Consider the following 230,686-nt stretch of genomic DNA (forward strand, 5'->3'; position numbering starts at 1 on the left):
ATGAAGGTGAAGCATATCCACAAGCGCTTTGTGGATCAGTGCCGTGAAAGGGGATTAACTCTCTATGAGTACCCTTTAAATACAAAATGGATGGGGTATAAGGCTCTACAACGTTACATTAAACAAATAGCTGAGCAAAATTTTAGGAAGGCTGCTGCGCGCTATGGTAAAGATTCATTTCAAAGAGCAAACCGCGTAGGGGAGGAGGATCAAAACCAACTCTCAAACTTATTCCCGTTTCAGAAAGTTCAGTTTGACGCCCATCGGATTGACGGTTTTTTTACTGTAGATATCGATACACCAGATGGAGATCCTATGACCTTGACGCTTGAACGTTTCTGGATTCTTACCATCATTGATGTGAGTACTCGCAGCATTTTAGGATATTCTGTTTCACTGAATAGAGAGTATGGTGGAAGTGACGTAATGCACTGCGCTCGTAATGCAATTATGCCACATCAACAGCTTGATTTGACAATCCCAGGCCTAAGTTATCATCCTCCTGGTGGTTTTCCATCAGAAAAGTTTCCTGAGTTAGAGTGGGCAGTGTGGGATGTAATGTGTTTAGATAACGCCAAATCTCACTACGCTAAAATGGTGCAGGATCGACTCACAAATTTAATTGGATGTACTCCGAACTTTGGTCCTGTGGCACTTCCTATGAGAAGAGGTGTAATTGAGAGATATTTTAAAACTTTAGCTGAGAACCTGTTTCATCGGTTACCGAATACAACGGGTAGCGGTCCGGATGACCCAAGAAGAAACAATCCTGAAAAGAACGCTCTTCGTCTAAACATCACATACGAACATTTATTGCAGCTCATTGATGTAATGATTTCAAATTACAACGGTACACCTCATGGAGGGATTTATCATCAAACGCCCCTTGAACTTCTTGAAAAAAGGATACAACTAAGAGGCTTACTACCAAGGCGCCTGGAAGAAGAGAAACGATCGGAGATGTTGTTTATGCAAACCCAAATAAATCGAACCGTAAGAGGTTCTCTAGTGAGTGGAAGAAAGCCCTACATTCAATATGAAGGCGTAGAATATCGAAGCGAAAAGCTCGCTAACTCTGCCCATCTAATAAAGCACGAGCTAGTTCTACATGTAAATGTTGATGATCTGCGTACTTTAAAAGCTTTTCTTCCTGACGGCAGTGAATTCGGTTATTTAACTGCTTGTGGGAGATGGTCACTTACTCCTCATTCCTTGCAAACTAGACGTGCGATCAATTCATTAGTTCAGCGGAAGCTAATTCATTATACAACTTGGGACGACCCTATCTTCGTGTACACTGATTATCTCTTGAGTAAAGAAAATACTAAGAAATCAATAAATAAAATTACTCAAGTGAAAGAGGTAAGTAAACAAAAGCCAACAGATGGAGCGGAGGAACAAACAAAAGCATTAGAAGAAGCAAGAGCACAACATGAATTGTTAGACAAAGTTCGAGAAGAACAAATCAACAGGGAAAAGATCAATGAGATGGATAATTATGAGCGCTTACTAAAACAATTCAAGACAAAGATGTATTGAGATAAGGAGAATATGACATATGGAAAATCACTTGATACCTGTTGGAACACACCCTATTGAAGTAGGGCATTATTTACTCCCAACCAAAGAAGTACTCCGCCTAATGGATAATCTCAAAAAAATTGTACTGAACCGATTACCAGGAATGATAGTCTATGGTCGTCCGCGTCTTGGAAAGACCACTGCATTAAAGTTTGCATTAGAAAATCTGCCACATTTTATAAATGCACCAATTCCAATCTTCATAGCCAATAGCAACTCGTATAGATTTCCCAGTGAAGAGAAGTTCTACGCAGATCTCCTACATGATTTTCAATTTCCGTTTATAGCAAGAAGAAAACCTGGTGAATTGCGGAATCAAATTGTTAATTTGTTAAAAGAAAAAGCTGAATTGTCTCGTTTAAGAAGGGTTATTTTGATTATGGATGAGGCGCATCACCTAACAGAATCACATTATCATTGGTTAATGGACATCTATAACCAACTAGATCGTGAGAAAATCAGTATGTCTGTAATTTGCGTAGGTCAAGAAGAATTGCTCACAAGAAGAACGTTCTTCTTAGGACAACGTAAGTCTCAGATCATTGGACGTTTTATGACACATGAGCATCGTTTTTTCGGTATTACTTCCTTAGATGATTTTAGAGCAGTTCTTCGTTGCTACGATTCACCTGAAATATCTGCATATCCTGAAAACAGTGATTGGAGTTTCACTAGATATTTTTTTCGGGAAGGTTATGAGAAAGGTCATCGGTTGGAAAATGATGCTGCTTTAATTTATCAACAATTTCAAAATCTTCGAAGAGAGCACGGAGTGAATTCAAAACTTGAGATTCCTATGGAGTATTTTACGTATACGGTTGAAAATGCTCTGAAAATATATGGAACCCATGGGGAGAAACTTGAATGGATCTCAGCGCAAAATTGGTTAGATTCCATTAAGCTTACAGGCTACATTGAATCTGAAATTTATATGGCTTTAGCAGGTAAAGGTGAATAGAACATGAATGTCGTGTGGAGGAAAGAATGGATATATGAATATGAATCGCCTTGGTCCGTATTTGAAAAAATGGCTTTGGTGAACCTTGCAGATCGAAATGAGATCCTTCAAATCTTTGGCAGTGCTCATGTGAAAAATATTAAACATTACATTGGAGATAAGCAAAGAGAACTATTACAGTTAAATGGATTTCACCTCGAAAGGCTTCATCAAACGCTGGATTTTAACTTGCAAGAACACAATTTTAAGAGTATTCAGTCGTTAATAGCACCATTTTCTGAATTATATAGTTCCTGGGAGCATTGGTTTCATCGTGAATTGCATTGGTGTTCGAAGTGTATGGAGGGGGGGTATCATTCTTGGCTGCATCAGTGTAAACTTCTTGATGAATGCGCATTTCATGATCTTAAATTGAATAATGCTTGTCCTACCTGCAGGTCAACAATACCCTTCTTATTGTCGAATAGACAGTTAGAACATGCATTTCAGTGCAAGTGTGGAAATGCCTTTGCTACTTTTCATATATCCAGCTGGAACGAATGGAGAGGGCCTGACCAAATGAATCCGGCTGTCCTTCGTTGGGTTCAATCAAACCAGGCAAACATGAAGATATCAAATATGCATTCCAAATGGATTATTCATGCACAACATTGCAATTTAAAGCGTTTAGTTACGGATGAACCTGAAGAGATAAAAGTTTTGATTTCAGAAGAATCCGCGCACAGACAGGATTATTTCTCTAACCGTTTCCAAAAAGATTTACTGCAAATCACTTCTAATGCTGTTCAACAAGTTATAGACCGATTATTTCAGAGTACACTTAAGTCTCATCAACATTGCATAACTCAATTGATGGAGCTAAGAAAATCGGATGAAGCGATTGAGTTTCCTGAAATTTGTCCCTATGCCTATGCTTATGTTTTTTGGAGGAAATCTATTTTAAAGGAGGAGCATTTCTATGGCTATAATTCTTTAAGAACAACCTTGACTTCTGATGCTGAACCACTAATAATCAGGGATCTTCTGGAATATTTTTCTGATCAGGTCGTCAATTATCAAATGAAAATCCGTAGAAGTATTGATATGGGGGGGCTTTCCTGGATTCTTGAAAAACTGGTCTTACAGTTCAGTGAGAATTTCTTCTATGCCTGGATGGAGACTGCAGGGAAGAGAAGTAAAGAAATTAGCGTACCTTCTTGGAATGACATTGAGAATATGAGGGATCGCTCGTTTCCACATGTCGCTTTCAAATACAACTTTGATGAGAGCAGCTCATCTAGCAGCATTGAATATTATCATTTGCAAAACAGAGAACCGTTGTTAACTAACAAATGCAATTGCCCGAATCAACATGAAACCGCTAAACAAGATATTCAATTAATGATATCGTATACACCACAAAAAGTTGCCATGCTAAACATGAGTAATCCAAGTGATGAATATAAGATCCTCCAAAAAACAGTCGAGAGATATGTGAAAAAATTAAGTTTTTGAAGCCGTTAATCTGAAAAGATTAACGGTTTTTTTGTGTTTAACTCGGTTTAAAATGAATAGGAAAAGGGGTTTGTAAACGGCAATAGGTACAAGTTCTTGTCCTTTAACGGTACATGTTCTTGTCCCAAACGGCCAAATCAAATAAGAAAGATGCTTAACATAAGGTGATAATGAACATTAAGATACTGATAAAAAACGTCAAGAGACTGTTATAAAATCAAATTTTTGAATCAGTCAGTCTGAAAAGACTGATTGCTCTTATTTATTAACCATAAACCCATAAACTCGGGAGGGTAAAGAGAGAAGTAAACAGCAATAGGTACAAGTTCTTGTCCTTTAACGGTACATGTTCTTGTCCTCCGACAACAAGTTCTTGTCCTCCGACAGGATTTTGATTAAATCGATCTATGACATATGTACAAAATACGAGTTTTGTGAAACAGTTGTTATAATTTAAACGAAACCTCATCATTGCACCTTAGATATAATCAACTCACTTACACTTACATCCCATGGATAAATGTGGCTTTTTCTTTTTATAACCCCCGAGATATTTTTAATTTCGTATGGATAAATATGTGATCCCGCATATTATAATTGTCGTATCACACAACTCAGTTATCTTAAATATAATATGCACTCATTCCAGCTTTATAATGAGCGCATATTATATTTGACTCTCTAAATTTCTTTAATTTTATCCTACGTCATTTTTAATTCTCGTGTACCCAAAATTCAATAATACTGTTCCAGGTATTGGATTCGTTGCCTTGCCCGACATAACGAATGAATTTGGCCTGAATCGGTTCAAATTCAAATGTTTCATAGGCAGCCTGTTTTTTACTAGCCACATTACTCAATACTTTTTGGTAATTAATACCATCTGTTGATATCTCCAAATCAAAATAATTGGATCGCGTATGTCCATTATAGAATTGAATGCTTACCTGCCCTACTTGAGTCTGTTGCTCAAGCTCCAACTGCAGGTATTGTCCCTTTCCATCTGCAGACCATCTGGAGTCTGGATCACGATCAATCGTATGGATCGGCAGATTGCCATCATCTGCACTTGCCGTAACTTTGGTTACAACGGCGAACGGTCCTTCCGGTTCGACCATAGGTTCTTTGACCTCAAATTTCTCCTGTGCCTCGACCGTTACGCCATTAAAGACGCAGCTCACGACGATGTCGACCTTTCCTGCTTTTACCGCATGGAATGTAGTTCCTTCCGTATATCCTATCGTATCATCACTTGATGTGTACGTTACAGGAACATTCAATTCTGCGATGTTTACGATCTCTCCATTATCTAATGTTAGAAACGAGGATAATTCTCCGCTTCCGCCTGCGCTGATTGCATTACCTGCGACTCTCCAGCCGGGTACTGCTTTATTGGGACTTATGGAGATATTCTCTGGAAGTACGGGTGTATCAGCTACCTTAAACTTCACTCGTATGTTCTGGGTGTGACCCCGATACGATACAGTGATCTCTCCGGTTCCATTAGTCCCTTGCGGTTGCTTAATTTTAACCTTTGCATCCTTGGCATAAGCTTTTGCAGAGATGATCGGCGTTTCGGTTGTGCCATAAGGCAAAGTATGAACGTAATCCGTTCTTAAGAACTGCATACCCTCTATAGCTTCGCCATTCACCAACAGGGATTGAAGCCCCAGATGAAGATCTTTGATTCGTTTCTTGCTCTGATCCTGATATAAACTTTGCGGGGATAAACGATCGCCCTCACCAATGCCTTCCGCCATATCAAATGGCTGCGTATTCGCATCCGGAATGGAACCGACAATGTTGACGTTCACGCCGGTGTCCTTTCCTTTGGTTCCAATGACATATCCATTCCCGAATTGTTCTGATTCTACAATAACACCGGATTTACTAGGGTGTGCCGCCTGACCTGTCGTATTCCAGAACACACTTTCAGTGGTTACCACCCCATGACGATTCGTTTCGGATGATCCATAATCACGTGTAATGGCAGAGATCCCGTCTCCGTTAACTACCAGGTTGTCGATCAGGTTTGCCATGCTTAAATACATATGAAAATCAGTTAATAATGAAGGTTTCTCAGAATACGAACCTTGCAGGACATTCCCGTTCGCAGAGAAGTTGGCATATGTGAAGCTATGTCTAGCTCCTATTGCCTTACTATTCTTAATGAGATTATCATTGCCAATAAATTGATATAAATAACCGTTCCCATTTGCCCCACGATACTGCGGGTACTGCATGGTTACATGATCTACTGTGACGTTCTTTGTACGATCCAGAATAATCCCTTTGGATAGCAGATGGTAATCTGTATTGCCAGCTGGCTTATAGGTATTAATATTTCGAATCCAGCTGTTGGCCACTGCAATCACATTGACCGCTTTGGCATTATCGGCTTCATATCCAGCAGTCCCAACGACTTTGAAGTCATCTTCACCAAGCCCCGACTTCGCATTTTGAATGTTTGCGATCGAGAAATCCTCCAAACCTACTTCGACAATCGGATCTGCGGTCTGACTAATCGTAATATCATCGCGGAGCTTCATTGGATAACGCGTTGGAATGTCTAGCGTAATCGTTTTGTTCTCTGAATCTACGCCCACGATTTGGCGATAGAATAACGGTTCTACTTTCCCGAGACGGGACGACCACTTGTTTTGCATGCCAAGTTCACGTAAGAAACCCGGCGTCGTTTCGAATGAAATGACCACGTAATCATTCACCGCAAATCCGCTTGTGTCCTCAACGGGTAGCAGGACGGTTGGATCAGTAACCGACTTGCGAAGTTTCGTAGAAATTCCGGTTTTCTTCCAATCTCCGTTACCGATTCGAATAATATCCTTGTTTTTCATATTTTGCTGTGCATTATAGATATGAGTCTTATTCATCCCGTCACCTTTCAGGACCACACGACTTGCAGGAATGTTTAGTGAATAATCTTTGCCGTCCTGAGGGTTAACCTGATATGTACCCTTGGGAAGATACACGACACCCCCACCTAACGCAACAGCAGCATCAATTGCCTTTTGAATAGCCTGTGTTGCGTCACGACCCCCTGAAGGATCGGCAAAATAAGGTGATTTGGTAACGTCAATACGTTTGTTCTTAGCCGTTTTTGGTAGTTCTGTTTCCCCGCGCTGATAACCGGCATACGAAAAGTCATGCAGAAACCTTCCCTGTTCATCTTTAAATCCAGGATACCAATCGTTTGGATAGAGTCTGCTTCTGCCATCCGTACCCAGAGATAGATTCTCACCCGCAAGATCAATAGATGGCTGTGAGTCACCCTCTGACGCTCGTACCTCCTGGGTTCCTGGTACAGACAATCCAACGGCCAACGTAAATGCCAACAATAAAAAAGGCCACTTTCTACGCATGCTTTCGTTCTCCTCCTTTTGGATTTCAGAGTATGTGAGCGGTTTCAAGAAACCCTATAGTCACCTCCGATTCTGCTCAAGCAAGAGTCATGTGCATGCCAACTCAGCATGTCATAACCGATTGTAGAGCACGAGGGAACGAAATTACATCAACAAAAACGACACTCCAATGCCCATTTTATACAATATAAGGGTTTATTTAGAGGATACAGCGCGATTATATCGCTCTAACGCCTGTTGTTGAATCTCAATCGCACGATCAATCTGTAATGACTTGATTTGCTCGACATACGTATCGAATGCATCCAACGGCTCAATGCCAAAAATGATTTTAAGCGACATCTCGTCCACCACTTTGTTCACTTCCTGCATGATGACTGACATCTCCGTGCTTTCTTTCTCGGTTTTGGGCAGAGTTGGTACCTGATGCAGAACAGCATCCGTACTGGACCATAACTGCACCGCCTCTTTCTGTTCCGGCAAAATATAATATTGTTCCATATATCGCGTATCCTGTACAAATGGACCGAAATAACTCGCTCTCGTGTACATCGCAAGCGCTTGTGCCGGCGACCACTTATCAGGGTTTTTCAAAATAGTCTCGGTATACGTCGGATACCCGTCCTTCATCTTAAAACTAACACCTTCAATGCCAAAGTTGAACAGCAAATGTCCATCAGGCCCATACCCGTAGTCCAACATTCGTGCTGCTTCTTCTACATGATGACTGTTGCTGGATATGGCGACTCCACTGGAACCGATCGCGGGAGCAAGTTGACCAAATTTCGGGCGATCTCCTTTATTCATGACAGGATATGGCGCTGGCACAAGCTTTGCATGGGGATCTGTCTCCTGCAAGATGGGTAGCCATGTACCAATCCCCGCCCCTGCATTCCAGATACTCGCGCCGCTGCGTCCTGTGGTCATGTTTGTATCCTGAGTCTCCGAATCGACGGCAGCTAGATTCTTGTCAATGAGTCCCTCCGCATACCATTCACGAAATAAAGATAGGAACGCCTTATATTCAGGTTCTTGTGCCCCAAACTTAATGTGGCCATCTTCCACGTAGAACCCCTTTTTAATGCCAAAAGCGCCAATAAAACCGCCGCCTTCGATACCAAACAACGGATTCGGAACACCTAGAAAAGTAAGCGGAGCGTCAGCTCCCTTTTTGTTCTTAAATGCCTGAAGCATCGTATGCCATTCGTCAATCGTTGTTGGCACATCAAGTCCAAGTTCATCCAGCCAGTCCTTTCGGATAATCGGCCCTTGATAGGTTCGTAGCTTATCATCTCCCTGGATAAAAGGAAACGCGTAATAACTTCCGTTCGCTGTGCGAATCTGCATATCAATGTCTGGATGCTCCGTCAGGTACTGCTTCAGATGAGGTGCGTATTGATCAATAACATCGTTTAATCTCAGAATATATCCGTCTTTGATCGCTTTCTCCGGCCCACCGGGATAATTGCTCCACTCGTATTCAATCATATCTGGGAGCTCTCCGGACGTAAGCAGCACATTAATCGCTTCTTTGGCCTGATTGGCTGGAGGCCGGATGAATTGAAGGTTGACTCCGGTTCTCCGCTGCCACTCCTGAAAAAAAGGAACTTCATTGAAGCTGGACTTAATGCTTGCTGCATTGCCATTCAATTCTGCCCAGTAGGTTAATTTTCCATCGTCATTGGGTGAAGCAATTGAGACGGTCTGGTACTCTGATGAGCCGGAACGTTCATCCAGCTTGGCATCCGAATCTGTCCCGTTCTGATCGCAAGCAGTCAGCATGCCAAGCAGTAGGATGAATCCTGTCAACTTTGCTATGAATGCCAACTTCCTCTTTACGTTCATGTTCCGGTCTCCTTTCAAATCAATCAACTGATTTCTTTATATTTACCTGGCGTAATGCCTTCGTATTTCTTGAATACCCGGATGAAAGTTGCTGCATCGTTATACCCGACCATTCGGGATATTTCTGTAATGGATTCCTGTTTATGTTCAATCATTTCTTTAGCCTGTCGGATACGGCACTTATGAATGCAGTCCAGCAGACCCTCACCAGTCTGATTCTTGAAGAGTTTGGACAAGTAACTGCCCTTCAGCTCAAAATGTTCACCAATGGCGTTGACGTTCAAATTCACGTCTGTATAGTTATTCTCAATATACTGCGTGACTTGGGTACTGAGATGACGCAGGGAATCCTCACGTTCTTGTGATACATTCGTTGCGCGTTTGTCAGCGGCATAGGAACATACCTCCTCAAGCAAGTTCTGCAATGCCTCCTGCATCTCCTGAATGGTATCCCCAGCAATAATGTCCTCAATCCGATGCGGGTATTGGGTTAGCGTATGGTTATCCCTGTCCCCCAGATCATTGATAGCCTTGATCATTGTACCTACCAGGTTAAAAATCAGGCAACGTGCAAGTGTGAGCGACATAATCGGTTTATCAAAATTTCGCTCTGTAATCTCGTTCATATAAGCGCTGGCTTGGTCGGTATCTCCCGCTTTGATGAAATTAAGAAGCTGCTGTTCCACCTGAAGCGGATAGTAGTAGCCAAACGGGTCATCCGCCATTGCATCGATGCGGACATCGCCATAGGTAATGATACCTTTTTTGCCAAGCACCATTTTGTATTCCATCGCGTCTACAGCTTCCTGGTATGCTTCGGCGATACCAATCCACGACGTATGGCGTCCACTGATGGAAATCGTCAATTCCATATCATAACGTTCCAGGAATCGCTGCGCTTCTGCCGCAATGTGATGAAGATCCTGGTTCCAATCCGAAGAATCCGCTTTCATATTTACAAGGCAGACCATCATATCATCAACTTCAGCCACATATCCGACGTGCTGACGCTCTGAAGCCAGTTCTTCAACCACATTGGAAATAATGAGATGGATTAGCTTGTTTCGTTCGTTGATATCAATACCCGGCAGCTTTCCATAGAGATTCTCTTCATTCTCGATAACAAATAGGATAACTGCAAATTCACTTGAATACAGCGGCATATGGAATGAACGGAATGCATCTTCATAAGGCACAAGCGTATCCTGTTTGCCTTTGAGAAGCCGATTAATCATATTGGAGCGCAGCACCTGCTGATGTTTCTGCAACTGCTGGGCAATCTCATTCTTTTCTGAACGTGTGTTCATGATGACCTTCTGAATAAACCGAAGTTCGTTCCGATCAGCAGGTTCGTTCTGACTATTTTTGTCTTTTAGTGATTCCACGAGCTGTTGGATTGGGGAGTAATTCCGGCGCATGAAGAACCAGGTCAGTACACCCGCGCTAATGAGACTCACCACGATGCTGATATACGTAAAATTGCGGACATACACTGCCTTTTCCCAATATAGGCTGCTGGGAATAATCAATGCGTACTTGAGATCGGATACCGCAGAGTCCATGTAGAACATCTCCGACTTGCCTACCTTGGCGTTATCCAATTGAACCTGATTGCCATTCATGAATGGCTTCAATTCCTCTGACCCCGGATGATTGCTCATCAGAATCTCGTTATTCTGGTTCAGAATCAGCAGCGTGGCATCACTAAAACCTGAAATGCTCTCAATTGCTTCCTGGAATCTTCGCGTATCCGCCATGACGACAACCGTACCGGTCTCTTGACCATTCAAATCATCAGGCAGGCGTGTAATGTATGCAATGGAAGACTCCGCCGGAGCTGCATTCTGATGTGGCAGTATGACGAACTGATTCGTCTCTGTACCCAGAATCTGATCCCGCCACGCTTCGAAAGACATTGCACCTGTGTTATGTATGGTATGAAATGCCGTTCGCATATCCCGAATATTACCTGAACGGAGAATGGATTGATCTTTTTTCCACACGACGTAGAATTCATCGATGGATGCGTAGGATGTTTTATAGAGACGGAGTTCCTTTACCAGTTGGTATGCCGTATACGGCGCCTCTTTGGCCGGCTGATTGGAATACATCAACGTTTGCAGATTTGGGCTCCACGTCATCTCCATGTTTAACCGCTTCATCAGATCAACTTGTGTATCGATTGTATATCGCATCTGCTTCAATAAAGAATCGTTGGCTCGATGTATTTCACTCTTCAAAGTCTCATTTGCTTGCATGTAAATAACCAAACTGATCAGAATCGGCACAATCAAAACAGCACTGTAAGAGACAAGCCAGGTTACAATTATGCTTTCTCGTTTTTGCCACAAATATCTAATGTTTAGCAACAACTCATCACCCAACTCTTCGTAGATTATCTATGTTTGGATCAGGAATTTATTATAACGGTAAGAGCGCAATTGGGATATAGATAAAAAGTTCAATTCGATTGACAAAAAGGGTAGCCACCACCGATTTTTCCCGTCAAATCAAGCACAAATAGCCCGAATAGACTAATTTCGTCTATCGGGCATTCGGTATCAAATCGGTATCAAGTTGAGAATGTTATTTAAATATTCTTAGAATTTTTTTAGAAAATGCGATGCTTCCAACCGTTTAGTTTGGCACTCGCCTCGACGTAGAAATAGTCACCGTAAATGAGCGAGACGTTTACGTTCTGACCTGCCGGTTTATGACCGGTTCCCTCGAGAAGCATACCTTCGTGCTCAGGAAGATCCCAGGTTCCATAATGATCCCGCAGGGAACTCAGGATACGTTTGGCAACGGTGGCATAGAGTCTGCCTTCTGGATCAGGAAGAACATCTGCAAGCTCAAGCAATCCGGAAGCAGCAATGGCACCAGCGGAGCTGTCTCGTGGGATCTCCTCCCCTTCTTCGGGCTCAGCACGGAAATCCCAATGCGGAACGCTATCCTCGGGCAGGCTGGAAATGAAGAAGTTCGCCACACGCTGTGCAGCATCCAGATATGACGGGTCCTCTGTATAACGATACGTATTCGTTAATCCATATAAAGCCCACGCCGCTCCCCGACTCCATGCCGAATCCGGCGCCGCTCCCTGTCCACCTATCGCTTCTGCACGTTCACCTGTCTCGGGATCAAATCGAATGATGTGATGCACAGAACCATCTTCCCGCACAAATTGCTTCATGACCATATCCGCATGAGCTTTGGCGATATGGCTGAAACGAGGATCTCCACTTTCCTCAGACGCCCAGAAGAGCAATGACAGGTTCATCATGGTGTCGATGATTGACCAGCCCAGCATGTCTCCATTCCAAGCCCGGATGAAGCCGCCTTTGGTATTGAAACGGCCAGCCAGAAAGTTGGCGGCAAATAAGGCACGCCTTGCGGCATCGGTATCTCCGGTGAGCTTGTATTTGATGACAGCCGTAGGCAGGAAATGAAAGCCCACGTCGTGATCAAAGTAGTTGTTTTCTAGAAAACGTTCCGATAGTCGCTCATCCCAATTCCATGCAGCCTCTTTATATTTCTCATCACCCGTCATATCGTACACAATCCATAATATGCCCGGCCAGAATCCCGAGGTCCACCAATCGATTCTCATGTCGTCATAGATGCCATTTGCTCCTGCGACATGCGGAGACTTATCACCTATGGCTGCAAGCATCTGATCGGCTTTACTTTTAATCTGATCCCATACGTCCTTGTTCACTTCATTTAATACGCTCATGTACCTTCATACCTCCTTACCGTTCTTTAATTCTCTAATCTAACCTTTCAATGAACCAACCATGACACCTTTCACGAAAAAGCGCTGCAAAAACGGATAGATGCACAGGATGGGTATCGTCGCTACCATAATCGTCGCATACTTGATGGTTTCCCCGATCTGGAAACGATCCCCAGCCGATGCACCGGCCGACATGCTCTCTGTAGAATTGGCGATCAGAATCTCACGCAGCACCAATTGTAATGGGAACAGTTCTCGGCTTTTGATAAATACTGATGCATAGAACCACCCGTTCCACTTATCGACCGCGTAATACAGAATCATCACGGCAATGACTGGCATGGACAACGGAATAATGATACGGAACAAAATGGTGAAGTGATTCGCTCCATCAATCTTGGCCGACTCTTCCAGGCTATCTGGTATGCCCATAAATGACGTTCGCATGATGATCAGGTTAAATGTGCTGATGGCAAAAGGCAGAATGGTCGACCACAATGTATCTAACAGGCCAACACCTTTTACGACCAGGTACAGTGGAATCAACCCGCCGCCAAAGAACATCGTGAACACGATAAAGAACATGAACACCTTGTTCCACATCACGTGTTTACGGGATAGCACATATGCACCAAGCGCAGTCATGAACAGGTTGACGATAACACCGAACACAAGAATAAACAATGTATTGCGGAAACCTGTGGCTATACCTGGATTGGCAAGTACACTCTTGTAAGCTTCCAGACTGAACCCGACCGGCTTCCACAGGAGGCCTTTGTTTGCTAACAGCTGCGCCGAATCACTTAAGGACGCGAATAACACGTAGAGCAGCGGATACAATGTGACGATGACGAGCAGGATTAGAAATGTATAATTGAAGATCGTAAAGATTCGGTCAAACCAACCGCTTTCCTTAATCAAAGTTACCACCTCACCATAAGCTGTTTTGACTCACTCTGCGGCTGATATAGTTCGCCGAAATCAGAAGAACGAGATTGATCACCGAGTTAAATAGACCAACTGCCGAGCTGTAACTCCATCCGAACTCCAACAATCCCTTTCGATATACGAAGGAGGAGATTACGTCAGCCGTTTCATAGGTCACCGGATTATAAAGGAGAATGATTTTCTCGAACCCGACATTCAGCATATTACCCATCCGGAGAATGAACATGATCGTAATAATAGGCAGCAATCCGGGTAGCGTAATGTGAAACATTTGCTTGAGACGGCTCGCTCCGTCTATCTTAGCCGCTTCATACTGCTCCAGGTCGATGCTCATCAACGCAGCAATATAGATAATGGATTCCCAACCGATCCGCTGCCATATTTCAGACAGAACATAGATCGGACGGAACAGCTCCGGCTTTTGCAGCATCGCCTGACCGTCATATCCAAGCATCATGATCAGACGGTTGATTAGACCATCCGCGTTCGTGAAGTCTGTAATAATACCGCATATGACGACGAGAGAGATGAAATAAGGCATATACGTTATCGTCTGAACGACCCGCTTGAACGTGCGCTTGCGTACTTCATTAATGAGCAGCGCCAGAATAATCGGTGCGGGGAATTCGAAGACCAGTGTGTACAAACTGATAAGAAGGGTGTTCTTCAGAACACGCAAGAAATAATAACTGTTGAAAAACTCTTCAAAGTGCTTCAGCCCAACCCAATCACTCCCCAAAATACCCTTCATCGGAGAATAATCTTTAAAGGCAATAATTGCGCCGTACATCGGACCGTAATGAAATATTAAATAATATCCAATAACGGGAATCATCATGATGTACAAATACTTGTTCATCATGAAGTCCCGCACGAACCGGCTTCTAAAGGATTGACGATTGCTCATGATGTACCTTTTCACCTCTTTTCAATCGGGAGGGCTAGAGCCCTCCCCTTTTACAATTACCGGTTGTTGTAGCGTTCGAGTGCTGCTGTTTGGATTTCAATCGCTCGATCCAGATGTAACGATTTCATTTTCGCGACATAGCTCTCAAATTGATCCACTGGTTCGTTACCCAGAATGATCTTGATGGTCATCTCATCGACGAGTGTGTTGATATCATTCATGATGGTCGCGTATTCGGAGCTCTCTTCAGGTGTAGGTGTGATTGAAGGCAGATTATATTTGGCGGCCTGTGTATTCTTCCATACATCAATGGCATCACGCTGAGTCTGTAATGCAAAGAACTGCTCGGCATAACGTTTGTCTTGAACGAATGGACCGTTATAGCTGCTGCGGGCATATAGTGAAATCGCTTGTGCAGGAGCGAGTTTATCCGGATTCTTTAGCAGCAAGTCCGTGAATTTCGGATAATCTCCTTCCAAGTTATAGCTGACACCCTCTTCACCGAAGTTGAAGAACATGTGCCCTTCCTCACTGTAGCCGTAATCCAGCATGCGAACGGCAAGTTCCGGGTCCTTGGCTGCTGTTGTGATGGCAACCGTACCTTCCGAGGCATAACCCTGGTTAAGCTGGCCGAATTTAGGAATATCCCCTTTTTTAAGCACCGGATATGGTGCGGCGACCAGAACGGCATCCGGATCATTTGCTTCTACGAGCGGTTGCCATTTGCCGATACCTCCGCCTGCGTTACCGACACTAGCGCCAGTAGCACCCGAAGCGAGGTTACCGTCAACGGATTTGGTATCGGCTGTTGAGATGTTTTTATCAATCAGACCTTCTTTGTACCATTCCTGGAATAACGTCAAGTATTCTTTGAAACCTTCTTCCGCAGGACCAAATTTGACCTGTCCGTCTTCCTGATAGAATCCGCGGTTTACACCGAAGGCGCCAAGGAAAGCACCATTACCGGAATCGTTAAAAAATCGTGGCTTACTTACAACAGAGAACGGAGCGGCTGCGTCTTTTTTCTCTTTGAAGGCTCTCAGAGTTGTTGTCCACTCATCAATCGTTTCCGGAACAGGCAGTCCCAGCTCATCCAGCCAATCCTTACGAATGATTGGACCCTGGAAGACACGCAGGTACTCATCTCCCCGAATGAACGGGAATACATAGTAGCTGCCACTGTCCGTTTTGACCATCTTGTCGATGTCCGGATTGTCCTGCAGGTATTTCTTCAGATTCGGAGCATACTGGTCAATTAGATCGTTCAGCTTGAGGATATAACCATCATTGATGGCTTTTTCCGGTCCACCAGGGAAATCTCCGATAAAATTGTACTCCAGCATGTCAGGCAAATCCCCGGAAGCCAGCATCACGTTAAAGGATTCTCTGACCTGACCGGTCGGTGGTGCCGTGAATTTGAGTGGCACGCCGGTTTTTTCCTGCCATTTTTGAAAGAATGGAATTTCGCTGTGCGAATTTTTGACCCCGATCAAGTTTCCGTTAATTTCACCCCAGTACGTAAGCGTCTTATCCGTTTGAATTGGATAGGTTGTTGCTTCCGTTGATCCGCTTGGTGTGCCTTTTTCAGCATCGCCCGTTTTACTGTCTCCGGACGAACACCCCAGGATCGTTGTACCTAATAACAGGATCATCAAACTCGTAGATAACACTTTTCTTCTCATGGACCTTATCCTCCACCTTTTGGGAATGTCTGTGCTCTACCTCAGAGTAAGGGAGAGCGCATTGTAGCGATATTCGCAAAAGATGAAATGACATGTTGATTTCGTCAGAACCAAATGATCATTTAGCCAAAACGATAGACGAATTCTCTATATAATCTTCTGCCATGCCTTGATTTTGCAGTGTTGGCGCGGGTTTGTGACTGTACTTATGGCAGCACAAAAAAACAGACCATGAACAAGGTTCATCGTCTGTAACGTGGGTGAATATGAGTGGATTGGAACATAAACAATATTTGTGCCGGGGATTACCTTCGCATTTTTAGTCCCAAACAACTTCGGTACCTGCGATAAAATCATGGATTGCACGTTTGTCTTCTCGTACAGCAACCATGATGACACTCGCAATGAAACCAATGCCAAATGTGATTCCATATATCAGTCCTGCAACAACAACTCGCATGAGCATGGTTCCAATTCCAGGGGGCTCATGTGTATCGTATTTTCGAATTCGAATTCCGCAAATACGTTTTCCTATCGTTCGGCCACTCCATAATACAGGTAATAAAATGGAATATAATCCACTCAGTAGTTTAGCTAAAGGCTCGTCATTATCATAATTTCCAGTCAGTACACCTACAATAATGGCTAAAGGGATTGAAACGATAATTCCATCTAACAAGTTTGCTCCTAATCTAACCCAAAAACCTGCTTCTCTCAAATGAATGCCTCCTTTCATATGGATTTAGTTGAATGTATGTAGACACATATCCATGTAGTATAACAGAAAAATATTCCATTAAGTTCTTAATCATCCTATTCAAGGAATCGAGAAAGGCTCCTCAACTTTTGTTGAGAAGCCTTTTCATGGCGAACCTTTTAACTTTTAAATCTTTTGTTATATTTCTATTCAGCGTTACTTCTGTCCTTCCAAAATCAGGTTACCCAAACGATCCATGAGTTCCATCCGTCCCATAGCCGTATAAGAATAATTGTAGTTATCTACACTGGAGATTTTATAAATCTTCCCATCCTTGACGGCATTCATGTTATTCCACACCTTGCTGTCTTCCATCTTGTTCTCGCTATTCTCCATCAGCACCAGCTGGTCCGGATTGACGGAGATTAACGCCTCTATACTGATCTGTTTGCCTCCCCAGCCTTCGGGCTCAGGAATACCTTCTGTGCGTTTTAGTCCCCACTCGCCGTACAACATCTCTGCCGCACCTTTATTCGAATAGATCACCAGATTGTTAGGATAGGTTTCGATGACCGCAAAAGATTCACCGTTCACAGCCGATTCGAGTTTTTGCTTCCACTCAGCCGACTTTGCATCATATTTAGCCAGGAACTCATCCTTTTTGGTTTCTTCTCCGAACGTATCTGCTAGGAACGTCAGACGTTCTCTCCAATCATAATACGAGTATGGCAAAACAATTGTCGGTGCAATTAAGGATAAGGTTTCATACTGATCTGTATTAAAATCCTTTCCCAGAATGATCAGATCCGGGTTCGACGCAGTCACCGCTTCTATACTGAATTTGCTGCCCAGCCACCCCAGAACCACGGTATTTGCATCCAACTTGTCTTTAAGGGGTGGAGTGATCTGATCCTGCTGCCCATAATCGGCGCTGGTCGTAGCGACAGGCGTTTTGCCAACGATGAGTAATTCCTCTGTTGAGCCGGACAGATCCACAATCCGCTGCGGATTAAGGGGGATTGTAACTTCCTCTCCATTTGGATTGGTGATGACTTTCGTTGTCGCTTGCGCCGTTCCCTCTGACGAACTAACCTCCTGACTGCTTGTCTGATCCGTTCCACAAGCCGTAAGCATCAGCATGGAGCATAGGGCAATCCATATATAAATTCGTTTTAACATTTAAATTATTCTCCTTTTGAGTCAATTCATCTATCTGGTTTGGACGACTGCGTTCATCGCTATACCTTTACCTGCCATCCCTCGGCATCATGCTGTAATTGCCACAGACGCGAATAGATACCTGATGTTAGCAATAATTGCTCATGCGTTCCTTGTTCGACAAGCTGGCCCTGATCCAGAACAAGGATCTGATCCGCATTTTGGATCGTTTTCAAACGATGGGCGATTAGAATTACCGTTTTGTTCGTGACCAGCTCGTTAATCGCTTGCTGAACTGCGGCTTCATTTTCTGGATCAAGTGATGCCGTAGCTTCGTCCAGCAATACAATGGATGCATTTTTCAACAACGCACGTGCAATCGATATACGCTGTTTTTCCCCACCAGATAACGTCGAGCCTCCTTCTCCCACTAACGTGTCATATCCTTGAGGCAGACTTGCGATAAACTCATGACAGCAAGCCCGACGTGCTGCTTCTTCAATTTCTGCCTGGGTAGCCTCTTTCTTCCCTACACGTATGTTGTTACCGATTGTATCCTGAAACAGATACACGTCCTGGAAGACAACAGAGATATCTTCCAACAGTTTTTCCGGGTCCATACGGTTAATTGGCTGCCCGCCAATGGTAATGGAACCTGACTGCACATCCCAGAAACGCGCTATGAGACGGGTAACCGTACTTTTTCCACTACCGGATGGCCCTACAAGTGCAGTAATGGTGTGCGGAGGAATGGTAAACGACAAATTCTTCAGCACAGGCAGCTCATCATCATAACCAAAGGTTACGCGGTCAAACGAAATCGCCTGATTAGGTTGTACGCCTCCTGTTCCTGTCATTGGCGCCTCCTGCTGCACTTCCATAATGCGCCGTGCACTATATGCGGAGTATCGCATTTCACCATAACTCATCAGCGCAACGGTCAGAGGTTCAAACACTTTCGTACCGACCAGCAAAAACAGCAGAAATATCGGCAATGTCAATTTTCCGCCAGCAAGCAAATAACTCCCTGCCAAAATCATCCACGTCATGCCGGAACGCGCAAGAAGCATCGCCCCCATAATCATCGGACCCATAATGCCTTCCAACCGAATGGATGCCGACTTCAACTCGTCAAAAGAACGACGCAGTCGTTCAAATCGTTCTCCGCCCATATTGTGGGCTTTGATCTCACGAATACCGGTCAAATACTCTTGTAGTCGACTGGCAGCTTCGTTCTTGGCTCTCACATGATTCTCGCTTAAGCGAGCCTGAATGGAGTCTGTCATCCATAACAAGGCCACACCAAGTGGAACAGCGATGAACATCGCAACTGCCATTCGCCAATCTACAAACAGCAGTCCAGCAAAAGCCAGCACCGGCAGCACAATGGCGCTGATGAGCTGTGACAGATTGTGAGAGATCGTATGCTCTACCTGTCCATAATCACTCAGAATCAGATTGGTCAGATCTCCCGGGTCCCTTTTACCGAAGAAACCCAATGATAGATGACGAATATGTTCAGCCAGCTTCAAACGTCCCGTTGCGGCGAGGCTGTATGCTGCCCGATAGGTTTTATCATAGAGAGAAGAGTAAGCCGCATACTCCACCAACAGCCATGCAAACAGAATGCAGCACACCATCCACATTCGCTGGATGTCCAGTCCCTTATCCGGTTCAGCGAAGGATTTGTATATCGTATTGAAAATATCAACGAGCAGCGCAGCCGGAATGATCTTCGCAATCCCGTCCAGAATGGCGGCTATGATGGATGGAAGCAGACTGCGGGGGTTACCACCCGATATGTTGTATAAATAGTTCCTCATTGCTTCGCACCTCCAAGCTTCCAGGAAGCAGCATGAATATGGGCCTGCCACATCTTCTCATACAAACCGTCTGCCTCACGTAATTGATCATGTGTACCTCGCTCAACAATGGTACCCTGACGAATGACCAGGATCTGTTCAGCTGCCCGAATCGTTGTTAGACGATGAGCAATAATCAGTACCGTTTTACCTTGAACGAGTTGGGCCAGACCTTGCTGGATCTTATGTTCATTCTCTGCATCCGCATATGCTGTCGCTTCATCTAAAACGAGAATTGGAGCATCCTTGAGTAAAGCTCTCGCAATGGCAATCCGTTGAGCTTCACCACCAGACAGGTACGTACCACCTTCTCCAATTTTGGTGTCATATCCCTCATCCAGCTTCTCAATAAACTCATGACAACAAGCTGTTCGAGCCGCAGCAATGACATCATCCCGCGATGCAGCTGTATTGCCCATGCGGATATTTTCCTCAATCGTATCGTAGAACAGATGTACGTCCTGGAATACAAACGAAACCGTCTCCATCAGCTTCTCTGTCCCCATTTCCTGAATGGGAACCCCACCAATCGTAATTTCGCCTTGCTGCACGTCCCAGAAACGCAGAAGCAGATTGGCAATGGTAGATTTTCCGCCACCCGAAGGTCCAACCAATGCCGTCATTTCTCCTGCTTTAGCTACAAAATCAACTTCTTGAAGCACAGGTTTGAACGCTTTGCTATCCTTTTGTTCATACGCAAAGGATACCTGCCGAAAAGCCACATCATATGTATCGGGCACTAGCGGAGTGAGAGGTTCCTGTACAACCGACTCAGCAAATACAGCCTTGATCCGATTCTGACCTTCTACGATCTCACGCATGCCACTACCCAGATACATCAGTTTCAAGAGTGGTGCGGACAAACTTGGTGTAATGATTAGAAATAGAATAAAGGTGATCGCGAAAGACTGATTGCCTGCGTTTTCGCTTGAAAGTAAAATGCCGATCGGAACAATAAAGGTCACCAGCGAAATAATGATGATGAAAAACATGCCATACGACGTCTTGCATAAATCGGTTATTCTCAACGAGATATCCCGATATCTCGTTACTGCCTGTTTAAAGGTGAGAAACGAGTCCGCTGTAATACCGAATACTTTTACCGCCGGCATTCCTCTTACGTATTCAACCCCTGTTGAGTTCATTTCTTCAATCGCATACTGAAAATCACGATATGCCTGACGTCCCCGTTCACTTCGGAAGATGCTGCTTTGCAGCCAGAACCCGATAATCATGGGAACTAGCAAGACCAGTGCCATACGGTAATCTAGCCAGAACAAATAGCATAGTAGCACTAGTGGAATGACGATCGCACTCACCAGATCGGGAAGCTGATGCGCGATGAACTTCTCTATTTTCTCAACGCTAACTTCAATGATTTTTTTCAGCTCACCTGTCGCAGTTCGAGTGTGATACCCCATCGGCACTTTTGCCACATGATCGGCAAGCTTTACTCTGAGCTGGTACAGGATGTTGAATGCAGCGATATGCGAGCACATTCCTCCAATATAGAGCGCGATAAGACCCGCGATTAGCGCTCCAAAAGAGACGAATCCCCAATACATCAGCAAATCCCTGTCCAGGCCAGATGGCTCTCGGGCATGGATTAACAGTTCTTCGACGATTTTATACACTCCGATAAATGGAACCATTTGCAGCAGACTCGATAAAATCGAGAAGATACTTGCTGTAATCAGCAAACCTTTCCGCTCCTTGGTTACTTCCATTAAACCGGATACTTCAGATGTGGTGTTCATCCCGCTCCTCCTGACATTAATAATCATTCTCAATATCGCGCAGTGTTATATACGCCCAATTAATATCTCACAGCACAGTGATCAGCTACTACCTTAAAACGGAGCAAAAATACCTCTATACGGATAATAAATGGCATCATTTTGTTTTATTTCATCTGATAATTAAGGCAAACAAAAAAAGACCATATGTGACATATGGCCTCTTACCAATGATTAATGGATATCGTGAAAAATACTCCGGGGCAGAATAGTGTTCCCTTTGAGGGATCTTTCACCCTTTTCGTTCTCAACCCTTATTGGAAATTCCCATGTTCTCTGCTCGCATCTTATACCGTTGTATAACTCTATTTTCTACTATGGCGTAGATCATCCCCGCAAGAGCAAATAGCCAGATGGAAGTCGTTCGGTTCAAATGGTATGTCTCCACGATATGGTCTCTGAACATCTGATCAAATACCCACGACCCTAGTAACCCGCAACCGACACTATATACAATCACCCTGGCGATAATAAAGGGGACATATTTACGCAGAAGCCATGAAATCGGACTTACAACTACAGTATAAAAAGCGAATACGTGTGGGCTAAAGGTGATAAAGATCAGGAGAAAAAAGATGTGACCCACATTCCGCAGGCCATAGTATTCTGTCGTTGTAACTTTGTATCCTTCCAGGACTTCAACTGCGACCACAGCACTCAGCATCACGATAACAAACTCAATTCCTAAAACCAAAAAACGTTGAACCGCATTCAGCAACAATCCAAATCCCCTCCCATATCTAAACACCATTCGTAGGCATTAGGTTACGGGGTGAAATGGATTGATTACGGCTGCTCGTGAAAAGCTTTCCAGAATGAACCCTCTGTATTAATGATATCCTTGATCTGGGCAAAAGGAATTGTAAATGTCGGAAATCCCGCGACATAAGGAGCGATTTCATAAGGGCTGAAATATAGATGCAGTGCATCCGCTGTGACAAAAAAAGGCTGATCCGGGCTGATTCCCTCATACGTGTCTGGAAAAACATACGAGTATTGTGGATCATTTTTGATCTGATCACCTACAATTTTGCTGAGCACCTTAACATAATCACTGTTCGGTTTAAACAAATCCTTGAGTTCATACATCTGGCCGCTGCTCAGATTAATAATCGCATAGATCATCGTCGGCATGCCATGTGCTGCACCCGCCGGGTAGTTATAACCCGTGAGCTTGAGTTGAAGCAATTGCTGCTGATAGAACGTAATATCAAAATCCCCTGTATATGTGTAACCCAGCTTCTGATCCGCAGGGATTGGCTTCACTTGGGATAGTGCCTTTAACTTGGCGTTTACTGCAAGCTGAACGGCTTGATCGGTTAACCCTTCCACCTGCGGATAATACACGAGATAATCGGGGTTTGGCTTATATTTCTCTTCCCGTACACGATATGGCGGGTGAAGCGGAACGATTGTATTTTGCCGCCAAATGATCTGCCCGTTTCGGTTTACATAGGATACGCGCTGGTCCACATACGCCTTAATCAGATCGGGAGCTACCAATTCAAGTGTGCCCGAGCCTTCAACACGGGGGTATCCCAATGCAGGTCGCCCATTTAGATCCAGAAAGAACGTTTGTGTTCCATTCGTGACTGAAGCCAGCCCTCCCTTGTAATTCGATACATCCGTATATACAAAATCGGAAAGTTTTCTACCAGTGACATCTGCAATTGCATAGACCGAACCTAAGAAAGACTGTTTGGGGTCAATCGCTTGCCCCAGGGCTAGCCGATGTTCTCCCAGATCTCGAATGTCATTATAGGCGGGTTGGATGGTAAATGTGCCCTGTGTGTTAATAACGCCATAGATGTAGTTGTAATCCTCCGCTGTATTCACAATAGCGTATCCACCACTGAACGGAAATGCCGAAGTGAAGCTCGGCTGAATTCGGATATGACCACTTTCGTCGATATAACCGTATTTACCCGATGTCTCTTTCTGAAAAGGAAGTAATCCGTTACCCAGAGGTCCTACGTAGGCATACGGATACGTCGCCAGCCGCTGACCATTTCGGTTAATTAACGCATATTCATTTTCTTTGATCTGCACAACGGCCTTGCCATCCTGAAAATCGTTCGCTGAAGTGAACTGAGCCCGAATGACCTCATTTCCAGAGGTGTCCAAATAACCGTAACGACTGACTTCCCCGCCTGCCTGACTGCTGTCTGAAAGGTAAAATAGCGCTCGACCGTCCTTCACATCGGCAATAAACGGATATGCCCGTTTGGTCAATACTGCGCCTTGTTCATCAATCATCTTGAACCCTTGGGAATCAATGACAATGGCCCGACCTTCTGTGAAAGAATTAATGGAATCGTATACAGGTTGAACGACAAATTGCCCGTTAAGATTGATGATGCCAGTCTTCCCGTCTTTTACGACGACAGCCAGGCCATTTCGTTGAAAGTCTTGGGCATCGTCAAGTATCGGTTCAAGACGAATACGACCTTGGGCGTCCATATAACCCCACCGGGTTCCAGTTGTTGTTCTGACCGATATCGGAAATAACCACGTCGTTTCACGCGGAACCTCTGTGCCTATGGCTTGCCTAATCTTCTTTTCCAGCTCAAGCAGAACTTCCCGTGAAGGGTAGGGGTCACTGAAACTTAGCGCTTTTTGGACCGAAACGAGTGCAGCAGGAAATAATCCGGCTTTATACTGAGCGTCCGCAAGATAATACCAATAGAAAATATAATCTGGATGTTGTTCTGCCAATTGTTCGTAATACTTTACTACCTTAGGGAAGTAATACGGATATACATCTGTTGCGGGAACCCATTTCCCATTCTGCCAGCGGATGATTTCGACCCGATAAGCTTCACCTGTATCATGAATCCAGAGTGCAATTTCTACTTTGCCATCTCTGCCGTGGTGACCCGGCATATCGATGATTTCCGCATGGCTGTAATACAAATCTTCTGGCGCCTGATCTGTCAGTCCTGATTCTGTCCAATCGTATACAGCAAGCTTCGACCAGATCGCACCGACCTGCCAGCCAACAATGAGATTGTTCCGCGCCGTGGATGTCACCGATGCCGCTGTCAGCAAGGTAACACCATAACCCAGGCCTTTGGTCAAAGACATCTTGATCCAGTGACCCTGGTAAAATTTCAGAACAAGCAGCATTAATTCTCCGCCCTGCTCATATACAGCAGCAATTTCCGGCATTCCGTCTCCGGTTAAATCTGAAGCGTAAATGGCCGAATGTTTGACCGGTTTATCAATGGTGACGACAGTCGCGTCAGCCGGGATATGTTGATTGACAATTTGCGTTAACAGAGGTTCGCTCATGGACATGCCTGTTTCCTCCTTAAGACAGCATTCGCCTAATGGTATGGGTATGCATCATAAGCGGGGATATGACATCTGAGCGAATATAACCGTTAACTTTGGAGATTCAAAAACCTAATTTACTCAAATAAAATAAAAAGAATTGCAGAGGCTCATGCTTCTGCAATTCTTTATGTGCCAATCGGTTCAGGATGATTCTTGAGTGCTGAGCTGTACATACTGTGTGAGGCGGCAATAGTGAAGCAACATTAGCTCCTCATCACCGCTCCCCAGAGCAGTTTTTCGGCCCTCTTCGATCAAGAGTTCCAGTATTTCACGAAGGAAAGCCATTTGGAACCTCGAGGTCTCCACAATTAGCTGTTCCAATACATCAATATCTTTCAATGTGAATTGGGATAATCCGCGAAGAAACAGCTCTTCTGACCAGCTGTTAATCTTCTGCATCAACTGACTATAGTCTTCCAATTCTCCCCGTCCTTCCATAACCCGTATCCAGTTTCAGACTGATCACTGTTGGACCCTTCAGGAAGCTGATCGGGTATATCCGTTGCTGTTCTATACGCACAAAAGCATAAAAGTGTTCGAGTGTTCCTGTCCCATAACCTGACTCCAACCTTTTGATTATGGTCTCCCATTCCGTTGAATAAGGAAGAGTCAGATCCAACGTCTCCCCATGGTCACTCTCCATCGTTAGAATAAGGTCCTGTGATTGCTTCTCGAAGCGATGCTCTACAACCCGGGCAACCTTGATCATCGCCAGTCGTTCTTTCGGAACGGAAAACAACCCAAATGAGCGTGCATCTTCAGCGAGTACGGAGGGTATATCTTGCATGTACTTGCCCAGATTCACCTCTTCCACTGATGTTCGTGGCAACAGTGTAAGCTTTGCGCCTTCCCCGGAGGAGAGTCTATGCTCTTCATTTACTTTCACCGAGCGAAACTGAATCTCTTCCCCGGCAAATTGACGAAAAGTCAGATTGGGCAGCCATGGAGTGAAGGAACCATAATGCTCTGTATATGAGAATTGATTATCTTCATAGTATACAGCCCGCACATCGCTGTACGTATAGATTTCCGCATCATCAGAGCAATAGAAATAATAAGTGATTCCACGGTAACCGGAGCGTGTCTCCCATGCATCAGCACCCAGTCCATACAGATGCAGCTCTGGAACCGTATAGTATTTACTTCGGAAACTGCCAATGAGCTGACTCTGTTTGAATGCAGATACCTTCTCTTGTTCAAGCACCTGTAATGCAAGATACAACTTGCTTACCCGATCAAGCATCGATTGCATGGAGAACCGTACGTGTCGGTTAAAAAACAATTGCAGTTCCCCCTGAATCCCGCGTAAACTCCGCTCAACGTCAGGAAGATGACCACTATGGGCCGCAATCGCCAGTGTTTCCAATTGAGCCATATACGATTGCGGTAGACGAGCAAGTCCCGTCTTTAGCAGATCTGCCAGCATGTAACGGCATTCCCGCACCGTTTGAAGTGAAAACGTGGTATCATGGACTCTTCCACTTATGGCTTCCGTATCATTCAAACCTTGTTGCATCCGATACCGCAATAATGCTTCAAGTTTGGCCATATTACCGGCAGTTTGTTTTACTTTGCACAGGGCCTTAGCCAGACTAGCTTCCTCTGTAAACGAAACCTCAATTTCTTGTTTCACCAGACGCACCGTTAGAAGAGAATCTTCCAATACTTCAATCTGCTCGGGATATCTTAATCGGAACAGAACCTCCTCAATCAAGGAAGAACTATATGATTTAATCAAAGGAGCAAGATCGGATTCAACCATCCAGCGGAAGCGGGACTCCGTTACCAGACCAGACTCAGGTTCCAACTGTGCTGATGACGCTGCTTCACCCTGATTCAATGTATCCTCTGTCTGATGTTCCCGCTGATAATACAAAATCGAAATCAGTATATGTTTGCAAATATTGTCTGCCGGACAGGAACACTCCCAATGATCTAGCGTATTTTCAAGCGAACAATGTGTACCATCACTCAACTGACAACTCACAGAGGCTTCATTCCAAATGTATTGCACAGTCAAGCCATTATCCAACTCTTTCAGAGACCGTTTGTACAACCCTTTGTTGGCATTTCGAATCAAATAATCCTCCGTACACAGCTTCGAAAACATCCGAAATTTCAGTTCAAATCCGCTCACGTGATCAACGTCCTGACGCTCTTAAAATATCATAGATCGTCTCACTGAACACACGACCTGCAATTTCACCCAAAGCAATGGACTTGTGATCGCTATAATAGTAGTGTTTCTGACTGCCAGGTTTAAAGAAGTGCAGAGATTCAAGCGTGATATCTTCCAATCCTTCATAATATGAAATGCTGGTACCACTGAAGCGCAGTTCTGCGATAAGATCTCCATACTCTTTGTAAAATTCATGATACCAGCCGCCATCCTGTGCTGGACCTTTGATCCATCCGTATTTCTCCAGTGCTTTGGGGAATGCGGTGGGAGAGAAATCAGACTCGGGCAAGCGGTCATATTCAACCTTGTTTTTGTCTTCATCCTCAGGCATATGAACTTGACGATTCAGCTGTTCAAACGGCTGCTTGATCTCATAATCTTCCAGCTGCGTTTTCCATCCTTCGAGCGTAGATTGGTCAAGTTCGAGTGGATGAATCAATCCCACTAGAGATCCCGAAGGCAGCTCGTATTCATCCTCATCGAAGGTATTATACGTTCCATCCTCCATATAACGGAACGTGGTGACCAACTGACCATCTTCATATGTGCCCCATATCAGACCTACAGCAAATTTCTGCATGATTACATTCTGTACAAACAATGCTGTCCACTCATCAGCAGACCACAGCCGTTGTTTTGACAAAGATTCTTCCAGACGTTGCGCCTGGATGTTAACCATTGTTTTGAGATCCTTCTTCAATTGTGTGAAACGCGCCTTAGATTGTGCTGCAAGTTCAGCATCATCTTTCTGTGCAGGAGCAGGTAGACTCTTCACAGATTTACCCGTTTCTTCATTTACAACAACGACCTGCAGATCTCCATTCACTTTAATCAGGAATGAACGCTCCCCGTAGCTCAGCTGCATCGTTCCATTCTTATCAAAACCAAGTGTGGTGACGAGTCGATCTTCCAGTTGTTCCGAGGTGAGTCCCAAATTTTCCGCTGCCAGCTGCAACGCTTCTTCAGCCGCACCCTTAACCTGGCGGTTCTTCACAGTGCGTTTAATCTTGTCAATCGCCATAAGAGCAGAAGGTTCCTTAAGATAGGCCAGTACTTTTACAGCATCAGCCGCAATGGCGCCTCGGCTGTTTTCTGTCCATTCCTTAATTTGGGGAGCCAATATATTCACAATCTGAGTATCGCCAAAGAGTGCCGAGAGGTACATTACCCACTTCTCCTTCGCAGAAGCACTCTCCTGAATCCACAACTGCAGCAGCTCGCTAGCAAACCGTGCGAGCGATTCCTCGCTTACATACTCACGGAGTTCATTCAGTCTTTCGTTCGGCGCAGATGTATGATCTATTGATTGGACCAAGATATATTGCTTGATTCGATCATCTAATGGTTGATTGTCCTCTGAACGTATCAGAGAAGGAAGATCGTTCAAGGAAAACCAACTTAGTCTGGTCAGCTTTTTGGCATCTGCCTGATCTGCAAGTGCCGCATGAGCATACTCTGGACTTTGATCCGCGGTATCCAGCAGAATTTGAATCAGGTTCTTCCATTCGGCAGACTTCTCACCCTTCAGAAGCTCAAGGTATATCTCCTTGCTATGATCCAAACTGCGGATGGCGCTCAGAGCCATTTCTTTCACACCCGTTTTTTTCTCCGAACGATATATTGTCGTGTATAAGTCCTGGTCAGGAATCCGATTGAATTCAGATAATGCCACGCCATTTGCCTTTTTGGATGAATCCTGCAATCCGGCACGAATTGCTTCAGCTACCTGTTTAGTCGACAGCTCTTGACGTTGTTCAAAGGTGATTTCCAAAATTAAGATGCGCGTGTCCGTGGGTAGTTTCTTGTACTGTCCCAGAGCAAAGTCCAGATTTTGCTGAATGATCCGTCGATATTCATCCTGAGGCATCGATTTGTACTTATAATCGGTCATACCGTTGAGAGAAATCAGACTGGACAGCAATTTCTCTTGTTTTACCTCTGGATCTTGGCCGTAAAGTTCCAACAGCTTCTCACCGCTAAACGCGTAAGATTGATACATATCAGAAACGATATCCAGTGTCCACTCGGGATACGTGGTTAGAATCACGAACCGACGCATCGCCTCCGAATTCAAAGGCAGGAAACTAATGCTGATCAAGTTATGAACACGCCTTTTGTCACGATTCAGGTTATTAAACAGTCCTCGACTATTCGGATCTTCCCAGTATTCTTCAAAGGAGCTTTCACCGTTCAAATATCGTGCAATCGCAAGTCCCTGTCTGCCTCCATCTAATGGATGTCGAAGAGCGCTGAATACGGCTTGTTCAACCGTTTCATCCACATCTGGCACTGCGATTCCATGATCCTCCAGCACTTTTTGAATACACAATTTGAGGAATGGGGGTTTTAATATGTGGTATGCACGAATTGCTTGTTGCGGATCATTCACAATCGTTGATTGCAGAAATTGCCATGGTATGGTGTACGATTCGAGTTCATTACGCAACATTTCGATGAGCTGATATGGCTCGTCCAGGGGCACCAGCCCTGACAGCAATTCGTTGGCATTTTTCGTTCTTGTATCCATACTTAACAAATAGCGCCGAACTTCAAGTGGATAGATCTCATGTAATTGGTTTATGGCTTCGAGCAAAATAAGACCGGTCTCACTTTTGTCTTCAAGGAAACGTTGTTTGCCGCCACTGATGTTAACCAAATACAACAAAGCATTGCTCAAAAGGATCATCGTCTTGTCGAACTCACTGTAAGACAGTTGCTCCTTTTTGGAAAGAGAAGTGGACGAATAGTTCTCAGCTATAACCTGATTATGCTTCTCCCGGAGGAATTCATCATTTAATTCATATGCAGATTTGTTATGTTTCGTTTGAAAATTGCAAACCACCAATGGCTCAATCAATGCATGCAATTCTTTCCGCAGCTTACTTGTATCATGGGTCATCACATGTTGAAACAATGCAGGCAGAGATTGAGTGAACTGTTGCACCTGGGCAAGATGGGAAGGGCTATTATTGAGATCTGAATAGAGTCGAAGGAGTATCATTCCATTGATTACATCATGGAAATTCCCCTTCAGTCTGCTCTTTAATTCATCCAGAATTTCCTTCTCTCCAGCATAGCGATTGATTTTCTCCAAACGGGACAGCAATTCGCCCATCCGATCATTGGTTTTGCTCTTTCCACTCAGTCCATAAGCTTCCGAGTCGTTTCCAAGGCAGAGCGTAAAACCATCAGTTCTCCACGAATTTCTTCTGGAATAATTGGATTCCATATGAATTACAATGGCTCCCGCTCGAAAAAAGATGTCTCCGTCATCTTTTTTGGCAATTTTCATGAGTACTTCTATCGTCTGGTACGCATAATGGCTGGAACCTCCCATCATATCAGGAAACTTATCCGTCGTTCCCATCACATAATCTATGATTTCCGGACTCCGATCCGTTTTCAACGAATATTCATTGGAACACACCTCTGCAAACTTCTCCACCAGAGCTTCTACTGCGCGATCTGCAGTTAACATTACACATTCCTCCTCGAATATGAGTTTATAAATGATCTTGTATATAACCAATTAAGTAATAATTTCGCCAATCCAATCTGCCAACTCATTGGGTGTAATTGCAGCAACATGTGCACCCATATTGGATAACGTCTGCGCAGCATGTTTGTTGTACACGGTATCTCCGTTAAAATCGAGTGCGGTCAGCACAAGCAATTTGCAGCCCGTATCCAGAATATCCTTACATGCCTTATACATGTGCTGGATCGGGTAACCCTCCTCCAAATCGCTAACGAGAATGTATATTGTTTTCCCAGGATTTTCGATTAACGTCTCACCATAACGGAGTGCTTTGGTAATATGCGTTCCCCCGCCAAGCTGTACATTCATAAGCACATCTACCGGATCTTCCAGCCTGTCACTCAAATCGACAACCTGTGTGTCAAAAATGAACAATTTTGTTCGCAGTGCATTCAGGCGATAGAAAATGCTTGCCATCACCGAACTGTATATCACTGAATCCAACATGCTTCCGCTCTCATCCACACCAATGATGATGTCCCACTTGTTGTGAGACTGGATATTCCCGTCAAAATATAGACGATCAATTACAAATCTTCGATTGTTTTTGTCATAGTTCTTCAAGTTCTTGGTAATCGTCTGCTTGAAATTCAAATTGCGCAAGGAACGCACTGAACTGGATGCATAACGGCTGCGTTTCCCTATAATGCTCGCTTTGGTCTGAGATTCGAGTTTGCGTCGCAGCTCTTCAACTACGACTCGTACGATTTCCTTGGCGCTCTTTAATACGTCGCCTTTCATTCGTCCTTTAAATTGCATAATGTTCTTGAGTAGGTTCATATTGGGTTCGAGGGATTCCAGCAGCTTTTTGTCCGTTAACAATTCCGTTAGGCCATAACGGTCAAGCGCCTGTTTCTCCAAAATTTCTACCGTTGATTTCGGGAACAGTTCCCTGACCTTATGCAACCATTTGGGGACGGTAAGATCCGAGGAGCCCCTTCCTCCCCCTTTTCTGTAACCCTGCTCTTCACCGTATTCGCGATTATACAGATATCCGAGAATCTCATCGACTTCGGTATATTTAAAATCATCAGGGGAGTAGTCATCTGCATTGGACAGTCCTTCTTCGGAGGATTCACCCAGGATAAGGCGCCAACGGTTTAAGGTTTCTGCCCGGTTCAGCTCTGCATGGTCTTTCACCATTTCCTTGGTAGTATTGAGTTCATTCAGATCAGCTTCCATGCGTCAAACTCCTTCCGAAGGGCTTCATCCCATGTTTTCGTCTGGATCAGCAATCGCTCGTCAACGGAAGGCCATGACATCTCTTCGTTCTCTACCTGATGCAAGTTCGCAACCCGATCCGCAATCAGGCCTGTCTCCATTGGTGTGAAGTAAGTAAACGCCAAACGAAGTTCAGGGATCATACGAATAAACTCTTCATAATCAAGCTTCTCGATCATATAGTTCAATTCTGATAAAAGCTGATCTTCATACAGAAAAGCGTCCCGTGCTACAGAGAACACACCCTGTAGATAAAGTGCAGTCTGGCGAGTCTGTTCCTGCGATCCCCGGATATATGCACGTGCTCGATCCACGATCTCTTCTCTATGCCTATCGCCAAGTCCTGAAGATATGGCAATACACACCCCCTCCAGCTGTGCCGGAAGCTGGCTGTCTGACAGAAGTTCATCCAGATGTGCCCTGAATGGTTCATCCCGGAAATGCTCTTCGAACGATTCTGCCAGCATGGCAAGCAGCTTCAGTCCCTGGACAATCGCTTCATGTTCATCCGGATTCGTTCTTGAGAGCTGCATCAGTTTGTCCACGGCATTGTTATAGGCTTCGGACACGAGGTTGAGGAGCTGCTGTTCCTCAGACAACCCAAGAAGTCTGCGATGCTGCTGAATTCGATTCAAAATATGCAGACTTCCGCACAGTGACAAGAAATTCCCATCCTTCCGGAGCGCTGACTTTACTTGTTCATACAGCTTCATTGCGCTATCCTGCAGGCCCATGAGCAGAGCCTGCAGCATGGCTTTGGCGAGGTCACCGCTGTGATGATCCGGTATTCCCTGCATTTCCTCTTCCATCTTGCGCGTAGCGGATTCCTGAATTGTGCCTCCATAGAGCGAGTTCTCGATTAATCGAGCCTCAATTCTGGAGGAATAGGAATATACCCACGTCTCCCGAACAAGGTTCATGTCACGCTGTGCAATCCAATCCGGGCCTGATTGTCGCTTCGCGAAATCCGGAACGAGATAGACCATACATTGAAACAATTGACTTTGCCGACGATGATCTGGTTTGGCATATAAATCAAGTATCTTCTTATGTTGGCCTGTAGTACGAATTTGAAGTTTTGATTCTGTACAACGTTCTTTGAAATCCTCAACGATCGGAATACTGAATGGGTTGGGAGCCACTTTTCCGATGACAACCCCGGTTAGCAATCTGTGCAGTTCTTGTATTGGTTTGTCTGAAGCTAACGTAAGTTCACCCTTAACAAAGGAAGAAAGTGTTGCATCCATCAGCTCATAGACTCCACCTTCCCTTTTTCCTCTCAGTCCTGCGAGTCCTTGAACCATGCTGTATGCCTCAATAGCGTCGCTGGTTGATACATGTTCATGCCCTTCCCTCAGCTTGCGGGTTAGTCGTGATAACAAGTCCAAAGCGGTCAAATTGTACACGGAGTTCTTTTGCTGAAGCAGCTGAGTCCATATCTGTTCGTAATAATTCACGTAAGGCATGCCGCTTGCATACCCATTCAGCCGATCCGCTTCGGCAAACGTGTAGACCATGGGATACATCTGCTGATGCACCGAATTCTGAGCCTTCACAAGCTCTTGCATCGTCATCTCTTCTGAGTCCGTCTCATGATTCTCGGGCATCAGCAGTCCATACGTATGAAATCCGCCAGTAATGACAAGCACACGTTCATGCTCCTGCCCAGCCTGCTTAATACGACTTCTCATATGAGCTTCTCTTGCCAAATCACCTGTACTGTGCAAGCGCTCTGCTGAATAACACATCCGGGATAAGGTGCAGTACGTGAATACATCCTGTACAAATGCCTGTGTTGACTTCTCCAGACCACCAATTTCAAATACGTTCTCCCACAACTCATCGAAACTTCGACAGTTTGTTTTCTGACATAAACGGTGGATAAACTCAGACCCTGCAAGCAATGTCTCGTCTTGAATGGATATCTCCCGCTGTTCTGCCTTGTTGGGCTTGGAGAAATGATGATAATCCAGGTCGATAAAAGTTGCAGGGATGCTCAGCCGAGCTGCTTCTTTCAGCGCTACATATTCAGGAGAATAACGAAGCAACGGATAATAACAGGCCGCTCTCTCCTTTTCACTCTCATAGGTGTAGTAAAGACTGACAGGAGGTACGGTCGCCTCATCAGACAGAACTTGAAGTAATGGATTGCCGCTCTCAGGTCCTTCGATTAGAATGATATTCGGCTTGTATTCTTCAATTAATCGCAACAAATGATAGGAACAGGCTGGACTATGATGGCGTATAGGAAAATAAACCGTTCCGTTGTTCAGGTTATACACTTGCGACTCAAATAGCGTCTGTAACTGTGCAACATCCAAATCCGTATTTCCTGTTAACCGATCCATTTCTTTTCCTCATAGTAATCCTTCCAAATTCCTTCTTCTCTCGAACGCTCCTTCACGACCTTGGAGAAGTAAGTTTTGAGAATGGACAGATCCTTGTCGCTTTCTTTCGCTATCGTCCCTAGCATGTTTTGCACCAGCCGATCCAATGTGATTCCCTTGTCTTCGTAATAATAGGAAGTCATTGCACTCTGTACATATACAGATACGGCTTCAGCCGTACTCATGGACGCTTGGGGCGTATCCAACTTGTAACCTTCCCGCGTCATACCTGTGCGAAGCTCCATAAATGTCGTGGCCAGCAATTCAACCACATCCGAATTAATCTCGGTGTCTATTCCGCTATGTAATAATAGGCTTCGCGCCTGGGATTCAATAATTTTGGCTTCCATTTTCACACTGCTAATCGGTTTGATCGTCTCAAAATTGAAACGGCGCTTCAGCGCACCACTCATTTCATTGACGCCCTTATCACGAATGTTCGCCGTAGCGATCACGTTAAACCCCGGTTTGGCAAACAGCACACCACCATCCAGCTCAGGTATACTCATCACCTTGTCACTAAGAATACTGATCAGGCTATCCTGTGCTTCAGCGGGGCAACGTGTAATCTCCTCAAAACGGGTAAGAATTCCTTTCTTCATTCCGTTATACAAAGGCGAGGGTACAAGTGCAGCTTCGGACGGGCCTTTATCCAGCAGCATGGCATAATTCCAGGAATATTTGATCATGTCTTCGGTTGTACCTGCCGTACCCTGAATTGTGTTGAGACTGGTACCAGAAATGGCGGCGGTCAGCAGTTCACTGAGCATGGTCTTGGCTGTTCCGGGTTCTCCAACAAGCATCAAGCCCCGATTGCCTGCCAGTGTCACTACAGCACGTTCAATGAGAACATCGTTGCTATAAAATTTCCGTGTAATGGAAACCTCCTCTCCATTCAACATTGCAGGTTTATCCCTGCCAATAATAAAATCTCTGACATAGGCCGGGGACAGTAGCCAGTTTGGAGGACGTTTTCCCGTATCTTCTTCTCGTAACGCCCTTAATTCTGTTTCATATAGTGTCTCGGCGGGTGGCTTAAGCATCTCCATCGTCAAGGTTTCTCCTCTCGCATAAACAGATCGTATGTTCTTATTAAGTTTTATCTTATCACAGCAGCCTTTGAACGGACTTAGAAAACGCCAAAAATGGTTGAAACGTCCTTCTTATCGGCATTCTTCCTGAGCCAATGGACATAGTTCGTAGCATAATTGTGAATTACTTATATCATTGCATCATGGAGGTTGCATTCAAAACGAATTTGAATCCTCGTTGTTGTTGTAGACAACTTCAATTTATAGGCCATACGTCCTTATAGTTCATTAAACACCACGTAATATGGTTCAAGCAGCATAAGTCCAATCTCACAAAAAAAACACAGCCCAGTAGTCTGTGTCTTTACTTCATTTCTATTGATTTTATTCCTTATTCCATGTGCTATTCTATCTAAAATTAAATAGGCTTTCCATACCATATTTGTCAGTCAAAAACAAGGTTTCAATCCATCCAATATTGAATATATAGATGGTGCAGGCTTTTCGTATGAAGCCACCGAAATTAACATATGATCCCTTAGATAAGATGCGTAACAATACGAGCTTTTGATGAGAGGAGATTAACCATTTGAGTACTAATGAAACTTCACAGTCTGAGTTGTTCACTCAAGAATTTACACAGAACCCTTACCCCGTATACGAAAAGCTGAGACAAAATGATCCAATTCACAGAGTCCTGTTTCCTCATGGTGATTTCGGTTGGATTATTAGCCGATATGAGGATGCAGTGGAAGTGTTGAAAGACAACCGTTTCAGTAAGGACGTAGTCAAACGTTATGGACCCGATCAACAAAATATATTCGTGCATAACATGCTTTTTTCCGATCCACCTGATCATCGCCGGTTACGTGGACTCGTACAGAAGGCTTTTACTCCAAGATTGATTGAGGGCATGAGAAGCCATATTCAAGATATTGCTGACGATCTCCTGGATAATCTCAATTCCCAGGATAAGATGAATCTGATTGATGAGTTTGCATTTCCATTACCGATCATTGTCATCAGCGAGATCCTGGGTGTACCTCTTGAAGATCAGGACAAATTCCGTTTATGGTCCAATTCCATTATCGATGCGACAAGTGCGGAGCATTCCGAAGTGTTTGAGAAGCATGCCCAGGAGTTCATTGATTACCTGAATAATTGGTTTGCCAAAGTACGTGAGCAGCCGGGTGACGATCTGATCAGTCAGCTCGTTGTAGCAGAAGAATCAGGAGAACAACTCACTGAAAAGGAACTGCTTGGTGTTGTCGCTCTGCTGATCATCGCCGGGCACGAAACAACTGTCAATCTGATCGGTAATGGTGTACTTGCCCTTTTGGAGCATCCGGAACAACGCGACCTGCTGATCAAGCAGCCTGAGTTAATCCATAATGCTGTTGAAGAAATGCTGCGTTATAACGGTCCGGTTGAATTCAGCACATCTCGCTGGGCATCCGAGGACATAGAATTTCATGGACATCACATCGCTGAAGGTGAACTAGTCATTGTAGCACTGGATTCAGCCAATCGGGATGAAGAGAAATTTAAAGATGCGGATGTTTTTGACATCACTCGTGAGAAGAGCCCACATTTGGCTTTTGGCAAAGGCATTCATCTCTGTCTGGGAGCCCCTCTCGCGCGACTTGAAGGCGAGATTGCGATTAATACACTGCTTCGCCGCTTTCCCGATATGCAGCTTCAGACGGATGTTAATGAACTTGAATGGAGACCCGGCATGATTGTTCGAGGTGTTAAGGAGATCCCGGTACAGCTTAAATAGTTATGTATTTGAAGCAAGGAAAGCGAGGCACCTGATTGCATGGAAATTAACACCATTGTTCTAGTTGTTTTTTTGTTTCTTATTCTTATCTTATTGGTTCGCGTCATCAGCTTGCAGACCCAGTTGAATGAATTGAAAAGGGATGTTGAACGTCTGGAGAATGGTTCAGGACGTACCACACATTCCCCTCTCAGTTATAACGATTCTGCAGCGAATGTGTCTCTAACTCCACCGGCACAGTCTGATCTCACTGAACTTGATAAAGAATTGCAGGAGCTTGCAAAACAGGGCAAGAAAATAATTGCAATCAAAAAGGCCCGTGAAGCCAGAAACCTGTCTCTTAAAGAAGCCAAAGATTACGTTGAGTCTCTTGAACGCCTGTAATTAGTATGTAGATAGACTTTTCAACTCCCTGCAAAGGTTTTTGCTTTCAGTTGATTCGTGTTCGACTGGAAACAACGATCTTCGCGGGGAGTTTACTTTTTTCTAAAGACATGATAAAGTTATTTCAATATTTATAGAAATAAGAAATAAAGACGAAAGGACCGATTTTGATGCAATCCAATCCGATTGATACTGAACAGGCTGTCAAAATTCATAAAGCGCTAGGTGAACAAACGCGATATAAAATCATTCAGATCCTTTCAGGTGAAAGTAACCTGTGTCCAGCTGATTTGGAGAATCGGCTTGTAACTGTAGCGCTCTCCACTTTATCTCATCACCTGAAGCAACTTTCCGATTGTGGTTTGTTGACCTCACAAAAGAAAGGTACGTATATTTACTACAGTCTGAATACAGATACTTTACAGAGATTCGCTCCTTATCTGTTAGAGAAGTAAAATTTTTGTTTTATATTTCCATAATACTAGAAATATAAAATCATTATATTGGTAATGCTACTTAGTCCGCTGAGCCTAATGGTTGTCATTTAAATACCCTTTTGCTATAGCATGCGGTACATTTGATAGATTAAGTACTCGCTTTGCCTCATTGGTAGATTAGTTTTATCTTAATCCTGTTCTCTCGTCTTTATTTCTATATTTCTAAAAATATAATAATTATAATCAGAAAGAGGTTATATACTCATGTCTAACACATGGAAAATCTATGTTCTGGCCTTGGTCAGCTTTCTTGTAGGGACCTCCGAATATGTCATTGCGGGCATTCTGGATCGGATCTCGGACACCATGAATATATCGTTGATTGCTGCGGGACAGCTGATCACAATTTTTTCACTCATTTATGCGCTCGGTACGCCCATCATTATCGCCTTAACATCCCGCATGGATCGACGAAAGCTGCTGCTCTACTTTCTGGGACTTTTTGTCGTCGGCAACGTCTTGGCCTACCTGTTACCTGGATATGGACTCTTTATCGCTGCACGTGTCCTTATGGCGCTGGGAGCTGGAGTCGTCGTTGTAACAGCCCTGACAGTCGCTGCCAAAATAGCGCCCGCAGGCAAACAGGCCAGCTCTATCGCAACAGTCATTACGGGGTTTACCGCATCTCTAATCGTGGGAGTTCCACTGGGAAGAATGGTAGCTGCAGCTTGGGATTGGAAACTTATTTTTGCAGGTATAGCGATTTTGGGTGTGATTGCCATGATTGTTATTGCATCTACGATCCCGCCATCTGAAGGCGAAGCACCCGTTCCTTTGAAAAAACAATTAGCGCTCCTCAAACAACCTCGTATTGGATTTGCGCTACTTGTCAGCTTTTTCTGGTTAGGAGGCTATTCTATTGCGTATACCTACATTTCACCCTACTTGGTATCTGTTGCAGGCATGAGCGAAACGCTGTTAAGTTCCGCTTTGCTGGCTTTTGGGATCGCAAGTCTGATTGGTTCCAAATCTGGAGGATACAGCGCCGATCGTATGGGAGTAAAGCGAACACTCATCCTGGGAATGGCCCTGCATGTCATAAGTCTGCTGGTGCTATACATCACGGCTCATTCAGGTATGGCCATCTTCATTGTGTTGATCCTATGGTCCTTCTCCGCTTGGTCTTCCGGCCCAACACAGCAATATAATCTGGTTACAATGGCTCCAGAATCGTCTGGAATTATGTTGAGTCTGAACAGTTCCGTAATGCAACTGGCCATGGCTGCTGGTGCCGGTATTGGGGGAATCGCTGTCAGCTCAGTATCATTGTCATCCATCACCTGGATTGGAGCTGTAGGGGTACTAATTGCAATGATCATCATCATTCTTGCCTACCGTCCGGCAATTACCACAACAGCTCAGACCGAATCATCCAATGTTGCATGATGGAGCTTATGCTCAAGAATAAAAATGATAACACGCAAAAAGAGAGGCACTGTGATATTACAGTAGCCTCTCTTTCTTATTCCAGTCTGATTGGTGCCTTATTGTGCAGTTACAGCACCATCAATGGGATAAACAGCGCCATTAATATAAGGAGCTTCGTCTCCCAGTAAGAAGGATACCAGATTGGCAATCTCTTCAGGCTTACCGAGACGACCGGATGGAATGCTGTCAAGGGTTGCTTTGAATACTTCAGGATTATCCTTCCCGAACTGAACCACCATAGGAGTTTCAATCGTACCTGGGGCAATGGCATTCACGCGAATGTTTTCTTTGCCATACTCAATGGCCGCTGTACGTGTTAGTCCAACTACGCCATGCTTCGTCGCTGCATAAGGTGCAACTGCTTGAACACCCACAATACCTGCTGTGGATGCCGTATTGACGATGGAACCACCACCAGTTTTGAGCATTTCGGTAATCACATATTTCAATCCGTAAAATACACTTCTCAGGTTAATATCAATGATTTGGTCAAACTGCTCGATAGTATGCTCAATTAGTTTAATACCAGGACCAGCGATCCCGGCATTATTGAAGAACATGTCGATTCGACCGAATTCCTCGATCGTTTTGTTAACATAATTCTCTACCTCGTTCGCCTTACTTACATCTGTTTGTACAAAAATGGCTTTACCGCCCAGCTTCTCAATCTGTTTTACAGTTTCCTGACCCGTTTCAGCCACGAGATCAACGACCACTATAGACGCGCCCTTTTCTGCCAGCTTCAGTGCAGTCGCTTGGCCTAATCCACTTCCTGCTCCAGTGATAATTGCTACTTTTCCTTTGTGACTCATTTTGATCTCCTCCATGTGTGTTCGTCATCTGTCATCGGATCGATTAATTCGATATGAAGCGGTATTGCGTTGGAATGCAACATATGTAGGGTAAAAAGCTTTGAATCCTGTCTGACTTTACCTATTTTAAAGGAGTTTCAATTTAAAAACAAACCATATAATATGAGCACATACTATAATATTCATCACATTCCACACATCTCAAGAAGGAGAACTCCTTAATAAAAACGTGTAACATTCCCCTTCTTTTTGGTGAGATGTACAGTTTAATTTCATGCATTTACATTGTCAGATCGAACGGTTGAACATGGTGCGATAATGCTAAGGAAAACCTTTTACTTATCTTAGCAAATTGGTTTTGGCCAGCTCAATCAGCTCATCGCCACGCCCATTCAGCACCGCCTTCATCATCCATAAGGTGAAGCCTTCGGCCTGTTTTATATTAATCTTCGGAGGCAGGGACAGCTCCTGACGGTTCACCACAACATCAATCAGAACAGGACCATCATGCTGCAATGCACGCTCTACAGCCCCTTCCAGATCAGCCGGATCTTCAACCCGTATCCCCTCCAGGCCCATCGCTTGAGCTACCATGGCAAAGTTGGGATTTACGAGCTCGGTACCGGATTCAAGCAATCCGGCAGCTTTCATCTCCAGTTCAACAAAACTGAGTGCACCATTGTTAAACACGACAACTTTAATCGGGAGATTATGCTGTTTAAGCGTCAGAAGATCACCCATCAGCATGGCAATGCCGCCATCACCGGACAAAGAAATCACTTGTCTTCCCGGATCAGACACCTGCGCTCCAATTGCCTGTGGAAGAGCATTCGCCATAGTGCCATGACTGAATGAACCTAACAATCGGCGATTACGGCTCATTTCAATATAGCGAGCCGCCCATACCGTAGGTGTACCTACATCGCAGGTGAAGATTGCATTTTCTGCTGCAGCATCGCTGATAACCTTGGTTAGATACTGTGGATGAATTGGTGTTTTTCCGGGTTTACCTACGGCAAGCTCATCCAATTCTTTGCGAACTTTCTCGTAACGTTCCACACTTTTATGCAAATGTTTGTCGCTATGTTCTTCCGTGAGATAAGGTAATAATGTTTCAATGGTGGCCTTTATGTCTCCGCACAATCCATAATCGAGCTTTGTACGGCGACCAAGGTGTGAAGACTGAATATCCACTTGAAGTACAACCGCATCTTCCGGGAAGAATTGACGGTACGGAAAATCAGTTCCCAACATCAGGAGCACATCACAGTCCATCATGGCATGATAACCGGAGGAATATCCGATTAATCCTGTGAGGCCCACCGAATACGGGTTATCGTATTCCAGGTATTCCTTGCCTCGCAAAGCAATAACCATAGGAGATTTTAAGCGATCACAGAGCTGCATCAGAGGTTCACGCGCACCGGCGCAGCCTGCACCACACAGCAACGTAATTTTTTTTCCTTGATTCAAGAATTCCGCCAGTTTCCGCAGTTCAGGTTCGGAAGGGTGTACAACAGGCTGTGTCGCATGATATACATGCTCCGGAACAGGTAGGTCCGCCGCTTCCAAAGCCGCTACATCACCCGGCAGTATAATGACGGAAACGCCTGAACGCGCTACTGCGGTCTGCATTGCCATCGTAAAGGAACGCGGCATCTGCTTGGCTGTTGTGATGACTTCACAATAATGACTGCATTCCTGAAACAAATACTCTGGATGAGTCGCCTGAAAATACTCACTCCCAATCTCATCACTTGGAATATGAGCAGCGATGGCAAGTACCGGTACACGGTTCCGATGACAGTCATACAGACCGTTAATCAAGTGCATGTTTCCCGGTCCGCTGCTGCCCGCACATACGGCGATACTTCCGCTCACTTGGGCATCTGCCCCGGCCGCAAAAGCTGCAACTTCCTCATGGCGGACATGAATCCATTCAATTTTACCCGAACGACGGATGGAATCGAGTACCGCATTCAAGGAGTCTCCAACGATACCATAGATGCGTTTGACGCCTGCGTTCAATAGTGCTTCGACCAGAACGTCTGCAATTGTTTTTTTCATGACAGGTCGGTCTCCTTTATTCGCTTATTTTGAGTTATGTTTCCACCGCGTTAAACTACCTATTCTTTTACCCCAATCTTTTGAAATTAGAAACAAAATCATATGTATTTATGGATATATACAAAAATCCGCTTGTCATGGACTGACAAACGGATCTTGGGTTGTTATGGTTTAAAAAGCGGTTCATTGCATGTTTAGTAATTCATCACATCCATAAATCAATATTAAATGGCAGGCATCACATTGCCACCACTGACCGGGATATAAGCTCCTGTAATAAACGAGGACAGGTCGGAAGCCAGAAATGCTACCGCATTGGCAATTTCCTGATCTTCTCCCCTGCGTTTCAACGGTACAGTTTGAATATAACCCTCATCATGCCCCGACTCACTGTTGCGGTCGCGCTCACTGATCGTCCATCCAGGCGCAACCTGGTTGACCGTAATCTGATATTCGCCTACCTCTTTCGCCAGCACACGGTACAAACCATCCATACCACGTTTTCCAGCCGTATATGCAGACTGGGTAGCAAAATTTTGCATCGCACATTCCGTATTGATACCAATGAATCGACCAGCTCTGGCTTCTTTCATATATGGGATGAATGCTTTGGCAAGATAAACACTCTGCATCACACATGATTCGAACTGGCTTATATAATCATCCGGTGATTGTTCCAGCACCGTTGTCCAGGCATATTGAATGACTGCATTGGCAACCACGATATCCACATCGCCAAGGCTGGACTGAATTTCATCCCGCATCCGAAATGCCGTATCCTGCTTCGTGATATCGCCCTGAACAATGACCGTTTTCCGACCGATGGCTTCAATCTCAGCCTGAAGTTCTCTAGCCTTCGTATCATTATTTATGTAATGCAGCGCGAGATCAGCACCACAGTCTGCCAACGTACGAGCGATGACCCTTCCCAATTGACCGGTTGCGCCTGTCACCAGTGCCGTTTTACCTGTAAGATCCAATTTCATAAGGACAGTCCCCTCCTTTGAGCCACATGTGTAATCACGAAATTTAGTGATGAAAAAAGAAGGATTTAATAATGATTTAACCCTCATTAATCAAACTGGAAAACGCTTTCGAAGTTCATGTTATCTTCTGTTTGGTTCAATGAGATTCATCATTTCATTACTTCCCGTGCTGAATGAGATCAATTTCCTGGAAGCGACTAACTTCTTTTTCCCACCGTTCTTCTACATATTTGCGGTGAACCGGATGATCATTGTATGTATCATATGCAGCCTGGTTGGCGAAGACCATTGAAAAGCTATAGTCAAATTCATTTTTTTCGCTCACCTGACGCAAGACCTGAAATTGCTCTACACCGGGAATATTCGCCAGTGCATCCGCACTCTCTTTCAAAAATGCCTCTGCTTCGGGTGTATCTTTACCTGCGTAAAGTGTAAACGTTACCATATGATTGATGCTGCTCATCTCTATTTCCTCCTCCAATATGTCTGATTCTGTTTCCTAGTGTACATCCGAATGTGTTGTAAGCGCAATAATTGGTTGAATTAATTTTAGAGGAAATGAATATGTATGAGTATTAGAATTACTTTTACTCTGAATTACATGGGTTTACTAATCGGTATGCAAACAAAAAAACCTCAGGATTAATCCCGAGGTTTTCTTGTAATGGTTGGACAACCTATTTGATGTTGTATTTACGGTTAAATTTATCAACACGACCACCGATGTCCACGTTTCTTTGTTTACCAGTGAAGAATGGGTGGGATGCGGAGCTAGTGTCCACACGGATTACTGGGTAAGTGTTACCATCTTCCCATTCCATTGTCTCGTTCGAGAATTTAGTCGAAGAACTCAGGAATTTGTAATCAGCACTTGCATCGAAGAAAATTACTGTTTGTGTCTTTGGATGGATATCAGCTTTTGGCATAATCTATTTACACTCCTTTAATATGGGTACTTCTTAGAATAGAACTAAATTTTATTATACTCTTTTTTTGGACGAAGTACCAGTCGGAATTGAAGAAACGATAAATATTTTACAATTCACTGTGATTTGCACAGGTTTCAGAGTTCAAGTTAAGCCCTTCTCCAATACATTTAGCATATATTCCAACGCTTCAAGTTCATCTCTTCCCCGTGTCTGCAATCTCACCACACTGCCATGTCGAATGGGAAGAAGCGCCATTCCGAGCAGGCTTTTGACATCTACACGATGTTCATGATTCGCATCCATAAATGACAATGAAATATCCGAGGCAAAACGCGAAGCTTGAGAAGAGACAGACATCAGATCATCCCGGTGGAAATCAGAGTGAATCATAAATTCATGTGTTCTCACTACCTTCAGTTCCTTTCGCTAGATGCTATTTAACCAATGTGGTGTGTATAATTTTATATATTAAAATCTTCAAGCATTATACCACGTTATGGAAGCTTGTTTAATCCTTTTATGGCGAAAAATACAAAAAAAGAAACCCTAAATATCAGGGCTCCTTTGAAATAGATTCATTTTCCGTTCGGATACACCATTACTTTGAGACTGCCACTCTTGTTGTGCAATGCCCGCTCCATAGCCTGCTGCGTCTCCTCAAGCGAATAACGGTCAGTAATCAGGGACATCACATCATGCTGACCTGAACTCAGAAATTCAATTCCCGCCGGATACGTATTGGCGTAACGGAAGATTCCGTATATATCTACCTCGTTGTCCGCGATAAAAGGAACATTCAGTGCAATTTCGTCCTGTGCGGGCAGTCCTACAATAGCAAGCTTGCCTCCTCGACGGAGCGAATATAATGCAGACTGAAGTGCCTTCGGATTCCCCGCAGTTTCCCAAGCTGTATCTACACCGACGCCGTTCGTTAACTCACGGATCACCGCCTGTGCATCCTCGTTCCGTACATTAATGGTATGGGTGGCGCCCATACGACGAGCAGCCTCCAACCGTACTTCCTCCAAATCTGTGACGATGATGTGTTCTACGCCAAACGATTTAGCCGCTGCAACAGCCATCAATCCAACAGGTCCCATGCCCATAATGGCAAGTGTGGTGCCAGGAGCCAGTTTACTACGTCGTGCAGCATGAATGCCAACCGAGAAAGGTTCGTTCATGGCTGCCTCTTCAAAAGACAGATGATCCGGGATCGGGAAAACCATATCCTCCCGAATGGTCATGTACTGTACAAATGCCCCATCTACCGGAGGCGTCGCTAGAAATTGCACATCGGGACATAGATTATAACGACCTTCTTTGCATGCCGTGCATCGTCCGCAGGTTACCCCGGGCTCAATGGCTACCCGATCTCCTTCTTTCAGCCGTGATACTCTTGAACCTACAGCCGCTACGATACCTGCACATTCATGTCCAAGTATAATCGGTTTCTCAACTACAAATCGGCCAATTCTACCATGTTCAAAATAATGCACATCCGATCCGCAAACGCCAACGGCCATCACCTGAATGAGCACCTCGTCTTCAGCCGGCTGTGGTACAGCCTGTTCTTCAATGATGATGTGCCCCGGCTCTGTCATGACAGCAGCCTTCATGGTCTCTGGTAATTGATGATGTCCCATATGTTCCCTCCTTCTCGTGTATGCCAACGTTGTTCTTTCCTCCGGAGAAGATCCGACTTCTAGTTTTCGTATCCAGATTAATATATCGTTCTTCCTTGTTCATCTGCAATACCACTTTTGCGATAGAAGTACGTATTGATTATGTCACGCCATTCCTTGGCGTGCTCCGCTTGCCCTGCCTGTAACGCAGACACTTTATCAAATACAGTCGAATCAATCTTGCCTTCCAACTGTCTCCAGGTCTGTGCTAAGGCTTCCGCCTGCTCTGCTCCATCAAAATGTGTATCATAAATGTGCTGAATGACCGTTTTGCCAGAATGCAGAACATGCGTATAAGGGACATGGTGGAAAAATAACAACAGCTCATCCGGACAGGAGTCTACGGATTCATATCTTTCGGCATTTTCGCGGTGGTATTGCGATGTATATCCGGTTCCACTTCTCACAGTCCGGTCCACACCAATGCCATCACAATCGGCAAAATGATACGTACCCCACTTGGAATATTCATAGCCATCCACATTAGGCCCATAATGGTGCTCCGGATTAACCATCCAGCCTACACCTAGTGGTGCTGTATAACTTTCATAGATATCCAATGAATTCAAAAGCATGCCAGAGATTAGACGAACGACCTCTTCGTCATGTCCGAATGTAAGTCTGACCCACTCCTCCGCGATCTCTTTCGATGACAGTTCCGGATTCCAGGCAAGTCTTCCATATCCATATAGATTCGCCTGAGCGAGCGGATGTCCTGTCCAGCAAGCATCTGCACCGATATTGGATACTGCAGCAAAGCCGCTGTAGGGTCTATTGTACAGAGAACCGTCAGCAATGCGTTTGATTTCAGAACCCGGTCCCTTGGCAAACGTATCAAAATCCAATACTTCTTTCCACTGTGGAATAAGATAACAGAGATGCCTCTGCTGTCCCGTATACTCCTGCGTAATCTGGAATTCCAATACCTGATTTGTGTTCTCCATTGCACCGAACAGCGGAGATACGGCCTCGCGAACCTGAAAGTCCATCGGCCCATTCTTGATCTGCAAAATGACGTTATCCGCAAATCGGCCATCCAGTGGTTTGAAGTGGTCATATGCTGCCCGTGCGCGATCCGTTGAGCGGTCACGCCAGTCTTGTTTGCAGTTATAGACGAAGCAGCGCCATATTACTAGTCCACCAAACGGGCGCAGTGCCTCGGCCAGCATGTTCGCTCCATCGGCATGATCACGGTTATATGTGAAGGGTCCAGGCCGATTTTCCGAATCCGCTTTGATCAGATAGCCGCCAAAATCCGGGATTGCCGCATACACCTTGGCTGTCTGAATGTTCCACCATTCACGGACCTGTTCATCCAGCGGATCTGCCGTAAGCAATCCACCAATCTCTATTGGACTAGCATAGTTGGCGCTAAGGAACAATCGGATGCCGTACGCTCTGAATTGGGCAGCAACCTTCGCAACATCACCCAGGAAACGTTCCGTCAGGAACAGGCTCTCACGCTGATGCACGTTTACGTTGTTGATTGAAATGGCGTTAATGCCTGTAGAAGCAAGCAATCTGGCATAATCTCGAATACGTACAAGATCACGAGTGAATTCTCCATTGTCATAGAAAATGGATTTTCCAGCATAACCACGCTCGATGCTGCCGTCCACATTATCCCACTGATTGATCATGCGTAGTGCATTAACAGGCTGCTCGGAAAGGTAGCTTAATCTTCCCATAGCAGGATGCACATCGTTTGAATTTTCTTGCTCCAGAACAAGCTCCCTTAACAGATGAAAAGTACCGTATAGAACACCTTGAGGGGTTTCAGAACCAATAAATAGCCTACCCTGCTCTTTATCTTCGCGGATAATATAACCTTCTCCTTGCACAGTAGAGCGTTCCGTGTCGCTAAAGGCCTGAGCCACGGCTTCTGAACCCGTCCATGTGCCAAGCCAGATCCCTTGTGCCTCCTGGTGGGCTGAATCCGACTTGCTCACTTGACTGACAGTTTCCTGTTTAACTTTCGGTTTGATGCCAAACAGCTTATCCAGTCCCTGAGTCAGCTCGGCTGATGCTGTTGATATAATTTCCTGATCTTCCGCTACAGTCACGATATGACTCCAGACAGGGGCTGATTTTTTGACGGCTCCTTTTACTGCGGTTTGACTTTGAAGATATCCAAGCCACGCATCGTATTGAGGGCCGGAAAAATTCGATTGAAGGGTTGTGTTGCTCATTGTACAGCCTCCTTGCTGGCATAGATCTGCTCCAGACGATTACCTTTGCCTTCGAGCAACCATAGAATTGATGTTACTCCGCGCGGGTAATACTTGCTTCCGACCGCCACACCTGCCAGGATCTGGTCACTCCAGCACCAGTAAGATTCCTCTGGATGCAGCAGCCAGTTTACATGAGCAGCGTCAGATGCCTTCCCTGTTTCATCCCATTCCACGCCCAGCAGTTCTCGTGCGATGAACTGGGATAGATATATTTTGCTGAGCCATGAGTTATTGCTCGTAGAAGACAGTTTCCAGCCTCCATCTTCAAACAGGCATGTACCAGGGACAAGAACCGTTTTAAAGTGGGTTCGGAGTGCTTGCAGGTAAGGACCGAAACGGCCATTTACATCCAGCGCACCTTCACAGCCGGTAAAGTATGGGAACACCAAGCCTTCAATGGCCGGAATGATACGGGAATCATTATTTTCGGCGATAACTGCTGGAATGTAACCACCATCGGTTAACTGGGCTGCGATACTGGCTGCACAGCGATCCGCCTGACGTCCTGCGTGATGAGACAAATCAGCCAGCTTCTCTGCAGCGAACAGCTTCTCCAGGGCTACATAGACGGCCCAGCATTTTCCAGCCAGATAGATGTTGTTGCGGGATTGTCCAAGTGACACATCCAAGCTGTCGTAAGTGGTAATCTCGGCTCCGCCTTTGGTACGACTGCTATCCAGCCCCATCAGGCCGTTGCGTTCGTTTTCATCCGGATGATCCCGGTTTAACATGCTTTCAAAGCAATCCCGAATGACGGGCAGCATCTCTTTAACAAATTCCCGGTCCTGCGTCTGTTCAATATATACAGTTGCACAGCAGAGCCAGTTGACCAGTTCCTCGTGGCTCATTTGCGAGAAGCAGTCATCGATACCTACCAGTTCATATGCCGAGTGCCCCGGACGTGAGAATACATTGGCTACGCCGATATCATGCGTGAACGTAATGCCGCCCGGATATTCCTTCTCTTCGCCCGGGAACCGCACTTGATCCGTATAACTGTAACGTTTCACAAACCACTCCAACTCGTTACGCACGGTCCAAGGGTTTAGTGCAAGTTCAAAATACAACTGATCTGCGGTCAGATCAAGTGTGTTCATCATCCGGTATTCGCCTTCATTTACGATCCAGAACGGCTCTCCATCCGCATCCAGCAGTTGTGTACTTGCATAATAGCTGTGAATAGAATGGGCAAGCATAAATGACTGATCTTCACTCAAAGCAGCTACACCGAGACCTTGCTCAACTTCCTTACAGGAAGCAGTCAGCTCGTTGAAACGGCCAAGCGCGTATTTTCCGGCATCCAGGATATCTGCAAAATAACGTGTATACCAATAGGTCGTGTCCATACCCGTAGTAACGATCCCGCCGCGATAAAAACAGACGGCAAATTGGTATGTACGCTTCTCTCCTGCGGGAACGTCCATCAGCAGAGCAGCTGTTTCGCCCAGTCCGAACGCGAGATTCTCACGATGTTTCTCCTGCAATATCTTCTCCAATGTAAATCCTCGAGCAGGCCATAGACCCTCATCCGCAGATAAAATGGCGGTTAGGCGACCTTGTCCAACTCCGGTTAATGACCCACCCTCAGGCCCTCCGACGATGCGCATGGCTGAGTAAGGATCATTACCTTGGTAGCCAAAATATGCTTTACGCGGCTGCTGTCCTTGCGTGTTATCAATTGTCATTTCCACCAGCACCGTAGGCACAAGTGCATCCATTAATGCTTCACGATCACCACTCAGCGGTTCGGGTACAGGACGCACAGGTGAGTAGATACGGAAAGTCAGATCACCTGCCGTCCACGTATCTGTTCCAGAAGTAAACTCGCGCGTAATCTCTTCATCGCGGAATGCTGAAATTAGTGGGCGTGTTCCCTGTGATGCCGCTGGTGTGCTCAATCCATTTTCTGTCGAGGCCGAAGACACCTGATCTGAATCCGAGTTGTCCACTTTCTCTACATCATATCGAACGCTTGCATCTTCAACGGCTTCGAAAAATGGTAAAGCTTCGTAGTGCTCACTATCGCGAGATTGTAAACCGATATATACGTTCTGATCTGCTGGCTTGCCAAGCTCCAGGCCTAGTCCGCCTTTGGCTCCTTTGTATCCAAGCGTAAAGCTGGCAAAAGCCCCGATCGGTGAGTGATGGGCATTATAAAAGATGGATTTGGATGTGCTCATGAACGATGACCCCTCTCAAAATGGTTTGCATACGTTTTCATTAGCCCCATCCTACCATGGGCATTCCACCGTAGACCATGGTCAAATCAATCGGATATTTACCCAAATCAAGCTAATAGACTATAATATAAATAAAGCGGTTACATCTGTTTCCATATTTTTTATCAAGGGGGTCTCCCATGTCTTCCACCTATTTGCCTCCCGCTTTGGGAGAGAGTGTACATGAAGTATTTTACCCGGATGTACAAACAACGGTGAATTTGTTCGCTATACATTTGCGAAGTGTCGGGGCCGATTGGGATTATCCAGCCCATGAACATCCACAATATGAGCTGAATTATGTAACGGAAGGCGAACAATACATGACCGTGGACGGCAAGCTGTATATTCAAAAGGCTGGAGAATTACTCCTGATTCCTCCAGGGAGCATTCATTCCAGCCTGAGCCATAAAGGCAAGGGTTTTACGTATTTTTGCATGCATTTTGATATCGATGATCAGTTATTTCTCTCTTTGCTTGCACGAATCAAGCAGGTTTTGTTCGATGCAGATAGTCCGGTTACCCGCCAGATCGAGCCTGTCCTTCGCAAATTAATGTCTTCAGCGGATAACCGGGCGGCGAGTACGATGGTACAGCGCATGCAGCTGCAATCTGCGGTATTTGAGTTGTTCGGCCATTTATGGGAGGCTGTCTCTCAGGAAGCCGCACAATTGTTCACGGATGGATATGAGAAGATCGAACTGGCCCATCAAATTCGTAATCGGCTGCAAGGACTGGTGAGTCAGCAATTTAAGCAGGGACGTGAGTCTACCAGCCATTATGGCATTGATGATATTGCAGCAGAGCTGGGCATCAGTTCCTCACATTGTAACCGTGTATTTCGGCAGGTATATGGTCAGTCTCCGCGTGTATATTTATCTGAAATGGTTCTGCATGAAGCCAAAGTTCTGCTGGGCAACCCTAAGTTGTCGGTTCAGAACATCGCTGCCATGCTAGGTTACAAGGATATTGCCCATTTCAGTCGTCAATTCAAGCGCTGGTCAGGGATATCACCCACACGCTATAGACTGGAACAGCCTGCTCCCGAATGAGCTTCATCCTTTGAACATCATTCCAGTATGATATTTAATTTGCTTACGATTAAACGTCAGTTATTTTATTTTAATAGACGTTTAATCGTCTTCAGCTTGTTATCGTATGGCGGATATAAAATAGATAAGTTCAATCTAGTGCTCTTTTTGAGCACACTTTTCATATGAGAGAAGGTCTCCAGGCTATACCGCCCGTGATACGAGCCAAGGCCGGAATGTCCTACCCCTCCAAACGGCAGACGTGGGTTGGCTACATGGGTAATCGTATCGTTAATGCATCCTCCCCCAAAAGAAACCTCTCGCATCACTTTATCTTGTAATTGTGTATCCGATGTAAAGAGATAGAGGGCCAGCGGTTTCGGCCGCTTCACAATACCTGCAATCGCCTCATCAATATGGGAATAACTGATAATCGGCAGAATCGGACCGAAAATTTCGTCTTCCATCGTAGCTGCTTCCCACGATTCAGCATCAATAAATGTCGGTTCAATAAAACGGTCTTCCTCATCGGATTGACCACCATAGATGACATGAGCCTGATCACGTTCAATAAGAGTCGTGAGACGTTTGAAATGCGCCTTATTGACGATTCTCCCATAGTCACGATTATGCTGGATATCTGTCCCAAAGAACGCTTCCACTACTGCTTTCATTTCGGAGATCAACGAATCTTTCACCTGTTCATGCACAAGCAGATAATCTGGAGCGATGCAGGTCTGACCCGTATTGAGCAGCTTTCCCCATATAATACGCTGTGCAGCCACTTTAATATCTGCATGCTTATCCACGATGACCGGACTTTTACCGCCAAGCTCCAGTGTCACTGGAACGAGATTTTTGGCAGCGGCCTGCATGACGATTTTGCCAACGGGTACACTTCCTGTAAAAAAGATATAGTCAAAAGGCGCATTAATAAGCGCCGTGGTTGTATCTTTGGCTCCTTCGACCACGTGAACGTATGATGGTTCGAATACCGAGCTAATCATCTCGCGAATAACAGCTGATACGGCTGGTGTGTTCTCTGATGCTTTGAGTACTGCCGTATTGCCAGCTGCCAACGCGCCAACCAGGGGTTCAATTAACAGCTGGAATGGATAATTAAAAGGTCCAATAATCAATACCGCACCATATGGCTCAGGAATGATATAACTTTTAGACCCGATCAGCGCGAGTTGGGTTTTGACTTTAACCGGCTTGACCCATTTCTTCACTTGCCGAATGGTGTGCGTGATACTATCCAGCATGAATCCAATCTCTGTAGTATACGATTCGAACTCACTCTTGCCCAAATCCTGATAGAGCGCCTCAGTAAGACGGGACTCATACTTCTGAATCGCCTGTTTCAACCGGGTTAAATGTGTAATGCGAGACTCAGCCGAACGAGTAGCCCCTGAGCGAAAATACTGCCGTTGCTGCTGTAAAATTTCTTCGACTTCATGTTCGCTTAATTCCTGCATGACACTCATATAATACAACTCCTTTTCCGAGTTAATGATGATTAGTTTAAACATACGAACATATAGTCCACATGCCTAGGCATGTTAACAACTCTTGCTTATAAGCACTCTTCTTCCAACGCCCCAACCAGTTCCTTCAATAATTCCACTGAAGACCTTAATGAAGCGGAATAATATCGTTGTGTACCCTTCTGTTCTACAGAGATGAGCCCTTTTTCAAGCAATAACTTGAGATGATGAGATATAGCAGGTCGTGACAGGTTGAACTGTTCTGTAATTTCATTCACTGTCATGCTGCCCTTCTCACTAAGAGCAAGTAAAATCGCCTGACGATGATTGTCGCTAAGTACCTGGAATAAGGGGATGCAGGTTTGAAAAATAGATATCGCTTTTTGTCCCATAGTTTCACCTCTATATGTTCTACAGATATCACAGTTGTCATGTCTGTTGGTTTAAACGTTTGAACCTAATGACTATAGTTTACTCCAGCATCTCGCTAACAGCAAGCTATATGCGATAGATTTTAGAACAACTTATATAAAGCGCTTCCACACTACCATACAAGTATGGTAGTATATCCTTGAAGGAGTTGAGATTATGGAATTTCCCCCTAGGTCTTCGTCCAAAGCCGAATTATTATCATCCTTAATAAACCCGTCTTCTCTGAACAAACAAACATTCTCTTCTCGTGAGGCGGTCTATACGACGTTGAAGCAGTTAATTCTGAGTTTAAAGCTGCCTCCCGGTACCGCCATCTCGGAGAAAGAGATCTCGCTTGAGTTCAATGTAAGTCGGACCCCTGTTCGAGAAAGCTTCGTCCGATTAGCGCAGGAAGGTCTGCTGGAAGTCTATCCACAGCGAGGTACCTATGTATCTCTGATTCAGGTTGATCTTGTGGAGGAAGCACGTTTCATGCGTGAGCAGCTTGAGCGTGCCGTCATACGGCTCGCGTGTGTGCAATTTCCAGATGAACACATGAAAATACTGGAGCAGAACCTTGCGCAGCAGCAGGAATGTATACTTGAACCGGATGATGAACGAATGTTCGGATTGGATGAGGAATTCCATAGTACTCTCTTTGCAGGCTGTAACAAAAAAAACACCTGGTCCGTGATCCAGCATATGAACGTGCATCTGAACCGGAGTCGAATGCTCCGTCTGTCTTCGGATCATCATTGGGATCATTTGCTCGAACAGCATCGATCCATGGTTCAGGCGATACAACAGCACGATGCCCAAACGGCGGAGCACATTATGCAGGAACATCTGCATTTGACCGTTACGGATCTGGCTGTCCTGCGGGATACATACCCTTCCTATTTTCAATGATGATGGATCTACCTGTTCTTTAAACTAATCTTGATGAGGTGAATGTGATGAGAATGGTTTTTCGCTGGTTTGGAGAAGGCAATGATACCGTAACACTTGACCACATCCGGCAGATTCCCGGAGTCGAAGGCATTGTATGGGCGCTGCATGATGTTCCGGCAGGTGAGGAATGGCCCATGGACAAAATTCTGGCAGTCAAAGCTGCTGCAGATCAGGCTGGGTTACATCTGGATGTCGTTGAGAGTGTTAACATTCATGAAGACATCAAGCTCGGTCTGCCTACACGTGATCAATATATTGAGAATTACAAAAAAACGATGGAAAAACTCGCCCAGGTAGGCGTTAAAGTGATCTGTTACAACTTCATGCCGATCTTTGATTGGCTGCGTACCGATTTGCATAAGGAGATGGAAGATGGCTCTACCGCCCTCTTCTACGAGAATAGCAAAATCGCCGATATTGAACCGCTGGAATTGGTTCGACGCATCACTGAAAATTCCGCATTGACGATGCCTGGCTGGGAACCGGAACGATTGCAGTATTTAACAGGTCTGTTCGAAGCCTATAAGGATGTAACAGAGGAAGATATGTGGGAACACGCCCGTTATTTCCTGCAGGAGATCATTCCTACTGCTGAACGGTTAGGTATTCGAATGGCCATTCATCCGGATGATCCGCCTTGGCCAATCTTTGGACTGCCAAAGATTATTACGAGCCAAGACAATGTTCGCAGATATCTGAACTTGTATGATAGCCCTTACAATAGTGTAACGTTGTGCAGCGGCTCTCTTGGGGCTAATGCGAACAATGATATTATCGGTATGATCCACGAGTTCAAGGACCGTATTCCTTTTGCCCATATCCGTAATGTCAAAATCTACGATAATGGAGACTTTATCGAGACATCCCACCGCAGTCAGGATGGAAATGTCGATATTGCCGGTGTTGTGGAAGCCTATCACGATATTGGATTTGAAGGTTATGCACGGCCGGACCATGGACGTCATCTCTGGGGAGAGCAATGCAGACCTGGGTATGGACTCTATGATCGGGCTCTGGGAATTATGTATCTGTGGGGCGTCTGGGACTCCCTGCAAAGGAGGTCAAAAGCATGAGTGACTTTGCCAAAGAAAGCTCAAGCCGTCTGGAAGGCAGAATAGCTGTAATTACTGGTGGAGCAGGTGTTCTATGTCGTTCCATGGCTGAAGAGCTCGCACGCCATGGTGCAAGTGTAGCCATCCTGAACCGTACCGTATCCAAAGGGGAAGAAGTTGTTGCGGCAATCGAGGCTGCGGGTGGAAAAGCGATCGCTGTAGCTTGTGATGTGACCCAGGCCGATAGTGTAACAGCGGCAGCAGCTGTTGTTCAAGAGAAGCTTGGACCTTGCGATATCCTTATTAACGGAGCGGGTGGCAACAATGCCAGTGCCAATACCACCAATGAAATTTTCAGACAGGAAGATTTGCAACAGCCGGATATCACTACTTTTTTTGATGTAAGTGTCGAGGGATTCCGTCAGGTGATGGATCTGAATTTTGTCGGGTCCCTCATCCCTACCCAAATCTTCGCAAGACAAATGATTGAACGTGATGTTCCAGCTACTGTCATTAATATTTCGTCCATGAGTGCCCCTTCGCCCATGACCAAAGTTCCTGCGTATAGTGCAGCCAAAGCGGCGATTAACAATTTCACGCAATGGCTTGCGGTACATCTGGCCGAATCGGGAATCCGGGTAAACGCCATTGCACCAGGATTCTTCCTGACTGAACAAAATCGTAATCTGCTACTTAAGCCGGATGGCTCGCCGACCGAACGTTCAAGCAAAATCATTGCGCACACGCCAATGCGTCGCTTCGGCAAACCGGAAGATCTTCTAGGCACGCTGATGTGGCTGGCAGATGAAAGTCAGTCCGGTTTTGTTACAGGTACGGTTATTCCTGTGGATGGTGGGTTTATGGCGTACTCGGGTGTATAACCGCAATATTATTTACTTTTAATTGGCCTGACCGATTTAAAGATATGTATCGAATGATTAACCGAAGCCTGGAGCACTTAGCCAGGTTTCGGTTTTTTGCGTTCAAGAATAAGATTATCCAGCCTAGGAAAAGCTTGTTATAGACCACAAAATATGCTGGGTGGAATTAAAAATGACATCAAGCATTTCATTTTCAATCTGTAAGACGAAGCGAAGGAAGGTGATACATACATGATGGAAGAAACTTGGGTTGTTGCTGTGCGATCGATTATCGCCTTTCTGACCCTGATCATCTATACCCGTGTGCTGGGCAAACAACAAATGGGCAACTTGACGTATTTTGATTACATTAACGGTATTACGATCGGTTCCATCGCAGGTACATTTGCGACCGATCTCTCCTCCAAGGCATGGATTCATTTTGTGGCCTTGACCATTTTCACCATTATCACGATTATCTTTCAGTATATTACGCTGAAAAATCGTACCATCTCCAAACTGATGGACTCTGACCCTACACTGATCATCCAGAACGGTAAAATTCTCGAACAAAACCTGAGTAAAATGCGTGTGAAATTCGACGAATTGACCATGATGCTGCGGCAAAAAGATGTATTTGACATCACTACGCTGGATTATGCCATTCTTGAACCGGACGGCAGTCTCTCTGTTGTGTTGAAACCCGAGAATCAACCTGTAACGGCCAAAGACATGCATATGCATCCTCCTAAAAATAAGCTGATGACCGAGATTATCATTGATGGTTTGCTAATTAAGCAAAATCTGGAGGAACGAAACAAAGATACAAATTGGCTCATCGAGCAGCTTAAGAAGCAAAAAGTGACGATACAGGATATTGCTTTTGCCGCCATATTGCCTAACGATAAACTGTATATTGATCTATTTAAGGATAAGATCACCGAAAAAATCGATATGGGCGATTATGAGGGGCCTTTCTAAATTTACATGAAGGAGGCGATTGAATGAAATCGCGTTTCTGGTTGCTGTATGTGCTTCCGATCTGCCTCATTCTTGTGTTCGTTGCGATAATGGCAAGCGGAGCCCTTCTCAAAAAGCCCTTTGGTGCTGATGATCGCTTGCTTGAATCTGTACAAACATTGCAGAAACAGGTTGAGGGCAAAAAATGGACTGAAGCCAAGTCCCAAATCGATTACGCAATGAAAGCCTGGGACAAGATCGTCAATCGCATACAGTTCAGTGTGGAGCGTGAGACGATTTACGATATTCTGGGTACCCTTGCGCGGATGAAGGGCGGTATTGCCGCAGAGGACGATAAGGCGATCATGGAAGAAATTTATTACTTTTATGTGTTATGGGACAATCTTGGAGATTGACACGAAGACACACAAAAAGGCACTCTCCTTTAATAAAAGGAAGTGCCTTCTCTGTTTTTTTAAACATTACGCCCGCGCAATCCACGGGATTTTGAAGTGCGGGCGGAGCTTTCTTTTCGGAAAAAGAGCGTAAGTGCCCCCTTCGCACACCACAGTGCAAACAGTGCAAACAACGTTCCCCAGAACAGCGCTGGTAGAAATGTCTGCTGAGCGAGATTGGCTGCATCCCCTGCCCGGGACGGCTGTGTCCAGGACATTAGCCCAACGTACATGGCGCTAACTACGGACTCTTCCAGCGTGAGGAAAGCCAATAATAAATAATAGAATTTCGCGATTTTGGCACCAAAGATCATAATCACAACATTCAGCGCACTAAAGCCTGTAAGCCAGAGCATGCCGAATTCTCCCCTTACATAGAAGAGAAGCGATACAAGAGCTACACCCGTCATAATGCCGAGCCCCCACATGTGCCGCCCTTTCCGGTAAAGATAGAATAGCAGCCAGGCAAAAAGGGACGCCGTGACATACCCCGCTAAGGAAACCAATATAGATCTGCCTGGTGTTAGCATGGATGAATATGTAACGCCGCTGTGATCTGCGTACAATTCAATGCGCAATACTTTGCCCGATAACAACAGTGTTACCAGCGCATGGCCAAATTCGTGAATCATCGTATCCAGGTTACGGAACAATGAAGAAAAAGGTATAAAGCGAGTCAGTAGCGCCGAACCCACCAGAAACAGTATGGTTTTGAGCCATTTATTCAATCAGGTCCTACCTCCCTTGCCTCCAAGTAAAAATGCCTATCACTGTACTACGTCGCTACACTATAATCGTTTCGATCCGTGAAATGTGCGGGAGCAATATTGCATCCACCAGCAGAAACTCCGGTTATGACCGATGAAAAAAGAAGACAGATCATACCGACCCGTTCCTGTCTCCAGTGTAGCAAGCAATCTGCTCCGCATCTTCGACAGCGCAAAGTTCACAAATCGATCGGCTGCCTCGTTTTGTACAAGTGTAACATAGGCATAAAGAGAATGATCTATCGGTTCATCGAGTGGGCTTACACCAGCGCAAGAAAACTCGGTACGTACGCCCGCTCTGTGAAGGAAAGTCAAGGCAGCGACAAGTTCAGCATCCACTTCGACATCGTTCCAAATCTCCGTCCTCTTCGCTGCCACGGTCTGCTTCTCGCGTTCCGTCCACTGCATTAACTCCAGCTTGCGTCTTCTCCATAGATGGGCAGGTTGCTGGCTTAACAGCACTTCCTGTTCTTCATGTAAATCCATAAGGCGTTTCCTCCCGTTCCCCGCATGATCTCCGTCACCTTGAACAACGAAAAGAGCACATCCCTGTGCTCTCTGCGTGGCCAAAGGCAAAGGAATGGCTGTGCCATTCCTCAGCATGTTGTATTATTGTACCTTTTTCGATGACAGGCATCAAATGGGTTTTCTTTTTTCGTAAACTCTACTTGTTAATAAGCACAAACGCTATTCATTCAACGCCAGTTTCAGTGCCTCCAAATTCTGCCGCATTACACCGATGTAATCCATTCCAGCTGCGATTTCCTCTTCCGTCAATCCTTCAATTGGGTTCAACACAGCTGTTTTGGCTCCTACTTCGTTGGCGATAGTCTCTGACACTTTGGAGGAAACCAACGTTTCGAAGAAAATCGTCTTCACCTGATGCTCCTTGGCAAAATCAATAACGGATGCCATTTGCGCTGCGGAAGGCTCTTGTTCAGGAGACAGACCGGCAATCGGTACTTGCTGCAGACCGTATTCCTGTGCAAGATAGCCGAATGCAGCATGCTGTGTGATGAAATCTTTACGTTTGCTGTCTGCTACAGCTGCTTTGAAGTCCTGATCCAGTGCCTCCAGTTTGACAATGTAGGCATCGGCATTTTGCTTGAATTGATCCGCATGTTCAGGTGCAGCCTGTGCAAGTCCAGCCTCAATATTCCGTACTTCCTTCACGGCAAGTGCAGGTGACAGCCAAACGTGGGGATCAAGTCTACCGTGATCATGATCATGTGTATGTCCTTCTTCTGCTTCAGCGTCATGATCGTGATCATGCTCCTCTGTTGTGGCTTCATCCGCATGATCATGCGTGTCCGTTGTATCGCCATGTTCGTGATCATGCTCATCTTCTTCCGATCCTTCCAGCAGATCAATCCCATGGCTTGCCTCTACTTGAATGAGTTTGGAGTTGCTCAGACTATCCGTAACTTGATCGATCCAGGATTCCATTCCCGCCCCATTATAGACAAGCACATCCGCTTTTTCGATGCTCGCAATATCCTGTGGTGTCGGCTCCCAATCATGCGGCTCCATGCCCGCAGGAACGAGTGTATGAACATTAGCCAGATCGCCAGCTACATTTTTGGTGAATTCGTACATTGGATAAAAGCTGACTTCAACGTTCAGTTTGGCTTCTTCAGTCTCGGCTGGTACCGGCGTGTTGGCCGAGCTGGTACTGGAATCGGAAGCGGACTGATTTTGTCCACAACCGGCTACGATAAGTGTAAGACTGAACAATAGAGCAAGAGCTGATTTTTTATTGAATTTCATGTGGCGTATTCTCCCTTGAATGTATGAATAGAGTTGCACGTTGTTGTTTTCTCTCTTTACGATGACGTTTACGGTTATATCGTCCAATCAGCTTTTGCGCTGATATTCCAATCAATAGAAAGACCAACAGGATAAGAGCAATCGTTCCTCCCGGTGGTGTGTTTAGATGGTAAGAGGTTGTCAGTCCGCTAAAGATACCGATTAATCCAGTGACGACTGCAATAAGGATCGCTGCTGCAAAGCTGCGTGACAATCTCAGTGCCAGGGCAGCGGGCAGTACGATTAAAGCAGACACAAGCAATACGCCAACAATCGGCATGGCTGAAGCAACAGTCATTCCTGTCAGGACAGCAAAGGCAAAGGATAAACCTTTAACCTGAATGCCTCCAATGGAAGCTGTCTCTTCATCAAACGTCAAATTGTACAGTGGCCTTCTGAGTACGATGAAAAAAATCAGTCCAATGACGCACACAGCCGCCATAATCCACAACTGCATATCACTAACGGCAACGATGGAACCGAACAGGTAAGAGCTAAATGTCTTGGACAGATTGGTTTTCAGACTCATGAGCACTACAGCAAGGGCCAGCCCCGACGTCATAATGATCGCTACAGGTACCTCGCTATATGTCAGGTAATTTCGCCGGAGTTGTTCCACCAGCAATGCGCCGATAATCGCAATCGCAAATCCACAGATCACGGGATCTAGGTTCATCACTGAACCCAGGGCAACGCCTGCCAATGAAACATGGGATAACGTATCCGCCATCAGCACCTGACGCCGCAGCATCAGATAAACTCCTAAAATTGGAGCAATGATTCCGATCAGTCCGCCTGCCCAGAAAGCACGCTGCATGAATTCGTACTCAAACACTGCCATTCCTCACTTTCTTGCCGCTCCAGGGTAATCGTCCGGTCCAACCGGTTGCCCATCTCTTCTAATCCGTGGGTGACCATAACAATCGTCAGTCCATGGACGTCTGCATAATGGCGCATCAGATCATAGAACCCTTCACGGCTGCGCCGGTCCATGCCTGTAGTCGGCTCATCCAGTACAAGCACCTGCGGTTGGCCTGCCAATGCTCTGGCAATGCAGATTCGCTGCTTTTGTCCACCAGACAGTTCGCCAACTCTGGCGTTGCGGTATTCCCACATGCCGACTTCCCGCAAGCTTCGTTCCACAATGGCTTCCTGCTCGGATGTAAATCTGCGGAACAAGCCGAGTTTGCGGTAACATCCGGATCGCACCAGTTCGATCACCGTACTGGGAAATCCACTGTTGAACGATGCTACCTGTTGAGGTACATATCCGATGTTCAGCTTACTGCCACGTACGGACTGTGCATTCATATGTACCGTGCCGCTCCAGGGATGTAACAGCCCCAGCAGCAATTTCAGCATGGTTGTCTTCGCAGAACCATTTGGTCCTGTAATGCCGACAAACTCCCCCACATGGATATCCAGTGACAGCTGGTCAATGACTGGCTCTTTGCCGTATCCGAATACCACATCACGCATGGAAGATAGAATCATGGTTTTTCCTCTTTTCGTAATTATTACGATGTAAAAATGACAAAAAAAATTATCTTGTTTCCCGGTGAATGGTCATCTTCTTCAATCGTGGTGAATACTTCTTCAATTCGATCCGTTCCGGATGATTACGCTTGTTCTTGGTTGTTGTATAGTTGCGATCTCCGCACTCGGTGCAAGCTAAGGTTACAATGACTCTCATGGAAATGGCCTCCTTTGATTTATCTAATCGTAATTATTACTATTTAATGAGTTTAGCCCATGCTTTTACGTTTGTCAACTCCACGCAGGAAATGGATCTTTCAGTTCTCGCCAGTTCATTATCATCTCTTCGTCGGTTAGCAGTGTCTCATCTAACGTCCGTTCGATCTCCAGTCGGTCCATGTCTATCCCGATGAACACCAGCTTCGTAATCCGATCACCCCACTGCTCATCCCAATCCGGAATAGGCGGAAGTGTATCACCAAAATGCATTTGTCGCTCTTCGTCACTCATCGCGCCTACCCACAACCCGGCTGGTCCCAACTGCTTGGATGTTCCCGCATGACTAAACGACACCGCCATATGGTTACGTGTAGCCAGCCACATTAAGCCCTTGGAACGAACAATACTCTCAGGCCATTTGGCAATCCAGCGCAGCAAACGCTCCGAATGAAACGGACGTTTCCGATGGTACACAAACGAGTGAATGCCATACTCCTCTGTCTCTGGTGTGTGTTCTTCCTTCATTAATTCGCGGATCCAGCCCGCAGACTGGCTTGCTTTTTCAAAATCAAACCGTCCGGTATTCAATATCTCCCTCGGGTCAATCTGTCCATGTGTGGTGCGAATAAGTCGAGCTTCCGGCTGCATCGCGTGTAGTGCTTTCTCAAGTTTGAGCAGCTCGTCTTCCGTTACCAGATCACACTTGTTCAAAATCAGCACATCACAGAATTCAACCTGATCCGTCAGCAGATGAACGATCCCCCGTACATCATCCTCTCCGGCTTCCTGCCCCCGATCCTTCAATGTTTCTTTGGAATAGAAGTCACGCCAGAACTGGGCAGCATCTACTACCGTTACCATCGTGTCGAGCCGCGTAAATTTCGTCAAATCAATCCCCAGCTCTTCATCAATATACGTAAATGTCTGGGCAACGGGGACTGGCTCTCCAATACCTGTCGATTCAATCAATATATAGTCAAAAGAACCATCCAGCGCAAGCCGCTCCACCTCTTTCAGTAAATCCTCACGCAACGTGCAGCAGATGCAGCCATTGGACATCTCCACCAGCTTCTCATCAATACGTGACAATCCACCACCATCCCGGATCAAGCCAGCGTCAATATTAACTTCACTCAGATCATTCACAATGACAGCGACTCGCATACCCTCCCTATTGTGAAGCACATGGTTAAGCAATGTCGTTTTGCCTGCGCCCAGATATCCACTTAATACAGTCACCGGAACTCGGGGTTGTACCTGTTGTTCTGTCATTTCAATTACTCCCTTCCATTTATCCTCTTAAAACTAAAAAATCGGAATGCTATGTAGCTTCCACTCGACCGATGGGCTGAAAAATAATGATTAATTAATAGTAATTATTACGATTAACAAAATAAACTATACCTGAACCTCGTTTCTTTTGTCAACATAACAAGTTTTGCTCAAGATATGTAAATCGTAAAAATGTTGATTAATTACGGAGAACGAGTATGATGCGGACGGTACAAGCATATATTTTAGCAAAGTCCCGGTTCTGGAGGTCTATCCCATGAAAATGGCAGCCAATCTTAAGCTCCTGTCATTCCTGATTCCCTGCGCATTTCTTGTTCCCGTGTTGATCACGATGGCTCCCAATCTGAAAGAAGCTTGGAACAGTGAAGCCTTTCAAAATATGAAAACGATATTCATCAGCATTTTTCTCGAAGCTGCTCCATTTCTGCTCATAGGGGTGCTGTTGTCTTCGCTAATGCAATGGTTTGTTTCTGAGGAAATGATTCGCAAACTAACGCCCAAGAACCCCGTTGGAGGTGTGCTGGTGGCGGGTCTGCTGGGAATCATTTTCCCGATCTGCGAATGTGGTATGATTCCGGTCGTTCGACGGTTGATGCATAAAGGCATACCGCCCTATATCGCGGTGACCTTTATTCTTAGTGGCCCTGTTGTAAATCCAATTGTCTTTACCGCGACCCTGCTCGCTTTTCCTTCCCATCCCGAAATTACGATCGCCCGTATGGGACTGGCCTTTGCAGTTGCAGCTGCCATCGGCGGTCTGGTGTATATGTTCGTCCGTCAGAATCCTTTGCGCAAACCGAAGGCTACAGTGACGGAGGTCAAGACACATCCCGGATTTAAAATGGCACAGCCTCATTCCCATTCTGCCGATCATGATCACGTTCACGATAAAAACTGGCGCAGCTTTTTCATCCATGCGGGTGACGAATTTGTAGATATGAGCAAATATTTGGTGATTGGTGCTCTAATAACAGCCTGCATTCAAACCTTTATCAGCCGCAGTGATCTCATTTCTCTGGGTAATGGGCCTGTTGCCTCCTATGTCTTCATGATGGGTTTTGCGTATGTATTGTCTCTCTGTTCGACATCCGACGCATTCGTAGCCTCAGCCTTCTCTCACACGTTTGCGTTAGGGCCACTACTATCCTTTCTCGTTCTTGGTCCAATGCTTGATTTCAAAAGCACATTGATGCTGCTTTCTACCTTCCGCACCCGGTTTGTTATTGGCCTGAGCCTGGCCATTATTGCTTTGGTTTTCGCAGGATCATGGTTGATTAACCTTTTGGTATGAGCATTTATGAATGTATTATCTGATCAAAAGAGGTGATTACATGAACCATCCTGGTTATACAGCGACCAAAGCTCCGGTTACCAAATCTCATCCTATCCAATGGCATAACCTGATTCGTGCGCTGTGGATCGGCGGGCTCGCTGTATACATCATTCGTTTGAATTCAACGGATTCTCTTCATTATTACTTGGCTCCAACGATGCAGCGATTGCTTCTATGCTGCCCTGTTCCCTTTTTGTTTATTGCCGCCATCATGGCCTGGCACGGACTGTTTGGTACTAGCCAGCTCCATTGCGACTGTGAGCATCCACCTCCTTCAAGATGGGTACGCAGCTCGCTGATATATGGATTGATTGCCATTCCATTAATACTTGGTTTTCTTTTGCCAGATCAGGCACTAGGCAGTTCTATGGCCAGTAAGAAAGGCATGTCCCTAACGTATGGACCTCCGGAGATTCGTCGAAAAGAACCCTTACCTGATACAGCAGAACTGGACATTAAAGATCTATCCAAAAAAACTGCAAATGTTGAATCATCTGTGCCTGCCACGAAAGTACAATTTGTTCTCCCGGATGAGTATAGTCGTGAATTTGCTGAACTTGCAGAGAAGTTATATGCGGAATCTGTCATTAAGGTATATCCCGAAATTTTCTCCGAGACATTGGGGTCCATCGACATGTTTCAACGACAATTCGCAGGCAAGGCCATCAGCCTTACCGGGTTTGTATATCGAGACAAAAGCATGGAGCATGAATCTCATTTTGCATTAGGACGATTTCTTGTGATGTGCTGCCCGGCAGACGCGGCACCCTTTGGCGTGATGATTCATGTCCCGAATGCAGACAGCTTTCCTACAGACAGTTGGGTACAAATCGATGGCACCATTGGTTCTGCTCAAGTGAATGGCGAAGACACCATTGAGATTCGGGCGACGAAAGTAACTCCGGTTGATCAGCCATCCACCCCTTACATTTACACCAGTGCAGATTCAGTTGTGACGTATGATAATTTGCATAATAAATAAGAAAAAGCCCCGAAGCTATGGAATGCACAGCTTCGGGGCTTTAAATTCAATTCAGGCATAAGGTTAACCTTGTTTGCCTGATATATTATTCAGTTACGATATCATGCACCAATACCGGAGCATCGGCATGATCTTCAATGGTAATGTTTTCTTTGATCTTCGCGATTACGTCTGCTACGTCTTCACGATTGGCATGGATTGTTACGAGTGATTCGCCAGCTTTAACCTGGTCACCTACTTTTTTGTTGAGCATCAAGCCAACAGCGAGGTCGATCTCGGATTCTTTTGTTGCACGGCCTGCGCCAAGCAGCATTGCAGCAGTACCGATTTCATCAGCGACGATACCAGCTACATATCCGTCTTTATCTGCTGGTACTTCAACCAGATATTTCGCTTGTGGCAAGCGATCCGGGTGATCTACAACTGAAGCGTCTCCGCCTTGATTTGCCAGGAAGTCTTTGAATTTATCCAATGCTTTACCGTTCTGGATTACTTCTTTCAATTTCTCCTCAGCATGCTCCAGGGAGTCTGCTTTGCCAGCAAGGAATACCATTTGACGTCCAAGCGCCAGACAGAGTTCTTCCAGATCCTTCGGTCCTTTACCTTGCAACGTAAGGATGGCTTCTTTCACTTCAAGCGCGTTACCGATAGCGAGACCTAGTGGTTGAGACATATCGGAAATGACAGCCATCGTTTTACGTCCTACATTGTTACCGATGCTTACCATCGCATGTGCCAGTTCTTTTGCATCTTCAGTTGTCTTCATGAATGCACCAGCACCCGTTTTAACATCCAATACGATCGCATCGGCACCTGCTGCAATTTTCTTACTCATGATGGAGCTGGCAATCAGTGGGATGGAGTTAACGGTAGCTGTAACGTCACGCAATGCATAGAGCTTTTTGTCTGCCGGCGTAAGGTTTCCACTTTGACCGATAACGGCAACTTTATGTTCGTTAACGAGGCGGATGAACTCTTCTTTCTCAAGCTCCACGTGGAAACCTGCAACAGATTCCAGTTTGTCCGTTGTGCCACCAGTGTGACCCAATCCACGTCCGGACATTTTGGCAACTGGAACATCCAGAGCAGCAACAAGCGGTGCCAGTACCAGCGTTGTAGTATCACCAACGCCTCCCGTGGAGTGCTTGTCTACCTTGATACCTTCGATGGCAGACAGATCAATGGTCTCGCCCGAGTTTACCATGGACATCGTCAAATCTGCGCGTTCCTTGTCAGACATATCCTTGAAGAATACAGCCATCGCCCAAGCGCTGACTTGATAATCAGGGATATCGCCTTGTGTATATCCTTGAACAACAAAATCAATCTCAGCTGTTGTCAGTTCTTTTCCGTCGCGTTTCTTAGCAATAATGTCTACCATTCTCATGATGATCTCTCCTTCGTTGTGGGTGATTTGTATAGAACACTTTGTTGTTAACCCGTTCCGGCCCCGGATCGTTCTTTCGATCGCTGTTGTCTCCAAGTTTTTTTGAATAACCTTCGATAAGGTTGAAATTCAGAGACAAAGGCGAACGCTTCGCTTCTTCAGAATCGATTCCGGTTCCTCCACTACGCTCGTGGAACAAAAGTTTCGATTAAAATCAATTGATATTGATAAATTAAGTGATTTTTACAGCGTAATTGCTGTTTCCAGTGCTACTACCATCATGTCGTTGAACGTTTTTTGGCGCTCTTCGGCGGAAGTCTCTTCACCCGTCAGCAAGTGGTCACTTACTGTCAGGATCGTGAGTGCGTTTACGCCAAATTTGGCTGCGAGTGTGTACAGTGCAGTTGTTTCCATCTCAACGCCCAGTACGCCGTGCTGCATCAATTTCTCAGTCACGGAACGGTCGTCACGATAGAAGGAATCGGAACTGAACACGTTTCCGACATGGATTTTCATGCCTTTGGCAGTTGCGCGGTCATAGGCTTCTTTCAGCAGGGAGAACGACGCGATCGGGGAGAAATCATATCCGCCAAATACGAGCTTGTTCATGCTGGAATCGGTACATGAAGCTTGAGCAAGGATAACATCACGAACACGTACATGTTCTTGCATACCTCCGCAAGTTCCAACACGAATTAGGTTTTTCACACCGTATTCGCTGATCAGTTCGTTGGCATAGATGCTGAACGATGGAATCCCCATGCCCGAGCCTTGTACCGAGATACGGTGTCCTTGATATGTACCCGTGAATCCGAGCATTCCGCGAACTTCGTTGTAACAAACAACATCTTCAAGATACGTATCTGCAATAAATTTTGCACGCAATGGATCTCCTGGCAAAAGAATTGTTTCTGCAATATCTCCGGGTTTAGCTCCAATATGTGTACTCATGATTAAATCTCCTCCAGTTATCCATATGATTGAATGAAAGTCAGGAACCGGAGCAGCCGAAACTGCCCCCGTGGTCATCCTGTCCGACTTTGTGTTTCAAGAAAATATCAGATTTCCCCATGTTCAGTTAAAGATAAGAATGTTGACTATTTCAAATCTTTCAGGAAGCTTGTACCATATTCCGGCAGTTTCACTCCGAAGTTCTCAGCTACTGTCGCTCCAACATCAGCAAACGTGCTGCGCAGTTCAAGCTTTTTACCCTCGTTGAAGCGTGGAGAGTAAACAAGCAGTGGCACATACTCACGTGTATGGTCCGTGCCGCGGTAGGTTGGGTCATTACCATGGTCAGCTGTGATGAGCAGCAGATCATCGTCTGTCATTTTGCTGAAGATCTCTGGCAGTCGAGCATCATACTCTTCAAGCGCCTGAGCGTAGCCTTGTGGATCACGACGGTGACCGAACAGGGCGTCGAAGTCAACCAGGTTCAGGAAGCTGAGTCCGGTGAACTCTTCATCCATCGTTTCGGACAGTTTGTCCATGCCATCCATATTGGAGACAGTACGTACAGTCTTGGTTACACCTTCTCCATCGTAGATATCTGCGATTTTACCCAGAGCGATGACATCAAAACCACCATCTTTGAGTTCATTCATCACGGTACGTCCAAACGGTTTGAGCGCATAATCATGACGATTCGCTGTACGCTTCCAGTCACCAGCTTCACCTACGAATGGACGTGCAATAATACGACCCAGCATATACGGATCTTCAAGTGTAATTTCACGGCAGAACTCACAGATCTCATACAGTTCCTTCAATGGAACAACGTCCTCATGTGCTGCAATTTGCAGAACCGAATCCGCGGATGTGTACACAATAAGCGCGCCAGTTTCAACATGCTCCGCACCCAGCTCATCCAGAATTTCCGTGCCGCTGGCCGGTTTGTTCCCAATCACTTTACGGCCTGTTTTTTCTTCAATGCGCTGAATTAACTCATCCGGGAACCCGTCTGCGAACACACGGAATGGCGTATCAATGTACAGGCCCATCAGTTCCCAGTGACCCGTCATGGTGTCTTTGCCTCTGGATGCTTCCTGCATTTTGGTGTAAAAAGCTTTTGGTGCGTCCGCTACAGGCACACCTTCAATTTCCTTAATATTGGACAGTCCAAGACTGGCCATATGCGGCATCTTCAATCCTCCGCGTTCACGTGCAATGTGACCAAAGGTATCGACGTCGAAATCATCGAATTCCGCTGCATCCGGCGCTTCACCAATTCCCACTGAATCCATAACGATTAAATGTACTCTTTTGAATGTTGACATAACTTAAGCACTCCTTCCAATAATCCGGCTTTACAAGAACAGTCCGGCGATGATCGCAGACAGTACGCTGACGAGCGATGCACCGTAAAGCAGTTTCAGACCGAAGCGGGCCACCACATTACCTTGTTTTTCATGAAGTCCCTTCACCGCACCGGCAATAATACCGATTGAGGAGAAGTTCGCGAACGATACGAGGAAGACGGATACGATCCCTGTTGTTCTGGCAGACAATGCAGTCTGTTTGGTCAGATCAAGCATGGCAACGAATTCGTTGGATACCATTTTGGTAGCCATAATACTTCCCGCCTGAATCGCTTCTTTCCAAGGAACACCCATAATGAAGGCAAATGGTGCAAACACATAACCAAGCAGTTCCTGGAACGAAATGCCGAGCACTGCACTGAAGATCCCGTTAACCAGTGCGATCAGAGCAACAAAACCGATTAACATTGCAGCTACGACGATCGCAACTTTGAAACCATCCAGAATGTACTCGCCCAACATTTCGAAGAAGGATTGTTTTTCCTCTTCCTGTACTTCCAATATATCTTCTTCCGGAGAAACCTCATAAGGATTCACGATGGAAGCGATGATAAAACCGCCAAACAGGTTCAGCACAAGTGCCGTAACCACATACTTCGGATCAATCATGGACATATAGGCACCGACAATGGACATCGATACCGTGGACATCGCCGAGGCACATAAAGTGTACAGTCGATGTTTAGGCAGCAACCCAATTTGTTTTTTCACAGAAATGAACACTTCAGATTGCCCCAATACAGCCGAAGCAACCGCGTTATATGATTCCAGTTTGCCCATTCCGTTGACTTTGCTTAATACCAGACCAATATATTTTATAACAAAAGGCAAGATTCGGATATACTGCAATATCCCAATGAGCGCTGAGATAACGACGATCGGCATCAATACACTGAGGAAGAATGGCGCGCCCCCACTGTCTGCACCAACGGTAGTCAAGCCACCGAATACAAATGAAATACCGTCATTCGCATAGCCAAGCAAACTTTCAAATACGGTCGCGAAACCGCCAATCAAAAATGTACCCACTTCTGTGTTCAATAATGCGTATCCCAATATTACTTGCAAAACAATCATGATGATTAGCGGACGATATCTGATCTTCTTCTTACCGTTGCTGACCAGATAAGCCAGTCCAAAGACAACAAGTATACCAAGAAGGGCTATTAGGAATTTCATTCTATCTCTCCTTTGAAGGTAGTTAAGCCGGATGTTTATTCAGCTCAAAGGTTTCCCAAATATGTGATGAATTAACCTTTCAGAAAACGGTTGAAGCGCTTACAATAAATTCGGTTTTTTATGATTGGGTTTTATTTAAAATATAAATTTGGATCAGCTTTAAAACTTGTTCTTCACATCCATCGAGAGATATGAAGAACAAGTTAAAGCATCCAAGCAATCCATCTAGTGAAATTTATCGAGCCAATTACTCACGAATTAATAATTAGATGTAGATTGTTCGCCTTGCATGATTTTCACACCGGAACTGGCGCCAATCCGAGTTGCTCCTGCATCGATCATTTTTTGCATGTCTTCCAGACTACGCACGCCGCCGGAAGCTTTAACGCCTACATCCGGACCTACGGTACGACGCATCAAAGCGATATCTTCTGGTGTTGCTCCACCCGTAGAGAAACCTGTGGAGGTTTTGACAAAATCAGCCCCAGCTTTTACCGCTGCCTGACATGCACGTACTTTCTCTTCATCCGTCAACAGACAAGTTTCAATAATGACTTTCACCAAAGCTTTACCCGCTGCTGCTTCAACAACTGCACGGATATCCTGTTCAACAACGTCATCTTTGCCATCTTTCAAAGCACTAATGTTGATGACCATATCCACCTCAGTAGCACCTTTAGCGATGGCGTCTTTGGTTTCGAATGCTTTGGTCTCGGAAGTGGAAGCTCCCAGAGGGAAACCGATAACAGTACAAATATCGACGCCAGTACCTTGAAGCTGTTCAGCAGCATAAGCAACCCAGCCCGGGTTAACACATACAGAAGCAAATTGATATTGTTTCGCTTCTTCGGTCAATTTGGCCATTTCACTTTGTGTTGCATCTGCACGAAGCAAGGTATGATCTATCATTTTGGCTAATTGTGGTGTAGTCAATTCAATCTCCCCTTATCTGAACTAGTTATTTTCTATATCCCTACCCTAACATGAACATATGTAAAAATCAATATGAACTTTTGTTCAACCTTGAAATTTAAACACATTCCATGGAAACCTCACTAAACAAATGACTTCGCTCACTGGGAGGAATCGTATAATATAGCTTCTGCCTAAGAAAGCAAAACATCCGCCCATGTCGCGTGGCAGATGTTGTCATCCATTGCATTATAATCGAAGCAAAGCCTGAGCTGTGTATTGATCTGTTACCAAAATGTTGGCGTAATGACCTTTGAGCGCAGCATGAATGGCTTCTATTTTACGTTTTCCCCCGGCCACGAGAATCGATTTTTCCTTATTTCGCAGCTCAGCCAGATCAATTCCGACGGTTCTGTTGTTAATTTCTTCACTGATCAACCGGCCCTCGGCATCAAAAAAACGTGAACAAATGTCACCTGCACCTGAATGCATCAGCAATTGCTGTTCTTCATCATTAAAGTACCCCAGTCTGAACAAAAGTGCATCTTCCTTCACTGTACCTACGGTAAACATGGCAATATTCGCCTGTCGGCCAAGTTCCACAATTCTGCCAATATGTCGGTCTGCTTCTACCATTTTCTTGACTTCAATGTTGTCGAAAATCACGGGCAAAGGCAAATATCGGGGAACCGTATGGAAAGCTTCCGCAAATAAATGAACAATTTCTGCCGCATACGTATTCACATGGGAATGGCTTACGCCTCCCTTAAGTTGAACCACTTCGACGCCTTTGACCTGCTTGGGACGAAGCTGACGGGCGACGGCGTTCATCGTTGTCCCCCAAGTTACCCCAATAATGTCCGCATCCTGAACCGTATCTTGTAAGTAATCTGCTGCTCTTTTACTAATATGTTTCAAAATTTCTTCATCACTCTTTAACGGGGCAAAGCATACAAGCGCAGTATCCAGATTATACTTGGCTTTGAGTTCCCCGGCGATAATGTCGATATCCTCTAGCGGGTCCATAATTTCAATGCGAACGTAACCACGATCTTTCGCGTACTGAAGTAATCTTGATACCGTTGGACGTGACACGCCCAGCCTGACCGCAATATCCTGCTGGCTGTAATCCGATTGATAATACAATTTCGCTGCTTCAATGCTTAATCGTTGCTTCTCCAGATCCATTCCCATATGCGCTCATCTCACTCATTCCTAGTATCGTTCGATTCACCTTACACCAATGTATTATACATGATTGAGTACCAGGTCACTATCCAGGTATAAAACGTTACAAACGATGCATACTACATCGGTCGCTTATTAATGTCAGCCCTTTTTGGCAAAAACATCATAGAGAGGAAGAACCGTATGTCTACATTATTGTATATTACTGCCCATCCTCATGATCATGAAACTTCCTTCAGCATGGCTGCAGGTAAAGCGTTTGTGGATGCATATCGTGAAAGCCATCCTTCGGATGAGGTTATTCATCTGGATTTGTATCGCTCGGATATTCCTCATATTGATGCAGATGTATTCAGTGGTTGGGGGAAACTTCAATCCGGCAGCGAATTGACTTCTGAAGAACAGACCAAGGTTCAACGTTTGAATGAATTATCGGATCAATTCGCATCTGCTGACAAATATGTTTTTGTGACACCGATGTGGAACTTCTCTTTCCCTCCAATTATGAAGGCTTATATCGACTCCATCTGCGTGGCTGGTAAAACGTTCCGTTATACGGAACAAGGCCCGGTTGGATTGCTCTCCAACAAAAAGGCACTGCATATTCAGGCTCGTGGCGGCATTTATTCCGAAGGGCCTGCGGCTCAGATGGAATCCGGTCATCGTTACCTGAGCATTATTATGTCTTTCCTTGGTGTGCCGAAGCTTGAAGGCATTTTTGTGGAAGGACATAACCAATATAAGGAACGCGCAGATGAGATCAAACAACAAGCTATAGAAGAGTCACGTACACTCGCTAAACAGTTCTAACCCTTAAATAAACAAGTACAGCAACAAACACAAAACCCGCATGCCAACCCATGGAATATTAATTCCATAGGACGGCACGCGGGTTTTTATTTTTTTTATAATAAACGTTAGAGCTTTATTGATGTCCAGCGCTAGCACGGCTCATGGTTTCAAGTTTGCGAGTAATGGCATGTCGGTCCACTTTCAGTCCCCAAATGGCTTCAATAATCTGTTCTTTCTCTTCGGGACCCTCGGCATTTTTCAATTGCATTAACAGATCATGCATCTGTTCGTTAATACCTTCAAATTGACTCCAAAGATCCTGTCTAACCTCGGTTGAATCCAGATGATGATTAGCATCCACTTCTTCTTTCAATGCTTGCAGAATGGCCTCTTTCCACTCCTCATCACCTAGCTGTTTCGCTATGTTCAGGAGATCCAGATAATCGTCAACAAGAAGTGAGTTCAGTTCAGCATGTGTTTTCATCGTTTATTGCATCCCCTTTGCATCTATTTACCCAGTATTATACTCGGTATTTCGGGATATGCAATACTTGTCGAAAAAAGTTAGTTATTGTATTAAGGACTATTGGATGATTATGGGTCAAAATGAGTGCTTTGTGATGAACAAACATTCGATCTATGTTTAGTTAAAAAGTAAGCCTGGTATGTTCTTTTACCTTTTCTATCAGAAACCGACACAATATAAAGCCGATTACCACATACACACCAATCATGCCCACAATGCCAATCCAACCCAGATGGCTGTAAAGTAGGCCCCCTCCAGTTCCGCTGACACTTGATCCCACGTAGTAGAAAAACAAATACAAGGCATTAGCCTGGGATTTATGCTGATCCGCCACGAGTCCAACCCAGCTACTTGCGATGGAATGTCCGCCAAAGAAACCAAAGGCAAACAGCGCAAGTCCAATTATTTTGACCCAAAGATCTGGGTGAATGGTACAAACTGCACCAGCCAGTATAATACCCAGCGCGATTCCAAGGACATTCGATCTTCCATACCGATCTGCAAGCCTGCCCATCCAGGTGCTGCTCAATGTACCCATAAGGTACACGACAAAAAGGCTACCAACGACAGATTGGCTAAGATGATAAGGTTTTCCAGTCAATTCAAATCCGATGTAGTTGAACAACGTTACGAAGCCACCCATCAGAAGAAAGCCCAGTCCATACAGGCAAAGTAAACGTGTATTCCGACACTGTGACCACAAAAGAGGAATGATCTTTTTGAATCCAGGAGTCGCTTTGACAAAATGGCGGGATGGCGGGATGACCAGCCAGAAGATAACGGCCGCACATAGGCCAAGAATACCGATAAAACCAATTGCGGCACGCCAACTGAGCCAGTCTGTGATCACGCCGCTGATAAAACGACCAGCCATACCTCCAATCGAATTTCCGCTGATATAAAGGCCCATAGCATACCCTAGACTGGAAGGCTCAATCTCTTCAGACAGATATGTCATGGCTGTCGCGGGCAACCCGGCAAGTGCAACTCCCTGGAGAATACGAAGCAGAAGCAGCTCAGTAAATCCAGGGCTAAACGCACTAATCATTGCAATAATAGATGAAACAACTAAAGCTGCTGTCATAATAAAGCGTCTTCCCAATGAATCGGATAAGGAACCGATGAACAACATGGTCAGTGCCATGGCAATCGTTGTAACTGAGAGGGTCAGACTGGAATGTGCAGGCGAGATCGCAAATGCCTCGCTAATCTCGGGCATCAGGGGCTGGAGGCTGTATAGTAACGCAAAAGTCACAAAACCTCCGGCAAACAGCGCAAGGCTAATGTTACGAAACGTCTTAGTTCCCTGCTGAATCATGATATTCCAACTTTCTCGGCAGAAAAGCTCCATGATCGGCTGCTGACTGATCGCTTGGCTGAAGCCTTCCATTAATCGTTATTTAATGAACAGTTTACGCTCCATATGAGTCAAAAACTCATATCCATCTGGAGTTACAACAACCGTATCCTCGATTTGGAAGCCACCAGCGCCGAGCTCATAATATGGCACCTCCACACACAGTACCATGCCAGGCTCCAGTATGCGCTGGTCACCAGGAGAGAGAGTCATGTCGTCGTACAGTTCCAAGCCAATGGCATGACCAACATGCTGGCGTCGGTAATGAGGAATTCCCTCACGTTGCACGCGAGACACAGCCGCATGAAATACGTCGGAAGCCTTGACGCCAGGACGTACGGTTTCAAGTGCAGTCTCCCATCCGCTTTTTACAGCATTAAAATGCTTTGTCATCCAGGGAGTTGGCTCTCCTGCTACAACGGTACGTCCTGTATCTCCCCAGTACCCTTCCAACTGCAAGCACAGATCAAAGCGGATCTGATCTCCTGACTCGATGGTATGAAAATAATTTTCGATGAGCGGCAGCGCACTGCGCGGACCCGCCCCTACCGCAGTCATTGCAGGTGTCCCGCCTGCTCTCATTACAGACAACCGATAATGGTCGGCAAGCTGCTTCTCATGAACACCGGCTGCGATCAGATCAATCAGCTCTTGCTCAATTCTCTCATTTACTTGGGCAGCCTGTCGGAGCTGCTCAATCTCGAAAGGTGTCTTAACCAAGCGGATTTGACGAAATAGCTTGTACGCGTGAACAACCGCTCCTTGAGGAGCATCCTCCTTGACCCGTGCCAAAAGTTCAGGAGCAATTCGCATCTCATCGATTCCAATCGGTTGATTCTCGATGTCGAGCTGTTTCAGTGCAGCCTTAAGCGCTTCTATCGGCCCCGGATGAATGACTGTCGTTTGTAGCAGAGAGTAGAACAGATCAATATCATCCGTAGAAGGTTTGCCTTCGATCGTACCTTCCACGAAGAAGTCACTGTAGGCAAATATATCTACTCCCGTGATACCGAATTGAGCCACAACGCCCAAACGATTCGTCGGGATGACGATACATGGCCGAGCGGATCGGTCGGCAGGTAGAATGGCGTAAATCTGCATGGTCCAGTTGCTCGCGCGTAGCTGGGAGCCGATGACATAGTGAATATTTTCCGGTGTGGTTGCGATCAGGGCACTAAGTCCCTGAGTTTTCATTACATCTTCCGCTCGGTCCCGGTTTAGACCCGAGCTATGGGATATATGAAGTGAATTGTTCATGATTCAGTCCTCCTTTTGTTTTTCCTGCCCCCAAACAAACTCTCAAGTCCGGGTACTGAGCGCAGTACCAGCTTGATGATCATGAACAAGGCCAGTGCAAAAGCGATAAGTACGACAGATACAACCGCGATCGTCGGGTCCTGCCACTTCTCCATATACAGGAACAGTTGTATAGGTAGTGTGTAGCTGTCCTGACGAAGCAGCAGCAATGCAGCCTCTACCTGATCAAAAGTGAAGACAAATGCGATTGATCCTGAAAGGAGCAGAGATAGTCTAAGCTGTGGCAAGGTAATTGTAAAAAAGATACGCAGTGGACCTGCTCCAAGGTCTGCTGCCGCCTCTCGATGTGCGGGCTGAAGATTGGCCAATGCACTGCCTACAAGCGTTAGCACGAATGGAAGCACGATGACCGCTTCACCCAAAATAAGAGCGAACAATCCGCCTGCAATATGCATTTTGGAGAACAAAATTAGATACGCAATACCAAGCGTAATTTTCGGCATAACCATTGGGGATACAAAAAAGGCTCTTAAGATGCCAGCACCCGGGAAAGGGTAATGCACGATGGCCAGCGCTGCAAGTGTTCCGGTAATCAGCGCCAGCAATACCGCACCAGTGGAAGCAATCAGACTGTTCTTGAATGCAACGAGAAATTGAGTCTGCTCTCCCAGATTTGCATACCACTTCAGGGTAAGACCTTCTGGAGGGAATTTACTGGCCGATCCGGAACCTACAGATGTCAATAGGATCATTAGCAACGGCAATAGTAGATAAACCGCCACGGCCCCTGCAAATATATAGAGCAGCACTTTGGTGAGCCTGTTGGACTTAACCATAAGCCTGACCTCCCTTCCGGGAACGACGGAACATCAGCATTTCCGCTCCTTTATTGACCAAAAGTGAAACGATGATGGAAGAAATGAGCAAGAATATACTTGCTACCGCAGCCATCGGCCAGTTGGTATCCAGTGTTCGCTGGTAAATAAATACTGGCAGTGTCATGACTCTGCCTCCGCCAATCAGTTGAGGCGTTGTAAAGGCCGTAAGGCATAGCGTGAATACAATCTGTACCCCGCTAGCAATACCTCTCGCTGATAAAGGTAGGGTAATCGTCAGGAATGTCCGCCAGCTTCCTGCTCCCAGATCCTGAGCAGCCGCTTTTAGAGAAGCGTCACTTTGCGACAATACATTCAGGATCGGAAAGACCATGAACGGCAGAAAAATATGAACAAGTGCGACGACCACACCAGTCTCGTTATATATCATACTGAAGCCTTCATCCGTAATTCCAAGCCGTATGAACAGCCAGTTCATAAAGCCCTGTTTGGATAGCAACAGCTGCCAGCCATAGGATCGCACAACTGCGCTGACCAGTAGCGGAAGAAACGTAAGCAGCAGCAACAATTGCTTCATGCCCGTTTTCTTTAGGCCTGCTATACAATAAGCTAGCGGGTATGCAAGCAGCAGGCTCCATAGCGTAACCTTGAAAGCAACGCGAAACGTGGTGCCTATCAGTTTCCAATAGTACGGATCGGACAGAAAAGCGCGATAGGCGTCCCACTCCCAGCCCCGGACGAGCTTACCATTTTCATAGATATCAAAGCTGTATCTGCCAAAGATAAGCAGACCACCCAGATACACGATGCCCATCAGGACCAGTGCAGGCAGCAGAAGCAGCAACTGGGTAATCCATCGGCGGTTTTTGGATGAATACAGATTCACGATCCGATCCGCAATCCGATTCATATCCCTTCCTCCTGTGCCGGATATTGCAGCATTGGTTCGGATAACAAGAGCGCGTCCTCCGGATCAAAGCCAATCCGAATTGGCTCTCCTGGGCTAAAACGAGAGGCTCCCCGCTGATGCAGTACACTGGCCTGAACCAGAAACTCCTCAGCAATCTGGATCGTGTAACGAATATTTGCCCCGCCATACACTGCTTCTATGACACGTCCATCCAGCTTATTCAGGCAAGGAATCGCATCCTCTCCAAGTCGAATATATTCGTTCCGAATGGACAACGAGTGCCGGGCACCTACTATGGCAACCGGGGTGTCCTCACCTGTCTTCACCAGCAGCGAATACCCGAAGCATTCAACCCGGATTCCATTCGTATCCTGTCCAAGCACCCTTGTTGCCAGAAGATTGGTATCGCCAATAAACTTGGCTACGAAGCTGTCTGTCGGTCTTTCATAGATTTCATCCGGCGTAGCATATTGCAGCAGCTTGCCAGCGCGCATGACACCGATCCGGTCTGACATATTCATGGCTTCATTCTGATCATGCGTTACAAAGATGAACGTACCACCGAACTCTCGTTGTATACGTTTTAGTTCGCGCTGCATATCCAGACGCAGCTGCATGTCCAGTGCGGAAAGTGGCTCATCGAGCAGTAAAACTTCGGGTCTGTTGATTAAAGCGCGAGCAATCGCTACGCGTTGAGCCTGCCCCCCAGACAACTGGGAAACAGCTCGTCTACCATAATCTCCGAGCTGGACCAACTCTAACATCTCATGTACTTGCCTCCTGATATCGGCTTTCGGTAACTTCTTCACCTTTAGCCCATAGGCGATGTTGTTGAATACGTCCATATGCGGGAATAGCGCAAGCTGTTGAAAAATCATGTTACTGTTACGACCATAGGCCGGGATGCCGGTTACATCCCGACCTCCCAGCAAAATGCTCCCCTGATCCGGCTGCTCAAGTCCGCCAAGCATCCGTAGAAGTGTTGTTTTGCCGCAGCCACTCGGGCCTAACAGGGAAACGAATTCTCCCTTCTTCACCTGCAATGACACATGGTTAACCGCGGCTCGCTCTCCGTAGGTCTTCGTAACTTCTCTTGTTTCGATGGAAATGGGTTCTTGTTCACTGCTCATCTCTGTTTTCCTCCCGTCCATAACGGGCTCAAAATAGAACCCGTTATCGTGGTTTGTCTGAAAACCATCATTTATTGAAGTTTGGTTTTGACGAGTCGGTCCCATAGTTCCTTCCAGGAAGAGCTCTTCTGAGCAAGAACATCCCAGTCAGGATTAATCCCGTTGCTCTGTGTTTCCACGGAGAAGGAAGGATCGTCCTTGTATTTGTCTGGAACGGCAGCAGTTGTGCTGGTTACCGGTGTACCTGTTGCTTCTGCATATTGTGACAGCGCCTCTGCGCTCAGCAGCTCGTTGATAATTTCGTTGGCTACACGTGTCTGCTCAGGTGTTGACCCCTTCACAACCTGAAGTGTGTATGGGAAGGAAATAGCTCCTTCGCTCGGATATGCTACAGCAAGTGGAGAACCGCCATCAATCCATGTTTGTGCAACCTGTGCACTGAAAGGAGCAATCAGAGCATCGCCCGACTCCAGAAGAGCCTTCAACTGGTCATTGGATGTAACCAATGTACCGATCTGGTCACTGTGATCTGCCCAGAACTGGAATGCTGGCTCCGGATTCTCATACGATGCGCCAAGCTCCTGTCCTTTGACTGCAAGAAGTGGAGAAATATAGGAATAGAACATGTAGTCCCAGAGTGCCGTTTTCCCTTTGAATTCCTCGTTATCCCACAGATCATTCCAGCTTGTTGGCGGTGTTTTTACAAGGTCCTTGTTATAGACGAGTGCGAAGCTCGAAACTCCCCACACGACACCCTTATTGTCAGGCTTGTGAAACTGCTCCGGGATATCCTTGATGTTGGTCACGATGCTTGTGTCCAGTGACTCCCACATATCATCGTTCAAGCCTTTTGCTGTCGCATCTGCGTTGAAGTAACCAAAGTTGACAACTGGATTGTTGGGATCAGCCTGCTTGCCAGCGACCATTTTCGGATACATGACTGCATTGGATGATTCTTCAAAAGTAACTTCGACATTTGGATGCTCTTTGACGTAATCTGCTACCACTTCTTTTGGAACGACATCCTGATTGGAGCCAGCCCAGATAAACATGGTCAGTTTAACCTTGTCTCCGCTTCCTCCAGTAGATTCGGATCCTCCTGCTGTATTGCTGGAGCTGCTTGTTCCACCGCACGCTGAGAGAACCAGTGTACCGGCCAGTGTCAGTGAGGCGAGACTGAGAAAGCGTTTCTTGTTTGATTTAAACATGAGAATTTCCCCCATCGATTTAGTTGGTTTTATGAATTTGACAAAAATTAATTCGTTTTTCCTTCATGTACCTTATCAATGCAATCCTATTTTCTGACGCAATCCTTCCATAATGCCTGATATCTCATGTGGAGATACGGATAGGGAATTCTCCTCCACGACTCCCATGGTCTGACGCTTCAGGTAGTCTCTGAGTGCCAGCGGAACATTGAGCAGTGCCTGATTCAGCGATACTTGCATCTCGTCAGTCCATATGGCCTCGAACTGTTTCCTTGTCCAGCCATAATCGAATTCTTCCTGCTGCCGTTCCCGATTGGCCCGCAACTGTCTGGTCTCACTCACGTTCAGGTTCCGGCCTTCTATGACTACACCATACAGTTCAAGAGCTTTTTCCGTGGATACCAGTCCTCTTCTAACATCTTCCAGAACCAGCAGTGGATCCCGATCAAATGGATCGCCATATCCACCTCCGCCCTGTGACAGGAACGTCACCGTCTCTCCGGGTTGGAGCAGCAACTCATCAATTCTTCCCAGATGGTGTTCACTTGCACGTCCAGCATTGAGAATAGCTTCCCCATGGGTACCAACACCTCCGCCAAGCCTGCCCCACGGATGAAACTCCATACGCTCCATATTTCTGGCGGTCATTACGGTATCTGGTGTAAGAATTTTGACACACAGGTCGATTCCGCTTCCACCACGGAAGGTTCCAGCACCAGCAGAATCAGCACGAAGGCCATAATGCTCTATGAGCACAGGCATTTCGGATTCTACTGTTTCCGCAGGAATGTTTCGAAGATGACCCACGGCAAAATCCATGCCATCAATTCCGTCTTTCATCGGTCTTGCTCCTGAACCGCCGCATATCGGCTGGATCACGCCAACCTTTTTCTTGCCATCTGACGCATCTGTCATCGCCATCATAACGATGCATGCCTGTCCGGCTCCTGCGGCGGGAACCTTACTTGCCTGAGCTTTTCCAAGAGCGCCTGTGATGACATCCATTAGCCGAATAAAGGTAGCTGCTCTTGCGCCAACCGCTGCCATCGGCTCCGGGTTAAGAACTGAAGCCGGTGGTGCGTAATTTCGAACCATGCGAATCATGCCCGAATTCCATGGAATCGTTGGATCGAGCGTACGGAAATAACGAATGAGTGCGGGAACCAGCATGTAATGCCCCTGCTGATTGTGGGTAGGAATATTGAACGAAGCTCTGACCTGAGGGTCGGTTCCGCTAAAGTCCAGATGAATATCACTGCCCGCGATTGTCATTTTGCAGCGCAATCGGATGGGATAACCGCCAGGGCCTTTCTCCAGATAGTCCCAGAACTCATACGAACCATCCGGGATCTCCTGTACGATGGCGCGTGCCTTCAACTCAGCGTATTCCAGCAAATGCTCAATGCCCTGCTGAATTCGCTCTACACCGTAGCGGCCGATAAGCTCTTCTAGTCGCTGCTCCCCCCGATTCAAGGCTGCCATCAGTGCCTTGAGATCACCGAGGTTTTGCTCCGGAATGCGGCTATTGTCCAGAAACATACGAAGTATTTGCTCATTAAGAACGCCTGCTTCATACAGCTTGACTGGAGCAATACGAATGCCTTCCATATGAATATCGTAGGCGCTTGGAGATACGCTCCCCGGTACCTTACCACCTACATCGGATGAATGAACGAAGCACATGCCGTATGCGATGATTTCTCCTTTGTGAAAGTAGGGCTTGATCAGATGCACATCCGGTAGATGTGTCACCATGCCTTTGGTGGAATAAGGATCATTACAGATAACCAAATCGCCTTCCTTCCAATCTGTAATGCTGTTTATGGTCGCCGCTGCGGGGATGCCGAGGGACAGATTGTAACCCGTCTCCAATGGCGACCCAAACGTTTCCCCGGATGGTGACAAGAGGTAGGTTCCAAAATCGCCTGTTTCTTTAACAAAAGCGGTGAATCCTGTGCGCAGCACGACATTGGCCATTTCCTCTACCGCAGCCTGAATCCGGTTGTTGAAAATTTCAAGAAAAACCTTGTCGCCAATCATTGCTCCACCTCCCCAATCACATTTCCGTAAGCATCCCGGTATACCGTAAAGCCAGGCGGGATGAAAATGGTTGTATCATATTCCTCCACAATAATGGGCCCGTGGATGGGCATATTCAATGGTATCTGTCCCCTCTTAAGAACTTTTGCTATTCGCTGTGCGTGGTCGAAAGTGATGATTCGTTCTTCTGCTTCACTCTCATCGAATGGCAACTCTGCCGGAGACGTCGTGCTTTGGGTAGGCAGGATGCCAACAATGGTCGCTCTCAGACTAACGAACATCACATCAGCTTCCGGCTGGCTGATGCCAAACACATTTTGGTAGTACATATGGAATTTGTTCCTTGCTTTCTCAGGATCGGCGATTTCATCGGATGTGAGCGTAACCTCCAAATCAAAGGCCTGACCTTCGTAACGCATGTCGGCACTATACAAGCAATAGATATGTTCCAGTTTCACTCCTCCGCGTGCTTCCTCCTCAACCCAACTACGCCCTTGATCCTCCAGTCTGGTGTAAAGAGTCGATAACTCACCAGGCTCAAGTGTTTGACTGCTTTTATGCAAGGTATGAACGAAATCATTGCGAAGGTTGGCAACCGTGCAGCCCATGGCACAAAGTGTTCCTGGAGATGGCGGGATCAGCACTCGGCGGATGCCTACTTCACGCGCCATGAGAAAAGCATGCATCGGCCCAGCTCCACCATAGGCGAGCAATGTAAAGTCACGGGGATCAACACCCTTGCGTGCCATGAGCGGAGAGAACTGGGCATACATATTGGCGGTGGCCACATCAAGAATGGCCTGTGCAGTTTGCGTGGGACTTAGTCCAAGACGTTCGCCAAGGTTGCCCAGAGCACGTTCTGCAAGCTCGGGATAGAGACGCATCTGTCCACCAAGGAATCGATCAGCCTGCAAAATGCCTAGTTGCAGATAGGCATCCGTCGTTGTTGGCTCTTCTCCCCCACGATGATAGGAGGCCGGACCCGGATTAGCTCCTGCGCTTCGTGGTCCCACCTTGAGTACCCCTACGGAATCGAGCCAGGCAATTGAGCCCCCACCCGCTCCAATCGCGGTTACATCCACAGCGGGAATGATGACTGGAAAATCCCCAACCTTATTCTCGGTAGAATAGGTAGGCTCTTTATCAATGAGAGCAACATCAACGCTTGTCCCGCCCATGTCGAACGTGATGACTTGATGAATGCCGGCCTGTTCAGCAATATGCGTTGCAGCGATTACTCCGGACGCAGGTCCGGACAGAAGAGTACGTACAGGCTCTTTGGCCGCTCTGGCCGCCGTCATGATTCCACCATTGGACATCGTGGACAGCAAATTGGCTTTCAAACCGTAAGCGCCAATTCCTTCTTGCAGACGCAGAAAGTATGATCCCATGCGTTCCCCAACATATGCATTCATGGCTGTGGCGAGTGTACGTTCGAATTCACGTTGCTGCGGCCAAATGGCACTACTTCTGCAGAGAAACAGGTGCGGATGACGTTCCCTAATTAACTCTTCCGCGAGCTGCTCATGAGCAGGATTGACATAAGCGTGCAAGAAACTGATCGCCAAGGCTGTAACCCCCTCTTCCACCAGCTCGTCTACCGCTTGAAGCAGTTGCTCCTGATCCAGTGGTTGAAGTATGCTACCGCTCGCAAGCGCTCGCTCATCCACTTCCTTAACGAGATGTCTCGGAACAAGCGCATCGGTCTTGTCACCATACAGATTGGTAGTATCCTCGAGACGTAGCCTCCGAATCTCGAGAATATCTCGAAACCCTTTGGTGACCAACAGACCTGTAACTGCGCCGTTACGCTCAATTAGGGTGTTAACACCAAGCGTTGTTCCGTGCACAAACAGATCAATCTCCTGAAGATCCACTCCACCCGCTTTGAGCTGATCAAGTACATTAAAAATCGCCTGTTCCGGAGCTGCTGCAATCGATGGCGTCTTCAGTGCCGCAATCACCCTGCCATGATTGTCCATAACCAGGGCATCCGTGAATGTGCCTCCGATATCTATACCTAATCGATAAATTGTTTTCACAAGCTCAACTCCTTTATCACCGGTTATTATCCGAAGTTATATTAAGGTTCTGCATGGCAAAATATCGTTTAACATCCTCAATCATCTGGTTAATATGATTCACCATTGCCGCTTCAGCCTGTTCCGGGGAGCCCGCCGCTACTGCCTCCAGAATCCGCTGATGGTCCACAACCAGTTCACTTCCTACTCTTTGCCTAATATAAGCTGTTTCCAGGAAATCACGGCTTGTCTCCCAGACCAGTTCAACCGCATGCAGCAGAATCTGGTTTTGAGCCGCATAAGCCAGCAGCCTGTGAAATTCCCGGTCCTCCTCGTAAGGAATAACATTCTGGGAAAGCAATTGATGCTGGGTAGCAATAGAGGCTTCCAGTAACAATATGTATTCTTTTGAGGCTCGTTGTGCTGCCAGAGAAGCAATTTCCCGTTCCAGAGCCCTTCTGGCTACAAGGACATCGAGCAGAGCCTTTTCACCGGAATGGTTCAGCATCTGAATGAGCTGGGAATTCACACTTTTTTGCTGTAAATCCTTCTCCAGAATCTTGATTCGCTCCAGCCCTTGTTCGGTCAGAACCCTTCCCTTTCGTCCCTCCAGTATCGTGAAACCTTCAACGTCCATCTCCATAAGTCTTCTTCCGATTGTAGCCTGACTTAGACCGTACGTTTTGCCCAGGGTATGAACCAACGTGCTGGCCCCGATGGGAGCGCTCGCGTCCCGAAGCTGCTTCAGCAGTTCGTATTCCAACTCCAATTCGTTTAGCTCAGGACCCACTAAATTCACTCCTCATATATAAATAATTGTAGTTCTTTTTGTTGTTACTCACTGATGATTAACGACAGTATACCTTCAATCGACAATAATTTCAATAATTCTTACCTAATTACTATGTATTATTTTTTCTGACCATGTACTCACCGTTTGTTCCAAAATAACAAAGAGCAACTCACATCCTGTATTCCAGATTTTGTTCTGGAGGACGTAATCTGCTCTTTGTTGAGATAACCTTTAAACTACGTTTAATTATAAATATTCATTTACGACTTGAGCTGTTGGAGTAGCTGTACGCGGTAGGCTTCACTTTCAAGAGATTGGATCTCCTTGTATTCTTCCGGAGTAAGCACTTTAGGCTCCCCTGCTGCCTTGGCGATCATGTACACCTTGGCGCTTTCCTCCACCACCTGGGTGCGGTAGTAGGCTTCGCGCAGGTTTTTACCTGTCGTGACCAATCCGTGGTTAACCAGAATGAGCGCTGTGTGTTCTTCAACCTTGGCAGCCACCGCATCAGCAAGAAGTTTGGTTGTGGGCAGAACATAAGGGACAAAGCCAATATCGCCCACCAGTGCCGACTGATCAGGGAACAAATGAGGCAATTCATCGAAAACGAGACTCAGAGCGATGGTGTATGCCGGATGTGTATGCACAATGGCTTGAATGTCAGGATTGACCCGATAGCTATACAGATGCATCAACACCTCGGAGGAAGGACGTGTTGATCCGGCACGTGTCTCTCCTGTCGCAATATCAATCGCGATCCATTCCTCAGGCTCCAGATCCTCTAGTGCATAACCACTCGGCGAAAGCAGCATCGTTCCTTCGAAACGTGCGCTCAGATTCCCCCCAGGTCCAACCACTAATCCTTGAGCAACCGCTCTGCGGGCATATTTGGTCAATTCTTCCCTTACCTGTTGTTCAGACATGTTCTGCTCCACTCCTTTGACTTTTCTTTTTAAGCATTTTACAAAATGCTCTTCTAATTGGATTTGCTCGCCAATGTTTGATTCAGGTTCTGGTATATTACGTAGGCTTCCTGCCATCTTGCGATGTCTTCTGGCTCATAGGTTTCGGGAGAAAAGGAAGAAAGCATAACTTCTCGCACCTCGGACAAGCCGCTCACTTCGCCATGTGCCAGGAATTGCAGCATGCAATTTCCGGCTGAAGTTGCCTCGGCAGGACCTGCTATCACCGGAATCCCTGCTGCATTCGCCGTAAATTGACACAATAAGCGATTATGCACACCGCCACCGACCATATGAATCACCCGTGGCCGAGTGCCTGTAATTAGCTCCAGTTCGTCCAGAGTCTGTCTGAACTCCAGCGCCAAACTTTCGAGAATACAACGTACAATGGCTCCGGTCGTTTCAGGTATTGCTTGCCCGCTGGCACTGCACTGTTGCCGGATTCGCTCTGGCATATCGCCTGGTGCCAAATACACCCCGTCTCCGGGCGATACATAACATTGATGTGCGGTTGCCGAAGCAGCGAGTTGGACCAGTTCCTCATGGGTAAAACGTTGATTCTCCCGTTCCCACTGCCGTTTGCACTCCTGCAATAACCACAGGCCTGATCGATTCTTCAAGGTTCGTACTTTTCCATTTACCGTGCCCTCATTGGTGAACTCTAGTTGACGACTACGATTATCCAATACAGGACTGTCGCGTTCCACGCCCATGAGTGACCAGGTGCCACAGCTAATAAAGGCAAATTCCGAATCTGTCGCAGGAATGGCTGCTAATGCAGATGCTGTATCATGTGAACCTACAGATATCACTTGCATCGGTTCAATCTTCAACTCTGCACACAAGTCATCCGTTAACTGCCCCAGCACCGTGCCTGGCTGTACTAGAGGTGGGAATAACGTCTCCGGGATACCCAGTCGGCCAATCAATTTTTCATTCCAACGAACCTCTCCGGCATGCAACAGTCCGCTTGTACTGGCAATTGTGTACTCGCTGGCCTGTTGACCAGATAGATAATAGTTAAATAAATCCGGCATCAATAACATGCGCACATCTGGCCGCAGACCTTCCGAGTGCTCGCGCACACTTCCAAGCAGTTGAAATACGGTATTTATTTGTTGTGGCAGGACACCGGACATGGAATATAGCTCTTCTTCATTTACCATGCGCAGGGCTTCTTCCATCCACTTCGCATTACGCGATTCCCGATAATGGCGGGGGTTGAAGCATAATCTTCCCTCCCCGTCCACTAATCCATAGTCGACTCCCCACGTATCCACAGCAATGGAACGGACCGGTTGGGAGATGCCTTGCATGCCCTTTACAATCCCTTGTTTCAGTTCGTGGAAAAGTCGCAGGAAATCCCAGTACAATCCGTCTCCCAGGTGTACAGGATCGTTACTGAATCGATGCACTTCCTCTAACGAGAGCTTACTCCCGTCAAAAGTCCCACGGACTACTCGGCCGCTTCCGGCGCCGTAATCGGCAGCAAGCACATGCGTTGCTTGAGTTCCCATCTCTCATGCCTCCTTTGCTTCCGCGACTAGCCGTTTGGATGTTAACGATACAACGGTCCAAAGACGCTGCATGCCCGGTAATCGGCACTTTCTGGTTCACTTGTGCCGAACAGTCCCCAGGCACGTGGACGGAAAATCTCGGATTCCGGTACATTATGCATACTCACCGGGATACGAAGCATGGAGGCCAGTGTCAGCAAATCCGCTCCGATATGTCCATAAGAGATGGAGCCATGGTTCGCGCCCCATTGATTCATCACTTCGTAGACCGAAGTAAAAGCTCCTGATCCCGTCAGAACAGGTGCAAACCAGGTGGATGGCCAAGTCGGATCTGTCCGTTGATCCAGCGTATCATGCACATCCTCAGGCAGATCGACGGTGTAACCTTGAGCCACTTGCAGTACAGGACCAAGTCCTTTAACCAAATTAAGACGTGTCATCGTAACAGGCATACCGCCCTTGGTCAGGAAATCAGCCGAATAGCCGCCGCCCCGGAAATATTCGACAGATGCCGGGCGCCACGAGGTCGCTTTCAGGCAGTCCTGAACCTCTTCGTCTGTAATTTCCCAGAAAGGCTTGAGCACAGGCTCACCTGCTCTTGATTGTTGTCCTGTACCATCCAATGCTGCTGAACCAGAGTTGATCAGATGCAGAATACCGTCCTTTGCGTTTCCTTCCAGCTGATGCCCTGTCACGCGTTTTACCGAATCCGGGCTCCAATAAGTGCGTACATCTGCGAAGATCTGCGCGGTATGGGTAAGCAGGGAACCAAATAACATCGACACACCATTCAGGCTGTCGTTCTCTGTTGCCACCAGATAAGGAGAACGTTTGCCATTCCAGTCAAAGGAAGAATTCAGGATGGATTCCAAAAAATCTCCGTTGGGTGAATGATCTGTCCACTGTCGTTGTCCCTGAAACCCGGAGACAATCGCGTGGTGGCCCATGGATTCCTCAGTAAATCCCAGCTCCGCCAGCTTCGGGTTGCCAGCCATCAGGTCACGTACGATCTGCGTCATTTTCACTACCGTTTCCCATTCATACTCTTTGCGTTTGCGATCTGTCTGCAGATGGGCAGGATTATTGTCCGGTCCTTCACTACAGTTCTCCTTCACCCAAGCTAGCGCCAGCTTATACTCTTCAGGATCATAGATTTCTTCTTCTATACGACGAGTCAGTTCACTCATATCCACATATTCGTTCCGCATGCCCAGATACTCCTGGAAAAAGGAATCGTTCACGATGGAGCCGGCAATGCCCATGGATACCGAGCCGATAGACAGATAAGCACGTCCCTTCATGGTTGCAGCGGCAAGACCCGCACGGCTGAAACGCAGCAATTTCTCACGAACGTCATCGGGAATCGTCGTATCTCCTCCATCCTGTACATCCTCGCCATAGATACCAAAAGCCGGAATCCCCTTCTGTGCATGGGCTGAGAGTACTGCTGCCAGATATACTGCGCCCGGACGTTCGGTTCCGTTAAAACCCCAGATCGCCGTAGGAATGGAAGGAGACATATCCATCGTTTCTGTTCCATAACACCAGCAAGGTGTAACGGTAATGGTCACGCCCACGTTGGAGCGACTGAATAGTTCCGCTGCTGCCGCTGCCTCGTTCACGCCACCAATACAGGATTCGGCAACGACGCATTCTACCGGCGATCCATCGGGATACCGAAGTTCTGCTGCGAGCAGCTCGGCAACGGAAGTTGCCATGCTCATCGTCTGCTCTTCCAAGGATTCACGAACACCCTTGCGTCTGCCGTCAATTGTGGGACGAATACCAATCTTGGGAAATGCCTGTTTATAACGATAATCCTGATGTGTCATACTAAAACGTCCTCCTTCAATGGTTTCATAGAATAGGTACGAATGACTTGTGACTTGTCCGTATGCAATTTGATGGGGCTATTTGGGGATTTTGATTCCTTCTGTTCACCGATACCCGAGGAAATACACTACTATTGCATGCCAACGGTCAGTTCTTTTTCTTATTATGAATGCGTTTACAAATGCTTGATTAAATAAACCGCTCTATATTATTGACTCCGTTATGCTGTCCTGTTATGGAGTGTGAAGGAAGCGATGTGAGCAAAAATGAAGAGCGGTTAGACTGAAATAAATCAACTTTTTTATGATTAGGGTTATCGGTAACCCTAAGATAGCATGAGCCTATCTTGCTGTCAATCGGCATTATCCTATAGAATGGAAAGACTATGTTGCGGAAAGGTTAGATCCTATTGATTACCATTTATGATATTGCCAAAAAAGCCAACGTCTCCGCCATGACCGTCTCTAAAGTCATTAATCAAACAGGTCGTATTAGCCCGGCTACACGCGAGCGTGTACAACAGGTCATCGAAGAACTTGGTTACATACCCAATTCGAATGCGCGAAGTCTTGTGCTGCAACGGACTCAGATGCTGTCATTATTGATTACGGATATTACCAACCCCTTCTATACAACGCTGGCCCGGGGGGCTGAGGATGCTGCCAATCTGCGTGGTTACCGCCTCTTGTTCAGCAATAGCGACGAGGATTACGACAAGGAGAAAAATTATGTGGAAACCATTCTGTCTACTCGCGTCGATGGTGTACTGTTTGCACCTGCAGGGGACCGCTCGCTGAATCACTTGAAGCAGCTGCAGGAACGTAACATTCCGTTTGTTATTTTGGACCGCACTGTCCCGGGAATCACATCTGACGTTATCGCTGGGGACAGCCGAGATGGGGCGCTTCAATTGATTCGATATCTGACGAATCTGGGTCATCGCTGCATTGCTCTGGTTAATGGTTCTTCCGAGGTTTCGACTGCGCGGCTGCGAGAAGAAGGATATATGGAGGGACTCCGGGAAGCCGAGTTGCCCTTTGACGAAGGCTTAATCCTTCGAACAGGCTACCGGGATTTCAGCGATGAAGTGGGTATCGACAGTTTACTTGCACATCAGCACAAACCTACAGCCATATTTGCAGCAAATAATATGCTTGCCATTGGCGTCATTCGACTTTTACGTAAACGGGGGCTGCGTGTGCCTGAAGATATCTCGGTCGTCTGTTTTGATGACCTCGATCTGGCTTCTGCCTTTGATCCCTTTCTCACGGTTTCTGCACAGCCTGCCTATGATTTTGGTGCCATCGGCATGCAGATGCTGATCGACCGAATTGAAGGGAAGGCTCCTGAGGAACCACAGACCGTCATTATGCCATCGGAGCTGCGTATTCGCGCTTCGGCCTCTGTACCTCGCGAATAAAGAGGAAAATCAGTCGTAGACCAACCCTGACTTGAGAGAAACTGTTTTGTTGAAGCAAATACAAACAGGACGCATCGGAGAATATCTCTCTGATTGCGTCCTTTTTTATGAAATGTACCTCTTATATATATGGAATTTATATAAATTGAACTAAGCATTTACACAAGAACGTAGAGGACAGAAATAACCTGAAGAAGCGGAGCGTTCGCCTAAAAGCTTTCTGAAAGAAAGCTGCATCGGAAGCATACGCTTATCCCCGGATTTTCCCCTTTGAAAAAGGGAATCCAAAAAATCTGGGGATAACAGCGATCGGAAGGTTGTTCTGGCATCGGAGTGGCGGCGTAAATATTCTTAGTTCAATTTATCCCTCGGATTGAAGAGCCAGAGCGACTTCCCGAACCAGACCCGGGAACCAATCCATTAATGCTTCGAACGTATATCCAGCCTGCTCGGCTTTGGATGTATCCATTGTCCAGGATTCCGAAATTCCAAAGGGTGACATGTCCTCTTTGATCGTTTCGGTCAGTACCTGAGATTGCATGCCTGTTACCGTTTCGATCAGATGCATCATGGCGGAAAGTGTTATTGTCCCTTTGGACGCTGCATTCACAGGTCCTGTAATGGATGAATGTCCAAGCCAAGCGAGAAATCTCGCGGCTTCGGTGGAATTGATAAATCCAATTTCGGCGTTCGGATTGGGCATGCCGATAGGTTTTCCTTTTTGCACATGTTCAATATGAAAATGAAGTCTTCGCGTGTAATCATCAATTCCGAGTACAATTGGAATGCGCATCGCCGCCACTGGGAAATCCGCTTCCTGGAAAAACACAGCTTCCGCTAGACGTTTACCCTCGCCGTAGGAGAAATCTTCGTGGCTTCCGTATTGCACCGGGTAGGTGTATGGATCGAAATCAGCTTCGGTAAATCCGGGTTTGGGATCTCCATATACCGAGAGCGTTGATGTCAAAATGTATCTTTGGGTGCGTCCGGCAAAAGCTTCACAAGCCGACTTCGCCGCATCCGGCGAGTAACAGATGTTGTCATAGACAATATCCCACATGTCGGTCTGCGCAACCTCGGCAAGAGATTTCGGGTCCTCACGATCCATTTTAATCCGATTGACCTCTGGTCCAAAGTCTACATTCGTTTTCCCTCGAGTTGCGACTGTGATTTGAGACTTTCCTTCCCATAGTAAATGATCAACCAGACGTTTGCCGAAGAACCGTGTCCCACCAAGTATAAGTACTTTTTTCATCCGATAAAACCTCCTAACCTCTTCTGATCATGCGTATATTACTAAAACTTCATGAATGAAGTGCTGTCTGTGTTGTTGCAATCCAGATATTTTTACCGGGATTTCACAATATGGAGCATCGTGTGTGCTCCTCGCTGGAATTCGTATGAAGTCTTCTCTTCAGAAGTAATATATCCGCGTTCTTCCAGTATATCCTTTAATTGATCCATATGCTCATAACGCTTGCCAGACAAGTCTACCGTAGGAAAAATACGCAGCTCCCGCTTGGTCACTCGCAACAGCTCAAGGATCGTCCGTAGATGGAATTCGGCATCCAGTCGATCTGCATACGTAAACAGGAAATGCGCAGACAATGTCAGATCGAATTGTTCATCGGCAAAAGGTAACTCCGGCAGTACAGAAGCCACATAACGATCAGGGAAACGTCTCATATCCGCTACACAGTCGGTGATTGCACGTCTACGTTCTTCTTCCAAGCCATGGATAGAACCGAAATCATCCCATCTATATTTGTCTTGTACTTGTTCCATTTGTTTCATCGTATGTTCAATATCCTGAAGTCCCTTCACTTCCAGTTGGCCGATCTCATGTTCATAGGCAATATCCGCTGCCATGGGATCTGCACCCCACTCTCGCGCATGGCTGCTGAATGAACAAGCCCCACCTGGACAATCGAGAACAGACTTACCTTTAATTTCTTCCACGGTCAGGTTAAACATCTTCATATATTCCTCGAAGGTTCGCCCGATAAAAATAATCTGTGCCAGCTCCAGGCCGGCTACTCTGCTCTTCTGCTCATCTCTGCTCATCTCGTCTCAGCTCACTTTCCAGAATTAATCATTAGGAAAAACAAGACCAATCTGCTGCCGGATTTGATCCATCACCTGCATGGTAACATAGGAACGTTCATACGTGTTCATGTCCGATTCCTTTTTGCCCTGCTGAATCAGATTGACAAACTCCTCCACCTCATAATACATCGACGGATGAATTTGCTCGGCAGTGAGTTTTTCCACCGTACCATCATTGTAGCGTATCTCCGCATGTTCGGGTGAACCAATTTTGTCAATGAGGATGCTGCCGCGTTCGCCCATAATTTCGCTTGGAACATGAGAATTGGAGATTTTAGAGTACGTCACTACCGCTTCCATCTCATCATAATTCAGAATGACACTGCCTTGTCCATCTACCCCTGATTCCAGCATCATTGCCTGGGACTGAACTTGTTTAGGCTCGCCGAATAGCGTAATTAATGGATAGAGACAATAAACCCCAAGATCCATTAACGCTCCGTTAGCAAGATCGGGTTTGAACGCATTCAGGACGATTCCTTCCTTATACTTGTCGTACCGGGAAGAGTACTGGCAGTAACTCGCCACATATTTACGTACCGGGCCAATTTTATGTAGGTGAGATTGTACCATTTTGAACGAGGGGACAAGGGTCGATTTCATGGCCTCCATGAGCAGAACTCCATGTTCTTTCGCTGTATCAATCATACGACGGACCTCTGCCCCATTGGCAGCCAAAGGTTTCTCGCATAGTACATGTTTTCCACTTCTCAGAAACAACTCTGCCTGCTCGGCATGAAAGGTATTCGGTGTAGCAATGTACACGGCATCAAGACCATCACTCGTCGCCATCTCTTCGAGGTTGGTGAATCGAAGTGCAGCCTGATATTGATCTGCAAATGCATTAGCTTTATCTTCAGTTCTTGAGTACACGGCAGTCAATTCGAATCCTTCGACTTGTGCAGCGGCCTCAAGAAGCCTCTCTGTAATCCAGTTGGTACCTACCACTCCAAAACGAACCATTCAATCTACCTCTTTCGTAAATAAATTTCACAATTAAACAGCTTGCCATCCTGTACATTGTAGCCTATATTTCAACCAGATTGAAGGGATGTCCATTTCCAACATATTGATATCTTGCTTTTTTGTTTGAAACTTCGTCGATTCCCATAAATCAGGGGTATAATGAGACTTGAGGTGATTCTTTTGGAAAGTCCCAACCCCTATCAAACAAATTCAGTTCCTATAGATGAAAAACAGTGGAATGCCATTATCCACAACGATAGCAGCTTTGATGGTAAATTCTATTACGGTGTCAAGACAACAGGCATCTTTTGTCGACCTTCCTGCAAGTCTAAAGCACCCAAATATGAGAATGTCACTATATTTAACAACCCAGAAGAAGCATTGGCTCTACATTTCCGTCCATGCAAACGGTGCAAACCAACGGGCGAGCGAATCCCCGATCAGGAATGGATTTCTGTTGTAACAGACTATATTGAACATCATTTTGCCGAGCCTCTAACACTAGATATTCTTGCAAATGTGAGTCACGGGAGTCCATATCATCTGCATCGGGTGTTCAAACGGATTACCGGCCTAACTCCGGTGGAGTATATTCAGGAAAAAAGAGTCACCGAAGCCCGGAAATTGCTTGAAAGCACCCGGCTCACCGTTACAGATATCGGTCGACAGGTTGGCATAGCCAATCCGGCGTATTTTATTACTGTATTTCGAAAACATACAGGTAGCACACCTGCCAATTATCGTGAACAAAGGCGTGATCAATCATGAAGACCAGCTTGGTATACAAAGTACCCAAAACATTGCTCAACAAAGGAACCGGGTTCCTTAATGGTTATACGCATACGCTGAATCCCTACACAGGCTGCGCTTTTGGCTGTTCCTACTGTTATGTAAGGCAAATGCCCGTCTCTTTATTTCGCAATGAACCATGGGGCAGCTGGGTTGATGTGAAACAGGAAGCCGCCAAGGTGCTTGCCAAAGAGCTGAAGCGTGCGAAATCAAAAGGTAAAGTCACTCTCTTTATGTCATCCAGTACAGATCCGTATCAGCCCGTTGAATATAAGGAGCAAATCACGCGTTCTTTACTTGAAGTTATGGCCGAGGATCCACCCGATTTTATATTGGTTCAGACCCGAAGCCCATTGGTGACCCGAGATATCGATCTGCTGCAAAAGTTGGGTGACCGGGTCCGGGTTAGCATGACCGTGGAAACGGATCTGGATGATATCCGCAAGCAGTTCAGTCCTTCTGCTCCGCCAATCGCTGGCAGATTGCGTGCCCTGGAACAACTGCGAGATGCCGGTATCCCCACACAGGCTGCTATTGCGCCAGTATTACCCAGCAGCGAAAATTTTGCAGCCATCCTAAGGCCGCTTGTTGATCGTATATGCGTTGATGATTACTTTATGGGAGATGGCAGTGAGGGCAAGCGAACCCGGAGACTTGGCATGAAGCCACTTTATGAACAAGTGGGCAAGGAAGATTGGTACAGTCCTGAGGCATACAAAATGGTAGTCGAGCGAATGAAGGCGCATTTTGAGGAACATGAAATTTGGATTAGCCAAGCTGGATTTGAACCCTAAAACCCTGATCATGCCTTTATATAAAATGAAAATAGCCCTGCTTCCCTCGCATCGGGAGTAAGGGCTATTCTTCTAACTTAATCGATTATTGATCAAGTGTGTACAATGGAAGATCTGCAGGCAGTGCAGCTGGGCGCTGACATGTGCTGTCCATTTTATAAAAAGTCTGCTCATCCGAAGAATCATGGAACGCCCACATCGCTTCGAGTACATGGTAGGCAAGCTCTCCACTTGCCCGGTGAGCACGTCCGCTACCCACAGCATAAGCCATATCTGCAACACCAATGCCACGTGTATTCTCCTGATATCCTGGCAGAAGGGGTACCTCAGTCCATTCCTCATCACCTAGCAAACGGTAACGAACTGGACCGCCGAATGTGTTTGGATCAGGAACCTGTAGGGTTCCATGAGTGCCGTATACTTCAATCGGTGGCAATACACTTCCGCCAAATACGTCAAAACTCGTAATCAGCGTGCCGATAGCTCCCTGCTCAAATTGCAGCAATCCCGCTACATGCGTCGGAATTTCAACAGGAATGCTCTGACCCCGCTTTTTCTCACTCGTGATCGTCCGCTGTTCCATCGCTTTGCCCGTCATGCCAGCAATTGACTTGATTGGTCCCAACAATTGTACGAGCGCAGTCAGGTAATAAGGCCCCATATCAAACATCGGCCCGCCACCGGCTGCATAGTAGAACTCCGGATCTGGATGCCAATGCTCATGCCCACGGCTCATCATGAATGCGGTAGCGGCCACAGGTTTGCCAATGACACCATCCTCTACTACTTTGAGTGCCGTCTGAATTCCTGAACCGAAGAACGTCTCTGGCGCACAGCCTACCAGCAGCCCTTTACGCTTAGCTGTTTCGAGAACCGCCTGACCCTCTTCTCGTGTGACAGCGAGTGGTTTTTCCACATATACATGTTTGCCTGCTTCGAGCGCTCTCAAGCATACATCTGCATGAACGGCAGGGATTGTCAGATTGATAATCAGGTCGATCTCAGGGTCTGCCAAAATTTCATCTACCGTGTATACGTTAGGAACATGATAAGCAGCTGCCTGCTCCTCTGCTCTGTTCCGGTCAAGATCCGCAACCGCAACAAGATCGAGTACCTCAAATCGGTGACAGTTCTCCATATAAATACCGCTGATTTTACCACAGCCAATAATGCCTACTTTCATTGTTTTCATACGTGGACTCCCTTCGTGTTTCCAATTGATATAGCGCTTCCAAAACAACTCAAGACCGCTTTATGTGGGTCAATATATTTATCTCAACGGATATGAATTAGATTTAAATTTAATTAGTGACTTTGGTTATCAGCCATTCCTGTGTAAACTTCAGTCACTGCGTCCTTGCGGCTTTGCGCAATAGCTTTGCCTGCTGCAGTCCATTTGAAACCACTACGCATCATCTCAGTAACCTGTTTCATCTCCACAATATCTGCATGGTGTCCAAGCGAGTTGTAGAACACACGGCCTGCACCCCAGCGTTTGGTCCAAACGACTGGCATATCTACTGGGCCATTCGCTGCGTGAGGACCGTTGACAATTGGGAAACGTGTTGTTGCCAGCACTTCTACTGCAGGGTCCACGTGCAGGTAGTACTGTTCGCTTTTCACCTGGAAATCTTCAATATGATCCAGCAAAGGACTGGAACCACGCTTCATGTTTACCGTGTACTCCACGCCGTCGTTCCCTGGATGCGCAACCCACTGTCCACCCGTCATGAACTGCCAGTCGACGTTGTTGCGGAACGCATCACACATCCCGCCATGAAGACCCGCGAGACCTACGCCGCTCTGAACAGCCGCAGATACGTTATTGACCAGTTCCTGTTCAATCTGTCCCATTGTCCACAGCGGAACGATTAGGTCCAGACCCAGCAGTTTCTCTGCATCGGCATAAGCTTCCAATGTATCTGAGACTTCAACCTCGAATTGTTCTTCCTTCAAAATGCGTTCAAAAATCGCTGCTACCTGCTCTGGTTCGTGTCCATCCCAGCCGCCCCATACGATTAGTGCTTTGCTCATCACCCATCACTCGCTTTCCGGAAGTTAAGTTATTGTCATTCTATCGAACCTTGCTCAAACTCAAGACCTCTCCGAGGTCAACATCCTAGCTTAAATGCAGCTTATTTATTTCAAATGAGTGCCACCATGATGTCCAGTTCACAATTCAGTGGTTTAATGATTACATTTCTTCTAGCGACACCCAGCGGCGCTCTGTAACGGAACGTTCAACGGCTTCCAATACCGCTTGACAGGCAACCCCATCATGGAAACTTGGCTCAGGCTGCCGTCCTTCGGAAATCGCAGTTACCAGCTCCAGCATTTCATGTGTGAACGTATGCTCGAATCCAATCGTATGTCCCGCAGGCCACCACGCCTCAGCATATTTGTGTGCCGGATCGGTCGCCAGAACACGGCGGAAGCCCTGCACATCTTCATCGTCCTTCGTAAAATACACTTCCAGTTCATTCATCCGTTCAAAATCAAACCGGACGCTGCCCAGACTACCGTTGATTTCAAACGAGTTGGTACTGCGATGACCTGCTGCAAAGCGTGTAGCCTCGAAGCTCCCCAACGCACCATCTGCAAACCGTGCGAGGAACAACGTGGCATCATCTACCGTCACTTCACCCTTCGGAGCATCTGCGTTCGAACTGCCTTTGGCGCTAAGTCCGGTCATTTCCGAAGCCAGCGGCCGCTCTTTGATGAAGGTTTCGCTCATCCCAATTACTTCCTTGAATTCACCCACCAGGAAACGTGCCAGATCAATTAGGTGTGCGCCAAGATCGCCATGTGAGCCGGAACCGGCCACTTCTTTTTGCAGACGCCATACCAAAGGGAACGAAGGGTCCATGATCCAATCCTGAAGGAAAAATGCTCGGAAATGATAGATTTTGCCTAGGCGTCCGCTTTGCACCAACTCTTTAGCCAGCTGCACTGCTGGAGAGAAACGGTAGTTGAATCCGACCATGTGTGCAACCCCTGCTTCTTCAGCAGCCTGGAGCATTTCACGCGAATCAGCTAACGACAAAGCCAGCGGTTTTTCACAGAACAGATGTTTACCCTGACGAGCGGCTTCCAGTGCGATTTCCTTATGGGCATCACTTGGAGCGTTAATATCGATCAGATCGATGTCATCACGCCGCACCAGCTCGCGCCAGTCCGTTATACTTTCAGACCAGCCGAACTGACTGGCAGCCTCCTGAACTCCCTGTTCGTTCCGTCCGCAGATTACAGACATCTCCGGCTGCAGTGGGGCAGACGGGAAAAACATCGGCAGACTGCGATAAGCATTGCTATGGGCTTTTCCCATAAATTTGTATCCAACCATTCCGACACGAAGACGATTTGACATGGTCATTTCCTCCTTTGGGATATAGCTATACAGGTTGAACTAAAGAATATTTACACTTGCCACTCCGATGACAGAACGCCCTTTCGATCGCTGTTATCATAGCCATGTATTAATTACGAATTGAAGAGGCACGGATAATCAGCTCTGTAGGTAACAACTGCCTTGCAGTTTCTGCGGGGAGTTCGGTATTCACTGATGAAGCTGTTACTCCCAATGATCCATGAATAAGCTTGGATGCAGCCAGTTCTCCCATTTCATAAAAGGGAACCCTGACGCTACTCAGCGGTGGAACTGCCATCTCGGCCGCGTCGGAGTCATCGTAACCCACAAACGCGGGGAAATCCTGAACCTTGATCCCACGCTCACGCAAACCATGCATAACACCGATTGCCATCCGGTCATTCGCAGCAAATACAGCGTCAATCTCGTCAAGCCGAGCTGCAATGGTGGCAGCTGCCTCCACACCGCTTCGTCTGCTGTAATTTCCCTCCAACAATAGACTGGAATCCACCTGCATTCCGGCTTCATTCAGTCCGATTTGAACGCCCTGAAGCCGCTCCTGACTGTTGGAGTAACTATCCGGACCATTGAGAAAGGCGATATTCCGGTAGCCCTGATCGGTAAGGTGACGGATTGCCTGCCTGCTGCCCTCCACATGATCAGCATCCACTTCCATGAATGATTCACTATCAAAGTGCTGGTTCATGATGCAAAATGGATGTCCCTCCTGCTGAAGCTGTTGCAAGGCATCAAGTTCTCCATAATCATCCCGCGCGCCGAGAATGATGCAAGCATCCACTTTCTGACGGCGGAACAGATCCGTATAATTCATCACTTCACCCGGTGTCCGGAACATGACCAGCAGGTCCATGCCGTTGTCCCTGGCTTTGCTCCCAATGCCACTCAGCATTTCCGAGAAGAAATATGCCGAGAACAAGTGCGCCTTCGGAACGTAGGGCAACACCACGCCAAGGTTACCACTCTTACTTCTCGCAAAGCTGCGGGCCAGTGCGCTGGGCACATAACCCAACTGCTCAGAAGCTTCAATAACCTTACGGCGGGTTTCCTCTTTAATAGGACCAACGCCATTAAGAACTCGGGATACTGTAGCTTCTGAAACACCGGCAAGATCAGCCACTTCTTTACGGGATGCCATGGATCTCACCTCCTTCATGCTTCCTGAACACATGCAAAACCGATGCCATGTATCAAATAATTATGTACGCGCGTACATCTTCTCATGTGTTGTAAACGTTGTCAATGCTTTTAACACAAAAAAAGATGAGGATTTGTGTAAACAAATTCCCCACCTCTTGCTTACTATATTTTCTTGTAACTTGTCCCATGTTCCCTTATGATTCACATGACTACAAATAGTTCTTTATTGGCCCAGCTAACTATAGTACAGACCTACATCAGGTCGTCACACCGTTACCAACGGATGATTGACTGAACTCAGCCTGTTCTAAAATGGTGATATTAGCTGGAATGCGATCCGAAGGCTCAGGTGTCGATTGAAGCTGCCGTACTTTGTGCAGCACTTCCTTATTCGGAAGGAAATGCTGAGAACGAATGAAACGAATGGTTTTGGTTTTGGCACGCATGACAATGGAATCGGTCTCTGCCCGGTCATCTGCGAGGTAACGCACACCACCAAGAATTTCACCCGGAGTAACACCTGTTGCGGCAAAAATAACATCTTCCGTGCCGATCATATCCTGCATCGTTAATACTTTATAGGGATTATCGATTCCCATTTGCAAGCAGCGCTGGAATTCGTCTGCGTTCGCAGGCATTAGGCGACCTTGAATCTCGCCTCCAAGGCAGGACAAGGCGGCTGCAGCAAGCACTCCTTCCGGTGCTCCTCCTGATCCGACATACAGATCAATACCTGCCTCTGGGAACGCAGGTGCCATTGCGCCAGCAACGTCACCATCACTGAGGAACTTGATTCGCACACCAACCTTGCGCAATGTTTTGATTATATTCTCATGCCGAACACGATCCAGAATCATGACAGTTAGATCTGAGATGTTTTTGTTCAATGCTTCAGCTGCTTTCTCCAATGTCACCTCAACCGGGTCTTCGATACTGACCTTGCCCACCAGAGCCGGACCTACAGCCAGCTTTTCCATGTACATATCCGGTGCGTGGAGCAGGTTGCCTTTTCCCGCGACTGCAATAACCGATAAAGCGTTGTTCAGGCCCTTGGCTACGATCTCTGTTCCTTCCAAAGGATCCACAGCCACATCAACCTCGGGGCCCTCAGCGTTGCCGACTTCTTCCCCGATATACAACATAGGTGCTTCATCCATTTCTCCTTCACCGATTACCACCGTGCCGCGAATAGACACGGAATCGAACATGGCGCGCATAGCCAAAGTAGCCGCCTCATCTGCACTATTCTTGTCGCCCCGCCCCATCCAGGGTGCTGAAGCTAACGCAGCCAATTCTGTTACTCGGACAATTTCCAACGCCAGTTCGCGTTCCATTTTTCCCACTTCCTTTCCAGTTTCCAAAAGCATACATTGAAAGCGGTACTAAATCCATCGCAAATCCATATGAAATTGATCTTAAAAGGGAGCAATAGCCCGATTTTGAGAAATTACTCCATTCTGTCCCTCATCGATAAATGAACACAATTACACACGTTTGAACATGCCTTTTTACGAGTCTTACCGCACTGAATTATTTCAAGTGGAAGCAGTATAATTTATCTTTTTTTCTAAACTCCATATTTATCACGTTGAGATTGTCCCAGAAACAGATAAGTACAAAAAAATTCGTATAACAACGTTATTTATGTAATTAAACTTACATTCACAAGGAGAACTATCCTGCACTCTCACGTTCGTCGAAAACGGTTTACATTAGACCCGATACAGCCATCCTGCACTTTCAAAGAAACAATATTGAAGACCTTATAACAGAAATTTTTCATTCAAATATTCGAACTGAAAATTCACCTAAATCCAGCTCTATCCGTCCCTAGCAATATAGATACAGTTTATGGATGTCATCGAAAATAATAAGTTTACATAATATTTATTACGTCGTTAAAAACTCAATTCTTTTTATTTCTCTTCAAAAGGTCTATTTTGCTTTAGCTTCGTGTGCCACATAAATATGATCTGGCTCTTTGATCAAACTTTGTAGGTTAGCAGGTTTCTACCTCAGCCCCCAACATGGCAACTGCAATTTTCAGAAAATCCTCTCTTTGAATCTGCAAATGACCATATCTAAAATGATATCCCCACCTTGCCTGTCCCCGCGTAAGAATCAGTTGATCCAGTAAATCAGCGATCTTCACCTGCTGACAAGGATAATACTGAACATTCCTCCGATTCGGTACAAAGGAATCCGACACATGGTGCGTGTACACCTGATCGTCTATTATACGCCCTATGGCCGTGAATGCTTGAAGTACCTTGCCTCCTTGCATGCTTGTTCGCGGCGAATAATAGATCAGCCAGTCTCCTGCATTCATTCTGCGCAGTGAAGCTACCTTGCCGTGACAGAGCTGGGCGAAGCCCCCCTCCACCCCTTTTTCCACATGTGATGCAGACACAACGCCGATCCAGTAGCAGTTTCCTTTTTCAGATTTAGCCTCAACTTCTAACTGAGAAGCCAGGAGTTCACTCGTATGAATCTGCATAATTCCTTTGCTGGTAGCCATCAAATCATGCTTTGCCTGTTCATTCATCTCTGCACCTGTTCTTTCCATGCCTTCTTCAGACGCTCAAGCTGCAAGAAATGATGACGATAATGCATTTCGACCAATGCAAACCATTCCTCTGCATTCAAACCGCCAAAGCTTGGATGTGTCAACGTACATTCCTGTATTGTTTCTTCCAGCAGCACTTCCAATCTCCGCATTTCATGCCTTACCTCATTAAATCCTTGAATTATTGATTCTCTTCCATCCGGTTGTAGTGGAGTATACTCAGGAGAAGCAGGAACGTGGATACGTATTGGAGGAAAACTTGCTTGCGCAAAAACAGCTTCACCTGTTTCTGTTTTGCCTTGGTTTTGCTTCTTATCCATGTCCTCCTCTGCGCTTATACAAAGTTGAACATTGGCTAAATGCATTTTCATTGCAGACTGAATTAAATGCTGGTACATCTGGCCCACCGACCACTCAGTCTCACTGGATTTGTAGCTTAACTGAGCATCGCTCATCAGCTCCAGTTCCTGCAAATAACGTTCCAACGTCAGTTCAAAATCACGTCGAATCTCTTCGTTGTTCCTTGTTATTGTCGTTTCCATACAAATACACAACTCCTTCAATCGGTTATAAACCGATCATACACAAACACTACTGACAACGTTATGTCAGTAGTGTTTAAGGAGATTGCTTGCTTCTTCTCGAATACAGATTCTCAACGATTCAGGCTCCAAAACCAGAGCCGAAGCTCCCCAGCCAAGTATCCAACGCAGTACATCTTCTGGATGCCTTACACGAAAATCTGCGTATAATCCATCTGTTTGCAGTTCTGCTTTCTCCATATAGTAATTATTCGCTTCAATCACTCTATCTGCAATTCGACCATGAAACCATACACGGACATGAACATCACGGTTGTCAGCTGGTGAGTAACTATGAATATTAAAACCTGGAGGAAGATCGAATGGATCTGTACTAATCTCCAGGTCGCTCATGCGGGATATACGAAAATGACGAATCTCTTGTCGCAAATCACATCGGGCAATCAGCATCCATGAGCCTTGCATCCAAAGCATCCCGTAAGGGGAGGCCATACGGATGGTCTTTTGCACGGTTTCATTAATAGTTCCAGGTTTATGATAATGAAAACGGATTTTGAGCTTATGCTGCATTGCCTTTCGGATGATTCCCATATGTTCGATCTCTCGCTCGCGTGCATCACTGTCCGGTGAACGAAGTAAACGGATACCCTGTTGTATCTCTCCCACCTCTTCCCGAAGAGGCACGGGCAGGATTGCTTCAATTTTGGAACGGGACGTAAGGGATGTACTTTTGTAGTAGTTATCGAAGCGCTGTTCCACAAAATCAAGTCCGATGAGAAGTGTTACCGCTTCTTCAGCTGTGAAGCTGATCGGAGGCAAAAAGTATCCTTCCATAAGTGAATATCCTACTCCGGGTTCTCCTACCACAGGAACTCCTGCCTCACATAACGCCTGAATGTCTCTATATATGGTTCGAACACTTGTTTCAAACAAGAGGGCTAAATCTTCCGCACGTTGAACCTTCCCCCGTTGCAGCTCAAGTACAATGGCCAGCATACGATCCGATTTGTTCACGAATCACCCCTCCTTGTGTGTAATATCAATTACACCATCTTCATAGGACATTTATTATAAGTAACATATGGACAAATGAAAAGTATACAGACGAACTAGTTTTCGCAATGCCCGAATCGAACCATTTTCGTATGTTGTTTCATTAAACAACAACAAAGACCAACCCCCAGAACATAGGTTGGTCTATAAAAACTCTTATGATATTGAAATTCAGAGAAAGCTCTGACCTCACTACTTCCATGATCATTGGGTAGAACCCATTCTATCGTGCTCATCGATCACCTTGTTTACCGCTCGTATTATTCCTCCATATCCGGTGCAGCGGCACAGGTTGCCGCATAACCCCATTTCGATCTGTTCCTGACTAGGCTGCGGATTGCGGTCTAAGAGAGCCTTGGTGGAAATGACCATTCCGGGAGTACAATATCCGCATTGGAAGCCGCCCTCCTCCACAAAAGCCTGTTGAATTGGATGTAACTCGCCCTCCTTTTCACCATGTAACCCTTCTATTGTTGTTATCTCGCTTCCAATACATTGATAAGCCATCACGAGGCAGGAATTGACCGGCTCTCCATCCATCAGTATCATACAAGCGCCACATCGGCCGACTTCGCAGGAAACTTTTGTTCCGGTTAGATTTAAATGCGAGCGCAGTACGTCCACAAGACGGGTTGTCTGGGTGATCTGCAATTGTTTCTCCTCACCATTCACAACGGCTGTCCAGAAATCGCCCAAAGGTTCAGTCATGATGAGCTCACTCCTTCCTGAAGCAAGACGCCAATTGGTTTGATCAGTTGATCGCGCGGAACTGGCAAACGATTAACCCACACACCTGTAGCCTGATGAATCGCAGCTGTTATGGCCGGAGCAAGCGCCACCGAACCAATCTCGCCAATCCCCCGTGGTCCAAACGGATCGCCCTCTGGCAGATCTTCAATGGCCTCCACGTCCAGATTGGTGTGAATGTCGCGAATCGTCGGAATCAGGTAGGTGTCCAAATTGGTTGTCATATAGCGACTGTCTTGCATCACGGCATCCTCGGTCAATGTAAAACCCAGAGCCATTACACTTCCGCCTTCGATCTGTCCGATGAAACCCATTGGATTGATGACAGGGCCAGCAGCCACCACATGCCTCGTATCCAGCAATTTGGCTTCCCCGGTTAGTGTGTTTACCTCCACTTCTGCTGCTACTGCCGCATACGTATATAGATAATGCCCAGCAACAACATTGTCCGGCGTGGTCGGATATTCAAATTGAGTATCAAAAATCCAATCTTCTGCTTCTCCATGCTTCGCTAGATCAACGTAAGAAACAACAACGCTGGAATTCATCGCCGGTTCATCTGCTGTAATTTCTGGAGAAAGCTGTCCCTTACGCCATACTCCCTCTATTCCAGTAATCAGTTCTTCAGCAGGAATTCCTGACAAAGCAGAGGCTACTGACAAAATTTTGGACCGAAATGGTGTCTGTAATCGCTGAAGAGCCATCCAGGCCATCGTCGTTGAACGCGAAGCGGTGCTTGAACCACTGTGCGGCACTCGATCCGTATCCCCAATAATAATACTCAGATCGGATGTTGAGCAGTAGAACAGATCGCAGAGCATCATTTCCAGCGTGGCAATAAGTCCCTGACCGAATTCTTCGTAGCTGAATGCCACTTCAATCTTACCTTCGGCATTCAGAGATAGACGGCCGCCCGCCGGATCGGGTATGCCATAACCCAACCCTGCTCCGTGCATCGCGATGGCTGCACCCACTCCACGTTTAATCCAGGGAGGCAGAGCAATATCTGTTGGGGGATGCTGATGCTTTTGCCATAACTCCGAACGATCCAGTGCCTCCCATACTTGCGACAGACCATCCGTGACCAGAATCCGTTGATTTAGTGGCCCAGGATCGGTCTTTTCCCTCATGTTGCGTCTCCGAAACTCCCAGGGGTCTATATCCATAATCTCGGCGAGTCGATCCATCTGACCCTCCATTGCAAAGATCGCCTGATTTCCGCCAAATCCGCGAAACTCTCCCGACACCCCATTATTCGTATATACCGAGACACCCTCCACATCTACATTGGGAATAGAATAAGGTCCGAGACAGTGTTCTGTGCAAAAATTCAGGACGGGTGCCCCCAGCGTGGCATATGCTCCGGTGTCTGCGGTAATGCGGACTCGGTGAGCCTGGATCATGCCTTCACGGCTGATTCCAGTCTGCATCTCAATTTTCATCGGATGGCGCTTCAGGCCTGCACGTACGGATTCTTTGCGTGAATTGTGCATTTTCACAGGACGTCCGGACCTTAAAGCAAGCAGTGCCCCATAAGGCTGCACATTCAGCTCATCTTTCCCGCCAAAAGAACCACCTATCGGAGATGAGACCACCCGGATATCCTCTTCGGAACATCCAATGATTCGGGCAAGCTGCATCCTGTCCTTGTAACCATGCTGTGTAGCCGCGTAGACATGGAGTCTCCCATTTTCATCAGGAACAAATAACCCGCCTTCTGTCTCCATATAGGCATGCATCTGCCGAGGGGTATAGTACGTCTCACTCACAATATGTTCGCATGCAGCAAAGCCCTCATCTACATTGCCTCGCTTGATTTCGGTACGGTGCAGCACATTGCCGGGGCCATGTTCATGGAGCTCTGGTGCACCGGGTGCCAGTGCAGCTTCTGGGCTGTCTAGCGGACTCCATTCTTCATACTCAACATGGATGGCATCCAGAGCGAGCGCTGCACGTTCCGGGGAGTCCGCAGCAACTGCGGCAATGGCATCACCGACATAACGAACAACATGCTCGCAAAATACAGGCTGATCCGGAGTTGCAATGCCAAACAGGTTCAAACCGGGTACATCTTTGGAGGTGAGTACGGCAAATACACCCTCCATAGCCTCCGCTCCGGTAATATCGATAGACAATATGCGAGCATAAGGATAAGAGCTTCGAAGGACCCTTCCGTGGATCATATCGGGCAGGGTCATGTCTGTCAGATATTGAAGCTGTCCCGTTACTTTGCCTACCCCATCTGGCCGCAGATGCCAACGTTTCCCACTACTATCCCGATTCAACAGCATGCTCTCTCTATCTCCTTTCTCCCTTTCCAAAATCTTTTAGGCTCACGCTTCCCTTCTTCAAGCTTCTTCAAAATGGTTTTTCTTCTATAAGCGAAGTGCTTCCCAGAGTCCGGCACCGAGCATATTACCTGCCGTTTGTTTGCGGTACTCTTCTGTAGCGAATGCATCGCTATAAGTCACGAATTCCGCCATAACCGAGGCAGCTAAAGATGAAGCTTGCATAACCGAAGTCTCCCCGCCAAGAAGCAGCTTTTCCGACTCCGTAAGTCGCATGGCCATACCTGAACCTCCACCTGCAGCGATCGCTATCTTAATCCAGTGGCCATCTATATCCACTTCTCCGTGAAATGCAATCGTCACCAGCGATGCTGTAAAGGTCTCCCGCCGACCCAGCTTGCGGTAAAATGATATTTCACGCGTTACAAATGTCCGTTCGCTCGCAACATCAAGGAAAGGCGTATGTTTCATCGGAATATGAATGGCGATTAATACATCATTCGGGTTGCGACTGCTTTCACGACCGCCGTTCAGCCAGGAGGAAAGACTTCGCATCTCCATGCCATTGTCCGTCATCCAGTACAGCTGTGCATCGTAGACAAGCAGTGCGGGAATGGAGTCTCCTACTCCCGATACAATGTTTCCGCCAATTGTCGCCATATTTCGAATAGAAGGAGCGGCGATAGCGTTCATTGCAGATTGTAAAATGGGCAGCTGTTGTAGAAGAACGTCTGTGGCACAATGACTTAATCGCGTCAGTGCTCCAATGACCAAATCATCTCCATCCACATATACGCCGCTTGCATCTGGAATACGAGCAAGGCTGATCATATGCTCAGGTACAGGTACAAGGCCGCCCTCCCACTGAGTACGTAATAATGTGGTCCCTGCTGCAAAATAATATTTCCCGGACAGCTCATTCTTTAAAGCTTGAAGTTCATCTAGATTAACGGGCTGCCAAACCGTTGGCTGTGCTCCTGACCCATATGCCGGCATGACCATCCTTCCATCTCCCTTCTCTATCTGGAATCTGTCTGCGGGGTGTTGGATATGAACGAATGATCCAAATAATTCTTCAAATCATATGGGACTGCAACAATAAGGTCAATTATCTTCACATCATTTTGGATAAACGTATAAATAGATGGTTTAATTTGTGCCTGATGCATTATTAATTCTCAAAAGCTAACAAAAGCCACTTCATTACCAATTAGGTGAAAACAATAAAGAGACCAACCAGATGGTCTGGCTGACCTCATTACTTCGAGAAATAATACACAAGGAATCGCTCCTTCTGCCTTGATTTTCAATCATCTTATTCCATTCACATAATCCAAAATGCGCTCGAGCTCTGGTTCGGTATCCGCATCCCAAAAGCTAAAATCAGACAACGATACATGTGTGCCTGTATATTTGGCATTGCGTATGATTTTTCGCGCCCCCTCATCTCCGCTGAGCGACAAAAGAGGCCCCAGCATATGTTCACGGAAGGCGACCGGAGGCTTACCTCCACTGCCATCCGTAGCTGCTGCATAATCACACCGTTTGTTGGCGGCTAACGATTCAGCAACCCTGTTAATATCTCGTGCCTGCAATAACGGTTGATCTGCCAAAATCATCATCACACCTTCTGGCCTGTATGCCATTGCAGACAAAATGCCACAATGAAGGGACATGGCCATACCGTATGCATAGTCGGTACAGATTGCAATCTGTAGCTTCGTCCTCATATCAAGATTACCGCCATATGATGCTGCATTAAGCCAGATGGAGGGAATCCATGCCAGTGAATCCTCAGGTTTGACCACACAGATAACTTTCTCCAAATCGGAATTCAATGCAGCTTCCAATGTCCATGCAGCCAAACATCTTCCATCAGGCATGACGATAGACAGTTTATCCCGCCCCATTCGGCTGCTCTTACCTGCCGCTAGCACGATACCCGTCAGTCGCATGTGCAATCCCCCTCTGTACGTCGCGACGCTCTGCAGCAACAGCAGCTCGTTTACAGGCAATAAGTTCTGCTGCGATACTGATTGCGATCTCTTCCGGTCCGTCGGCACCAATGTTCAAGCCAACGGGTGAATGCAGATGTTTTAGTGGGGGGAGATCGTTCAGCAAACGTGCTGTCCGTGTTCTGGAGCCCATAATACCAAGATATGCATAATCTCGATCCTCAAGTAATTCAAGAAATTCCCGTTCTCTAGGAAACTGATGACTCATCAATACGATATAATCCCCGCTTTGGATATCCAGTACAGGCATGATCTCACTTGGGAAACCATGGATAAGTTCAACCCCCGGAAAGCGTTCAGCGGTGCATAAGGTTTCTCGCCAATCTGCTATGAGCACACGAAATCCTGCTGATTTGCCCAGACGGGCGACCGGAATCACATCATTTCCGGCTCCAATGATAATTAGACGGGATTTGGGCTCATATCTTGCAGAGATCTGGAGGGGAACATCCCACCGCTCTGCATCATTCAATCCATGCCTCTGAAGATCACTCTCTCCAGAATTAGATGCGACAGCGTCAGCTTCAGACGAATGAATAACGACTAACGATAGTCGCGGTGTATCCTCTGTAATCAATGTATTTATTGGCCCTAGAGAAGCTCCCTTGGCAACTGGGGAATGAGATAATGATGTCTGGCTTTCCTCATCCTCAGCGAGCTGAATCACATAATGAATTTGGGTGTAATGATCGTAGAATGAACGGGTTAGTACCACAGCTGAGCCACATTGAAAATACGCATGCATATGGGACATGATCGACCTGAGTTCACCACATACCGGCTCTAAAAGCACTATAATTAATCCGCCACAGCCAATGGTTTCTCCCCAGGACAGATCATCTTCGGGACGCATATCATACTCCACGAATTCCAACTGCTGTGTATCCAGCACACGGTCCACCCTAGCTTGCAGATCACTCTCCAGACAACCTGGACTGATACTGCCATACATCGTACCTTCTTCGGTCAAAAGCATAGAGACTCCTTGCTTACGGTAAGCATGACCTTCTACCTTAACTGCTGTTGCGAGAACACAGCGCGGTTCCCGCGCTGCAATTGCACACATATCATGCATTTCCATGGCGTCTCCATCCTTTCAGGGATTTGAATCCGAATCTGTAGAAGTGATTCTGAGCCTTTTTAGCGAAGATTGATAGTCTAACTCCTGCTCAGACAGTCCATTGGATGAGTTTCATCCGTTTGCATTTGATTAGATGCGTTTCATCAATCTTGCAATACTTTTATCCGATTCACGAAGTACGATACCACGATCAATCGTTTGAATCTTCCGGTTTTGGAGCACGATGCTTCCATCAATAATAACGGTGTCTACACAGCTGCGAGTTGCAGAATAGACTACACGGGAGTACACATCAGTCTCATAGGAAGGGTACGTATGAAAATCATCCAGATCCAGCAGTAACATATCTGCTTTTTTCCCCACTTCCAGACTGCCGATTTCCTTGGACATTCCGAGCACTTCTGCTCCACCCATCGTCGCCATGCGCAGCACCGTCCGGGCGTCCATCACTGTTGGACCGTGAGGCACCTTTTGAATGAGCGCGGTCAGGCGCATTTCCTGGAACATATCCAGATTGTTGTTGCACGGCGCACCATCGGCACCAATCCCCACCGCAATCTGGCGATTCAGCAGATCAGGAATATCCGCTATACCCGAGGAGAGTTTCATATTCGATCCAGGGCAGTGGGTGACTTTTACACCGCGTTTGCGAATAATCTCCTTCTCTTCCTCACTCAGCCACACACAGTGGGCAAGCACCAGTCTTGGGGTAGCCAGACCGATATGATCCAGATAGACAATGTTGCGCATGCCACGTTCGTGTTCTACCAGTTCGATCTCGCCACGATTCTCAGAGGCGTGGGTGTGCACTTTCACATGGTACTTATTCGATAGGTCACGTACCTCAACCAATAGTTCCTCGGTGCACGAGACGACGAAGCGTGGACAAAACGCATACTGAATGCGCCCACCGCCGAATCCATTCCATTTCTCCAACAAATCGACACTTTGTTGCAGCGAGGTAGCCGTATTTTCACGCAGCGGTTCAGGAACTTCATCCCCGTGATCCATCATTACTTTGCCGGAAATCACCCGAATGCCGCTTTGAGCCATCGCCTGAAAAGCCGAATCGGTATGATGCACGGTCTCCATATCCAAAATCGTTGTTGTACCGCTGGAAATCAATTCGCCCAAGCCGAGCATCGCCGAGTAATAGACAGACTCTTCATCATGCGCCGCCTCAAGCGGCCAAATGCGTTGACGAAGCCAATCCATCAGTTCCAGGTCGTCCGCACGTCCACGGAACAAGGTCTGACACAGATGAATATGCGTCTGGATAAAACCTGGAAGCAGTACTTTGCCTCGAGCATCAATGACCTGATCTGCCTGAACATCGATATGCTCCGCAATTTCTTTGATTTTATTGTCCTCGATCAGCAAATCTCCCGTAAATACATCCTCTTCTGCATTCATTGTGACGAGTTGTGCACCTTTTAGCAGGATCGTTCCCATGATAATCTCCCCTATCCGTATCTATCTGCGTAAATTTACTTATTCTGATCCTGCATTTTAAAGATGATCTTCTTTGGATCTATGCATGATGCTTTACATAAATCACGCTACCACCCGATAGCCATGCCATCTCCCCTTGGATCTGCTGCCCCACTAATCATGCCATCTTCACGGATGACAATCCCTTGTGACTGCCCCATAATCCCGTCCCACGGCGCTCTGGCTTCGACGTTATGTCCCCATCGGGTAAGCGTGTCACATACGTCGTCATGATAGCGGTTCTCCACTCTCATCGTGTCGCCTTCCTCGCCCCAGGTACGCCCATACACCCAACGCGGTAGCCCAATGGCTTCCTGAATGTTCAGACCGTAGTCCAGTACACCCGTAAGAACTGATAACTGTGTCTGAGGCTGGCCTTCACCACCCTGCGTGCCTACGAGCATATAAGGTTTCCCGTTACGAGTGACAAGACCCGGCATTAGGGTGTGGAATGAGCGTTTATTTGGTTCTAATACGTTAGCGTCCTTCGGATCAAGTGAGAAAAAGGAACCTCGGTTCTGCATGATCACACCCGTATCCCCGGGCACATAAGCAGCGCCAAAATCAAAGTACAGGCTCTGGATAAACGAGACGGCATTGCCTTCATTGTCCACAACCGCCGCATAAGCCGTATCCTGACCCATCATTTTGGACAGAAAAGGCTGTGCCACAGCAGGTGGAGCGGACTGAATCTCGTTCCATAATTCATTTCCATAAACCTTGGACAACAAATTTTCCAGCGGAATATCCCTGAAATCCGGATCTGTGAGATAACGATCACGGTCACGAAATGCCTTTTTGACCACTTCAGCCATCAGATGATAAAACTCGGGGGACGTGCGCGCCACGGAAGATAGATCAATATGTTCCAGCATATTCAACATCATCAGCATCGAGAAGCCCTGTGAATTCGGCGGCATCTGGTGAACTTGATAGCCACGGTAATCGGTAGTGATCGGCTTCACCCACTCTCCCTTGTGAGCCGCGAAATCTGCTGGGGCAAGCATGCCGCCATCCTCACGAATAGCCGAAGTTAGCTGCTCCGCCAGTTCCCCGGTATAAAAAACATCGCGTCCACCTGCCTGAATCAGGCGAATGGAAGAGGCAAGATCAGGCTGCAAGAGCAGATCCCCTTCCTGCAAAAGTGTACCAAAAGGGGCAAATACCGCTCGCAGCGGTGAATGCCCCATAATGAAATCCTCATCACGTTCCAGCCACAGGCGCAGATTTCGAGATACAGGACATCCCTTTTCCGCATATAGCGCAGCTGGTTCAAGCAACTGTTCCCACTTTAACTTCCCATAGCGGGACCAGACTTCCCACCATGTATCTACCATTCCAGGAACGGTAATTGCACTAAGCACACCTCGCTGAGGAATGGCGCTCATCCCCATCGCTTTGAACGTGTCGGCATGAATGCCTGCTGCTGAACGACCGCTACCGTTGTAGGCCGTTATGTCACCACTTGCACCGTCGTGAATCAGAAAGAAAGCATCTCCGCCCAGTCCAGTCATGTGCGGGTAGACTACGCCCAGCGCGGCACTTACAGCGACAGCAGCATCATAAGCGTTACCACCCTGCTGGAGCATTGAGCTGCCAACCGCACTCGCCAAATAATGTGGGGAGGTAACCATCACCTCCCTGGATATCGGCATCTGGTTCAACATAAGGCGCCCTCCTTCCCGGCATACACATCCAGCGCTGCCTGTACGGCCTCGCCTGCTGGCAAGGCGTGACGATGACGCAACAGTACAGCTTCCAGTGCGCCCAGCACATGGAGTACATTTTTGCGCTGGCAGCTGAATCCCATCGTACCAATACGCCAAATCTTGCCTTTCAATGGTCCAAACGAACTGGCAATTTCAATACTGAAATCGTTCAGAAGCATGCTGCGTACCGACTCTCCGTCTATGCCTTCCGGAATTTCGATACAGGTGACCATTGGAAGTTTACTGGACATCTCTCCATACAGTTTGAGCCCCATGCCCTGAATTCCCGCGACTAACGCACGTTCATTGATCCGATGTCTCTGGAAACGGGCATCCAGACCTTCCTGAAGCAAAATTCGCAGTCCTTCGTGAAGACCGTAGAGCATCGAAGTTGCCTCTGTATGATGGTTCAATCGTGCCGAGCTCCAGTAGTCCTGTAATTGGCTCAGGTCAAAATAATTACTGGCAATCGTGCGCCCTTCAGCCCGAGCGCTTGTTGCGTCGCGGAGGCCCCGTTCGACGGTTTTGCGGCTCATCAGTTTCTTCTCCACACGGCTGTTATACGTTAATGGCGCCATCCCGGATGGAACGGACAAACACTTCTGCGTTCCTCCCATGACTGCATCCAGATGCCAGGCATCTGTCTCGACAGGTGTTCCGCCAATTGTGGCAACCGCATCAACCACAAGTAAAATATCCAGTTCACGACAGGCTTTGCCAATCTCGGCGAGAGGCTGCATTTGCCCGGTTGATGTCTCACCGTGAACCATCGCAACCAAACTCGGCTTATGTGCATGGATCGCCTTAATAACTTCTTCGGGATCAAATACCGTTCCCCACTCTGTTTCAAAAAAGATAACCTCGGCACCACATCGCTCCGAAATTTCAACCAATAGATGTCCGAAACGTCCATAGATGGGGATGAGCACCTTGTCCCCTGGCTGAATCAGACTGACCAGCACGGCTTCAATCCCTGAGCGGGATGTACCATCTACCGGATAACACCACTCATTGTCTGTCATGTATAGTTCACGCAGCATGGCCATCGTCTCATTCATCAGGGAAGTGAACTCCGGATCAAACTGCCCCAGGATCGGGAAGGATAATGCCCTCAGAACTCTTGGGTCGACTTCAACTGGCCCCGGTGTCATGATCGTCCGCAAGGACGGGGACAATTCTTTATAGTTGGACATCTTCACTCAACTCCCGTAACCGTATTTATAGAGTAACTGAACCAGAACCCGGAAACCTTTCATCAGGTCTTCTTCAGCTGTATATTCAAGGGGATTATGGCTAATGCCATCCTGGCTTGGTACAAAGATCATCGCTGTAGGACAAGCCGGCTGAAAGATCTGCGAATCATGTCCTGCGCCGCTTGGCAAGTGCATATAGGATAATTGCTCCACTTCACAAATATCACGAATGTCTGACGTAATCTGTTCGTTCATCGGAATAGGTGTGACAGACAAGTGCTCCTCCCAGTTCAGTCCGAGCTGTTGCTCGGCTGCGATTCTGCTAAATTCCTGTAGCATATTGTGCCAGCATCGATCAATGCTCTCTTGCCTGATATGCCGGATATCGAGCGAGAATACGGCCCGGGATGCAACGACGTTACCCACACCCGGATCGGCTGTTATTCGTCCCACTGTGGCTACAAGTGGTTCTCCCGCTTCAAGCGCAATGTTTCTTACGGCTGTAATCATTTCGGCTGCACCTGCAAGTGCATCCTTGCGCCATGCCATCGGTGTAGTTCCGGCATGATTAGCTACGCCACTTACTGTAATGCTAAAGCGTTTCTGGCCTACAATATCCGATACAATACCGATCGAATGGCCCAATCGTTCAAGGACCTGGCCTTGCTCGATATGAAGTTCTATAAACGCACCGTATGTTTGTGAAGCCGTTCTATAGCTACTATCTGGTCCAAAGCCTGCATCATGTATTGCCTGTGCAAAGGTATTGCCTTCCTGATCCTTCAAATGTTGAACTTCTTCCAGCCCGCTTACCCCCGTTATACTCCGTGATCCCCAATAAGCGAAGGGGAATCGACTACCTTCTTCCTCACATAAGGACACGACTTGAAGCGTTCGTTTGGGTACTCCAAAATTTTTTTTCAGATACTCTAGCGCGAGCACTCCCGCAACTACGCCATATGCGCCGTCATACTTTCCACCATGCACCACAGTATCGATATGGGACCCCGTAACAATCGGTGCCTCTTCCATTCCTTTTCCCACTTCAGAACCCATACCTCTACCGTGCAGAGTTCCATACAGGTTGCCCGATTGATCGAATTCAGGAGCCAACCCTTTCTCCTGCATTTTTGCCGCAAGCGCATGCTGTGCCTCACACCATGCTTGGTCGTACAATAGACGTGTGACACCACCCTGGGCATCAGCGCCATAGGCGGATAACCATTCAAGCATGCCTTTCATCTCCACCTGCTCCAATTGCGGCAAAGGCTGGGTGGGACGTTTCGTTCCAGAAGATGTGTGTCCTTCAACGTCGTTCATGACACCCCCTCCGTTCCTTCAACACCAACCGGAACAGATGAGTTAGCCCGGATAAACCGTCCTAAAGGTTCATCCGATAATCCTGTTTTTGAACTGTATATTCGTGTGCCCCGGCAGAACACATCTACAATGCTGGAGGAAAACGTGCGTCCCACATAAGGACTCTGTTTATGTGTGTAGTGCAGATCATCCGTATTTAAGGTTGCACTCTTCTCCCAATCAATTAGTACCAGATCCGCATCCTTGCCGATGGCTATCTCACCTTTACTCTCCAACCCAAGTCTTCTTGCAGGTTGCAGAGCCAGAACTTTTCCGAGTAGCGGAAGGGCTACATTTCGCTGAAGATGTCCTTCCTCCAACATGAGCAGCAGCGTGCTTTGCGCACCCGAGATGCCACCCCAGATTTCAAAGAAATTATCAGATTGTTTCATCGATGGCGGACAGGGTGAGTGGTCGGATGCGATAACATCAATCAGACCTGCTCCCAGCGCATCCCATAACCGATTTTGCTCAGCCATACTTCGCAAAGGTGGCGCACACTTCGCTACAGCTCCCAACCGGACAACATCCTCCTCTGTCAGAGTCAGGTAATGGGGACATGTTTCAGAAGTTACATCCAACCCGCGCTGTTTTGCCTCTGCAATCAGATCAAGCGCTTCCCGTGTACTGATATGAACAAAATGCAGTGCACATCCGGTTTGCTCCCCATATTGCAGTGCTCGTGACACCGCCTGAACCTCTGCTTCTGCTGGGCGAGATTGCACGTAATCCATCGGGCCAATTCGTCCATCTGCAATACTTCTGGCCCCCAGTTCAGCAACCATCGTCTCGTCTTCGGCATGAAGCGCCAGCACGCGGTTTAGTTTTGCGATCTCGTACATGCCATTCAAAAGTGTATCGTCATCCGCTCTGGCGAAGATGTCTTCCCCTTCTCCGCCAGGTTCGGACATAAATGCCTTGAATCCCGCCGCCCCCATATCAGCCAAAGGTGCAAGCTCACCCCGATTGCCGGGAACAAGTCCTCCCCAGAACGCATAATCAACATAGGATTGACCGTCGGCTGCTTTCATTTTCGACTCCCAAGCCTCCGGTCTTATCGTTGGGGGGACACCATTAAGCGGCATATCAACGTACGTCGTAATTCCACCAGCAGCCAATGATGCTGATCCCGACTTAAATCCCTCCCAGTTCGCCAGTCCGGGTTCATTGAAGTGAACATGGATGTCCACCGCCCCTGGCATCACAGTAAGCCCATTTGCTTCTATTATTTCAGTGTTTTCACCACCGAATAGGTGTGAGGACAAAGCAGATATTTTTTCACCAGTAATCCCAATATCCAGCTCTTCCACGCTATCTCTCAATACAACCCGGGCCCCCCGGATGATCGTGTCTAATCTTGTCATATGGATGACCCTCCCCTGATCAGAACCGGATTCGTATATTTCAGCTTCCCCGGTATGTACTGTAACCTCCTGGCGCAATCAACAAAGGAATGTGGTAGTGACTTGCAGCATCGGAAACGGCAAACCGAATCGGTACAACCGTCCATAATGCCTGCCCCAATTCTTCAAGAGATCGCTGTGCGTAATAACCCTCAACGTTGAACTGAAGCTCGTAGACCGCTTGCTCAAGCTTCCCTCCTTCAAGCAACGGTGCATCCAAACGCCCATCGCTATTAGTCACCGATTCAGCAACTTTCATTTTGTTTTCCTTCTCGCCATCCCTATGCAATACAAAAAGTTCAATCCGCACACCTGCGGCCGGAACGCCCTTGGAAGTATCCAGCACATGCGTAGTAATCCGTCCACCAGCCACCGACATCATGCCTCCCTTTCTTTCTTTGAGCCCCAATGGTCATCCTCTAGATCATCCCTTGTCATTGAGAAGCCCTGAAACCCATAAGCAGGTCTGGCCTCGGTAAATACTTTACCTTCTCCTTCTTTTACTTCCTCCAGCACCGTTTCCCATCTCCGATTGTTGGATTCGAATGAAACCTCACTAAGCTGTCCAAATCGACGCAAGAGCCTAAGTCCAATCTGATAAATCAGATGCTGAATGGATGCCGAACGACACGCATGGAATACGGCAGCAGCTACATCTCTTACCTGCTCCGCCGCTACATAACGTCCGCGCTGATCATCCATGCCATCTCTCGGGTCTTCGTAACGCCAATTGATATTCAGGAAAATGAACAGTGGACGATCCCATGTCTCAGGTAAGGTCGTGTACTCATCCTTGACGAAACCGGCAAATTCACTGCCTTTGACCTTAATCAGCCTGATATCTGCGACACCACTGAAATGATTGCTCAGTTCAACCTGATTTCCTTTTCGCTGCGCTTCAAGTGCAGCTGTCGCCCGATCATTCTGGGAATAACGGAATACCAGCTCACTTGCACGAAGGCTTCCTTCTCTGCGAACAAGCACATCTTCAAAAGGAATCTGATCTGCCGTCATTTGCACTTTGGTCATCTGCGGATATGTCTCCAGAAAATGTCGACTGACGTAAGCGAGAAAACCTTCCACCGTAGCTCCGTAGTAATCCGCAGCATGTTTCAGGATGAAATTCTTCATTGAATCCGTTGCAACAACGAGAGAATTATCTCCTTCGATAAAAGAAGGCAGAAATTCGTCGCCTTGCACGGCTACTTTAATGTTTAATCCGAACAGGATATTATTGCGTCCGGTAAATGGAGATTCCGGTATGGCCTGAATACCCGTCAACGGTTTGGCGTATGAGCGGTACACCCATACATCACCTTTGCCATAATACATGGTCCGCTGCTTTACTTCGGATGGCTTACATCCAAATTCATCTTCAAGACCAACCTGTACCAGCCACTGCTCCAATCGAATAGAAGCGATCTTGAACACTTCCTTCAGGGCGGTCTGGAATTCTTCCTCTCTTCCTCTCCTATTGCGGTTCCGCATGGACTCCAAGATGGACTGAGCTGTATGACCTTTCACGGCCAATATAAAAGGAAAGCCGAATTGGCTTGTATATTCTTTATTTAATTTACTAAGCTCGTTATATTGCTCCGCCGAAAGTGAATTAAGCCCTGCACCAGCCTGTTCCTGAACGGAATTGCTGCTCATGCTGATTCGTGCACCGAGATCCGGGTGATTGCAAAGCAACTGCAATTTGACCTTTTCATCGGATGTCTGAACTACGTTTTTCATCACATTCATCATGTGTTCAAAAGAGTCGAATGGTCGTGAAGGCCAAGAACGCTCCGCCACCCAAGGTGATTCTTCGAATAGTCCGCCAAACGTATGCACGAACTGTGTGATAGACCAGCTGTTAACGAGTTTAATGAAATCGCCCATGTTAGAACCTCCGGTCTTCTGTGGAATGTTGTTCTTCATTTTAAGTGCCTCATCGTACTGCGACAACAATATTTACGCAATTTTGTAATATAACATAACATCAGTTATGTGATTTGTTAGTAGTGCACGGGAATTGATTGTTCAAATGTAATGAAAAGCGCAAAAAAACCGCACTTCCTCAAGGGAAATACGGTTTTATCTGACACGTTTGCTTCATTGTCATGCTGCACAAACCTTGTTCGGAATAAGGGTTAAGATCATTACCTACTTATTAAATGGGCCTGCCGTCGGATTAATGATTATGCGAATGAGGTCTTGCCGAGGTTTTATCCCGCACAAACTTGCGGAAGGTGAACACCAGCTTTAGTTTTAGCAGATCATTAGTCTTCTTAAAGTCCATTTGCAGCAAACTTCCGACTTTCTCCATTCGATAGGTAACGGTGTTCCGATGCACAAACAGCTGCTTCGCAGCTTCGTTAATAAGTCCATCATTCTCGATAAAAGATTCCAACGTATTCATTAGTACCTGATTGGGATCGCCGTCCCTCGCCAGTAAAGGCTCAAGTACTTTATTGCAATAATTCTCCATGATGTTATCCGGAACATGTTGGAATACATAGGCGAATTCCAGCATCTCGAACTGGAGAGCCCGATCTTTCATACCGAATCGGCGAGCCAGTTGACGGGTATCCAGACATTCCTGATAGGCCTCGCGCAGTGACTTCGGTTCATGCTTCATTTTGCTGATCCAAAACCGCGGTGCAGGTGCTCCCTTGGCTTCCTGTGCTGCAAGAACATCACCGAACCGATTCAGCAGGAATGCTGATAATTCCTCTCCATAATCCCGCCCTGTTGGACAAGTATAGATGGATAGTATGCCATCTTCAATCTGAAAATGCTGTGAGGCTGTGAATTGCATAAGTGGGTTGTACTGCAACTCGCGGTGGATCTGCTTCAGCAGCTTTCCTTCTGCAAAAACAGACGGTTCCAGTGTGATCAACACACATTGATAGGTCCCCTGGAACAAATGAACCCCTTTATTTTCGCTGAGCTTGGTGAGTTCATCTACCGTCATTTTGTTATCTAGATATTGAGTTAACAGCGTACGCATCTCATCCTGAACGGTGGGGTTAATGTGTTCACGATAGGTCATATCCATATAGAATGCCAGGACATCCGCAGCCTGCTGAAACAATTCTTCCTCCGCTCTAAGTGACAGCGCCGAGTCTGTAAAGACGAGCAAAAATCCGTATTCTTCATCATTCTGCTTGATTGGTACCCGGTGGCAGCTTGCCTGATTCCATTTCACTCGATGCATGACGGACTTCCAAGGCCAACCCTGCACTACTGCATCTGCCGCAATGCCTTCGCTGCCATACAGTACATGGCCGCGGGATCCAATAACCGCAAGCGGATAATTCAACACGGTAGCCAGTTCGGCAAATACATTACGATGCTGTTGCTGTTGCAATGCAAAGTGCATCAATTTTTTCTGTTTCTGCACCACCTCGTGCAGTAAACGATTGCTGCGTTCATGTTCAGCCCTGAATAACGCATTCATTTGGTCGGAAAATGTAAACTGGAACGGCAGTTCCAGCAGCGGTAATCGCAGTCGATCTGCTTCCTCGATAATTCCTTGAGGAATGGCCTGCCAGAAACGGCCCAATTTTATGCCTAATCCGGCACAACCACGTTCGTTCAGGCGGCGCATCAAACGAAGTGCATCGGTCTCGCTGTCTTTCATAATAAACGCGGTTGTGAAAAGCAATTCTCCGGATTTGATCCAATCCGCTATATCTGGAGCGTCCATGACGTTAACGGATTTCATCATCCGTGAAGTCCCTTCCCCACCTGCAACCAATCTGGCCTCAGACAACGGGTACACCTGTAAAGCCTCTTTAACCGTAAGCTGCATGGACATTACCTCCCATATATATAACGCATAAAGCGGTCTTTGTCCTTCATCCGGACCTGAATAAAGGTGTAATACTTAATTTTAACCATTTTATTGAAATATCCCTTGAATGTTGTTAAGTATTATAACATCATTTTCTTTTAAATAGCTTACATGAGAAAAAAATAAAACCCATGACACAATTGCAGCAATCGTTCCGCAACTGGCATAGGTTTTATTTTCGAATTGATACATGTTGAATTACAAACGGAAAGGATCAGATTCCCAATGTTTCGTGACTCAGCCACAATTTCATCCGGGACAGTACCTCTTTCATATTGAGCGGTTTGCTAATATAATCTGAGGCTCCTGCTGCGATACATTTATCACGATCTTCTTTCATGGCTTTGGCAGTCAAAGCAATAATAGGGAGCTTCTTGAGATTCAATCTCTCACGGATTTGGCGAGTGGTTTCATATCCATCCAACTCTGGCATCATGATATCCATCAAGATAATATCCGGGTTCGCTTCTCCGCTCTCTAACATCTCCAGACACTCGTAGCCATTCTGAGCTGTAATCACCTTCATGTCATACTGCTCAAGGGCATTTGCCAAGGCATACACATTTCGAATATCATCATCGACAACAAGAACCTGGCGGCCATTCAATAATGATTCTTCAAGTGGCGTCAATAACATCTCGACGTTTGTTGAATTCTCGCCTGAAGATTTGTTTGTTTCAGGAGCAGTCACGGCTACCTCGTTCAAGAACAATCTGGAGTTTTGCATAACCTCAGGCTCTTCCCTTCTAAGTGGGAGGAATAAAGTAAAGACACTTCCTTGTCCTTCGCGACTAGTTGCCGAGATTGATCCTCCCAACAGATTGGCAAGAGATTGAGAGATCGACAGTCCCAGTCCAGTCCCACCGTATTTTCGGGCGGTGGCTCCATCTGCCTGTTTGAAGGCATCAAAGATCTGCAGCAGTTTGTTGTCCGCAATGCCAATCCCGGTATCACTAACCGAGAAGGCTATGACATCCGTCTCTGCTCCGTTCGTTTCAGGATTGGACAGACTCACTCTGGAGATGGTTAAGGCTACTTCCCCTTCATTGGTGAACTTAAATGCATTGGATAGCAAATTCCGTAAAATCTGGTGTAACCGCATCTCGTCGGAAAAAATCGTTTCCGGCAGAGGGCTTTGAAGCTGAATCCGGAAATCTATTCCTTTTTGCTCAGCCGTTTTCAGGAAATATTGATTCATCGCTTCCGGCAGGGTTCCAAGATAGACATCATCCAAATCCACTTCCATCTCCCCAGCCTCCACTTTGGAAAGGTCGAGAATGTCGTTAATCAGATTCAACAGGTCCTTACCTGATGCATGGATCACCGAAGCATATTTCTGTTCTTCACTATTTAAGTGCTGATGTTTGTTCTCAGCCAAAATCTCGGACAGAATTAGCATACTGTTCAGCGGGGTACGCAGTTCATGGGACATATTCGCCAGGAACTCAGACTTATAACCAGAGCTTGTCCTTAACTGATCGGCTACTTCTGCAAGTTCGCTAGCAGAGGTCTCAGCCGCATTTTTCTGCATTTCCAGACGCTCGTTCAACATGTGCAGTTCCTCTGTCTGCATATGTAATTCTTCCGTCTGGGACACCATCTCTTCGGTCTGTGCCTGCAGTTTCTCCGATTGTGTCTGCAATTCTTCATTCAACACCTGTGATTCATCATACAAATGCTGTAATTCCATGCGTGTTATGGTGGAATGAAGCGAGACGCCGAAGATTTCGATCAGTTCGGTTAGCAACTTTGTTTCCTTTGGTTCGATCTGCTTCATAGAGGCCAGTTCGATTACAGCTATCGTTTTACCTTCAAATACCACCGGGGCTACCGTGAGTGATGCAGCTGACGCATCACCAAGTCCCGATGAGATGCGAATATAATTTTGAGGCAAGTCGTTCATCTGCAAAACTCGCTTCTCAATCGCACTCTGACCGACTAATCCCTCACCCGGTGCAACGGATACTTTACCGAGGGAACGCTCTTTCTCTCCATCTGCCGCATACGCAGCTACACGAATGAGACGGTTCTCTTTCATCGCATATAACACGCCATAAGGGGCTTCTAGCAGGATCGCGACTTGGTTTAGGAACAACCGTGACAGTCCCTCCAAACTTGCAGGGTTCTGCAAGAGTGTAGCTATGCTGGCAACCTGATCTTTAAGTCGATTCTGTTCCTGTACCGTATCCAGCAATAAGTTCGTCTCTTTACCTAAATCACCGACCTCATCTTGTGTACGGACAATAATACGCTGTGTGAGATTGCCGCCTTGAGATATGTCGCTGATGGTATGTTTGACTTCACGCAGGGTCTTGACGATATTGCCCGAAATGACGAGCGCTGCAGCAACAGATAGTCCGGCAACGGCAGCCCATAAGGTATACATAATGGTAAGCAATGTGGAGCTTCGTGCTGCGAGCTCGGTCACCCGGCTTTCCGTCAGTCGCAACTCTGTATTGCGGAAGTTCTCGAACTCGGATCTTAACAGATCAATTTCGCCTTTCCCTGGATCGGAATGGAAAAATTCAATGACTTTATCCTGATCTCCTTGTCTCTTTAGGGCCACCGAGGCTGATCCGGCAACATCAATCCAGCGGACAATATGTGTTTTGATGGTTTCCAGAGTCATCTGCTGGGATGGGTTATCACTAACCAGCTCATACAGTTCGGCATAATTGGAGTTCCACTGGGTTAGCGCTTGGTTGTATGGCTCCAAATAACTTTCTTCCCCGGTGATCATGAATCCCCGCTGTCCTGTTTCCATATTCAGAACATTTTTCTCAATTGCATTGGTCAGGTTATGCACTTCCAGGTCGTGGTGGCTGATAAAATCGATTTCCTTCTGCGATGCATCAATTTGGGCAGATAACACCAGCAAAACGGCACCAAATAACAACACAACCACTAGATAGCCCAATAGAATTTTGGAGCGTATCGTAAATCTTCTCTTTTTCGACAACGCAGAAACCTCCAATGAAATAAACAATTCCGATCAATTAAAAAAACAGTCGCATATGTAGTTTATATGTATACGTATATACTGACAAGCATTAGTTCAAGAACCGCACGAGTTAAAAAACGACCTGCGTATGCAGGTCGCTTGTTTATTGGAATGAAGTTCGCATGATAATGACTGATTAAGCTTTCGGGGCAATCATTTTCGCTGGATCAACATACTGATCGAATTGCTCTTCCGTAAGCAGACCTGTCTGCAATGTTGCTTCTTTCAGAGACAGTCCTTCCTTATGCGCAAGCTTGGCAATTTTGGCTGCATTCTCATATCCGATATGCGGATTAAGAGCGGTAACCAACATAAGCGAGTTATTCAAATTGTGTTCAATCTGGCCGAGGTTAGGCTCAATACCCACCGCACATTTATCATTGAATGCAACAATGGAATCAGCAAGGAGCTGGACAGATTGCAGGAAGTTATAGATAATAACCGGTTTGAACACATTCAACTCGAAGTTACCCTGACTTGCCGCGAAGCCAATCGCAGCATCGTTCCCCATGACTTGCGTAACCACCATGGTCATCGCCTCGCTCTGAGTTGGATTCACTTTACCTGGCATAATGGAACTGCCCGGTTCGTTCTCCGGAATACGAATCTCTCCCAGACCGCTGCGTGGGCCACTAGCCAGCCAGCGAACATCATTGGCAATTTTCATCAAGTCAGCTGCAAGCGCTTTAACTGCACCGTGAGCATAGACCACTTCATCATGACTTGTAAGTGCGTGGAATTTGTTAGGTGCGGATACAAAATCCTTGCCGGTATGCTTGCCAATTTCCTTGGCTGTATAATCACCAAAGTCAGGATGTGCATTAATTCCGGTTCCCACAGCTGTACCACCAATTGCGAGTTCTTTCATATAATTCACACTATCGCGGATCATACGTTCACTCTTATCGAGCATCGCTTCCCAGCCGCTGATCTCCTGACCGAGTGTAATTGGCGTTGCATCCTGAAGATGAGTACGTCCAATTTTGATAATATCTTTGAATTGTTCCGATTTGTCTGCAAAAGTGGATTTCAGCACCGCGATTGCCGGCAAGAGTTGATCTTCAACAGCAAGTACCCCTGCAACATGCAGAGCCGTTGGGAATGTATCATTAGAGCTTTGGGACATGTTTACATCATCATTCGGATGCAGACGTTCCTCCTTGCCCTTTTGTTCAAGCAACTGGTTACCCAGATTGGCAATGACTTCGTTTACGTTCATGTTGGACTGTGTTCCGCTACCCGTCTGCCATACCACGAGAGGAAAATGATCATCAATCCGACCTGCAATAATTTCATCAGCGGCATAAGCGATCGCATCCGATTTGGCAGCGGACAATTTACCTAATTTATGGTTACTAGCTGCAGCGCTTTTTTTCAAAATGGCAAGAGCACGCACGACTTCCATCGGCATATGCTCGCGACCAATCGGAAAGTTTTCCTTACTGCGTTGCGTTTGAGCTCCCCACAGCCTGTCGGCTGGTACTTTCATTTCACCTAACGTATCTTTCTCAATGCGGTATTCCACTTGCTTTTCCTCCTCCAAAAAGATGGTTTGGGTCTCTAAAAAAATACGTATACATTCTTTTCTTCACAGCATCTTACATCTGTTGATTCCAAAGTCATTTTTGGGATTTATGCAAAATGCTTTTTATGAGCAAAGCTTGTGTATCTTGTCATATTATACATGATTGCCTGTGCAATTTTCACCTTTTCGACAAAAATGTAAGCGTGAAGCAAAGTGCTTGAGTATTTATTTTTGCGCTTTGATCGGATATAGACGGCTGGTTTGCTCGAATAATTCGCCCGGCTCAAGACCAATCAGACCGATCTCTTCAGCAGGAATGCCTTGTACATTCGGGGCGTTAACGAGGTTCATCTGTGGCTCAGGACAGAAGAATCCGCCAGCCATATTGTTATTCCAGATCATCCAGTGCTTGTACGAAGTCCCTACATCATATACCAGCTTGTCACCGGTACGATGATCAGTAAGCTCCATATAGTTGCGACCGTTCTGTGGTTCAGCCGTGTAGTGGTTGTCCATGGCTGCAAAAAACGGACTAACGCCCTCTTCCTTTAATTGCTCTTCCTCTGGTGTAAGCGGTTGAAATTGTCCTGTAGGTAAAGAACGTTCATTCAATTCACGACGCTGACCAATCGTTATTTTGGCGGTGTAATCGGATGCCTGGCTTTCCGGTGCAAAAGGTACGCTAATGGCTGTATGGAATGCGAACAGGTTCGGCATACGTTCCTTCCCGTTATTCCGAACATTCAATTGCTGCTGAAGTCCCAGACTACTTAGCGAGTAACGGAGCGTCACTGTGAAGGTGAACGGCAGGTATTTGTAGAACTCATGTCCTTCCTTCACTTCCTGACTGAGCACAACATAACTCTCCAACTCGTCAGAACCGTACCCATCAACCTTCCACTCGGCATCATGCAGGAATCCATGCAGGTGGTTGCCTGTAGCTGGTTCGTTTATAGGTAGTTGATAAACTTCACCATTCCAGGGGAAGCGACCATCCTCATAGCGATTTGGTGGGGAAAGAATCGGAATACCGTATACGGCAGGTGCAGCCATAAATTCATCCATCTGTTCCTGGTCTGGCTCCCGCAAATAACGGAATCCCTGCTCTGTATCACGGAAAGCGACCAGGTTGGCACCCACACTTGGAATAACTGCCGCTTCGAATTGATTAAAACGAAGCCAGACGGCTGGTATACCTCCAAATTGTTCTTCGAAAGCTGCATTTTGCTGTGTCATCGTTATATGTACCTCCTGCATACTAAGGTTATATTATACGGCTCGACTATATCATGACCGGGCACAAAATACCAATCTATGATAGAGAACAAATTCATGATGGAACGACAAAAAAGACAGCTACGATGCTCCGTGGCTGTCTCCATCCCCTTATGCTGCCGTAATGAATCATTCCAGATTTCAATGGAATACCCATGTATGGCATCTGCTCTATTAATCCACATATTTGCCGTGATCCGGAACGGCGGTCTGTTCAAAATCAAGATCGAGTCGCTCCAGCGAATCTCTCAGCATTTCTCCGGTTAAGGAATGTCCGTGCCCGGTAACAGCAACTATGGGCTCCAGTCGACGAATATGCTGAACTGATCGATGAGCCGCTTGCCAATCCGTCGTGAAATACGCGGGTGGACCGTGCAACTGTTTGTCCTGAAGCAGCACACTCCAGAGCGATTCCTGTTTCACGGTGACGATCGCGTCTCCCGCAATCAGTGTACGGTCTTCTTTTCGAAATAGCGACACATGGCCCGGTGTATGACCTGGTGTATGCAACCATTCCCAGCCAGAAACACCTGGGATGGAATGATCATCCGGCAGACTGAATATCCGATCATCCAGATTAATAGCTTCATTAGGGTAAGCAAATGACAGTCGTGCCATCAAACCGCCACCAACAGTAGGGTCGGCCGGAGGATAATCCTTCACACCTGTCAAATAAGGCAGTTCCAGCGGGTGTGCGTACACCGGGACGCCCCAGAATTGTTCCAGTTCGATGACGGTCCCGACGTGATCAAAATGACCATGTGTCAAAATAATCGCAGACGGTGGACCAGGAAAGCGTTCAGTTGCAACATGAAGAATCTGATCAGTGAAACTCGCCATTCCAGTGTCCACGAGCACCCAGTTCCTGCTTCCAGGCTCCCCGATGAACACAACATTAACGAACAGTGTACGCAGACTGAGGATATCGTGCGCGACTTCTTCAAGTCCCGTCATTCCTGCTGTAATCAGATTGTCAGATGCCATTCACGGTTACCTCCCATTCAGGCGGATTGTCTCTCTGGTTCCATTCATCTGTCATAGACTTCCCTTTTCTGGAGTAACTATTCCTTATTCCCAATAAAATAGACGGTGGACGCCCTGTTTCAGGCATACACCGTCTAGTATAATCAGCTACATTCCATATTAGAACAAGAACCTCTCGGTCCTATTATGCCGGGAAAGCGTCCAGTGCCGCATCAAGCAGCTGATTGTACATATCGTCATCGTTTTCCAGCAGCTCGTCCATACGCAACAATTCATCTTCATCACCGGATTGTTCAGTGAAATGCAGACTATAGTCCCAATCCTTGCCGTTCTTGCTCATAAACGTAATCTCATAAACTGACTTTTCGCCCTCTGCACGAAAAACCGTATTACCTACATAATTCTTCTCATCTTCACGACGCATCTCTGCACGAATAATCTCAATATTCACAATCGTTCTCTCCTTTAATCTCTCTTCAGTTGCAGGTCTCCACAATTTATGGTAAACCTAGTTTGGTAATTATTATTGGTTAATTGTACAATATATATCGTAGCAACGTATACCTTATTCAATGAGGGAACCATACTGACTCCTTACATACCTGTAATGAGGACTATAATAACAAACAGCTACGACATTATACCAAACAGGAGGAAAAAATAGCATGAACAATTTTGAAACGAATTTACAACAATATGCCGAACTGGCTGTCAAAGTCGGTGTTAATGTCCATCCTGGGCAGACTCTCGTCGTGAACGCACCAATCTCGGCAGCACATTTTGTACGCCTAATCGTCAAAGCTGCTTATGGCACAGGTGCCAAGCTGGTCAAAGTAAACTGGAGCGATGAGGTTATTACACGTCTTCATTATGATCTCGCACCAGAAGAATCCTTCTCTATTGAACCAAAATGGTTTGCCGGAGAAATGACTGAACTCGTAGAAGAAGGTGCCGCCATTCTGCATGTTATTGCAGAAAATCCGGATCTGCTTGCAGGCGTTCCTCAAGAACGCATCGTGACTAGTCAGAAAGTTCGTGGTAAAGCGATGGAGAAATATCGTTCCTATCAGATGGCAGACAAATTCAGCTGGTCCATTGTGGCCGTTCCTTCCCCTGAATGGGCGGCCAAAGTATTCCCTGATCTTCCGGCACAGCAGCAAATTGATAAATTATGGGATGTCATCTTCAAAACCGTTCGTATCGGTGAGCAGGATGCTGTCGCAGAATGGAAAACACATTTGCTGAATCTCGACTCCCGTGCAGATCTGCTTAACGAGAAAAAATACAAAAAGCTTCACTATACTGCACCTGGCACAGACCTGACAATAGAGCTTCCTGAAGGACATCTGTGGGTATCCGGTGGTAGCATCAATGAGCAGGGACATGTCTTCGTTGCTAATATGCCTACAGAGGAAGTGTTCACAGCTCCACTGAAAACTGGAGTTAACGGAACAGTTCGCAGCACCAAGCCACTGAGCTATGGCGGCAACCTGATCGACGGCTTCTCCATCACTTTCGAAAATGGCCGAATTGTCGATTATACTGCCGAACAAGGACTCGATTCATTGAAAAGCTTGATTGAAATGGATGAAGGCGCACATTATCTGGGTGAAGTAGCTCTCGTTCCACATCAATCGCCAATTTCAGACACGAATATTTTGTTCTACAACACCCTCTTTGATGAAAATGCATCCAACCATTTGGCTATCGGGAACGCCTATGCCTTCTGTCTGGAAGGCGGCAAAACGATGTCCAAAGAGGAATTGATCAGCCATGGCATGAACTCCAGTCTCACTCATGTGGATTTCATGATTGGATCAGGAGAAATGAACATTCACGGTGTTACTTCTGAAGGTAGTGAAGAGCCAATCTTCCTTCAAGGCAACTGGGCTTTCTAATTTAAAATAGTGTAAATGAGAGAGAGGGTCACTCCTCTCTTTTCCTGCGTATGCGGGGCATTCATGATATGGAGGAACTTGATATGTTGAGTTTTGAACAAAAACTGGATCGTTATGCTGAACTGGCTGTAAAAGTTGGAGCCAACGTTCAGCCCGGACAAATCTTCGTTATCAGCGCGATGATTGATACAGCTGAATTCGTGCGTTTGTTGGTGCGCAAAGGCTACGAGGCCGGAGCAAAGAAAGTTATCATCAAATATGGAGACGAAACTGTCAATCGACTGCGGTTTGAAATGGCCCCTGAGGACTCCTTCCAAGATGCACCGAAATGGCATGCCGCTGAGCTTGAGGAGCTGGCAGCGAACAATGCTGCGTTCTTGACCGTATTGTCATCCAGCCCGGACCTGCTAAAAGGCATCGATCCAGAACGCATTTCCACTCATCAGCGTACATACGGTCAGGCGATGTCCAAATATCGTCAGTATCAGCAGGCAGACAAAATGAGCTGGACAGGAGTAGCCTGTCCTTCGCCGGATTGGGCCGCCAAAGTATTCCCTGACCTTCCCCCTGCTGAGCAGATGAAACAGCTCTGGGAAGCCATTTTTGCTGCTGTAAGAGCTGATCTGGAAGATCCTGTAGCGGCTTGGGAGCAGCATATTGAGCGTTTGGAGCACAAAGCAGTTGCCCTGAACAGCAAAAAATATAAAACTCTGCATTTTGTCTCACCGGGAACCGACCTTACCGTTGATCTTCCTGAAGGGCACATTTGGGCGCAAGCGGGCAGCATTAATGAACAAGGCACTCGTTTTGTGGCCAACATTCCGACAGAGGAAGTATTCACAGCACCAGCCAAATTTGGGGTGAACGGTAAAGTGTCTAGCACCAAACCACTCAGTTATGGCGGAAGTATCATTGATCGCTTCTCTCTTACGTTTGAAAAAGGACGCATCATTGATTTCCACGCCGAAGAAGGTCAAGATACACTAGAAAGACTCATCAATATGGATGAAGGTTCCCATTATCTCGGTGAAGTCGCTTTGGTGCCCTTCCATTCTCCAATCTCGGAAAGTGGTATTCTCTATTACACAACGCTATATGATGAGAATGCTTCATGTCACCTCGCTATCGGTAGTTCCTATGCCTTCAATATCGATGGTGGCAAAACCATGTCAACCGAGGAGCTTGCAGCTCGCGGCATGAACTCCAGCATTACTCACGTAGACTTCATGATGGGATCGCCGGAAACGAATATTTATGGCGTGACAGCAAATGGTGAGCGTGAAGCCATCTTCCTGAACGGTGACTGGGCTTTCTAAGCCATTTGTACCTGTTATTCTGCGATTATTAAGTAACTCATAGAGGCTGCCTACTGACCATGATTTAGTGGTTAGTGAGGCGGCCTCTTTCTATTTCGGCTATACTTTTTCCGCTTCTGTCAGACTAACCTCCCATTGTATCGCTTCCATATAATGTTGTAAAATGAAATGATACCAATGTTTGTGGATTGTTCACCAGAAAGGAGAACATCATGGCCAATCGGCTCCAATTACTCTTAGCCTCAGATTTCCATAATTTGGGCCCGCAGCTTCAAGAAGAAGTGTACTACGAATACTATAATATGGTACATGGTCTCATCGTTTACATCATCAAAGAACGTGCAGCAGCAGAAGATATCATTCAGGAAGCTTTTATTAAAATCATAAAAAACAAACCTCTCTTCGACAACGAAGTCAAACTGAAAGCATGGCTGAAGGTTGTCACACGGAATACCGCCATTAATTATCTGAGAAAAAATAAAAATAACCGTAACCAACTGGATACGGATAGTGTTTTTATAGATATGGAGACAATTAATCAGACGGCCGCTTCCGTGGAGAGCACGGTGGAGACTCAAATGATGCAGGAATCCATCGAATTCTATCTGGAACAGCTTAAGCCGGAATACCGTGTACTTGTGGAGCTACGCTGGAAAGAGGGTCTTTCCTATCGGGAAATGGCCGATCTGCTTGATACATCCGAAGAAATTGTGAAGCAACGTTTGTTCAGAGCCCGCGGAAGTATCAAAAAGAAATTACATAAGGAATGGGGTGGAAGTATTGAGCAAAGGCAAATCCGATAAGCATATTGATTCATTCGATTCAGAGCTGGAAGACGATTTTTTCGATGCCGCGTTTGATATGGCTTTTGACGAAGCCTTCCATCAGGCTGCATCTGCCACCCCTGCTTCCAACACCGAACCTATGCGTCAATCCTGGCTCCGAGTTCAAAAGGAAATTGCCCGGGTTGGCGCACGCAAGAAAAGAATGCGCACCATACGTTTATCTGTTATTGTGGCTGCGTCCGTGACCATCGGCGCCGTCATCTTCAGTATGCCTACCGGGACGCAAGCCGTCTCCCCTTTTGTACAATCGATCAAGGAATGGGGCAATGGGATGAAATCCATTGTTATTGAGGATCGCACTACTCATTTTGGCGCTGATCCGTCGACAGCTAAGACCCCTCCACCTCCTGAACGAGGAGTTAATGAAGCTCCCAAATTCTATTCTGGAGACGAACCAGAAGAGGATGAAGATATTGTTCTCCCCTTCTATGAGACATCACATTTACTTGAACCTATTGTTGTAACCAAGGAAATAGCACGCTCGGGATTTATGGGTGATTTTTTGTTATCAAAAGCGATTCCCGAGCGGTTTACAAAGATCAAATTTGAGCTCATGCTGGATACCCTCAATCCCGTCAATCCGGAAGATTACTACGAATCTCAACGAATGAGGGTTCGTTATAGTGGCGAAGGCAAAAATGGTGAAGAAGAAGTCATTCAGTTTGATTATGCCTATGTTTCGCCTGGTCAGGTCATTGAGGGGCCCATGCTTCGCGAAACAAGTATCGTCAAATTGGCTGATGGCAGCGATGCATTTATGTACCTCGGTCCCCCCTATAATACCTTTCAATGGATGATGGGTTCTGTCAATATGAGCTTATTCGGAACCGTCTCGGAAGAAGAGATGACTGCCATTGCCAACGACCTGCAGGAACAAAAATTTCCAGGTAGTACTCGCAAGTAAATTAAAATAATACATTGCTTGAAATATGTGTTGTCGTCTCAGGCTTGACCCCATCATCGGCCGTGTGAAGACTGACGACTCGATAGTAATAGCCGGTTATCACGGTCCAGCTCGATTGGGCATTCAGGGTCTGCGTTTGGGTTTTCTTCTTGGAACCGGATTGATAGAGAATCCAGGCCGATCCCGTCCAGCGTTCAAGTCGATAATCGACTTGCAGCGATTTCATTTCCGAGAAGGTCGTTGTTGTTGTATTTACAACCGCAGTCAGCCCCCCTCCAGGTATAACAGTCCCCTCTGCCTGATAAATATATTTTGGGGAAGTCAGTGCATGAATACTTGGTTCCAAAGGCGGTGGCGGTGGAGTAAGCGCGTGAGGCTGGATACTTGGACTGGCAACAGCAACCTCTTCGGTTGGTAGCGCAAGAATTATGGGTGCCGTTAGTGCTGCAACAATCATGACTTTCAGCATGGACGTTATTCTTAATTTCCGCATATGTATCCACCCTTCATTTTCCAAATTTGATTTTGTGTAAATATTAAACGGATGTAGTGGTTAGAAGGTTTCAAAAAAAATAAAAGACGCTCCGACTTACATGTCGGCAGCGTCTTTTGGTACTTTGATACTTCTTCGAATGAACACATACAGAATGGATGAAACCTAAATAATTCCATTACGTATCCATAAGATACCGTTGATATGAAATTACTCTCACATGCTTCAAACCAAATGACAGGCTACAAAATGATCCGCTCCAACGTTCCGATACGCTGGAATTTGCTGCTTGCAGATATCTTCTGCCCATGGACAACGTGTATGGAACTTGCATCCAGGTGGCGGATTCACCGAACTGGGGATATCCCCTTTAAGCACAATTCGTTCCCGTTTCAATTTGGGAATCGGCACAGGTACAGCTGATAGCAGGGCTTTCGTATACGGATGCAGTGGATTGCCGAATAACTCATCTCTGGAGGCCGTCTCGACCATGGAGCCCAGATACATCACGCCAATACGGTCACACAGATGTTCCACCACACTCAGATCATGCGAAATAAACAAGTAAGCAAGGCCACGCTCTTGCTGAAGCCGTCTGAACAGGTTGATAATCTGAGCCTGAATAGACACGTCCAGTGCTGATACCGGTTCATCTGCGATAATCAGTTTCGGATTTAAGATCAAAGCTCGCGCAATCCCAATCCGTTGTCGCTGTCCACCAGAGAACTCATGGGGAAAACGATCAATATGATAAGATGACAATCCGCAGGCTCCGAGTACCTCCTTGACGAGATCACGAACCTCGCTTGCGGTAGCCAACCCATGATCCAATACAGCCTCCCCGATCGCATCACCAATGCGAATGCGCGGGTTCAGTGAACTGTAGGGGTCCTGGAAAATAAGTTGAAGCTGCGGACGGATCTTCCGCACTTCCTGCATAGATAACTGATGCAAGTCAACACCTTGAAAACGAATCTGTCCTTCCGTTTTTTCCGTTAATCGCACGATCGTTCTTCCAACGGTGCTCTTGCCACTTCCGGATTCACCCACTAATCCAAACGTCTCGCCTTCATGAATCGTGATGCTGATATCATCGACTGCTTTCACATGGGCTACCGTACGATTCAATAAGCCTTTGCGCACTGGGAAATAGGTTTTGAGATGTTCAATTTTCAATAGAGGTTCAGACATGACTCAATGCCTCCTCATACAGAAAGCATGCAGCCTTCTGACCAGGTCCAAGCTGCTTCAGCGTCGGCATTTGCGTGGTGCATATCGACATACAGTGCTCACAACGATCAGCAAAATGACAGGAATCTTTTAAGGACAGTGGATCAGGTACATGTCCGGGTATCGAATACAATTCATCCTGCCGTTGATTGATAATTGGCTTGGAGCGTAGTAATCCTTGGGTATATGGATGTTTGGGAGATTCAAATAATTGCACCACTTTCCCCTCTTCCACCACTTTGCCTGCATACATTACAACGACATAATCCGCCATCTCGGCTACAACGCCAAGGTCATGCGTAATCATCAGAATGGAGGTTCCTGATTGGGACTTGATGTGTTGTAACATATCCAATATCTGCGCTTGAATGGTCACATCCAGTGCGGTGGTTGGTTCATCCGCGATTAACAGTTTCGGGTTACATGAGATGGCAATGGCAATCATAATGCGCTGCAGCATACCTCCACTCAGCTCATGCGGATAGCTGTTTGCAATCTGTTCGGGACGTGAAATGCCAACTTCGGCAATCAGCTCAACCGCTCTGGCACGAGCCTGCTTTTTACTCATTTTCAAGTGTACTATCAGCGGCTCCATTAATTGCTCACCGATCTTCAGCACGGGATTCAGAGAGGACATCGGTTCCTGAAAAATCATGGAGATGTCATTGCCCCGGATGGCGCGCAGTGAGGATTTACTTTCACGGAGCAGATCCCGTCCACCAAACCGGATCGCACCGCCAACCACCTTACCTGCCGGTTCCTCGATCAAACCCATAATCGACATGGCGGTTACACTTTTTCCACAGCCTGATTCACCAACGATGCACACCGTCTCCCCTTCACGTACATTCAGGCTTACGCCGTCCACGGCTTTGACATTTCCTTCTTCTGAGTAAAAATGAGTTTCAAGTTGTTCAATTTCAATCATATTTTGCATGAGGCGTGCTCACCTTCTCTTCTGTTTGGGATCTAATACGTCTCGAAGACCATCACCAAAAATGTTAATCGCAATAACGGTCACGAAAATGGACAGCCCTGGCGGAATCCATAACCACGGATGCTGTTGAAAATCAATCATGTTGTTGGCTGCATCGATCATATTGCCCCATGTAGGCGTTGGGGGCATGACACCCAGTCCAAAAAAGCTAAGTACCGATTCGCTGAGAATGGACCCTCCGATATTCAGAGTCGCCATGACGATGAGAAGCGGAACGATATTGGGCAGAAGATGGTGAAACAGTTTGCGACGGTCACGCAAGCCAAGAACAATAGCGGCCTGCATGAACTCACGTTCTCGCAAGCTTAACATCTGTCCCCGTACCATTCGGGCCATACCGGGCCAGTTGACAAAGCTGAGCATCAACATGACGATATACATTCTGGAATCCGGCGGAACCTTCCAATCCGATAACAACGCGCCGAAAATGAACAGTAGCGGCAATCCCGGGATCGTAAGCAGCAAGTCGGCAATCCGCATAATGACCTGATCAACAATGCCACGATAATATCCGGCGATGGCTCCAAGCAAGGAGCCGATAAATACGGATAGAACCATGGAAGCCAAACCAACAGTGAGCGAGATACGACCAGCCATCAGCACACGGGTAAGCACATCCCTACCAAGCGCATCCGTACCAAGCCAGTGATGAATGCCGGGACCTTGTTTCATCGCTGTCATATTGATCTTGTTATCGGTATATGGTGAGAACAGCGGTCCAATGAAACAAGCAACAAACATCAACAAAACCACGATGAATCCGCCAACAGCAAGTTTGTTCTTGAGCAGTCTTCGGATCGACAATTTCCATAAAGAAGACTTGGCCGGAACCTTTGAAGGTAAGGTAGCTTCTGCGGCATTTCTCGTTACAGACGATGAAGAGATTGTCATGTTCATAGCCCCCTTATTGCAAACGGACACGCGGATCTGCGATGTGATAGAGCACATCAGACAGCAGCGTTCCAATGACGGTCAGAATGGCGATAAACATGGTAAAGCCCATCAGCAGCGGATAATCCCGTAGCGAAAAGGACTGCATATATAACTGGCCGATACCAGGCCAGCTGAATATTTTCTCAATAATAAGTGAACCACCGAATAAGGACGGCAGCTCGAATCCAATCAGTGTTATCGCAGGCAACAGAGCATTGCGCAAGGCATGGGTGTATAAAACTTTGCTTTCTTTTAAACCTTTGGCTCGTGCTGTGCGAATATAATCCTGCTTGATCACATCAATCATGTTGCTGCGGAAGTAACGGGTAAGTGAGCCTACCCCGAGAAGGGTCATAACAATTACAGGCAAGGTCATGTGTTGAATCACCTCTTTGACATAGGCCAGACCGGTAGCATTACTTCCTGTAGTCATCATGCCGCCTGGAGGCAACCATTTTAGGTCAACCGCCAGCAGTTTGATCAAAAACAATCCGATAAAGAAAGATGGCACGGACATGGCTGCAAATATGCCTATCATCACGAAGGTATCGAACCACGAGTACTGCTTGTAGGCAGCGATCACACCGATAATAACCGCGATAAACCAGGTCAGGAACGTAGTCACTGCAGCTAACAGGAATGAATTCCAGATATATTCGTTGAACAGCGAGAGCACTGGCTTTTGTTGTGCCAATGAATATCCGAAGTCCCCGTTTACAGCATTTTTCATCCAGATGAGATACCGTTCGATAACGGGCTTGTCCAGTCCATATAATTCTCGCAGTTCGGCCTTGCGCTCAGGACTCAGCTTAATGTTGCTGGAGATGTAGTCGCCAGGGGTAAGTGCATACAGACTGAAGATCAGAACGGAAGCGGCCAGCAAAATAAGAACCATATATGTCATCCGTTTCACAATGTAAGTGCTCATATCAGGCTCCTTATCAATGCGTCCCCTGCATCTGCGACATCGCAAACACAAGGGACGTTTTGTTTATTTCGGTATTGATGTTTCTTGATTCATACCACCGCTTATTTCAGAGACCATTCCGGCAAGCTGGTTGCAATCCCGCGGTATGGACTGACAGAGAGTCCATCGATCCGACCGTTATAGGCGTAGACTGTTTTTTTGTAACTGGTGAAAATGACAGGCAGCTCATCGTTGAGCAACTGGTACAGCTCTTTGTATACTGTCTTACGCTCCTCAATGTCTGTCGTAGCCAGACCTTTGTTGTACAGCTCTTTCACTTTGGGATTGTCGTAGCCCTTCAGCTCACCATCCACAAATTGCAGTACACCGTCCGAAGGATCCGTTAACATCGGTGTAGAGAAGGAAGCTACATCGTAATCGCCGCCCTCCACTTTGGAAACAAGCGAGTTGAAATCAGCGAAGACTTCCGGCTGGAACTGCACGCCAATCGCTTCAAAGTTTTCTTTGGCCACCGCAATGAAGATATCTGTAGCCGGACTCTTCGTTCCGAGGAAATGCAGGGACAACTTCTTCCCGTTTTTCTCACGGATGCCATCCGCTCCAGGCACCCAACCTGCGTCGTCCAGCAATTGATTGGCTTTGTCCGGATCATAGGCATATGGATTAATACCTTCTTCCGTATATGACCAGGAAATAGGTGAAGTCGGGATGTTGGCAACAGCCCCTGCCCCTTGGTTGGCGTCCACATAGATGGACTGACGATCCAGGCCATAGGTGATGGCTTGCCGTACTTCTTTTTCCTGAAGCTGTTCATGCTCCAGATTAAGCTGTAAATATCCGTATGTACTTGGTGTGTAAGGTAGAAGGTCAAGGTATGGGATATTTTTCAGCTTATCGATATTCTCCTGGGTAGCCGTGAACGAAGTGAAGTCGATCTCTCCGGTCTCAATAAACTGCCAGGTGTCTCCTTCCGATGTTTTATATATGAAGTGCTCGGTTTTCGGTTTGCCCTTGTAGTAGAATTCGTTGGCAACGAATCGAACTTCCTGACCCGGAATGAACTTTTCGAGTTTATAAGGACCATTGCCTACAGGTGTTGCATGAAGATTTTTAATGTATTCAAGCTTGCCGAATTGATAGTCTTTGCCGTAGTAGGCTTTGGATAACACCTCTGAGCCCAATGTAAGCAGAGCAGTTGCGTTGGGCTGTTCCAGCGTGACCGAGATCGTTAACGGATCAATGACCTTAATACCCTCGATGTGATCTGCCTTTCCTTCGGTATACGCTTTACCGCCTTTCACCTTGGTGGAGAAAATATCGAATCCACCGTCATACGACTTGTCATGCAGAATGGTCCATGTAAAAGCAATATCATCTGCGGTGAGCGCGGAGCCGTCACTGAACTTGGAATCTTTTCTCAGATGAAACGTGTATGTACGCTGATCGTCTGACACATCCCAGCTTTCAGCGAGATCAGGAACAGGCAATCCTTTCTCATCTACGGTCACAAGTGAAGCAAATAGCAATGAAGCAACGTTGCCATCATATCCACTCTGATGGAAGTACGGTGTGAAAGCCCCACTGGGATCCGTAAGTCCCACAATCACCGTATCCGTTCGTTTTTTTGCCGTCTCAGGTAATTGATTCAGGTCCGTTGCCTGAAAGGGTGCATCCAGTGCTGCTGAAACCGGAGTCGCTTGTGTGCCCGAATTTGTTGTCCCGCTTCCAGCAGTAGTGGTCTTTGCTCCCCCACCTCCAGCACATGCCGATAACACAATCGCACTACTGATGATTAACGATGCCACGGATAAACCTTTCACTCTCATAAAATCCTCCCCAATTCATAAATGATCCATATTTTTCTCGCTCAGCCATTCCTAATTCCCGAAATAATCCAGAATATATATAATTCCTATGAAATTAGTAAGGTATAAGTTCGATAAGCCCTATTATAAGAACCGCATTTGGTTCTGTAAATAGAGAACCACAAAAAAATATTTATATTAAACCCATTAATATCCACTTTAAAGCGATAAAATAGCCGTATGTTTTGCGCGGATTTACTGAATAAATTTCAGTTCGGCCACAACAAACATACGGCTGTATCAGAGGAATTCTTTTTTTCTAAAAACCACATTTTGATAAACGTTATTGCTCCAAATAATTCATGACATTCGGTAAAATTTGCTCCAGTGCATGAAGACGAAGTGAATACTCAACCAGGCTCTCTCCTTCAAAATGCGCATAGACCAACCCTGCTCCACGAAGCTTGGAAAGATGGTCATGAGTAATTCCTTTGGAGAGCTTCAAGTGACGAACAATTTCTATGAACGAACGTGGTCCCTGATGCAGAAAACGCATGATTTTCAGTCGGTTCTTCTCTCCCAAGCTGCGAATCACACGCAAATGATGGGTCGGAATATATTCGTGATCTCCCATATACAATCTGGAGGAATAATGGCACAGCAGAGTATCCCCAAAATGCAGGATGACATTTAGCGGTTGAAAATGAAATTGTGGCACAAGCAGTAGTCTATCCAGCCCCTTCATGTCCCGGAACATCAACCCGTTGGTCGCATCGTCGAGTACCTCTTTCTGGGGAGATTGATTTAACTGTTCCTTGCGGTTCAGAACCTCCTGGCGCAGATGCTGCAAGATGGCGGGATCAAGCAAACGAAAATATTGCTCATTCCAGCCGGTTAAGACATAGGTCATCTTGGTCTGGAAAGCAGCGATATCATCCGTATAAGGGAAACTGTACCGACTAAAAATGTCATGAAGGTCAAGCACTGTTCGTTGGCTAAACCATTCAATAAAATCCTCTGGCTCCTCAGCTTCCACTCGCAAACAGACAAGCAGATACATCCATTTCCAATCATCATCCACGTTCATATTTTGTAAGACAGCAGCAAGCTCAGGTGTTAGCTGCCCTTCTGTTTCTTGCGCCCAGGCTATGGATAAATCAATCTTTTTATGCGATTTCCGGCAAATATATGTATGCAAACTGGCCATGAATTCAAATACAGGCGTAAATCCAACCTCAATGCGATAGCTCAATCTCAACCTCTCCTATCTTGCAAAGTCGTTCCATTATACCCTGTTTGCAGCCGTGCATGCTACGATTATAGGGTAAACAAAAAGCCGCACAATGGAATAATCCACCGTACGGCCTCTCTATAGACTGGAATCTCCTGTCTCCATAAATAATACTTTGGATTAGGCGCCTTCGCCTTCAACCATCAGATCCAGCTTAATCACATTCACACGCGAAATCCGCTTATGTTCGGTCTCTTGAATGACAAAGACATATCCATCATACTCTACCGACTGCCCTACTTCGGGTGGGATGGTCTCTACTCTGGAGTATAACCAGCCGCCAATCGTATCATAATCTGCCCGGTCCATATCCAGACCAAAGCGCTCACTAACCTCTTCAATCAGCATGAGCCCGTCAATAGAGTATTCCATCTCATCCACTTTCTCAATCACCGGACGCTCCTGGTCAAATTCATCTTGAATCTCGCCCACGATCTCTTCCATGATATCTTCAAGCGTTACAAGGCCGGAGGTTCCTCCGTACTCATCAATCAGGATGGCAATCTGTGTCTTGCTACGCTGCATCCGCTTGAGCAGGTCACTGATCGGAGTGGAATCGGGTACTGCGAGAATCGGCCGAATTACCGAGATGGTATCTGTAAGCTGAGATCGCATCAGGTCTTTAATGTGAATAAAACCGATAATATGGTCTTTGTCACCGTTATAAACCGGATAACGGGTACGCATGCTCTCACTGGCAATTTCCAGATTTTCCAGCATGGACTGATTGGCATTCAGGCAGATCATTTCCGTCCGCGGAATCATAATTTCACGGGCGGTTGTTGCCGTAAAATCAAATATATTATCAACAAGCGCCAATTCAGTATTATCAATTAAACCGCTCTTATTGCTTTCTTTCATCAGAATGCGTATTTCATCTTCACTATGCGCTGAGTCATGCTCCGAGGCCGGTGCCATGCGAAACACTCTAAGCAGGCTGTTCGCCATACCATTCAATGCCCATATAAAGGGATACATTAATTTGTAAAAGAACGTAAGCAGCGCCGCAGACCATAACGTAATCGTCTCTGATTTGCGGATAGCCATCGTCTTGGGAGCAAGTTCCCCGAGTACAATATGCAAAATCGTAATAATAACAAAAGCAATCGCAATGGAAATACCGTGTACGTATACCGGACCCATTCCAAATGCAGTAAACATGGGCTCTAACAGGTGAGCAATCGCTGGCTCTCCTAGCCAACCGAGTCCAAGTGAAGCAAGCGTTATGCCCAATTGGCACGCAGACAGATAAGCATCCAGGTTGCGTACAATATTAGAAGCATAAATCGCATTTTTATTACCTGTTTCCACTAAAGCTTCAATCCGGCTGCCACGAACTTTGACCATCGCGAATTCTGCCGAGACAAAGAAACCATTCATCAATACAAGCAAAGCAATTAAAAATAAATTTAATATACTCGGTAAGGGGTCACTCAAATTATCTTCCTATTCGCCGTCATTCCTCGGCAAATAGGTCCACCTCCTTCGAAAATGTAGGATATTTGCCATTCTGCCGCTCATATGCAGTTTCAACTTCCCAATGCATTCACCTCCACCTTCTTCTGTCGAATAACAAGGATATGCTTCTTTTATTATATAATTCTACACTACACAGTCAATCCGTGTCCTATGACAACGAAATGATGCATACGGGCTATTTCGTTAACAAATGTACCGAATGCGCAGTTTTTTTTACGTTTTACTAACAAATATATGCATCTTCTTGCTTACGGTTTAACTTTTCTCTTACGCTCAGTTAATCATTCAGCTATATACTTCCAAATAGAACAACAAATTGATCTCGGAGGTATGTTCATGAAAAGCCATCATGCTATGAAATGGAATGCTCTACTACTTAGCGCGGCTGTTGCAATTACAGCCGTGCCTTGGCAGGTCAATGCTGAACCCGTATCTGCCCAGCAACAGACGGCCCCGGCCGCATTTACCATTTTACCTATTGACCGCGCTCAGATTCTGGCAGGCCAGAAGCTCGATTTCCGAGTTGAATTGAACGGTGCCAAGTTAAAATCGCAAGACATTAAAATCCAGGTTAATGGCTTGTCACCGGACAAATACTTCGGCAAGTCCGGAACGTGGACAAGCAGCTCCGAACTGAGCACAGAATACACCATACGGGATGTTGCCTTCAAAGAGAGTGATTCCATTGTGGTAACCGCCGAGACGACGGCTACAGGCAAGCGTACATATTCACGGGTCGTATACCAAGTGTTCGATCCTTCCAAAGACACGGCGACACTGACAAACGGTGAGCAAGCCAAAAATGTCGTTCTAATGATTGGCGATGGCATGAGTGCCAATATTCGCACCGCCGCTCGTGTTGTATCCAAGGGTATTAACGAAGGCAAATTCAAGGGTTGGCTGGAGATGGAACAAATGGATGCCATGGGCATGGTCACCACCTCTGGCATGGATTCGATCGTCACCGATTCAGCCAATAGTGCTTCCGCTTATGCAACTGGTCACAAAACGGCCGTCAATGCCGAGGGTGTCTACCCGGACAATACACCAGACCCTTTTGACGATCCGAAGGTGGAAAACATCGTTGAGCTGGTGAAGCGGACACGTGGCATGGCTACCGGCCTTGTAACGACTGCGGATGTGACAGATGCGACACCTGCTGCAATGGCTGTACATACACGTAAGCGCGGGGAGCAAGAAGCGATTGCGAGCATGTATCTGAATGAAGCCAATCGACCGGATGTTATTCTTGGCGGTGGTCTGGAGTGGTTCCTTCCAGCAGCTGACGGCGGAAAACGCAAAGATGGACGTAATATTGTGGAGGAGTTCAAAAAAGAAGGATATACCTACGTGACAGATGCAACAAATCTGGACAAGTCTGCCTCTACCAAATCATTGCTTGGATTATTCCGCAAAGGCAACATGAACGTATATTATGACCGGGAGTATACTCAGCCTAACAATGCAGAAATTGTGGGCAAGGATACTGATCAGCCAACGTTGATGGAAATGACTGACACAGCCCTTCAAGTGCTGGAACAGAACAAAAACGGATTTTTCCTGATGGTCGAAGGTGCATCGATTGATAAACAGGCTCACACGATGGATTTTGAACGCTCCGTATGGGATGCAATTGAATTCGATCAAACGGTTGGTCAGGTTAAGGAATATGCGAAGAAACACCCTGATACGCTCGTTATCGTCACATCCGACCACGGTCATTCCCTTACTCTAAACGGAACGTATAACACGGAAGCCGCCAAAGGTAAATCGGGTGACGAACTCCGTGAATTGATCGGCACATATGCTGATTCCAAGTTCCCGACGTATGTGGATGCAAACGGAGATGGATTCCCGGACAATCCGGATTCCGAGTGGAAGATCGCTGTTGGCTGGGGCAATATGCCGGATAACAATGAGGATTATCTCGCTAATCCGGTGCCAATCAGTCCTACCATCCAGGACCCTAACGTCAAAGACAAGGCATGGTATATCGCTAACCCGGACAAAGACCCGGACGGTGTTCACTACACGGGTAACCTGCCTCATGATGAAGGCCAGGAAGTCCACACATTCGACGATGTACCAATCAACGCCTCAGGACCAGGGTCCCACCTGTTCTCCGGCTATCTCGATAATACGGATGTGTTCCGTAAGATGGTAACTGCATTGAAGTTGGATGCGGCCAAGTAGAATAAAGGTTGAACTAACAAAAGAGTATCCTAGCTCATGCTCAGGCATGGCGGGATACTCTTTTTTCATGATTTTATGGATGATGAGGATTAGCTGGCACGTTAGCTAAGCAATTACCCCTCTACTGCTTCTACTGCTTTTATTTTATTTCTGATGCCATCGCATTCTCTATAGGATCACTACGTTCCCATTAACGGTATCCCAGCGCCACAGTTTGTCTTCCTCTTCACCTATCTGAAGACCACCAATCCAGGAAGTATAAGAAGTATCATGTCTTAATAGTGCCCAGTCTACTTCTCCATTCAGCACCTGAATACCGAGTTCGGTCAAAGAGAAGACAGCGTGACGAAATTCATCATGATGCTGCTGGAAGTTAGGAAAAGCTTGTACACCGCTTAATTGAAGTAAAGCATGTGGTTCCTCTGTCATTCTCTTCAGATGAGCCCAGTACTCCAGATCACCCATTCCCAAGATATGCAATTGGTCTCCAACATGCTTGAACAATGGATAAGGACTATTCACGCCCTCTCTTATAGCCTCCAGTGTCGATTGCTCAATTATGCCCAGTCCGTTCGATACAGAAGGCAGACGGGACAGGTGGGCCTTGAATGCAGCATGTGCAAAAGGGAGCACCGATGTATTTTTTAGCAAGTAGTCCTTGTGATCCTGAATGTCAGATGATGCATACGCTGCCCAAAACTCGCTGCCAGCCTGGATTTCCTCCGCCCCCATCACGTGCCAGGTACCTGATAAACGTCCAATCTGTGAGGGTGTGAGTTGCCCAAGTCCCCGAAAATGTTCTATGTCTGGATAGTTATCGATGCATAACAGATTCAGCTTTGTATTCTTCAGGTCCTGTTCCCTGAAATAGTGCAGCAAATACGATAGCATTGCCTGATCATAGAGGTCATACTCAAACCACAGGACGATCTCTTCGTGCTGATGGAATGACTTAAGTGTCTGCTCAAGTTGCTTGATTTTTAAATATTCTGTCTGTGGAATACCCAAGTGATGCTCCAAATATTGTGCACGTTCACTTCGCTCCTTCTCATTCCTCATATTTTTTGTTATCGGTCCAAATGTATAAAGCTCTCGCCAGACCAAAATTTCACCTTGAATCCCGCTTTGTCTTAATCGATCTGCCGCATGGTCACCATTCATAATGTGAAGCATTCCTTTTCCTCCTTCGTATAGATCACTAAATACTGAAATCACATCCGCCACAGGCAATGAACGTCTGAGCCTCGATCTGGCATCATACAACCGTTTCTTCAGAGCCGGAACATTAACCCCGAGAAATTCCGACATTTCCTTGAGCGAGTAGCCCTGAAAATAAAACAGTTCAACAGCAAGCTGCATGGAAGTTGGCAAATTGGAAATCGAATCTCGCAGGAGGCGATGCACCTCTCCTTTCAAAGCCTGTTCTTCAGGATTATGAGCCTGATTCTCTTCCTGAATTACATCCTCAATCTCCAGGACCGGGACGGTGCCATGCTGCTTACGCCTCATTAGACGGTAACACTGTCTCTCCACGATGACTTTGAACCACCCGGGAAAAGCATCAGGTTTGTCCAGTTTGGACAAATTTGCAAAGGCCTCCGTGAATGCCTCTTGTACCACATCTTCGGCCAGGAACGTATCCCCTAATTTTTGATAGGCGACAGCCAGTGCCATCCCGCGAAATTGCGTCACCAGCTGCTCATAAGCCTCGGCTTGCCCCTGGAGTGCTCCATCGATCCATGTCTTCAATATGTTTTGCTCCTTCCTGTGCGCTTGCTGCTTGATGTATTTATCATTAAGTGCCCTGATTGGAGGAAAAGGTTACTTCTGCTTATGCTTTAATTTTTTATTTGTTTATGCTTTATATCATAATATAGGAAAAGCTGCCCCGTTTGCGGAATAACATCCGCAATCGAGACAGCTCTGTATGGCCGTATTATATTATGTTCTTTTTTCTGTAAGGATTAGCGTCTGCTTGGTTGTTGCGGATAGTTCCCGATCACACCTGGATATTGATACAACAACGGCTCATCGAATGTAGCATAGTCGAAATTGACCATCAGAAGAATGATCCGTTTTCCAGTGTTCGGGTCACTGATGATGATATGGTCACGACCAGCGGCTTCCAGAATACCTTGGAAAATGCGGGCATTCCATTCTTTGTTACCTTCGTATGTCATGTAGAATGTTCCACATTTGCCCAGATTAAGCCGTAAAATATTTTCGATGTAGGATTGTTCAAACTGTGGCGCAGTAGTGGTTACCACTCCACCCGTAGGTGTCATTGGAGCACCACTTGATACGAGCGGAGGTACGCTTGTAGAACTAGGTGAAACCATGCCTGGTGTTGGGGACATCATTGGCATACCGTTACCAATTTTATATGATGTTCCTTGGACTTGCGAATTGGCCTGTTGGCCCATAACTTGTGTCGGTTGATACGGCTGGTTAATCATAATGATTCCTCCCAAAATTTAATATACGGTTGGACAGTCTTCGCCTGTCGGACTGAAGAAACAATGCGCCTTGAAACGGCCTGTATTTTGCTGGTTATACCAGGTTGGCGGACATTCCCCCACCGGACGGAAAAACCACAGGGAGTTGCTGGCTGGCCAGAAGCGTTCGCCGTTAATGACACGCTGTGCCAAGCGTATTTCCGATGATCTTGCCCGTTGGTAGAAGTACCCTTTTTGCGTAGACTCGAAGCCACCCGGATTCTGAAACACCATTCGATTAATGTCCCGAATATCACCGAAATCCAAGCAATCGCCGAGCACCCGGTTTACACCCACATTGCCTACAAGCAGCATGCCTTGTTCGCCGTCACCTTCAGCCTCCGCTCTCATCAGTCTAGCGAGCAGCTTGACGTCTTCCGAGTTGGCTTTAATAACAGCCATATCCTGTTTCCTCCCTTGTTGAACCTCTTCATCACCGTATATCGTATTGTGCAGATGCCCATTCGGTGACACGATTTTATTTTTTTCCATAAAAAAAACCCGGAACCTCACCCTAAGTGAAGTCCCGAGACATAACATTTCCTATATAACCTGCCTATTCAGGGCTTGGCTTGAATCCAGTAATCGTAAGCATGGACGATATTGCCTTTGTAGGCTTTATACTCACTTAACAGATCTGGAAGCAGTGCCAGCTGGCGTTCCATCTCCGCTGCTCCCTTATCATAAAATGAAATATGTTTACCTTCAAAATTCTCTTTCATCTCCACCGAGATCAGGAGTGGTTTACCCAAACGATCCGCGATTTTCATTTCCTGACTGACGACGTCGGCAATTCCATTGGAGCCTTCAGCAATGTTGCGGAATGCCATTAGAGATATGTGGTCCAGTGTTGAGATCATGTATTCACTGACAGTCATGTCTCTTCCCGGTAACGGGAACGTATCGAGCCAAACAGCCAGATCGGCACTCGTTTCCAGATCACTGTCCTTTTTCGTCTCTTCATGGAAATAAGCAATATTGGCAGCCCATTCGGACAGCAGCGTATCCCGATCATTTTCCCATTCAGGTAAGGTGTACGGTTCAATATCTAGATGGATTCCCTTAAAACGTTCATCCGGTTCGGATTCGGCATTATAATTTTTCACGTAATCGATCAAGCGCTGTATCCGTGGCCGATTTTCCTTTTTACCCCAGATTGGATGACCGCCCATCGCATGAACCTCAATACCTTGAGCCTGAGCACGTTTCACAAAACTGCGATAACTGGAGTACGGTTGATCCAAATCAAGCCGGACGTATAACCAATTAATGTTTTGCGCTTTGGCGAACTCCAGAATGTGATCTCCACCGTCATTCGTAACCTGAGAAGCCTGCCAGATATAGGTTCCTCGGATTTCAGGTTGATTGGATGGATTCTCTGGTAATGGTACTTCCCCTGGCTCCAGCTGCCCCCAGTACACGATGTCATGCACAGCCGAACCTGCATAGGAAGCATGATCTGTGAATGCAGATGCCACTTCACTTAAGACACTCTCCAATTGCGCCGTACCTTTGCCAGCAAAAGTCGTGAACTCTTCCCCAGGCATCGGCTTGGTATTTACGCCAACGGTAATCGAACCACTTCTGGCGTCAGCCCATATCATTTCTTGTTCTACCAAACGTATAATTCCATTGTTTCCTTGCGCGCTGTCACGGTAAGCGAGCAGTGTAATATGATCAAATTGTCCGATAAACCAGTGTGACAACGACTCGTTATCCGCATCTTCAGTAGTTCTGCTACCTGTCACCGTGTATGAATCCAGCCAAAAAGGCAAGTCGACATTCACTTCAACCGCTCCATTCTGTTTCACCTGTTCCAGCAAGAGCTTCATATTGAGAACCCAGGACTGGACGAGCGGCTTGGCATCTTCATTCCACTGTGGCAATACATACGGTTTGATATCCAGATGAATGGCGTCAAAACGCTCTTCCGGCTTTGCAGCCAGGTTATAATTGCTCACCCAGGACGCCAGTTTGAGCATTGGACCTTCACGACCACTCACTGCCCATGAAGGATCTCCGCCAAGAGCTTCAACTGCGATTCCTGCCTTGCTGGCTTTGGATATAAACGTATGATAGACCTCTTCTGACAGATTCATATCCACATTCACATAAAGTCTGTTAATCTTATGTTTAGCCGCATTGTCCAGCAGCTCATTTCCTCCATCACTGACAGACTTGGCCTGCCATACCCAGGCTGCTCGTATATCTGCGTCAGCTTCAGCAGTAGATTCAAAGCCTGTCATTATAATCCCTCCAATCAGCAGTAATAGCCAAAACACTTTCCGGGATGAGTTCCCGAACATATTCTCCCTCCATTCCTGTACTGTGGTAAAATCACATTTATTATAGCAACCGAGTTACCAAAAACAAATAAGCCCAAGTGCTTAACTTGGGCTTATTTCTGCTATGTTTTCAAAAGTTTACAATTGACCGGAGAAATCCCGGTACTAGTCCTCATATATCATTTTTCGGGTCATGCCCCCATCAATAATCAGGTTGGTCCCTGTGACAAAGGTATTGCTCGGATCGGACAAATACAAACAAGCACGGGAGATATCCGAAGGAACACCTACACGTCCTGCTGGGTGCTGTTCATGGTCCTCTGGCTTCAATTTTTCAACATTGCCTGTCTCAATCCATCCCGGACTGATACAATTGACCCGAATTTTGTCCTTACCCAAGGAGACCGCCATCGCATGTGTCAACGCCACGATAGCTCCCTTGGATGCAGCATAGGCCTCTGTTTCTGGCTCTGACATAAACGCACGTGTTGAGGCCATGTTTACAATCGCTCCACCATTTTCGTTGTGCTTCATATGTTTGGCCGCTTCCCGGCTTGCGAGAAAGCAACTTCGCACATTGGTATTGAGTATATCGTCCCACTCTTCCAGCGTTAGCTCATAGGGAGATTTCCATCTGGAGACACCCGCATTGTTTATGAGCACATCAATTTGTTTGAATTCTTCCATTGTCGTTTGAATGAGGTTCGTTATATCCTTCTCTTGACGTACATCGCATTGGACAAAGATGGCTTCTCCGCCTTCATTGCGAATCGAAGCAGCCGCAGCAGCCCCTTCCGCTTCCTCATAGTCTGCAAGTACGACTTTAGCCCCTGCAACCGCATAGGCCTCAGCAACACTTCGACCGATTCCTTTGGCTGCTCCCGTCACAACCACGACTTGATCTGTAAATGACATCATCATTTCCTCCTCTATTGGGATGGTCCATTCATCATATAAGTCTACATCAACTCACCGAATATGGACCATAAATTGAATAAAGTCTCTTCTTATATAGAAACCCGTTAGCCCCATTAAGAAACGCTTGTCCGTAAAAGAAATTAAAAAAAGCTTACGCCACTATGGCGCAAGCCAGCCGGTTTATCCGCGTACACGCTCTGAATACAAACGATTGTAGCGTTCAAAGCCTACATAACGCGTTCCCTTGAAAGAGAGTCGACCTTCATCTCCCTCGGCGCACAAACCGTACTCATCACCATTCACTTTGAATTCGAGACGATCCCCGCTCTCCACTTCAAAAGTGATGTAATAAAGCGTACGGGCTGTACTTCCTGGTTCGGAGTGCGACTGACTCATCTGCATTCTCCTGCTGGTAATACGTGAAGGTACAGTAAGCAGAGGCTCTGAGTTATTACGCCCCCATCTCCACACTTCTTTCCCTACCGACAGAAGAACAATACCTATAATCAGGACAAATACTACCGGAAAGACGGTTCCAAAAAAATCAAACATCCAGGATGATTCAATGCCCATGTCTCTCCCCTCCGTTCATCAAACCTAGGACAGCCGGAGTCTTGACCCGTCTCCTGTAATATATATGCACGTTAACACGGAACTTGTTATTCGGATCCAAATCCAATATGTCGAAGGGAAAAACCTCCGACTGCACATGTAGCGCCAGTAACACCAGTCGGATCCGTTGGACCTGCTACGCCAGCTCCGCTCCCGTTACTCCAGACGCCTATCGGCCCGAATGGTCCTGCTTCGCCTTGAGGGCCTACTGCTCCCGCTGGACCTTGTGGTCCTGGAATGCCCTCTACACCTAGTATTCCTTGGATCCCCTGTAAGCCTTGGGGACCATTTTCTCATCTGGACAACTCAATCAAGACATCTCCCCATAAACATAGTTTAATGTACGTGTGTAGTTAGATGGAGGTATGGACAAAACAACTATTATTAATCTATTTCCAACAAAAAAAGGCTACTGACATGGTAGTTTAGCTCATTAGGGGTACTAAAACACAAACAAAAAAAAGACGCTGTCAGCGTCTTTTTTTTTCTACACTTTAAGCGTACATCAGATCCATCTTACTGCTCTTTTCGCTCACATACGTTTGAGGTTGTACAAGCTGATTTTTTGCTTTCCATCTGAGTTTTATTCAAAGAAAGTATCATTTATATCTGGCCTTATTCGCAGATATTGTGATCTTTTATGTGATGTTTTCTATTTGTATAACAAGAAGTGCCCTGGCTTTAAAGGCTAGGGCTTTTCTGATTTTTATAAGCTGGCTTTAATAATCTCTTCTATTTTAGGCCAGCTGTAATCTTCATCACCACGTACAAGTTTGATTCTCCTGTTTGGCTTATCGATCGATGTGACAACGCCCCGCAGCTCCTCGTCATCAAACGGATTGAATACGGTCAACGTGATAGATCTGCATTCCTGGTACGCTTCCCGATGTTCCGGAAGGATAATCCGAGATCCCTCGTATACACCGTTCGCCGTTAATTTGCTAGCCACGTTGCATCCCTCCTCAATATTGGGTCCAATAACTTAAATCGTTTGGCTGAACTGGTGGCTGTACCTTTGGAAGCTGAGGCTTCTCCGACTCTCGCTCCCAACCTTCCAGGATTACAATATTGGCAGTGTTAGACTTATCCTCCCAGTGTATGTATTCAGTTGTAATAAGGGTCTCCAGGGCGGCCATAACTACATTATCCCCCTTACCCGTTTTAACAGTCAATTCATGGATTGTAGGTAGCCGTCGCCGCCCACTACTGTAATTGTATAAGATCCTCAGTACCTTCCGTTCATAATCCGTCAACATGTTTAAGCCCCCTGTGCTGTCGTCCTGATCGGATAGCATGCCAGTAAACCGGATTCCTTAAAAGTCCGTGGCTGCCCCGACAATAGATCATCAGCTTTAATCATTCCCGACCGTATGCACTTGACCTGGATAAGTCGCTTTGTAATCTTGCCGCTTTGGTCCTCGTAAATGATCTCCACCAACCAACCCAAGTATTTCACTGGCATGTTCATCACTCTAATAAGAACGTTTGTTTGTATTATATGCGAACGCACGTTCTTTATACAACAAGAAAAAAGCTCCATCAGTTTAAACCGGTGGAGCATTACTATCTTTAGTATTCACTTACCTCAAACGTCAAGACACGATCAAATAGAACATAATCCTTACGGCTTTTGAATGGCCCCTTGTTATTGTCGTGCTTGTCAATCGCGTATGATGCCTTTCCGCTTCCTGCTTGTTTTGCTTCGTACCAATCGATAAAGTCATTTATTTCTTTCATACTTAAGTCGAATTCTTTTTCTAAGCCGGTAGTCATGGTCACGACAAGGATCGCACGATCACCTGAAGGCTGTTCCGGTGTTGGTGTCTCAGTGTTATCATTATTTATATTTAATGCTACTTCATTTGAAATAACTGTTTCGACTCCATTGAAAATAGCTACGATTTGGAAGTAGTAAGTCTTACCAAATTCCAAATTTGGCACCTTATAAGTTGAGCTATCTTTTCCTTCTACTATAATCGAATCTGTGTAGTTTCCTGACTCAGTACCATATTGAAGTTTATATCCTGTAGCATCGTTAATTGTATTCCAATTTAAGGTAGCAGTAGTTCCTGTGATAGAACCATTTAGTTTGATATATTCAAAACTGCCTAGTGTAATTTCATCGATTGCCAACCAAGAAGAACCACCGTCACCCTCAATCTTTATGCCCTCATATACTCCTTGCGTAACTTTAACTGGTGGAGGTGTATTAAACCTTTCTGAAAGCGCTTGGGTTTCTTTAGGACTAATAGCAGTCCAAATGCCATCTTTTAATCCATAGATTTGATATGTTACGGACCTTATCGGTTCTGCTGCAGTGCTAATATGAACAAAGTTAAATTCAATTGCTTCAGGAAATTTCAGTTCAATGGTACCTTTATAAGTACCCGCATTCCATTCGTTTTTCAGTTTGCCATCAATCACATTTTTCGCAATGTATGTAGAATACTGGCTACTTGCCTTAACTTCAGTTCCAATGGGTGGCGAAAATCCAAGCATTCCATCTGTCTTATTACTTAATGGAGATGCAGCTCCTGTTGTTGATTGAGAAAACAACAGAACTATAAGCAGAACAGTCATAAATGCCAAACAATTTTTTTTCATCGTTAATCTCCTTATTCTTTATTCTTGAACTAACTATAGCGACCTACAGGATTAACGTCTAAACATAAACTTGCTGATCTATAAATTTCATCTAATTTCTTGAAATTTTATTTTATATTGGATTTTAGAATCCACAAATTACCCGTTTCTATTCATAGAGATCTGAGTAAAATTACATTGTATAGCTTCTAAAGGAGGCATTTTTATGTGTGGTAGATTTACGATTATAGATCCAATCGAGCAAATTATGGACCGGTATACGGCTTCCATGGCTGATGGATTTGAGTACAAGCCTAATTACAACGCTGCACCTATGCAGTACATTCCGACGAGTATCAGGAGCAAAGAAGGAATCGATTGGGTTTGCTCCGATGGGGACTGGTCCCCGTTTGGGCCAAGGAGGACAAGATCGGTAACAAGATGATTAACGCTCGAGCTGAGACACTAAATGAAAAGCCGGCCTTTAAACCACTGATCAGCTTCAAGCGTTGTATCATCCCATCCAGCGGATTCTACGAATGGAAGAAAGAAGGTTCTGCTAAGCAGCCGATACGCATTTTGATGAAGGATGATAGCATCTTTTCTCTGGCTGGATTGTATGATACCTGGGCGGATCCGGACGGCAATAAGCTCAGCACATGCACCATAATTACTACAGAGCCCAATAGTCTCATGGAAGACATCCATAATCGTATGCCGGTTATCCTGCGGACTGAGGATGAAGCGGAATGGCTTGGTAGAAATAATGACGATGTTCAGTCTTTGCTTGGATTGCTCAATCCATATCAATCATCTGAGATGCGCGCATACGAGGTGCCAAATGAAGTAGGTAACGTACGTAATAACAATGAGGATTTGATTAGAGAAGTAGTCTGAACATAAAAAGAGCAGCGAGGTTATCCCCGTTTCTTTTTTTGTATTATTTAGTAGTGTCAAAGTATTTTATAAATGACATTATCTATCTCTTTAGAATTTAATTCCATTAGCTTTCTTGCCTTTAAGTAATTCTTTTCTGTAGATTCTGAGCCAGAAATTAGTTTCTCAATTTCAAAGAGAATCTTTGTTTCTATCCTATCAATGGAATTATTTAACGAACCAGGAGATTTAATGTTAATATCCATGATTTGATCACCCAAAATGTGATCAAGAATGCTAATCAGGTGTTTATCAGTATGCCATTCAGTAATATTATTCGTTTTTTCTGACTATCAAAATTAATTCGTAGCCTTAGAATAAACCCACGATAGATTCCAAACAAATTATATATATATTCACCCACATATAATCGATGAATTTCAATTTTCTTATGCTCTATTGTATATTCATTCATCTCATTCTCATCCAGTACTTTATAACTAAACAACTGAAAGTAATCTTCATTAGGTTTGTTATATTCTTGAGGCGGTATTGAGGAAAGATACATTCTTACAGGTGATAATCCCTCTCTTAGTTTAATAATATGGTTCCAAATTTCTTCAACTGCAACAATTTGTTTTTCTAAAAGTTTTTGATTGTTGGATGAAAGGTTTGAAAATGCCAATTTAACAGTCTCCTGATTGCTTGTAAGGTTTGCTTTAATTAGTTCAAGTTCTTTTTTATAATTATGGTCCCAATTCATTTGGATTTTACTTTGCAATAATCCACTCAACCATTTTATTATCGCAACTGTAACTACAGATGATCCACCGATACTCACTAATATTGTCCAAATTGTATTCATAAAAAATTAACATCCACCCTCCCATATTATTTTATCACTATTGAAAATTTCTTTTTATCATATTTACGCTGCCAGTCAAATTTGTCCTAAGTACTTCACGTTGTGTGAAGACTATATCTAGAAACAAAAAATGCACCTCCAGCCTCAAGCCAAAAGTGCATTTATCACCGATGCTTTCGGATTTAGTCATTATTATACATTTTTTTAGGGCTTAGATTCAATGAAAACTGAAAAAAATAGTATTTATCTGATATACTATTCAAAGTTTTGTAATAGAAAGGGGTTATTTAATGTTTGAATTAAAAGGAGATTACCTGTCTTGGTTTGGAGTTTTTTTCTCACTTCTAGTAATGTACTATTCGTTCAAATACCAATATTCAAAGGGGCCACTGGAAAAACAACTCTACAAAGTATATTTGCCAATGTTCTTAAGTATTGAAAAAATTTTATATAAGAAAGTCGAAGTTATAAAGCCGGAGGATATAAATCGAGTAACAACAACTATCTGCGAAATCACCGATAAACACTATGAATTAATAAAACCCGATATCATTCATTGGAACAAAGTTTTGACAAAACAGCTAAAGGAAACAGACAAAGATTATGAAAGTATTAATGAGACCTATCTGGAGTTATGTTCCCAAATAGAATCACAATTCGAAAAAACAAGAAGGAAGATGTCTTTGCCTACAAGGGGTATACTTTATAAGCTTAACAACAAACAATTTGCTAGTAAGAGCAGCCTAATTATCAATTCTTTGATTGTCTTTTTACCCCCCTTGTTAATCATCATTGGAATTGCCTTACTATTCAACCTTATCATTTACTCAATAAACTAACTAACAGATAGGTTGCGTACATAATCAAAGTGATCTCTTTTAATGAAACAATCGACAATAGGTCGTTGCTCGCTCTTAAAATTTTTCTTATGGCTCTTTTTATTTCCTTCATATCCTTTCTCCTTTTTTTGTCTCCTCCTAGCTTATACTAATAGAAGGAGACAGAAAATTTGTTTATACTAAGTCCAATCCATTTTGTTCAATTACTTTCAGACGTTCATCCACCTCTTTTAAGTCTCCGCTTACTCCAGCAATAAGCGTCAAAAAATTACGTCTGAGCCGGTTAATCACTATGGCCGTTTCTTCCCTTGTAATTCGTGCACCAGGACGCGTACCATCAAAGTATCCATTAGCCTGCGGCAATTTTCGCTTGATCCGACGACGGTGTTCCTTAGCCAGTGCAATTACCAAACTAAATCATCCCCATCGTCATCTTCATCGTCTACATCATTTCCGCCCCCGCCCTCATCCCCATGGCCTAACGCCTTGAATTTATCCAGCTCAAGACGTTCACGTGCGATTCTCAATTTCTCTTACTCTTGTTGAAGACTGGCAATCAGATTAATAACCCTAAGCTTCTTATCCCTCGTTTTGACCAAGGCTTCCTCTTGTTTGAGGATCTTGTCCAGCTTGGACGTGACTACGGTCGTAATCTCGGTGACCTTCATTCCTTCAGTGGTAAGTGGTACCGTGATTGCCTTTCCCGTTTTAGGGCTCAACATAGAAACCTTGTCCTGCCGCTGCATGAGCTCTTGCTTTGTCTTACGCTCTTCGTCAGTAAGACCGGATTCAAGAAGCTTAACCCGCTTCATGTGTCGTCGCTCTTGTAGGGACAACATGATCAACTGTTCATTGAGCTGCGCGAGGGGGTCAGTATCGATCTGATCCATCATATCCTGTTCATCCGGCTCCAACGTATAAAGGAAGATCGTTTCATACATCCCTGTCTTGAGCGCATGCTTGTTGCGATATGGACCACCATCGCCACCACGGTTACCCACAGCGTTCTGGTTACCTGATGGAGCACCACCTTTATTGCCGATAGCGTTCTTGTTGCCTTTAGGCGCTCCCCTTGATTTCGGAACGCTCCCATTCGTTCCATCTGGAGCGCTCCCTTTGGAATCCCCCGAAACGCTCCCATTCAATTCATCTTCCCAGCGATCCATGGACTTCCATTTGCGTACCCTGGACTCAGGAATGGAAAGAGCGGCGGCGATGTCCTTAAGCATCATCTTCCCGCCGCTCTCTATCCACATCAACTTAGCCTTGTCCCTTTCAGGACTTCGTTCTCTGGCCACCTACATTCCTCACCACCTCCGTATAATACTAATGTTAAGTTTCAATCACACCGATATAATCATAAAACTACAGGAGGTTAAGTACATGTCTTATAATAGAATTTATAAAATCGAAGAGGAATTGAGATCAATAAAAGTAGTTACCCCAGACGATATCGAAGATGCAAAAAACAAATTGATCGAATATTTAAAACTCAATCAAATTAATAAAATAGAATTGAAGAATACAAAAATAAAATTTGAGAGCCAGTTAGTCACACCATCTGCCCTATCAAATCATTTAGCAGTTATCGCTATCATAATGTCTGTTGCGATGGGATCATTTAGTTTGAGTACGTCTGATAAGGGTTTTCTCGCAATCGTTTACTTATTCTTTTTGTTAAGCATCACAGGATTGCTATTATATTTTGTTAAGATTAATAGTAATGCTTACAAAAAATGCAGTACATACACAATTCTCATTAATCTCATTGATGAGATATTAGAAGATCAAAATTCTATGGGATCATAGGTCATCCTGCTGAAGCTTGATATCCAGTTCGATAAGAAGTTCCAGATCCTGAACGGTCTGCATCTTTATATTTCCAGCCTGCAGGTCTTTCACCCATTGGGTAATTGATGCCTTAACGATCTTACGGTACTGCCCTTTACTCTCAAGGATGCCCTCCATTACAGCGAGTTCATGTATCAATAAATCTTCATCTGGTGTTCTCATGCGTACCCCTCAGCTTTCCGTTATAAATGGAATGCGAGATAGCGGATGTCTGCAAAATGCCACGCGTGGCGGGCAGCTATCTCAGCCGGGGGATACCCTGGGTTGATGGGAGGACGTTACTGCGTCCTCCTTTTAATTATGTCGTGGGAACAACACGATGAATGAGCACTGGCTCGATGTCGGTGGACTCCTGATACCGCTGTTTAATTACATCGCAGAACTTCGGATCAATCTCCATGGTCCTGCAAGGGCGGTCCATCTGAAGAGATCCACAACGGTATTCCCAGGTCGGCTACTGTTCTTGATTGGGATGGCCAGGAGCTCAAGGGGCTTCTGTGTTGGATGAAAGTACTTTCCAACATTACCACGGGATACCTCCCAGACTGTCGATTGCTCAGGCTCTTCCACTGGCAGGCCAGCACGCCACACCGTAGCTTGCAGGCGATCCCCGTACCAAGAAGGGGCCTTCTTCTTCAAGTGGGCATAGAAAACAGGCTCATGCTGCCAGCGATACTGTGACCAGCCGAACGATGCTGCGTTCTTAACCCAAACGCACTGACTCCGAACAACAATACCTGCAGCATTCATGGCGTCTTCGAATTCCTTCTGATAGGACGAAGGATGGAAAACGTAAATACCTGCTACCGGATCCATCAAACTAGAATAACGTTCAAAAACGGCATGTAAAAAGCCCGTAAATTCCTCTGCAGGCATGTCGTCGTTCTGTATGCTGCTGCGGCCATCGGCAGCCAAGCGCGCCGAATTACTCTCGACAGCTCTGTTATACGGCGGATCAGTCACAACCAGTGCTGCCAGCTCTCCATCCATCAAGCAACCGACATCCTCCTCACTGGTTGAATCCCCGCATATTAGACGATGTGGGCAGAGCTGCCAGATATCACCCCGCTGTGTCTCAGGAACCTGAATATTATCCAGGGCACCTTGAACGTCGAAATCATCCTCAACGACGGGTTCCTCAATCTCCGTATCCGGAATTGTGCCGAACTCCGCGATCAGTTCATTAAGCTCCTCAGTGTCAAAACCGGACAATCCCAGATCTGCCCCATCGACCTGCAGTTTGCCAAGCAATCTACCCAGAGCCTCATCATCCCAACGACCAGAAATCTTGTTCAATGCAATATTCAGGAGCCGTTCCTGCTTATCGTCCAGATCCACCACGGATACCTGTAGCTCAGTGTGGCCAAGTTCATTAACCATGATCTTGTATCGCTGATGACCGCCGACCATGTTCCCGGTGCGTTCATTCCAGACGATTGGCTCCACATAACCGAATTCCTCTATGCTGCGACGAAGCTTTTCATATTCCAGATCCCCAGGCTGAAGGTCAACACGAGGATTGTAGGCTGCTGCATTAATCTGATCGATTGGCACGATTCTGATGTTCATATCAAATACCTCCAGTGATTTTATGACAACAAAAAAAGCACCCTAAGGTGCTTTGTAGTACTTAATTCTTGAATATCTTCCATTATTATTATTGAGAACTCCCTCCCTTTCTAATCTTCTTAACTCATTTTTCAATTCAGATCGTGTTATGTCTAACGACACAATGCTGGGCTCTTCCATCATTTCTGCTATTGAGAGCTCCCTTCCACCATGCAGCACATAGCGGATTCTTTCTCTTAAATTAGTTATCCCCTTCAATTCAGAAGAATAGAAACTAGGAATAGTATAATTGTTTGGAAGAAAAACCACTTTATCCTTCAACAATTTCAATTCACTGTTTAATTTTTCACGGTCGATCGGTCCTTCATTCTCATATGACTTTTGTAATTTTGAGATGTTTTCTTTCAAATCCTCTTGACTTTTCGATATACTATCCATAGTTTCCAGAAGACGATCTTGTAGCTCTGATAATGTTTGAAGACTTTTATTGGTTTGAATTAAGTTCGAATCCAAAGTCTCAGCCGTCTCCTTTAAATCAGAGATAGTACTACGCTGACCTGCTATATCTACAATTGTCATGACGATTGCAACAACAGCTAATACTATAGACGAAGCGGTGGCGGCATTGTTTAATTCTACTCCTGCATCCTCTTTATTCCAAATTGTTATTGCGAGAATAGCAAGAATAACTAGCGCGAGACAAATAATTATGTAGATAAAATGTAGCTTGTTCACATATCCTTTTGGATTTTGATTTTCCAAATTAATCCCCTCCTCAACACATGATATATCACCTCCGAATTTCCGACAATAAGTTTATGTGTTGAGTTGGTTTCAACGATTGGGTGTCCATCATATGCATGCGTACGCTCACTCAGTTGCTGTTCTCCGCTCTTCAAAGGACTTGCGACTGCAAACGGACGTTCTCACCTAATCAAGCTTAAAAAGGCTTAAATCTCGTCATATGAGAGACAAAGAAAAAGCACCCGTTAGGGTGCAATGCCTTCATTCATTGGAACTCTATTTTTAACTGTTATTATCTCAGAATCACTTTTTTTGAATCCCGGACCTGATACTGTCCAAGCTAAAATGTAGTCACCTTCACAAGGTAGAGGGACTTTGAACTTGAAGCAAGTGAGATTGAATTCTTCTCCATCCCAAATTGGACTATTGTGCGGTAAAGCAAACAACTTGTAGTAACATGTTGTTGATATGTATTCCCCTTCTCTTTCAAATGAGAAGTCACTGTCTAAATTCATAAATTCACCTTTAGATGTTATCTCAATTCTATTATCAATATATGCTCGTACACCGTAATATTCTGCAGGAATCGAAGATGTGTTAACAGCATTCAAAGCTAATTTTTTCTCATTAACTTCATCCTCGATGTCTTCTATGGAAAACCATAAATTAACATTAGGAACATTACTTCTTCTTCTTATATCACGAACTTCATAATCCTCCATTGGTGACGACTTAAAATTAAATCTTTTGTAATACTTGTGATCATTCGCCATGTGAGGTCCGTCTAAACTCTGGGGTATTGAGATGACATAAATAACCCTTCCTGGATGCGTTTCATTCAAATCAACTTGAAAGATCCTTATACCCTCAATACGCCTCTGTATTCTCCCGTGAATATTATCCTCAATCCATTCCCGCTTTACGATATTAGGATCATATCCTTCATCAATCTTTACTGCTATGTTGTCTTTCTCGATTACTCCGTAAATTAAAATCCCACCGTCTGAATTTGCGAAAGCAGAGACATCTTTTGAGAGTTCATTTTTGCACTTCTCATCATTTTTTAAAGAAGCACATGCCTTATAGTCAAGATTTATATTTTCCTTGACCTGATTTGCTATGAGTTGCTGAATATCTTGTTCAGTCCAATCTGTTTTAGTTATCATTTGATCCCTCCTCATGCCTTCAAAATTCGACGATCAGGTGGTTTTCTCCTCTTTGGAACATTTAGGCCTACTGCAAAACTGCTTTACTCCATCCCATCTCCCCCATACACAACCTTTGCATTTCTCAGGTTGCTTGTTGGGGCGAATGCGTATCTTCTTCCGTCTTATGCTGATCACTTCAATTCCTCCAATAAAAAAAGCCGATCCAGTGAAGGAACGACTTTGGCTGTGATATGTACTTTATTGATTTAACCTGCTTTGATAAGCAATCTCGAATTGAGGAATTCCTTTGTATATAAAGAAATATAAGCATACGAGAAATAAAATGCTAAATGTGATTTTGAGATTTGATCCTCTCAATCTTAAAACAAACCTTAAGATAATTGCTATTGCTACTGCTGGTAAAACTAAATATAGACCAAACGTCTCAAAGATCGCATAGGCCATGGCGTTAAAAGTGTTTTCCCCCGTTTCTCCTATTATGTCCAGAATATCACCTCCTGCATAATTAGAAGATTGGCGTCCGTACCGTCCGCAGCAAAAACGCTTTGCTCTTTGCTTTAAAAGCATATGTGCTTTGTAACTATAGAGGGAGAACAAGACCATTTTACTGAAGATACCAAATGCGGGTCAAGGAACAGAAAACGGGTGAGTCCTGATGATCTGGAACAAACCCGTCGTTTCCTGCTTAATCCTTGCTATTTCGCATTTGGACCATATCGAGCATTACCCCCAACATGATCATATCGTTGAAGCCCACTGAATGATACTCCTGAGAATTGTAAAAAGCGAGAAGAGGAACGCCCCAGTCATATGCCGCGTTTTACGGCTGTGCGTTTCATTCTCGCTTGATTTCCACGTTTACATAGTATCACGGTAAATAGTTCATATGGGGTTCAACTTAGGCCCAAGATTGGTTCATAAGTGGGTCCACTTTGGTTCAAAAGATAATCAGATTTTTTGCCTACTTTTATCATTCAAATATAATTGTCTCACTCTGACCATTCCAACTAATATTGAATGTGATTGGATCGTCTGTTTCATCTGCTCCAGATATTGTTGCAGAAGTTGAAAAAGGAGTTGTTTCCTCATCTAAGGATTTTACATATTGATCCGTTTTCTCGCTTTTTATATTAGCTCTAAAGTCTTTTATAAGCGATTCATCACCTACATACGTGAGAGTAAACATTCCTGTAGATTTCTGAAGTGCAAGATTCCAATGCTCACTTTTTTCATAACGAACTGTTTCTTTACCAGCACAAGCTACTAAGGAAAAAAGTAGTAGGAAAATAATACTAAATTTCATTTTTTTCATAAAATTACCTCCGTAACAATAAGTTTTTTAATAAATTTTTACTATATTAACACATTTATGATTATGTTACTATAAAAGTGGAAACAAAAAACAAATCTAGGAGGACAGAAAATGAAAAAAGGCAAAATATTTCTTGGTTTTTCTTTGACGACACTTTTATTTTTCAGTTCAGTTACTGGAGCATTTGCTTCATCTTCTGAAGTGCAATCCATCCCAGATAAACTACCAGTGCCAGAAGGATATGAAATTATTCAAGATTTCGAACCTAAACAGGAAAAGGGAGAGGGTGATCTGCAAATTGAAGCTGAAGTCTCTGCATCATCAATGACCTTCGGAATTCAATCTACTGACTCAGAAGAATATGATTATGAAATTTTAGAAAATACAACTCTGCATTACCAAGATTCAATAAACACCAAAACAAACGATCTTCTATCACAATACAGAACTGATGTCACTCTAGCTGCAGTTAATCGCCAAATGGGAGGTAATCTTTCTGACTCAAGGGATTTAATAAAAGTTACGGTTACTGTATTTTATCATGAAGTTACCAAAAATCAGCAAACTTATATAGGTTTAGATAAAGTTTATTACAGATATGATAAAGGAAGCAAATACAATAGTTCTATAGTTTCTTATGGTAATCGATATGGTGGTGAAGTGATTCAAACTGGACCTGGGATAAATAATCATGCTGTTTTAGAAAGAGAACCACTCGTTAATGTTATTGAAAGAATCACCTTGGGCCAGACCTATTTGAGACAGCCGTTTCCAAATACGGATGAAGTTCTTGTAGGTGGGTTACTTACAGAAATGGGAGTTAAAACTCAATCCAGATGGTACGATCCAAACTCGAAACTTTTGTTTAATCTAGATCTAAATTCGTTGATTCAAGGAAGAATAACGCCTTAGTTACTATGGTGAGCAGGGATTATCCTTGCTCACCATTTTTATAATTATAGAATAAGGTCATTATCAAATATCCCCATCAATTTTAATGAAGTTGGCTATACTTGTGATACCCTCATCAATTTTGCGTTTTATCGTACTATCACTAAGAGAACGTCGAAAAAATAACATTGTTTCTTTACGAGTGAAGCCCTGAATATATCTGTATTCTATCGCCTTACGAGCTTCTTCGTCTTTAATTAGCCGTTGGGCCTTCTCAATTTGATGCGTGTAAAATTCATATTTTTTATATACCCAGCGTTGCTTTTCAATCAAAATCGTAGCGTTGGCCGTTTTGTCTGCATGCAGATCGGTTTGATCGATGCCCACCTGTTGCATTTCCTGCTCATATTCTTCAAAGTCTCTCATCAAAGCAAGCATTTCTGTATATTTTTCAAGCAGGAATTTTGTATGCTGGATTTCCTGTTTATTCGCTTTAGCGAAGAGTTCCCCATGCCATCGCCATTCCCCTCACTCCCCTTTATCCTGTGATATACTAATAAGAGGAATGAGGAAATAACATCCACTACATCCCCCGCCTGGCCGCCAAGCTCGCGGGGGATATTTATTATACTGGAATAACTTCGTTGCAAAACTCGTCCCACTCCGCTTCACATTCTTCAACGGACCATCCGTTTACCAGGTCTTGCGGATATCCGTACTCCAACATTAATGCTCTATGATCTCGTTCCAAACCTACCATTCACCTCCACGCTTATGGTGTTTACTGCTGTTGCCATAGCGTTGCTGTGGAGCCTAACTGCCTTCTGCAACTTGTCGGGCCGTTCTGGTGGATGCTCAGCCTCAATGTACTTCAGATGTTGCTCAATCCGTTCCTTGGTCCACGTTTCTTTTTTCACATCCCGATAATTGATCATCAGCAGATCCTCCCCGATTGAATGCGTTCCTGTAGATCAGCCAGCAAGTTATATACAGCCGCATCATGTGTTTTCTCAATGCCTTGATCTTGAATCCATCTCATGATACCCGCTTGAGTTACGACCTTTGGCCGTTTGCCCTTCTTGGTCAATGCCAGGGTGCGAACGCCGCCTGCTGTATGTGTAAGGTATCCCTTTCGAATGAGTGTGTGGATGTGTGAATGAATAGTAGAAGATGACGACAACATGAGTGCTTCAGCAGTCTCCCTGATCGTAGGAGCATAACCGTTGTCTTCAATGAATAGTCGAATGTATTCATAGACTTCCTTCTGCCGACAGCTGAGTTTCTTCTCTAATGTTGCTTTCGTTGTCACTGTGCTTTCTCTCCTTGTCTTTTGAGCTTCGTACCCATGTAAATCCTCGGTACCGATCTTCAATCGGGTACGACTTGCCACGCGGAACAAAATTACTCGGCTCTACCCGCAACTTACCAAAACCTGTTTCCACTGACCCGATCACCGCCATTTCCGTACCTGCAGCACAGACCATTTTTATATTTTCAATTTCGCAGCCCCCATCGATCAGCTGTGCAAGTTTCTGTTCAATTAGCAGGACAACCTTGGCTGCAATCGTCATTTCAGATCCTCCATAAATTCGACTTTATAGACCTAGGTACGACGGCATTCTTTAGCGCAATCGTTATAAATCCGAATCTATCTACCATATATAAACTCTCAAGAAAGGAGAGATGCTTATATGGATGATAGATTCAAGTAAATGCGTACCTTTTCATCAACAGAAATCCGTTTTTAAGATTGATTTGGAAAAATCAAACTCAAATCAGTAACTCTTTAGTTGAAAACATTGCAAGATTCATGATGTAAGCCCAACCGGGCTTCATTACATAGAGGGCGGATGCCCTGTTGGTACAAGCACTGGTAGCCCGCCTTAATGAATGATTGCCGGAATCTCGTCCGCTACCGGAGCCACCCAAACCGGGTCCCAGCTCAGCGCAAAGGATATGCCTGCCTCAGATTCTGCGGCTGCCATCAGTAGAACGTTGCCCATTTCTTCTTGAGCGTCAGGCGGTACAGCGTTGCCGATGTACTCCCGCGCTATGGCATCGCTACATCCTTCAAGTTGGAAGGGGCGACCGTCCGGAAGGAATTGCGAAAAACTTTGAATCATGGCCAGCTCAAACGTTGTAAGCGGTCGGTGCCATGTGCCATCCGTTGAAATGATCGTCCAGACTCCTTGCTTGTTATCTTTCGGGATACGCGGATCAGCGACTGCTACAGCAGCATGCACGTCCGTGCTGTCGATGACTGTTTTGGAAGGTTCCCAATCCAGAACCCCCATGGTGTCAGCACGGGGAGAACTATTGAACCGAGGATCGGCAATGAGCTGCGCGCCGTTCAGGACGTCCGTTGATCCTTTTACCGTTGCTGCAGGTCCATCCGTAACTGATCAGTGTATCGCCCCTGTCTATCCGGTACCCGTGGGTCAGACACACTGCCTGCGGCCTGTATGAGACGATTCGCTGAGCGGACCGTCTTGGCCGTAGCGTCCCAATTCTGCACACCATAGCTGTCCGGATGAAGCTTGGTGTTAACCCGTGGATCAGCATCAGCAATCGCGCCGGATCAAAACCCTGTTCCTTTTACGCATGGAGCTGGTTCGTCAGCTGGCACAATCCGGTACACTCCTGGATGTCGCCCTTCCCTGTTGGTGAGGTTATGGTCTGAGATATTCGCCGCTCCCTGATTTGGCCCGGCAGCGCCTGTAATGCATGTCGCAGGGTCGTCGTTGAGCTGAACTCGGAATAGATTGGTTTTCCATCTCCATTAATCTGCAGACGCGGGTCGGAGATTGACGTTACACCGTTACTGCGTCCCGGTCCTGCTGTACTTGTTACTTCTCTACTCGGCTTGTCCCAATCTGCCACCTCATAAGCGCCACGGCGCAGTTCATGAACGACACGAAGGTTCTCCCAATCGACTTTATTCAGATCGCGCCAATCACCGCCTGCAGGCAAGGCCAGCCGCATCCATGTTTTCCACTGGAGCCGCGGAAGCTTATGAAGCGGCCCGCCAGCACCGATGTCGCCCGGTTCTGGCAGATCCGTAAGCACGTTGCCGATCGACCGAAGCGCCTTTTTAACAGGGTAATAAATCACGTTTGGTAAGCTGGGCTTCATGTCTGGCCAGAATGAGAAACCTCACACGATTTTGGCCAAGTCCTCCGATCTCACCAAGATTGTGATCTGGACGGATGCGCACCACATATCCATGCTTCTTGAGCAGCTTCTTGATTTTCGCCAACAAATGTTTTCCACGACATGAGCTTGATATTACCTAATTGCCTCCATATGGGGCGCGGATATCATTTACTACAATGGAAAACCGAAATCTCATTGGGAAGATTGGGGAGGTGTTATTTTTCTAAATAAAGATACTTCTCTCATACAACAACGGGCAGAGTTCTTTCATGAGCTTGCTCACATTGTTCGTCACGAGGGCCACCAAGATGAACTTCCTAAGCTTTTTGTAGATCTTCAAGAGATCCAAGCATCGAACTTTAGATTAATGGCTTCTATGCCCTATTACCTTCTCCCTACGGCTTTAGATATGACCTGGGGTGAATATATAGGGCTTCTATCAGAAGAGTTCAGAGTGCCCATTGAACTCGCTGCAGACCGCGCTGAACAAATCGCCTCCAGGTTACATGAAGAATATCACACCTACCGTGAAGATGTTGAGATGATGAAAAGTAAAATTCAAATGGCCGTCTCTCTATTTCGTTCATCGCAACCAAAGCAACCTTCAAACGAGTCAAGACGTCTTCTCCAACAATTAAAAAATCAAACTAGTTAAGTTGAGGAGCTGATCATATTATGGCATCTTACACTAAGATCAAAGCAAATAATAAACAGGGATACAAGTAGATCTGCACATTGGAAGGTCCACCAGATCCGTTAACTGGGAAGCGAAGCAGATACCTCGAAGAGGTGATACTCAGAAGGAAGCATTCGCTCGTGCTCAAGCTGTGTATGATCAATTATCAAGAGGTATTAATGCTAAGAAGAATTAGAGTTTAATATTTGAAGATGTGGCTGAAGAATGGTTTAGAGTTTATTCTAAAGGTAAGGTGAAAAAACGAAGTATTATAACCAGAAGAGTTGAAATCAAGAATTTAAACAAACACTTTGCAAAAAGAAAGATCTCTGGTATTACTCATAAAGATTTTCAAGAGTGTCTTTATCAGTTGTTTGAACAAGGATATTCTTTCAACACTATAAGCGGTATTAAAACTACTGCGAACATGATCTTTAAATATGCTATTAAAAACAAATACATTCTTGATAATCCAACTACGGACTCCATTATTCCTGTTAAGATGCTTACTGTAGCTGAAATAGAAAATAAGGATCAACTTGTTGAAGAAAAATATTTAGATCGAGTTGAGCTAATAAATTTTTTCAACGTCATAAATGTTTATGGAATATACTTAGACAAAGAAATATTTAACCTCTTAGCATTCTCTGGATTTAGATCTGGTGAACTTTGTGCACTTAAATGGCCAGACATTGATTTTGAAGCAAATCATATTAGAATAACCAAAACCCTTCATGCAAAAAGCTTTATTGATTATGAACTAACACCACCAAAAACAACTTCGTCAATAAGAGTCGTACCCATAGACGAATCTATAATGCTTATGTTGAAGGAGTTACAGCAACAATCCAATAATAGCTATCTTCAACAAAAAAAATTGTATAAGCATTACCACGATCAGAACTTTGTATTTAGAAAACCCGAAGGTTATCCTGTTCATCAGAAGTACATCCTTACAAGAATGCAACAACTTATGAAAAAAACAACTATAAAGAAACATGCTACACCTAATATTTTCAGGCATACTTATATCAGCATGCTTGCTGAAGCAGGTGTTGATTTAAAAACGATTATGCAACGAATGGGTCATCGGGATGAAAAAATAACTCTTGGAATATATACTCATGTCACTCAGAAAATGCAAAATAATGCTGACCAAAAATTAAAAAAACATTTTGCTGAAGTATTAAAAATGAGTGTGCTGCAGGAATTGTGATTTTTTCAGTGATTTATTAAAATAAGAAAGCCCCCTATTGGGGGCAAAACGTTGATATATCAGCTTTTTTTGATCAGTTTTGATAACTAAGCGTACATCAGATCCATATATCCGCGTGTTACTTCTCCACCATCCGTCTGCTCAGGCTCATCTGCCTGTGCGTACTTCGCCATGCAGGCTTTGACTTCTTCCTCAGTAGTGCAACGGTTGGCATCATCACATGTGTAGCATAATTGGAGCATATATCTGGTTAACTCGTCAGCCTGCGTGAATTGAGCTTGTTCATTCGTTCTCATGTTCATCACTCCCATCTCTTCTTGAATTCAATATAACATCATTTGAAGGGATTTATTGTGATTTAATTCACAAAGTAATTAAAATGAAAAGAAACCCGGAGGTTCCTCTTCTAAACACGTTCTATTCAACCACAATTATAGTACTTTCCAACGCACACCGCCGTCTACGGTTTGCAGCAACAGTGATCTTTTGGCATCTGTATTTTCGACCAAAATCCAGCCTAGTTTTGAAGAAACCATTTGGAGCTTGACGATCTCAGGGTACTCTTTAAGAATGTTTTCCAATACTTCACTTGTAGGAAGTGCTTTCCAAGTCTTGCCGGCATCTTTGGTGTAATAAGTCTTGCCTTTCTGCATGACCCAGCCTTCCAAAGAATTCAGAAATGTGGGAGTCAGACCGCGATTGATTCCGGTTTGTTTATTCAGACTAAACGTTGATAACTGCCAACTCTCTCCACCATTGGTTGTGAAAAATCCGTTGAATTTGGTGCTCTCCCCCTGAGAACAGGATATCGACATCCAAGCTGTTTTAGCTTCCCGTCCAAAAAATTGTGGCGAGCTGATGTTAAAATTACCACACCCGTTAAATTTGTTTCGGTCAAAGAATGACGGACCCGCCTTCCAATGCTGGCCCCCGTCCGTTGTAACGTACAATTTCGGCGTACCGAACTCTAGAGCGGTCAAGAACCCGTGATCCGAGTCCGAGAACGTCATCCCAGTTGAATAACCCCGTGTGGGGATCTCTGCAGATGCTGGTTTGCCGTCCTCGTCACTGGAGGTCATCTGATTCCAGGTAATACCGCCATCTTCGGTAAGATACAGTTTCTTGTCTTGCTTGCCAATGGAAGTATCCACTGTTGTCAGTATCCAGCCTTTTTCAGGAGAAACAAATGTGATGGCCGTCACCTTATCCGTTTTGGACAAAGAGGACAGGCTCCAACTAGCTCCTCCGTTGTTCGTGCGAAGCACCATCGTATCTGTTCCGCCCATTCCTTCACGAACAATCCATCCATGTGTACTATCTACAAAATAAATGCTTTGTCCATATTGCGGATTAGCCGGAAACTGAACATTTTCCGAAGGTGAAATATTGGTCCAGGTACTTCCCTGATCCTGAGTATAATACAAACGCAGGGCGTTCCGCGTCACTCCCCATGCTAATCCACCGTTACCGTTAAGCAGCTGAAAATCGGTTAAACGGGTCTGAATTTGATATTTGGCTGTATCCGCAGCCTGTGTACTGTTTGCGGGGGGAACAACGGTTAAAGTCTGGCCCATATTCCCGTTATCTTCTTGCTCCTGCGGCGGTTCTGCCACCGGGGTCTCTCCCGAATCGGTGCAAGCCGCCAGCAGAGCAGCTATACCGATAGACAGCAATGCTGTCTGCGCTATTTTGATCCATTGCGAACGCAAGTGGTTTCCACCTCTCTCATCCAATAAGCAGGCGCGCATGCCTGTCCATTCATGTTGTTTTTACGATTCATCTGAATCCACTGCTCCTATTCTACCACAAACGATGTCGAAAAGGTTCATCTCCACTCTCTGGAAGCAGACAGCGATCTTTTTGCTGCATCTGTTTCTTCTTTAAAACATAAACCAGGTTTTCGACGAAATCTTCTGCAAAAAGACATGAAATGTGAAAAAGTTTATAGACATGGCTCGCTTTTCGAACGCTTATCCCTTAATATGGATGGAAGTATACCCCAAAAAGGAGAGGATATGAAAATGGTAAACAGTGCAGCGCTCAAACCAAGTCGTGTCGTTATAGTAGGCATGGGTGCGGTGGGAACAACAACGGGATACACGCTGATGTTAAGACAGCGTTCGTCCGAGTTGGTATTTGTGGATGTGAATCATGATAAGGCTACCGGCGAAATGCTGGATATGAATCACGGTCTCCCATTTACTGGGGGCGTTAAAGTATGGGCAGGCGATTACTCCGACTGCAAAGACGCAGACATCATTATTATTACTGCAGGTGCTTCCCAAAAACCAGGAGAGACTCGCATTGATTTGCTGAAGAAAAATGCAAGCATTTTCAAAGAGATCATTGAACGTATTACTGAAGTTAATTCCCATGGTATTCTTTTGATTGCAACGAATCCTGTAGATATTTTGTCCTATACTTCTTGGAAACAAAGCGGTTGGCCCGCTTCGCGCGTGATTGGTTCTGGTACATTGCTGGACAGCGCACGTTTCCGTTACCTTATTGGTAAAAACAAAGGAATTGATCCACGCAGTATTCACGCTCATATTATCGGGGAGCATGGCGATTCTGAAGTACCGGTGTGGAGCCTCGCCAACGTTGCTGGAACGAATCTGGATCTGGATGAAGAAACACAACAGGATATCTTTGATCGGACCAAAAATGCGGCTTATGAGATTATTAATGCCAAAGGAGCCACTTCCTATGCAATTGCGCTCGCTTTGGACCGTATTGTGGCTGCCATTCTGGGCAATGAAGGCTCCGTACTGAACGTTTCCACATTGCTGGAAGATTACAATGGCGTATCCGATGTATATCTGGGTGTTCCATGTGTAGTTGATCGCAACGGTGTGCGCGAGATTCTTCCACTTCCTTTGAATGAGACAGAGAAAGTCGCTTTCCAAGCCTCTGCCAACAAATTGAAGGAACAGATTGCCGGACTGGAGTAAATCCAAATCGGGCGTTTGACTAATCACGTTATTTTATCATGAGCAATGTCGTTAAGATTGTATAACTAAAGGATCACCTGTATCTTCGTTATGAGGATGCGAGTGGTCCTTTAGTCTTAATATAGATAAGTATTAATAGTTGCCTGCAAAATGAGCTAGCATAGCTTACACTATTGTATATCGTTAAGTTTCAATTGAAGGTCAATCTCTGGCTAGAATATCACCCTATTTCATATGGAAAAGAAAAGTATACATTGACTTCAAATTTAAGTTTACATAATATTTATTCCGTTTACATATATAACTTAATTATTTTATTGTTTCTGATCACCTCTCATATTTCCATTAAATGTATTAATACTCCTCTACCATAAAATCACAAAAAAACCTGTCACGTAGACAGGCTTCTCTATCATTACTTTCTTCTATTATATAAACGAAGCTTCTCTCTTACATATCAGCCGCAAACGCAGGAAGTTTGACATCCAGCAAGGCCATCGCTTCTTCCTTCTCGCGGCTGGTTACGTGGGTGTACACTGTGGTGGTTTGAATGGAGGAGTGACCCAACAGCTCCTGAACCGTTCGCAGATCTGCTCCGCGTCTAAGCATCATGGTCGCAAATGAGTGACGCAGTTTATGACTGGAGTAGTTCACACGCTGATTGGATGCTGATTCCTGCTGAAAGCGTTCAAAAGTTTCGGTTGATATAAGCTGAATACTGCGTATCGACAATCGTTTCCCCTTTTGCGAGACGAATAATGCCTCTTCTTTCGCCCGCCATGGATCCAGCCGCTCCTGAAGAGCCTGGGATAACAGTTCGGCAACGGTCTCAGGCACAGGCAATGTACGCCATTTCCGCCCCTTACCGAATACATCCAGTGTGCGCCGTTCCGCATTATAGTCTTTGCAGTTCAAGGCATGCACCTCTCCGACCCGCAATCCCATGTATCCCATGAGTAGAAAAATAGCCAGGTTTCGTGTACGGTACTTACCCTCAACCGATTGCAAAAATCGTTCCAAACCGCTTTCATCAAGGAAGACGGGGGCCCGATTTTGCTCGGTTTTGGATTTTTTGATTCCGAAAGCTGGGTTATTGGTCACCAATTCAAGCTCAATCAATGACTTATAAAAACAGTTCACCGCTGCGTGTTTCCGATTCCGTGTCGAGTCACTGACCCCTCTTTCTCGAGCTCGGGACAAGAAGGATAACACATGAAGTTTTTTGACCTGCTCCAGTGACTTTCCATGAATAGAGACGAGAAATTCAGCAACGTCACCTGTGTATGATTTTACCGTATGTCCCGTGTAGCCCGCATCTTTCATCCATATATGAAAAGCTTCAAGCTCATCGGCGTATTGCTCCTGAATTTCTTCGGTCATCATCTGTGTTCGTCACCACACTTCTATTTATTAATCTACAATTACAACATCGATTAGTGGAATGATCGCTTCGGGTTGTCCCTCACTGCGGGTGAGTACAAATGAAGGTAGTGGATTTTCGTGCAGTCCATTCACTGATTCACAGACCTGAACATACAAGTCCATACGCAGCGTCTCTCCGTCACCCGCAACATCAATTACAGGCCATGCTTTCTCTGCACAAGATGGCCAGTAGGCCAATTCGTTTACCGGCACGATACTTAATTGTTTAATTCCAGAATGCACACGGTATATTCCCGTAGTCTGAGGTTCATCACCCAGCTTGTCTACCGAAAGTAAAGTTCTCGAATGTTCATCCGGAGCCGAATATATCGAATAACACCATGGTGTTACTCCCCAGGCAATCGCCATGAGACCTTCCTCCAGCAAGGTGTCCGAAAGGTCACCCTCACTGAATTGTTCAATCAGATTATGGTTTCCAGAACCGATCAGATCTTCTACACGTTTCGCCATACGAGGCAAATCTGCGAGAATAAAGCCACCACTGCCGTAGGAGTCAAACACATGATTATCCCGTGTCCATACCTTCCCGGGTACAGCGTTCATTTGCACAGCTTCGGCTGGAAACAGACATATCGCTACAGTTACCACCTGAGCATATTTCACCATGGCATGCTGCTCGGGCTCCAGTGGTCCTTCTGCGATGCGGGGTGTTTTCACGTGCAGTGAAATTCGCAGCTCGTACTCCCCTTCTGCAAATTCTCCCAAATCCAATACGATTGGATGATCTATTCCTTCAATGAGAGTGAGTGAGCATGTACTGTCTGGTCGCAGTGTAACTGCATATTGTGCAAATTCCAGCTCCTCCCCATATATGATAATTGTACCTTGCCGATCCGGCGGTGTATCCATATGCCGCGCAACAACCGATACTTTGCGTCCATCCTTCAAAAGGCGCTGTGGATCAATGTCCAATTGAAATTCGTTTGTGTCTTCTGGATGTGAAAGGATTAGCTTCGCCTCGGCAAGTACAGCTGAGTCAGCCAACGCAAAACCGAAATTCGAATTTTGGTGATGTTGATTGGTATGTAATGGTGTGTTCATGATACATCCCCTCTCCTATGTCTGATGGCATGTCACACCCCCAAATATATGTCATATTTGCCCTGACCGCAACCCCGGCTCCGCTCAAATGGATAGATATATTACTTATTAGATACCCAAATATAACCTTAAATATCAGCATTTTTTTCATAACACACGAACTGCTCACACAAAAAAAAGCCCCATACCCCGCCGTTTTGGCGATACGGTATGAGACAGTTGAGTTGACTCTATTAACGTATAGTTTCAGTGTGACAAATTAATTTACTAATCTTTCACGATATTTCTACAATGTATGAATCAGCTATGACAGCTATTTCCCATTTGTTGTTTTGAACGAGTCCGATATACGCCGTGCCGGATTCAAATGACTGTGATGACGACCGTAGGCAAAGTAGATGATTAAACCAATAATCAACCAACCGAAGAACGTAATCCAAGTCAGAGCCGCAAGACGTGTCATGAGATACATACAGCCAACAGCACTTAGAATAGGAATCAGCGGAACCAAAGGCACGCGGAATCCCCTTTTCAGTTCCGGGTTGTTTTTCCGCAATACGATAATCCCCAGACTCACAACCGCGAAAGCGAACAGTGTTCCGATGTTGGTCAACTCTGCCAGATGGCCAAGTGAGATGAATCCCGAGAATAAAGCGACGATGATCCCAGCAACCCAAGTGCCGGTAGCAGGTGTTTGGCTTTTGCCACTGACTTTGGAGAAAACCGGAGACAACAGTCCGTCCCGTGACATGGAATAAAGCAAACGTGTCTGACCATACATCATTACAAGTAATACAGTAGTAATCCCTGTAATCGCTCCAAGCGAAACAATCCAGGACAATCCTTTCAACTGCACAAATTCAAAGGCAAAGGCAACTGGATCACTCACATTCAGCATGTGATAAGGTACAATCCCTGTCAGGATCAAGGATACAACGATGTAAAGCACGGTACAGATCGCAAGAGATGCAATGATACCAATTGGCAAGTCCCGTTGAGGACGTTTCACTTCTTCCGCAGCCGTAGAGACCGCATCGAACCCAATGTAAGCAAAAAACACCGTTGCCGCCCCTGCGGTTACCCCTGATATACCAAATGGAAGGAATGGTTGCCAGTTATCCGGCTGCACATAGAACACACCCACACCGATGAAGATCAGAACTACGATAATTTTAATCGCTACCATAATTCCGTTGGCACGAGCAGCCTCTTTCACCCCACGGGTGAGCAGGAACGTAATGATTAACGTGATCGCTGCTGCGGTGATATCAAAATAGGTTCCCTTTTCAGGACTAAATGCACTGGTGAGCGCATGGGGTAATTGCAACCCGAATCCGGACAATAACGTTTGAAAATATCCAGACCAACCGCTAGCAACAGCGGCACTCGCAAATCCATACTCCAGAATAAGATCCCATCCTAGAATCCAGGCAATGACTTCGCCAAAAGCGGTATAGCTATATGTATACGCACTTCCTGAAGCAGGCACACTGGATGCAAACTCCGAGTAACACAAAGCAGCGAAGGCGCAGATAATACCTGCCAGCAGAAAAGACAGTACCAAACCGGGGCCTGCATATTTTGCGGCAGCAACGCCTGTGAGTACAAAGATACCCGTACCAATGATCGCACCTACCCCGAGAGTCATCAGATCAAATGGGCCAAGGACCCTCTTCAACATGTTGCTTTCGTTATCTCCGGTGGCAATCGGCTTTTTTCTAAACAGGGAAGATCGATTCTGGTTTTGCTTCATACACAGTTTCCTCTCGTATTGAAAATGATGATTGTGTCTCTATACTTCAAATATTTGTTTGGTTCATCTGTTCTATGAAAAATCCCTTTGTTCTATCTTACTGACCAACTACAAAAATCTATCGATTTCTACACTTTGTCGCGTTGCTTTGTTAAATTTATTTTGGGATGATGGTATATTCTGTCCATTCCAGACGAAAATTATCATGATCTGTTGGGCAGGGGTGAATATGAAAATCGTTTTAAAACAAAACTGCGTATAATTTATATTATGCGCAGTTTTTTAACAGCTTTTTTCTTCAACAAAACATTATAAACTCGTTGTTACTTGCAACCATGCCAATACAGTACCTTTTCGCCTCTTTTTGTGGTTTATTCCTTGCTCCACCTGTCATCTTGCACGATAATCAGGTACGCTAAAGAGCCGCATACCCTTATGCGGCCCCTCACTTGTAATGCTATTAAATGTAAAAGCCAGATGAAAACTTTCTCTTTTCATTCCAGAAGAGAATCAACTTTCACTCACATGGATTGTCTAACTTATGAAAATACAATTCGTTCTGCATCCGACATCCGATATTGAGATAGCAGATATTCCTTGCTGTCCAAAGCCTTCCGCCGGACCTCGTTCAGATCGACATGCAGCAGCTTGCCTCCGCGCTTCACCGGACGACCTGCTACAAACACAGTATCCACATTGGATGGGTTGGCAAATTGAACGACGGTTCCAACCGGATCATGCACCGGGAACAAGTTAAGGTCGGTGGTTCGGATCATAATCAGATCGGCTTCTTTACCTGGCGTAAGTGTGCCAACCTTCCGCTCAAGTCCCAGAGCCTTTGCCCCAGCAGAAGTTGCAAATCTCAGCACTTGACTGGATTGCAGATTAAGCTCACCAGGCATTTCACCCTGGAGCAAAAGTTGTTCATTTTCACGGGAACGTTCAGCTTGAAGTGCAAATTTCATCTGGGAGAACATATCCCCACCTGTTGATGTTACAACATCGACTCCGAGCGTTGGGGTTCCACCATTTTCAAGGAAGTACCCCGTTGCCGGATACCCATGCCCCATCATCATCTCTACTTCCGGTGTGACGGACAGTGAGGCGCCGCTATCAGCCAACATTTTATATTCATCCGTATCCATTGTATTTCCGTGTACGACGTTCAGACCCGGATTCAGCAAACCAGCCTCATATAATTTGCTTACTGAGCGGTCCACAGATCCCCAGCTTCCAAAGCCAACATGCATTGAACATATCGCATCCAGCTCTTGGGCAAGCTGAATTTCCTTCACCGTGGTATCCCAATGGCTAAACTCCGGACTCGAATAGCAAGACCGAACGTGAGCAGCTGATCCCGTGAGGAAAAATACTGTTCCTTAACTCTTCTCACATCATTCGAATACGTCAGCTTGCTTTCTCTGTTCCAGTAGGGCGTCTCACCTGGTACACCATAAGCGAAAACCGACCGAATACCCGCATCCTGAAGTCCGCGAATCAGTTCATCCGTGTGCTCCGGGGAATACGGCATACTCCAGTCAAGCACCGTGGTCACTCCTGCATTAAGCGCTTCCAAAGAACCCAGCAAATTGGCGATATAGCTGTCTTGTGGCCGGAGTTTACTTCCCATCGCTCCATAGTAGAGATTCTGCAGATAGACCGGCAGTGACCAGTTGGTTCCCGCTGTTTTTACAAGTGACTCCCATACATGCCGGTGCGTATCAACAAGTCCAGGGAGAATGATCATCTCCGATGCATCTATCACTTCCGCTTCAATACAACTCAGATCGGGCTGGATAGCAGTAATAAGAGAATCCTCAATGAGAACGTCCGCCCGTTTATACTGACCCACCGACGAATCCATAGACAATACACAACCATTTTTCAGTAGATAACTTGTCCCCACAAGACACATCTCCAATCATTGTTTTTGTTGGATATACGCTTGAATCCTGGATGTTAATCTCTGATGAAATGACTAGCTTAAATATTTTAAGTATATAACCATTATATAGAAGTGGATGGTAAGATTCAATTTTGGTTTTATACAAATCTTATTGAATATTTCCTGTCTGATGCAAAGTACAATAAATCACACTTTCCTTGCATATACCCTACTCTTGCTGCCAATCCTTCTTCTGTTTTGCCCGAAACCTTCTAACCTTCATCAGATTACCACACATCTTGTCATCACAATATTTCTGAGTTCTACTACGTGTATCGTCATAGAAAATCCAACGGCAATCCGTATTGTCACAGATACGAATTCTTCCCCCATCCCCTTCAACTACAGTGATGGCAAAATCGGCTGCGACCTCTGCCATGACCTGCTGCCATTGAGTTCCTACAGGAATAAGTGAAAGATTCAGTCCCTCATCTCCAGCGTTCAGTCTTCTTATGACTTGACCTTCCTCCATTATGCCGTTAAGCCATTCCTGGTCTTTGTTTGATAATACATTTCCGTCAGATAAACCAGTTGCAATAGCCTGCAATTCATTTCTGAAGTTTCTCAAAGCTCCCTCTTCTTCAGAAGAAGCAGGTACAGATGCATTCAGTTGCCATTGTTTGAGGAATGCCTGCTGCCATTCGGCTTTGCCAAGCCTGTCCTCTGAGCGATTTCCACCACGCCAGTCATGGTAATCACTATTTACAAAATCAGTCCATAGTCTATCCATACGTACCTCCGCTAAATTGTAACCATCTAAAATCAAAAAGATAGTTACAATTATTCGTGTTTGGGTTATATTAATTGTAACCACATTTAAGCACTTTAGCTAGTTACCATGAATTCATTTTAGGGAGGAAAAATCAATGACTACAACAGCAACAGAACTATTGCTCATTCAGAAAGATGATACCTGGGATCAATGTAACTGGATTGTGCCTTTATCCAAGGCACTCGAAGGACTGACTGCTGAACAGGCAGCCTGGGTTCCATCATCCGGTGGATTAAGCATCTGGCAGTTGGTTAACCATATGTATTACTATAATCATCGCTTGTTGAGTCGTATTCAGGGCAAAACACCCTCCGGTACACCTGCCGAAAACAATGAATCCACCTTTGGAGATCCCGGCGACCCTTCCGATACCACCGGCTGGAGTGCACTTATGCAAAACACAACACAATTAGCCGGACAGCTTCGTGATCAGCTCTCTTCATTAGAAGAATCCGATCTTGAAGCTCCGTACATGGATACGGATGAAAAATGGGCACATGAACTAGCTCGCTGGGTACTTCACGATGCGTATCATGCAGGGCAGATTGTATTATTACGCAGACAACAGGGAAGCTGGAATATCATATTCTAAAAAAACACTTGAACTGCTAGCGCTTACAGGAATAAGATGGACTTATTAATGTTACAGCTTGTTCAACAAAATATAATTGAATAGGATCTTCGGGGTAGGGTGCAATTCCCAACCGGCGGTGATGTTCTTCGGAACCAGCCCGCGACTCGCTGTTTGACCCGATGTAGGGATTCAGCGACTGACTTGGTGTGACTCCAAGGCCGACGGTACAGTCCGGATGAGAGAAGATCAACACATTGACATGCCGTTACGGAAGGCTTATTTTCGTACGACATGTTAATGATTGAGCCCCCGTTTATTTGGTGTATACCAAAACGGGGGCTTTTGTCGATTTTGCCAACTGAAGATTCCGTGTTCTGACGAAGGAGTCCTGAATATGGAAAAGACCCAATCTGCATCAACCGTTTACCACAAGGAACGAAGTAATACCGGATTCTGGCTCGTCGTGCTCGGCGCCGCCCTTTGGGGTGTAGATCCACTGTTCCGTATTATTTTGCTCAAAACGATGACCTCCACTCAAATTGTACTGGTGGAACATATTATTGTCAGCCTTGTGGCAATTCCCGTCTTGTGGAAGTTCCGGGCCGATCTGAAAAACCTGCGTGCACGCCACTGGATAGCCGTGATATTTATCTCCTGGGGAGGATCTGCTCTCGCCACGGTATTGTTCACTCTGGCACTTACGCATAACGATCCCAACACTGTTTTGTTACTGCAAAAGATGCAGCCGCTATTTGCGATTGTTCTGGCTAAGCTGCTGCTGAAAGAAACATTGCCTCGCCGCTTCGGTGGACTGTTTATCATTGCACTTGCAGGAACATACCTGCTCACTTTCGGATTTACCCTTCCCCTTGGCAACTGGGACAATTGGGTTCATGCAGGCAGCCTGTTATCACTGGGTGCAGCTGCGTTGTGGGGCGGTTCAACGGTTATGGGGCGGCTGATGCTGGGGCAAACCCGTTATGAAACGGTCACCTCTCTGCGCTTTGTCGTAGCCTTGCCGCTACTGATCTTTATGACGTGGAACGAAGGTGCTGCCTGGACATTCCCTTCCGCTACAGGTGAACAGGCGGCTGTAGCACTTAATATTCTGGGCCAGGCTTTACTGCCAGGCTTACTGAGTCTTCTCTTATATTACAAAGGGCTCTCTTCCACCAAGGCCTCAGTCGCAACGCTTGCAGAACTGAGCTTCCCGATGGCCGGTGTACTGGTAAACTGGATTGCATTCCGTACATTAATTACATGGGAGCAACTGGTGGGCTTCATCCTCATCTGGATTGCCCTATTCGCCATCTCCAAACAGCAAGAACGATCAGCGACTCCGGCTGACGGTGCACCAAAGCTTCGTACGAATTGAATTTTATATAAAAGCAAATCAATTAAGGCACTGGGCATCCTTTGAGATGTTCAGTGCCTTTTGTCTTTTCGCTATTCCGGTGGTACGATGACTTATGGAATAGTAGATTAAGTCAATTTAGAGAGGAACGATCATCATGTCTTCATCTTCATCTTCATCATTTTCATATACATCTTACGATGCCATAGGTTTGGCTGAATTGGTTCGCGCACGGGAGATATCCCCTGTCGAATTGCTGGAAGCGGCGTATGCACGCCTCGAAGAAGTGAACCCGCAGCTTAACGCAGTCATTCGTACATATGAAACACGTGCACGTCAGGAAGCGAGTATGGTTCGTCCGGGAGAGCAGCCCTTTGCCGGCGTGCCCTTGTTATTGAAAGATATCTCTCAATCCCTGGAAGGTGAAATTCTCACCTCGGGTTCTCGTCTTCTCAGTGAGCATCGCGCGCAGCGGAATTCTAATTTCGTTTCCCGTCTGCGCGATGCAGGCTTCATTATCATTGGACATACCAATACACCGGAATTTGGCCTGAAAAATATTACCGAGCCCCGTCTTCACGGACCAAGTCGAAATCCATGGAATACGAATCACTCGCCAGGCGGTTCAAGTGGAGGCGCCGCCGCCGCAGTAGCCTCGGGTATTGTACCCCTTGCGGGAGCCAGTGACGGTGGCGGTTCCATCCGAATCCCTGCTTCATTCAGCGGCCTGTTCGGACTCAAGCCTACACGTGGGCGGACACCTGTTGGACCGGGTGTTGGCCGTCAATGGCAGGGTGCTTCGATTGATTTTGCATTATCCCGTTCAGTTCGCGACAGCGCTGCTTTGCTCGATACATTGCAAGTGATTCAACCCGAAGCTGCGTTCCATGCTCCCCTCTTTCCGGGCAGCTACTTGGCTGATATGAACTATCCTCATCAACGCAAACTGAAAATTGCGTATACTACGGATTCGCCTGTGGGGACACCTGTCAGCGCGGAAGCCAAACAATCTGTATACAAGCTCGTCCGCTGGCTGGAAGAACAAGGTCATGAGGTTGAAGAAAAGCTGAGTCCGGTTAATGGAGTCAAATTGATGGAGAACTATTACATGATGAACAGCGGCGAAATGGCGGCGATGATCTCATCGATGGAACGTTCTATGGGCAGAGCATTAACCTCTGCTGATATGGAGATCGAGTCCTGGGTGCTGGCTGAAGCCGGCAAAAAAGTATCCGCTGCCGAATTCGTACATAGTCTGGCCGAATGGGATGTTGCCGCAGCTCAGATGTCTACATTGTTTGAACGCTATGATTTTTATGTCACACCTGTCAATGCTTTTCCAGCACCCAAAATCGGCGAATTGACGCCTCATGATGAACAGATTCAGCATCTGATGCGTATTAGCGATTTGGACAAGATCCAGCAGCAGCAGTTGATTTATGAGATGTTTGAGCCAAGTCTTACCTACACTCCGTTCACTCAGCTCGCGAATCTGACGGGTCAACCAGCCATGAGTGTTCCTGTGCATCTGACTCCTGATGGCCTGCCGATGGGTGTACAGATTATGGCAACGAAAGGCCGTGAAGACTGGTTGCTTCATCTGGCTGGTCAGCTGGAAACATCCGAACTATGGGTCGGCATGAAGGGTAATCCACTGTTTCCAGTATAAAAACAGAATACAACCTACATCATTTTCAATGTGAGCCGTATGTTTGCCAAAGTGCATGAAAGCCATGTCAGCTCCGCATACTGAAAGCAAAAACAGCGGAGGAGTGTGACGAATGAATATGAATACAACGGAACGCCATAAGCAGTCTGTTCGTATCCCGGCCAAAACGGGTTATGCCGTTAAGGTAAATAAAGGTTCATTAATTCGGGTGACCGATTTGGAGGGGCAGCAGGTCGTTGATTTTGTTGCATATGATGCTCAAAATGCCAATAATCGACTAGATCCAGGTGTAACGATGGACGTTTTGCGCTCCTACCGGATCAAACCAGGACAATCCGTGTATTCCAATCAATATCAACCATTGCTTAAGATCGTTCGTGACACGGTTGGTGTTCATGATTTCTTCAACTCCGCCTGTCGTCCGGAAATGTATGAAGTATTATATGACAAAAAAGATCATGCCAGCTGCTATCATAACCTAAATCAGGCTCTTGAACCGTTCGGGATTTTGCCACCGGATCAGCATTATCCATTTAATCTGTTTATGAAGTCGGTTGTAGATGATCTGGGCAAGATTGATGTCGTAGCTCCTGATTCGCGTGCTGGTGATTATGTGGAGATGGAGGCATTGACCGATCTGGTTGTCGGTTTATCCGCCTGCCCATGTGAAGAAAGCTCATGCAACGGATATCATTGTACAGCTATTCAGCTGGATGTAGAGTCCTTATTAGATTAAGCGACGCACAGCTTGTTCTAATTTGCTCCAGACGGGAATACGATGACTTGTACCCATATGTGTGTGACTTACCGGTACAATTCGTCGAACCCGTTAAGGAGTGAACGCGTATATGTCTGTACTGTTTAGTTATATTATTCTGGGAATCTCACTATCAGCTCCAATTGGTCCGATTAATGCCGCTCAGTTGGATCGCGGAGCCCGCCACGGATTTATGCATGCCTGGATTCTGGGACTGGGAGCCATGTTTGCCGATTTGGTGTACATGCTTCTGATCTACTTTGGAGTTGCTCATTTTCTGGACACGCCGTTCATGCGCTCGTTTCTTTGGTCATTTGGCAGCTTTATTCTGGTGTATACCGGTGTGGAAACACTATCTAAGTTAAAAGATGGCATTCAGGCCTCTTCTACAGCAGAAGCGAGGGTTGGGAAATCTTTTGTTTCTGGCTTTCTCATGGCCCTGTCCAATCCGCTGAATATTTTATTCTGGCTCGGTATTTACGGCTCTATTCTTGCTACAACCGTGAAGCATACTGACACCGCTCATCTGCTAATATACAGTTCTGGTATTTTCATAGGCATCCTTGTCTGGGATGTCATCATGGCTGGCATGGCTAGTCGATTTCATAAACGCAGCAACGAAACCGTTTTGCGCTGGATCTCCATTATCTCAGGGATCTGTCTGATCGGATTTGGCCTGTACTTCGGTTTTGAAGCTGTACGATCTATCTTTTTCTGACATAAAAACTACACTGGACAGTCACCCAACGCCATCCGCATTAATACGTTAACGGTATCATGTGGAATGGAGTTGGGGAATCCATGGCAGAGCTGTACAGTGCCGATGAAATAAATGCATCATTCAAAGGTCTGCCCGAATGGCAGCAGGACGCTTATTCAAAATTTGCTAATATGATTGCAGATGAGGGTAATACGTATCCTTGTGTTCCCGGAAGGATGGGTTTTCTCTCAGGACATTTGAGATACGGATTCACCAGGGATCCGCGTACACAAGCTTCTGCTGAAGACATGGCGGAATTACTTAGTCAATATGGACCCGTTTCCCGGGATACGGGACATTACGCTTCTTTGGTTGTCATTTGCGAGACACCGGATGATTTGAGAAACAACACAACGGTGGAGCAGTATCAGTCCTTGTTCTGGGAGATGCTTAACCGGGTAAGTTCACTCGATACTGCCTCCTGGCCTGAACATATTTCAACTGATCCGCATGAAGCCACATGGGAATTTTGCTTTGGCGGGGAGCCTTACTTTTGTTTCTGTGCCACTCCCGCGCACGAGCTTAGAGCCAGTAGGCACTTCCCTTATCTTATGTTTGCTTTTCAACCAAGGTGGGTGTTTGAATCCATTAATGACAACACACCTCTTGGCCGGAAAATGAAAACCTTGATTCGTAAGCGTTTGGCAGCCTATGATGCCGTTCCGGCTCATCCTTCGCTCATGTGGTATGGGGAGCAGGATAATCTGGAATGGAAACAATATTTCCTGCCCGATGACGAGCAGACCCCTTCCAAATGTCCTTTTTTGCGCATGAAGCAAGCCATTAGCAAATTGACGAAATAGCTGATACCTGTCCACCCATTCAAGGCTTTGATGGCTCAGTAGATGGCGAAGATTGCGGTTTTCGTACTTTGTTTACAATATAAGTAATCAAGGCTATCAATACAACAAGACCTATACTTGCCAGCAGACCTCTTCTGCTGGCTTTTTCCATAGCCGTGCCAGCTACTGCTGCAAGTATAAGGACCATGGCGATCCATACTTTGATGCGATTCCAACTTGTTGGCTTCATTTTCTTGATATACGTGATGCAAATCAGAAGCCAGGTATACATTAATACCAAGCTACCTGCGGTTGTTACATATTCGAATAGGCTCTTAGGCATCCATAATGCCAGGAGAGTAGAAAGGATTAATCCAGCCGCAGTGCATCCTAATGCATATAGGGGCATGTTCTTTTTTCCCCAAGTCTTCGTAAACATCTTCGGTGCATCTCCGTCCTCACCCAGTTTAACCAACATGGACGTAATCGCATAGATTGAAGCGACCATCGTGGAGAATCCTGCGATTATTAAAATCCCATTGAGAATATGAACCACAACCGTAAATCCAATCGATGACATTGCTTTGACGAGAGGACTCTCGTCTGGTGTTAACTTAGCAGCGGGGACCAGTAGCAGGATCAAGGCAATCGCCACAACATACAGCGTACTGACGGTTAACAACATCACTCTGCCTGACTTCACAGCGTCCTTAGGTTCTTTCAGCTTGGCTGCCATTAAACCCATGACCTCAATCCCGGCAAAGGCAAAGAAGGCATAAATAAACCCAGTCCACACGCCTTTTATTTTGTGAGGGAACCATTCATTCGTTATTTTCTGCGGTGTAATCTTCACATCTAACCAGCCAAGACAAGCCGCAGCTGCAATCGCGATAAAAGCAACCGTTGCAGCTAACTTGATTACGGCGAGCACATTTTCTGTTTGAGTTAACCCTTTGGCTCCCAATGCGGCGATAAACAATCCAATGCATGCGTATACTGCCACAAACACCCACAATGGAAACTTGGGAAACCAAAATTGAGAGAATAATCCTAGCGCCGTTAATGAACTGCCCATGATCAGCATTTCGGAAGACCAATACATCCATCCGCTTCCGAAACCGGCCCATGGGCCGAACGCTTCCCCGGCATATGTTCGAAACGCCCCTTCTTTCGGATCTTCTGCCGTCATCTGAGCCAATGCTCCAAATACAAAATAGGTCCCCGCAGCAGCCAGCACCAAAAGTACAAGCACGGATAAACCGGACCAATGAATAGCCAGACTTGTTCCGAGGAAAAATCCGGTCCCTAGCGTACATCCTGCTCCAAATAAGGAAAGACTAATCCAGCTCAGTTTCTCTTCTTCTTTTTGTTGCACATGGCTTTTCATATGTATCCTCCTTCATGCGTACCCCATTACGGTTTACATATGATGGAGGTTTTATGTCATTAAGGTAAAAAGAAATAAAACTGACTTTTTACTAAGTTTACATAATAATTTTCTTGTTAACTAACTATGTTACTGTTGATTACGTCGATGCTTTTGGGAGTAAAACAGTAGTGACACTTTTAAGCGTCTATAATTAATGAAAACCCTTCGAACTGTAAAAAAACAGTTCGAAGGGTTTCTTGTTAGTTTCTGAGAACAAACTCTCGTTTAGTATGGCGGATCTGATCGGTGGATGTTCTTGTCGCTAAGAACCTGCATATGCAGGTTCTATTTCTTGCCTAACAACTGTTGAAGCTCATCCAGCTCTATCTTGGCTTCCGGTTGGAAGTCCTCACTTTTTACATATTGTGCAAGGCTGTAAAGTAATTGGCGCCCTTCTGTCTGGTTAATTAATTTATCATAATTTAGTGCTCCAACAAGCAGCTTACCTTTTCCAACCTGGCATTCAAACAGCAGCCCCAGCTTATGATTACGTTCAAAATTATCGATGGTTTGAACGAAAGGCTGAACATTTTCTGCGACCTTATCCAAAATAATAGACCGTGAATTCATAACGATATGCCACCAAGGATAAGTGGAATACACCTCACTTGGGAAGTGCTTCAATGCTGGGTGTGCGTTATTAATTAGAAGTCCGAGTGTGCCGATGGGAACTTGCTTGTTCATGCTTTCCGAAATGGATCGGAACATCGGATAACACCAGAAATCGGTACAATATGTGCCTTCAACTGAATTATCGTTAGCCTCGAGTGTTGGGAGTAACAGCACACTCTCGCCTTTTTCCAGTAAATTAATGACTTCATTGGACAATTCCTTATAAATAAAGTCATGTTCAATAGCTTTCACATCATGATCAGGGTATATCCATAGGTCATATTGTTTCCGAATATCGGTACCTGGAATGTGCAGGGATAGAGTGATCGGCGTCATCTTTTTCACATCAGGCAGCTTGAACTTAATTTGGCTAATCTCAAACCAAGTTTCTCCAGAGACAAAGGAAATCTCGTCTTTTCCTTGTGCAATCCGCTGATCCGAATCACGGATTTCCCACTCCACATTATAACCCCTCAATGAATCTGTTCGGTAGTACCTTAATTGAATGTGGGCATTGAAATCTTCACCCGAATTGTAGTTAAATTTCTCGAATCGGGCCAGAAGTACTGCATCGGAGCAATACGTTCTCCATTCCTCGGGAGTAACCAGCCCTTTCGAATCCATGAAGGCATCCAAAATACCTACCAGCGCAGTCCCCTGTCCACTAAAATCCTGAAGATCGAGCAATTGAAACCCTGCCAGATAATTGGATCGAAATGCCGCCTCAAGCTCCTCCTTATAGCAGGCTACTGCAAGTTTGCCAGAGCTTTTGAAAAAGGGTTCAGCCAGATGTCCCATTCCTTTGGATTGCAATCGTTCCCGAAACACCTCGAAGTTTTTTGCCTTCAGCGATCCGGTATACTTCTCGATCTCTTCATAATTGGGATACATGGCATATTGTCCAATCTCATGGGAGATGACGGGTAGATGTGGAATGAGTTGTTGTTCAACAGAAGCGGCTTTCACGGTCTTGGCTTCCGTGCCATATTGAATTTGAATTTCAGATTCTTCTGCTTGAATTCTCTCATTCTCTGAAACTGTTCCAACGGGCAAAATCATGTCGTCGTAGTCCTTCAGAGTACCAGGCACGTCGGTTTGAACATGACCCAACGGTGCATCACACATGGCATAAGAGCCGCGGAAAAGTCTATCTTTGGAAAAACGTACGCCACAGTAAAAATCTTCTTCCTCTAGAATCAGCGGAGTGAACTGAAAATTGTTTGAACCCTGGGTGTACAGAGGACGTGGATCAAATGCTCTATACGTTTTGATAATGGCATTCAGTCTTTCTTTACTGCCCCAAAGTTCATTACCGAGTGACATCATTACAAAAGAAGGATGATTCCCATACGCCTTGAGCATGGCAAAGCCTTCTCGAATGAGATAGTCCTGTTCAGCCTGATTATGCTGTGGGTCAAGTTCATCCGTGATTGTTCCCCAAAATGGCAATTCAGGCTCCATATAGATGCCAAGCATATCTGCAGCGGTGAACGCTGCTTCAGGTGGACAACAGGTATGGAAACGATAATGATTTATACCATACGATTTGGAAATGCTCAGGATTCGCAGCCATTCATCCACATCGGTTGGCGCGTAACCTGTAAGCGGGAAGATTAGACCATCATGTTTTCCACGAAGAAAGGTCTTTCGACCGTTGATGGTAAAAGCATCTCCATTCGCTTCAAAATCTCGCAGTCCTGTTATGATTTCAGTTGTATCCAGCACATCGCCATGTTCACCCATCAGAGTAAGGGTCAGCACATACAGATGTGGGTCAGAATCACTCCAGAGCAATGCGTCGACTCCCATCTTGTAGAGCACATTAACTTCATCCTGGTTACATGGATAGGTTTGCTCATTCACCACATGATCTCTGTCTGATGCCACATATCCATAAGTCTCTTTTAAGAGTGGCTTGAAGGTTTGCGCAGTAACGGACAATACAGTACCTGGTATCGATTTGGACAATGTACTTGTGATTCTGAATGTTCGCTCTGTAGCATTGGGATAGATCTGTACCTCACCCAAGTGCACGTCGTGGTAAAAATGAAGCTCCAGCTTCCCGGTAATTCCGTTCCAGTTGGTCTGAGTATCAACGGATGTAAGATGCCCGCCTTTCGTCGGATAGTCCGTATTATCGACCCGGATGGTGAGGGTGTGTTCTCCCTCTGATAGCCCTTCCGGCAAGATATACACATGGGGGGTGTTAAGACTATCCTGCGCTCCAACTTCTTCACCATCGACCCATAACTTGGTTATGCGCGTGCGTTCCAGATACAAACTGCATTTCTTGCCAGCAAGCGTTGAAGGTATATCAATCTCCCTTTTCAGCCACACCCATCCTTCATATGAATATTCATCAGTCAAAGACCCGATGTGAGCCACATCATTCTTTCTTCCTTTGCGCGCATGAGAAGTCGTGTTCGGCAGCGTTATGGTATCGTTAAATGGACCTTGTACGCCTTGTTTATGTTCATCCAGTTGAAGCTCCCAGCTTCCCTGCACGTTCATTTTGGTTAACATGATCTTAGCTCCTCTATACTTTATGTATGCAATCTATTCTTCTGGTTACGTATTTCTATTATATAACTGTAAGCTTAGTCCACCCATATAATAAAATTTATGCTGAGTATAACAATATGGAAATAATCCAAAGGTTATCGCTGACAGGTTCGTCTCTATAATGACTTAGAAATCCAAAAAAAAGTCGCCTAAAAGGCGACTAGTGTTACTTATTTAAGTAGTTCAATTCTCATACGCTGCTAGATATCAGACAATGCGAGCATGTTTACTCCGTTGTATAAACTTCTGATTCCTCATACAAATCTGCTGGCAAGGCCTGTATGAAAGGTGACCAATCGCCCGTCATGTACAGATGAAGCCGATGCATAGCTCGCGTACACGCCGTATAAAGCAGTTTCCGTTCATTGTCGCGACCATAAGCTCCAGACGAAGCATCATAGACCAAGACTGCATCAAACTCAACACCTTTGGCAAGGTACACAGGGATGACCATTATACCTTTTTCGAAATTGAACGTTTCCTTCGTAACGAGCTGCAACGCTTCGCCTCCTTGAATCTGTAACGATTCATAGGCCTTATGGCTTTCGGCGGCGGTCTTCGTAATAATAGCGATGGAATCAAATCCCTCGGCTCTTAGCGACGCGATATCTCCCACCATTTGTGCATCCAGCTTCTCTCTGTCGTTGCTTCTCGTCAGCAGGGGCTTTAGGCCTTTTCTTTCAAAGGGTACAATTTCATCTCCTTCTGGAAGCATCGCTCTTGTAAATTCAACGATCTCCTTCGTAGAGCGATAACTGCGTACTAGGGAGAAAAGACTTGTTTCGGCTTCACCGTAGAGACGGACTAGTGGTGAATTAGCTGCGGCTAAATTAGTAGCCTGTGTGAAGATCGCTTGCCCGAAATCGCCGAGCACGGTCATACGAGCTCGGGGAAACAGCTTTTTGAGATATTCATATTGAAATGTTGAATAATCCTGACCTTCATCAACAAAGACATATTTAATTTCCGTGTTTGTCCGAACACCTTCAATCATTTCTTTTACATACAAATAGGGAGTCGCATCCTCATGGAACAACGCGTTCTGGAGCAGGCTTTCCTTGGTTTGACTGCATATCTCAGGCCATAGCGTGGGGATAAACGTAGCATTCGTTTTCTCCCGATAAGCGGCTTCATCAACAAACAAATCGCCATATATACCTTTGATATCAACAAACGAGAATTTCTTGATACCTTTTCTTAGTGGGTTAAAACGTTCTTTCACGATCTTGCGGCCGAGCAGCTCCTCTTCCTTCTGGGCAAAATCAAAATCGCCTTCATCTTCCCGACGCTTGTTGCTTATTTTCTCGCGAATTTGGGCGTACTGTTCCGCGATATCAAATACTTCCTTATCTTTATGCAACACTTCGAAGATATCCGCATACTGATCATTGTCCAGATAATTCAATTCTTCTTGTACCTACGATTCTTCACGTTCTTTGCGTTCCAGCGAAGCCAACTCTTTCAGCAGCCATTCCTGTAAGAGTACAACGCGATTTAGCAAGGGCAGGGAACGATCATAGCCGTAAAATTTGGCTCTCATTTGCTCCGCAGTAATCAAATCACGATTTCGAAACCGAATGCTGTTGAATCGCATGCCTTCCTGCCCCAGCCAGTTTCCATAGTTCTGCAAGGCTTGCAGAAAAGCATCGGAGGCTTTATATTCAATCCCCTGAAGCCGCGCCTCATAGCCCGGAGCTCCATGCGAGGTTAGTACATATTCAATCTGATCAAAGACATCCTCCGGACGTAACGAAGAGCCAAGCCAATAGTCGAGAAATTGTTGAAAAGTGGTCTGCTGCATATTATCTTCGCCTAGCTCCGGAAGGACAGTGGAAATATAACTGCCAAACATCGGATTCGGTGAGAAAAGGACGATCTGATCAGCACTAATCGTCTGGCGGTGTTTGTATAATAAGTACGCCACCCGCTGTAAAGCTGCGGAAGTTTTACCGCTACCAGCTGCTCCTTGTACGATTAGCATTCGGCTTGTGTCATTACGGATAATGGCGTTTTGTTCCTTCTGGATGGTTGCCACGATACTTTTCATTTGTGAATCTGCACCTTTGCCGAGCACTTGCTGCAACAATTGGTCTCCAATCGTTTCGTTTGCATCAAACATATTGCGGATTTCTCCGTTATGGATCTGAAATTGCCGTTTCAGCTCTATTGTGCCATCGATTCGCCCGATCGGTGTCACATAGGACGCTACGCCAGGGGAAGAGTCGTAGTACATGCTCGCGATCGGTGTACGCCAATCATAGATCAGAAAGCTCAATCCGTCTTCGTCGACAAAAGAAGATACGCCGATATAGATCTGATCGGGGAGGGCCAGACCTTTCTCCAGAAAGTCGATGCGGCCAAAATAAGGGGACGGGAGCAAACGCTTCATGTTATTCCATTGCTGTGCCAACCGCATGTGACCCCGTTCCCGCTCGGCCAATACCGCGGACTGCTGGTTAATGGTATAGAAAGTCTCTTCGAAATCTTCGTGGGTGCTGGTATTGATCGTCACCTCTTCCCAAAAGCGCTTGCGAATTTCCGAAGCCTGGTCACGCATTCCGGCAACCTCTGGCTCCAATTCTGTGATTCTGGCCTGCAGTTTGCTTCTTACAGACTCTAGACGTTCCTGTTCCAGCTGCCAATCTTGTGTTTGCATCTCTCCGAACCACTCCTTTTCCTATTTTTGGGATGAAAAAGAGCATTGACAAATCAAATTTCCAGATGTAAAATTAAAGTAGGGATAAAAATAAGTACATACTTTCATTTTGTTTGTCAATGGCGCTAACGATTATATCATAGCGTTATTTTTCGTTCAATTCTTTTTTCCGAAAAAAGATGGCCTTTGAATTCATCAGGGGTCATCTTTTTTCGTGTGTATTGGGTTTCCTCTCCCTCTTTCCCTAACCGGACAAATGAAAGCACATAATGACAGGTTCTTGAATCAGTCTTCATCTATTATAGGAATCAAGGAGTGGTTAACCGTATGAACTGGATCGAATCATTACAGGCAGCTATTGCATATATGGAAGAACATTTACTCGAAAATATGACTATGGAGCAAATTGCAGCTCAAGCTCATATTTCTCCCTTTCATTTTCAACGTACGTTTGCCTTATTAACTGATGTTACGGTAGCCGAATATATCAGACGAAGACGGTTAACATTGGCAGCCAATGAACTGATACAGAGTGATCAGAAAATCATTGATCTGGCGCTCAAGTATGGTTATGACACTCCTGAATCTTTCTCCAAAGCTTTTCGTAGACAGCACGGAATTGCCCCCAGTGAAGCGCGTAAGAACAGTACTTCTATCAAATCGTATAATCGTTTGGTTATTCAATTAAGTCTAAAAGGAGCAGAACCGATGAATCACAGAATTGTTGAACAAGCTGCGTTTACATTAGTAGGGATAAAGCAGGCTTTCTCTTATATCGATGGGGAAAACTTGCGAGGCATAGCCAAAATGTGGCAGGATGCGTATACGAGTGGTACAGAAGATCGTTTATTTGAATTGAATAATGGTGTAATTCAAGGATTGTTAGGTGTCTGTGTGGATCAGAACGAAATCCAGGAGAAGCAGATGGAATATTGGATTGCTACGGCTTATGATGGTGAAGTGCCTGAAGGATTATCATCCTTCACAATTCCAGCTTCTAAATGGAGTGTCTTTGAAGTTGAAGGTCCGATGCCAGAAAGTATGCAGCGTTTATGGAAGCAGATTATTTCTGAATGGTTTCCTTCCAACCCTTACAAGCATGCAGGTATACCTGAATTTGAAGTATATCCAGGACCTCACAAGCCGCCACAAATCTGGATACCGATAAAATAAAGAGAATTATAGTATCCGTTCTTGCCCTCCATTCGGACAAGAACGGTATCCATCTCCATTGAACACTTTACTTCATTTTAACGATGACCTTTCCCTTGGCACTTCCACCTTCAAGATACTGAAATGCTTGCCCAACATCCTTGAAATCATAAACCTTATCAATCACTGGTTTAATGAGACCTTCCTCCAAGTAACCCTTTATTCGCTCTAATTGCATCCCGCTTGGTTTCATAAACAGAAAATGATATTTTGCTTGGTTTTTCTTCTCAAGAGTTGTTATCTTATGGCTCACAATCGATAGCAGTGTGGTCTTTAACCAGCCTAAGTTGGCTTCTCGCCCGAATCTCGCGTTCGGCAAACCGGAAATAGATACTATTTTCCCATTCGGCTTAAGTACTTGGAAGGATTTTTCCAGCACCTCGCCTCCTATCGTGTCATACACCGCATCATATCCCGACAGTATTTCTTCAAAATTTTCTTTACGATAATTGATAATACGATCGGCACCAAGGGATTGGACCAATGCGTAACCTCTATCGCTGGCAGTAGTAGCAACATAAGCTCCCATTAATTTGGCCAACTGGATGGCGAACGTGCCAACCCCTCCTGATCCTGCGTGAATCAAAATTTTTTGGCCTTTCTGAAGGTTCAAAATATCGTAAAAGGCTTGATATGTCGTAAGACCGACCAGTGGTATGGATGCTGCTTCTTCAAAATTTAAGTTTTGGGGCTTCAGCGCGATGTCTTCTTCATGGACAGCAATGTATTCAGCCAAAGTTCCAATTCTGTCTTTACGAGGTCTTCCATATACCTCATCTCCAGGTTTATAAGCGTTTACCTGTTTACCCACCTTGACCACAACACCGGAAAAATCATTTCCAAGGATCAATGGCATCTTGTAATTCAGCAGGAGCTTTACCTTCCCCTCCTTTATTTTAAAATCAATTGGATTTAAGCTTGCTGCATGGATTTCCACCAATACATCATGATCTCCGATTTGAGGAATAGGCATTTCTTTCTGTATCAAGGGAACATTCTTCCCGTATTTCTCAATTACCATGGCTTGCATTTAAATCACTCCATTACGTTTAAGAGTTTAAACATATGAACATATTATATCTAACACGTTAACAAATCAAGCATAATATCGTGATATCCAGACTGGAAGCTGGGATAAGGCTTACCTCTCTTCCAGTCTGAAGTCAAAATCCATCATAATACGCGTTAAATAACATACCCTAATCTTAGGAGACAAGGACCGCTCAAATCTTTTTAATTCGGGTCAGTTAGCGGTAAACATCCTGTCAGAACTGCTCCACCGTCAGGGTGGTTACTTACCATAAGTTCGCCTCCATGTTGCTTCATCATTCGTTGTGAGATCGTTAATCCTAATCCACTGCCTCCAGTTGCACGACTTCGAGACGTTTCCCCACGATACAAAGGTTCAAAAACGCGCTCTAATTCTTCGAAAGAGAAACCAGGTCCAGTATCACGGATTGTAAACCTGATTTTCTTGCCGTCTTTACAGCATCGGACTGTTATTGCTCCACCTGATGGCGTATATCTAACGGCATTCTCCAATATATTGTTCATCGCACGCTCCAATACATACGAATCTCCGTTAATAAAACAACCGTCAGTTAATTGGTTTAAGATAGAAATATGTTTCTGCTCAGCTTGTGGACTCACACTCTCTATCGACCTTCGGAGGATCTGTGTTAAATCTAGCGTTCTTGTGTTAAGTTCACTTTCCAAGTACTCCATTTTTGTAAAAGTGAAGAGGTCCTCAACCAATCGATCCAATTGAGCGGATTTCTCTTTGCATACGGCAATATATCGGGTGACCTTCTCCGGTGACTGAGCTATTCCTTGTTCCAATCCATCCAAATACCCCCGCAAGGCAAACAACGGTGTGCGTAAATCATGTGCAACGGCTGCGGTGACAAATCTGCGTTCTTCCTCAAGCTCCACTTGTTTACGGTGGGATTGTTCAAGCCCCTTCACCATAACTTCGAATCCATCACGGACTTCGGCAATTTCCGTGATTCTGGATTTAGGTAATTGGACTTCCCAATGTCCTGCTGCAATTTTTCTGGCCGCCTTGCTCATTTTCTCAAGAGGTTTAAGAAGGAATCTTCTCATTTCAACTCCAACCACAAAGAAAGAAAGCAGCAGTCCGAAAAATGCAGCAATCATTGGAACTTCGTTGGATTTAGGCAGATAAAGAACAACCCTCCCCAGCAATTCCCCATCCTTTATGACAGAGAACTGTTCGGTCGACGAGAATCGACTGTGACGCTTCGGGCTGGAACGATATATTTCCGAATTGGACGCAGATTCAATCTCCACATCCATCTTTGCTTTGCTCAACTCAGTATGAAGTTCGTTTTGCCAACCGGTATCCGTCCATTTATCCGTACCAACTTCAATCATGTGGATCATCTCAGTGAGATGTCTTTGCAGCGTTTCATTTTGCTGTTGGCTTGTAAAGATGCTAAACGACTGAGTGTCCATAAAGTGAGCCGTGACAAAAAAGATCCAAGGCAATGTAAGCAAGAAGAATAAACAAAGCATAGTAAATGTACGAATACGGAGTTTTCTCATGTTACACTCCCTCAAAACGGTATCCTACTCCCCACACGTTGATGAGGAATTGTGGATGGTTTGGATCGGATTCAATTTTTTCGCGAAGCCGGCTAAGATGTACCCGAATGGTATGCCTGTCGCCTACACCTTCCCAAAACTTTGCAAGCAGTTGTTCGTAGGAGAAAACCTGCCTCGGGTGCTCCGCAAATAATCGCAACAACTCATATTCTTTAGGTGTAAGCTCGACTTTTCCCCCTTCGACCAGGACTTCTCTTGCAGTCAGATTTAACTGGATGCGTCCATAATCCAAGATCTTCCTTTCCATGGGTTGCCTGGAAGTAGTGCGCCGTAACACGGCTTTCACTCTGGCAACAATTTCCCCAGGCGAAGCCGTTTTGACGATATAATCATCTCCTCCGAGCGTAAGGCCACGGATCTTGTCCACATCATCACTGCGAGCACTCAAGAAAAGGATTGGAACATTGCTGTCCCCTCGAATTCGACGGCATAGCTCAAATCCGTTTTGTCCCGGCATCATAATGTCCAGTACAATGCAATCTATGGAATGCTGTTGCAGTATGGCCCAAGCTTGTTCCGTATCACAAGCAGTCTTTACGTGAAATTGGTCATTCTCTAGAAAGTCCCTTAATAGCTCGACGATGCTCTGATCATCATCTACAACAAGTATCGTATGATACATACTCATGCTTATCCCACCTCTGCCATCTAGTTTATCATTTTTTCTTCCTTTACCAAGTCGAGACTAAATTCTGTGATGATTTGTTTATCGTTTTGTGACCTTTTTAGGACTTCCTTTGAGATATTCGTTTGTTACGATTCTAACTGTGAGTACGGACGACTTAAAGATAAGGGGATGGATGAAATGTTAACTGTTCAAATCGTGTTATTTGATGGCTTCGACCTATTGGATGCCGTTGCACCTTACGAAGTATTTTGCGCCGCTTCCTTGCATACCGACAACGCCGTAAGAGTAGAGATGGTCACGGCTGAAGGTCCAAGACCAGTGACTAGTGGTATGAATGGTTTGACAATTGAAGCGAACAACACTCTTGACCCGGAACGTGGGGGTATCATACTTGTGCCTGGTGCAGCCGGTAATGTTGAAGGAGATGGTCCAGACTCGATTCCTGCCATTCTTGGTAAAGCCATGAATACGGAATTGACTACAATGATCAAGACAGCTCTCGACCACAAAGACATCTTAGTCGCTACAGTCTGCGGTGGTTCCCTCTTGTTAGCTATGGGAGGACTCCTGGAAGGAAGATCTGCTGTAACACATCGTTTGGGTATGGATTTACTTGGTGCGACTGGGGCAATTCCTGTCCCGGCACGCGTAGTGGATGATGGTAATCTGGTTACTGGTGGCGGTGTGACCTCCGGGCTTGATGTTGCGTTGTATCTGGTCGAACGTGAACTGGGGCCACGTATCGCACACGAGATAGAGCAGTTGTTTGAGTATGAGCGTAGAGGAACCGTTTGGAGAGCAAAGGGCATTGCGCCCACCACTCACAAGTCGTTGACGGACAACGAACCGAACATTGTGATGAATCAAACGGTAGTGACCTCTGGCATATTGCTTAATGAGAACACTCAGACAACCGTCTTTGATGGGAATTGGGACACAACAATCGCTACACCTGTCGGTAAACTGGAGGTCAAACTCTACATAAAGACAATTTCTGATGTGATCCAGGGCACAGCAACACAAGGTAACGAAACAATCCCATTTATGAACCCTGTACTCTACGACAACAAGTTGACCTGGAGCCTGTCAATTACTAAACCTATGCGTTTGAATCTGAAATTCGAAGTTGCCGTGGATGGAGATAAAATGTATGGAATCGCTAAGGCTGGCCTTCTTCCTGCTTCCAAATTAACAGGAAAACGAATAAACTAGCCTGGTTAGCTATGTGCACAAAAAAGAGTTTCGGGGGTTGTAGTTTGATATGAAGAAACGAGGAACGTTATACGGATGGCTGGCCTGCGTCAGTATTTTCTTTATTGTGTATGCTCTAGTGAAGAACTATTGGATAGACCCTGAAGCTTCAAGCTTTTTAAGCCATAAGACCGGTTCGAAGCGTGAGCTTCATCTTCCGATCTGGCTGAATGTCATGTACGTACATGTTGCGTTTGCATGTTTGGCCATGGCGTCTGGATTACTCAACTTCTCTAATCGGATTTTTGATAAGAGCCGCAAGTTCCACCGTATAAATGGTTATGTTTACATTGTGTCCGTAGCGCTTGTTGTACTGACTTCCGGTTATATGGCCCCTTACGCTACTGGAGGGAAAATAAGCAGTATCGGTTTCAATGCGCTTAATATCATCTGGCTATTCATTACGATTACCGCTCTCATTCAAATTAAACAGAAACGAATGGTTCAACACCGGAACTGGATGATTCGAAGTTATGCCTTTTGCTTCACGAACATGTTGATTCACCTCATCACTTCCCTTTTTCATCTGGGATTCGGGTTGGCTTATGTTACAAGCTACACTGTAAGTATTTATGGCTCTATTGCTTTGCTGCTAGTTATTCCAGAATTCATCATCAGAATGAACTTCAAATCAAGAACAGCCCCCGAATAATTTTTCGGAGGCTGTTCTGCATTCTAGGTTGCATCTGCCGTGAGTGGTAGCTTTACTTAGTTAACATCAGCTTACAGCGGCAGTCAAACGAATCACGGTTAACTCGGGTTTTGCGAAGAAGCGCAGAGGCATTCGGGTGGTTCCGATTCCTCGATTGACATATAGCTTTAGCGGCTTGCTTTTGCCTTGCAAGGAGTATAGTCCTGCGACATATTTGTGAGCTAATGCAGTTGTAATAAGCGGTTTGATCAAAGGAATTCTGACTTGCCCACCATGGCTATGGCCGGACAGTTGCAGGTCAATCTGATATGCGCTCAATTGGTCCGCAACATCCGGTTCATGGACGAGTAGCAGGTTGAAATCCTGTTTACGGAGCGATTGCAGCGTACGCTTAACTTGCGGCTTTCCAAGCAAAAAATCATCGAGTCCGGCTATGTTTATTTTATCCCCTGTGGCAGTACGGATCGCGTGTACCTCATTGACCAGTACGGTAAACCCCGCGTCCTGCATATATTGCTTATACTTTTGGCTTCCTCCTCCTCCCCTGTCGTGATTTCCGTAAACCGCATATTTTCCGAGAGGTGCATTTATTTTCGCTAACACTCGTTGTGCTTTCTTTCTATTATCTGAGCCAAAGCGTGTGTAATGATCCATTAAATCTCCAGTAAACACTACGATATCTGGCTTCAGACGATTCATACGATCAACTAAGGATTGAAGCTGATTTACCGAATAATCGGAACCCAAGTGGGTGTCAGAAAATTGCACGATTTGAATTCCATTCATAGATACTGGCACGAATTCATTGACGATATCCAGGCGAGTTACTGCCAGAGCTTTAGGTTCAATCTCCCTTGCATAACAGCCGATCCCTAATAGAACAAGCACTAATGCAATGGTGATCTTTCTCCATTTCACTTCGTCAGGCTTTCCTTGATCTCATTCCAAATCGGATTGTCTACCGTACCGCGTAATGGCTGCTCTCCTTTTTCTATGGCATCCCAATACTTCCAGTTGGGCTTCTCACTGCCTAGTTCATAGTCCATCCCATCCCAGGTATCTTCACGAAATGCATAGAAGGCCCAATGCCATCCGTATTCATTAAAGATTGATATCAGATCCGACATGTAGCGTTCTGCACCTTGAACCATTCGATTCGTCCCGAATTCGGAAGCTATAATCCGGTTTGCAGGTATGTTATGATCGGACGCCCACTTGGCGACAGGCTCGACAAATTGTTTCAGGGCCTGACGGTTAAACTCTTTTTCCGTCTCATCATCTCCAACCTTTACGCTCCCCGGATAAGAATACGTAAATCCTTTTTTCTTGTTCTGGCTTGTCATCTCATAAGGCTCATACATATGAAAAGCATACAGCACATTAGGATCATTAATCGGTTTCAGATACGTAAAGGCCCAAGGTGTTGCGTAGAGCCCCGAATCCAAAATGATGGGAGTTGTCTGGTCTACCGTCCTGATCTCTTTGGTTATCGTGTCATAGAGTGAATTCAGATCAGCTGCGGTATGTTCCACTTTGGCATACCAATCGGAATAGTCCTGCGTCCAGAAGTCATGAAAGCCCGTACCCGTTTCCGGATGAGGTTCATTAATCAGGTTATAGCCGATGACGGCAGGATGATTTTTCAATCGTGCTGCAAGATCTTTCCAAAACTGAGCAGCCTGCTTGTGATATTCAGTATCATTCCAGATCCGATCATCATTCTTGGCCCCGTTAAACTGCCGCCAGCGATCTCCCGGTAAGCTGAGCACTGTAATAATCACTTTCATCCCTTTAGCCTCGGCGGCGTCCAGATCCGCTTTGAGTCGGGCAAAATCCGCTTCCACGATACCTACGTACTTATCCGAGCTGCCTATCAAAAAATCTGCGTTGATATTGGCATCTGGCTTGTCGTTAAACAAAAAATCTCGATCCTTACTCCACTTATCGGGCGCAAGCCGGACGAACTCTATGCCCTGTTCCCTGGCTGCTTCATAGTTGTCAGGAAGAGATGTGGAGTTCATAAAATTGGTCCCTTTTCGCTGTTCATTCCAGTAGCTCATTTTCTCCGAAGGGACAGCCTGCTTCTCCTCCTGACTACTGTTCATCCCTGAAATCTCCAATGGCTTTGGAGAAGCAGAGTTAGAACTGCATCCAGCTAGTGCAACCAAAATGGCCGCCGAGAGTAAAACATTTCTTCCGATTGGCCAACTCGATTTGGCTGATATTTTCTTCATGATCAATCACCTCGATAGCCATCTTACCCGTTGTCTGTTACGCCAATATGACAAAACGAGCTATTATCCAATCGGAGTTCCATCGGGCAGTTTGATATCTGGTTTTAACAGAACGACATCCCCTTTTTCGGGTATTCCTCCCAGAACCAATACTTCTGATTTGAACCCGGCTATCCGGCGCGGCGGAAAGTTGACTATCCCTATGACTTGTTTACCGATCAATTTCTCGGCTGCATATCTTTTAGTAATTTGTGCACTAGACTTTTTTATTCCAATCTCTTCTCCAAAATCAATCTCAAGTTTGATCGCAGGTACTTTCGCTTCTGCAAAAAACTCAGCTTTTGTAACGGTTCCGATACGGATATCCAGTTTCAAAAAATCATCAATGGTAGCCATATATATATTCTCCTTTCTACTTGTCTTATAGTTGTAGTTGTGTAAATTCACGTCAAGTTCGAACTTCAGAAACGGTGTATCGCCAGGATTTTGCCCAAAAATATACCCCCATGCCGAGTACAGTCATCATCCCGCCTATAAACTGAAACAGAGAGATGGTCTCTCCCAGAAATACAAAGGCGAGTATGATCGCAAGAACAGGCTCTCCAATAATGCCTACAGAAAGCGTCGTTGCGCCTAAAGATTTCAATAATAGATTAATAAGAAATTGTCCAAAAATAGTTGGGATTATGGCAAGCAACAAGAAATACATCCAATCTGAAGTGTTATATCCGGTCAGGGAGATATGATTAAATAGACTGTAGATAAGCAAGACATTCCCCGCAAGGAAGAAGACAATAATGCTGTACACATTTGCATCGATTTTGTGACTGACTTTTTGTCCAGCAAGCATATATGCAGAAACCGCGATGGTACCCAATAAAGATAATCCATCTCCGACCAACGCCTCTTTAGATACTCCGATGTCACCCCATGCGATAATAACTGACCCTGCAAGAGCTGTGACCAGACATAGAATCGTAACCATGTTTGCTCGTTCCTTGAAGATGAAGTATGACCCGACCATTACAAATAAGGGCTGCAACGATAAAATGACCATGGAACTTGCAACGGAGGTATGCACCAGTGACTCCATCCAGAATAAGAAATGTAAACCGAGAAAGAGTCCGGCTAACAATACAACACTCCAATCTTTTTTGCTCATCTTAAGGTTTCGAAGACTTTTCCAAGGAACAAAAGGAAGCATTAGTATTACGGTTATGAACAATCTGTACATCCCAGCTACAGAGGTTGGTGTCTCTGAGGACTTTATTAATATGGAAGAAATGGAGATGGACAAAATGCTGATAAAAAGCAACAGGTACGGATGAGGCGGATACAACGTTTTATTCATTTTCATACTTACTCCTTCAACATGTTCTATCCAAATTCTGTGCACAGGATTAAGGTGATAAAACAAAGATTGGATATAATAATATCATCGTTAATATTTTAATTGTGTAATAATATCGCTATATTATATATAAATATCACCATTCGAAAGGACGCATTTACATGTCAAAGCAGCTTCACGAGACGATTCTTTTCCCTGATGCTTCATTTCCTTACATTATGTACACAGCTAATTCCGAGAAAATTATTCCTGAAGGTAGAGGATTCAATGACTTGCATTGGCATGAAGAACTACAGATTACATTGGTTACTCAAGGAAGGTTGGTTATACAGGTAAACGGTGTTGATCATGAGTTATTAGCTGGTCAAGCTATCCTAATTAATAAAGGAGTCTTGCATGTTACAACACATCTGACCCACAACGGTCAATATGTGAGTTTTAATTTCCCTGAAAAGCTGTTAGCCTTCTACGCAGATAGTGCTATGGAGAAAAATTATGTCTTACCTTATACAGACTCTTCACTGGTGTCGCTGGTAATCAAGGGCGATGTAGAATGGCAACAGATTGTGCTAGATATGTTATGGGATATGAAAAAGAGATTTGATATGACAAAAAAATGGGGTTGGGAATATGAGGTTTCGATCAAAACCGTACAATTGTGGTTAATTTTGATTCATAATATTACGCTTTCCTCCGAGGAGGCGCCCAAATATGTAAAGCTTCAGCAAGAGCGCCTTCAACTCATGCTCAGCTTTATCCATCAGCAGTATTCAACGAATATTACCCTGCAAGAAATTGCTGATACAGCACATCTGAGCATCTCGGAGTGCACACGGAGTTTTAAGAAGACCATTCATATGACACCGTATGATTACTTAATTAAGTATCGGATCAAAAAGAGCATGGAGCTATTAATTTCAACCGATTATACAGTAACTGAAATAGCTCATAGGGTTGGTTTTAACCATGTAAATAACTTCATTCAGTCTTTCAAAAAACATCAAAACCAAACGCCTAAGAGTTTTCGGAACTCGAGTAATGAGATCAAACAACAAAGAAAGAATTAGTCTGTTTTCTATGTTGTTCTGTTCAAAAAAACCAATCCGTTTTCCGGATTGGTTTTTCTTCTTACATTACTTAAATCCAACATTAAGTCCATATACCGGATGAGGCACATACGGCTCTTCCAAGAAAGCCATTTCTTCTGATGTTATCGCAATCGATATAGCTTCAGCTGCATTTTCGAGATGGGATGTCTTCGTAGCACCAATAATCGGAGCTGTAACCGGATTCTTGTGCAGCAACCAGGCAAGAGCGATTTGTACCCGGGGAACGCCGCGATTTTCTGCGATTTCTGCAACCCGCTCTACTACCAATTGATCGGTGCTGGCTGTCGCATCGTATTTGGCCTTTTGAACCTGATCCGTTTCGGAACGTTGTGTTGTTTCCTGCCAATCTCTGGTCAACCGACCAGAAGCAAGTGGGCTGTAAGGAATTACTCCGATTTTCTCTTCCTGACAAAGAGGTATCATTTCCCTTTCCTCTTCACGGTAGATCAGGTTATAGTGGTTCTGCATCGATACAAAGCGAGTCCATCCATTTCTCTCGGCGACATACAAAGCCTTTTGGAATTGCCATGCTGACATGGCAGAAGCACCAATATATCTTGCCTTCCCTGCCTTCACCACATCATGTAATGCTTTCATGGTCTCTTCAATAGGGGTATGGTTGTCCCAGCGGTGAATTTGATACAGATCCACATAGTCCGTTCCCAGCCTCTTGAGGCTCTTGTCGATCTCACTCATAATTGCCTTTCGAGAAAGTCCGGCGCCATTCGGACCATCATGCATGCGGGAAAACACTTTTGTTGCAAGGACAATTTCATCTCGATTAGCGTAGTCCTTAAGAGCTCGACCGAGAATCTCCTCACTTGTTCCGTCAGCATATACGTTTGCTGTATCAAAGAAATTAATGCCTAGCTCCAACGCTTTCTGAATGACGGGACGACTATTCTCTTCATTCAACACCCATTGATGAAAACCACGCCCTGATTCACCAAATCCCATGCAGCCAAGGCAAAGCCGAGATACATCCATGCCTGTATTTCCTAATTTCACATATTCCATTGGTTAATCCTCCTCAGACATTTAGGTTGAGACAACGTTGTAACGCATGTGTCAAGAATAACAAGAAAATAGATGCACTTCTTTGCTGCTAAGCTCATTGGATTTGTTTATTTAGCTCATTTGTCTCGAATAAGGAAAAAGCGTTTCACGATATTTTATCGCGAAGCGCTTTACACAAAAGTTGCACATAGTCACTTGTTATTAGAGTATGGACAGAATATGCTGGCCCTATTTAATCTTTTCCTCGCTTCGTTTGCATTGCTGTCTAAACTCCGAGGGCGGAAGCCCGAACTGTAGCTTAAACACTTTGGAAAAATGGGCAACGTTTTCGAAACCTGTTGAGAAACAGACGTCGGTGACGGACAGAGACGTCTCGGCCAACAGTTTCTTGGCTTTGTCCAGCCTCTGATTACGAATCCACTTCAAGGGTGAAGTGTGGTATAGCGTCTGAAAATCCCTCTTGAAGGTAGACAGGCTCCTGCCGGACAAATAAGCCAAATCGCTTATGGAGATGGGATTCGTTATATTCTCCTCCATTATTTTGCCAAAGTTACTGTTTTGATTATGATTCGGGTGCAGTAGTTGATGTAAGAATTGTTCATTGGCTTGCGCCAGATGAAACAGAAGTTCCATGAATTTAAGCCGGACAAGTCCATCTTGTACCTTGTCTGGATTTTCGAAATAGGGTTTCAATGACGCTATATAAGAGCGAGTGAGTTCATTGACCGGAATAATGGACACTGGAGTGATTTGATTCACGCTATTTGTCTGTTTGAAGCCAGAAAACTGAACAAACTCTTCGAGCATACTTTCATTCAGGAAAAACATCATATAATCCAGCATAAATTCAGAGCCGGGTTCACCCGACTTTATGTAATCAATACGAATCGATTTGTGAAGAAACACCATTTCATCACTGCGCACAGTGTACTCCTGATCCTTGAATCGGACCGTATACACACCCGATATAACGAACAACAACATGTGATCTTTCAGAAAAAATGAACCTGTTGTCCCCTGTGTATGCAAACAGAATTGAATAACGGATAACCCATTCTGTTTTAAGCTTCCTTGCTTGTCTGGTGCACGTTCCATCTCTTGTGGTGCCTTGATTATCTTTCCGTTTCTCATGGACATGGATAGTCCCGCCTTTTTAGCTTTTAATAATAGAATAACAGGAAACGGAAATCAATGTTTTTGGAATCATGTCCATTTAAATGAGACGATAAACCTTTTTTACAGTCTCAGAAGATCTAAGAGGATAATTTCTTATGAAAAGAAAAACAGCCCGTGATTAGGGCTGTAAGGGTGTTCATTGAAAATGTATGTGCACTCATCGTTCAGAAAGGATCATCTGCGAAACAGAGTCTCGCTCGACACACTGTATATTGATCCTATAAGTAGACTCAACAGCTTCTCCTTTTAACATTTGAATGAGTACATGTCCAGCAAAGGAGCCTGCATCTGTTTTGGGTTGTCGAAAAGTCGTAAGAGGTGGATTTAAGTATTCGGTTACATGTATGTTATCAAATCCAATAATGGATAGATCTTCGGGTATGGAAACCTGGTGTTCTTTAAATGCCTCTAAGCCACCAATGGCCATTTCATCATTCGCAAAAAAGACTGCCGTTGGAAGCTCTCCCTCCATTAGCAACTTGGCTGCGTTGTAGCCACCAGTTTTCAGAAATTGGCCGCCAAGTCTCCAATTCTCATTTTCTTCCACCCCAGCTTCATGCATAGCTCTCAGATAACCCTGATATCGCATCAGATTACAATCCGAATTTAAAGGTCCACTAATGTAGGCTATTGCGCGGTGACCTTTATCCAGAAGGAAACGGGTTGCCATATAACCCCCCTGCTCATCATCCATCAGAACATTTACAATATGCTCACTATGGAGTTCCCGGTCCATCACAACAATAGGAAATCCCGTTTCAGCAGCCTGCAACAACAATTCATCTTCAATATTTTCAGCGATTACAATCACGCCGTCCAGCCTTCTCTCTCTGATAAAGCGTGCGGCTGTCGATCGCTCTCCGCCTAAAGAACTGCATACGATCAGATCATATCCCTGACTTATGGCGCTGGATTCAATTCCACTCACCAAGTCGGAAAAATAGGGGACGGACATATCATGAACAATAACACCAATCGTTTGTGTGTTTTTTCGCTTTAATTCGGATGCGGCTCCGTGCTTGATGTAATTAAGCTCACTTGCTGCTGCAAGTACTTTCTGTCTTGTGTGCTCACTTACATGTTTTTTGCCGTTGAGTACATAGGACACGGTTGAACTCGCGACACCCGCTAACTTTGCTACGTCTTTAATCGTTATCATTAAATACTCCCCAAGAAGACTGTTATTGGTTCACTGACATATAAACTTTTTATATCTTTCACCGCATTTTAACACAGTCATCTTGGGAAATGCACAAAAAGATAATACAATAATCATACTGGAATTTCAGAATATATTATCGATCAGGTCCAAATACAAGATTGGCAGATTGTTTGGCTTGTTCAATAACCTCCATTACCTTCTCGCTATGCTCAAGCATAGCTGTGACTTTCTCCAAATCTTGTTCACGAATCATACGCTCGAATTCAACAAACTCGTCATACATACGATGAGGATGATCCTTAACATCTACCCGAATCGGCGTTTCCTTATGAAGCGCAAGATCAAAGGATTCACATTTGTTGGCCGAGCTCATCATATGGATATACCCTCTATTGCCCTGGATGTTCGTTGCATTGGGGGCTGTGCTGTCTTTGGAACCAATGCACACACACTTGAACTCACCGTAGTCCAAAAGCAACATACCTGAAGTGTCTATTCCGCGTTCCATGTTGGCCCAGTATTCCACCTTCTTCGGACTCCCGAAAAGCCCTACGACCAGATGAATATTATACAAATTAATATCCATCAAGGCTCCACCAGACATTTCCGGTTTAAATGCCGGCAGCACTTCTCCTGCCTGAAAAGCCTCATAGCGGGATGAATATTGGGAATAGTTACACTCCACAATTTTGATGTCACCCAGTTTGCGCAGGTTCTCCTTCATGGACAAATAGTTCTTCAAATATTGGTTTGTGATGGCTTCGACCAGCACCAGCTGTTTTTGCCGTGTAATCTCTTTAAGTTCAAGAAATTCTTGCAAATTGGAAGTGAATGGCTTCTCACAGATAACATGTTTGCCGCCCAATAACGCTTCTTTGGCATATGCATAATGAAGATGATTTGGTAGTCCGATATAGATCGTATCCACTTCATCATTTGCAATCATATCGCTGTACTCCGAATATATTTGTGCAATACCATACTCTTCTTGCAGAGTTAGCAATTTATCCTGATGACCAGGTCTGGAACATATGGCCTCCAACGTAATCGCAGGAATCTCATGAATAAAGCTCAATAGATCCTTTACAATCATTCCAGCTCCGACAATTCCAAGTTTCATATTAGTTACACTCCTCCATACCTTTTTCCAATATTTCCATAACCGCGATCGTTTCTTTGTCTTGAATCACTTTTTCTTTGCCATGGTTGATGGCTTCATAGATATCGTCATACACTCTTGCATAATCGCCTTGTTCAGAGATCACTTTTTCTTCACGGTATATTCCTGCGTCATCCAGGTACGTCAGTACGCCATAGTGCTGAGGCAAATCCTTACCAAAATCGGGATGTCCTTTGGGAAGGTAAAATAGCTTCAGATGCTCCTCTTGACGATCCTCAGTTTGTTTTACGAATACTCCCTTTTTGCCGTATACTACAAAACTCGGGCGGGGATTTAAGCGGAAAAAGCTGGATTTGACTGATACTTTCAGCGAAGCGTAATAAAAGTCCAGATCGAAATAATCATTCATTCTGCCAGGCCCCAGCAATTGACGGACATCGTAATGTATCTTGTCCGGTTGCCCGAAATAGGATAATACTTGATCAATGGTGTGAACACCGTGCCCGTATAAATAACTTTTGTATTTAGAAAAATGGGTGGTAGCATTCGGGATCTCCGGTCGATAATAATCGTAATGCATCTCCACTTCCAGCAAATCGCCAAGCTTTCCTGACTCAATCACTTTCTTAGTCGTCAGAAAATCCGAATCATATCGACGGTTCTGATAACATTGAATCAAGAGATTTTTTTCTTTGGCGTATTGGAAAATGGATTCGGCTTCTTCCTTGGTCAGCATAAAAGGTTTCTCAACAAGTACATGCTTTCCGTGATCGAGTGCCTTCTTTGCATACTCATAATGAGATTCGGTGTGTGTACAAACCACTACTAACTGAATGTCATCGTCATTCATTAAAGCAGCAAGATTATCTGTATACAGAACACCAGGAACTTTCTCCCACTCCGTTTTCTCCGGATGACGGGCGTATATCGTTTTTACTTTCAAATGATCCCGATTCAATGAAAAAGGAAGATGATAACGATTTGTACTTTTGCCATTGCCAATGTAACCGATCGTCAACATATGAATTCCCCCTTAGGCTCTTTTTTGTTTATTATAGAAGAAGAAAATCCTCCGGAGGAGCTTTGAAGAAATTACGGTACATTTGATCAATGTTTATTAATTCTGATGCCCTCTTTTTAAACAAAATGTTTACTGGACGCTCTACATCAACGTTATTTCAATGAATCCGGGGTGAACCTGTTGAAAATATTGACCCAATTAACAGACATGAACCACTTTACACCAAATGAAAAAAGCATCGCTTCTTATATTCTGACTCATAAGGAGCTAATGCTTCATTTGAATATTCAAGAGCTTGCCAAAGCTACATTCACGTCACATTCTGCCATCAATCGCTTAACTCATAAGCTTGGACTTTCAGGGTTTAAGGAGTTCAGTATTAAGCTTGCCCGAGAGTTTCAGCAGGATGCTCAGAACATCTCCAATATCGATCCCAATTATCCGTTCGCTCTTGGTGAATCTTCACTCCAGGTGGCAAAAGATATAGCTGAACTAATGAAAGAAACGATTGAGAAAAACTTTGCTTTTATGGATGAAGCCTCTCTAACAGAAGCAGCCCATTTACTCGATCAGGCGAAACGAATCTTCATCTATGCGTTGGGGGATTCTCAGATTCGCGCGAAGAGCTTTCAGAATAAATTGATTAAAATCAATAAATACGTCGTGATCACAACAGAGCTATCTGAATGGGCCTACCACACCATAAATCTTACCCCACAGGATTGCGCCATTTTTTTGACCTATCATGAAAAATCGCCCATTTTCCTAAAGGCAGCCCAACATTTCTCGCGTGCAAAAATTCCATTTATTACGATTACCGCGAATCATCAAAGTGAGTTGGCTAAGATGAGTACGATCTGTATCCAGGTGCCGAATGACGAAACAAAACATGCAAAGATCGGTACGTTTTCATCACAAATTGCCTTTGATTACGTATTAAACGTGATATATTCCTGTATCTTTCAAATTGACTACGCCAATAACATGCAAATGACTACTTATTCGTTGAAGAATTTCAATTTGGATGAGTGATATAAAAATAATTAACGCACTTGAAGAATTGTTCTTGCGTTGATTATTTTTTTTCTATTGCAAAATGAACCTCGTGTCATTATTATAAAAATGACACGAGGTTCATTTTGATGAAACGGGAAGGAAGTGGTGAAATGTCACCCAGACTAACAGATACTCAAAAAGAACGGAGAAATCTGCAAATACTTGAAGCAGCCAAACGGGTGTTTACCGAAAAGGGTTATGGTGCAGCGACGTTAAAGGATATCATTCAGGAAACTGGAATGAGTCGGGGCTGGATTTACTTGTATTATCAGACCAAAGAGGATATTTTCGAAGCATTACTGGATTATCAGGATGCCGATTATGAACAGTATATCAATCAGCTAATGGATTCCTCTTCCTCCATATGGGAAATGGTGACTACGATTTACTCCCAGCAGTTGCAAGAACTCCATCGTTCTCCCCACGGAGGATTGATGCCAGCGTTCTATGAGTACTTTCTGGTCGGGTGGCGCGAAGAGCCACGCCGCGAGCTGCTTCTTGAACGATATGAAAAGGGAATCGCACAGTTTGCGGAGCTGCTTCGATTCGGTGTGGAACGTGAAGAGTTCTCACCTGTCATGAACATTATGGATATATCCAGACTCGCAGCTTCCTTTCAGGAGGGGATTATGACTCACTACATTGCCATTGGTCCTGAAAAAGCAAATACTCGAATGCAGTATGAAGCCTTGATGCTTTATTTGAAGAGTCTGCTCCATCCAGTATCGATCAAAGAAACGTAAGATTAGGGGGAAAAGGAATGAAGTCGCTTTTTCGTAATCCAACGTTCTGTAAGCTTTTCATTGCGACTTTTGCGTCACAGCTAGGAACCGTGATTGGAAATATGGCATTCGCCTTTTATTTGGTAGACAGGTATAGTGAGCGCCCATCACTCGCTACGATGGCAGAGCTGATGTATTCATTGCCCACCTTGACTGTGTTCTGGATCGTTGGTGTCATCGCTGACCGATTCGACCGCAAGCATATTGCCGCCTACAGTGACTGGATCAGGGCAGGCCTTACCCTGCTGCTGCTATTATTTGTTCATTACGACATGCTGTTCTTCTGCTTTTTGATGCTCTTCTTACGCAGCTCGATATCCAAATTTTTTGGTCCAGCAGAAATGGGATTGCTGCAAGGCAGCATTGATCAGGATCAATACGTTCATGCCTCCGGCCTCAATCAAATGATCATGGGGATGTTCATGCTCTTTGGCATGAGCTTAGGAGCAGGGGCCTATCATTTTATCGGCATTAAAGGTGCCTTTATCATCGACTGTGTCAGTTTCCTGATCTCCGGTCTTCTGTTAGCCTGGGGAGATTTCCCCGAACGTGCCCGTATCCCCAACGGAAGAACCTCTATTCGGGAACTACGGCTATCACTTCTTTTTAAGGATTTCTGGCATGGCCTTCGGTATATTGCCGGGAATCGATTGCTTCTCGTACTGATTAGTGGATTTCTGTTTTTCGGTATTGTAAACGGTGTCTTCTCTGTACTCCCCATCTTCACCATGAAATACAAGCTAAGCCCCGACAATTACGTCGTTCATTCTTCGCTTATTACTGTCTTTATGGGGATCGGCTTTCTGATAGGCAGTATCATTGCTCCTCACTTCATCCGGCGCTTCACAAGAACTCCGATTTTGATATCGGGGCTAATCATTTCCAGCCTGCTCATCGGAGGACTTGGAACAACCGTGGGGATCGAAGTCTATCTTGTTCTCATCCTGTTGGCGGGAATCACCATAGCTCCCATTAACATTGCGCTTGGCAGTTGGATGCCAGAGCTTGTTCCCCCGCAAAATATGGGCCGAGTTAATTCATTAATCGAGCCAATTATGATGCTTGGGCACTCACTGGCTCTGGGAGGTATCGCCCTCACCTTTCCATTCTGGTTATCGGTCACCTGGCTGCATTACATGCTGGCATTCTGCACGATCGCTGTAAGCTTTTTCTATCTAAAATTCCTGCCCTCCCTGGTTCGTAACCAATTGGTTTATTCAACGGGGGAGAAGGCCATTGCAGATGGAAAAGAAGCCTAAACAAGATTCACCTGAGTGAACACCTGCCAGCCTCTTTCTTTTGAACATGGAATTGAAGCAATAAGAACTACGCGGAGTGTCCTGCTGTTGGTTTGGCTTTTGAATGAACCCTTGTCGCCCATAGGATCAACACAGAGAAAATCATGATAACGATACACATCCAGTACACATGACGAAATCCGATGATTTGGGCAAGAATACCGCCGCCCATATTTCCCACAAGACGACCAATAATAGAGCCATTGTAATAGAGGGTCGTGGACTGTCCCGGTGAATGAGGCAACAAATCCGTGAAATAGCTTAGTCCATTCCCCATCACAATGGCTACATATATTGCCTGCAGGAGCTGCGCCGCGATAAGCTGCCAGGAATGGGTGGATAGGCTTAAGATGGCGTAATAAAAAAGCCCAACAAAACAACCGATGATCAACAAACTGTGGTTTGATATCTTCTTGCCCAAGGAACCTAATACAAGCATAATGGGGATCTCCAAACAAGCAGAGATACTAACGACCAATCCAACTTCCATCGGTGTACCCTGAAGCTCATGAACAATAAACAACGGTGTGTTGATGGTATTCATCGCATTTACAGCAAACAGGAAGATAAAGGCGATAAACGGCAGCATGATTTTTTTGTTTTTCAGCGATGAAGTGTGTGCGCTTTTTACTTTATCCTTATTTTGCTGGACTAATTTTCGTCTTTGTAGAAAAAAGAAAACAAGAAATGCGATGGTAATATAGATAAAGGACGTGCCCAGAAAGAGACCCTTATATCCAAGTACACCCAATATAACTGTACCGACAAGTGGTCCAATCAGGAAGCCTAAGGACACAAGTGAACGTAATATAGACATCGCGAACGTTTTATCATTGTTTTGACTTGCTACTGCTGATTCCTGTGCATAGGCGTAGATTTGCGGCATCGCAGGTGCGCCTAATCCACTAAAAAAAGTAATGACAACCAACAGAATAATGAATTGATCAAACACCAAATATGAAGCGTATCCCAACGCAGACGATAGCATTGCCAAAATAATTAACCATTTCCGATCCAAACCGCGATCTGACCGTTTGGCAATAAGCGAGTTGACCAGTACTCCACCTAATGAACTTACTGCCATGAAAACGCCAAAGGTTCCCATGCTCATTCCCAAAACTTCGGTGGCATACAAGGACAGATATGGCTGAGTAATTGAAATACCTATTCCGACCAGCAGAATGCAAATGATGAATAAACGATATCCTTTTATCTCAAACAGATTTTTAATCCGTGTAAACAAATTCTCACCTCCAGTCAGAACGCATTTCGTTAATAGCGAGAGAACGATTTTTCATTCTGATTCTCCTCTCTAAAAAAGTAAGGCTGTTTCCGTGTCTCTGTCATCCAATTATGCACCAAGTGAATTTAAGACCGATAACCAATTCATCGCAAAAGATTGCCTAATCTTCTCAAGACCATTTATATATGGGATCTTCATGGTTTATAATTGGGCTATTCCGTTGAAGGAGTAAGGAGGATACTATGTCTAAGCCCATATATAAGCAACAGGAAGATCTTGCCCGTGTTATTCAGAAATATTCAGAACACGAAGGTTTAAATGAAACTGCGATTCCTTCTTTATTTTTTATTCGTCGCTCAGCAGTGACCGGTCCGAAGCATGCTGTTTACAAACCGTCCTTGTGCATTATTGTTCAAGGTGCAAAAGATGTATGGCTTGCCGAGGAGCGCTTCAGATACAGTCCAGCCGATTATCTTGTGGCCTCCTTGGACCTTCCGGTTACCGCACAAGTGGTTGAGGCTTCCTCAGACGCTCCCTATTTGGCTCTAAATCTTGTATTTACGCCGGAGCAAGTGCTGGATGTATTACGCGATACCGAATTGCGAGGTAGGCGGAAGGAAAATGCCAAACGAGGCATATATGTCAGCCCGACGGAGTTAACGATGTTGGATGCCCTAATTCGATTAGTCCGATTACTGGATAAACCAAAGGATATCTCGATATTGGCCCCTCTGTACATCAAGGAAATTCTCTACAGAGTTCTTGAAGGTGAGCATGGAGGCATGTTAGAGCAGATTGCACTTGAAGGAAGTGCTACGTACCGCATCCGAGATGTGATTGAACGGATTGTGAGTAGTTATAATCAAACGTTTCGCATCGAGGAGCTTGCGGAGATTGGAAAAATGAGCGTGGCTTCACTGCATAGACATTTCAAAGAGGTTACCGCCATGAGTCCTATTCAGTTCCAAAAACAATTAAGACTGCAGGAAGCAAGGCGTCTGTTATTGTCTGAATCGACAGATGCTGCGGATGTCGCTTTTCAGGTCGGCTATGAGAGTCCTTCACAATTCAGTCGTGAATATTCTCGCATGTTTGGTTTTCCGCCCAGAGAAGATGTAAAACGTCTACGGGCAATGACCCATTCAAATTAAATGCACACCAAAAACCCCTCAAGAAATGATCTTGAAGGGGTTTTGATTTGGCTTTTTAGAGTACTTTCTCCAAGAAGCTGATCGTCCGTTCATTTTTTGGATTCCCGAATATTTCAACAGGGGTGCCCTGCTCTACAACATATCCACCATCCATGAAGATAACCCGATCGGCAACTTCACGGGCAAAGCCCATTTCATGGGTCACGATAATCATCGTCATACCTTCGCTCGCAAGATCCTTCATTACACCAAGGACTTCGCCTACCATCTCGGGGTCGAGCGCCGACGTTGGTTCATCGAATAACATAACGTCCGGATTCATAGCAAGCGCACGAGCGATCGCTACGCGTTGTTTTTGTCCCCCCGAAAGTTGGTTGGGATAGCTGTTAGCTTTATCCGACAAACCAACCCGATCCAGCAAACGAAGTGCCGTATCACGTGCTTCCTGTTCTTTTAAAATCCCAAGTTCTCTGGGGGCAAACATAATATTTTTGAGCACACTGAAATGAGGAAACAGGTTAAAGTGCTGAAATACCATACCTATGTTCTCGCGAGCTTTGTTAATGTTCGTTTTGGGATCATTTAGATCCCTATCATCTACGATAACCCGTCCAGCTGTGATCTCATCTAGCTGGTTAATGCAGCGCAAAAACGTACTTTTACCTGAACCTGAAGGTCCAATGACACAGACAACTTCACCTTCGTTGACCGATATATCGATGCCTTTCAACACATGATTCGTGCCAAAACTTTTCTTTAATCCTTCTACTTTAATTTTACCCACGACGAACCCTCACCTCCAGGTAGTCAGCAATTTTAGTCAATGTGATGATAACAATCAGGTACATAATCGCAACAGTCAACCAAATGTCAAAAGAGGCGAATGTTCTTGCGATAACAATCTTACCGGATTGCGTCAACTCCACCAGGCCAATGACGGACAAGATCGACGTATCTTTCAATGTAATAACCATCTGATTAATAAACGAAGGAATCATAACCCGTATGGCCTGAGGGATTACAATCTTTATCATCGCTTTGCGATAAGGAAGTCCCAATGAACGGGCTGCTTCCATCTGTCCACGATCAATCGATTGAATACCCCCGCGAATAATTTCCGTTACGTACGCCCCAGCATTTAGACTCAATGTTAGAATGGCGGCCAAGAACATTGGCATGGTGAAGCCCATTGCCTGAGGAATCCCGAAATAAATAAAGAATGCCAAAACGATCAACGGTATCCCGCGAAAAATATCCACAAATACAGTAGCAACTACACGAAGGAACTTATTTTGACCCACTTTCATAAAGCCAAAGATCAAGCCGATGATAAAGGCGAAAAACAGCGAAATAATTGTATACAAGAGTGTTTTCCCCATACCTTTGAACAGCACAGGTAGAGATTTTTGGACTAATTCCCAACGACTCTGGTTTGCGACAACATTCTCGCCAAGGTAGTTCTCTTTTATACGATCATACTCCCCGCTTACCTTAATATTCGTTAGGCCGTCATTAAACATCTTTAGGAGTTCCTGATTCTGCCCCTTGCTAACCGCAAATCCATAGGAAGCCCCATCTTCTTTCTTGGTCACGATTTTTAAACCGTTATTTTGTTTTACCCCGTAAGCCAGTACTGGATAATCTTCAAAACACGCTGCTGAATTCCCCGTCTTTACATCGTCATACATTTGTGAAGAATCATCAAACGGAACGATGGTAAAGCCGTATTTTGAGGCGATGGATTCAGCAAAGCTGTACCCTTCTGTGCCAGTCTTCACGGCGACTTTTCTACCGCGAAGATCTTCGTAACTTTTTGCGGTATCGTTATTTGCGCTCACACCCATAACTACACCTGAATCGAAATAGGATTCTGAAAAATCAAACTTTTGTTTGCGTTCATCCGTGATACTCATCCCGGCAATGACGCCATCCACCTGATTTGACTCAAGAGCTTGCACTGCCGCATTAAATCCCAGGGCTTTGATTTGATAATTGAAGTTCTGATCTTTGGCGATCGCATCCAGCAAATCCATGTCGATGCCTACATAATCCCCATTTTCATCTTGATATTCAAACGGTGCAAATGTGATGTCCGTACCGATCACATAGGTTTTACCTGAATTGGAGTTTGCATTGGCATCCCCCGACCATCCGGATAACCCCGCCACTAGGAGCAGAATTAGTGATAGTACAAAAAATGAGACCTTGGTTGTTTTCATATGTCCTCCTCATCTCGGTGTTCTCCGAATCTTAATCATTTTCTTGTCATTGATGTTACTGTCGTACATTTTTAGGTGTCTTTGCACATTATATTGTTATTATTTGCAGTATATTAACAATCAATGCTTTCCCTTACATTCTTCATGTTCCTCCGCAACGTTTTATTTTACATCCATTTAAAGATCCACGTTATATTTACCCTTCAGGACAGGTTTTAAAAACCTAAAATGAACTTAAATAAAAAAAGTCGCCATATAGGCGACTCTATAACAGAGACAATATGATGATCTTCCCATGACAATTGCCAAGGTATTTAAACTTTCTTTATAAGAATGGACACTTCGGGTTATTCTTCAGCGAAAAATTTCGAAAGTGGATTTTCCACTTTTTTATCCAATGTTACCTTGCCCGTCTTGTCCAACATATAGTACTGATAATAAGCGCTGCTGAATCCAATGGATTCTTGCATCTTCATCATAAATGGTTCAAGACTCCCACTGCTCAGATGATCTTCATTCCAGAAATAGTGCAGCATCAAACGATTTTGATTATAAGGGTGTTTGATCACATAGGCTCCCGCAGCAGACGGTTGGTTCATAGTCGTTTTCCATTGAAAACCGATATGGGTAGCACGGTCTATAATGCTGGATTTTAATGCTTGTACAAAACCATTTGATTTGGCGTTACCAAGTACAATCAGGTTGCTGGTAGCCAGTTCTTTTTTCATTTTTTGCTTCAATTCCTGCCGGTCCTGGATCAGGTCATACTTCACTCCGGTTAAATCCAGAAGAGTTGTCAGTTGGTTTACCATAGCTTCCTGTTGTTTGTTCGCTGCCTTGCTCACCTGATCACTGAGCACAATGGCTAATCGCTCACCTTGAAGGGCTTTATCCATCACACGGCTCATCGTTTCAAAAGGTAAATTCGGAACCTGAGTTAACGCTGATCCATACAGCGATTGAAACTGATCATGCAGGTATGCCGTTTTCTCCTCATTCGACAGTTGATACTCGGGCTTCAGCGTAAAATTAGGCTCATATAAAGCTGTCTTCATATCATCTCGCGCCTCTTTCCCCAGTACATCTTCTATCGTTTGCAGAAGTCCGTCAATCGTAGCGTTTTGGTACACATAGCGTTTAAAATACTCTTTCATAAAGGCATCGAATTTCTCTTCCCCGACGGAACGGTACAATTGATATATCGCTTGACGGCCTTTATCGTAATAAACTGGGCTTGCCCAATCTCCCACCTCGTCATTAGTTGAAGCAATAGCCTTATCCACAGTGGAATCGTCAAATTGGATGGACTTGAAGCCATTCATCGTATCCCCCTGCTTCTCAGAAAAATACACTTTGGAGAAATCTGCAAATCCTTCGTCCAGGAAAGACTCTGTCTCCGAGTTATTCCCGATTAACGCATGAAACCACTGGTGCGCGATTTCATGCACAAATACGGTGTCCTGTTCTGGAGCAGAATTTATTCCGATTTGCCCCATTTGGATAAGCCTTGAATACTCGATAGCTACACCTTCTACATATGATTCAACAATCCGGAATTCAGGATAAGGGTATTTACCGTATTTATCACTGAAAAAATTAATGGCTTTGAATGCTTGATCAACATACCCATCAACGATTTTTTTCTTACCTGGCTGGTTGTCAAAATAATAATACTCTACGGTGAGGCCATTCCGGGTTACGCTGTCCACTTTGAAGTTTGGGCTGGCAAAGAAAGCAAACTCCCTCGTATTCTCAGCTACGGTGGATACCACTTTGCGTCCAGTCTCTGCATCATCCCGTGTGGTTATCGTACCAGGCATCACTACCTGATATTGATCGGGAACATTGAACTGAACTTCATAATCCGCGGAAGTATAATAATCCGTTTCAAATGTTTTACTATAAGGTTTGCTATCCCATTCATGCTTGGCCTCATCATAGACTGACATTACAGGGAACCAATGAGCCCCATTGATAATATCTTTGTAATACGATAACCGCTGTGAGCCATAGGGAATCTTCAGATTAAAGTGGACTTGAACCGTCACGGATTCACCAGGCTGAAGGTGTTGCTCCAATTTCACCGACATAGCTTGGTCTTTATTACTGAAATCAAGGGCTTGCCCACCGGTCGTCACCTTCTCAATATCAATTCCTCCAAGAAAGTCTTCCGGTTTCTTATCAGGGTTATTTTTGCTAATCTCTTCATTGGAATGTTTAAACATGGTCGTCTGTGTCGATTCCGAAAGATTGGCATCAGCATAAGTATGAAAAACCAGTTGCTTCAATGTATCTTTGCTCGTATTTCTGTAAGTAATGGATTCACTCCCCTCTATGGTCATCTTCTTCTCATCCAGCCGGGCTTGAATTCGATATTGGATAGGCGCTTGAGCCTGAATATCTTTTGTTGCTTGTGAAATAGCTGATACAGGAGCTGCATTAGCGGCAGCACTACCCGTACTTATGATCGGGCATGCGGTCAGAATCATAGCGAGTGCGCTGATGGCTGTTATTCTGATTCGATTTGATGTGTATGAACGTGTATGATTGATATAAATCTCTCCCTCGAATGATTTTTGAAGCTCAGAGGCAAGTATAGAAGATCAACCTTACATTGGTTTAATGCGGATCTTAAATTTCGTTTAAAAAAAGAAGCTGTTTGTATTAAATGAGCATGACCATAAAGCAAAAAGTCGCCATTTAGGCGACTTTTAGTAATTGTGTCTCTTTACCGATTTTCAATGAAAGGTGTCACAAACGAATTATAGAATCAGGTACGAAGCCAAACATTCATTTCTCCGGCTTGTCGATTGCCCCATAAATAATAAGGGATTGCTGTGAGTTGTACTGGTTTGACGTTTTTGTGTAACGGCTGGTAAGGTTGATTATCCAACCACACGGATTCATCCACAAGTAGCCCATCAACTTCTACAGTAATGCAGCCACCAAGCAGTTCAGGCGTTTCGTGTTCTCTCAACTCTGGCTCCTCTGCGAATGAGAGTGAAGACAGTGGAGATCCATTATCCACTTGCTCCAGGCAATAAACGAGTGGGCCGCGTTGGATGGCAGCTTTCCCAGCATCTGGCCGGATCAGAGGATGAGCAGCGATCAATTGGGTCTCTAGTGGCAATATCCACTCTACTGTATCACCATCGGACCAAGCACGTTCCATTTTTGCATAACCATTATGCTTACGATAATGTTGAGGTTCTCCGTTGATCTTTAATATTGGCTCCTGACTTTGAAACCACTGAGGAATGCGAACTGCAATCTCAAATGGAGCAGCTTTAGCATCATTACCAGCCAAAGAAATCGAGAACTCCACCTTTCCATGCCACGGTAATTCAGATCGTTGGTGTACTGTTACTTGCAGACCATCTCCTGTCACCCATTGAAGCTCGCTACCGATAAACAAGTGCACATACACCGTTTTTCCGTCATTAGATATGTCATAAATATAATCATGAAGTGAACTCAATAAACGTGCCACATTAGGCGGACAGCATGAACAACCAAACCATTTCTGCCGTACGGGCTTCACATGATGTTTGTCTGGATTTTTTTCACTTGCGTCCGGATATACCTCTAGTGGATTTACATAGAAGAAATGTTGTCCATCTTTGGACATGCTGCCAAGTACATTATTGTATAGTGCTCTTTCCATGACGTCAGCATAGTCACTTTTGGCTTCCAATTGCAGCATCCGACGTGCCCAGAAAATTAGTCCAATGGAAGCACAGGTCTCTGCATAAACCGTATCGTTAGGCAGATCATAGTCAAACGTGAATGCTTCCCCCAGATGTGTTGCACCTATGCCGCCGGTAATATACATTTGCTTGCGCGTTGTATTGATCCAGAGCCGCTCACAGGCTTCTCGCAAACTTGAATCATTCGTGAGGCGTGCCAAATCGGCCATGGCGGTGTACATATAGACTGCACGAACAGAGTGACCCACAGCGACCGTTTGTTCTCTCACTGGCAGATGAGACTGATATACCTCAAGATTGGGAGTCCCCTGTGACCAAATATTTTTCCGTCCCCGGCGTTCCCACTCTTCCACGAAATAACTTGGCTTGTTACCGCGCTCATTAATGAAATAACTGCTCAGATTCAAATAACGTTGTTCTCCTGTAACGTTGTATAGTTTAACCAGAGCTAATTCAATTTCCTGGTGCCCACAATACGCCTGAATTTTACATTGCTCGGTTCCAAACAAGCTATCAATGAGATCAGCGAACCGACATGCGATGTCGAGAAAAATGCGCTTCCCTGTCGCATGATAATATGCAACTGCTGCCTCTATCATATGTCCAGCACAATATAGCTCGTGAGCTTCATACAGATTGGTCCATTGTCTTCCAGGCTCTTTAATGGTGAAGTAGGTATTTACATAGCCATTTTCATGTTGAGCTTGACCAATCAGATCAATCACTTCATCAGCGATGCTCTCCAGCTTGGGATCAGGATGGTTACCGATCGAATAAGCAACCGCTTCCAACCATTTGTAGAGATCACTATCCTGAAATACCCATCCCCCGAATTCACCTTTCTCCAAGCCAGCTGCAATTCGGAAATTACGGATGGCATAGCTCGGCTCCGCGCCTTCGATTCGGTCATTTAGCGCTTCCCATTGATAAGGAATGACAGTCTGACGGACTAATTCGGAGTATTCTTTCCAGAAGGTGTCTTGAATGGCTACTTTGGCTTTTCGCATTATGGAATTCCTCCTATAAAATTGACTCTTGTGGTTTTCAATTATAAGCTGTGATTACATGGGAAAATAGAATTGAATTGAACTTTTTCCTATAAAATTTAACACTAATAGGGAGGGTTATTTGTTTTGAATGGAGATGGAATTATAGAGCTTAACGTCCCCCAACTCCCCTATTATCTAGGAGCAGGACGTTCTGAATATGAAATCGGAGATCAACATCCGAACCGAAAAAAGCTTGGTATCTACGATGTACTGATTGTGGTCAAGGGAGAATTATATATTGGAGAGAATGATCAGCAATGGACCTTGGAGAAAGGAGACTCACTAATCCTGCTGCCAGAAGGAGAACACTATTCGGTCAGGCCGTGTTCACAGAAAACGGTATTTTACTGGCTGCATTTCGAGCATGTTGAAAGATATGAAAGCTTGCTGACCTCTTCTGATTATGAACCGGAGTTGCAAGATTCCTCCAGACCGTTTGGCAATCCTTATACGTTAAGGCTTCCTAAACATTCGAAATTAGCCAATCCACAAGCGGCTTTCAATCTTCTGGAGCAATTATTGACACTAGAAATGGATAGCCTTTTGGCAGGAGCAGCGCTTGCTAGGTGAATTGCTTTCCATGCTGGAAGAAGGCAGCTTGCGGGTTATGGATTCCGTACAGACACGATTAGCAGAACAAGCAGCAATATATATTCAACAGAATTACAAGACAAAGGTCACGAATGAAACGTTGGCAGCAGCTCTCCATTTTCATCCCAACTATGTTATCCGTTGCATGAAGATGAAGTATGGTAAAACGCCGAATGAATATTTAAATGAACTTCGTTTAGAACGTGCAAAGCGATTACTGGTTACTACAGACTGGTTGATTGATCGCATTGCAGAAGAAGTGGGCTTTCGTTATGCTCCATACTTCTCATCCTGTTTCAAACGGTATATCGGGTTGTCTCCGCTTCAATTTCGAAAGCAATATATGACTACGTAATGATATGAATTATGAGATTCGACACTATAACGTCTGCGTTGCGGATGATTTCTGGCGTCGTAAGGTCATGATGATTAAAGATGCAGCTAATACTGTCAGGATGATTCCAAGCGTTTGAAATCCTATAAAACTGAATGTGTCTCCCATGACAATTCCAATCAACAACGATGACAAAATGGTCCCCAGATATCTCGATGTATTAAAAATACCTGATGCGACACCGATCATATCTTTGGGTGTGCTTTTAAACAAAGCCGCCTGCATACCAACACTGTTGAGCCCATTACTTATACCAAATACAGCTAAGGGCAAAATGACATTCACCACTGGTGAGCCTTTATCCAATGCCACAATCAAGATGGACCCGCACGTCATTAACACCGCTGAAACGATCAAAGCTGGCCGCGTACCTGATTTGTCAATCCAGCGTCCGGCGAGAGGAGAACTGATGAGTGAACATAAACCAAGGGTTAGCATCAATAGTCCTGTATGAACTTCGTTCAGATGGCGTACCTGCTGTAAATAAGATGGCACACCAAAAAACAGAGCGTAAAACAGAGTGTTAACCAGCATAAATTGTACATTAACCCAAGTCATTTCGGGATATTTGGCAAATACTTTCAGCGGAATAAAGGGGGACGCTGTTTTCAATTCATGTCGGATAAAACTTGCTAATGCAAGCAATCCGATCCCTCCTGCCATAAGGTGCCAAGTTAAAAGATGTCCGGTTGATTTAACGGAAAGCACGCTCATTAGCAGAGTCACCAATGCGACGGTGAACAAAAGTATGCCGGGCGCATCAATCAGCAGGAACCATTTTCTGATGGACATGTCGCCATAGTTGGATTTGAGGGTCGCTTCTTCGGGAATAGTTTTCCAGGCGAATATAAAGCTTGCGATTACCAATGGAATATTCACTAGAAAAATACTTTGCCAGTCCCACCAATGAATCAATACACCGCCAATAAAAGGGCCTACCGCGGCTGCACCAGACAGGAACATCGCAAGGATAGACAGGGCAGCAGCCTGCTTCTCAGTAACGTGGATTCTTACAATCGCCATTCCGACGGCTACCATCATGCTTGTGCCAACAGATTGAATGATCCGGAATACGATAAGCCAAGAAAAGTCTGGAGATAACGGAGCTAACATGGAGGAACCAAAGACAACAACCAGACCGATAAGGAATATCTTTCGGCGGCCGAACAGATCACTGCACTTGCCCATGACCGGTTGAGCCACAGCACTTGCAATGTAAAAGGAAAAAATAATCCATGACACGGTCGTAACATCAAGTATAAACTCCTGTTGTAGTCTTGCAATTGCTATAGATATCATGGAGGAATTGAGCGGATTCAGCATGATTCCCAAGCCCACAGATATCATTAACCATATATTTCGAGCATTCATTATGTATATCCCTCCTTCTTCTGTTGTCATCTTAATGGAATCCCTTTATTTATTCCAACGCATTCTATGTTATGATTTGATGAACTAAAAGGAATAAGAGAGTGGTGCGAAATGGAACTTCTTCAGCTACGCTATTTTCTGACGTTAGCCCGATGTGAACATGTTACAGAAGCTGCGGGTAAGCTGCATGTCACTCAATCCTCACTGAGCAAGACGATACAACGTTTGGAGGATGACTTGGGTGCACCGTTATTTGATCGATTGGGCAGAAAACTGCGGTTAAACGAATTCGGAAGAACATTCCTTCGACGGACCGAAAAAGCCTTATTCGAATTGGAACAGGGAAAACAGGAAATTGCTGATCTCTCCAACCCGGATCACGGTACGCTTCAATTGGCAGTTACTACAGCAAGCACATTACCAGGAATCTTGCGGGAATTCCGAAAAAATAAGCCGAATGTTCAGTTTCATGTACAAATGGTTACGTTGGAAGTCATGTGCACGCTTCTCCACCGAGGCGAAATTGATTTTTGTCTGTCTTCCCCTCCAATCCAGGGAGATGAAATCGAATGTCAGATGCTGTTCCAGGACCCAATTGTAGTTGCTGTGCCTCTCGGTCATCAATATGCGAATCGAAGCAGCATCACATTAGAAGAGCTTAAGGATGAGTGGTTTGTGGGGGTGAAAAAAGGATATGGTATTCGTGATCTGGTGGACTCCAAATGTCAATCCGTCGGATTCGTACCGAAGTATGTTTATGAAGGAGATGAGCCTGCAAGATTAACTGCACTTGTGGAGGCGGAGATTGGGATTGCCTTTATACCCAATACAGCAAGAAACCCGCAGGAACGAATTGTATATCTCCGGATCGAGGATCAGAACCTAGTGAGGGAAATTGCTTTATTGTCGCATAAAAACAGATATATATCGAAAGCAGCTATCGCGTTTCGCAGCGTAGTCATAGATTATTTTGGTGCAATGTCCAAACCAATTGCTGAATAACCCATTACAAAGACCCCGCTCACCGACGTAAGTGAGAGCGAGGTCTTTTGTTGTAGGCTATCGATCATGCCTATTTCCGCCAAAAGGTTGAACAGTCTGCTTTTTCCGTAATGTTGAAATCAATCATTCGTTCCAGTAATGAAAAATCAACCGGTCCATCCCACCGGATTCGCACCAATTCCTTGGTGTGCTCATAGCCGGCCTTCACAATTTCATCGGAAAAATGATTAATCCCTGCCTTCTCAGGCGCCACAGCCAAATGATGTTTGGATACACTAAATCCAATAATAAATGTGCCATGATCGGTAAACATGGGCTGATTCCACGCTATTTTAGGTACTAAATTTGGGTACTTCTTGATAATCCATTCTAAAACTTCTTCCGTACGGTCTCGATGTCCCAGGTTATCAATTCGTGCTAGATATTCTGAAAAAACGTCCATATTATCTTCTCCTAACCAAGATTTATTTCGCATACTTCATCTCATATTATCATGAAAATGAAATTGAAAAACCCTTTGGTCCGAATTCGCCAAAGGGTTGAAAGAATATATATTACTCAAGGGCTACTTCACCGAAAGCAGGCTATCCGAAATAAACTTCAGCTGACCTTCAAGCGATACAGGGTCGTTGTATGTATCAGAGGTCGGATCAAGCTGGAACACATGGCCCTCTTTGACCGCAGTTAGGTTTTTCCACACCGTATTATCATAAACAATCTTCGGATCGGTTGTATCTCCTGACCACGGGCTAGTGAAGATGATGTCGCCTGCATATTCCGGTAACACTTCCATCGATATTGAGGCCCAGCCTGTACCACTATCAATTGCCTCTGTCTGAGCCCTTTTTGGTGCCTTCAGGCCAAATTCGTCATAGAGTATTTCACCGCCACGACCGTAATTATGACCAAATACAAATAATCCTTTGGCGTATGGATTCAAAATGGAGACTGTACGATCTCCTACAGCGGCAAGCACTTTTGGCTTCAACTCATTGATCTTCGCTTCCCATTGTGTGATCCAGTCTTTTGCTTCGGCTTCTCTATTAGTCAGTTTGCCCATCTCCAACATAAGATCCTTGAAATTGCGCTTACCATATTGTAACTGTACCACTGGTGCAATCTGCGACAACTTGTCGAGACCCTCAGTACCTGTGTATGCGATGATCAGATCAGGCTTTAGGCTGATTAGTTGCTCAGCTGTTGGCTGCTCTCCCAGATCTGTTGTCCCCTCACTTTTGAGCTGATCCTTGATGTACTTGTTGTTTATTGCACCTGACAAGGCTCCGACGACTGGAGCATCGAGTGCAACAAAGTACCCTGTTGAAAATGCGGTCAGATCGATAATCCGTTTCGGCTCCACAGGTACTTCCACTTCACCTGCATCCGATTGATATGTAACAGTCTCTCCTTCGGCACCTGTTGTAGTATCGGCATCAGACGCAGAAGTTGAGCTGGTTGATGATTCCGTGTCCGCAGCTCCGGTTGTGTTTGCGGTCTCCGTTGTGTTGCTTGATGTTGCCGACTGACCACATGCACTCAGTACGAGCAATACAATAAATACGGATATAATCCATATCCAATTTCTTCGTTTCAGCAAAATAAACCCACCTTTTTCAAATGATATTGATAATCGTTATCAACGATACCATGCAAAAGTATATTTGACAAGATGCTTTCATATTCGACAAAAGACAAAACAAAAAAACACCTACCAAGGCAGGTGCTTCAACGTATATAAATTAATTTTAAAACAGTTGCTTCCCAAATTAAATTAACGGTTTAATCATTTAACCCTTTTCCATCCAGAATTTGCTGTGTAGATTTCTCAACCCTGGACACGCGAGTCTTGGATTGCTTCGGTTGGGAAAAATAAAAAAGGTATGCCCGTTGACGTCCAGGTGTCAGTGCTTCAAAAGCCGTTTTCAAATCAGGATTTTCATCCAGTTTTGTTTGAAACTCTTCTGGAACAGCATATTCTGTATTCTTTTTGAGTGCCACTTTCAATCCGGCCTTTTCAATCTCAATGGCTTCAAGAATGTACTCTTTCAGGATGGTTTCCATATCAACGATTTGTTGAAGATTGGTGAACCGGATCTGGCGAGCAGCTTGTACATTTTCTGTTTGTTGAATTAGAATACCCTGCTCATCCTTTAACAAGGCTCCTTTATGGAAAAGAAGCGCACAATACTCCTTAAATCCATGAATGATAACGATGTTTTTATTCTCCAACGTGTAACAAGGATGCATCCACTTAAAGTCTTCGGTCAGGTCGCAGGAAAGAACGATCTCTCTTAGCTTCTCTGATTCTTCCTTCCACTTCTTTGCTTTGTTTAAATATTCATCCACCTTGGGATTAGTTTTATTAGTTGTCATCAGGGACCATCCTTCATCATGCTAATCATTTTATTGTGTTTTCTAAAAAGATTCTCTCTTACATATGATTGCCAAGAAAAGGCAGTTAATTTCATTCGAAACCATGTAGTGTCGCTTAAATATTATGACACCGTTTGGCGTCTGGTCAACACTAACTATTATTTAACTCATATACATATGTCCTTTGTCCCACCTCTTCTCCATTACTAGAAAGCCCGATATTAAAGAAAACAAAGTGAGAAAGCCCTAGGATTTGGCGTATTGTAAAATTGCCGCTGCTGCACGGATTCGCTGGTCCTCTTCTTCGCTATGCAATGCCTTTTTTAGAACATTGAGTGCTTCTTGAATAGTGCCTTCATCTACTCTAACTGAAGAATGATTATCTCCTTCAGTGGCTGCAGAGGTGATCGAAACCCAGGGCTCCAGTTGAGCCTGTGTAATTGGGTGTTCGAATTTCGCAATGATTGAGTAATGACTCACAAGTGCAAGTACTTTATCATTTAACTCTGCTAAGGGAATGCGTCCCAGCCAGGTAACGCCTCGTCGGTGGCATATGTATTCCTCTCCGGTTCCGTTGGAATCATCGTAAAAATAATCACCCAAATCCCCTACATATGTCCATTCATCATCATTTATCAAAACATAGTCACCGTCCTGCATGACGTAGGCAAAAGTATGGAGCGTGTCCAGGACATCACGAATTTCAGTCTTTCCTATCCTGTAGCGTTGAACTAATTGCTCTTTCCATTCTTCTGCAGGCTCATGCTCCAAATCTCCTGTCGCCGGCCAACCAATACCGATAAAGTTATTCTCCAGGAACGATGCGGTCCAATCGATCTCTTGCAATGTAGATTGTATATGAAACAGATTCATATCATTTCTCCTCTATAGTGTTTTCAGAATTTAAGACTAAGTATATACTCCAGACATTCGTCTCTGCATTATAATCAATCAAAGATTGAGCTGATAGCTAGTACAGACCTGCCTCTGATTCTGCAGCATCCATTCAATACTTGACTATCTACTACACGTTGTAGTAACTTATATCTACTACGTAGTGTAGTAATAACCTTCGATATGGACGCATAACGAAGTTAAGGAGTGTTCACTGTGAACCATCTTCAAAAATTATCGGATACTGAAATGGAGCTGATGGAAGTGATCTGGGAGTGTGAGCCACCTGTCACCTCCACCGAACTGCTGAACATGTTTTCCCAAAGGGGTAAAGCATGGAAGGCGCAAACCATCTCCACCTTTCTCTCTAGGCTAGTAGACAAAGGGGCTCTTACAGCTACAAGGGATGGACGTACCAACAAGTATGTCCCCCGTATTTCGCCCGAAGACTACAAGCTATTGGAGGCACAACAAGTCCTGGATGGATTATATCAAGGCTCTGTAAAAAATTTGATTTCAGCTTTGTATGATGGCGACAAGCTTTCTGATCAAGACATTGCAGAGCTGAGACAATGGTTTTCAGAAAAGTAGGTGTAGTCTATGAATACCATTCTTGTATTACTGTCTACGCTGACTGTTGCCGGAAGTGTCGTTGTCGCTTTCATTCTGTCTTTGCGCCTTGCTCCCTTTCAAGTCATTCCTGCAAAATGGCGTTTTGGAATTGGGAAAATGGCTTTAGCTTTGTATCTATTGCCCATCTTTCTGGTCTTTCATTGGATTTTTTCATTGTTTACATCCAGTACTACATTAAACGAGTTACCCTTAAATGTTCAACAAGTGTTACCTGGACCATTCAATCCGGCTCCTGCCATCCAGGTACAGACCATTTCAGCAAACGTAGCTCTCGCTTTTATATGCTTATGGGGAATCGGGACCATAGCTTTTGTAGCATGGCAAACATATTGTTATCACAGGTTTCTCAAGACATTAAAACTTACGCGAACCAGCGTTCCGAAGACTAGCGATGTTGCTATGCTGCTCCCTGTAATCAAGGAGAATCTGGGTCTCAAGAGCGAGGTTCGGCTTGCTTACAGCGCTCTAATTCGCAGTCCTTTTCTAATTGGGCTCAGGAAACCTACTATTTATCTGCCTCTGAAGAATTCTGCAAACGTGGATATCGGTATGGTGTTCCATCATGAACTGATCCACCTGAAAAGGAAAGATCTATGGATCAAGGCGCTCATATTAGTAGCCCGTGCATTGCATTGGTTCAATCCATTGGTTCATATGCTTTCGAAAGATATTCATACGTGGAGTGAACTGTCCTGCGATGAAGAAGTTGTAAAGGGAATGTCCCTTGCGGATCGTAAACGATATGGGGAAACCATCCTGAACGTAGTGGCAGGATCAAGGAATCTACCTATACAATTCTGCTCCTCTTTATCCGGGGATGGCAAACAACTAAAAAGGAGATTAACTTTTATGCTTAACGTAAAGAATGTGAAAAAGAAAACCTTTGTTGTAGCGATATCGACGCTATTCGTCGTTGCTGCAATTAGTACAGTGACAACAGCTTGGGCTTCCAGCAATACTCCGAGGGTGGTTGCGAGTGAGGAAGCTTCCGCGGTAACGCGTCCATCACAGCAAACGGCTGTCCGAGAAGAAGCTCCTGCAGTAACGCATCCATCAGCTCGTGAAGAATCTCCTGTGGTAGCACGCCCAACAGCTCAAGCGACAGCTCGTGAGGAAGTTTCGGTTGTACCACGTTCAGATGACCAAGTGGTAGCCCGTCAAGAAGCGCCTGTAGTAACACGTCCATCTGCACAAGCGGTAGTTCCCGAAGAAGCAGCTGTAGTGGCACGTCCATCTGCACAGGCGGCTGTGCGTGAAGAATCTCCTGTAGTAACACGTTCGGCAGCACAAGCCACAGTTCGTGAAGAAGCAGCTGAGGTAACACGTCCAACAGTACAAGCGGCAGTTCGTGAAGAAGCAGCTGGGGTAACACGTCCAACAGTACAAGCGGCAGTTCGTGAAGAGGCCTCTGTAGTACCAGCGCAATCAGATTCCCGTCATTAAAAGCATTTTCATGGAATTACAAGCAGCCTTCGTTCAATTGTTGAACGAAGGTTGCTTCATTATTGTAGAAAAGATTAGTTTCGCTTAAGACTAACCAGCTACCTTCTCAAACCAAAAGACCAACAACATTTCTGTTGTTGGTCTTCCAGTCTTCTCCGTTCAATTTGCTTCATCACCGATAACTATGGTGAATGCCTCGACACGACCCCAATCGCGCAAACGGCTGTTTTATTACTGTTCTTTATACACACGTACATAATCTACTTGCATAGTTGCCGGGATATCGGACGCGTTCGGAGTACGGCCCCCGTCAAAGTTTCCACCGATTGCCAAGTTCATAATAAGATAGAACGGCTCATCGAAAGGCGCGTTCGGGTTGTTCGGTGCAGCTGTGGAATACCACTGCTGGTTAGTGACTTTATAGAAAAACTTTCCGTCGACATACCATTTAATGTTGTCTTCTTCCCAAACTACGGAGTACACATGATAATCATTGGCAAAAGTTTGCCCTTCTGGGAAGTGATAATCGCCACCCGAAGACTGGTTCACAGGCCATTGTCCACCAAAGTGAATAGTACCGCTTACAGACCCTGGAAGACGTCCTCTCGCTTCCATAACATCAATTTCACCTGATGCAGCCCATGTGCCGTATACAGAATCTTTTGGAAGCATCCACAGTGCTGGCCAAACGCCATCACCAGTAGGAAGCTTGGCACGGAAATCTACCCTACCGTACTTCAAGGAAAGTTTATCCTTGGTGTTAATCTTTCCGGAGGAATACTGTGCATACCGATTCGGATCCTGCGGGAAAGATTTGCTATCGTTC

General features: G+C 45.3%; 200 protein-coding genes, 3 pseudogenes and 1 riboswitch (2 of these 204 only partly in view). Of the genes and pseudogenes, 50 read left to right on the top strand and 153 right to left on the bottom strand.

Features of this window, described 5'->3' with window-relative positions:
- The 3 genes in view from CS562_RS04080 to CS562_RS04090 are tightly spaced (at most 19 nt apart) and all read left to right on the top strand, a layout consistent with a single transcriptional unit that may run on beyond the window.
- Positions 1-1,539, top strand: the 3' portion of a protein-coding gene (locus tag CS562_RS04080) for a hypothetical protein (RefSeq protein ID WP_099853830.1). 438 nt of this gene lie to the left of the window's left edge; the window shows 1,539 of its 1,977 coding nt (coding positions 439-1,977); its start codon lies beyond the left edge, outside the window; it ends in the stop codon at positions 1,537-1,539.
- A 19-nt stretch (positions 1,540-1,558) separates the two neighbouring features.
- The gene (locus CS562_RS04085) at positions 1,559-2,539 is read left to right on the top strand and encodes an AAA family ATPase (RefSeq protein WP_099853832.1); all 981 of its coding nucleotides are present in this window, start codon (positions 1,559-1,561) and stop codon (positions 2,537-2,539) included.
- A gap of 3 nt (positions 2,540-2,542) precedes the next feature.
- Entirely contained in the window at positions 2,543-4,033 is a 1,491-nt protein-coding gene (locus tag CS562_RS04090; RefSeq protein WP_099853834.1) for a hypothetical protein, read from the top strand.
- Between the two features lie 713 nt (positions 4,034-4,746).
- On the opposite strand, the gene CS562_RS04095 is transcribed toward CS562_RS04090, so the two are convergent.
- From CS562_RS04095 to CS562_RS04185, 19 genes are all read right to left on the bottom strand, one after another.
- Positions 4,747-7,413 (bottom strand): discoidin domain-containing protein, encoded by a 2,667-nt coding sequence (locus CS562_RS04095; RefSeq protein ID WP_099853836.1) that lies wholly within the window; start codon positions 7,411-7,413, stop codon positions 4,747-4,749.
- Positions 7,414-7,608: 195 nt separating this feature from the next.
- Entirely contained in the window at positions 7,609-9,258 is a 1,650-nt protein-coding gene (locus CS562_RS04100; RefSeq protein ID WP_180287023.1) for an extracellular solute-binding protein, read from the bottom strand.
- A 23-nt stretch (positions 9,259-9,281) separates the two neighbouring features.
- Positions 9,282-11,627 (bottom strand): helix-turn-helix domain-containing protein, encoded by a 2,346-nt coding sequence (locus tag CS562_RS04105; protein ID WP_180287024.1) that lies wholly within the window; start codon positions 11,625-11,627, stop codon positions 9,282-9,284.
- Between the two features lie 242 nt (positions 11,628-11,869).
- Positions 11,870-12,928: a glycoside hydrolase family 88 protein gene (locus CS562_RS04110; protein ID WP_373561690.1), complete on the bottom strand. Its 1,059-nt coding sequence runs from the start codon at positions 12,926-12,928 to the stop codon at positions 11,870-11,872.
- A gap of 102 nt (positions 12,929-13,030) precedes the next feature.
- Positions 13,031-13,912 carry a carbohydrate ABC transporter permease gene (locus tag CS562_RS04115; protein WP_099853842.1) on the bottom strand — a complete coding sequence of 294 codons (882 nt, stop codon included), beginning with the start codon at positions 13,910-13,912 and terminating at the stop codon, positions 13,031-13,033.
- Positions 13,913-13,922: 10 nt separating this feature from the next.
- Complete coding sequence (locus tag CS562_RS04120) at positions 13,923-14,846, bottom strand: ABC transporter permease (RefSeq protein WP_072732961.1); 924 nt, start codon at positions 14,844-14,846, stop codon at positions 13,923-13,925.
- A 56-nt stretch (positions 14,847-14,902) separates the two neighbouring features.
- Positions 14,903-16,528, bottom strand: coding sequence for an extracellular solute-binding protein (locus CS562_RS04125; RefSeq protein ID WP_099853844.1), 1,626 nt, complete (start codon positions 16,526-16,528; stop codon positions 14,903-14,905).
- Positions 16,529-16,847: 319 nt separating this feature from the next.
- Complete coding sequence (locus CS562_RS04130) at positions 16,848-17,246, bottom strand: RDD family protein (RefSeq protein ID WP_373561678.1); 399 nt, start codon at positions 17,244-17,246, stop codon at positions 16,848-16,850.
- Between the two features lie 195 nt (positions 17,247-17,441).
- The gene (locus CS562_RS04135) at positions 17,442-18,404 is read right to left on the bottom strand and encodes an ABC transporter substrate-binding protein (RefSeq protein WP_257219348.1); all 963 of its coding nucleotides are present in this window, start codon (positions 18,402-18,404) and stop codon (positions 17,442-17,444) included.
- A 59-nt stretch (positions 18,405-18,463) separates the two neighbouring features.
- The gene (locus tag CS562_RS04140) at positions 18,464-20,206 is read right to left on the bottom strand and encodes an ABC transporter ATP-binding protein (protein ID WP_099853848.1); all 1,743 of its coding nucleotides are present in this window, start codon (positions 20,204-20,206) and stop codon (positions 18,464-18,466) included.
- Positions 20,203-22,002 carry an ABC transporter ATP-binding protein gene (locus CS562_RS04145; RefSeq protein ID WP_099853850.1) on the bottom strand — a complete coding sequence of 600 codons (1,800 nt, stop codon included), beginning with the start codon at positions 22,000-22,002 and terminating at the stop codon, positions 20,203-20,205. The genes CS562_RS04140 and CS562_RS04145 overlap by 4 nt, the downstream gene beginning before the upstream one ends.
- A 286-nt stretch (positions 22,003-22,288) precedes the next feature.
- A complete protein-coding gene (locus CS562_RS04150) occupies positions 22,289-22,762 on the bottom strand; it encodes a hypothetical protein (protein WP_099853852.1) in 474 nt (157 codons plus the stop codon).
- Positions 22,763-22,827: 65 nt separating this feature from the next.
- Complete coding sequence (locus CS562_RS04155) at positions 22,828-25,338, bottom strand: WG repeat-containing protein (RefSeq protein WP_099853854.1); 2,511 nt, start codon at positions 25,336-25,338, stop codon at positions 22,828-22,830.
- Positions 25,339-25,518: 180 nt separating this feature from the next.
- Complete coding sequence (locus tag CS562_RS04160) at positions 25,519-25,797, bottom strand: hypothetical protein (RefSeq protein WP_099853856.1); 279 nt, start codon at positions 25,795-25,797, stop codon at positions 25,519-25,521.
- A complete protein-coding gene (locus tag CS562_RS04165) occupies positions 25,784-27,514 on the bottom strand; it encodes a hypothetical protein (RefSeq protein WP_099853858.1) in 1,731 nt (576 codons plus the stop codon). The genes CS562_RS04160 and CS562_RS04165 overlap by 14 nt, the downstream gene beginning before the upstream one ends.
- Before the next feature lie 4 nt (positions 27,515-27,518).
- Entirely contained in the window at positions 27,519-31,034 is a 3,516-nt protein-coding gene (locus tag CS562_RS04170; protein WP_099853860.1) for a DUF4132 domain-containing protein, read from the bottom strand.
- A 51-nt stretch (positions 31,035-31,085) separates the two neighbouring features.
- Positions 31,086-32,237, bottom strand: a complete 1,152-nt coding sequence (locus CS562_RS04175) for a VWA domain-containing protein (protein ID WP_257219410.1) — start codon at positions 32,235-32,237, stop codon at positions 31,086-31,088.
- A 23-nt stretch (positions 32,238-32,260) separates the two neighbouring features.
- A complete protein-coding gene (locus CS562_RS04180; RefSeq protein WP_099853864.1) occupies positions 32,261-34,663 on the bottom strand; it encodes a DUF5682 family protein in 2,403 nt (800 codons plus the stop codon).
- The gene (locus CS562_RS04185) at positions 34,651-35,751 is read right to left on the bottom strand and encodes an ATP-binding protein (protein ID WP_099853866.1); all 1,101 of its coding nucleotides are present in this window, start codon (positions 35,749-35,751) and stop codon (positions 34,651-34,653) included. The genes CS562_RS04180 and CS562_RS04185 overlap by 13 nt, the downstream gene beginning before the upstream one ends.
- A 571-nt stretch (positions 35,752-36,322) precedes the next feature.
- Between CS562_RS04185 and CS562_RS04190 the strand changes: the two genes are divergently transcribed.
- The 4 genes from CS562_RS04190 to CS562_RS04205 all read left to right on the top strand — a co-directional run bounded on the left by CS562_RS04190 (position 36,323) and on the right by CS562_RS04205 (position 39,780).
- Entirely contained in the window at positions 36,323-37,513 is a 1,191-nt protein-coding gene (locus tag CS562_RS04190; RefSeq protein WP_090898352.1) for a cytochrome P450 family protein, read from the top strand.
- A 39-nt stretch (positions 37,514-37,552) separates the two neighbouring features.
- A complete protein-coding gene (locus tag CS562_RS04195) occupies positions 37,553-37,897 on the top strand; it encodes a ribosomal L7/L12 family protein (protein ID WP_099853868.1) in 345 nt (114 codons plus the stop codon).
- Positions 37,898-38,067: 170 nt separating this feature from the next.
- Positions 38,068-38,352 carry an ArsR/SmtB family transcription factor gene (locus CS562_RS04200; protein WP_076288694.1) on the top strand — a complete coding sequence of 95 codons (285 nt, stop codon included), beginning with the start codon at positions 38,068-38,070 and terminating at the stop codon, positions 38,350-38,352.
- 246 nt (positions 38,353-38,598) lie between these two features.
- A complete protein-coding gene (locus CS562_RS04205; protein ID WP_099853870.1) occupies positions 38,599-39,780 on the top strand; it encodes an MFS transporter in 1,182 nt (393 codons plus the stop codon).
- 98 nt (positions 39,781-39,878) lie between these two features.
- On the opposite strand, the gene CS562_RS04210 is transcribed toward CS562_RS04205, so the two are convergent.
- The 9 genes from CS562_RS04210 to CS562_RS04250 form a co-directional block, all read right to left on the bottom strand.
- Positions 39,879-40,634, bottom strand: a complete 756-nt coding sequence (locus CS562_RS04210) for an SDR family NAD(P)-dependent oxidoreductase (RefSeq protein ID WP_063563872.1) — start codon at positions 40,632-40,634, stop codon at positions 39,879-39,881.
- A gap of 339 nt (positions 40,635-40,973) precedes the next feature.
- Positions 40,974-42,701: a ubiquinone-dependent pyruvate dehydrogenase gene (poxB, locus tag CS562_RS04215; RefSeq protein WP_076288691.1), complete on the bottom strand. Its 1,728-nt coding sequence runs from the start codon at positions 42,699-42,701 to the stop codon at positions 40,974-40,976.
- A gap of 224 nt (positions 42,702-42,925) precedes the next feature.
- A complete protein-coding gene (locus CS562_RS04220) occupies positions 42,926-43,687 on the bottom strand; it encodes an SDR family NAD(P)-dependent oxidoreductase (RefSeq protein ID WP_076288690.1) in 762 nt (253 codons plus the stop codon).
- 157 nt (positions 43,688-43,844) lie between these two features.
- The gene (locus tag CS562_RS04225; RefSeq protein ID WP_076288689.1) at positions 43,845-44,150 is read right to left on the bottom strand and encodes a Dabb family protein; all 306 of its coding nucleotides are present in this window, start codon (positions 44,148-44,150) and stop codon (positions 43,845-43,847) included.
- Between the two features lie 214 nt (positions 44,151-44,364).
- Positions 44,365-44,613, bottom strand: a complete 249-nt coding sequence (locus tag CS562_RS04230; protein ID WP_062319704.1) for a type B 50S ribosomal protein L31 — start codon at positions 44,611-44,613, stop codon at positions 44,365-44,367.
- A gap of 144 nt (positions 44,614-44,757) precedes the next feature.
- Positions 44,758-45,024, bottom strand: a complete 267-nt coding sequence (locus CS562_RS04235) for an HPr family phosphocarrier protein (protein WP_063563877.1) — start codon at positions 45,022-45,024, stop codon at positions 44,758-44,760.
- A gap of 167 nt (positions 45,025-45,191) precedes the next feature.
- Positions 45,192-46,259 carry an NAD(P)-dependent alcohol dehydrogenase gene (locus CS562_RS04240; RefSeq protein WP_099853872.1) on the bottom strand — a complete coding sequence of 356 codons (1,068 nt, stop codon included), beginning with the start codon at positions 46,257-46,259 and terminating at the stop codon, positions 45,192-45,194.
- A 77-nt stretch (positions 46,260-46,336) separates the two neighbouring features.
- Positions 46,337-48,487 (bottom strand): alpha-glucuronidase family glycosyl hydrolase, encoded by a 2,151-nt coding sequence (locus tag CS562_RS04245; RefSeq protein WP_099853874.1) that lies wholly within the window; start codon positions 48,485-48,487, stop codon positions 46,337-46,339.
- The gene (locus tag CS562_RS04250) at positions 48,484-50,709 is read right to left on the bottom strand and encodes a glycoside hydrolase family 52 protein (RefSeq protein ID WP_099853876.1); all 2,226 of its coding nucleotides are present in this window, start codon (positions 50,707-50,709) and stop codon (positions 48,484-48,486) included. The genes CS562_RS04245 and CS562_RS04250 overlap by 4 nt, the downstream gene beginning before the upstream one ends.
- A 179-nt stretch (positions 50,710-50,888) precedes the next feature.
- Between CS562_RS04250 and CS562_RS04255 the strand changes: the two genes are divergently transcribed.
- A complete protein-coding gene (locus CS562_RS04255) occupies positions 50,889-51,800 on the top strand; it encodes a helix-turn-helix domain-containing protein (RefSeq protein ID WP_099853878.1) in 912 nt (303 codons plus the stop codon).
- A gap of 65 nt (positions 51,801-51,865) precedes the next feature.
- On the opposite strand, the gene CS562_RS04260 is transcribed toward CS562_RS04255, so the two are convergent.
- The gene (locus CS562_RS04260; protein ID WP_099854576.1) at positions 51,866-53,257 is read right to left on the bottom strand and encodes an aldehyde dehydrogenase; all 1,392 of its coding nucleotides are present in this window, start codon (positions 53,255-53,257) and stop codon (positions 51,866-51,868) included.
- A gap of 98 nt (positions 53,258-53,355) precedes the next feature.
- On the bottom strand, positions 53,356-53,658 hold the full coding sequence (locus CS562_RS04265) for an ArsR/SmtB family transcription factor (protein ID WP_076288684.1): 303 nt from the start codon (positions 53,656-53,658) through the stop codon (positions 53,356-53,358).
- A gap of 196 nt (positions 53,659-53,854) precedes the next feature.
- Here CS562_RS04265 and CS562_RS04270 point away from each other — a divergent pair, with 196 nt between their 5' ends.
- The 5 genes from CS562_RS04270 (at position 53,855) to CS562_RS04290 (ending at position 57,916) form a co-directional block, all read left to right on the top strand.
- Entirely contained in the window at positions 53,855-54,586 is a 732-nt protein-coding gene (locus tag CS562_RS04270) for a GntR family transcriptional regulator (protein ID WP_083678849.1), read from the top strand.
- Between the two features lie 47 nt (positions 54,587-54,633).
- On the top strand, positions 54,634-55,701 hold the full coding sequence (gene uxuA, locus CS562_RS04275; RefSeq protein ID WP_099853880.1) for a mannonate dehydratase: 1,068 nt from the start codon (positions 54,634-54,636) through the stop codon (positions 55,699-55,701).
- Entirely contained in the window at positions 55,698-56,561 is an 864-nt protein-coding gene (locus tag CS562_RS04280; protein ID WP_099853882.1) for an SDR family oxidoreductase, read from the top strand. The genes uxuA and CS562_RS04280 overlap by 4 nt, the downstream gene beginning before the upstream one ends.
- Positions 56,562-56,792: 231 nt before the next feature.
- Positions 56,793-57,521, top strand: a complete 729-nt coding sequence (locus tag CS562_RS04285) for a DUF421 domain-containing protein (RefSeq protein ID WP_099853886.1) — start codon at positions 56,793-56,795, stop codon at positions 57,519-57,521.
- Positions 57,522-57,544: 23 nt separating this feature from the next.
- Positions 57,545-57,916, top strand: coding sequence for a DUF4363 family protein (locus CS562_RS04290; RefSeq protein WP_063563885.1), 372 nt, complete (start codon positions 57,545-57,547; stop codon positions 57,914-57,916).
- A gap of 59 nt (positions 57,917-57,975) precedes the next feature.
- On the opposite strand, the gene CS562_RS04295 is transcribed toward CS562_RS04290, so the two are convergent.
- The 7 genes from CS562_RS04295 to CS562_RS04325 form a co-directional block, all read right to left on the bottom strand.
- Entirely contained in the window at positions 57,976-58,683 is a 708-nt protein-coding gene (locus tag CS562_RS04295) for a M50 family metallopeptidase (RefSeq protein WP_076288681.1), read from the bottom strand.
- Between the two features lie 60 nt (positions 58,684-58,743).
- Positions 58,744-59,208, bottom strand: coding sequence for a hypothetical protein (locus CS562_RS04300; protein ID WP_099853888.1), 465 nt, complete (start codon positions 59,206-59,208; stop codon positions 58,744-58,746).
- A gap of 201 nt (positions 59,209-59,409) precedes the next feature.
- Entirely contained in the window at positions 59,410-60,489 is a 1,080-nt protein-coding gene (locus CS562_RS04305; RefSeq protein WP_099853891.1) for a metal ABC transporter substrate-binding protein, read from the bottom strand.
- Positions 60,476-61,369 (bottom strand): metal ABC transporter permease, encoded by an 894-nt coding sequence (locus CS562_RS04310; RefSeq protein WP_099853893.1) that lies wholly within the window; start codon positions 61,367-61,369, stop codon positions 60,476-60,478. The genes CS562_RS04305 and CS562_RS04310 overlap by 14 nt, the downstream gene beginning before the upstream one ends.
- On the bottom strand, positions 61,315-62,022 hold the full coding sequence (locus tag CS562_RS04315; RefSeq protein ID WP_099853896.1) for a metal ABC transporter ATP-binding protein: 708 nt from the start codon (positions 62,020-62,022) through the stop codon (positions 61,315-61,317). The genes CS562_RS04310 and CS562_RS04315 overlap by 55 nt, the downstream gene beginning before the upstream one ends.
- Positions 62,023-62,071: 49 nt before the next feature.
- Complete coding sequence (gene rpmG / locus CS562_RS04320; RefSeq protein WP_024631975.1) at positions 62,072-62,221, bottom strand: 50S ribosomal protein L33; 150 nt, start codon at positions 62,219-62,221, stop codon at positions 62,072-62,074.
- Between the two features lie 74 nt (positions 62,222-62,295).
- Entirely contained in the window at positions 62,296-63,495 is a 1,200-nt protein-coding gene (locus CS562_RS04325; protein ID WP_076288676.1) for a GTP-binding protein, read from the bottom strand.
- Between the two features lie 277 nt (positions 63,496-63,772).
- Here CS562_RS04325 and CS562_RS04330 point away from each other — a divergent pair, with 277 nt between their 5' ends.
- Positions 63,773-64,807 carry a permease gene (locus CS562_RS04330; protein ID WP_099853898.1) on the top strand — a complete coding sequence of 345 codons (1,035 nt, stop codon included), beginning with the start codon at positions 63,773-63,775 and terminating at the stop codon, positions 64,805-64,807.
- 40 nt (positions 64,808-64,847) lie between these two features.
- The gene (locus CS562_RS04335) at positions 64,848-65,831 is read left to right on the top strand and encodes a TIGR03943 family putative permease subunit (RefSeq protein WP_099854578.1); all 984 of its coding nucleotides are present in this window, start codon (positions 64,848-64,850) and stop codon (positions 65,829-65,831) included.
- Positions 65,832-65,916: 85 nt separating this feature from the next.
- On the opposite strand, the gene CS562_RS04340 is transcribed toward CS562_RS04335, so the two are convergent.
- The 6 genes from CS562_RS04340 to CS562_RS04365 form a co-directional block, all read right to left on the bottom strand.
- Positions 65,917-67,218, bottom strand: a complete 1,302-nt coding sequence (locus CS562_RS04340) for a pyrimidine-nucleoside phosphorylase (protein ID WP_099853900.1) — start codon at positions 67,216-67,218, stop codon at positions 65,917-65,919.
- 243 nt (positions 67,219-67,461) lie between these two features.
- Positions 67,462-68,169 (bottom strand): purine-nucleoside phosphorylase, encoded by a 708-nt coding sequence (gene deoD / locus CS562_RS04345; RefSeq protein WP_076288673.1) that lies wholly within the window; start codon positions 68,167-68,169, stop codon positions 67,462-67,464.
- Between the two features lie 146 nt (positions 68,170-68,315).
- Complete coding sequence (deoB, locus tag CS562_RS04350) at positions 68,316-69,494, bottom strand: phosphopentomutase (protein WP_076288672.1); 1,179 nt, start codon at positions 69,492-69,494, stop codon at positions 68,316-68,318.
- A gap of 30 nt (positions 69,495-69,524) precedes the next feature.
- Entirely contained in the window at positions 69,525-70,715 is a 1,191-nt protein-coding gene (locus tag CS562_RS04355) for a NupC/NupG family nucleoside CNT transporter (protein WP_076288671.1), read from the bottom strand.
- Between the two features lie 258 nt (positions 70,716-70,973).
- On the bottom strand, positions 70,974-71,624 hold the full coding sequence (deoC, locus tag CS562_RS04360) for a deoxyribose-phosphate aldolase (RefSeq protein WP_063563980.1): 651 nt from the start codon (positions 71,622-71,624) through the stop codon (positions 70,974-70,976).
- A 252-nt stretch (positions 71,625-71,876) separates the two neighbouring features.
- The gene (locus CS562_RS04365) at positions 71,877-72,815 is read right to left on the bottom strand and encodes a DNA-binding transcriptional repressor DeoR (RefSeq protein WP_053780650.1); all 939 of its coding nucleotides are present in this window, start codon (positions 72,813-72,815) and stop codon (positions 71,877-71,879) included.
- 183 nt (positions 72,816-72,998) lie between these two features.
- Between CS562_RS04365 and CS562_RS04370 the strand changes: the two genes are divergently transcribed.
- Positions 72,999-73,625, top strand: coding sequence for an FMN-dependent NADH-azoreductase (locus CS562_RS04370; protein WP_076288670.1), 627 nt, complete (start codon positions 72,999-73,001; stop codon positions 73,623-73,625).
- Positions 73,626-73,740: 115 nt separating this feature from the next.
- Here the strand turns inward: CS562_RS04370 and CS562_RS04375 are convergent, their stop codons facing one another.
- The 13 genes from CS562_RS04375 to CS562_RS04435 form a co-directional block, all read right to left on the bottom strand.
- Positions 73,741-74,091 carry a hypothetical protein gene (locus CS562_RS04375; RefSeq protein WP_063563897.1) on the bottom strand — a complete coding sequence of 117 codons (351 nt, stop codon included), beginning with the start codon at positions 74,089-74,091 and terminating at the stop codon, positions 73,741-73,743.
- A gap of 163 nt (positions 74,092-74,254) precedes the next feature.
- Positions 74,255-75,451 carry an MFS transporter gene (locus tag CS562_RS04380; protein WP_099854580.1) on the bottom strand — a complete coding sequence of 399 codons (1,197 nt, stop codon included), beginning with the start codon at positions 75,449-75,451 and terminating at the stop codon, positions 74,255-74,257.
- A gap of 78 nt (positions 75,452-75,529) precedes the next feature.
- Entirely contained in the window at positions 75,530-76,747 is a 1,218-nt protein-coding gene (locus CS562_RS04385; protein WP_099853902.1) for a M24 family metallopeptidase, read from the bottom strand.
- Positions 76,744-77,583, bottom strand: coding sequence for an ABC transporter permease (locus tag CS562_RS04390; protein ID WP_099853904.1), 840 nt, complete (start codon positions 77,581-77,583; stop codon positions 76,744-76,746). Before CS562_RS04390 ends, CS562_RS04385 begins: the two co-directional genes overlap by 4 nt.
- Positions 77,576-78,493, bottom strand: a complete 918-nt coding sequence (locus tag CS562_RS04395; RefSeq protein WP_099853906.1) for an ABC transporter permease — start codon at positions 78,491-78,493, stop codon at positions 77,576-77,578. The genes CS562_RS04390 and CS562_RS04395 overlap by 8 nt, the downstream gene beginning before the upstream one ends.
- Positions 78,490-79,623, bottom strand: coding sequence for an ABC transporter ATP-binding protein (locus tag CS562_RS04400; protein ID WP_099853908.1), 1,134 nt, complete (start codon positions 79,621-79,623; stop codon positions 78,490-78,492). The genes CS562_RS04395 and CS562_RS04400 overlap by 4 nt, the downstream gene beginning before the upstream one ends.
- 71 nt (positions 79,624-79,694) lie before the next feature.
- Positions 79,695-80,831: an ABC transporter substrate-binding protein gene (locus tag CS562_RS04405; protein WP_099853910.1), complete on the bottom strand. Its 1,137-nt coding sequence runs from the start codon at positions 80,829-80,831 to the stop codon at positions 79,695-79,697.
- 75 nt (positions 80,832-80,906) lie between these two features.
- Positions 80,907-82,871 (bottom strand): hydantoinase B/oxoprolinase family protein, encoded by a 1,965-nt coding sequence (locus CS562_RS04410; RefSeq protein ID WP_099853912.1) that lies wholly within the window; start codon positions 82,869-82,871, stop codon positions 80,907-80,909.
- Positions 82,868-84,913, bottom strand: coding sequence for a hydantoinase/oxoprolinase family protein (locus CS562_RS04415; RefSeq protein ID WP_099853914.1), 2,046 nt, complete (start codon positions 84,911-84,913; stop codon positions 82,868-82,870). Before CS562_RS04415 ends, CS562_RS04410 begins: the two co-directional genes overlap by 4 nt.
- 16 nt (positions 84,914-84,929) lie before the next feature.
- On the bottom strand, positions 84,930-85,682 hold the full coding sequence (locus CS562_RS04420; protein ID WP_099853916.1) for a FadR/GntR family transcriptional regulator: 753 nt from the start codon (positions 85,680-85,682) through the stop codon (positions 84,930-84,932).
- 263 nt (positions 85,683-85,945) lie between these two features.
- Positions 85,946-86,608: a class II aldolase/adducin family protein gene (locus CS562_RS04425; RefSeq protein WP_076288661.1), complete on the bottom strand. Its 663-nt coding sequence runs from the start codon at positions 86,606-86,608 to the stop codon at positions 85,946-85,948.
- Positions 86,609-86,661: 53 nt separating this feature from the next.
- Positions 86,662-88,164: a rhamnulokinase gene (locus CS562_RS04430; RefSeq protein WP_099853918.1), complete on the bottom strand. Its 1,503-nt coding sequence runs from the start codon at positions 88,162-88,164 to the stop codon at positions 86,662-86,664.
- A 41-nt stretch (positions 88,165-88,205) separates the two neighbouring features.
- Positions 88,206-89,996: an L-fucose isomerase gene (locus CS562_RS04435; RefSeq protein ID WP_099853920.1), complete on the bottom strand. Its 1,791-nt coding sequence runs from the start codon at positions 89,994-89,996 to the stop codon at positions 88,206-88,208.
- A 410-nt stretch (positions 89,997-90,406) separates the two neighbouring features.
- On the opposite strand from CS562_RS04435, the gene CS562_RS04440 reads away from it, so the two are divergent.
- Positions 90,407-91,417, top strand: coding sequence for a LacI family DNA-binding transcriptional regulator (locus tag CS562_RS04440; protein WP_099853922.1), 1,011 nt, complete (start codon positions 90,407-90,409; stop codon positions 91,415-91,417).
- Positions 91,418-91,778: 361 nt separating this feature from the next.
- On the opposite strand, the gene CS562_RS04445 is transcribed toward CS562_RS04440, so the two are convergent.
- The 3 genes from CS562_RS04445 to CS562_RS04455 form a co-directional block, all read right to left on the bottom strand.
- A complete protein-coding gene (locus CS562_RS04445; protein ID WP_099853925.1) occupies positions 91,779-92,672 on the bottom strand; it encodes an NAD-dependent epimerase/dehydratase family protein in 894 nt (297 codons plus the stop codon).
- A gap of 92 nt (positions 92,673-92,764) precedes the next feature.
- Positions 92,765-93,481: a class I SAM-dependent methyltransferase gene (locus CS562_RS04450; protein WP_099853927.1), complete on the bottom strand. Its 717-nt coding sequence runs from the start codon at positions 93,479-93,481 to the stop codon at positions 92,765-92,767.
- A 24-nt stretch (positions 93,482-93,505) separates the two neighbouring features.
- Entirely contained in the window at positions 93,506-94,486 is a 981-nt protein-coding gene (locus CS562_RS04455) for a Gfo/Idh/MocA family protein (protein WP_099853929.1), read from the bottom strand.
- A 162-nt stretch (positions 94,487-94,648) separates the two neighbouring features.
- Between CS562_RS04455 and CS562_RS04460 the strand changes: the two genes are divergently transcribed.
- Both CS562_RS04460 and CS562_RS04465 read left to right on the top strand, forming a co-directional pair.
- The gene (locus CS562_RS04460; RefSeq protein WP_099853931.1) at positions 94,649-95,257 is read left to right on the top strand and encodes a bifunctional transcriptional activator/DNA repair enzyme AdaA; all 609 of its coding nucleotides are present in this window, start codon (positions 94,649-94,651) and stop codon (positions 95,255-95,257) included.
- Positions 95,254-96,072, top strand: coding sequence for an SPL family radical SAM protein (locus tag CS562_RS04465; RefSeq protein ID WP_099853933.1), 819 nt, complete (start codon positions 95,254-95,256; stop codon positions 96,070-96,072). The genes CS562_RS04460 and CS562_RS04465 overlap by 4 nt, the downstream gene beginning before the upstream one ends.
- Before the next feature lie 85 nt (positions 96,073-96,157).
- Here the strand turns inward: CS562_RS04465 and CS562_RS04470 are convergent, their stop codons facing one another.
- The 26 genes from CS562_RS04470 to CS562_RS04595 form a co-directional block, all read right to left on the bottom strand.
- Positions 96,158-97,264 (bottom strand): Gfo/Idh/MocA family protein, encoded by a 1,107-nt coding sequence (locus tag CS562_RS04470; protein WP_072732920.1) that lies wholly within the window; start codon positions 97,262-97,264, stop codon positions 96,158-96,160.
- A gap of 113 nt (positions 97,265-97,377) precedes the next feature.
- The gene (locus CS562_RS04475; RefSeq protein ID WP_099853935.1) at positions 97,378-98,106 is read right to left on the bottom strand and encodes a ThuA domain-containing protein; all 729 of its coding nucleotides are present in this window, start codon (positions 98,104-98,106) and stop codon (positions 97,378-97,380) included.
- Between the two features lie 160 nt (positions 98,107-98,266).
- Complete coding sequence (locus CS562_RS04480) at positions 98,267-99,439, bottom strand: Gfo/Idh/MocA family protein (RefSeq protein WP_053780576.1); 1,173 nt, start codon at positions 99,437-99,439, stop codon at positions 98,267-98,269.
- A gap of 109 nt (positions 99,440-99,548) precedes the next feature.
- A complete protein-coding gene (locus tag CS562_RS04485; RefSeq protein WP_076288651.1) occupies positions 99,549-100,595 on the bottom strand; it encodes a LacI family DNA-binding transcriptional regulator in 1,047 nt (348 codons plus the stop codon).
- 259 nt (positions 100,596-100,854) lie between these two features.
- On the bottom strand, positions 100,855-101,931 hold the full coding sequence (glpX, locus tag CS562_RS04490; RefSeq protein ID WP_099853937.1) for a class II fructose-bisphosphatase: 1,077 nt from the start codon (positions 101,929-101,931) through the stop codon (positions 100,855-100,857).
- Positions 101,932-102,596: 665 nt separating this feature from the next.
- Complete coding sequence (locus CS562_RS04495) at positions 102,597-103,142, bottom strand: EVE domain-containing protein (RefSeq protein WP_373561680.1); 546 nt, start codon at positions 103,140-103,142, stop codon at positions 102,597-102,599.
- Complete coding sequence (locus tag CS562_RS04500) at positions 103,139-103,705, bottom strand: DinB family protein (RefSeq protein ID WP_099853939.1); 567 nt, start codon at positions 103,703-103,705, stop codon at positions 103,139-103,141. The genes CS562_RS04495 and CS562_RS04500 overlap by 4 nt, the downstream gene beginning before the upstream one ends.
- Positions 103,706-103,771: 66 nt before the next feature.
- Positions 103,772-104,719: a helix-turn-helix transcriptional regulator gene (locus CS562_RS04505; RefSeq protein WP_099853941.1), complete on the bottom strand. Its 948-nt coding sequence runs from the start codon at positions 104,717-104,719 to the stop codon at positions 103,772-103,774.
- Between the two features lie 243 nt (positions 104,720-104,962).
- Positions 104,963-105,466 carry a (2Fe-2S)-binding protein gene (locus CS562_RS04510; protein ID WP_099853943.1) on the bottom strand — a complete coding sequence of 168 codons (504 nt, stop codon included), beginning with the start codon at positions 105,464-105,466 and terminating at the stop codon, positions 104,963-104,965.
- Positions 105,463-107,796: a xanthine dehydrogenase subunit D gene (gene pucD, locus CS562_RS04515; protein WP_099853945.1), complete on the bottom strand. Its 2,334-nt coding sequence runs from the start codon at positions 107,794-107,796 to the stop codon at positions 105,463-105,465. Before pucD ends, CS562_RS04510 begins: the two co-directional genes overlap by 4 nt.
- Positions 107,797-107,880: 84 nt before the next feature.
- A complete protein-coding gene (locus tag CS562_RS04520; RefSeq protein ID WP_099853947.1) occupies positions 107,881-108,795 on the bottom strand; it encodes an FAD binding domain-containing protein in 915 nt (304 codons plus the stop codon).
- A 308-nt stretch (positions 108,796-109,103) separates the two neighbouring features.
- Entirely contained in the window at positions 109,104-109,748 is a 645-nt protein-coding gene (locus CS562_RS04525) for a nucleotidyltransferase family protein (RefSeq protein WP_099853949.1), read from the bottom strand.
- Positions 109,714-110,889 carry an XdhC family protein gene (locus CS562_RS04530; RefSeq protein WP_099853951.1) on the bottom strand — a complete coding sequence of 392 codons (1,176 nt, stop codon included), beginning with the start codon at positions 110,887-110,889 and terminating at the stop codon, positions 109,714-109,716. The genes CS562_RS04525 and CS562_RS04530 overlap by 35 nt, the downstream gene beginning before the upstream one ends.
- Before the next feature lie 129 nt (positions 110,890-111,018).
- Entirely contained in the window at positions 111,019-112,341 is a 1,323-nt protein-coding gene (locus tag CS562_RS04535; protein ID WP_090806403.1) for a 5'-deoxyadenosine deaminase, read from the bottom strand.
- Positions 112,342-112,448: 107 nt separating this feature from the next.
- Entirely contained in the window at positions 112,449-114,047 is a 1,599-nt protein-coding gene (gene ggt, locus CS562_RS04540; RefSeq protein WP_099853953.1) for a gamma-glutamyltransferase, read from the bottom strand.
- Positions 114,041-115,282 (bottom strand): pyridoxal-phosphate-dependent aminotransferase family protein, encoded by a 1,242-nt coding sequence (locus tag CS562_RS04545; protein WP_099853955.1) that lies wholly within the window; start codon positions 115,280-115,282, stop codon positions 114,041-114,043. The genes ggt and CS562_RS04545 overlap by 7 nt, the downstream gene beginning before the upstream one ends.
- A gap of 6 nt (positions 115,283-115,288) precedes the next feature.
- Positions 115,289-116,602, bottom strand: coding sequence for a Zn-dependent hydrolase (locus CS562_RS04550; protein WP_099853957.1), 1,314 nt, complete (start codon positions 116,600-116,602; stop codon positions 115,289-115,291).
- Entirely contained in the window at positions 116,599-118,005 is a 1,407-nt protein-coding gene (gene allB, locus CS562_RS04555; RefSeq protein WP_099853959.1) for an allantoinase AllB, read from the bottom strand. The genes CS562_RS04550 and allB overlap by 4 nt, the downstream gene beginning before the upstream one ends.
- A gap of 40 nt (positions 118,006-118,045) precedes the next feature.
- Positions 118,046-118,423 carry a hydroxyisourate hydrolase gene (uraH, locus tag CS562_RS04560; RefSeq protein WP_099853961.1) on the bottom strand — a complete coding sequence of 126 codons (378 nt, stop codon included), beginning with the start codon at positions 118,421-118,423 and terminating at the stop codon, positions 118,046-118,048.
- Positions 118,423-119,967 carry a factor-independent urate hydroxylase gene (pucL, locus tag CS562_RS04565; RefSeq protein WP_257219356.1) on the bottom strand — a complete coding sequence of 515 codons (1,545 nt, stop codon included), beginning with the start codon at positions 119,965-119,967 and terminating at the stop codon, positions 118,423-118,425. Before pucL ends, uraH begins: the two co-directional genes overlap by 1 nt.
- 253 nt (positions 119,968-120,220) lie before the next feature.
- Entirely contained in the window at positions 120,221-121,843 is a 1,623-nt protein-coding gene (locus CS562_RS04570; protein ID WP_099853963.1) for a PucR family transcriptional regulator, read from the bottom strand.
- A 256-nt stretch (positions 121,844-122,099) separates the two neighbouring features.
- Positions 122,100-124,844, bottom strand: a complete 2,745-nt coding sequence (locus CS562_RS04575) for a CHASE3 domain-containing protein (protein WP_099853965.1) — start codon at positions 124,842-124,844, stop codon at positions 122,100-122,102.
- Between the two features lie 178 nt (positions 124,845-125,022).
- Complete coding sequence (gene fumC / locus CS562_RS04580) at positions 125,023-126,411, bottom strand: class II fumarate hydratase (RefSeq protein WP_076288632.1); 1,389 nt, start codon at positions 126,409-126,411, stop codon at positions 125,023-125,025.
- 225 nt (positions 126,412-126,636) lie between these two features.
- Positions 126,637-127,647: an aldose 1-epimerase gene (locus CS562_RS04585; RefSeq protein ID WP_076288631.1), complete on the bottom strand. Its 1,011-nt coding sequence runs from the start codon at positions 127,645-127,647 to the stop codon at positions 126,637-126,639.
- A gap of 213 nt (positions 127,648-127,860) precedes the next feature.
- On the bottom strand, positions 127,861-128,670 hold the full coding sequence (locus CS562_RS04590) for an MBL fold metallo-hydrolase (RefSeq protein ID WP_099853967.1): 810 nt from the start codon (positions 128,668-128,670) through the stop codon (positions 127,861-127,863).
- 184 nt (positions 128,671-128,854) lie between these two features.
- A complete protein-coding gene (locus CS562_RS04595; RefSeq protein ID WP_083678844.1) occupies positions 128,855-129,121 on the bottom strand; it encodes a hypothetical protein in 267 nt (88 codons plus the stop codon).
- Between the two features lie 214 nt (positions 129,122-129,335).
- Between CS562_RS04595 and CS562_RS04600 the strand changes: the two genes are divergently transcribed.
- The 4 genes from CS562_RS04600 (at position 129,336) to CS562_RS04615 (ending at position 133,633) form a co-directional block, all read left to right on the top strand.
- On the top strand, positions 129,336-130,568 hold the full coding sequence (locus CS562_RS04600) for an aminopeptidase (protein WP_099853969.1): 1,233 nt from the start codon (positions 129,336-129,338) through the stop codon (positions 130,566-130,568).
- Positions 130,569-130,651: 83 nt separating this feature from the next.
- Complete coding sequence (locus tag CS562_RS04605; RefSeq protein ID WP_099853971.1) at positions 130,652-131,884, top strand: aminopeptidase; 1,233 nt, start codon at positions 130,652-130,654, stop codon at positions 131,882-131,884.
- A 212-nt stretch (positions 131,885-132,096) separates the two neighbouring features.
- Entirely contained in the window at positions 132,097-132,687 is a 591-nt protein-coding gene (locus tag CS562_RS04610; RefSeq protein WP_076288627.1) for an RNA polymerase sigma factor, read from the top strand.
- Positions 132,665-133,633, top strand: a complete 969-nt coding sequence (locus CS562_RS04615; protein WP_099853973.1) for a hypothetical protein — start codon at positions 132,665-132,667, stop codon at positions 133,631-133,633. Before CS562_RS04610 ends, CS562_RS04615 begins: the two co-directional genes overlap by 23 nt.
- Before the next feature lies 1 nt (position 133,634).
- On the opposite strand, the gene CS562_RS04620 is transcribed toward CS562_RS04615, so the two are convergent.
- From CS562_RS04620 to CS562_RS04655, 8 genes are all read right to left on the bottom strand, one after another.
- The gene (locus tag CS562_RS04620) at positions 133,635-134,126 is read right to left on the bottom strand and encodes a hypothetical protein (protein WP_076288625.1); all 492 of its coding nucleotides are present in this window, start codon (positions 134,124-134,126) and stop codon (positions 133,635-133,637) included.
- Positions 134,127-134,351: 225 nt separating this feature from the next.
- The gene (locus tag CS562_RS04625) at positions 134,352-135,317 is read right to left on the bottom strand and encodes an ABC transporter ATP-binding protein (protein WP_099853975.1); all 966 of its coding nucleotides are present in this window, start codon (positions 135,315-135,317) and stop codon (positions 134,352-134,354) included.
- Positions 135,310-136,293, bottom strand: coding sequence for an ABC transporter ATP-binding protein (locus tag CS562_RS04630; protein WP_099853977.1), 984 nt, complete (start codon positions 136,291-136,293; stop codon positions 135,310-135,312). The genes CS562_RS04625 and CS562_RS04630 overlap by 8 nt, the downstream gene beginning before the upstream one ends.
- Positions 136,294-136,302: 9 nt before the next feature.
- Positions 136,303-137,244, bottom strand: a complete 942-nt coding sequence (opp4C, locus tag CS562_RS04635; protein WP_099853979.1) for an oligopeptide ABC transporter permease — start codon at positions 137,242-137,244, stop codon at positions 136,303-136,305.
- Between the two features lie 13 nt (positions 137,245-137,257).
- Positions 137,258-138,214 (bottom strand): ABC transporter permease, encoded by a 957-nt coding sequence (locus tag CS562_RS04640; protein WP_099853981.1) that lies wholly within the window; start codon positions 138,212-138,214, stop codon positions 137,258-137,260.
- A 101-nt stretch (positions 138,215-138,315) separates the two neighbouring features.
- Positions 138,316-140,040, bottom strand: coding sequence for an ABC transporter substrate-binding protein (locus CS562_RS04645; protein ID WP_099853983.1), 1,725 nt, complete (start codon positions 140,038-140,040; stop codon positions 138,316-138,318).
- Between the two features lie 322 nt (positions 140,041-140,362).
- Positions 140,363-141,271 (bottom strand): ArsR/SmtB family transcription factor, encoded by a 909-nt coding sequence (locus tag CS562_RS04650; protein ID WP_240342928.1) that lies wholly within the window; start codon positions 141,269-141,271, stop codon positions 140,363-140,365.
- A 159-nt stretch (positions 141,272-141,430) separates the two neighbouring features.
- Positions 141,431-142,747: a hemolysin family protein gene (locus CS562_RS04655; RefSeq protein WP_076288619.1), complete on the bottom strand. Its 1,317-nt coding sequence runs from the start codon at positions 142,745-142,747 to the stop codon at positions 141,431-141,433.
- 378 nt (positions 142,748-143,125) lie between these two features.
- Between CS562_RS04655 and CS562_RS04660 the strand changes: the two genes are divergently transcribed.
- Positions 143,126-144,982, top strand: coding sequence for an alkaline phosphatase (locus tag CS562_RS04660; protein ID WP_217504777.1), 1,857 nt, complete (start codon positions 143,126-143,128; stop codon positions 144,980-144,982).
- A gap of 168 nt (positions 144,983-145,150) precedes the next feature.
- On the opposite strand, the gene CS562_RS04665 is transcribed toward CS562_RS04660, so the two are convergent.
- From CS562_RS04665 to CS562_RS32540, 9 genes are all read right to left on the bottom strand, one after another.
- Positions 145,151-146,731, bottom strand: a complete 1,581-nt coding sequence (locus CS562_RS04665; protein WP_099853985.1) for a sigma-70 family RNA polymerase sigma factor — start codon at positions 146,729-146,731, stop codon at positions 145,151-145,153.
- 215 nt (positions 146,732-146,946) lie between these two features.
- Positions 146,947-147,438 (bottom strand): spore coat protein GerQ, encoded by a 492-nt coding sequence (gene gerQ / locus CS562_RS04670; RefSeq protein ID WP_076288616.1) that lies wholly within the window; start codon positions 147,436-147,438, stop codon positions 146,947-146,949.
- Between the two features lie 18 nt (positions 147,439-147,456).
- Positions 147,457-147,879: a cell wall hydrolase gene (locus CS562_RS04675; RefSeq protein WP_076288615.1), complete on the bottom strand. Its 423-nt coding sequence runs from the start codon at positions 147,877-147,879 to the stop codon at positions 147,457-147,459.
- 158 nt (positions 147,880-148,037) lie between these two features.
- A complete protein-coding gene (locus tag CS562_RS04680) occupies positions 148,038-149,723 on the bottom strand; it encodes a hypothetical protein (RefSeq protein ID WP_257219360.1) in 1,686 nt (561 codons plus the stop codon).
- Positions 149,724-149,927: 204 nt separating this feature from the next.
- Positions 149,928-150,677, bottom strand: coding sequence for an SDR family NAD(P)-dependent oxidoreductase (locus tag CS562_RS04685; protein ID WP_076288613.1), 750 nt, complete (start codon positions 150,675-150,677; stop codon positions 149,928-149,930).
- 183 nt (positions 150,678-150,860) lie between these two features.
- A complete protein-coding gene (locus CS562_RS04690; protein ID WP_062319566.1) occupies positions 150,861-151,253 on the bottom strand; it encodes a DUF2500 domain-containing protein in 393 nt (130 codons plus the stop codon).
- 745 nt (positions 151,254-151,998) lie between these two features.
- A complete protein-coding gene (locus CS562_RS04695) occupies positions 151,999-152,241 on the bottom strand; it encodes a YolD-like family protein (RefSeq protein WP_099853989.1) in 243 nt (80 codons plus the stop codon).
- Positions 152,242-152,254: 13 nt separating this feature from the next.
- Positions 152,255-152,548, bottom strand: a complete 294-nt coding sequence (locus tag CS562_RS04700; RefSeq protein ID WP_180287025.1) for a hypothetical protein — start codon at positions 152,546-152,548, stop codon at positions 152,255-152,257.
- Between the two features lie 313 nt (positions 152,549-152,861).
- The gene (locus CS562_RS32540) at positions 152,862-153,896 is read right to left on the bottom strand and encodes a fibronectin type III domain-containing protein (protein ID WP_125477237.1); all 1,035 of its coding nucleotides are present in this window, start codon (positions 153,894-153,896) and stop codon (positions 152,862-152,864) included.
- Positions 153,897-154,143: 247 nt separating this feature from the next.
- Here CS562_RS32540 and CS562_RS04715 point away from each other — a divergent pair.
- A pseudogene (locus CS562_RS04715) lies at positions 154,144-154,772 on the top strand (SOS response-associated peptidase).
- A 56-nt stretch (positions 154,773-154,828) separates the two neighbouring features.
- On the opposite strand, the gene CS562_RS04720 reads toward CS562_RS04715, so the two are convergent.
- Complete coding sequence (locus CS562_RS04720; protein WP_099853994.1) at positions 154,829-155,017, bottom strand: hypothetical protein; 189 nt, start codon at positions 155,015-155,017, stop codon at positions 154,829-154,831.
- A 35-nt stretch (positions 155,018-155,052) separates the two neighbouring features.
- Positions 155,053-155,616, bottom strand: a complete 564-nt coding sequence (locus CS562_RS04725) for a hypothetical protein (RefSeq protein ID WP_099853996.1) — start codon at positions 155,614-155,616, stop codon at positions 155,053-155,055.
- A gap of 290 nt (positions 155,617-155,906) precedes the next feature.
- Here CS562_RS04725 and CS562_RS04730 point away from each other — a divergent pair, with 290 nt between their 5' ends.
- The gene (locus CS562_RS04730; RefSeq protein WP_099853998.1) at positions 155,907-156,455 is read left to right on the top strand and encodes a hypothetical protein; all 549 of its coding nucleotides are present in this window, start codon (positions 155,907-155,909) and stop codon (positions 156,453-156,455) included.
- 174 nt (positions 156,456-156,629) lie between these two features.
- Here CS562_RS04730 and CS562_RS04735 read toward each other — a convergent pair whose 3' ends face one another.
- From CS562_RS04735 to CS562_RS04740, 3 genes are read right to left on the bottom strand one after another with little or no spacing between them, the layout of a single operon-like run.
- Complete coding sequence (locus CS562_RS04735; protein ID WP_099854000.1) at positions 156,630-156,866, bottom strand: hypothetical protein; 237 nt, start codon at positions 156,864-156,866, stop codon at positions 156,630-156,632.
- Positions 156,860-156,982 (bottom strand): hypothetical protein, encoded by a 123-nt coding sequence (locus tag CS562_RS33330; RefSeq protein ID WP_257219362.1) that lies wholly within the window; start codon positions 156,980-156,982, stop codon positions 156,860-156,862. The genes CS562_RS04735 and CS562_RS33330 overlap by 7 nt, the downstream gene beginning before the upstream one ends.
- A gap of 6 nt (positions 156,983-156,988) precedes the next feature.
- Positions 156,989-157,753, bottom strand: a complete 765-nt coding sequence (locus tag CS562_RS04740) for a phage terminase small subunit-related protein (protein WP_257219363.1) — start codon at positions 157,751-157,753, stop codon at positions 156,989-156,991.
- 85 nt (positions 157,754-157,838) lie between these two features.
- Here CS562_RS04740 and CS562_RS04745 point away from each other — a divergent pair, with 85 nt between their 5' ends.
- A complete protein-coding gene (locus tag CS562_RS04745; RefSeq protein ID WP_099854002.1) occupies positions 157,839-158,264 on the top strand; it encodes a hypothetical protein in 426 nt (141 codons plus the stop codon).
- Here CS562_RS04745 and CS562_RS04750 read toward each other — a convergent pair.
- The 5 genes from CS562_RS04750 to CS562_RS04770 all read right to left on the bottom strand — a co-directional run bounded on the left by CS562_RS04750 (position 158,259) and on the right by CS562_RS04770 (position 163,100).
- Positions 158,259-158,468: a hypothetical protein gene (locus CS562_RS04750; RefSeq protein WP_099854004.1), complete on the bottom strand. Its 210-nt coding sequence runs from the start codon at positions 158,466-158,468 to the stop codon at positions 158,259-158,261. The two genes, CS562_RS04745 and CS562_RS04750, sit on opposite strands and share 6 nt — an antisense overlap.
- A 207-nt stretch (positions 158,469-158,675) precedes the next feature.
- Complete coding sequence (locus CS562_RS04755) at positions 158,676-159,875, bottom strand: site-specific DNA-methyltransferase (protein WP_180287026.1); 1,200 nt, start codon at positions 159,873-159,875, stop codon at positions 158,676-158,678.
- 42 nt (positions 159,876-159,917) lie between these two features.
- A complete protein-coding gene (locus tag CS562_RS04760) occupies positions 159,918-160,637 on the bottom strand; it encodes a hypothetical protein (RefSeq protein WP_099854006.1) in 720 nt (239 codons plus the stop codon).
- Between the two features lie 227 nt (positions 160,638-160,864).
- A complete protein-coding gene (locus CS562_RS04765; protein WP_180287027.1) occupies positions 160,865-161,785 on the bottom strand; it encodes an AlbA family DNA-binding domain-containing protein in 921 nt (306 codons plus the stop codon).
- Positions 161,786-162,758: 973 nt separating this feature from the next.
- Positions 162,759-163,100, bottom strand: a complete 342-nt coding sequence (locus CS562_RS04770; RefSeq protein WP_099854010.1) for a hypothetical protein — start codon at positions 163,098-163,100, stop codon at positions 162,759-162,761.
- Positions 163,101-163,211: 111 nt separating this feature from the next.
- On the opposite strand from CS562_RS04770, the gene CS562_RS04775 reads away from it, so the two are divergent.
- Positions 163,212-164,012, top strand: a complete 801-nt coding sequence (locus CS562_RS04775) for a hypothetical protein (RefSeq protein WP_099854011.1) — start codon at positions 163,212-163,214, stop codon at positions 164,010-164,012.
- A 63-nt stretch (positions 164,013-164,075) separates the two neighbouring features.
- Here CS562_RS04775 and CS562_RS04780 read toward each other — a convergent pair whose 3' ends face one another.
- From CS562_RS04780 to CS562_RS33165, 8 genes are all read right to left on the bottom strand, one after another.
- A complete protein-coding gene (locus CS562_RS04780; protein WP_257219364.1) occupies positions 164,076-164,417 on the bottom strand; it encodes a hypothetical protein in 342 nt (113 codons plus the stop codon).
- A gap of 308 nt (positions 164,418-164,725) precedes the next feature.
- The gene (locus CS562_RS04785) at positions 164,726-164,926 is read right to left on the bottom strand and encodes a hypothetical protein (RefSeq protein WP_099854016.1); all 201 of its coding nucleotides are present in this window, start codon (positions 164,924-164,926) and stop codon (positions 164,726-164,728) included.
- Entirely contained in the window at positions 164,926-165,300 is a 375-nt protein-coding gene (locus tag CS562_RS04790) for a LexA family protein (protein WP_180287028.1), read from the bottom strand. Before CS562_RS04790 ends, CS562_RS04785 begins: the two co-directional genes overlap by 1 nt.
- Entirely contained in the window at positions 165,242-165,562 is a 321-nt protein-coding gene (locus tag CS562_RS32830; protein ID WP_180287029.1) for a hypothetical protein, read from the bottom strand. Before CS562_RS32830 ends, CS562_RS04790 begins: the two co-directional genes overlap by 59 nt.
- 312 nt (positions 165,563-165,874) lie before the next feature.
- Positions 165,875-166,285: a hypothetical protein gene (locus CS562_RS04795; RefSeq protein ID WP_099854020.1), complete on the bottom strand. Its 411-nt coding sequence runs from the start codon at positions 166,283-166,285 to the stop codon at positions 165,875-165,877.
- 77 nt (positions 166,286-166,362) lie between these two features.
- Positions 166,363-166,506: a hypothetical protein gene (locus CS562_RS32835; protein WP_180287030.1), complete on the bottom strand. Its 144-nt coding sequence runs from the start codon at positions 166,504-166,506 to the stop codon at positions 166,363-166,365.
- 80 nt (positions 166,507-166,586) lie between these two features.
- The gene (locus CS562_RS04800; protein ID WP_143813558.1) at positions 166,587-167,102 is read right to left on the bottom strand and encodes a hypothetical protein; all 516 of its coding nucleotides are present in this window, start codon (positions 167,100-167,102) and stop codon (positions 166,587-166,589) included.
- On the bottom strand, positions 167,083-167,247 hold the full coding sequence (locus CS562_RS33165; protein WP_218966727.1) for a hypothetical protein: 165 nt from the start codon (positions 167,245-167,247) through the stop codon (positions 167,083-167,085). The genes CS562_RS04800 and CS562_RS33165 overlap by 20 nt, the downstream gene beginning before the upstream one ends.
- Before the next feature lie 141 nt (positions 167,248-167,388).
- Between CS562_RS33165 and CS562_RS04805 the strand changes: the two genes are divergently transcribed.
- Positions 167,389-167,799, top strand: a complete 411-nt coding sequence (locus tag CS562_RS04805) for an ImmA/IrrE family metallo-endopeptidase (RefSeq protein ID WP_257219411.1) — start codon at positions 167,389-167,391, stop codon at positions 167,797-167,799.
- A 235-nt stretch (positions 167,800-168,034) separates the two neighbouring features.
- Entirely contained in the window at positions 168,035-169,036 is a 1,002-nt protein-coding gene (locus CS562_RS04810) for a tyrosine-type recombinase/integrase (RefSeq protein ID WP_257219365.1), read from the top strand.
- A gap of 86 nt (positions 169,037-169,122) precedes the next feature.
- Here the strand turns inward: CS562_RS04810 and CS562_RS04815 are convergent, their stop codons facing one another.
- Together CS562_RS04815 and CS562_RS04820 are read right to left on the bottom strand one after the other, a co-directional pair.
- Positions 169,123-169,332 carry a hypothetical protein gene (locus tag CS562_RS04815; protein ID WP_024632043.1) on the bottom strand — a complete coding sequence of 70 codons (210 nt, stop codon included), beginning with the start codon at positions 169,330-169,332 and terminating at the stop codon, positions 169,123-169,125.
- Between the two features lie 135 nt (positions 169,333-169,467).
- Complete coding sequence (locus CS562_RS04820) at positions 169,468-170,745, bottom strand: WD40/YVTN/BNR-like repeat-containing protein (RefSeq protein ID WP_099854025.1); 1,278 nt, start codon at positions 170,743-170,745, stop codon at positions 169,468-169,470.
- Between the two features lie 312 nt (positions 170,746-171,057).
- Here CS562_RS04820 and CS562_RS04825 point away from each other — a divergent pair, with 312 nt between their 5' ends.
- Positions 171,058-171,987, top strand: a complete 930-nt coding sequence (locus CS562_RS04825) for an L-lactate dehydrogenase (protein WP_063564963.1) — start codon at positions 171,058-171,060, stop codon at positions 171,985-171,987.
- A gap of 450 nt (positions 171,988-172,437) precedes the next feature.
- Here CS562_RS04825 and CS562_RS04830 read toward each other — a convergent pair whose 3' ends face one another.
- From CS562_RS04830 to CS562_RS04850, 5 genes and pseudogenes are all read right to left on the bottom strand, one after another.
- The gene (locus tag CS562_RS04830) at positions 172,438-173,370 is read right to left on the bottom strand and encodes a tyrosine-type recombinase/integrase (protein ID WP_076288609.1); all 933 of its coding nucleotides are present in this window, start codon (positions 173,368-173,370) and stop codon (positions 172,438-172,440) included.
- 27 nt (positions 173,371-173,397) lie between these two features.
- Complete coding sequence (locus tag CS562_RS04835) at positions 173,398-174,471, bottom strand: hypothetical protein (RefSeq protein WP_099854028.1); 1,074 nt, start codon at positions 174,469-174,471, stop codon at positions 173,398-173,400.
- 313 nt (positions 174,472-174,784) lie between these two features.
- The gene (bcaP, locus tag CS562_RS04840; protein WP_099854030.1) at positions 174,785-176,224 is read right to left on the bottom strand and encodes a branched-chain amino acid transporter BcaP; all 1,440 of its coding nucleotides are present in this window, start codon (positions 176,222-176,224) and stop codon (positions 174,785-174,787) included.
- Positions 176,225-176,763: 539 nt separating this feature from the next.
- Positions 176,764-178,139, bottom strand: a pseudogene (locus CS562_RS04845) (amidohydrolase family protein).
- 199 nt (positions 178,140-178,338) lie between these two features.
- Complete coding sequence (locus CS562_RS04850; RefSeq protein WP_099854032.1) at positions 178,339-178,899, bottom strand: CGNR zinc finger domain-containing protein; 561 nt, start codon at positions 178,897-178,899, stop codon at positions 178,339-178,341.
- A 136-nt stretch (positions 178,900-179,035) separates the two neighbouring features.
- Between CS562_RS04850 and CS562_RS04855 the strand changes: the two genes are divergently transcribed.
- The 6 genes from CS562_RS04855 to CS562_RS04880 all read left to right on the top strand — a co-directional run bounded on the left by CS562_RS04855 (position 179,036) and on the right by CS562_RS04880 (position 184,858).
- Positions 179,036-179,533 carry a DinB family protein gene (locus CS562_RS04855; RefSeq protein ID WP_076288604.1) on the top strand — a complete coding sequence of 166 codons (498 nt, stop codon included), beginning with the start codon at positions 179,036-179,038 and terminating at the stop codon, positions 179,531-179,533.
- A gap of 81 nt (positions 179,534-179,614) precedes the next feature.
- A riboswitch (FMN riboswitch) is annotated at positions 179,615-179,766 on the top strand.
- Positions 179,767-179,909: 143 nt separating this feature from the next.
- Complete coding sequence (locus CS562_RS04860; RefSeq protein WP_076288603.1) at positions 179,910-180,890, top strand: DMT family transporter; 981 nt, start codon at positions 179,910-179,912, stop codon at positions 180,888-180,890.
- 136 nt (positions 180,891-181,026) lie between these two features.
- A complete protein-coding gene (locus CS562_RS04865; protein ID WP_099854034.1) occupies positions 181,027-182,538 on the top strand; it encodes an amidase in 1,512 nt (503 codons plus the stop codon).
- A gap of 112 nt (positions 182,539-182,650) precedes the next feature.
- Positions 182,651-183,274 carry an urea carboxylase-associated family protein gene (locus tag CS562_RS04870; protein WP_256716779.1) on the top strand — a complete coding sequence of 208 codons (624 nt, stop codon included), beginning with the start codon at positions 182,651-182,653 and terminating at the stop codon, positions 183,272-183,274.
- Between the two features lie 112 nt (positions 183,275-183,386).
- Complete coding sequence (locus CS562_RS04875; RefSeq protein ID WP_076288601.1) at positions 183,387-184,013, top strand: LysE family transporter; 627 nt, start codon at positions 183,387-183,389, stop codon at positions 184,011-184,013.
- Positions 184,014-184,096: 83 nt separating this feature from the next.
- On the top strand, positions 184,097-184,858 hold the full coding sequence (locus CS562_RS04880) for a YqcI/YcgG family protein (protein ID WP_099854036.1): 762 nt from the start codon (positions 184,097-184,099) through the stop codon (positions 184,856-184,858).
- 19 nt (positions 184,859-184,877) lie between these two features.
- On the opposite strand, the gene CS562_RS04885 is transcribed toward CS562_RS04880, so the two are convergent.
- From CS562_RS04885 to helD, 3 genes and pseudogenes are all read right to left on the bottom strand, one after another.
- Positions 184,878-186,224, bottom strand: a complete 1,347-nt coding sequence (locus CS562_RS04885) for an amino acid permease (protein ID WP_180287031.1) — start codon at positions 186,222-186,224, stop codon at positions 184,878-184,880.
- Between the two features lie 327 nt (positions 186,225-186,551).
- The gene (locus CS562_RS04890) at positions 186,552-189,401 is read right to left on the bottom strand and encodes a glycoside hydrolase family 2 TIM barrel-domain containing protein (protein ID WP_099854040.1); all 2,850 of its coding nucleotides are present in this window, start codon (positions 189,399-189,401) and stop codon (positions 186,552-186,554) included.
- A gap of 265 nt (positions 189,402-189,666) precedes the next feature.
- Positions 189,667-192,096 (bottom strand): annotated as a pseudogene (gene helD, locus CS562_RS04895) (RNA polymerase recycling motor HelD).
- A gap of 327 nt (positions 192,097-192,423) precedes the next feature.
- Here helD and CS562_RS04900 point away from each other — a divergent pair.
- On the top strand, positions 192,424-193,269 hold the full coding sequence (locus tag CS562_RS04900; RefSeq protein WP_099854042.1) for an AraC family transcriptional regulator: 846 nt from the start codon (positions 192,424-192,426) through the stop codon (positions 193,267-193,269).
- A gap of 67 nt (positions 193,270-193,336) precedes the next feature.
- Here the strand turns inward: CS562_RS04900 and CS562_RS04905 are convergent, their stop codons facing one another.
- The 3 genes from CS562_RS04905 to CS562_RS04915 all read right to left on the bottom strand — a co-directional run bounded on the left by CS562_RS04905 (position 193,337) and on the right by CS562_RS04915 (position 196,561).
- On the bottom strand, positions 193,337-194,338 hold the full coding sequence (locus CS562_RS04905) for an NADP-dependent oxidoreductase (RefSeq protein ID WP_099854044.1): 1,002 nt from the start codon (positions 194,336-194,338) through the stop codon (positions 193,337-193,339).
- Positions 194,339-194,541: 203 nt separating this feature from the next.
- Positions 194,542-195,873: a sensor histidine kinase gene (locus tag CS562_RS04910; protein WP_099854046.1), complete on the bottom strand. Its 1,332-nt coding sequence runs from the start codon at positions 195,871-195,873 to the stop codon at positions 194,542-194,544.
- A 1-nt stretch (position 195,874) separates the two neighbouring features.
- A complete protein-coding gene (locus CS562_RS04915) occupies positions 195,875-196,561 on the bottom strand; it encodes a response regulator transcription factor (RefSeq protein WP_076288593.1) in 687 nt (228 codons plus the stop codon).
- Positions 196,562-196,738: 177 nt separating this feature from the next.
- On the opposite strand from CS562_RS04915, the gene CS562_RS04920 reads away from it, so the two are divergent.
- Together CS562_RS04920 and CS562_RS04925 are read left to right on the top strand one after the other, a co-directional pair.
- Positions 196,739-197,773, top strand: coding sequence for a DJ-1/PfpI family protein (locus tag CS562_RS04920; protein ID WP_099854048.1), 1,035 nt, complete (start codon positions 196,739-196,741; stop codon positions 197,771-197,773).
- 49 nt (positions 197,774-197,822) lie between these two features.
- Positions 197,823-198,464 (top strand): DUF2306 domain-containing protein, encoded by a 642-nt coding sequence (locus CS562_RS04925; protein WP_099854050.1) that lies wholly within the window; start codon positions 197,823-197,825, stop codon positions 198,462-198,464.
- A 66-nt stretch (positions 198,465-198,530) separates the two neighbouring features.
- Here the strand turns inward: CS562_RS04925 and CS562_RS04930 are convergent, their stop codons facing one another.
- The 4 genes from CS562_RS04930 to CS562_RS04945 form a co-directional block, all read right to left on the bottom strand.
- Complete coding sequence (locus CS562_RS04930) at positions 198,531-199,382, bottom strand: metallophosphoesterase (RefSeq protein ID WP_099854052.1); 852 nt, start codon at positions 199,380-199,382, stop codon at positions 198,531-198,533.
- A complete protein-coding gene (locus CS562_RS04935; RefSeq protein ID WP_099854054.1) occupies positions 199,379-200,569 on the bottom strand; it encodes a glycoside hydrolase family 5 protein in 1,191 nt (396 codons plus the stop codon). Before CS562_RS04935 ends, CS562_RS04930 begins: the two co-directional genes overlap by 4 nt.
- Before the next feature lie 192 nt (positions 200,570-200,761).
- Complete coding sequence (gene csaA / locus CS562_RS04940; RefSeq protein ID WP_076288588.1) at positions 200,762-201,094, bottom strand: chaperone CsaA; 333 nt, start codon at positions 201,092-201,094, stop codon at positions 200,762-200,764.
- A 52-nt stretch (positions 201,095-201,146) separates the two neighbouring features.
- Positions 201,147-202,055 carry a DMT family transporter gene (locus CS562_RS04945; protein ID WP_099854056.1) on the bottom strand — a complete coding sequence of 303 codons (909 nt, stop codon included), beginning with the start codon at positions 202,053-202,055 and terminating at the stop codon, positions 201,147-201,149.
- Positions 202,056-202,210: 155 nt separating this feature from the next.
- Between CS562_RS04945 and CS562_RS04950 the strand changes: the two genes are divergently transcribed.
- On the top strand, positions 202,211-203,116 hold the full coding sequence (locus CS562_RS04950) for an AraC family transcriptional regulator (RefSeq protein ID WP_099854058.1): 906 nt from the start codon (positions 202,211-202,213) through the stop codon (positions 203,114-203,116).
- 66 nt (positions 203,117-203,182) lie between these two features.
- Here CS562_RS04950 and CS562_RS04955 read toward each other — a convergent pair whose 3' ends face one another.
- The 5 genes from CS562_RS04955 to CS562_RS04975 all read right to left on the bottom strand — a co-directional run bounded on the left by CS562_RS04955 (position 203,183) and on the right by CS562_RS04975 (position 208,654).
- Positions 203,183-204,175 carry an aldo/keto reductase gene (locus tag CS562_RS04955; RefSeq protein WP_099854060.1) on the bottom strand — a complete coding sequence of 331 codons (993 nt, stop codon included), beginning with the start codon at positions 204,173-204,175 and terminating at the stop codon, positions 203,183-203,185.
- Between the two features lie 228 nt (positions 204,176-204,403).
- Entirely contained in the window at positions 204,404-205,312 is a 909-nt protein-coding gene (locus tag CS562_RS04960) for a helix-turn-helix domain-containing protein (RefSeq protein WP_099854062.1), read from the bottom strand.
- Between the two features lie 196 nt (positions 205,313-205,508).
- The gene (locus CS562_RS04965) at positions 205,509-206,510 is read right to left on the bottom strand and encodes a LacI family DNA-binding transcriptional regulator (protein WP_099854064.1); all 1,002 of its coding nucleotides are present in this window, start codon (positions 206,508-206,510) and stop codon (positions 205,509-205,511) included.
- Between the two features lie 136 nt (positions 206,511-206,646).
- Positions 206,647-207,633 carry a Gfo/Idh/MocA family protein gene (locus CS562_RS04970; RefSeq protein ID WP_099854066.1) on the bottom strand — a complete coding sequence of 329 codons (987 nt, stop codon included), beginning with the start codon at positions 207,631-207,633 and terminating at the stop codon, positions 206,647-206,649.
- Position 207,634: 1 nt separating this feature from the next.
- Positions 207,635-208,654 carry a Gfo/Idh/MocA family oxidoreductase gene (locus CS562_RS04975; protein ID WP_099854067.1) on the bottom strand — a complete coding sequence of 340 codons (1,020 nt, stop codon included), beginning with the start codon at positions 208,652-208,654 and terminating at the stop codon, positions 207,635-207,637.
- A gap of 180 nt (positions 208,655-208,834) precedes the next feature.
- On the opposite strand from CS562_RS04975, the gene CS562_RS04980 reads away from it, so the two are divergent.
- The 3 genes from CS562_RS04980 (at position 208,835) to CS562_RS04990 (ending at position 211,751) form a co-directional block, all read left to right on the top strand.
- Entirely contained in the window at positions 208,835-209,686 is an 852-nt protein-coding gene (locus CS562_RS04980) for a MurR/RpiR family transcriptional regulator (RefSeq protein WP_099854069.1), read from the top strand.
- A 134-nt stretch (positions 209,687-209,820) separates the two neighbouring features.
- Positions 209,821-210,453 (top strand): TetR/AcrR family transcriptional regulator, encoded by a 633-nt coding sequence (locus tag CS562_RS04985; protein WP_180287032.1) that lies wholly within the window; start codon positions 209,821-209,823, stop codon positions 210,451-210,453.
- 17 nt (positions 210,454-210,470) lie between these two features.
- Positions 210,471-211,751 (top strand): MFS transporter, encoded by a 1,281-nt coding sequence (locus tag CS562_RS04990; RefSeq protein ID WP_099854072.1) that lies wholly within the window; start codon positions 210,471-210,473, stop codon positions 211,749-211,751.
- A gap of 67 nt (positions 211,752-211,818) precedes the next feature.
- On the opposite strand, the gene CS562_RS04995 is transcribed toward CS562_RS04990, so the two are convergent.
- Entirely contained in the window at positions 211,819-213,033 is a 1,215-nt protein-coding gene (locus CS562_RS04995) for a sugar efflux transporter (protein WP_099854074.1), read from the bottom strand.
- Positions 213,034-213,275: 242 nt separating this feature from the next.
- Here CS562_RS04995 and CS562_RS05000 point away from each other — a divergent pair, with 242 nt between their 5' ends.
- The gene (locus CS562_RS05000; RefSeq protein WP_099854076.1) at positions 213,276-214,184 is read left to right on the top strand and encodes an AraC family transcriptional regulator; all 909 of its coding nucleotides are present in this window, start codon (positions 213,276-213,278) and stop codon (positions 214,182-214,184) included.
- A gap of 55 nt (positions 214,185-214,239) precedes the next feature.
- Here CS562_RS05000 and CS562_RS05005 read toward each other — a convergent pair whose 3' ends face one another.
- From CS562_RS05005 to CS562_RS05020, 4 genes are all read right to left on the bottom strand, one after another.
- On the bottom strand, positions 214,240-214,968 hold the full coding sequence (locus CS562_RS05005) for an amino acid ABC transporter ATP-binding protein (RefSeq protein WP_099854078.1): 729 nt from the start codon (positions 214,966-214,968) through the stop codon (positions 214,240-214,242).
- Positions 214,961-216,403, bottom strand: coding sequence for an amino acid ABC transporter substrate-binding protein/permease (locus tag CS562_RS05010; RefSeq protein WP_099854080.1), 1,443 nt, complete (start codon positions 216,401-216,403; stop codon positions 214,961-214,963). Before CS562_RS05010 ends, CS562_RS05005 begins: the two co-directional genes overlap by 8 nt.
- 347 nt (positions 216,404-216,750) lie before the next feature.
- Positions 216,751-218,892 (bottom strand): M1 family metallopeptidase, encoded by a 2,142-nt coding sequence (locus tag CS562_RS05015; protein ID WP_099854082.1) that lies wholly within the window; start codon positions 218,890-218,892, stop codon positions 216,751-216,753.
- A gap of 281 nt (positions 218,893-219,173) precedes the next feature.
- Positions 219,174-221,117 (bottom strand): glycoside hydrolase family 127 protein, encoded by a 1,944-nt coding sequence (locus CS562_RS05020; RefSeq protein ID WP_099854084.1) that lies wholly within the window; start codon positions 221,115-221,117, stop codon positions 219,174-219,176.
- 126 nt (positions 221,118-221,243) lie between these two features.
- Between CS562_RS05020 and CS562_RS33335 the strand changes: the two genes are divergently transcribed.
- On the top strand, positions 221,244-221,729 hold the full coding sequence (locus tag CS562_RS33335) for an AraC family ligand binding domain-containing protein (RefSeq protein WP_257219372.1): 486 nt from the start codon (positions 221,244-221,246) through the stop codon (positions 221,727-221,729).
- Positions 221,719-222,105 (top strand): helix-turn-helix domain-containing protein, encoded by a 387-nt coding sequence (locus tag CS562_RS33340; protein WP_257219373.1) that lies wholly within the window; start codon positions 221,719-221,721, stop codon positions 222,103-222,105. Before CS562_RS33335 ends, CS562_RS33340 begins: the two co-directional genes overlap by 11 nt.
- A 24-nt stretch (positions 222,106-222,129) precedes the next feature.
- On the opposite strand, the gene CS562_RS05030 is transcribed toward CS562_RS33340, so the two are convergent.
- Positions 222,130-223,515 carry an MFS transporter gene (locus CS562_RS05030; protein ID WP_099854086.1) on the bottom strand — a complete coding sequence of 462 codons (1,386 nt, stop codon included), beginning with the start codon at positions 223,513-223,515 and terminating at the stop codon, positions 222,130-222,132.
- Between the two features lie 111 nt (positions 223,516-223,626).
- Here CS562_RS05030 and CS562_RS05035 point away from each other — a divergent pair, with 111 nt between their 5' ends.
- Complete coding sequence (locus tag CS562_RS05035) at positions 223,627-224,517, top strand: LysR family transcriptional regulator (RefSeq protein WP_099854088.1); 891 nt, start codon at positions 223,627-223,629, stop codon at positions 224,515-224,517.
- A gap of 70 nt (positions 224,518-224,587) precedes the next feature.
- On the opposite strand, the gene CS562_RS05040 is transcribed toward CS562_RS05035, so the two are convergent.
- From CS562_RS05040 to CS562_RS05055, 4 genes are all read right to left on the bottom strand, one after another.
- The gene (locus tag CS562_RS05040; protein ID WP_076288568.1) at positions 224,588-224,959 is read right to left on the bottom strand and encodes an iron chaperone; all 372 of its coding nucleotides are present in this window, start codon (positions 224,957-224,959) and stop codon (positions 224,588-224,590) included.
- Positions 224,960-225,082: 123 nt separating this feature from the next.
- Positions 225,083-226,114, bottom strand: coding sequence for an ABC transporter substrate-binding protein (locus CS562_RS05045; RefSeq protein ID WP_099854090.1), 1,032 nt, complete (start codon positions 226,112-226,114; stop codon positions 225,083-225,085).
- Positions 226,115-226,296: 182 nt separating this feature from the next.
- Positions 226,297-226,890 (bottom strand): YdeI/OmpD-associated family protein, encoded by a 594-nt coding sequence (locus tag CS562_RS05050; protein WP_099854092.1) that lies wholly within the window; start codon positions 226,888-226,890, stop codon positions 226,297-226,299.
- Positions 226,891-227,136: 246 nt separating this feature from the next.
- The gene (locus CS562_RS05055; RefSeq protein ID WP_099854094.1) at positions 227,137-227,763 is read right to left on the bottom strand and encodes a hypothetical protein; all 627 of its coding nucleotides are present in this window, start codon (positions 227,761-227,763) and stop codon (positions 227,137-227,139) included.
- A 237-nt stretch (positions 227,764-228,000) separates the two neighbouring features.
- Between CS562_RS05055 and CS562_RS05060 the strand changes: the two genes are divergently transcribed.
- Both CS562_RS05060 and CS562_RS05065 read left to right on the top strand, forming a co-directional pair.
- Positions 228,001-228,375 carry a BlaI/MecI/CopY family transcriptional regulator gene (locus CS562_RS05060; protein ID WP_076288565.1) on the top strand — a complete coding sequence of 125 codons (375 nt, stop codon included), beginning with the start codon at positions 228,001-228,003 and terminating at the stop codon, positions 228,373-228,375.
- 9 nt (positions 228,376-228,384) lie between these two features.
- Entirely contained in the window at positions 228,385-229,860 is a 1,476-nt protein-coding gene (locus CS562_RS05065) for a M56 family metallopeptidase (protein WP_099854096.1), read from the top strand.
- Positions 229,861-230,091: 231 nt separating this feature from the next.
- Here the strand turns inward: CS562_RS05065 and CS562_RS05070 are convergent, their stop codons facing one another.
- On the bottom strand, positions 230,092-230,686 hold the 3' portion of the coding sequence (locus CS562_RS05070) for a glycoside hydrolase family 16 protein (RefSeq protein WP_257219374.1). The gene runs 1,454 nt beyond the window's last position; only the last 595 of its 2,049 coding nucleotides appear in the window; its start codon lies beyond the right edge, outside the window; its stop codon occupies positions 230,092-230,094.

Origin of the sequence: Paenibacillus sp. LK1 (genome assembly GCF_002750415.1) — a bacterium.
GTDB lineage: Bacteria > Bacillota > Bacilli > Paenibacillales > Paenibacillaceae > Paenibacillus > Paenibacillus taichungensis.

Bases quoted from the DNA above. Each gene is read 5' to 3' on its own strand.
- CS562_RS04085 (WP_099853832.1), top strand. From the start codon at position 1,559: ATGGAAAATCACTTGATACCTGTTGGAACACACCCTATTGAAGTAGGG.
- CS562_RS04090 (WP_099853834.1), top strand. From the start codon at position 2,543: ATGAATGTCGTGTGGAGGAAAGAATGGATATATGAATATGAATCGCCT.
- CS562_RS04095 (WP_099853836.1), bottom strand. From the start codon at position 7,413: ATGCGTAGAAAGTGGCCTTTTTTATTGTTGGCATTTACGTTGGCCGTT.
- CS562_RS04100 (WP_180287023.1), bottom strand. From the start codon at position 9,258: ATGAACGTAAAGAGGAAGTTGGCATTCATAGCAAAGTTGACAGGATTC.
- CS562_RS04110 (WP_373561690.1), bottom strand. From the start codon at position 12,928: ATGCTTGCAGCCATAGGTGATAAGTCTCCGCATGTCGCAGGAGCAAAT.
- CS562_RS04120 (WP_072732961.1), bottom strand. From the start codon at position 14,846: ATGAGCAATCGTCAATCCTTTAGAAGCCGGTTCGTGCGGGACTTCATG.
- CS562_RS04125 (WP_099853844.1), bottom strand. From the start codon at position 16,528: ATGAGAAGAAAAGTGTTATCTACGAGTTTGATGATCCTGTTATTAGGT.
- CS562_RS04135 (WP_257219348.1), bottom strand. From the start codon at position 18,404: ATGTTAAAACGAATTTATATATGGATTGCCCTATGCTCCATGCTGATG.
- CS562_RS04140 (WP_099853848.1), bottom strand. From the start codon at position 20,206: ATGAGGAACTATTTATACAACATATCGGGTGGTAACCCCCGCAGTCTG.
- CS562_RS04145 (WP_099853850.1), bottom strand. From the start codon at position 22,002: ATGAACACCACATCTGAAGTATCCGGTTTAATGGAAGTAACCAAGGAG.
- CS562_RS04155 (WP_099853854.1), bottom strand. From the start codon at position 25,338: ATGTCCATGAGCGAACCTCTGTTAACGCAAATTGTCAATCAACATATC.
- CS562_RS04170 (WP_099853860.1), bottom strand. From the start codon at position 31,034: ATGTTAACTGCAGATCGCGCAGTAGAAGCTCTGGTGGAGAAGTTTGCA.
- CS562_RS04175 (WP_257219410.1), bottom strand. From the start codon at position 32,237: ATGGTGAAAGACCATGCAGAGCTGAACCGGGCAGAAACCTTAAACCGT.
- CS562_RS04180 (WP_099853864.1), bottom strand. From the start codon at position 34,663: ATGGATCGGTTAACAGGAAATACGGATTTGGATGTTGCACAGTTACAG.
- CS562_RS04185 (WP_099853866.1), bottom strand. From the start codon at position 35,751: ATGGAGATGCTTAAGCCACCCGCCGAGACACTATATGAAACAGAATTA.
- CS562_RS04195 (WP_099853868.1), top strand. From the start codon at position 37,553: ATGGAAATTAACACCATTGTTCTAGTTGTTTTTTTGTTTCTTATTCTT.
- CS562_RS04200 (WP_076288694.1), top strand. From the start codon at position 38,068: ATGCAATCCAATCCGATTGATACTGAACAGGCTGTCAAAATTCATAAA.
- CS562_RS04205 (WP_099853870.1), top strand. From the start codon at position 38,599: ATGTCTAACACATGGAAAATCTATGTTCTGGCCTTGGTCAGCTTTCTT.
- CS562_RS04210 (WP_063563872.1), bottom strand. From the start codon at position 40,634: ATGAGTCACAAAGGAAAAGTAGCAATTATCACTGGAGCAGGAAGTGGA.
- poxB (WP_076288691.1), bottom strand. From the start codon at position 42,701: ATGAAAAAAACAATTGCAGACGTTCTGGTCGAAGCACTATTGAACGCA.
- CS562_RS04220 (WP_076288690.1), bottom strand. From the start codon at position 43,687: ATGAAATTGGATCTTACAGGTAAAACGGCACTGGTGACAGGCGCAACC.
- CS562_RS04225 (WP_076288689.1), bottom strand. From the start codon at position 44,150: ATGAGCAGCATCAATCATATGGTAACGTTTACACTTTACGCAGGTAAA.
- CS562_RS04230 (WP_062319704.1), bottom strand. From the start codon at position 44,613: ATGCCAAAAGCTGATATCCATCCAAAGACACAAACAGTAATTTTCTTC.
- CS562_RS04240 (WP_099853872.1), bottom strand. From the start codon at position 46,259: ATGGGACATCATCAATTACCAGAGACCATGAAGGCTGCTGTCATGACA.
- CS562_RS04245 (WP_099853874.1), bottom strand. From the start codon at position 48,487: ATGAGCAACACAACCCTTCAATCGAATTTTTCCGGCCCTCAATACGAT.
- CS562_RS04250 (WP_099853876.1), bottom strand. From the start codon at position 50,709: ATGAGCACATCCAAATCCATCTTTTATAATGCCCATCACTCACCGATC.
- CS562_RS04255 (WP_099853878.1), top strand. From the start codon at position 50,889: ATGTCTTCCACCTATTTGCCTCCCGCTTTGGGAGAGAGTGTACATGAA.
- CS562_RS04260 (WP_099854576.1), bottom strand. From the start codon at position 53,257: ATGCAGGAATTAAGCGAACATGAAGTCGAAGAAATTTTACAGCAGCAA.
- CS562_RS04265 (WP_076288684.1), bottom strand. From the start codon at position 53,658: ATGGGACAAAAAGCGATATCTATTTTTCAAACCTGCATCCCCTTATTC.
- CS562_RS04270 (WP_083678849.1), top strand. From the start codon at position 53,855: ATGGAATTTCCCCCTAGGTCTTCGTCCAAAGCCGAATTATTATCATCC.
- uxuA (WP_099853880.1), top strand. From the start codon at position 54,634: ATGAGAATGGTTTTTCGCTGGTTTGGAGAAGGCAATGATACCGTAACA.
- CS562_RS04280 (WP_099853882.1), top strand. From the start codon at position 55,698: ATGAGTGACTTTGCCAAAGAAAGCTCAAGCCGTCTGGAAGGCAGAATA.
- CS562_RS04285 (WP_099853886.1), top strand. From the start codon at position 56,793: ATGATGGAAGAAACTTGGGTTGTTGCTGTGCGATCGATTATCGCCTTT.
- CS562_RS04290 (WP_063563885.1), top strand. From the start codon at position 57,545: ATGAAATCGCGTTTCTGGTTGCTGTATGTGCTTCCGATCTGCCTCATT.
- CS562_RS04300 (WP_099853888.1), bottom strand. From the start codon at position 59,208: ATGGATTTACATGAAGAACAGGAAGTGCTGTTAAGCCAGCAACCTGCC.
- CS562_RS04305 (WP_099853891.1), bottom strand. From the start codon at position 60,489: ATGAAATTCAATAAAAAATCAGCTCTTGCTCTATTGTTCAGTCTTACA.
- CS562_RS04310 (WP_099853893.1), bottom strand. From the start codon at position 61,369: ATGGCAGTGTTTGAGTACGAATTCATGCAGCGTGCTTTCTGGGCAGGC.
- CS562_RS04315 (WP_099853896.1), bottom strand. From the start codon at position 62,022: ATGATTCTATCTTCCATGCGTGATGTGGTATTCGGATACGGCAAAGAG.
- rpmG (WP_024631975.1), bottom strand. From the start codon at position 62,221: ATGAGAGTCATTGTAACCTTAGCTTGCACCGAGTGCGGAGATCGCAAC.
- CS562_RS04325 (WP_076288676.1), bottom strand. From the start codon at position 63,495: ATGACAGAACAACAGGTACAACCCCGAGTTCCGGTGACTGTATTAAGT.
- CS562_RS04330 (WP_099853898.1), top strand. From the start codon at position 63,773: ATGAAAATGGCAGCCAATCTTAAGCTCCTGTCATTCCTGATTCCCTGC.
- CS562_RS04335 (WP_099854578.1), top strand. From the start codon at position 64,848: ATGAACCATCCTGGTTATACAGCGACCAAAGCTCCGGTTACCAAATCT.
- CS562_RS04340 (WP_099853900.1), bottom strand. From the start codon at position 67,218: ATGAGAATGGTAGACATTATTGCTAAGAAACGCGACGGAAAAGAACTG.
- deoD (WP_076288673.1), bottom strand. From the start codon at position 68,169: ATGAGTACACATATTGGAGCTAAACCCGGAGATATTGCAGAAACAATT.
- deoB (WP_076288672.1), bottom strand. From the start codon at position 69,494: ATGTCAACATTCAAAAGAGTACATTTAATCGTTATGGATTCAGTGGGA.
- CS562_RS04355 (WP_076288671.1), bottom strand. From the start codon at position 70,715: ATGAAATTCCTAATAGCCCTTCTTGGTATACTTGTTGTCTTTGGACTG.
- deoC (WP_063563980.1), bottom strand. From the start codon at position 71,624: ATGATAGATCATACCTTGCTTCGTGCAGATGCAACACAAAGTGAAATG.
- CS562_RS04365 (WP_053780650.1), bottom strand. From the start codon at position 72,815: ATGGATCTGGAGAAGCAACGATTAAGCATTGAAGCAGCGAAATTGTAT.
- CS562_RS04370 (WP_076288670.1), top strand. From the start codon at position 72,999: ATGTCTACATTATTGTATATTACTGCCCATCCTCATGATCATGAAACT.
- CS562_RS04375 (WP_063563897.1), bottom strand. From the start codon at position 74,091: ATGAAAACACATGCTGAACTGAACTCACTTCTTGTTGACGATTATCTG.
- CS562_RS04380 (WP_099854580.1), bottom strand. From the start codon at position 75,451: ATGATTCAGCAGGGAACTAAGACGTTTCGTAACATTAGCCTTGCGCTG.
- CS562_RS04385 (WP_099853902.1), bottom strand. From the start codon at position 76,747: ATGAACAATTCACTTCATATATCCCATAGCTCGGGTCTAAACCGGGAC.
- CS562_RS04390 (WP_099853904.1), bottom strand. From the start codon at position 77,583: ATGGTTAAGTCCAACAGGCTCACCAAAGTGCTGCTCTATATATTTGCA.
- CS562_RS04395 (WP_099853906.1), bottom strand. From the start codon at position 78,493: ATGAATCGGATTGCGGATCGGATCGTGAATCTGTATTCATCCAAAAAC.
- CS562_RS04400 (WP_099853908.1), bottom strand. From the start codon at position 79,623: ATGAGCAGTGAACAAGAACCCATTTCCATCGAAACAAGAGAAGTTACG.
- CS562_RS04405 (WP_099853910.1), bottom strand. From the start codon at position 80,831: ATGTTTAAATCAAACAAGAAACGCTTTCTCAGTCTCGCCTCACTGACA.
- CS562_RS04410 (WP_099853912.1), bottom strand. From the start codon at position 82,871: ATGATTGGCGACAAGGTTTTTCTTGAAATTTTCAACAACCGGATTCAG.
- CS562_RS04425 (WP_076288661.1), bottom strand. From the start codon at position 86,608: ATGTCTGAACAACAGGTAAGGGAAGAATTGACCAAATATGCCCGCAGA.
- CS562_RS04430 (WP_099853918.1), bottom strand. From the start codon at position 88,164: ATGGGAACTCAAGCAACGCATGTGCTTGCTGCCGATTACGGCGCCGGA.
- CS562_RS04435 (WP_099853920.1), bottom strand. From the start codon at position 89,996: ATGACACATCAGGATTATCGTTATAAACAGGCATTTCCCAAGATTGGT.
- CS562_RS04445 (WP_099853925.1), bottom strand. From the start codon at position 92,672: ATGAAAAAAGTACTTATACTTGGTGGGACACGGTTCTTCGGCAAACGT.
- CS562_RS04450 (WP_099853927.1), bottom strand. From the start codon at position 93,481: ATGAGCAGAGATGAGCAGAAGAGCAGAGTAGCCGGCCTGGAGCTGGCA.
- CS562_RS04455 (WP_099853929.1), bottom strand. From the start codon at position 94,486: ATGGTTCGTTTTGGAGTGGTAGGTACCAACTGGATTACAGAGAGGCTT.
- CS562_RS04460 (WP_099853931.1), top strand. From the start codon at position 94,649: ATGAGACTTGAGGTGATTCTTTTGGAAAGTCCCAACCCCTATCAAACA.
- CS562_RS04465 (WP_099853933.1), top strand. From the start codon at position 95,254: ATGAAGACCAGCTTGGTATACAAAGTACCCAAAACATTGCTCAACAAA.
- CS562_RS04470 (WP_072732920.1), bottom strand. From the start codon at position 97,264: ATGAAAACAATGAAAGTAGGCATTATTGGCTGTGGTAAAATCAGCGGT.
- CS562_RS04475 (WP_099853935.1), bottom strand. From the start codon at position 98,106: ATGAGCAAAGCACTAATCGTATGGGGCGGCTGGGATGGACACGAACCA.
- CS562_RS04480 (WP_053780576.1), bottom strand. From the start codon at position 99,439: ATGTCAAATCGTCTTCGTGTCGGAATGGTTGGATACAAATTTATGGGA.
- CS562_RS04485 (WP_076288651.1), bottom strand. From the start codon at position 100,595: ATGGCATCCCGTAAAGAAGTGGCTGATCTTGCCGGTGTTTCAGAAGCT.
- glpX (WP_099853937.1), bottom strand. From the start codon at position 101,931: ATGGAACGCGAACTGGCGTTGGAAATTGTCCGAGTAACAGAATTGGCT.
- CS562_RS04495 (WP_373561680.1), bottom strand. From the start codon at position 103,142: ATGAATGAACAGGCAAAGCATGATTTGATGGCTACCAGCAAAGGAATT.
- CS562_RS04500 (WP_099853939.1), bottom strand. From the start codon at position 103,705: ATGGAAACGACAATAACAAGGAACAACGAAGAGATTCGACGTGATTTT.
- CS562_RS04510 (WP_099853943.1), bottom strand. From the start codon at position 105,466: ATGACTGAACCTTTGGGCGATTTCTGGACAGCCGTTGTGAATGGTGAG.
- pucD (WP_099853945.1), bottom strand. From the start codon at position 107,796: ATGCTGTTGAATCGGGATAGTAGTGGGAAACGTTGGCATCTGCGGCCA.
- CS562_RS04520 (WP_099853947.1), bottom strand. From the start codon at position 108,795: ATGGTCATGCCGGCATATGGGTCAGGAGCACAGCCAACGGTTTGGCAG.
- CS562_RS04525 (WP_099853949.1), bottom strand. From the start codon at position 109,748: ATGCGACTGACGGGTATCGTGCTAGCGGCAGGTAAGAGCAGCCGAATG.
- CS562_RS04530 (WP_099853951.1), bottom strand. From the start codon at position 110,889: ATGGAAATGCATGATATGTGTGCAATTGCAGCGCGGGAACCGCGCTGT.
- CS562_RS04535 (WP_090806403.1), bottom strand. From the start codon at position 112,341: ATGGGAACGATCCTGCTAAAAGGTGCACAACTCGTCACAATGAATGCA.
- ggt (WP_099853953.1), bottom strand. From the start codon at position 114,047: ATGTTGAACCAGATGCCGATATCCAGGGAGGTGATGGTTACCTCCCCA.
- CS562_RS04545 (WP_099853955.1), bottom strand. From the start codon at position 115,282: ATGTCCAACTATAAAGAATTGTCCCCGTCCTTGCGGACGATCATGACA.
- CS562_RS04550 (WP_099853957.1), bottom strand. From the start codon at position 116,602: ATGAACGACGTTGAAGGACACACATCTTCTGGAACGAAACGTCCCACC.
- allB (WP_099853959.1), bottom strand. From the start codon at position 118,005: ATGACAAGATTAGACACGATCATCCGGGGGGCCCGGGTTGTATTGAGA.
- uraH (WP_099853961.1), bottom strand. From the start codon at position 118,423: ATGTCGGTGGCTGGTGGACGGATTACTACGCATGTGCTGGATACTTCC.
- pucL (WP_257219356.1), bottom strand. From the start codon at position 119,967: ATGAAGAACAACATTCCACAGAAGACCGGAGGTTCTAACATGGGCGAT.
- CS562_RS04570 (WP_099853963.1), bottom strand. From the start codon at position 121,843: ATGCAGCTTACGGTTAAAGAGGCTTTACAGGTGTACCCGTTGTCTGAG.
- CS562_RS04585 (WP_076288631.1), bottom strand. From the start codon at position 127,647: ATGACACAGCAAAATGCAGCTTTCGAAGAACAATTTGGAGGTATACCA.
- CS562_RS04590 (WP_099853967.1), bottom strand. From the start codon at position 128,670: ATGGCATCTGACAATCTGATTACAGCAGGAATGACGGGACTTGAAGAA.
- CS562_RS04600 (WP_099853969.1), top strand. From the start codon at position 129,336: ATGAACAATTTTGAAACGAATTTACAACAATATGCCGAACTGGCTGTC.
- CS562_RS04605 (WP_099853971.1), top strand. From the start codon at position 130,652: ATGTTGAGTTTTGAACAAAAACTGGATCGTTATGCTGAACTGGCTGTA.
- CS562_RS04610 (WP_076288627.1), top strand. From the start codon at position 132,097: ATGGCCAATCGGCTCCAATTACTCTTAGCCTCAGATTTCCATAATTTG.
- CS562_RS04620 (WP_076288625.1), bottom strand. From the start codon at position 134,126: ATGCGGAAATTAAGAATAACGTCCATGCTGAAAGTCATGATTGTTGCA.
- CS562_RS04625 (WP_099853975.1), bottom strand. From the start codon at position 135,317: ATGTCTGAACCTCTATTGAAAATTGAACATCTCAAAACCTATTTCCCA.
- CS562_RS04630 (WP_099853977.1), bottom strand. From the start codon at position 136,293: ATGCAAAATATGATTGAAATTGAACAACTTGAAACTCATTTTTACTCA.
- opp4C (WP_099853979.1), bottom strand. From the start codon at position 137,244: ATGACAATCTCTTCATCGTCTGTAACGAGAAATGCCGCAGAAGCTACC.
- CS562_RS04640 (WP_099853981.1), bottom strand. From the start codon at position 138,214: ATGAGCACTTACATTGTGAAACGGATGACATATATGGTTCTTATTTTG.
- CS562_RS04645 (WP_099853983.1), bottom strand. From the start codon at position 140,040: ATGAGAGTGAAAGGTTTATCCGTGGCATCGTTAATCATCAGTAGTGCG.
- CS562_RS04660 (WP_217504777.1), top strand. From the start codon at position 143,126: ATGAAAAGCCATCATGCTATGAAATGGAATGCTCTACTACTTAGCGCG.
- gerQ (WP_076288616.1), bottom strand. From the start codon at position 147,438: ATGATTAACCAGCCGTATCAACCGACACAAGTTATGGGCCAACAGGCC.
- CS562_RS04675 (WP_076288615.1), bottom strand. From the start codon at position 147,879: ATGGCTGTTATTAAAGCCAACTCGGAAGACGTCAAGCTGCTCGCTAGA.
- CS562_RS04680 (WP_257219360.1), bottom strand. From the start codon at position 149,723: ATGACAGGCTTTGAATCTACTGCTGAAGCTGACGCAGATATACGAGCA.
- CS562_RS04685 (WP_076288613.1), bottom strand. From the start codon at position 150,677: ATGTCATTTACAGATCAAGTCGTGGTTGTGACGGGAGCAGCCAAAGGA.
- CS562_RS04690 (WP_062319566.1), bottom strand. From the start codon at position 151,253: ATGGGCATTGAATCATCCTGGATGTTTGATTTTTTTGGAACCGTCTTT.
- CS562_RS04700 (WP_180287025.1), bottom strand. From the start codon at position 152,548: ATGTTGACGGATTATGAACGGAAGGTACTGAGGATCTTATACAATTAC.
- CS562_RS32540 (WP_125477237.1), bottom strand. From the start codon at position 153,896: ATGAAAAAAAATTGTTTGGCATTTATGACTGTTCTGCTTATAGTTCTG.
- CS562_RS04720 (WP_099853994.1), bottom strand. From the start codon at position 155,017: ATGGATATTAACATTAAATCTCCTGGTTCGTTAAATAATTCCATTGAT.
- CS562_RS04725 (WP_099853996.1), bottom strand. From the start codon at position 155,616: ATGAATACAATTTGGACAATATTAGTGAGTATCGGTGGATCATCTGTA.
- CS562_RS04730 (WP_099853998.1), top strand. From the start codon at position 155,907: ATGTTTGAATTAAAAGGAGATTACCTGTCTTGGTTTGGAGTTTTTTTC.
- CS562_RS04745 (WP_099854002.1), top strand. From the start codon at position 157,839: ATGTCTTATAATAGAATTTATAAAATCGAAGAGGAATTGAGATCAATA.
- CS562_RS04750 (WP_099854004.1), bottom strand. From the start codon at position 158,468: ATGAGAACACCAGATGAAGATTTATTGATACATGAACTCGCTGTAATG.
- CS562_RS04755 (WP_180287026.1), bottom strand. From the start codon at position 159,875: ATGAACATCAGAATCGTGCCAATCGATCAGATTAATGCAGCAGCCTAC.
- CS562_RS04765 (WP_180287027.1), bottom strand. From the start codon at position 161,785: ATGATAACTAAAACAGATTGGACTGAACAAGATATTCAGCAACTCATA.
- CS562_RS04770 (WP_099854010.1), bottom strand. From the start codon at position 163,100: ATGAAAAAAATGAAATTTAGTATTATTTTCCTACTACTTTTTTCCTTA.
- CS562_RS04775 (WP_099854011.1), top strand. From the start codon at position 163,212: ATGAAAAAAGGCAAAATATTTCTTGGTTTTTCTTTGACGACACTTTTA.
- CS562_RS04780 (WP_257219364.1), bottom strand. From the start codon at position 164,417: ATGAGAGACTTTGAAGAATATGAGCAGGAAATGCAACAGGTGGGCATC.
- CS562_RS04785 (WP_099854016.1), bottom strand. From the start codon at position 164,926: ATGATCAATTATCGGGATGTGAAAAAAGAAACGTGGACCAAGGAACGG.
- CS562_RS32830 (WP_180287029.1), bottom strand. From the start codon at position 165,562: ATGACGATTGCAGCCAAGGTTGTCCTGCTAATTGAACAGAAACTTGCA.
- CS562_RS04795 (WP_099854020.1), bottom strand. From the start codon at position 166,285: ATGGGGGTTCTGGATTGGGAACCTTCCAAAACAGTCATCGACAGCACG.
- CS562_RS04815 (WP_024632043.1), bottom strand. From the start codon at position 169,332: ATGAGAACGAATGAACAAGCTCAATTCACGCAGGCTGACGAGTTAACC.
- CS562_RS04825 (WP_063564963.1), top strand. From the start codon at position 171,058: ATGGTAAACAGTGCAGCGCTCAAACCAAGTCGTGTCGTTATAGTAGGC.
- CS562_RS04830 (WP_076288609.1), bottom strand. From the start codon at position 173,370: ATGATGACCGAAGAAATTCAGGAGCAATACGCCGATGAGCTTGAAGCT.
- CS562_RS04835 (WP_099854028.1), bottom strand. From the start codon at position 174,471: ATGAACACACCATTACATACCAATCAACATCACCAAAATTCGAATTTC.
- bcaP (WP_099854030.1), bottom strand. From the start codon at position 176,224: ATGAAGCAAAACCAGAATCGATCTTCCCTGTTTAGAAAAAAGCCGATT.
- CS562_RS04850 (WP_099854032.1), bottom strand. From the start codon at position 178,899: ATGGATAGACTATGGACTGATTTTGTAAATAGTGATTACCATGACTGG.
- CS562_RS04855 (WP_076288604.1), top strand. From the start codon at position 179,036: ATGACTACAACAGCAACAGAACTATTGCTCATTCAGAAAGATGATACC.
- CS562_RS04860 (WP_076288603.1), top strand. From the start codon at position 179,910: ATGGAAAAGACCCAATCTGCATCAACCGTTTACCACAAGGAACGAAGT.
- CS562_RS04865 (WP_099854034.1), top strand. From the start codon at position 181,027: ATGTCTTCATCTTCATCTTCATCATTTTCATATACATCTTACGATGCC.
- CS562_RS04870 (WP_256716779.1), top strand. From the start codon at position 182,651: ATGAATATGAATACAACGGAACGCCATAAGCAGTCTGTTCGTATCCCG.
- CS562_RS04875 (WP_076288601.1), top strand. From the start codon at position 183,387: ATGTCTGTACTGTTTAGTTATATTATTCTGGGAATCTCACTATCAGCT.
- CS562_RS04880 (WP_099854036.1), top strand. From the start codon at position 184,097: ATGGCAGAGCTGTACAGTGCCGATGAAATAAATGCATCATTCAAAGGT.
- CS562_RS04885 (WP_180287031.1), bottom strand. From the start codon at position 186,224: ATGAAAAGCCATGTGCAACAAAAAGAAGAAGAGAAACTGAGCTGGATT.
- CS562_RS04890 (WP_099854040.1), bottom strand. From the start codon at position 189,401: ATGTTAACCAAAATGAACGTGCAGGGAAGCTGGGAGCTTCAACTGGAT.
- CS562_RS04900 (WP_099854042.1), top strand. From the start codon at position 192,424: ATGAACTGGATCGAATCATTACAGGCAGCTATTGCATATATGGAAGAA.
- CS562_RS04905 (WP_099854044.1), bottom strand. From the start codon at position 194,338: ATGCAAGCCATGGTAATTGAGAAATACGGGAAGAATGTTCCCTTGATA.
- CS562_RS04910 (WP_099854046.1), bottom strand. From the start codon at position 195,873: ATGAGAAAACTCCGTATTCGTACATTTACTATGCTTTGTTTATTCTTC.
- CS562_RS04915 (WP_076288593.1), bottom strand. From the start codon at position 196,561: ATGAGTATGTATCATACGATACTTGTTGTAGATGATGATCAGAGCATC.
- CS562_RS04920 (WP_099854048.1), top strand. From the start codon at position 196,739: ATGTTAACTGTTCAAATCGTGTTATTTGATGGCTTCGACCTATTGGAT.
- CS562_RS04925 (WP_099854050.1), top strand. From the start codon at position 197,823: ATGAAGAAACGAGGAACGTTATACGGATGGCTGGCCTGCGTCAGTATT.
- CS562_RS04935 (WP_099854054.1), bottom strand. From the start codon at position 200,569: ATGAACAGTAGTCAGGAGGAGAAGCAGGCTGTCCCTTCGGAGAAAATG.
- csaA (WP_076288588.1), bottom strand. From the start codon at position 201,094: ATGGCTACCATTGATGATTTTTTGAAACTGGATATCCGTATCGGAACC.
- CS562_RS04945 (WP_099854056.1), bottom strand. From the start codon at position 202,055: ATGAAAATGAATAAAACGTTGTATCCGCCTCATCCGTACCTGTTGCTT.
- CS562_RS04950 (WP_099854058.1), top strand. From the start codon at position 202,211: ATGTCAAAGCAGCTTCACGAGACGATTCTTTTCCCTGATGCTTCATTT.
- CS562_RS04955 (WP_099854060.1), bottom strand. From the start codon at position 204,175: ATGGAATATGTGAAATTAGGAAATACAGGCATGGATGTATCTCGGCTT.
- CS562_RS04960 (WP_099854062.1), bottom strand. From the start codon at position 205,312: ATGTCCATGAGAAACGGAAAGATAATCAAGGCACCACAAGAGATGGAA.
- CS562_RS04965 (WP_099854064.1), bottom strand. From the start codon at position 206,510: ATGATAACGATTAAAGACGTAGCAAAGTTAGCGGGTGTCGCGAGTTCA.
- CS562_RS04970 (WP_099854066.1), bottom strand. From the start codon at position 207,633: ATGAAACTTGGAATTGTCGGAGCTGGAATGATTGTAAAGGATCTATTG.
- CS562_RS04975 (WP_099854067.1), bottom strand. From the start codon at position 208,654: ATGTTGACGATCGGTTACATTGGCAATGGCAAAAGTACAAATCGTTAT.
- CS562_RS04985 (WP_180287032.1), top strand. From the start codon at position 209,821: ATGTCACCCAGACTAACAGATACTCAAAAAGAACGGAGAAATCTGCAA.
- CS562_RS04990 (WP_099854072.1), top strand. From the start codon at position 210,471: ATGAAGTCGCTTTTTCGTAATCCAACGTTCTGTAAGCTTTTCATTGCG.
- CS562_RS05000 (WP_099854076.1), top strand. From the start codon at position 213,276: ATGTCTAAGCCCATATATAAGCAACAGGAAGATCTTGCCCGTGTTATT.
- CS562_RS05010 (WP_099854080.1), bottom strand. From the start codon at position 216,403: ATGAAAACAACCAAGGTCTCATTTTTTGTACTATCACTAATTCTGCTC.
- CS562_RS05015 (WP_099854082.1), bottom strand. From the start codon at position 218,892: ATGATTCTGACCGCATGCCCGATCATAAGTACGGGTAGTGCTGCCGCT.
- CS562_RS05020 (WP_099854084.1), bottom strand. From the start codon at position 221,117: ATGCGAAAAGCCAAAGTAGCCATTCAAGACACCTTCTGGAAAGAATAC.
- CS562_RS05030 (WP_099854086.1), bottom strand. From the start codon at position 223,515: ATGAATGCTCGAAATATATGGTTAATGATATCTGTGGGCTTGGGAATC.
- CS562_RS05035 (WP_099854088.1), top strand. From the start codon at position 223,627: ATGGAACTTCTTCAGCTACGCTATTTTCTGACGTTAGCCCGATGTGAA.
- CS562_RS05040 (WP_076288568.1), bottom strand. From the start codon at position 224,959: ATGGACGTTTTTTCAGAATATCTAGCACGAATTGATAACCTGGGACAT.
- CS562_RS05050 (WP_099854092.1), bottom strand. From the start codon at position 226,890: ATGACAACTAATAAAACTAATCCCAAGGTGGATGAATATTTAAACAAA.
- CS562_RS05055 (WP_099854094.1), bottom strand. From the start codon at position 227,763: ATGAATCTGTTTCATATACAATCTACATTGCAAGAGATCGATTGGACC.
- CS562_RS05065 (WP_099854096.1), top strand. From the start codon at position 228,385: ATGAATACCATTCTTGTATTACTGTCTACGCTGACTGTTGCCGGAAGT.